The following is a 230,686-nucleotide window of genomic DNA, read 5'->3' on the forward strand; positions in this document are numbered from 1 at the left end:
ACAAAATCGACGGAATCAGTTAGTGAATTTTCACTTCATACTGACCGCATCAACGAGGAAGAAAAGCAGCTCGGTATGAATCGTGGTGATTCCAAGTACGCACTTGACAGGGATTCAGAAAACAATTGCACCACGGACAATGGCACGGATACAAATAGCTGTGTCAACTCGACAACGACGAATTCCGGCGATTGTGATCCGGATGATGATGGAACGTCGGATAAACAAACGAATACCACCACCACCGCCAATGATGGTACCTCGAATAATACCGACACTGATTCGGGTTCCAGTGGGGAGAGAACGTCAAGTACTCCCACAAAGACAACCGAAACCAGTGAAGAGCAGCCGACCGAAACTAGTGAAGAACAGTCGACCAAAACTACTCACATGACGACGACCGATACTAAAACTGAGACATCACAAACATCGGATAAAACGGACCTGCCTGGGTCTGGAGCGTTTCCAGATATCAATTCACCGATGATAGCGCTGCTTGGGGTGCTCTGTGTGATCGGTGGTTTGGTAGCCATTACTCGCCGCTGGGAATGACAGCCTCCTCAGGGTAAAACTGGGGCGTCTCTCTCCCAACTCCTTACCCCATCGCACGCATCCGATCCATCTCCAATTAGTCAAAATTATGTGGCTTGGCCGGGGGCCAGATGGTACCGACGCCCCCGCTCCGAATGAACGAGGAGAGAAGGATGTTATGCGAGTGAATCCGAACGAGATGGTGGGAATTATCACTCGTTTCGGAGACTTTACTGGGCTTTTTCCCTGGATTTGCCGTATCCTCGAGCACGAAGATCATGAGATGATGCTTCCATTTGAAGTGGTGACTGGAAACGCCAATCACTAGCCCACGGCTGCAGTCGTTCGAATACAGACTAGAAACAGTGCCACGATTTCCTTTCTATGCCATCGCTAGAGGTCTCGAACGGCACGTTCGCCCTCGTGGATGGCTTCTTTGATGGTTCGAGCAGCAACCGCATCCCCAACGACGCGAACCTCTGGAACAACGTCTGAGAGCGCGGTCTCAAGACCATTCTCAGCACGGTGGAAGCCAGCAAGGACGATACTATCGAGCTTCGAGAGGTCGACGGCTTGTCCGCGCTTGCGGAGCGTGACAGTCGGCCAATCGATGCGCTCCACGGTCGCGAAGGTGTGCATCTCGATTGGGTTATCCATGGAGAAGACATCGCGGTGGAGTTTCGCCTTCGTCGGCCCAGTGAGGTCGCCGCCGGGGTCGCCACCTGGTTGTGCGAACTGCACTGTCCGGCCCTCTTCCGCAAGGAACTTGGCGGTGCCGACACCCTTCCAGTGGTGCTCGCCGTCATCTATCACAAGAACGTGGTCACCGGGATCTGCATATCCGGTTTCAGTCGTGATCGATCCGGCCAGCACCTGCGTACTCGTCAATACGCGGGCGTCATCCCAGCCAGGCACGTCCTCCTCGCGAATGCCGAGGCCATGATAGCCACGCGGAAAGGACGGCTGCGAAGATCCAGTGGCGAGGATCACCACGTCCGGGGATTCACGTTCGACGTACTCGGTCGTTACTTTGACGCCGGTTCTGACATCGATGTCTTCACGATCAAGCGCTTCGCGGAGCCACAGCACGGGTTTCTCGAACTCTGCTTTTTTCGGTATTTCCTTGGCAAATCGCACTTGTCCACCGAGTGTTTCGTCTCGTTCACAGAGGGTAACCCGGTGGCCAGCGCGGGCCGCCACTTCAGCGGCCTTCATTCCGGCAGGGCCACCACCGACGATGAGGACGTCCTTAGGATGAGTGGTTTCCGCGAGTGTTCCGACACCGAGATCGGCTTCGAACCCTGTCGCCGGATTCAGTACACATCGGCACGCAGCACCCTCGTAGATGCGCTGAATACAGCCCTGATTGCATCCCATACACTCGATGAGTTCGTCGAGACGCCCTTCCTGTGCTTTCCGAGCGATATGGGGGTCGGCAATGTGCCCTCGCGTCATCGAGACGAGGTCCGCAGCACCCTCTTGGAGGATTTGATCCGCCTCACGTGGATCAGTGATACGTCCAGTCGTGGCGACGGTCACATCCGGATTCTCTGCTTTGACGGCAGCACGAACGCGCTTGGCAAGTGGGGCAAGCAGCGCACGCTCGCGCTGCATATCCGGAACGATGTAATCCTGCTTCTCGTATGTTCCTGCCTTCACGACGAGGTAATCCACATGTCCTGTCGCCGCGAGCAGACGTGCGACTTCTTCGTATTCCTCGACTCCCATGCCGTGGGGAGCGTCGTCGGTGGCGTTGACCTGCAGCCCGACGATGAATTCCTCACCGACTTCGTCGCGAACGGCGTCCAGTGTTTCATAGACGATGCGGAGGCGGTTCTCCAGTGACCCGCCATACTCATCCGTTCGCTCGTTCGAATACGGGGAGATAAACTGGGAAAGTAGGTAGCCGCCGTACCCTGAGTGAATCTCGACGCCGTCGAACCCGCTACGCTGGATGACGCTAGCAGTCGTCGCGTACCCCTCGACCACCTCACGAATCTCTTCGTGGGTCATCTGTCGCGGCATTTCGCGGTTCACCGGCCCAGGAATGTCTGAGGATGACACTACGGGGCGCTCACTGACGAGGCTGGTCATCTGGCGGCCGTAGTGGAGGTTCTGACAGATGATTTTCGCCCCCGTCTCGTGGACGGCGTCGGTCAATCGCCGGAGCTGGGGGACGAGGTCGTCGTCCCAGCCGTGGATGGCGCTGCCGGACACCGAGTTGGGGTGATTAGCGAGATACGCCATGACGATGAGTCCAATTCCGCCCTCGCCACGTTCGACGTAGTAGTCGATGAAGGTGTCCGTGATATCGGTACCCCGGGCATAGTTCGTGGTATGCCCGGTCATCATCAGGCGATTCCGTAGCTCAAGGCTCCCGATGCTCGTCGGTTCGAACAGGTGCTCGTACTGGTAGTCGTTCGGGTCGTCGTCGTGTAGGATTGCGAAATCGGTTGTGTCGTTCATTATCGAATTGAATGGGTGATTGGGGATAGTGGATTACTCGTCGATCAGTTCTTCACCGCCGTCGGCAGCGACGCTCTGGGGAAGGCGACCGCCTTTCAACCGTCCAGTATCGAGGACAGCCTTCACTTCGGGTTTCAGATCCCTGTAGGTCGCGGTCGATGTGACCAGCGAGACAACGACGAACACCACAATACCGACGATCTGGGCGACCTGACCGCCGAGGAAGCCCATCGGAATGGTGATGTCGAGATACTGGCCACCATATGCCAAGAGGAGCGTCAACGCCAGACCGACACCACCGCCCCAGAGAATTCCCTCGGTGGTCGCTCCCTTCCAGTTGTACGCGAGAGCGACGCCTGGGAAGATGACCGTCGCGAAGATGGCCCACCCAGCGGCACCGAGCACGAAGATGAGCCCAGGGAACGTCGCCGCAATCACGCCCGCGATGATGAGAATCGCGGCGGTTGCGATCCGTCCGTAGCGCACCTCCTGTTGGTTCGTCATCTGGGTCTCCCTGTGCTCCTTCATGAAATCGTGCGTAATGGCCGACGCACCGACGTTGAGGAATGCGTTGCTCGTGGACATGATCGCGGCGACGATGCCCGTGAGGACGAACGCCGTCACCATGTCTGGTGCGAAGTTGATGAGTGCGAGCGGTAGTACTAGATCCGGGTTGTCGAAGCTCTGGATGTCGCCGCGCGCGACGGCGGCCCGGACGTACGGCCCAGCCCACCAGAACAGCGTCGTCATGAGATATGCCGCGCCGGAGATGAATGCGCCCCACTTCAGAAGCGAGACACGCCGAATCATGTAGAACTTCGTGATTGCGTGGGGTTGCCCGGCGTGTGTGAGATTGATGATGAGGATGGACAGTAACAACCCGATGGGTGCGAGTCCGTCCTGCCCAAGCAACGTGAACTGAAAGTACTGTGGGTAGTCGGTCTGAACGGTGCTAATCATCGCTCCGACGCCGCCTGGGTTGGAGGTGACGATGAAGAAGAACGTCAACACACCGGATAACGCCATAATCGCACCCTGAATCGCATCGGACCAGATCGCCGCGAGGATACCCCCGACGACCGTGTAGATACCGACGATGAGAAGGCCGATGACCAGTCCGGTGATGAAGTTGATCGGGAAGATGACAGCCATGATGATTCCTAATGCTGCGTATTGGGCTGCGAGATACCCCATCGACCCGAGGAAGACGGCGATGGTGCCGAGTAACCGAACGCGTTCATCTTCGAATCGGTGGTACATTGCATCGGGCACCGTGATCGCGTTGATCGTAGCACCGAGGACGCGCATCTTCCGGCCGACCAGCCAGTAGGAGATGACGAACGAGAAGATGATGACCGTTGTCGCCCACATCATGAATTCGGTGCCGATGAGGTAGACAGTGCCGGAGAGGCCAACGATCCCCCAGCCGCTCTGTGTCGACGCAAAGATGGATAAGGCGATGACGAGGATTCCGGCACTCCGTCCCGCCACGTAGTAGTCCTCCTCGCTTTCCATGTAGCGACTCGCGACGAAGCCGATGCCGAGCATCAACAGCGAGAAGAGGACGAAAAAGATCATCGCGGTGGTCGAGCTGTACTGAACGCCAAGGTTCTCTCCCCATGATTGCAGGATGATCCACTCCATAGGTCAGTCCTCCATCACGGTGGGGTCAGCCTCACGCTCGCGTTCACGTCGGCGCTGGCACAGGGTCATTCCCTCGATTCCTTCGACGTCCTCGATTTTCGCGGCGAGCGTCAGTGCACCCGCGAGGAAGATGGCGACTCCGAGAATGAAGAATTCGATAACGGGCGATGGAAAGCCCATGAGCCACAACACGGGAAGCATTTTACGATACCCTCTCTGATTGTCGACGCGTTTTCGTTGCCAATTGCAACCGCCGTGCCGTGGTAAGTGAACCCATATCGGTCAAAACCATATCCATGATAATATTTAAAGCTTAATCACACTTTGGGGTGATTTCGGCTCCCTTGCAGACCGACGGTCATTCGACCGGAGTGAGTGACTCCCATTTCACTCAGAAAGTGCGTTACTCAATCAATTCTTCTGGCGCAGTACCACCGTGATCAAGAAGTTCTCCGTCGAAGGTCACTAGTTCTGGTCGCAATCATCATCCTTGGCGTCGGTGGCCTGGCTGAAAGCGGCGTCATGACCCTTCAGACGATCCTTCTGATAGTGCTCCCGTCGATGGCGATCTTCGAGGCAGTTGCGTTCTGGGTCGGGATGAAATACGGTGAACAACGGTCACTCCAGTAAACCCTAGCGCAAATCTCCCCCAACACAGGTTGGCAAGGCGGGGTTTGCCGCATGGCTCTTCAAATTTTTTGTCTTCATGATGAAACAGAAAGGGTTTGAGAGTGCTCCGAGAACCGGATACACAGACTGTGAGTGACCGACCATCCACAGGAGGTTCTCAACGCGAGACGCTAGGTCTGCTCATCGGTTTTTTCTTGATTTCGACAGCGGCCGCAGCCTATGAGATCGCCCCGGCGAGCGTCTTACCGGTGATTCAAGAATCACTTGAGCTCAAGGCGAGCACGGCAGGTTGGCTCGTCAGCATTATGTACGCGACTGCGGTCGTCACCAGCGTCCCCGCTGGCATCGCCATCGACCGCTTTTCGGTGCGGCGGGTGATTATCTTCGGCACCGTCGCACTCGTTGTCGCGGGTGTCTGGGGCTGGTACGCGGCCACCGCCGGCGCGTATCTTTCTTTGCTCGTCTCGCGCGTGCTCGGCGGGATCGCGTACGTTATCTTCTGGAACGCGGGTGCGAACGTCGTCGGAAGCGCCGTTGCTCCTCAACATCGGGCAACTGTAGTCGGCGTGTTTACCGCAAGCGCACCCGTTGGATTCGCGCTCGGCCAGTTCGGCAGTCCCCTTATCGCAAACGTTGCCGGGTGGCCTGCGATCCTCCCACTGTATGCTGCCATGGGCGTCGTCGGCGTCACTATTCTCTTGCTCGCGACCCGTCACCACGTTCCCGGTGTTGCTGCGTCTGCGCCGGATCGCACAGCGCTGCACGAATTGTTCACCAGTCAGGCGGTCTGGATCGTTTGTGTGCTCTGCTTTCTCGCCTACTCACTGTATCTCTTTATCAACACGTGGTTGCCGAGCTACCTTGTCAATGGGTTCGGCATCTCGCTGGCGGCGAGCGGCCTACTGACCGCGCTGTTCCCGGCAATTGGAGCGATTGGACGGTCAAGCAGCGGTGTCGTCTCTGATCGAATTTTCGGCGGGAAACGTCGCCCCATTGTAGTATCGTCGTTCGTAGTCGCCACACCCGCCGTCGTCGCCTTCGCGTTTGTCTCGCAGCTTGGGCTCGTCGTCGGGGCGGTGGTCGTCGTCGGCTTCGCCATCCAGCTCGTTACCGGACTGCTCTTTTCGTACATCGCCGAACTCGTCCCGCCGGCGGTGCGGACCACAGCTGTTTCGTTGCTGACGAGCGTTGGCCTGTTGGGTGCGTTTGTTGCACCCATCGCCGCCGGCACCATTATCGACCGTGCAGGCTACGGCTCGGCGTTCCTCGTCGCCGGTGGGGTCGCCTTCATCGGTGTCCTCTTAGCGCTGCGAGCACCCGAGCCCAATTAAGAGCACGTATCTTCTGATAGCAATTGGTGGGGTTGTTCTGACGGCTGTCGGAGAGGTTTCAGCGAGCATGCTGAATGTAGCGCGCATATTCAGCGTGGCAACGGTGTGGAGCGGAGTATCTAACGACCCCAAGTGGATCCTGATTAGGTCCCTTCAACGGCTTTTCGGCCACGAACAGGCACCGGTTGAAGTTGAAGAAATACTTGCTCGCCTCACCCCGCTCGTGGTGATTATCGATCCATGCCTCAACTTCGGCCTCGTCGATGCCATCCTGTTCGGCGAGAATTCCATCATAGCCAAAAATCTAAACCAATGGCCAGATAGTGATAGAACCATGTGGAACTACCGCGTTGCGACCATTTGGGGAATTCCGATTCGTATCAACATCTCATTACTCGTTTTCATCCCGTTACTGGCATACCTAATCGGGAGCGGGACACAGATCGATATCTACGCGAGTATTATCAACAACATCGCCTCACAGCCGGTGGACGTCCCTGCCCTCCACCAGGGCCTTACACCCTGGATCGTTGGCTTTGCAGCGGCGATCGGCCTGTTCGTGAGCGTCCTCCTTCACGAACTCGGACATGCTTGGGTCGCAATGCACTACGACATCGAGATCGAATCGATCACGTTGTGGATTCTTGGGGGGTTGGCTGCGCTCTCCAGCTTTCCCAAGGAATGGAACCGCGAGTTCTGGATCGCCATCGCCGGCCCATTCGTAAGCCTCCTCGTGGGATTGGGAGGATATGCGGTAGTGGCTGTAGTTCCCATCTCCAACTCGGTGGTTCTGTTCGTCCTGGGCTGGCTGGCGGTCGTCAACATGACGCTTGTGGTTTTCAATCTCATCCCGGCGTTCCCAATGGACGGTGGTCGGGTCCTCCGGGCGCTCCTCGCGCGCTCGCAACCCCATGCCAAAGCGACACGCACGGCGGCCCGGGTTGGCGTCTGGTTCGCCGTCCTGTTCGCGATTGTCGGCGTGTTCTCGAACTTCATGCTGATCCTGTTGGCGCTGTTCATTTACATGGCTGCCAAGGGCGAGTCGCGAATCTCTACGCTCGCCGACTTGCTTGAGGGGTTCACCGCCAGCGACCTAGCCGTCACCGACCTCCCACGGATTGAGGCCGACACCACGATCGGGGAGTTCGCTGATCGGATGCTCATGGATCGCAAGACCTCCTACCTCGTGACAGAGGGCGGACTCGTAGTGGGTGCCGTTACACTTTCTGACGTCCCAAGCGCACGTCAGCGCGACCGGGAATCGATCACCATCGGCGACATAACATCGCGGGACTTCCCCACGATCGAGGCAATGACTCCGGCGTTCGATGCCGTCACTATGCTCGGCCAGCGGGGTGCGTCGTTCGTATTCGTCGAACGAGAGGATGAAATCGTTGGGGTGATAACCGACGAGAGCCTCGCCCAGATGCTGGCACTCCGAGAGAGCGGACTTGAGCTGAAACGAGACATACAGCCGTTTTGAGTGGGATCAGCTGTGATCTTCTGAACTCGTTGTATTGGAAACCAAAAATCGGGTGGAGTTGGGCCTACATTACTGAAAGCATTCTCTGTATTCAGCACGGCATTCTTGTCAGGTGGTGATAATTTTAACAGAGACGTCTTCTTGAAAGCCCCTGTGCGCTCGCCGGCTGTGCCTCGCTGCCTTGAGAAGGTTGTACTGCACCATCTTGGAGAGATACGTCTGGACGGTGCGTTTCGTTCGAGGGTTCTCTAAAGGCGGAGCAGGCCGAGTGCCTCGGGGCATGACCCTGAGGCGGTTCACAGGTTGACCATATGACGTAATGTGTCTAGTGCATCTCATTTTGTTTTGCCATCCAAATCGAACTGGCACACCTACGATTCATCGAGCTATTGGCTTTGCTACTACCAGCGTCTCCGCATTTTTCGCCTTCAGACCGAATACTCGTTTCGTTGGGATGGCGTTCGACGCCCACAACACCTATTGATGCAAGACTGTGTTACTCCAATACACGATGCAGGTCGCAGTAATCGGTGCGAACGGCGGGATCGGCCGCGAGGTACTGCCCCGACTCGTGGATGCCGGGCACGACCCGATCGGGGTCGTACGCGACGAATCGCAGTTCGATGCTGTCCGCGACCGCGGCGGTGAACCACGTTTGGGCGACCTCGAAGGGGAGTTCGCGTCGGCATTCGAGGGATCCGACGCCGTCGTGTTCACGGCCGGCTCCGGCGGGGACACCGGCTGGGACAAGACGCTCACGGTGGACCTCTGGGGAGCGCGACGGAGTATCGACGCGTGTGTCGAGCACGGTATCGACCGATTCGTCATGATAAGTGCGTACCAAGCGAGCGAGCCGCTGGCCGAGCCGGAAGCACTCCGTCCGTATCGGGTGGCCAAGCGATGTGCTGACGACTATCTCGAGTGGTCCCCGCTCGATGCCACGATCCTTCGGCCGACAACACTCACCGACGAAGGGGGAACAGGACGCATTTCGGCAGTCTTCGAATACCGCGGCGACGGTGGAGCAGATATCCCTCGTGCCGACGTCGCCCAAACGGTCGTCGCCTGTCTCGCGAACGAGGAGACGATCGGCGAAACGATCAGGCTCTTCGGCGGCGATAGCCCCATCGAGCAAGCGATCCGCCCTGATGACGGGTAGTAAGCGGACGTCTCGTCCTTTAGGGCGATTCGACGCGGGTTGTGTCGGTAGTCGCTAGCAGTTCATCAATAAATGCTGTGAGGAGGTCATCAGGGTCGCGAGTAGGATTGTCCGGCGGTTTCTTCCAGAATTCGACATCGAACTCCAATGCTGTCGTTGCCTCGCCCTCTCTTGCGATGACCATGAGAATCGCTTGCTGATAGATTACAATCGTCCGCTGATCGTCAACGTCGAGATGTTCGATCGCGGCTCTCTCAAGTGCAGCGCGGAGATCTACCGGTTCGGCTACTGTACACTGCTGCACCGGATCAGTATCGCCCACCATAGTAGTCGATACTTCTCGTCAATACAAGTATGCCGGGGCAGTCTTGTTGAAATCCTCAGAAGCTGACGGAAACTGTGTGCAAGATATAGAGCATGTATGTATCGATAGATTGTCTTGAAAGTCCTTGCCGAGGTCACCGAGGTAGCCCTAACAGAAAGATGAACTAATCGACTAACACACCGCCCTATCACCGGTCACTCACTGAACGCGAATACATCGCCTCGATTCGATGTCACGAACACTAAATCCGACGTAGCCGCCGGGACACTACGAATTGCCTCCCGGTTTTCTCCCAGGCCGACCCGTGCCTGTTCACTCCCTGTTTGTGGGGCGGACGTAGTGCCGTTCAGAGACGGTGACGTGGTTGTATACTTCGAGTTCGGTTCCGTTTTTCTCGACCGTGATTAGGTCTTGCAGTGTGAGATCCATGGTTTGGTGATTCCCTCGACAGGAGGGGTTACGAGAAACCAGGCTCTACCACGTGGTGGCCATTGTTCTCGGGGATCTGGGTTTCTCCGTTGAGAGGGCCATTCTCAACAGTCCCCGTGCAGGGAGCAGGGTTCGAACCTGCGGACTCCTTCGAGAACGGATCTTAAGTCCGCCGCCGTTGGCCAGATTTGGCTATCCCTGCGACGTGTACACATAGGTTGTGGCAGATGACGCACATAATGTTCTGGATGAGCGGTACTGTCGAACCATTGTTACTGACCGAGACGGTCGTAACGATAGCTTGTTCGTATTTAATACAGATTGTTTAGCAAGCCCGGGTAATACGGAGTCAGTAACTAAGGACATTTGACCGGAATTGTTGACCGGAGAAACATGATCGACAGACGCGAACTCCTCAAAATAGGAGCTGGAGCGGCGCTCGGTACCGGGTTCGTTCCCGGGGCAGTCACGGCACAGCAAGACAGAGCGACCTTCTACGTGGCCGCATTGGCGGGCGGTTTACAGGTTCCTCCGGTCGAAACGCCTGCACAAGGAGGCGCATTGTTTGGCCTAAGCGAAAACGGCAGCGAAATCAATTACACGCTTGCCGTCAGCGATATCAGGAACGTTTTGATGGCGCACATCCACCTCGGAGCACCTGACGAGAACGGCGAAGTAGTTGTCTGGCTGTATCCAAGCCCGGAACAGCAATCACCGGAGTTGAAGCGAGGGCGGTTCAACGGTGTTTTGGTAGAGGGAACGTTCACTGCAGATGATCTCGTCGGACCGCTGTCGGGAGACTCGCTTGATGTGCTCGTACGTGAACTGGCGCAGGGTGACGCGTACGTTAATGTCCATACACGACAGAATCCGGACGGTGAAATTCGGGGGCAGATACACCCCGTAAACAAGTTAGTGGATATTGCAAGTTCCTAGAATCATTGGCCACGACGGAACGCAGGTGGAGTAATTTTTCGGATTATTCGGTCAATATCCGGGGCGACCACACGACGACAGATGAGTTCCCGATAGACGGTGTGGGGTCTGCATCTTGGTGACTCAGGCGGTATGTTCGGGTGTGCACCACCGCTCATCTCTAATCTTCAAAGTGATGGTCTGAACATTAGCACCAACTGAACTCATTGCCGAACTGCTATCAAGAGCGCCGTGCTGATTACAGAGCGTCTATCTCTCACTTGGTTTGCTGATATTCCGCATCTCTCCACCACACTCTGGGCACTCGCCGGGCTGACGATCGGCTTTGATTCGGTTACCACAGTTTAAACATTCGTACGTATGGGGCGGTTCATCCTCATATGGGTCGTCTTTTGGCGGAGTTTTGTCTTCTGACATAGACGGGTGTTAGCGCTTGACATCCCTAAATGTGACGTTAGGTGGTGCGCACCACGAGCTAGCCAGCCAGTGGGTGTAGGATGAAAGATATGCACCATCTGTTCCGCACGCCCAACAAACCTATTGATAATCTATAATTTTCAATAAGACAAGCTATTCTGACCACCAGTCTGTAATCGAGGTCGGGATTGATCTTCTCTATCGACGCCGTGCAACTGATATTCCGGAGTGAACCTATCGTCGAGAGCGTCAGTGTTGAAAATAGGCGGAAGAGGTACCCAGATGACCTTTCGGAACAAGAGGACGAACAGTGCGGCGAACAGCACGAATGCTGCGTAACTTCCTGTCCCGAGGTAGAGACTCGCTCCGAGTGAGACGAACGCTACCCGCCCCCACAATCGATGTAGGCCCATCGGTATGAAATAGAGGATTCGGGCCTTGTTGAAACCCTCAATTGATGATAGGTTTCAGCAGCCGTGTTAAATACAGCGCGCGCATCTTGCACGGGTGCGGTAGCGAACCAGATGGTAGCTTCACCTGTGAAAGTACCGCTACTCACTCCGCCAACACATCCAACTCGAACGAATAATACTCAATCTCACCGGACCGCTTGTAGCAGAGTATATGGACTCCTGTACTTTACGTCTCGACGTTCCTCAGTTCGAGGGCTGCGTGAATCGTACCGTCGCCGAACAACCGCACCTTCCCCCGCGATACAACGCTGCACCGGGGCAAAATCTCCCAGTCATCACGAACGAACGTCGCGAGACGGTTGATGAATACGCTGGGGACTCGTCCCATTCTGGGCAGATGATCCAGATATTGGTAATCGCCTCATCAACGCTCGCGCCGAGACAATCGACGAGAAAAACAGCTTTCGAGAGTCGTTCAAAAAACGACGCTGTTTGGTACTGGCCGACGGGTTCTACGAATGGAAGGAAACCGGAAACGGCAAGCAACCGTATCGGGTGGTGACAGAGGACAGTGGATTGATCGCGATGGTCGGAGTCTGGGAGCAGTGGATCCCACCAGAAGATGCGTCACAGGCTGATTTAGAGGCCCTCGCCGCCAATGACAGCCGAAGCGAAGAAGAGAAGGATTCGAAAATACTAGAATCATTCACAATCATCACGACGGAGCCCAACGATACGGTTAGCGAAATCCACAATCGAATGCCAGTTGTCCTCGAATCTGATGAAGAGAATCATTGGCTAACGGGTGATAGCGAGGACCTCAAGTCGTTGCTCGATCCGTATTCTGCCGACCGGATGAACGCTTACCCACGTCGCAAAGCAAGTCAACAATCCCACCAACGACTCTCCAGAAGTAATCACCGAAACGGATATTGGAGCGTGAATCCCACAAAATCAGAGCGAACGCGTAGTCTGTCACGTGCGGAGTCTTCATGCCATTGTGGGGGCAAATGACCCGCAGATATGCCGATGACGTGATTATGAAGGCACCAGTTAAGGACTCAATAGGATTTAATAATAACAGCACGTAGTCTCAGCCAGGAGTCGTGCCGATGAAATCTCACATTAGGGTGATTACCCTTGGAGTTGCCGATCTGAAGCGTTCGACCCAGTTCTACGAGGACGGCTTGGGGCTACCACTCCAGGGCATATTCGGGAATGATGCTGACGAGAGCACGGTTGCGTTCTTCGACATCAACGATGACATGATCCTTGCCCTCTATCCCAAAGACTGGTTGGCCAATGATGCGAACGTTGAACCCACAGAACGAGGCGGTGCATCCTTCTCTATCGGCCAGACCGTTGAATCCAAGGACGAGGTTGACGAGGTCGTCGAGCAGGCAGCCAACGCCGGTGCGGCAGTCCCGGAACCGCCGCGTGATCGGGTCTGGGGCGGGTACTCGGGATACTTCCGGGATCTCGATGGGCACCTCTGGGAGATCGTCTGGAACCCTGACTTGGTTGAGAATTGACCTGACGCCTAGAGTCCTCTCTGTACACCGTCAGACCTTCGACGGCCCGCGATCAATCGCCCCTTGCGGCCCCTTAGACCGGAGGAAACTGCCCTCCCAGTGTGTGCGAGCGTGTGGTCAGCATCGTGAGTTCAGTGAAGTCATCCCGCTGTGCGCTGGCTCGCTGCCTACAACTCCTACTATAACTATCAGCGGCCAAATCAAGCGCTCAACAACCGCACTCCGGTCGAAAAAGATGACGGATTTTTGACTGGAAATTGCCGAGAAGTCAGTGATCGCTTCCGGAGAGAACTCTCGCTTCGATCTTCTGGAGGTGCTCGCCGACCGTCGCCTGACTCAACTCCAGCGCGTCGGCGACGTCCCGTATCGTCGCGTGCCGTGGGACTTCGTAATAACCTATTTCGACGGCCGCAGTCAAAATTTCGCGCTGGCGTTCGGTGAGCACCGAACTGAGACGGTCTGCGGACCCGTACTCGCTAACTCGCTCGATTTCGATGTCGACGAATTCCGCCAACTGGTTGAGGATTCGTTGAAGCGGCTCGTGCTCTCCGATGAAGGTCACCCGCAGGCGGTCGTCGTCCAGAAATTCTATCGGCATCGTCATGATGACCTCCGATTGTTGCAGTGCTGAGAGAATGCCCGCAAGGGACTCATTCATCTCGCAATGAAGATATATGAGCCCATTTCCTTGTTCGGGAATGTCGTAGTGGAGAACGTCCGGACTTTCGTCGAACACCGCCCGCGCGTGGTCGAGGTCACCGCGTAGCTGGTAGAGCATGACGACTGTCCCATCGGTCAATAGATTGTAATGGTGCAGATACTCGCGTTTTACACGCTCTGAGTCTAACATGTTGAAAACAGAAACGAGTCTACGACCACCTGGGTCTGCGACGACAGTCAGGCGTCTCATGGCCAGCTCCTTAAACGTATAGCTGTCCGTACTCGCAGAGTGGCCTTTCGAAGGACCATCCACCCGCAGGGACGGCTGTCTCGCGTTTCCATGCCACCACACCACAAAAGGGCACGTTGGCCCGTTACTTAAAAACTGCCGAAAGGATTCGGCATCGTCTACATGCTTCGCTCGGTCCTCTATTCACCTGCACCTTAAAGTGGAGGTTGAAACCAACAATGACTGAAAATCATACAGACGAAACAACGAGAAGAGTAGTCGTCAGCGAGTTCCTGTCGCTCGATGGCACCATGCAGGCAGACAAGGACCGTGACGGAGGGTTTAAACACAGCGGCTGGCAGTTACCGTACTTCGACGACGTGTACGCGGACGCGGTCTCGGACGGCCTTTCCTCGTCAGACGCCCTCCTGCTCGGCCGGAAGACCTACGAGGTCTTCGCCGCGTACTGGCCGACGGCGACGGAAGAAGAGGAGTTCGCCGACTTGATGGACAACAGCGACAAGTTCGCCGACTTGATGAACAACATCAACAAGTTCGTCGCCTCAAGGACCTTGGACGAAGTGGAGTGGCAGAATTCGACGTTGCTCGAAGGGGACGCGGCAGAGGCGGTCGCCGAGCTGAAACGACAGACCGGTGGGGACCTCCGGGTCATGGGCAGCGGCGAACTCGTCCAGACACTGATGCAGCACGATCTCGTCGACCAGTACCACCTCATGATTCATCCCTTAATCCTGGGGAGCGGTAAGCGACTCTTCAGGGAGGGAAACAGGCAAACCGATTTGGAACTCCTCGACACGACAACGACCGGGACAGGTGTCGTGATCCTCACGTACCAGGTTGTCAAATGAGACTGAACCGCAGAGGCAGGAACGGTGTTCGATTTCCTGATTTCATGATTGAGCTGCTTGATGAATACAGCCTCTGTACTACCAATTAGAGTGATCGGTCGAGGTTGTGAGTGAGGCAGGTGATGGTGAGTTCTCGAAACTGTTTCCACCAGTGCCGTGAGCGGACAAATGAGCCATACTTACGTTTGAGGCGGGAGTTCACAGTCTCGTTCTGACTGCGCTGGCCATAGAGATCAGCGTCCAGTCGAGCATTCCACGCTTTGTGGAGCGAGGAGAACTCGCGGTATTTGATGAGTGGACGAACATTCTCCTCGCGGGCTAACGCGCGAATTTTCTGGTCATCGTATCCCTTATCTCCGAGGAGAGTCGCCACTTTGTCGGTATTCCGTTTGATGAGTGACGGCGGGATCTGCGAGTCGTGTTTTCTTGTCGTCGTCACGTGCAGATCGAGGATCGCATTCGCTCTCGTATCGACCAACAACGTGACTTTCAACTGCTGGATCGTCAGTTTCGCCCGCTTCGTATAGTGTTTCGAGGCGTGACTGCGGTCGAAACCGGAGGCGTCGATCCCGACGACGCCATTGGTCGGGAGGAGTGTAACCGAGAGATTGAGAAGCACACGCCAGACAGCCATACCGAGCCGGTCGAACACCTTACACAACGTCGAGGGAGTCGGGAGTTCTTCAAGTTCGATGGCGTTCCGAATCCGTGGCATATCGATAAGTTCGTCGAGAAGCATCCGGTACGACGTATTTTTCCGGGCTTTGAGGCAAAGTAGGACGATGTGTTAGTGGAGTGTGTACCGCCGTTTTGAGAACTTCGAGGAGTAGCGAGCGACGGCTCGCCGGGCCAAGTGTATCGCTTGCTCAACGAACCGGAGTAGCCGTGACTTTGGGAAAGCCTGCATCCGATCACACTACCGGTTGTACCTGTAACTATGGAGGGTACTGAAATTGAACGGCGCCTCCAGAATCTGTCCAGGCCGGTCGAGTTCAGCATCCGATCGGGGTTGATTCGGATCTCGTCCCATATTTACAACACTGAAGCTGACATCCAGTACGGAGTTGAGAAACTCGGGGCAATTCTGGAAGACTAGAAACCATTTCGGTGTTCGAGGTTCCCACTCCAAGATGACAGATCATCTGAAGACAAGCATGATTTGCGGCTTCATTTGCAGGACTAGCTGAAGCAATCGGTCTTAGAGGTGATGTACAACCGCCGGTCGAAGCTGCGGGAGTACGTTAACAGTACCACTGATCACGAAAACAAGTCAAATCAATTGGGAGCCAAAATATTCACGTCGATGCAACCGTAATTATTTCCCGGTATGGTACGCTCTGTCAATCTTGACATAGCGAAAGAGTTGATCGATGCGGCTGAACGGAGGGCGGAAGAAATCGACAATCCGATGGTGATCACCGTCGCGAACAGCGAGGGTAACTTGATTGCACAACATCGGATGGACGATGCGTGGTTAGCATCAGTCTCGATTTCGCGGAACAAGGCCTATACGGCTGCTGCACTAGATATGCCGACCCACGAACTTGCCGAATTCTCTGAGCCCGGCAACTCGCTGTACGGGCTCCAGACGACCGACGAAGGTCGTCTGGTCATTTTCGGAGGGGGATATCCATTGCTGGACGAAGATGAGGACGTCGTCGGTGCATTCGGTGTGTCCGGTGGAGCAGTCGAACAGGATATGGAAGTCGCCGAAGCTGGTGTCGACCGATGGACAGAGGTACGGGGTGCGTGACAACCTCCCCGCGCTAAAGCACGGGGCTTCCCACAAGGCCGGTCCTTGGTTCGGTGGTCTCTTCGGGTTCGCACCCCGACAAGGTGCTGGCTATGCCACGTAGCCGGTACTCCTATCGTGTCCGGGAAACGGACGGGACTCGGAGTTATGTGGTTGTTTTGTGTCAGTTGGGTGTCCGAGGGCTTACTTGTTTGATAAGGCAAACACCGAGTCAACTGCTAGTTTTCGGACTGTCAGAATCCGATGAGGTACCATCGAATCGACACCAAGAGAGACGCACGGAGAGCACCGAAGACTTCACCGTACAGTGAAAGTGACCAAAGACGGGCGCTGTCTCCCCGCCCTGAAGGGCGAGGTTTTAGCGCCCTGCACCGCACTACATAACCAATGTCGATGGATGCAGTCGTATATAAAGGTGCACACGAGGTCGCGGTCGAAGAGGTCGATGAACTAGAGATCGAACATCCTAACGATGTCGTCATTGACATCACGACCACGTGTATCTGCGGATCCGACCTCCACATGTACGAGGGACGGACGGCCGCGGAACCGGGGATCATCTTCGGTCATGAGAACATGGGCACTGTTACGGAGGTAGGTGACGCGGTTTCGAGCCTCGAAGAAGGCGACCGCGTCGTCGTCCCATTCAATGTGGCGTGTGGGTTCTGCGAGAATTGCGAGAACGGCTATACCGGCTTCTGTACGAACGTCAACCCCGGCTTCGCCGGCGGTGCGTACGGCTACGTCGCCATGGGCCCGTACAAGAGCGGACAGGCCGAAAAACTCCGCATTCCCTACGCCGACTTCAACTCGCTCAAACTTCCTGAGGGAGACAAACACGAGGACGCGTTCGCGCTGCTTGCAGACATCTTCCCACTAAGTGCAACAGCGTGTGCGACGAGTTTGTCTCACGAACCATTGGCGCGGTTCCTGACCGCGAGCAACTCGAAGCCAAACCGCTCGCTGACGACCGAGAGGCCGCTCACTCGACGGCAGACCTCACGAACGTGACTATCCAGCGTCTCGTCAATGATCTCGTTGAGGGCAGTGGGAGTAAATTCCTTCCGTCGGTGTGTCGGATTTGATGTCACCTCGTGACCGATACGCGCGGTGTATTACGCAGAAAAACTCGACTACGACTGCTGTGGGAGTCCGTCCACCGATCCGGTGTACCTCGGACGAGGCGACTGCTGCCGCGCCGTCGACGTCAGGTGGTCGACGACGTATTCTGCATCCCTACCGACGCCGGTAAACAGCCCCGACGTCATCGCGTACAGGAAGAATAGGCCGACGAAGTACAGTCCCGGCTCGCCCGGGACGACGCCGCGCACGTGGACGGGCTCCTTGGGCTGTTCCTTCCCGTCGAAGATTGGGAGGTCTATCCACGAAAAGTCAGGGCGGAAGCCAGTACACCAGATGACGTTCTCGATGTCGAGGACGTCGTCGTCCCCGACGATGGGGCGACCGACGCGAACGCCGGTTGTTCGAGGCACCCGCTCGACGCCGGCCGCGGCCAAGTCACTCGGCTTTGTGCGCACCAGCTGGATGCCCTGGGACAGCATCTTCGGGCGCTTCCGACGCCCGATGGGCGTCCCCGTCGTGAGTATCCTGTGAAAGAGCATGCGCATCACGAACGGGGCCCCCAGGTGACGGCCGAACCACGAGTCGATGTGGAAGGGCACGTGACCGACGTCCCGGCCCGAGAGCCACGTTGTATGCTCGGAGGCGACGTCGAGGGCGATCTCGGCACCGGAATTGCCCGCCCCGACGACGAGCACGTCCCCGTCCTGGAGCTGATCGGGGTTGCGGTAGTCGCTCGTGTGCAACTGGACGACGTCGTCGGAGAGTTCCGCCGCGAAATCCGGGATCTTCGGGACCTGGTAGCTCGCCATCGCCACCACGACGTTGGCCGCCTCGATCAGCCGGTCGCCCGCGGTGACGAGGAAGCCATCACCGCTCCGTTCCAGCCCGTCCACCCGGACGCCGAGTTCGACGGGTAGGTCGAACCGCTGGGCGTAGGTCTCCAGGTAGTCGGCCACCTCATCCTTCGTGGGGAAAGCGTACGGTGAGCCCGGAAAGTCCATCCCCGGCAGGCTTGAGTAGCGAGCAGGCGTGAACACCCGGAGGGAGTCCCAGCGGGCCCGCCATGCGTCGCCGACGCGGTCGCTCGCATCGAGGATGATGAAGTCCTGGTCGTGCTGCTGCAGGTAGTACCCAGTCGCTAGTCCGGCCTGGCCGCCACCGATAATGACGGTGTCGTGTTGTTCGATCATGTCTTCGTTCCTTGGTAAACGTACGCGCCGGAGGGAAGTAATGATGCCGCGTGCAGGATTTCACGCCTTGAAATCTCGGGTAGGCCGGGTGCCTGCTACGTCAGAGGCTCTCGGCTGATCGGTTTACCACTCCAATGGCGTCGTCGTCGCCAGTGGCGTTACGACGGCGCGCGGGATTCGAAGGCAGCGGGATCTACCGGGGTCGCCTCCGCGCGAACCTGCTCGAAGACCGAAATAGCCCACTCGCGGGCCTCCGGGGCGTCGGTGTCGATGACCGCCACGAGCGCCCCGGTCTCGGCGTCATGGCAGCAGATGCCGGCCCGGTCGTCCACGATGCCGAGGCCGCAGCGGTCGCCGTCGGGGAGGTGATCGTGAACGAGGACGGTCGCGTTCTCGCAGGCGGTGAGCTCCATGATTCGATCCGGGTTCCAGGCGAACATCCCCTTCAGGGCCTCGGGCGTGAACACGTACTCGAACGTCATTCCCTCGAGGACCGCGCCGCAGGCTGTCTCGAGGTTGCTGGACTTGTAGACGATGTTGTCGAACCCGCGCAACGACGAGGTAGACGCAATGAGCTGGCCGAGACGCTCGACGGGCTCGTAGGGGTAACCTGGCCCAGGGTAGGAGACTACCGCGTCGGCGAAGAGGTCGACGGAGAAGCCTGGCATCTCGACCGGCAGCCACTGCCAGACGTCGCGGAGCTTCTCCTCGATCTCCATCGCGTCCCGGAGAGCCAGGAACCGGTCGACGACGTATTCGCCGAGAGGGGTCAGCCTGTACGTTGGGCCGTCCCTTACGAGCCATCTACGCTCTTCGAAGTCGGCGAGCACCCGTCCGACGGTCGGCGAGGAGGCGCCGGTGGCCTCACATAGCTCTCGACGGTCGGTCGATCCGTCGGCCAGCGTCTCGAGGACGCTGACGCGATGGGCCGACGTGGCCAGAAACTGGATGGTATCGATTCCCACAGTCATATGCAGTGTAGGGGGGCGAGGAACTTAGCGTTTCTACCGTGGGGAGAGACAGGCGACTCTACGTTCGAGGGCCTCAGGAAGATCGAGTGGCGTGTCCTCCGTCTGCTTTCCGCCCGCCCCGATGGTGGCGACGCATCTCGGTCGTGGTGCTAACGTGCCAGTCACCACTTGCAACAATCGCGCCCTGTATTCAGCACGCCTCCATCAACACCATTCGTATCTAATATATTGTCCAGTGATAGGTCCGCAGGTTCCACTCCTCGGCCAATTCGCGCTAACTTCATGTGAAAATAGCGACTATGTTAAAAGTTCTATGGCGTCTTCATTACTGCCATTCGACCGTTGAGATAGGGAGAGAGCGAACACTGGTTTGTCGTTCCCAGAAGGGATGGAACGAGTCACAGAAGTCACCGCCCCCATCGTTTACGCTCAACGTTGAGACAGCAGTTGCCTTTCGCGACTGGTTGTTCGTTCGTAATCTTGCACGACAAGAACAATGTGGCGACCCCCCACAGCTCGGTTGATATCCTCCCCGTCCTGCTTGCTCCCTCCTATCTTGGCAATTAAACGCTGAATAGTAACTATCCAATCCTGTTTTGATAGAATGGTCATAATAACTTTTGTACCATACTAACATCCCAATTGTTCATGAGGAATGGTGGACAACAAGAGGAAGAAAAACGGTTCGGCCGACGTTCACTCGATCGACGTTCGTTCCTTCGCGTTACGGGTACCGCCGGCGTTGCTAGTACGACAAGCATGCTCGCTGGCTGTACAGGCCGTTCGGAACCTAATGTTGAGAGCGAGCAAGTAGACGACCAACAGGAAAACACACCGGCCAAACCACAGAACGGGGGGACACTGCGGGTCGCACTCCAATCTGACCCGTGGACTCTCCACCCGCACCTGTTTCAAGACACGTCAAGCTCCCAGCTCGCCGAAAACTACGGTAATACGCTCGTCGATGTCGATCCCGAAGGGAGATTCCTTCCAGATCTCGCGACGAAGGTTCCAAAACCTGAGAACGGCGGTAGAAAGTATGTATTCCCACTCCGAAAGGGTGTCCGATTTCACGGTGATTACGGGGAGATGAAAGCCGATGACGTGGTGGTGAACTTCCAAAAAATCCTCGACGAGAAATACGGTTCGCCCGCTCGTGCCGACTATGAAGGGATCCTCGTCGGCGAGGGCATCGACCCAAAGCAATCGGTGCAGGCGACCGGCGAATATGAGGTGACGTTCAACCTCGCCGAGCCATACTCACCGCTTCTCTACAAGTTGAGCGATCCTCGGACAACGATCGTTCCGCCGGAAGTGATCGAAAAATATGGCAAGGATCTAGGAACGCCGGACGTGGGTATCTGGGCGACGGGTCCGTATCAGTTCGTCGAGGCGTCCCCCAATAGCCAGTACACGTTCGAACGAAATCCAAACTACTTCAAAAAGGACGAGAATGGGCAGCAACTCCCTTATCCCGACCGAGTCGTCTACCGAATCGTTCCGGAATCTTCCGTTACCGCTACGCAGATCAGAACTGGCGGGATTCACATCGCCGAATATCTGGAAGCGAGGGATGTATCCTCGGTCAAGCAGTCTGGCGACGTGAGCGTCAACAGTCGTCCCGGTGCCTCGCAGATCAACCTTTACGTCAACCAGACTACCTTCCCGTCGCTTTCGAAAAAGGAGGTTCGGCAGGCACTCGCCCTCGCGTCGAACAAACAGGCGATCATCCAAACGAAGTTTGACGGTCTCGCTTCTCCGGGCCACAGTATCTTCCCGCCGTGGCACTGGGCGTACGACGAGGGAGCTGTCACCAAGTATGAGTACGATCCCGAGCGGGCGAGATCATTGTTAGAGCAAGCGGGGGAGACCGGGCTTCAATTCACTTGTCAACCGACGAATCAGCCGCTATTCGTCGACACTGCGTCGATCCTGCAGCAGAATCTTAGACAGATCGGCGTCGATATGGAGATTACTCCGAAGGAGAAGTCCGCGGCCTGGGAGCCGGTAATTGAGGCTTGGGATCCAAAAAAGTTCCCTCCGAAAGATCAAGTCGGTCCACCTTCGAATTTCCATGCTCTGCTCGAAGACATCACGTACGCATTCGATGCAGATGGGTATTCGTACATCACCTTCCACACGGATGCGTGGCTGAACGTCTCGTACTACTCGAACGAGCAGGTCGACACGTGGATGGAGAACGCCCGCAAGACGTTGGATCAAAACGAGCAGAAACGGATTTACTCGAAGGTTCAAGGGAAAATTACGGAGGACATCCCACAGATATTCCAGGTGTGGTGGAACGTCAACCAGGGATATCGAAACGAGGTGCAGAACTTCCGCACGTTCCCGACGGGAGAGCTCAATCTCGAAAAAGTGTGGCTCAGACAGGGCTAATCTGAGCCATCGTCTCCGAACTAATCGTTACCAATGGGGATAGGAAATTACGCGGTGAAACGATTGTTGTTGCTCGTTCCAGTGTTACTCGGCATCACGGCTGTCGTGTTCTTGCTCGTGCAACTTACGCCGGGAAGCCCAATTACAGTACTGCTACCGCCGAACGCGCGGACGCCGTCGCAGATTGCTGCACTCCGCAACCGACTCGGTCTTGATCAACCGCTGTACATTCAGTACGTCAAGTGGGTGACAAACGCAGCGCAAGGTGATCTCGGCCGGTCGTACGCCACCCGACAGCCGGTAACAGAAATGATCGTCGACCACCTCTGGCCGACGTTGGAGCTTGCCGCTGTCGCGCTGTTCGTCGCGCTGTTCGTTGCGATACCGGTTGGCATCTTGAGTGCCGTGTACAAGGATACAGCCATCGACCACTTCGGTCGCATCGGAGCATTTCTTGGCATTAGCATGCCGTCGTTCTGGGTCGGCATCATGGCGATCCTCGTGTTTGCGCTGTTCTGGCAGGAGTGGTTCGGATTCCAGGTTATCCCTGCTGGCGGGTACGTCTCGCCGGCAGAGGGGTTCGTTCCGTGGCTTCGCCACATCGTCGCGCCGGGTCTTGTTCTCGGGTTGGGATTCGCGGCACTCACGACCCGGCTCACGCGAGCCGCCATGCTCGAGGTGCTCAACGAGGATTACATCAGGACCGCCCGGTCGAAGGGCGTGAAAGAATCGACCGTCGTACTGGTACATGGATTCAAAAACGCTTTCATCCCTGTGTTGACGGTACTCGGTCTCCAGCTCGGGTTTCTGATAAACGGTTCCGTCGTCATCGAACAGGTATTCCAGTGGCCCGGCATCGGGCAATTACTGTACACCGCAGTCGAGCAACGGGACATGCCACTCATTCAGGGAATCGTTCTCCTGATCGCGATCGTGTTTGTATTCGCGAATCTGGCTGTCGATCTGCTGTACGCGTTCCTCGATCCGAGAATCAAATATGACTGACGGAGTGACATATAATGGCAATTGAAGGACAGACCGCCGAACAAGCAACCCTAACGACCCGGGCAACGAACGTTATCCGTGCGTTGACCGACCTGTACCGCCGACTCGACCGCAGTGCACGTCTGTCGTTCTGGGTAGTCTCAACGATTACGGTAACAGCATTCGCCGCGCCGATCGTCGCGCCGTATAATCCAATCGCTCCTCATTACGACGCCGCACTCCACGGGCCGTCGGCGAGGTTCATACTCGGTACAGACTTGACGGGCCGAGACGTGTTCAGCCGGCTGGTGTACGGCGCTCGTATTTCGCTCTTGGTCGGTATCGGCGCGGTAGCGTTAGCCATGAGCATCGGCGTCCCTCTCGGAAGTGTTGCGGGTTACGTCGGTGGTTGGACCGATGAGGCACTGATGCGACTTACCGATGTAATGATCTCATTCCCGGCACTGGTGCTAGCGCTTGCGTTGGTCGGCGCACTCGGACCAAGCCTGCAGAACGTCATCATCGTCATCGGAGTCGTCTACTCACCGCAGTACGCCCGTCTCATTCGCGGGAGCGTGCTCTCGGTCAAAGAGGAGGAGTACGTCGAGGCCGCGCGCAACACCGGCCTCGGAGATGTCTCCATCCTGTTCAAACATGTCATTCCAAATGCGTTCGCACCCGTACTGGTGCAGGCGACGTTCCACGTAGCGACGGCGATCATCTTCGAGGCGTCATTATCGTTCCTCGGGTTGGGCGTCCAGCCGCCAACGCCAACGTGGGGGGAGATGATCGCGACGGGACGGGATTACCTCCCCGCACAGTGGTGGATCTCTACATTCCCGGGGCTGGCGATCCTCCTCACGGTGCTGTCGTTGAATTTGTTGGGGGACGGCTTGCGCGATGAGTTTGATCCCCGGTCGGCAACGAAAGGAGGGCCCGAAGCATGAGTTACGAAATCGACCGTCTCAAACACGGAGCTCGAAGCGAACCGTACGACGGATCCGAATGGGAGCTGACTCACCGCGGCGAACCACTACTCTCGGTGCGAGATCTCTACACGTGGTTCGACACGGACGAGGGAGTCGTCCGAGCGGCGGACGGCGTTTCGTTCGAGATCCAACCCGGAGAGATTTTGGGGTTGGTCGGCGAGAGCGGGTCGGGCAAGAGCGTGACGAGCCTTTCGCTGATGCGACTGATTCAGCCGCCCGGCTACATCCGCGATGGAGAGGTCTGGTTCGACGGAGAAAATCTCTTAGAAAAGTCAAAATCAGAGATGCGCGAGCTACGGGGCGATCGCATATCGATGATTTTCCAGGAGCCGACGACCGCACTTAACCCGGTGTTCGACATCGGTTGGCAGGTGGGCGAACCGCTCCGCGTCCACCGGGAGTTGAAAGAGAAGGCGTCGCGACAGCGTGCGGTCGAACTAATGCGACGAGTCGGGATTCCAAGCCCGGAAGATCGGGTAGATGATTTCCCGCACCAGTTTTCGGGGGGAATGCGACAACGCGCGATGATCGCGATGGCACTCGCCTGCGAACCTGACCTGCTGATCGCGGATGAGCCCACGACGGCACTCGACGTGACAATCGAAGCCCAGATACTCGAGCTCATTCAGGAACTGAGCCACGAATTGGGAACGGCAGTGCTGCTCATCACGCACGATCTCGGTGTGATCGCCGAAGTCTGTGATCGCGTCGCGGTGATGTACGCCGGGCGGATCGTTGAGTACACCGACGTGCGGACGCTGTTCGAGGGTCCGAGACACCCGTACACCAAAGGACTACTCGACTGCATCCCCGATCCGACGGAAGACAGCCAGACCCTCGCGCCGATCGACGGCGAAGTACCATCCCTAACGGATCCGCCAGCTGGCTGTAATTTCCACCCACGGTGTCCGTACGCGGTCGAAGATTGCGAGCGAATCGATCCACGGCTACGTGAGGTTGACAACGACCACCACAGCGCATGTATTTGGGAGGATCCGCGATGACCGACGAACCTCTGCTTCGCATCGTCAATTTGAAAAAGCACTTTCCGGTATCGTCTTCCCTTCTGACCCGGCTCCGTCCCGATCACGAGACGGAGAACGTTCGCGCCGTCGACGGCGTGGATCTGACCGTCAATGAAGGTGAAACGCTCGGGCTGGTCGGCGAGTCGGGGTGCGGGAAAAGCACGCTCGCGCGGGTGGCGCTTCGCCTCGTAGAACCCACCGACGGTGCTGTTTATTATCGGGACGACGAAGTGACCGCGTACGACGCCCAAGAATTGCGTGAGTTCAGAAGCAAGGCACAGATGATCTATCAGGATCCGTTTGCCTCGCTGAACCCACGGTACACCGTTCGTCGGACGCTAGTTGAACCAATGGCGGTTCACGGAATCGGTGACTCGAAACGGGACCGAGACGAACGTGCCGCAACACTACTTGAACGGGTCGGATTGAGTAGTAGGCATCTCGACCGCCACCCTCACGAATTCTCCGGCGGTCAACGACAGCGGATCGCCATCGCCAGAGCGCTGGCGGTCGAGCCGAGTCTTATCGTCGCTGACGAGCCAGTGAGCGCACTCGACGTGAGCGTGCAGGCCCAAATTCTGAATCTACTTGGACAGATTCGCGAGGAAATGGGACTCTCAATACTTTTCATCTCTCACGACTTGAGCACCGTCCGACGCATCTGTGACCGTATCGCGGTGATGTATCTGGGGGAAATCGTCGAGATCGGCGCGACGCACGCCGTGTTCCACAACCCTGCTCATCCGTACACAGAGTCGCTGCTGTCGAGCATCCCAGTTCCAGATCCCTCGGTTGAACGTAAACGAATCGTCCTCGAAGGAGACGTGCCGACGCCGATTGACCCACCCTCGGGATGCCGGTTCCACCCGCGCTGTCCACGCGTCATCGCCCCCGAAGGTTGGACCGGGACACAAAAAGAGTGGCGTCGGGTCTTTCATTTCAAGAAGTCGGTCGAAAACGGGAGCGTCAATCCAAACGCCGTTCGTCAGCAACTCGAACTGAAACAGGAGAACGTCACCGACTTGGACGTCGTTGAGGAGATATACGAAGAGCACATTACGCAGGCGGCAATCGCGGATCGAGAGACAGTGACGTTATCGGACGACGTGGAGGAAACCGTTCGCTCGGCCATCGCCAGCCTTGTATCCGGTGAACGCGAGCAAGCACTCGATTTGCTCGCGGCTGAATTTACATCCGTCTGTCAAACGGATGTTCCGCGGAAGCTGTCAGTTGCTGACCGACAGATGGTCTTATGCCATCTATATGACCCGCAGCAACCAGGTACGCCAGAACAAGGTGTACAACTGCAATCCGACCTGGATGGAGACAAATGAATACGAACGATCACCAACAGACGACCAGGACGTTCGTCCTTAACGCGCTGAAAGACATCGTGGGGCGCGGCCCCAGCGTGATTACTGATGACCGCTCTGAATCTCTCTTACGAGAGGCTTACGACCGAGCTATCGAGCCGGAACGTCAGGAACTCTTTACTCGACAACTACGATATACAAATGGTGATTCGGCCGTCAACTCGACATTACTGATGACGGTCGTTGACGAAGTACTTGCAGAACTCGTTAATCAGAGCGTATCCATACACCTCAATCACACTGTTTCCGCTTCATTTCGAAAACGCGAAACCGCTCTATACAATTTTATCGTGGCGCATGAACCGGGTGAACTGAAGAACCTCACACTTGGAGCGAAGTCCGCCTCGTACGTTCATGATGGCGCACGCGCGATTCGAGCGAATAATTTCGAGCGCGCGACGAGAAACTTCGAACGAGCTACGGAAGAAAGCGGAGGCGACGACGGCGCGGTCGCATCTCGCGTATTAGCGGCTTACGCGAACCACTTGCGAGGTGCTGATGCTGTAGCTATTGACTACGTCGAGGAAGCACTGCACTTGGACACACGGACGTGGACCGCAAAAGCGGTCGGGCTAGCAGCCGACCACCGGTTTTCGAATCAATTTCGCGAGGGGAAACTTGGAATTCGCGTCTATCTTCGATGGACAGCCGATGTTCCGAGGGAGGGTGAAATGACGGCTACATTCGGTCCTAAAGGAGGTGAGCTTACACCGCTTGTTGGAATGGGTGATTGTATGCCGATAGATCGGCTCCACCCAGAATCGGAACTCCGACTTCGACTCTGCGGGTCTCCAACTAGGTTTCCCTTCCTCCAAAGTTATTATCTCGCTCTCGGGGTGATCGATTTGGAGGTGTGTGAACCGTGGAGCGTTGAGCGAATATTCCTTGATGGGCCAGTTACAGACGGAGTATCTGAAACAATCGAATTCGACGACTGTCACTACGGCTCGAGTTGAGGATGGAGAACAAATTGATAGGAACCGGCTGACGATGGCGGTATGAACGGTCTCAACACAAGATCAAATCGAAAAGTTCCAAGACGAGGCTACGGCAATTTCCGCAGACCTCGCGAAGTCACTCGCCTACTTCGAAGTAGGGCAGGTGCAAAAAGCAGAGAACCATCTCAAGGAACCCAAGGATATCCTCCAGAGTTCCGATGATCGAGTCCTGATCATGGTGAATCTGTCCTTGGCGCGCTTCAGTCTAGGCGGTCGAGCGAACCGTAGAGTTCCTCGTTCTGAATATGGGTGCAGAACTGCGCGCACAACCGACAGCAGTCGGCGGCCTCCGTGAACGTCCGTACGCTCGCGTCCCAGCGTGCATGCACTGCCCCGAGCATCGCACTCCGCACCGACGGTTCGGTCACCACCATCATCCGTCGCGTGCGCTCAGGTGGCGTGACGTCGGCTGCTGGGCCGTCCATGCGATCTCTCGGCAGTAGATCCTCGAGGACGCTCCCGATTTCGATGCCGACGCCGAGATTATCGCCGACCTGTGGCGCGATGAAAATGGTTGCATTGCTCGCGTGCGCGAAGGCGATACTCTGTGTTGCAGCATCCATCTCATCAAGTGGGATTCCCACATCGATTGCGAGGAAGGCGTTGAAGCCGCGGTCACGGAGACAATCACGAGTCTCCTGGAGGAGGCGTAGAACCTCGTTCTCGGCGTACTCACCGCTGGCCTCGTTCCACGTCGCAAATGAAGGCGCGTCGGTCTCGACATCGGCGTCCTCTGGTAGCAGGGCTTCGACGTCGAACGTTCGATAGGGGCCCATCAGATAGACGAGAAACTGCTCGCGTCGAACGTGGGGAAGAGCAACCGAGTCACAGATCGCCTGAGGGAGATTGTCGATAATCCGGTCCCGCATTCGGGTCGTCGATTCGGATAGTGAGTATATAAATCCTGGTGTTCTCAGGAATCATCTAGTAGAGAACGACTAAGTATGTGACGCTACAACCTTCAACCCGAGGCAACCCTAATGGCCGAAACTGACCGCCGCTCTACGGACGAGGTTCGCCAGCCGGAGCCCCCGCTCCCCGAGGAGAGCGGGCTGACGCTCGAGGAGTACCTCGCGATGCAACAAGCGATCGGTCACCCAACGCGGTTTCGCATCCTGCGAACCCTCGTCGCCAACGACGAGCTGAGCGCCGCCGATCTTAAATCGGCGGTCGATGTTGAATCCCACAACTTCCACTACCATCTCGACGAACTGGTCGACGTCGGACTCGTCGACAAGCGCCAGCGACGAACTGCCGATAGCCAGGGCTTCTACACGTACTACCGGCCAACCGCAATGGGGCGTGGCATCCTTGAGCACGGCGTCGAGGAGCTGATGCGCCGCGAACGCGAGTTCAACGACGCCTATTCGTAACGAGGCTTGTGTCGTTTTCGCTCCCGTGTTCGGTTCAGTTTCGTACCCCCGTATACGGATGTTCTATGGAGTTCAGAGAATCCCGTTTCATGCCTTGAGACGGCTACATCTCACCTACCTCATTGAACCATGAACAACCTGACCGAAGTGGGCGCTATCTATCGATTTATGCTATTCACCGAATACGGATGATAGACGGAGGTATCCAAGCGTTGTATTACGCAATGTCGGTCAACTCCAAGGACATCGTGTTCAGTGATACCGTGCAACAAGGAATAAGTAGGGTCGGTAGTGAGATAGAGTGGAACCATGCAAGCCCGTCAAAAACCTGAATTCGGGTCGCCGGATCATCGGCAGATCTACGAATATGTCGAACAAAATGGGTTGGTTGAGCGGCAGGGAGTCATGGAGGCGGTCGGAATGGAGCAGGACCAGTTTGACCATGAAGTGACGATACTCGAACGCGACGGCTATCTCAAAGAGCACGACGGGGCACTATATGTCGCGCTCGAAGCCGGCACTGCAGAGGAGTACAGAACCGACGGCGTCGAGTACGTGATCCGCCCGGCCCGGCAAGAGGATCTCTCAGGAATCATTGGGGTAATTCAGCGAATCACCGAAGAGAAGATGTATCTCGTCGCCGAAAGCGTCGCCGAGCAACTCGATTACGAGGGCGTTCTCATCCGCCACAACGACGTGGAAACCCGGATGTTCTTCGTGGCGACCGTCAACGACGATGTAGTTGGCTGGGCCCACCTCGAGGCCCCCGAACTCGAGAAACTCAGTCACGCCGCTAAACTCACGGTCGGTGTACTCGGCGAGTACCGCCGCCATGGTATCGGGAGTCATCTGCTGCATCGCGGTCTTGAGTGGGCCGCCGCACAGGGCTATCGGAAGGTCTACAACAGCATCCCCGCCACCAATCAGGACGCAGGCACGTTCCTTGAGGAACATGGCTTCGAGACCGAAGCGATCCGCAAGGAACACTACATGATCGACGACAAGTTCGTTGCCGAATTGATGATGGCCAAAAGCCTCTGAGTACCGATGCCTGTATCGATGACCGTTCTCGACGAATACGGAAGTCGGGGATGAACGTTTCTAGGAGATCGTTGTCCTGGAATGGTTGTTCAGAGCCGATCGCCCCGTCACGATTCCCCCAGATGTAGAGTAGTTCTCCGCGTTCGTTGAGCGCTTCGCACTGCGGCGTGATTGCGCCGAGCTGTTCGCGGCCTTCGTCGACGCCATCGAACCACGTGTTCGTGATATCACCAATGTGAATTACGAAATTGAATTCCTCGCCATCCGTCTCATCTACAACCCGCTCTAATAAGGTTACGTCGCCGTGGTTGTCACCCAGACAGAGGAGACGCAGCGTCTTATGACGAGTGCCGCTCTCATACGCTGGAGGACTCGGGGCCGGGACAAGACAGCTTCGATGAGGGTGCGCCGCGGCCAATAGACACATAACCCTCGTGTTCAGTTACTACCGCCAACAGCGGTAGGAGTTAGATGGATCAGGATACAAATCTTCTAGGCATGAGTCGTCGTCAACTACTCACAGCGCTGGCGGTCGGCGGCAGTGTCGCCGGCGGCGCCTTCCTGTTCGGCGATTCAAACCTTCCCGAGACGCGCGTCGCCGATCCAGACGAGGCGAAGCGTCTTGCAGAGGCGTATGCACCGACAATCTACTTCGGGAAGCGCGAGCGGTGGTTCCCGACCGACCCAAGACCGTACACGAGCGAACGCGACGGCGAGACCGTTGTTCACGGGTTCGACGCCGTCGATGGCTACACCGCCGACTTCCGCAAGGGTGGCGACTCGCCGCGGCCGACGGCGTTCTACCACGCCATCGAGTACCCGGGGGCCTCGTTGTCCTGTGTGCAGTTCTGGTTCTACTCGGTGTTCGACCAGTTCTCGACCAACTTCCACTGGCACGACTGGGAGGTGCTCCACGTCTTCGTCGACCGCGACGAATCAGGCGGAACCGGTCGCCCGGTTCTGTTCGTCGCATCGGCCCACTCACAGCGGATGCCGAACAACGAGTACCTCGACCCCGACGTCGAACGGGCGTCGATCATCAGCGAAGTCGGCTCTCACTCTTCGACCCTCGGCCTCAACGCTCGGTCGTCGACGTTCCAGCGTACAAGCATCGACGACCTGTCGCCCGACATCAACAACAGCCCCGTCAAGGTTCGCTCGGAGGGGGCCTCGCTCCCCCTCGCCTACGGACTTCCCCGGGACGAGGGGGCAGGCCTCGCCTACTCGATTCCCGAACTCGACGGCGAACCGCTCCACGAGCACGACCGCCTGCCGAACGTCCGTCCCGAGGACATGCTCCCCGACGACCTCACCGTCGAGTCATTCGCCAATCTGACGCGTCCCCCCGAAGACATCCCGACTCGCGAGTCGGACACCACGTTCGTCCCCTCGGTCCACGCTGACGCCGAGGGCGACGTCGAGTACGAACTCGTCGACATCGATGCCGTCTCCAACATCGCTGACTTCACAGGACCGCAGCTGAGCTTCAGTTTCTCTGTCCCCACCTTCGCAGAAGATGCCATCGGGAAGCACATCACCTCACCCGGAGCGCCGTGGGACCAGACCCGCTTTTCCAACCCCGAGGAGGACATCACCGACTCTCAGCATCGCCAGGCGCTCGCCGACCGGTACGAGCCCATCAAAGCCGACGGGGATGTGATGCATCTTCTCGGTGCGATTCGACAGGCAATCGAAACCGAGGACGCGCCAGGCTCCAACGGGGTCGAACTCAGTTCCCCTTCGACCGAGGCGGTGGCAATCCTGGAGAGCGAGTCATTGGCTGTCCCGACGTTCGGTGGCGTCGTCGCCATTCTGGACCCGCCAGCGGGCGACCACCGCCTGACCGTCAACGGCGCGGGGTTGGCACCCTATGGCGAGACGCTGACCGTCGAGGACGGCGACGAGGCCCTGCCCTTCGAGAACGGTAACCAGGAAAACAACGTCTACCTGGGAGTCGACGGCGAGATTACGACAGCCGCCAACGAGGACGCGGTGAAAATCGAGTGGAAGACAAACGACGGCACCTCTCTCGACGGCCTGACGCTCGACGACGACTTCGCAGGGCGTATCTACGACGGCCGTCCGCCGGGTGAGGAGGGTCGGTTCGGCGTCTACGTTCACCGCGCGGGCGCCTATACCGCGGACATCCGTGACACCGAAGGGAGGCATGGGGCAGTTCGTATCAACCCCGACGAGGACGACGAGACGGTGGACGTCAACGCTATCGAAACCGGGAAGGCGGGGCTGGCTGACTACCTGATCCGCTTCCTCGTGGAGACCCGCGAACAGACTGTCGCTTTCGAGGACGGCTCCAGTGACGGCATCGACGACGTGCCGACGGGTACCGACGTCAGCGACGAAGTGGTGAACCGTGCGTCGGAGCGCGCGAAAGCCAACGTCGGGAACGCCAGCGGCGAGAAGGGGGAGGGCAACGCCGGAAACGGGACGGGAACCGACAAAGAGAGCCGGGGCGAGACGCCGTCGAACGGCACCGGGAACTCGACGCCGACGGGCACTCCAACTGTATCGACAGATACCCCCTCGCCACCGACGGGCATTCCGACCATACCGACAAACACCTCGTCCTCGCAGACGAACACCTCTTCCTCGCCGACGAACAATTCGTCCTCGCCGACAAACACCTCGTCTTCACCGATAAACGCCTTGTCTATACCGACAAAAACCCTGTCCTCGTCGTTGAACACCTCGTCATCGCAGACGGACGAACCCAATGACACCGACTCGGCCGGGGACAACGACGATCCCGGGAAGGGGTTCACGGCACTGCTCACGTCGTTCGACGCCGCGTTGCAAGCCGCCGGTTCGGCCCGTGACGCCGCCAGAGAGGGAGCGAGCTCGAAGGCGGACAAGCATCTGCGGACAGTTCAAGAGCGACTGCAGACCGCCCGACACATCGCCGATACCAGCGACGACCTCCCTGGTGAGCTATCACGGCTCGCAAAGAATCGGGTCGAGCGGATGCTCCCGCGAGTGCAGATGGCGCTCGACTCGGACAGCTAGCGAGAGCGGGCTGAGAAGAGTCAAGGAACGAACCCGTGGCTACTCCGGCCTGTGGAGTCGACTCGTCCCGTCGTCGAGGTCGATGCCGAGATACTTCGCGAACGGGTCGGCGACGACGAAGAGTAGTGCTCTGGTTATGATACATATGTTATCATAAAGAAGAGAGAAACAGCCGGGGTTTGCGTCGATAAAGTAGGCTATGACACATCCTTACTGTCAGCAAAGAACGTCTCTTGTAACGGTGCATCCGCAGAACAGGGCAGAAGGGCAGCAGCGACAGCAGGGGGCCGGTCACCGACCATTTCCTCAGGTGATTGATATAGATACGACACTGAATGCAGACGGTCATCTGGAGTGGTTTCGATGATGGATTCGGAGTCCGCAATCGAGCCAGCAGTGATTCCGAGTGCGCTACGGAACCGCGACCAGTAGGTGTGCTGGCGCGAGGAGCAGCGGGATGGAAAACAGACGAAGATACCAGTGACGCCCGGGGCGGGGTCGTTCGCGTCAGCGACGGATCCGGACACCTGGGCTACGTTCGAGACGGCACGTGACTACGTCGAGGCTGGCAAGGCCGACGGCGTCGGCTTCGTGTTCACCGACGATGATCCCGTTGTTGGCGTCGACCTCGACGACTGTCGCGACCCCGAGACGGGCGACGTCGACGACAATGCGCGGGATATCATAGAGCGTCTCGACTCCTATACCGTGATTTCGCCGTCTGGAACGGGCTACCATGTGCTCCTCAACGGTGACCTCCCTGACGGGCGGAACCGACGGGGCAGCGTCGAGTTATACGACACCGCCCGGTTCTTCACCGTTACCGGCGACCACGTTGACGTCACTCCCACGCACGTTGCTCGCAGGCGGGATGCACACGAGGCAATTCACCGCGAGTACGTTCAGGAGACAGAGCCCGACACAGCGTCCGAGACAGACCGTCGCGGTGCTGCTGATGACGAAGCGTCTGAACCGACGGTCGATGTCAATCTTGAAAACGACGAACTGCTGCAGAAAGCACGGAACGCGTCGAACGGCACAAAGTTCGAGCGCCTCTGGCAGGGGAACACAGCCAGTTACGACAGTCAGTCGGAAGCCGATATGGCGCTGTGCTGTTTGCTTGCGTTCTGGACATGCGTCTACCGCACGTGAGCAGTGGCAGGTTGATCGGACGACGTTCCAGCGGGTCTATGACGTCCTCGTCAGGACGTACAATTCAGCGTCGGCACAGCAATTCGCCGAGTGGGCTGACTGCTCCGAAAACGGTGCGCGGCAAGCACTCGAACAGTTGTCGGAGATGGGGATTGCCGAGCGAACCAACACGCGGCCAGCGACCTACCAGCGTAATCCCTCATACTTCCGCTGGAAACGTGTCGAACAGCTTGCTCGTGAGCACAGTCCGATCGATCTTCGCGCACGAATCGACGACCTCATCGAGGACGACCAGCCTTTCCAAGCAGAGTATGGCGTTCCCGACCCGGACGCTGTCGTCACTCCCGACGATGCGGTCGAGGATCATGAGACAATGCACGAGCGCTGGGACGACCTCACAGAGTGGCGAACGATTCGTCGCGATATCACCGTCCTCAAACGGGCGGTTCAGCGAGCCGAGTCCACGACTGATGATCGAGCACAGGCCTGACCCGTGACAGAGCGACCCGAAGGCCTGAGTGGGCCACTCGATATTCCAACACTCACTGTGATTGCACAGCGGGCAGCCACACATCCATTAGTCAGTGATTGGCAGTTCCGGCCAGATTCGATCACGCCGCGCGTTCTCGAACTCCAAGTGGACTCGGAGCAGTATCCAGCGGCGGTTGATGACGTTCGCGTCGATATTCGATGGTTCGAAGGTGGGGACTACTCCGTCCATTATCTCGAGATATCCGCAGACGAGACGTGGCAATGCCGATGGGATCGCCACCCCAAACCAAACGCACCGACTGGACACTTCCATCCACCACCGACTGCAGAAGACACCGTTGAATCTTCACCACTTGATGCCGGTCATCATCTGGACGTCCTCTTTGCCGTCCTTGACTGGATTGGTGAACAAGTGCAAGAACGCTACGGTGTGTGACAACGGCATTAATGTTGAGAGGCCTGCCCCTTCATTATCGTCCTCAGTCGGCATCCAGTGCGCGCCTCAGCAGATTGCGCTCAGCCCGTTGCAGGTGTTCCGACACCGTCGATTGATCCAGATCAAGTTCGGCAGCGACATCTACGGTCGAAACGCGCCGTGGAATCTCGTAATAGCCCATCTTGTGGGCGGTGTGAACGACCTCGCGCTGTCGATGGGTCAAGGAGTCTAGTACACCAGTAGGGCCGTGATAGTCGGTCATGGCTCGCAAGTCCATCGGGATACCCGCATCAATGTACTGGCCCACCACGTAGGATAGTGCCTCCTGGGTGCCGACGAACGAGATGTCCAGCCCATGGCTGTTTACTGTTATCTCCTCATTCGACACGTTTAGTTCGTGAAGAGGGGGAAGCTCATTCGTCAAGTCGGGGATATCCAGTTTTATGAGATATCCGATGTCCGACGTGGCTTGATTCGTGCGTTCCCACCACGCAACATACTCAAGGGCAGACAGCTGCTCTTCGTCGAACGGCCGCTCGACCTGCATCGCCACGATTCCACCGGGTCCAGTACAAACTGTTGGACGCCACTCCTTGACGCCTGCTTCACGGCATAGCGAGACGAACTCTTCAAGGCTTGGGTGTGAGAACTCCGCCGTGGGGATCCGGACGACGGCTTCACGCTTCATTGCCCTTGCTCCGTTCGGGAGGTGCATAGACGTTTCGAGACCGACGCTGCCGGCGCATTCTATGAATACGTCTATATTATACAGTCCCAGGATAAGGGGTGCTGATGCCTTTCACTTGGCCGTCGTACCGGCAGTCGAGATGACTGGATCGCTGACAACTACGAACGACATCGAGCGGCGAGATGACCGCCACAATCACCTTTCAGATGGTCGCCGACGGCACCGAAGTCACCGTCCACCAGGCAAACATCCCCGATACGATCCCCGACGACGACGCCGAGGCCAGCTTGACCGACTTGCTCGGGAACCTCGCCGACACTGTGGGGGCCTGAAACGATGATCGAAACCAGCGAGATTAGTCTGACCATCCGCCGAACGTTCGATGCGCCACGCGAGCGCGTGTTCCGCGCCTTTGTCGACCCCGACGACCTTGAGGCGTGGCAATCGATTGGAGATCTACCTATCGAGATCCACACGATCGACGCCGAATCCGGGGTTTCGCTCTCAGTGAGTCATTTCTCTGGCGACGATCGCTTCGACTTCGAGGGCGAGTTGCTGGAGGTCGTCGGAAACGAACGTCTCACCTACACCCTTCGAGGAGTCGATGAACCGTATGATGGCGTTGAGAGCCATATCAGCGTCGAGTTCCGGAACGTCGACGAGGGAACCGAAATCGTGGTCACCCAGGAGCAGGTCAATCCTGAGATGGGGAGTGACCTGAAAGCAAGTGACACCGACAGGACGAGAACATAACGGTGTTAAAGAGTCCCAGAATAAGGGGTGCTGATACCTTCCACTCGGCCGTCATACCGATAGCCGAGATGCCTGAACCGCTGACAACGACAAACAACGTTGATAATACGGCAGCGACCGACTCTAGGCGGGCGATTTCGGCGACTGACCTTCGATTTACCTATCATAACGGGACGACAGCTGTTCGGAACCTGACCCTCGATATTCGTGAGGGCGAGTTTTTCGGACTCCTCGGCCCGAACGGAGCGGGGAAAACCACACTTATCAAGCTGCTCGTCACGCTACTGAAGCCAACGACCGGTCATGTAACTATCAACGGCTTCGACACCGTGGAGCAGCCAGTCGCCGTGCGCAACACTGTCGGGTATACTGCGCAGAACACCAGCGTCGATCCTGAACTCACCGCCAGAGAGAACCTCCACTATGCCTGTAAGATGTATCATGTTCCGCAGTCAGAGCGAGCCGACCGAATAGCCGACCTCCTCCAGTTGGTCGGTCTGGAGGACGCTGCCGACGCACAGACGGACACATTCTCCGGAGGAATGCAAAAGCGGCTCGACGTCGCAACGAGTCTCGTCCATCGCCCACCGCTCGTGTTCCTCGATGAACCCACCACGGGGCTCGACCCGAACGCCCGGTTGCGTCTGTGGGAGCACCTCCGGGAGATCAACGCCCAGGGGACCACCGTCTTTCTCACGACCCAGTATCTCGAAGAAGCCGACAATCTCTGTAATCGGCTCGCGGTGATCGCAGACGGAGAGCTCATCGCGCAGGGCTCACCCGCAGAACTGAAACAGCAGGTTGGGGGCGATACGTTGGAGATTACTCTCGAAACCACGACTCCCACCGATGTCGAGCGGGCACGGGAGGCAGTCTTCGAAACCGGCCATCTTAGTGAAGATGCCCACGTCGGGCTTACACGGGACGGCCTCGTCATCTCGTCGATGCGGACACGACAGATCGGAACGAAATTACTCGTGGCCCTCGAAGAACGTGACTTCACCGTGACACGATTCGATGTGCGGTCACCAACCCTCGACGACGTCTTCCTGACGCTCACTGGTGGGACGCTCGACGATACCCACCACCAGGAGCCAGCCGCATCGAGTCCAGAACACGCCAACGACGAGGTGGATGAATGAGGATTGCCGACGTAGGTGAGTACTTTCAACGCTTTCCCGTACCAAAGAGCGCTGTCCTGCAGGATATCTGGACGAATTTCGAACGGTGGAATCTGAAAGCGATCAGAAATCCGTTCACGCTAACGATCTCGTTAGTCATGCCAATCATCTGGCTCGCGGGCTACACCCAGGTGTTCAAATCGTTAACGCTGCTTCCGGGCTTCCCTGCCGAAAGCTATCTGGCGTTTTTCTCTCCAGCGGTCATCATCGTCATGGCGATGTTCGCCGCCGCCACGTCCGGGATGGGCCTCGTTGATGATATGGACACTGGAATCTTTAACAAACAACTCGTCTCACCAATGAACCGGAGTGCGATGGTCGTGGGGAAGATCTGTTCCGAGGCGCTCCGTCTCGCGGTGCAGGTCCTCTTTCTGCTCGCACTAGCAATGGTGCTTGGAGCGCACGTCGTCACGGGACTCGGCGGGATTGTCGCGATCGTCCTGATCGCTGAGTTGTTCAGTTTCGTCTTCGTCGCGTTCTCGAATATCGTTGGACTCGTGACGCACCGCTCGGACGCGACCGCTCTCGTAAGCAACTTTATCACGCTCCCGTTGGTGTTTCTGAGCTCGTCGTTTGTACCGAGGTCGCTCCTTCCAACGTGGATCCAGACCATCAGCACGTTCAACCCCGTGACCTACGGAGTGACTGCAATCCGAGTACTTATGCTCGATGGGTGGGTGTGGACGACGATCGGACCAGCCGTCGTGGTGCTCGTCGTGTTCGATCTCGTACTTGGGGGAATCGCTGTCGTACTGCTTCGTCGTGCGACAGATAGCGAGACCACGCTGGGAGTAGGGGGACACCGATGACGTCGAGAGCCACACAACACGTCGAGACGGTCGTGATCGGTGGGGGTCAGGCCGGGTTGGCCATGGGCTACTACCTCGCACAACACGACCACTCGTTCGTGATCCTCGACGCTGGGAGCCGCGTGGGTGACGCCTGGCGCACCCGCTGGGACTCGCTACGGCTGTTCATTCCGGCCGGCCTCAGCAACCTGCCGGGAATGCAGTTCCCCGCTGCGAACGCCTACTTTCCGACCAAAGACGAAATGGCCGACTACTTGGCGTCGTATGTCGACCGGTTCGACCTGCCAGTACAGCTCGACACGAGAGTCGAGTCGCTCACCCAGAACGGCGATCGCTACGTGCTCGATGCCGGTACGAAGCGCATCACGGCGGGTCACGTCGTGGTGGCGACCGGGCCATATCACCATCCGCACGTCCCTGCGTTCGCCCCGCAACTTGCCCCGTCGATCACCCAGCTCCATTCGAGCGAGTACCAGAACCCCGACCAGCTACCCTCGGGGGACGTTCTCGTCGTCGGTGCTGGCAACTCGGGAGCCGAGATCGCCATCGAGCTCGCTGCTGACCGACGTGTGTGGCTCTCCGGGCCGGACACTGGCCACCTCCCGAAATGGGATGCCGATGACCTCCCTCGCTGGTTGTTTTGGTTTGACGGGCGCATCTTCCAGTGGCTGTTCAGCGATTTGCTGACTGTTGATACGTGGATCGGTCGAAAGCTGAAAAAGCGTGGTCAGGAAGGAGGCGACCCGTTGATTCGTCTCACACCCGAAGACCTCCAACAGGTAGGCGTCAAGCGGGTTCCCCGAGTGAAGGAGGTGGTAAACGGCACGCCACGTCTCGAGGACGGGCGACTCCTCGACGTGGACGCCGTGATTTGGGCAACGGGGTTCCGCCCGGACTTCAGCTGGATTGCGGTTCCTGGCCTGAGCCGTGATGATGACGGCTCCCCAATTCACGACCGAGGAGTTGTGGAAGATGAACCAGGACTGTACTTCCTCGGCCTGCCCTACCAGCGTTCGCTCGTTTCGGCCACGCTCGTCGGTGTTGGTGCTGATGCTCGGTATATCGATGCCCGGATACAAACGCGAACCGACGCTGGCGAGACGGAATGAGCCATCCCGTGGTCTCGGTGTCAGTCAGGCCTCGGCGACCACAGCCTCTAGGTTGTCGAGGATGTTCCCCCAGCCCTCCGAGGCTCCATCGACCATCTGGGCGTCGGGGAGTTCGTGGGTGAGGACGACCTCGGTTCCGTCGTTCGCGTCGTAGAACTCGTAGGTGACGCGGTTCACGCCCTACGGGGTTTCCTCGACGGTTACGATGCGCTCGTTCTCGACGACCTCCTCGAACGTTCCTTCGTTGGTCATCTGGTGCTCCTCAGCCGTCCAGCGAACCGACATCTCGCCGCCAGGCACGAGGTCAAGCGCGTGAACCTCCGCCTCCATACCAGTCGGCACGAACCACTGCTCCAGCTCATCGGGATCCATGAATGCCCGCCACACGCGCTCACGGGGTGCGTCGAACGTTCGCCGGACAGTCAGCTGATTGTCGTCGCTCATTCGTCGTCCTCCAACAGCGCTGCCAGGTTCGCGAGGGAGTCGTTCCACCCCTCGTTGGCGTCGCTCGGGGGAATGGCCTCGGGGATTTCCTCCTGGCGGGCGGTGACCTCAGTCCCCTCGGGGATCGCCTCGAAGGTGACCGTCACCGTCATCTCGCTGGCCATCTCGGGGTCGTCGGTCTCGAACTCGTCGGTGTAGACGATGCGTTCACCAGGCACCAGCTCCAGGTAGGTGCCGCCGAAGGTCGAGCCGTACTCGGCGAGTTCCTCGGTCTCCCCCGTGAACGTCATGCGGTACGTCCCGCCCACCTTGTGTTTAAGATGGTGAACCTCGGCGGAGAAGCCGGTCGGCGGGAGCCACTGGGCGAGCTGATCCGGGTCGAGGAAGGCCTCGTAGACCCGCTCGGGCGGTGCTTCGATGACGCGGCTCACGGTGATGCTCCGTCCTTCGTCCGCCGCATTCGCGTTCGGCGGTCCGCCGCTCATTCGTCGTCCTCCGTCGCGGGCTCGTAGGTGAGCGAGACGACACCCGAGTCGTACGTTGTCGAATCGACCAAATTCAGAGCAGTCCGTTCGCCGCCTTCATCGAAGAGACGCTTCCCATCCCCGAGTACCAGGGGATGGACATTGAGCACGAGTTCGTCGAGGAGGCCATAGTCAAACAGCGAACGGACGAGCGTGCCGCTGCCGACGATTCCGATTCCTTCACCTTCCTGTTGCTTCAGCTCGTCTATCTCTTCCTCGACGTTCCCGGCGATGAGCGTCGAGTTGTTCCATTCGACGTCCTCGAGTGTCGTCGAGACGACGTACTTGGGGACGTTGTTGATGAACTTCGCGATCGGATTGTCGTCGGGTTGCGTGGGCCAAAAGGCGGCGAGTTCCTCGTAGGTGACTCGTCCCAACAGTAACGCGTCCGACGACGCCATCCCCGCCGCGTTTGCTTCCTCTAGCTCCTGGGTCGAGTAGGCTGGAGACCACTCCTCAGGCGATTCCATAACGCCGTCGAGCGACACGGATTCGGTTGCGACTAGCTTCCGCATCGTTCAGACCTCCTTCCCGAGGTGGGTGGTCAGCGAGTCCAAGCTTTCACTCCAGACCGGCTCCATCTCTTTTAGCGAGTCGTTCATTCGTTGTCCTCCTCCTCGGACGGCTCGTAGGTGAGCACGACCACGCCCGAGCTGAACGTCTTCATGTCGACGAGACTCATCGTCGTCGGCGCGTTCGCGCCCTTGAAGAGGCGCTTGCCGTTGCCCTGGACGACCGGGTGGACCATGAGGCGGTACTCGTCGACGAGGTCGTTCTTCATGAGCGTATCCACGAGTTCGCCGCTCCCGTTGACGAGGATGTCCTTTCCGCCCTCCTGCTTGAGCGCGGCGACCGCCTCGGCGACATCGCCGTCAATGATCGTGGAGTTGTTCCACTCGGCCTCCTCGAGACTCGTCGAGACGACGTACTTCGGAAGGTTGTTCATTCGGTCGGCGAAGCCCGTCTCATCCGTCCGGTCGGGCCAGGCGTCTGCGAATGATTCGTAGGTCGTCCGGCCCAGCAGGAGCGCGCCCGACGCGAATAGTTCGTCGTGCTTGTACTCCTGCTGTTCCTCGCTGAAGAACGCGAACGACCACTCCTCCGGCGCCTCCATGACGCCGTCGAGCGTCAGGAACTCCGAGACGATCAGGTTTCGCTGGGACGATGCGGTGTTAGTATTGTTATTCATTCTTTATCTTCCTCCAGATGGATGGCCAGCGCGTCGAACCGGTCTTCCCAGAAGACACGGTATCGGGTAAGCCATCCAAATGCGGCGCTTAGTGGTGCGGCGTTTAGGTGGCAGCGCCGAACTCGACCGTCCTTCCTGTTGTCGATCAGACCAGCGTCCTCAAGCACATGGAGGTGCTTGGAGACGGCGGCTAAGGAAACGTCGTGCGGTTCAGCCAGTTCGCTGACGTTCTCCGGCCCGTCAGCCACCTGTTCGAGGATGGCCCGACGGATGGGGTGTGCCAGCGCCTGGAAGACCGCATCGAGATCGAGGTCGTCCGGCAGTTGTTCAACCATCCGGTTGAATGAACAACTAGCATATACTTAACTCTTTAGTTTAATGAACTCGTTATGATGTCTATCGGTTGTTCACCGGATTGGCAGCACATTCACGAAAATTATTACGCTGGATTCGGTCATACTCCAGGACGAGACTTGACAGATGTATCCTCTATTCAGCAGGGTATTTTTGGTAGATGATAGGTATATCCCAAAAACAATGTGTTACTAATCTGAGTCTGCCGAAGAGCGATGCGGCGAGATTTCGGAAGCGGAGACGTGAGACTACTGTCCGAGAATCCCGCATTCGCACCCATATGAACGCTGTATCCATCGCCGGTACCGGCTCGAACTGTAGCGGATTTAAGTACTCCTGTCCTGAATCCTAAAAAGAAGGACGTTTGTCGGAACGGTTGGCCTCTTATTCCAAACTCGCAATCCCCGACTCAACCTTACCGTGACACGAGGCGCAGAGCGTGGTTAGGTTCAAAAGTTAATGGGCTTCGCTCGTCTCTCGACGACGACACCGACGCACGGTACGGCGCTAGATCGCCTCTGTCCCCGGCTTGGAAGGGTCATGCCACTACACTTATCTGCTACGAAAAAACCGACGACGAGCGGTATCGCCGAACACTTCTCCAGAAACACCTCGACTCCGGCCGGAGGTTGTTATAGTGAGCAACCGAATTGCAGAGCATGACCGGTCCACATCCAGCGAAATTCGAACTGGAGAACGCCCGCGTGTACATCCACGTGAAAGACAAGGCGTCGGGGGCGAACGTCACGCACATCGATATCGAACACCCGGCGCTCGACGAGATCATCGAACCGAACGAGAACAGCTTCGTCGGCGGCAAAGACGGCGGCGTGTTCATCGGCCTCAAAGAAGAAATGATTGAGCGGGCCGAGACTTACGTTGACGCCCAGGACTGACCGCCAGACCGTCGTCGAAGTGATCGCCACCGCCGCGCTCGAAGTGGACATCTCGATCGAGGGTAACATCCTCCGCGCCGTAAACGGTAGAGGAGGGTATCACACCGATCAATTCCACCCTCTGCTTCGTCCGATAGTGGCCTGCTCCTATTCATATCAATTACCAATAATTTTCTCCGGTGGAGCTTCGATCTCCCGTTCGGGGGAAATGCTTTCTTCCGCGGCGATACTACCACCGGCCACAGGATGACCGACGCCGAGGACTGGCAATGTAGCGATTGCGGCACGCTTATCAACGGGCCGGAGACGCGAAAGTGCCCGATCTGCGGTGGGATCAACTTCTACCCGCTTGCTGACGAGGTTCCAGGTGGTCAAGACGGGACGGTGACGATCGAGATCGATCTGGACGAGGCCCTTGATCACCTCACGTCCGAGGAGTCCTGAGCGACTCCATCGACGATGAAATCATGCCGATCAATTACCTGCTCACCGGGCCACCCCGGAGCGGCAAAACCACGGTCATCCAGCGCGTTGAGGATCGTCTCGAATCACAGGGCTACCAGGCGGGCGGAGTCTACTGTCCGGAACTGCGCTCGGATGGCGATCGGGTCGGCTTTAAAATCGTAGACGTCATGACCGGCGACGCGCGGATCATGGCCTACGTCGATCGGGAGGAGGGTCCGCAGGTCGGGAAATACCGCGTAGACGTTGCTGCCGTGGATGCGGTCTGCTCGTCGGCGTTCCCGCGTGCGTTCGACGGCGCGAATTTTCTGATCGTCGACGAGATCGCTCCGATGGAAGTCTACAGCGAAGCATTCGTCCAGCAGGTTCGCTGCGCGCTTGATGCCGACCTTCCGCTCATCGCCGCCATCCACTACCACTCGACGGAGGGGTTCATTGGAGAGGTTAAGGATCGCGACGACACCAAGATAGTCGAAATCACGGAGGATACACGGGACGACCTTCCTGCAGAACTCACAGAGCGACTCCTCAAGACTTTGTGAGCCACCGAGATGGCGTCATGTCCGCACCCTCTCCTCGCCGGTGGCTGCAAACTCGACGACGAACGTCTCCTCGCCCGTGTGATCAATAGAAGCGATGGTCAGCGGGTCGATGTTCACGCCGTACTCATCGAGTTCATAGATCAAGTCTTCGAAATAATCATAATCACAGCACATCCGACAGAACGGTCCCTCGAAGCGCACGCGAAATCTATCCCCATCCTGATCGACGAGTGTGGCCGTCGCCATCGACCCCCGGTACTCATTGTAGGTTTCGATGGCCGCCGCCAATACCTCCGCAGAGACGGACATACGAATGTATACGTGTTGTCCCCTTCTGAGCGTTATGACTGTCGCCTCGGCGGTTCAGCGACCTCGCTTTCTACATAATCCTGAAGGTAGAAGTCCTGCTCAGATCAATGATCTACAGGTTGACCAAACGAGATAATGTGGCTAGAGCATCTCATTTTGTTTCCCGTCTAAATCGAACCGGCACACCGACAACTTATCGAGCTACTGGCGTAGCTGCCACCAGTGTCTGGCGTTTTTCGCCTGCACACCGAACACTCGTTTCGCTGGGACGGCGTTCGACGCCCTCCACGTTACGCGATTCGAGGTCGGCTAGCGAGATTTTCGAGTACATGGTCGGAAATTGGACGCGCGCGGGCAAAAGGCGAAGACGCTCAGGCGCATCTTCTTTGGTAGGGCGGTTTGCCGATTGACAGGGCGATTTTACGCGTCGGCTGTCCGTTCAAAATTTTCTCGACTACAGTACTGCGATGAATCGAGTTCGCGTCTCCGAGTATCTCTATGTTGTGTGTTCGAGAAGTAACTCGGGGCTCACTCTGCGTCGCTTTCCGGCGGCAGTATCGTCGAAATTCGGGCGTTCTCTTTGAGCCGAATTCCGCCGGAACTCACCGAAAGCGGCACGCGATCGAGTTCGGTGACCCACAGGGTCGGGTGGAACGCCCCGCGCTCGCGGACCGCGGTCCGCGTCTGAACCAGCAGCGACTGGTCGGTCGAGAACGACTCGTTGTACTCTATGAGGTACTGCCCGCCGTCTAAGTGCCACCACTGGTAGTCGTCGTCCTCGTTCCGCCACTGTTTGTCGTGCGCCGTGAGCGTCGCGTCTTCGAGTTCGCCGCCGCCGAAGTCCACGCGACCGGGATCCTCGATCTCGTAGATTTCGTCCACTGTGAGGTCGAGACCGCGGTCGGTCACTTGCGTCTCCTCGTGGAGCAGGCCGTCGACGATGGTGGTTAGTTCGCTCGGTCGCATGGTCCCCAATAGGTACGAGTGCCATGGACAAAAATGTCGGACCTGGCGTTACTCCTCCACGACGACCCGACTGCGTTCGGCCATGTAAGGATGTCCGTATCCGCAGTAGACGGTGCACACGAAGCCGAAGGAGCCGGTCGTCTCGACAACGAATCCGAGTTCGGTGGGGACGTTCGCGTGGTGCCAGATGTTCAGCGGTGGCGCAAGCATCCACGTCCCGTCGTCGGCCCACCACGAGCCGTGAGGGCCGCCGGGACCGTGGGGTCCCTGACCGTGATGACCCGGCCGTGAGGACCGCCGAACGGGCCTTGCCATCCGCCGGGCGTCTGGACCAACAGGGTCGTCGTGGACGATACTGAGGCTGTGGTCGGGATACGCCGCTTCGGCGGCCTCGTGGAGTTCTTCGAGGTCCGTTCCTCGCGGAGCGGGAATTGTCTCCTCGTTTCGCCGTTCGCGAGTCTCCGAACTCGGAATCCCCTCGCGGACCGCCGGTGGAAGCTCTTCGACGGCGGCATCCGATTCGACGTTGAAGGCGGTGAGGCGAAGTTCGTCACCCGGTGAGAGCGTCAACTGGTCGAGTTCGTCGCCGTTCTCGTCTAGCACGAAGAATCCCCAGTGGTACGACCCGACGTACGCTCGGACTGTCCGCTGCTGGACGGTGGCGGTGTTCCCCTGAGTCGCGATCCCACCCGCGAACCCCCGGCGAGCATCACACCACCCAAGAGTGCCAGCGTCTCGCGACGCGATACCGGTCTATACGATTTCTCCCCTATGGACTGAGGTTCGCCCAACTCATCCTCAACTATTCCTCACTCCCTCGCGTCTCGACCGGCCCGAATAGAGACGAGACACCGAAAGGACGAAACACGACCAAAAGAACAGAATGTCGACCGGGAGGTCACAGGAACCGCAATCCGTCGTCGGCGTCGAGGATGCGCCGTATCGACCCCCAGATCGACACGAGCGTGTAATCGCCGGTGACCCCCCTCTATCTCGCTCTCGCGGACGATTTCGAGGTCGAATCCCTCACCCGAGGCTATCCGCCGTGAGTGTGCGAAGATCGATTTCCTTGGAGGTGAACCAGAGATGGACGGGCCGCAGTTCGGAACGATGCCCCAAACGCAGGCGCCGTTCGATCAGTGACATACTCGCCCACCGTAAACGGTGGGATTCTCTCGCTGTTTGAAGATAGGTGAGTGACATCCTCCCGCGCCTACAGACGCGGGCCTCCCACAAGCCGGTCTTGCTGAGTTGGGATGTTTACGGTTCGCACCCCGACGAGGTGCTGGCGATGGCACGTAGCCGGTACTCCTATCGTGTCCGGGGAAACGGACGGGACTCGGAGGTACCTGGTTGTTTTGTGTCGGTTCGCCGTCCGAGGGCTTACTTGTTTGATGAGGCAAACACCGAGTCAACTGCCAGTTTTCGGACTGTCAGAACCCGATGGGGGTACCATCGAATCGACACTGAGGGATACGCACGGAGAGCACCTAAGGCTGTACCGTACAGTGAAAGTAACCAAAGACGGCGATTCATCCCCGCCCTCAAGGGCGTGGTATTCTCGCCTGCAATTCTATAAAAACCGATGACGAGGTCGGAGCCCATGAAGATGAGAACCGTCGCTGGGAACATGGCCTTCACTCGGGAGAAATAGTCAGTGACGGAAAATACGTCTGGTAGAACGCGTTGTCGAAGGAAATGAGTGCATCAGCGTCAGCGACAGCGTGACCACCGATGACGAAATCCGCGGCAATATGCTGGCGTGGCACGAGATCTTCGCCGCACTCCTCGCAGGTGACGGTCTGTTTCGTGCCACACGATGGGCATTGGAGGCCATCAGGTCGGTTCTCGGTGTACTGCTGGAACTGTTCGCCAGCCCGAAATAGTGCCTCTTCGGATGGCTCTACGAGCTGTATACTGAAGTCCGTCAGGAACTGAGTGAGTTCGGACGCAGTATCGAAATGGCCGTCAGCCGCGAGTTCCGCATAGACGACCGACGTGATGACGACTCGTCCTTCTTGGTAGGCACGCCGGAGCTCTGTTTCGCTGGTGTCGGCGTAGTCGTCCTCGTAGAGGAGTGCGAGCAAGGCGTTCGTGTCGACCGCTGTCGTCACGCTTCGACCTCTGAGTCAGCGTCTTCGTCCGTCTCGTCGTCGACGTCCCTGGGGTATTCGCCGCGGAGCCGGCGCATCCGCTCGGGCATCGTCTCGTCGCTCTCGGCGCTACCTCGATACTTCTCGAAGGGGTCGTCGCCCTCCGCAGTGGTTGGTTCTTCCTTCCGGATCGTGTAGCCGGAATCGGTCTCCTCAAAGGCGAGTTCATCGCCCGGCTCGATCCCGAGTGCGTCGCGAATCTCCTTTGGAATGGTGACCTGGCCTTTGGTGGTGACGCGTGGCATCGTCCTCATTACTGAGTACAGGGTAATACCTGATGAGTATTACGGCAAATATCTAACCTACGCTACTCTATAAAGACCTGTTTTCTGAACCCTCAAGCAGCAGCCGTCTTGTTTGCACACGATACAGCTATCGCCTGTTCTCGCGTTTCTAGGATACATGAGCGAGGCGAAAACGGACGAACCGACCGGGAAGCTCGTCGTGGGAACATTCCTCACGCTCGATGGGTGCCACTGGTCGAAGCCCAACGCCGCGAAACAGGCGTTCACGGCGTGATCCCACGGATGCCGTCGTCTACCGCGACGGAATGATGCGTGCCCGCGTTATCGGCGACCCCGCCCAGCTCCAGGAGATGTTCGAGCGTGATCCGGTGGACATGGAGGTCACCATCGAGGAGATCGGCGAATTCCGCGGGAACATCGACACTGCATGGGCGAGTCTCAGCGCTCGCCAATGCGAAGCCCTCGAGATCGCCACTGACCTCGGATACTACGAACAGCCCCGCGGTGCCACGCTGAAATAGATCGCCGCCGAGCTCGGCTGTGCGCCACAGACGGCGAGCGACCACCTTCAGAAGGCGGAGGGAAAGTGATCACCGCGGCGCTCGACGAGTTCGGTCCCCTGGAGTAGGAGTCGGTCGACCGACACTTCCCGTCGGGCACCCAATCGGACCGTATCACGCCACGTCGATGAGCACGTTACCCGTTTTCCGTCCGCTCTCGACGTATCGATGAGCGTCGGCGATCTCGTCGAGCGGATATCGCCTGTCGACGACCGCTCTCACTTCGCCCGCTTCGACGAGTTCGACGAGGGCCTCCACGTCCTCGGGCGCGTACCCAGCGAGGGACGAGATGACGGTTCTCTCGCTGGTCAAGTTCGTCCAACCACCCCTGATTCGCCCGAGCAGCGTTGGATTGCCTAGGACGTAGCGACCACCGGGCGACAGACAGCGAAGTGTGCGCGAAAACGGACTTGTACCCACGACGTCGACGACGACGTCGTAGTGCTCGCCGCGGTCGGTGAACTCCTCTCGCATGTAATCGACGACGTAGTTCGCCCCGAGCGAGCGCAGCACGTCCAGTTTCTCTCCGCTATCGACACACGTCACGTCGGCTCCCCAGGTCGTAGCGATCTGGACGGCGTACGTGCCGATGCTGCCACCGGCCCCGTTGATCAGGACCGCGTCGCCGTCCTCCACGTTCGCGCTCCGCAGGAAGTGCATCGCGTTTAGTCCGCCCGTCGGCAGCGTGGCGGCCTCCTCGACGGTCATGGGTTCCGGTATCCTCGCGATGGGATACGACTCGGGGAGACTGACGTACTCGGCAGCCCCGCCAAACCGGAACGACGTCGCGGCGAACACCTGGTCGCCCGGCACGAATCGCGTCACGTCGTCGCCGACCGATTCGATCTCCCCGGCGACCTCCTGCCCGGGGACGACCCGATTCCGCTTCCAGAGCTTCACGTAGAGCCAGACTGGGAGTCGAAAGGAGAGCGGGAGGTCGAGCCGTCGGAACTCGCAGTCGCCCGCGGTCACGGTCGTCGCACGGGTCCGTATCAGCACCTCGTCGTCCGCGGGTGTCGGCTTCTCGACCGCCGTGAGTTCGAGGACGTCGGGCGAGCCAAAGCCACGCATGACGACGGCCCGCATCTCTCTGGTTTCGATCATCGCTGGCAGCTCGTTCCCGGCGACAGGCTCGTCGCCTCCGTCGCCGTTTCTGGGGTGCTCACGCCCGTGACCAGAAGCCCCGCAATCCTCGAGAACGCTCCAACGGTCGCCAGTATCGGTCGGACGGTGACGAATGCCTCCAGCACCGGTCCGATGACAGCGATTGACTCGACGCTCGGGAGCCTGGTCATTTTACTCGAAACGAACTGAGTTATCCTAAACGTGCCGGTCTGCTCCCATTTCCGTCGTACGGCGCCACAGTCCCGTGACAGATCCGCGCCCTGTATTCAGCACGGCCACTGAACCTAACACCGCAAGAGGGTTTCAACAACGCCGCTAGGCCATCGTGATACGCTATTTGGTGCAAGCTTCGGAAACGGTGGTGGGGTCGACACAGTCGGAAGAGTTGCCCCGTTAGTGACCTCCTCCACGCCGTGAACGGCGTGGCATCCCACCATGGGATATCGGCCACTAGCCTTTGAGGTTCTAACCCGCACTCTCACAGGAACCGGCGACATCTCGGAAGACACAGTCTTCCGACGAGTCCGCGAGAGCTCTGCTCTCGTGAGACACCGGGGGAACCTCTCGGTTTGACTCCCGTGCTAGGGCTATGGCCCGGTCACACAGGCCCCATCTCCGACCGAGTCATCGGCATACGTGTGTTCTCTGGTATGACTCTCTCCATCGGAGTAGCACGTCCAAACACGTAGTATAGACGCTTAACCGTACCGCCGTGGGATATCCGCCCCCGCAACCGACGGTAGGTAGTTGGCCGGGCCTCCCGTTCGCCCCGCGCCTCAAGACGCGGGTCTGCACTACAAACTACTATCAACAACGGTGGCTTCAAACGAGTCCCTATTGGATCATCCGTCTCACCGTACGTGCTGATATTTTGCTGGTTTGGACGATGCATCGACAGAATTCGAGCTCGAAAGCCCCCGCACGCTCGACATTCTTCTACAGAACGTCCTGACAACCTAGATCCTATCCTATCTAATTACAGATATAAAGGTTGATGACTAAGAACCACGACTTTCAGTCATGGACAAGCGTTACGACGTGATTATCGCCGGTGCTGGGCCGGCGGGGGCACAATGTGCGCGCGATCTCGCCGCGAGGGATTACGACGTGCTTGTCCTCGAAACTGAGTCCGAGGAGGAGTTCCCGCGCCAGAGCAACAAGTCGACTGGGGGGACGTTCCCCTCGATGCTGGCGTCCTTCGGCATCCCCGATGACGTCGTGATGCACTTCACCGACAAGGTCGTTCTAGAGTCACCGAACGACCATTTCGTCAATCAACAGGCTGGCGCGGTGCTAGAGTTTGCAGACTTCAAACGTTTCCTCGTTGGGGATGGCCGGAACTCGGGTGCCGAGTATCGCTTCGACGCCCGCGTCACTAATCCAGTTATCGAGGATGGCAAACTTGTCGGCGTAACGTACGACGGCTCGGAGATCGCATATGGCGATATCATCGTCGACGCATCGGGTCCAAGCGCTCCGCTCGCGAAGATGCTCGGCGTTAGCGATTTGCAACGCGAGAACCAGGCAATCGGCGTCGAGTACGAACTTGAGGGAGTCGACCTTCACGGCGACGGGCACACCGATCTCACCGACGCAATGATGCTCCGGCTTGATCATGACATCGCGCCGGGAGGGTACTCATGGATCTTCCACACCGGCGAGGACACGGTGAAGGTCGGTCTTTGCTATATTCAGAACGACAGCCACGATCGATACGCTACCGATGACATGGGAATCGATGACTACCTGAATCACTGGCTTGAAACCGACATGAGATTCGAGAATGCGACCCGCCTAGAAGACAAGCAACACCGCGGCTCCGCACACATCCAGCTTCCAGGGAAGTTGAGTACTGATCGCTTCATGGCCATCGGCGACACCGTCCCGACGGTCGATCCCATCTGGGGCGAGGGCATTCACAAAGCCATGCGATCGGCACGAGCGGCGGCAGTCACAGCTGACAAGTGCCTCACTGAAAACGACACCTCCGCCGAGAACATGTCTACATACGATGACCTTTGGCATACCAATGTGGCGCCACGGAGTAAGGCCAGGCTGCTGATCGCCGAACTCCTGTATCTCGCACCGAACGATCGGTATGACGCGTTTATGCGCGACCTGAGGAAGGCCGACATGAACACGCTGAAGAACGCCAACGAAGGGAACAAGCTCGCCCTTGTAAAGCTGTTCAAACCGAGCGATATCCCACTGCTACTCCGGTTTGCAAAGCAATGGTATCGAGACGGGTTTCGCGGCCCTTCGTGAGTTGCATCTCCATACGTGATAGAAGTTGTTGGAGCCCCCGCTTCCCGAGGAGAGCGACTTGCCGCTTCACATATCACTGCCCCAACGTTGGTTATGCACGGTGAGGATTTACCAGCAGTGCTTCAGGACATGCACAGAAGACTCGCGGAGGAACTCACCAATGCCACGTAGAGTTTACGTAATTGCAGGCGAGAAAGCCTCGCCCTTGAGGGCGGGGATGAATCGCCGTCTTTGTTCACTTTTACTGTACGGTACAGTCTTCGGTGCTCTCCGTGCGTTTTTCTGGGTATCCGACGCGGTACATCCGCGCCCATACCGGGACAATCGGACAAATTCGGACTTCCCGGCCGAGGCTCGAAGTACCCCTTCGGGATCGGTTGGGTACCGACGCTAAACAACCAAGTACCTCCGAATCCCTCACGGGAGAGGAGTAACGGCTACTTGGCATGGCCAGCACCTCGTCGGTGTGTAAACCGTAAACTCCCGACGAACCAACGACCGACGTTGTGGGAATCCTCGCCCTTCAGGGCGGGGAGGATGTCAACGTGATTCCAGATGCTGGGCACGCTTCAAATATCGATAACTCTGTGTTCTTCTTGACGGCAGTACAGGAGTCCCTCTCCCGGATCACTCCAAAACCGAGCCAGTAGTGATCCAGTCCTACTTGCCGGTTCGCCGCATCGATCCTCTGTATGCGGCACGCAACTCCTATCAGTTTCGGAGGGTTTCAATTAGGCCATAGAGGCGGCTCATATCAAGCCTGCCTCTTCGAACGCCTCGTTGACAACGTCGGGTGTCGGTGCATTCAGGTACGGTTCGATCGCTTAGAAGGAGTCCCAGCCGCCGACAGCCATCACGACGCGGGGGTTCATCTGGCGGTCGACGAGGAGGCGCTGTGCAAACCGGCGACGGAGATCGTGGGTACTCACATAGCGGAAATCATCGTCGCCGGTCTCGTCGGCGGCGCGTTCGGCAGTCCGTTTGACAATGTCTCGAACGCCGCGCTCAGTGAGATCGACGAGCGGATCAGCATTCGGTAGGGTGGAGCCTCCTTCCTCAACGAACGAAGTGAGTAGGGAGGAGAGGAAACCCGTTCAAGAAGGCTTAATACACCCGAAATCGTATGATAATCTACTGCTGCCTTGGCACAAGCCCAAGACAGTAGGTGCCATGAGTAAACTGGCACCTGTGGTGCGGGAGTACCGCACCCTATACTCGGGAACGACGACCGCGAACGTGACGCCTTTGGCCTCTCCGTCCCCATTTTGGGGTAGAGCGAGAGAACACCGGGAATTAAATCAGCGGGACAATCCTCGTCGCCGGTCGGAATGGGACGTGTCAAAAACACACCCATGCAGGTGGCAGGACGGAAAGAGAAAGCCGGGCCGCGTCCATGCATGGGGTCGCGGGGCACACTGTCGTTGCGGTAAAGCCCCGCCCTCAAGGAGTGACCGACCGCCGCAAGGCGCGAGGGAGCGAGTAGGGCGGGGTAGTTTACTAGATGCGATATCCTCGTGGGTTTGATAGCGATGAATATCGCTTTCGACGTCTGTGGCCAGGTAGGCGTCGCGAGGTTTCCCACCGCTTCCAGTCGTATCCTTGCCTTCTGAGACACGAAGACGGTAGTAATCGCCGTCGGCTGTGCGCTTGACGTGTTCCGAGTGAATCTGTGGGATCTCTTCTCAAAGAACAATAGCTCCTTGAACCCGCCATTTAGCCGAGAAACATTGATTGCAACCGAGTCTGCATTGCTCAGTAATGGAAATAGATCTCGAAGCATACTCGGTGGAGTGCACCGAGTGTGAGATGTCCGAGGATACGGACGATTATTCGTCATTGCATGATTTTGCCCAGAAACACGTCGACCACACCGGGCATGATATCCGATGGACTCAGGGCTCGGCAGTGCCGGATATTTCGGTATCGGAATCGACCGACTATCACCTTCGGTGTAAGACATGCGATGATTCGTGGTCGTTCGACTCACGATCCGACGCTGAAGCGTACCAAGCAGAACATGCAGAATACACCGACCACGAGGCAGCTGATAAGATCGAGGAAGCGGTCTCATGGATAGCCGACTGTGACAGCTGTAGGGCGTCACAGGAATTTGCGACGCAAACCGAAGCGGAGAAGTGGCGAGACGAGCATCGAACCGAAGACCATCAGACAGGGGTCAGAACAGTGGACGAGAGTACTCGTGAGCAACAGACGGAGTCAACGCAGGCTGATACGACTCTTGTCGAGACCGGGCGGTCAAAGTCACAGCGAGACCGACTGAAAAACATCAAAGCACTCATCTCCAAACTCGAAGATGAGTGTGAAGATGGCGCACCCGTGCCTGTAGTGGTAATCGAGGCGACGACAATTGGGATGACGCAGTCTACAGCCCAGACAGAACTCGTGAACCTCAAGCAGAAAGGAGAGGTCTATGAACCCCAATCCGGATTTTTGCGGACGACATAGATTCGATGGCTAAACGTGACCCAGACACCGTTCAATTAAAATTCGAGAATGGAAATCTCGTCGAGCGATCAACGGAGGGTGAGTCACCGACTGACGAACACATGGTTGACCCAATTGAGCCGGGTGACCAGACAGGATTCGTTGTTGAGGTGAAAGCCGGTGCCATCGACGTGAACAACACACTCCCTGAGGTCATCGAAACCCACGGTCGGACGCTCGATTTCGGATCAAGATCACACGCCGAGGCCTACGCGAGCCAGCTGTCAGCACTCGATGGTTCACTCCGGATTCAAGCTGCACCGGAGAACGAACCCGATGATATCGATGCCTATCTTCTTGCCGACCACACGCCGTCGATTACAGAACCGGCTGACATCGACGGGAAGACGTGGACGTTCGACGTCGGCGCGAATCTCTATGGGACACTTGGAGAGGCGATTCTGATGGCCGCCCCGAAACCTCGGGCACTCTACTACTATGTTCGGCAGGATTTGGAAATCGATGACGGTGAGCTTGAGTCTGGACTGGCCCTCGAGGTCGAGACGAGCAAGCCAATCTTGGTTGACCTTCCAGACGGAGCAAGACGGTGGACTCCCGACTGTGTCGTGCAGGCCATGGACGGGTGGGATGGGCGCGTACTGGCGAGGTACTACTGTGAGATCAAGACCGGCAACGCGTCGTTCGAGCGGTCACAGGTTACGGTGATGGAGGAGCTAGCAAAGACTGAGCGAGTATTAAAAATACGGGTTAGAATTGACGATCTCCCAGACCAGTACTCACTCCGAATCCACGAAGTCGTGCCATCGGAGTGATTGTACGAAGTGCTCGCAAGGAGGGTGATCGATGATCGAATACCCCGCCGCGAAGCCGACCGTACCACAGCCTGCGTGCTCCACACCGATCCAGAGTCTGAATTTCGCTTCTAATTATAAGGTAGGACTCTTTAATGATCCACGTTCACTCATATTCACAACTAAAGAGATGGGACAACCATATAGATATAGATATAATCTTAAACAATGTCTTCATCCAAATCTTTAATATGTAATGTAGTTCAATTGAAGACGAATCATGAGAGACAATCACAAGGATGATTCAACTCGATCGATTAAACGCCGCCGATTCGTCCAAGCAGTCGGTGCAGGTGGCTTGAGCGCATCAGCCGCCGGTTGTATCGGTAGTCTCTATCCGAACAGTGAAGACAGACCCAAAAAGGCGAACTCGGATCAAACGGTCATCCAATGGTATGGTGGCGCAGGCTCCGGCGATCCGCCAAAGGTCAAAGACTCTGTCCGCGAGGCCTTGTGGAACGCAGGCCTCTCTAAGGATATCTTCGTTGAGATTGTAGATGGCCCTGAGACGACCGACAAGACACTTGACCAGTATCGAACCTGGTTGTCAGCCGGTCGGGAAAAGCCAGACGTGTTCAGCATGGACTCGGGCTGGACCACTCCTTTCATCGCAAGAGGTCAAATCCAGAACTTGGAGAAATTGCTGGACAGTAACACGGTCAGCACTATCAAGAACGACTTCTTCAAGGCGAGCGTCAAATCGGCGAGTTCACCTGACGGAACCCTCTACGGCATACCAGAGTTCCCGGACTTTCCGACGATGCAGTACCGTAAGGATCTCATCGAAAAAGCAGGTTACGACACCGAAGGTTGGCAGACCAAGCCGATGAGTTGGAAGCGGTTCGCCGAGATCACTGCCGATGTCAAGAAGCAAAGCGGCGTCAAGTTCGGCTATACCTTCCAGGCGGACGCCTACGAAGGATTGTCTTGCTGTGACTTCAACGAATGGATGACGACTTGGGGTGGCGCATACTTCGGTGGTACCGACAATCTATTTGGACCAGTTGGCGACCGTCCAGTCACAGTCAACAAAGGGGGCGCGGTTGACGCAATCAAGATGGTTCGGACGTTCATCCACGGCGAAGACGACAAGTACGGCATGGACATCACTGGAAACATCGCTCCGAATGCGGCGCTGGGCTGGACTGAAGAGACTTCTCGGAAGCCGTTCACGAACGGCAACGCGGTGATGCACCGCAACTGGCCCTATTCCATCGCCATCAACGGTGCGAAAGAGGAGATGGGCAAGAACCTTGGTGTAATGCCAATTCCCTACGGAGTCAAGGAGAACAAGGCCCAGTTCCCGGGCACGGGCGGCACTGCGTCAGCACTGGGCGGCTGGAACTCCGTGGTAAACCCGAACTCGCAGAAGAAAGATGCCGTCGTGAAGTTCTTCAAAGCAAAGATGTCTGACGACTTTATGCTATGGCAGTTTAAGGAACTTGGATTGCTTCCCGCAAAACCGAAGGTCTTCAACTCCGATGACTCACGAAACATCAAGGGTGTGGGCCGATACGCGGATACTTTGCACACTGCCGGCAAAAACGCTATGCCACGGCCAGTCACCGTTGCATGGCCTGATCAGTCCGGCGCAATCGCCAGCGCCGTGAACAAGGCCCTGCAGAAAGGCAGTAACAAGTCTCCCCAGCAGGCGATGGATGACCTCGCGAGCAAGCTCAAAGAAATCGAGAAGCAATCATCCTAATTACGTCTAATGTCAATAAAAGACAATTACTACGGCAGAATCCCGCGCCCCCATTCTGCCATTGCTAACAAGATAGAAACCCTGTCGGAAGAGATGTACGCGTACCTCCTAGTGGTGCCAGCATTCATCATGCTGGGAGTTGTCGCATTATGGCCACTGTTTGAGACATTCAGCATGTCGCTACACGCGGATGCCCTAACAGGGGTCTCAGTCGGCGAGTTCGTTGGTGTCAAAAACTATGTCGCAGTCTTAAGCGGTGAACGTGACGCAATCCTACCCGCCGGCTTCTGGTTCTCTGTCGGGCTTACTATCGTATTCGTCGTCGCGAGTGTTACCCTCGAAACACTTTGTGGGCTCGCACAGGCATTGCTGCTCGACCAAGAGTTTCGTGGTCGCGCTTGGGTTCGGATGGCGATCATTCTCCCATGGGCCGTTCCAGTGGTCATCCAGGGAATGATGTTCTATCTTCTATTCGAACCGACAGTTGGATTCTTGGTCGCACCGCTCCAGAAGATGGGCCTCTTATCACCAACGCCACTGGCAAACATGCGGGATTCGTTGATATTGATTACCATCGCAGATGCCTGGAAGACCTCGGCATTCATGGCGCTGATCATCCTTGCAGGATTACAGAGTGTTGACCGGAGCCTCTACGACGTCAGCAGGGTTGCCGGTGCGACCACCTGGCAGCGGTTCAAGTTGGTCACCTTTCCATTGGTGTTGCCCGCATTGTTGGTTGGGATGCTGTTCCGAACGCTCGGGGCGCTGAAGGTGTACGGTGTCATCGTGGTGCTATCAAACTGCAGGACAGTTCCGTCGATGACCTGCATGGTCATCCAAGCGTTTCGGTCGAACCGCTACGGAACATCGGCGACGTTGGCGTTCCTCACTGCACTGGTGATCAGTGTCTTCATCATGGTGTATCTAGTGAAGTTCGTAAACAGCCTGCGGGGAATCGGAGGGAGCCTGTAACATGTCGACAGTACAGGACACCGATACAAAGGACGGAGCGGGCCCGTTCACCCGCTGGGTCAGAAGCGCCATCGACAATCCCCAGAAGGTGTACAGAGCAATGTTTTACGTCGCTATCATTTTCTTCATGTTCACGACGCTGTTCCCCATATATTGGCTTCTGGTGCTCGCGTTGACACCCAACAACCTCATCGTGGATATGGGACTATTCCCGCGGGGATTTAACGTCGCCGTGTTCTTCGATATGTGGAGTACAGTCCCTCTCCACTTGTTCATCCTTAATAGCTTCATCATTGCCGCGGTGACGACAACGTTCGTACTACTCATCTCGAGCCTGGGTGGGTACGCGTTCGGGCGACTCAAGTTTCGCGGAAAAGGAGGACTGTTATTGCTGATGCTGGTCATCTCCTTTTTCCCGCCGGCAGCATTCATCCTCCCGCTGTTCAAGCTGTTTACCGGGAACATGACTGTCTTCGGTATCCCAAGCCCGAATCTGTTCAACACGATGGGTGCGATTATCGTCCCGTTCAGCGGGCTGTTCCTCCCGCTGTCAGTATTCATCCTTACCACATTCTACAGTCAGATTCCGGACGGGCTCGAGGACGCCGCACGCGTGGAGGGAACGACCCGACTCGGAGCACTGTTCCGGGTCATCATGCCCCTGTCAGCACCGGGATTAGCCACCGCTGGGATTCTGACGTTCATCGCCATCTACAACGAGTTCTTTTTCTCGTTCCTGATGACGACGGGTGAACCCGAAAACGGGGCCCCGCTCGTGTGGGGCATCCTGGCCTTCCAGGGGCAGTACACCAGTCTGTATAACTACATGGCTGCTGCGAGTATCATCGGAATCCTCCCAGTAGCGATACTCGTGGTCGTCGCACAGGAAAAGATCGTAAGTGGCCTCACCGCCGGAGCAATCAAGGAGTAACCATCAATGGGAGACGTTGAACTTGAACACATTACGAAGCAGTACGAAGACGTAACCGCTGTTAGCGACATGAATATGCGCATCCAAGATGGGGAGTTCGTTAGCCTCGTCGGACCGTCGGGCTGTGGCAAGTCGACAACCATGGAGATGGTCGCCGGTCTCACAATGCCCACCGAGGGCGACGTATCCATAAACGGAACCAACGTGACGAACCTCCCGCCGAAAGACAGGGGCATTGCGATGGTGTTCCAGAACATCGCGCTGTTCCCGCATATGGACGTCTACGACAACATCAGCTTCGGGTTGCGGCTCCGCAACTATGACAAGGAGGAGATCGACCGTCGGGTCAAGCATGCGGCGGACATCCTCCAGATTCAGGGTTGTTGAATCGCATGCCCTCAGAGTTGTCCGGCGGCCAGCGCCAGCGCGTGGCCATCGGCCGCGCCATTGTCCGGAAGCCCGAAGCGTTCTTGATGGACGAACCGCTGGCCAACCTCGACGCGAAGCTCCGGGTGCACATGCGCACAGAGCTGCAACGGCTCCACAAGGAGCTGAAGACGACGACCATCTACGTAACGCACGACCAAGCCGAGGCGATGACGATGAGCGATCGTATCGCCGTCATCAAAGACGGCGAACTCCAGCAGATCGCTCCGCCGCTGACGAGTTACAACGAACCAGCGAACCTCTTCGTCGCGGGATTTATCGGCTCACCGTCTATGAACTTCATAAATGGTGAGATAACTGCCCACGGTTTCGAGTCAGAGTTTGTCTCCATCGAGTTTGACCCGGCCGATCTCGATGTATCACTGGGTGACTCGGTGGTTCTTGGTGTTCGACCCGAGAATGTCTATCTTGCTGATGATATCGACGAGGTAACCCACCCCACAAAGCTCATCGACACGGTCACCGATGTTCTTGAACCGATGGGTGACGAGGTCATCGTTTACCTGCTCCACAAGAACCATGAGACTGCCGCCGCGGACGAAAAGCAACGACAATCCAACCAGCTGCTAATGAGCGTTGACCCAGACTCCCAAATTGCCGAGGAAGAGCCAGTCAATGTCTTCTTTGACCAGACGAACGTTCACTTGTTCGACCAGGAGTCCGGTGAGGCAGTCATCCATGGTCTTGAGACACAAACAACCGAACCCAAAGTCACCGTAGACGCTGAGGACTGATCAAGTTCGAATAACATAACTACTTTCACAGGTAGTTGAGGTCGAATGCCACGGGGCGTGACCCCGAGGTGATTCACTACAAACAGTGAGAGTGACCAACAGCATTATCTACTTTCGGATGTTACCATACCTCATAGCATCCGAGTAATGTCAAATATGGTGAATATCCATGAGTGACGAAGATAGGAATGAAGAAGATGAGGTGGACGTAGAGATACCAGAGGAGGGCGAACGTTCGCGTGGATTCAGGCTGGGACTTGGCCTGCAACCGCTATCGGATTTGCTTGGAAGTTTGATTGAGATCAATGTACACGATTTACCGCCTCCGGAGAGCGCAACTGACCGAACGACGAGTGACGAGCAGAATAGAAAACAGCACCGTACTGAAGCGGATCGGCGGCGGAAACACAGCTATCCGGAACGTACTTCGGCAGCCAAACAATGCCGGATTGACGCCCGCATCACCGACGACGAGTTACTCATTGTTGCTGATCTCCCAGGGGTGACCGAGGACGATCTCTCGGTTGGTATCGAACGAAGTACGAATAAACTCGTCATCGGGCGGGGGGAAGTTGTTGTTGGGCGGGTTGAACTCCCATGGGAGTCGTCTAAGGTGACGCATGCCCAGTTTAACAACGGCGTACTCGAAATGCACGTTCGACCCGAGGAAGTTTGACCTACCAAGGTAGTTCTATTCTTATCTGCTGCTACCTAGGTTGAGTGTGAATGGGAATGCGAGGGATGGGATTCGAACCCATGGACGCCTACGCGAGCGGGTCTTAAGCCCACCGCCGTTGGCCTGGCTTGGCAACCCTCGCCTGTCAGTCGATTACTCCGTTCAGAATAAGTGATTTACTAATTGTGGGAGGGCGCTAAGAGATGGCTTTGTGGCGGGAGCAGTATCAACAGAATCTCGCCGGATCATGCCCGATAAAGATAAAAAGAGATCGAGAGGAGCAGGAGACAAATTTATTCAAAAGCGCAAGCCAGCGGATGTCCTCGAGATCATGGAACCGCTCGAACCTTGTATGACGAGCGAGATTGCGGACGATCTTGGGATGGCCACGTCGGACGACGTACGAGGTTTTTGACCGGGCTTGCTGAAGAGGGGGATACTCCCAAAAAGAAGCCAGAATCGCGTCGGGTGATCTGAATTCGACCCGAATAGCAGTCATTCGTTGGTATGGGTGATCGCTATCTGGTGGAAGTAGCACTCTCAATCAAAGAAGTCACTCAGGGCGTGATCTGCTTACGGTCTCGATTGAGTGACGTCATTCGGATTCCTCGTTGGGACGCGCATAGAGCAATTCGCTCTCACCATAATCGTAATCACTCTCGGATCCACCGATGATGAGATTTCACTCTCGGGTGATGCCACCGACCTCGATCGTCTCCGGATAGTCCGTCGTATTCGAATTCACGGCTCTGTTGAAACCCTCACCAGATGATTCGATGCGCATGCTGAATACAGCGAGGGAATTCTGCACCATCTCCAACTCACCTCACAATCGAGCGAAGACGGCGTTACTCTGGACCCTCGACGTTCACAACCCAGGGTTCGCCACCGCAGAGCCAGATAATCCCAGTGTGGGCGGTATCAGTCGGATTCGTATCGCGGTGGACCAGCCTCGACGGAACATGGAAACACTCGCCGATCTCGATCCGTGCACTGTTCTCGCCCACTGGACCGTACTCGGTTGCGCTCGGTCCGTCGACAGCATAACCAAAATAGACATTATCTCCATGGTGGTGCCAGCCAGCGGCGGCCCCCCCAGCCGCTTGGACGCGCATCATGAGGACCGCCGCCTCGGGAAACGGTGTCTCTCGAATCAGGTTCGGACTCTCGACCGTTGGCACGAGGTCGTCGGGACCCACAATGGCCGGCTCGGCGTCCTCGTCAGTAGCAGTCGGTGCAGCAATCCGCGTACTGTCGGGGGCGCCAGTAACGACTGCTAGAATCTCCAGCCGATCACGCCCGGCGACATACCTGTGAACGGTTGTCGTGGGCACGTGGAGGAAATCACCCGCCTCAATGTCTGTCGATTGTTCTTCGCTGTGTACGATCCGTCCCTGGCCAGTGCGAACCCATCCATAGATGGCTCCTCCCCGGACATGCCACGGCGTGTTCTCGTCGATCCGAAACAGAACGAGCCGATAGTCACCAACATGAAACAACGTCTGCTCGACGAGGCCAGTCACCGGTTCGGTCCGATCTCTATCCGTCGGATCGACGACTCGAATGTCACCGCTCATATTGTACAGGTGGATTCGTAGCTGGAATACTTCTTTGTTGGGCGGTACCGAGACGTGAATGTCGGGTCGGTAAACGATTCAGATTCATCGCTGACCTGCTGCAAGTCACGGGAGCGTTGGGAGTTCCAATCAGAGTTTCTGGTCAAGATACGTCTTGCATTCAGCACGACTCCTGAAACCTATCACCGTCCGAGAGTTTCAACAAGACCGAATTCGTCCATGGCATCGTAGTTCTCGAATGCGAGGACAACATCGACATCGCTCTATTGGGTGACTTCCTTGGTCGGGTTCACAAAACGTCCCGTGAGACATACACTGAGAAGGCGATCCTCGTTGACTTCGAGTGCATCTCGGATTTGTGGCCACGTAGGTTTGCTTTCGTGATTGCCCATTGCAGTGGAGTATCGGTAATTGGTTACTGTGATACCGGTACCAAGTCGCGATGTCGAAACCAGACATCTATGTCCTCGCTAACGGTTTCGATGCGGTAGCTGTAGGAGTCCAGTTCACGCCCAGTCTCGTCTCCGAGATTGTCCTGCAGGATGTCTGTAATGGTGCCTTCTTTCCCATGGTATTCGCTATCGAGATCAGTCTCGGCCACGTAGACCTGTACTTCGTCGCCCGGTTAGTAAGGGTCGCTCGCTGGCTGAAGCACGTCCTGCATCGATACTCGATATTCTGTGTGGTGAGCTTTTTATCAATATCGGACTCTCTACAGGCTTCTATACCTAATACGCAATTAAGTGATAAATTTGCATAATCTTTTTTGGTTTGTTTCAGCCTCAAGAATTGTCAGTTTCGCAAACAACTTCGCGAAGTTCTTCTAGTAGGTCAGAATGGTTCTCTTCCAAAATTTCGACATCCCTTGTCAGTTCTTCGTTGATTTTACGCCTAACTCGAGATACTGCTTGATAATGCCGATCTGTTTTCTCCTCTGTTTCTAATAATTCTCGTTCCGAATCAGTGAGTATCGCGCGACGTCGAGGCATCTCGTATTTCAGTGATTTAGTAGCCATTGCATTATATGGTAGTGTTCCAAGACCCATAAAACTCCCATATTAGGCAACCTTCCCACAATTGGGAAGTATTAAGTACATGGGTTGCCATACTTGACAATAGGAGCATGGGATACCTCAGAAGATGAGGTTGGTGCTGGTGACACCTTCCCCGTGCTTCGCTGGAGACCAACGAAGCATGACTAGCAATACCCCTGCCGTAGAAAAACGCATCGGCTACCAACCACCTGTTTTCGGAGGACACGACTAATGGCGTTCTTCGACGAGAAACCCAACGGCGGCGCGCTCTCACTCGAGGCCCAATTCGGCGCAAAAGTCTTCCACCCAGTCAAACGCCTCGAACCCACACCCGAAACCGCCCCCCACGACCCAGACCAACCCACTCCCGAAAACACTGACGAGGCAATCACCCGAGCGTACCTCGTCGAACTGCGGGTTGGCTTCCAAACCCGAACGAAGACCACTAGCCAAGAGCCCTACTTGTATTGCATCTACGCAATAGCGGACTGCCAGCGATTCTTCGAACGTCGCCTTCCGATCAACTACGACGAGGAGGGCTTCCAGATTCCCGAGGACACCGACACCTACCGCTCGGTCACAGCCACCAAAACGGGCAATCCCAACCTCCCCTCGACACCACCGGGCGAAACCCAAGCAGAAACCCGCAGGCACTACCAGCGCATCCTCGAACGGTGCTACGACATCGAAGCTGACACCCACACCGCACCAACTGAGGTGCGCGCGTAGATGCCCCTCACAGAACGCCCTCCCCGGAGAGCGCTAGCTGTCGGCACACGACCGAACCACGACAACCCGTCTGTGAACCAGAACGCTTTCCTATCAGAATTAGCACTTATGTGCGTAAACTATTTCTTCTCACTAGGAAATGTGCAACCAAGGCAAAACAGCCTGAAACGCCAGCGGGCGTATCCTTATCGACACAGACGCGGCCACAACGTACCGTACCCAAAGAGCGACAGCCAACCCCAAACCCACCACACCTGGTTCCAGCCCATGAAACTCACACCACGGAACCCCAGCAAACGACGACGACTCCAGACCGACCACCGCGACCCCAGCGAACACACGGCTTGTCTCACTACACCTGACGAACACCCGGACAAGTGGAGGCGAGCGTAATGGCCGACCACGATCGTGAGCCACCGCGCACGCCAGCACAGAACACCGACCACTCGTGGTCACCAGATGACAAGATCACGGAAGACGAGATCGAAGAGGCGTTCGAACAGTGCCCCCACTGCGGACGGTACATCGTTCGGAATACCAACGCACATTACTGCGACCCAGCCGAATACCGGCCCAATCCGAACGAAGAGGAATGCAACCGCCGCATCGAGGCCAATCCCTTCCCGGACGACGATCCAGTCCTCGTCCGCGAACACCAAACGCGAAACACGTACGCCTACCACGAACCTGATAGCGACGACACACCACTCTGTCCGGCCAGTGCCGACCAGTCGTTCGTCACGCTCGCCCGCAAGCAAGCACATGAGCAACGACTAGTGCCCTGCCGGCGCTGTCAACGCATTCGTGACACAGGGGAAGATGGCCGATGACCGACACCACCGTCATCCGCAACTTCGAGTGTGCAGACTCCATCCAAATTCGGACACAGCACCGCACGCTCACGGGCGTTGTCTATCAGTGTGACCACTGTGAACCAACACTCACCTGTCGAGGCCCGGAACCCGGCGAGTACGTTCTGTACGTTGCCACGCCCTGTCACGACCTCTACAGACTCCAGTACACCTACTACGACGAGATTGAGCACACCGAAGTCAAACTCGATTACTACGAACGCACACCCAGCGGCCAGTACAGTTGGCTTCGCACTGGGGCGTCTGTCGAGGCCATCACCGACCCAACAGCAGGTGACCAGCCGTGACGACCGACCACGCCACAGTCGTCCCCACACCGTTGAATCCCCGCGACCCAGACCGACTCGTCCAGCACCTCTCACCGGGTGACCGCGTTCGCATCGCGACGACTGACCGCCCACGGACGATCTGCACTGTCGCCGCGACGAATCCACCAGCCCACTCATCGCCACTGCTGGTGCTCATTGCACCGCCGCTCACAACTACAGCCCAGCAAGCCACTCAGTACGCCCACTACCACTGCACGACCACCCAGACGCAGTCTGATGCCGCGCCCATACCCGTCGTCGAGTACACGCACACGACCAGCGACACGACCACCCGTTGTATCGGCACGCTCACCACCATCGCTCGCCTTCCCGCCCTGTCTACACCGTCGGAAGCCGACACAGCAACGCCCAAAGGTGGAGGCGATGGTCGATGAGTGACACCACCATTTCCGAAGTTTTGATTTGCGAAGACACCAGCCAGCCGCCAGCTACCTGCAGAATCACAGCCGGAGGTGCCCGATAGATGGCAGCCACCACCGACACCGTTCAGATACACCAGCCCAACTCCGACCCCCACCCGAAAAACGTCCAGAAGACCTTCTGGACGGACACGCCGAACGACACGAAACTCAGCGCACTCGCCGCCGTCAACGATTGCTCGCAAGGTGCGCTTCTTCGCAGTCTCATCGACGATGCATTCGCCGAGCAGTTCGACGATCTCGATCCTCAATTCATCGATCAAGGTCACGTCTCTGTCGACGAACTCCACGCGCTCGCAACGGATGACACGACCGTCGACCATCTTGCCCTCGAGTCCGAGATAGATGAGTGCGAGACCGCCGAGACCGAAACCGTTGCAGAGTACGAGCCTGACTCGTACTATCTGACTGTCACACCCGACGACCTCGCTGAACCTGGCCCTGAATTAGAGTGGGAGACATTGCGCGATGCAGTAAAGAATCCCGAAGACGGTGGTTACTGGAACGACGAGCTCGAGATCCACGACAGTCGGGTTGGCGAAGAGACGTTGAAAGCCAGTCACCGACCAGCGGCTCGCATCCTCACAGCACTGGCTCACTCGAATGCCTACGAGAATGGCATCTTGCCAAAGGCGATGATCGACGACCTCGTCGAAACCTACTGTCTGCATCTCACCAATCGCGTCACAAACGACGAACAGGAACGTGGGAAAGAGCACATCCGCGAGACGTACAGGGCCCTCATCACTGACCACCTCTACGAAAATCCGTCGCCGACCGCCAATTCGTACTACTGCAGCAAAACACAGCTCCAGACAAGACTCCAGGCGGAAGTAGATACCGCCCAGGCCGTGGCCGAATGTGCTGATACCATCACCGACTTCGACGCCTGGAAAGAGGCACAGGAGATGACCACCGACGCAGACACACGAGAAGTGACCATCGATATAGACGGCGCAACTGACGACGAGGTGCGACGACTGTGGCATAGCGATCTCGTGTCCTGGGTTGAAGACCTCGCTCGTGCGAAGCATGTCGGACGTAGACACGCCGCTGACCTCCGATCTGGTGACTACGACAGCACACACGTGAACGGCGACACGGAGACGACTGCGTTCAACGCGTTGCACGCGAACTTGCATGACGCTCGAGCAGCATTTGACGAGCTGTCCGCGGACGTGAAAGTCGAGGTCATCGAGGCACTCGACGACGCGCTCCTCGCCGTCATCACCAGCAGTTAAGCTCGGATGCACCCGCGATGATCGCCCTCGGACAGGGAGCGATGGCACTCGCCATCCAGAGTGCATGTCCTGCATAAATAAGGGAGATGTCCCTGGAGGACACCGATGAACGCTCGGTGTGTTCTCCCGCGAAAAAGTATTGAGAGGAGTCCTATCCGAGGGAAGATGGTAATCAGCGAACTCTAATCACGAGCGCCTACTCGCCTTCGTCGTCGACGCAGGCATGGATTTCGCCATCGGCGTTCCAGACGGTGACAGTCCCATCGGGAATATCGAATTCGACGGAGAGATCACTGGCTGGTTGATGGCTGAACAACTTGTTCAGCGCATCAGGATCGATGACATCGTAGAGTCGAAAATCAAGGTCATCTACATCATTACTATTGTATTGTGCTAATGTTTCAAGCACGACTATACTTGCTTGCGGGTCACTACTACCACCAATACGGTGATTTACAGTGCACTCAGTCATTTCCCGTATGCTAATTAGGACGAAGAACTATAAGAATGTTGATTAATGTGCACAATATTCCAAACAGACTACTATCTGATAACCCTTCGGTTGAATATTTGTATCGCTTGGTTTGTGACGAGTAGAACCTGAGGCATCTGACCTACGAGGTTTGCACTACGGCCTTCTCATCCGAGATTCAGACAACGTCGAAGGATTTCAACAGTGCTACCTCTAATGGTCGTCCGCTAGCGGATGACCGGCAAAGACAAGCACACGGCCCCCCTGATGAGAGACAAGAACTGACGAATGGAGATTCCTGACGAATTACTGTGTTTATTCAGTGCCCAAATTGAAGAACAGGACAACACCTACCATCTCACAGTGCCGAAACGAGAGATAGTAGATGGAGATGTGGAACGTGGTGTGGCGTATCGCGTGGCATTGCTCGGGTCTAAAGACACAACAGACGATTCGAATCCAAAACCAGAACCAACCCAGAATCAATCAGGGCCACCTGTCGCAGAGGGAGACCGTCGGAGTGTTGAAATCGAAGAAATCGGCAAGCATGGCGATGGCATCGCCCGTGTCGAACACGGCTACGTGATCATCGTTCCCGACACGGAAAAACACGACCGCGTGACCGTCGAGATCACGAATGTCGCCGAAACTGTCGCCTTCGCTGAGGTCGTCGAACGAAAACCATACTACGAGTAGTTCTCAAGCAACGCAGTCTCTCGAGAGTAGGCTCGAAATATAAGGACAGACATGCGGTGCATCCGTTCTCCTGGAACACATTCCACTGGGTATAACGACAGTTCGATGAAAGTGATATCACTCCACGAAACACGACAGACACGAACACCAGCTGTCCAGTGAAACGCCCTCTCGCTGGCGCGAGAACCCCCATTGACGAGTGATATCACAATCGCCACTCTTGTTCTCGTCCGCTCGTTTCCAACAAACCGTACGGGGCCTCGACAGCACACGGTGCTCACACCGGGTAGCCACACGAACACACGTAGAATGAGAACCTCACATGAAGAACGGTGCAGTTGCACCGTTCCGGACGACCCGAGTCGTCCGTCACTGCAACAACTAGCCTACGGACTTCTAGATTCCATAGCCATTTAAAATTTTCTCCAAATGTAAACGATTAAATTTTGTCTGGCTGCTAGTTTGCGCGGCAATTCTACCGAGATGTGGATAAATCCCCGTCTTCCAGCGTGGTTTTCGCTCCCGACCAAGTACTGTTGGGGGAGCTAGCCGAACGACGAGAACACCGGAGATTGTGATATCACTCTTTTCGAGTGCGGTCACCGTCCGGACGAACTGGTTGACGGCCAGCTCGTCGTTTCGTGCAAGCAAGAATTGAGCGTGGAGATGCCTATGCGAAGCGCCCCGGGTCAAGTTCGTCAGCGGTATTGTCGAAGAAACTCACTGCTTGAACGAGTTCCTGCCGCAGCCGACCAGTCACTCTGGTTGGAGTGCCCCGCTCCTCTTTCTCCAGACAATCCGCGTACCCTTCAGTCTTTGATGCTCGACTGATACGCTGGTTCTGGTGCTCGCCAAGCTACTGCAACGCCACAAACAGCGAGTGCACCAGCGAAAAAGAACGCAGTAGTGAAGCCGGCCATATCGACGACAACACCACCAGCAATCGGTGCAAGGAACGCACCAGCGAGTCCGATGCTAGTCTGGAACGCCACTGCGGTGGCAGCGACACGCGGGTTAACTATTTCTCTGACATACGTAAACGACAATCCAAGCGTAAGCTGGACGGCGAACCCAGCGGCGAGCAGAATCGCAACGAGTATCGGAATCGACTGAAAGTGTGTAAAGCCTAGCACAAGCGGTGCTGCTAGACAGAAGGAACCAAGGAGAACCGGTTGCCGCTGTCCGCCGAACAATCGATCGGAAAGGACGCCACTACTGATTCGAGCGAGGACGCCAACCGCAGGAAACACCGCAACAAGTAGTCCACTCACCCCTAACGAGAGACCGACTTCTTCGGTGAGGTACGAGGAGCCCCAACTGTTTACAAACAAATATATCGAGTAGCCGAGAAACCCGAGTACTCCAACGAGCCAGACGTTCCGGCTTCGGAGAACGGTTCCAAATTCATGAAGTGTTGGTGCATCGCCACCACTCCGTCCAAGTCCACGACTCGTTGGCCAAAACAGTAGCAGGCCGATGAGGGCGAAGCCATTGAACGCGAGAAAGATGGCCGGCCATCCAAACCGGTCGGCGATGAGCGGTCCCGTTCCCTGTCCAAGTGCGAACCCGATAGGGCCGCTCGCGGTGAACACGCCGACAACTGTTGCTCGGTTAGCGTCGGTCACAGCCCGGCTCACAATATCGATTCCAGCGTTCCAGACGATAACATATGCGACACCGCCGATGGCCCGGGACACAATGACTGATCGGTAGTCACCGCTCTGACCCGCTATCCAGCCCCAGATACCAACGGCAAATAGTGTGAGAACTGCAAGGCCCATTGCATGCCTTGAGTTCGTCCGATCGAGAACTGCACCGACAGGAAGGCTTGCAACGACTGCTGTTCCGAACATAATCCCGACAAGTAGACCGGCGGCTGTCGAGTCGATGTTCAGTGAGTCACGAATTAACGGTGTCACGCTCGCAGGCACGATTTCGTAGGCCGCAAGCCCGATAGAGATAAGGCTTGCCCCGCCGACAAGCCCCCACGTAGTCCAAGCTGGTGCGGTCTCGCCTTTCTTGGCAGTTGTCGCTTGGTCGTCGTCCGGTCGCGTAGTCATTGCTGAAGAGGGATTGAGAGTTGGTACTCGACACTCAGGAATGGGTGTTCCGATATCGGTGATTCCCGATGAGTCGTATCTCCCAGTTATTTTGCGCAAATCATGTCTTCAGGGGTTGAATAGCAAACACCTTTGTCATTGAGTGGTTTGGTTATTAACTAGCTATGCACTCCGTTTCTGACCCACTACACAGCCACCAGCGACAACGCCAATACGGAAACACCCTCAAACAGAGTTCCTGTTGGACTTCTGATTCCGTAGAATGACATCTCCAGCTCCCATGCTCCATGCGTCCCACATCCTTCTCGTCGGAACGACCCACTGGGTTGAGAAATTCTCAGCGACGCTTGACACGCGCACTGAAGCGTCAGTCCAAACGGTTAAAACGGCGGCGAAGGCGCTCGATGTCTTTCACAATCGGGCACCTGACTGTATCATCAGTGAATATACGCTCATCGAGGCAACTGGGGTAGATCTACTCAGAGCAATTCGAGACGAAACGTCATCGCTTCCCGTAATTCTCGGTACGGCATCCGGCAGCGAAGCAATTGCCAGCGAGGCAATCGCTGCTGGTGTGACCGACTATATCGCGCTGAGCGACCCGGCTGAGGAGATGGCCGAGGAGCTGCTGGGACGAGTTGACCGTGCGTTGCGGTCAGCACAGCGAACGGCCACCCAACGAGAACGAGCCAGACAGTTCGACGCAATCTTCCACGATACGCGGACGGCCACGTGGGTGCTTGACCCAGCTGGCTCACTCGTACGCGTGAATCAAACAGCCCGTGATATGATCGACGAGGACGTTGGGACCATCGTTGGGAAGCCATTCTGGAGCCTTCCGTGGTGGTCACAAACAAACGGAACAGAGACCGATGTGCGGAAAATCGTTGAGAAGGCACTCGACAGTACGTTCGGCAATGCAGTCGTCAGGCAATCACCAGATGTCGAGGATCCGCGAGTCATTGATCTCTCCGTTCGCCCCGTCAAGAACGAACGTGGGAAACTCATCTCTATTGTCGTCGAAGGCGTCGACATCACCGAACGCGTCGATCTTGAACGTGATCTTCGCCAATCCGAGGAACTCCACCGAGTTACACTCAACAACATGACTGATACAGTCCTCATCACGAACGAGGAGGGCGACTACACCTACGTCTGTCCGAATGTGCACTTCATTTTCGGCTATACTGCCGATGAAATCCGCGAGCTGGGGACGATAGACGAACTTCTCGGGGGGGATCTGTTCGACCGCGAGGAACTCGCTGAGACGGGAGTTCTGAAAAACATCGAATGTACGGCCACGGACAAGGCCGGTCGTGAGCACACACTACTGGTTAACGTTCGGGAAGTATCGATTCAGGATGGCACCCTCCTATACAGTTGCCGAGACATTACGAAACGGAAACAGCGCGAGGAGGCTTTAGCGACCTTACAGGAAACAGCGCGTGATTTTCTGTACGCAGAAACACACCAAGAGATTGCACAGCACATCGTCAACGATACGCCGGGCGTGCTTGATCTCGATGCCAGTGCGGTTTATCTCTTCGATGCAGGCGAAAACAACCTCCGGCCTACCGCCTATTCATCCGCGCTGGAGGAACTGAACGGGCCGCTCCCGACAATCCATGCCGACGGCGAGCAGTTGCCGAGCTACAGTTTCGTCGAGGATGAATCGCTCTTTTTCGACGATGTGCACGACGCAGAGCGACTTGCCAATCAGGCGACCGACATTCGGAGCGTTGCGTACATCCCACTGGGGAATCACGGCGTTTTTCTGGCAGGTGCAGCCACTGTCGGCGAGTTCGACGAAGTAGCACGGGAACTCGCTGATTTACTCGCTGCCACTGCCGAAGCTGCACTCGACCGCGTGACACGGGAAAGTCGATTACGGGAACAAGATCGAGAACTTCAGCAGCAAAACGACCAACTCACAGCGTTGAACCGCATCAACGAGACGATTCGAGAGATCGACCAGGCACTCGTCCAAGCAGAAACGCGCGAGGAAATCGACCACACAGTCTGTGAACTGCTGACCGCCGATGATAGGTTCAGCTTCGCTTGGATTGGGACTGCTGACCCAGCAACGGAGCGAGTTGATCCACGGGCCTGGGCAGGCGCCGAACAGGGGTATCTGGACAGCCTCTCGTTCTCAGTCGCAACATCCGGAACAGAGCCGACAGGACGAACCGCAGCAACGCAGGAGGTGACGATGATTACCAACGTCGCTGCCGGACTTCGCGAGGAAGCCTGGCGCAAAAACGCCCTCTCACGCGATTATCTGTCCGTGTTGAGCATTCCGCTCGTGTACAATGACCTCACGTACGGCGTCTTGACCGTCTACGCGGAGACACAGAACGCGTTCGATGCAACAGCCCAGGCGGTGCTGGCAGAACTCGGTGAAACGACCGCGGCGGCTATTAGCGCCATCGAACGGAAAAACGCGCTTCTCACTACGTCAATGACGCGCGTCGAATTCGCTATCGATGACCCGACGTTCGTACTGTCCCGGCTGGCGCAGACTGCAGCGTGTACGCTCTCGTATCAGGGTGGCGTTCAGCAGACAGCCGATGGAACGTACGTGTTCGTTACCGTCGAGGACGCATCCGTGGATACGGTTGAGCAAGCTACATCGGACTTAGTTGCTATCGATGATGTCCAGCGAATCAGCACTGATAGTAATGGAGGTATCCTGCGTCTGCAACTTGCACACCCGTTTCTCGCGCTGGAATTAGCCGACCATGGCGCTGTGTTCCGAAGCGCGACAGCTACTCCTTCGACCACGATCCTCAATATCGACATTCCCGAAAGCGTCGATGTCCGCCACATCACCCGTCTCATCCAAGAGACGTTTACCGACGTTGAGCTCCGCTCGAAGCAGACCTTTGACCAAGCGTCGGAACACAACCTATATTCACAGTTCCTCGATGAGCTCACTGACCGACAACTCGAGGTGATACAAACTGCGTACTACAGTGGCTACTTTGAATCACCCCGCGAGAGCACGGGTGAAGATGTCGCAGAAACGCTCGGTATCTCACCACCTGCATTCTATCAACATGCGCGAACTGTTCAACGGAAGTTGTTCTCAGCCTTGTTCGACGAGATAAGTGTGCCGGCGAGCACACTGCCGACAGGGGTTGAATAACAAAGTAGAGGTCAGGTTTGCGGTTGTATAGTTAACCGTCGAATATTCCCTTATACTCCTATTATCTCGGAGTAGAGTGCCCTCGGTTCGAACACTGGCATTCGTTGATCGACCATGAGAGATGTAACCCAAAATTCGGATGAAGAAAGTCCTTACGAGTGCTTCAAATGTGGAAATGTCATCGTCACTGAGGACAATCCCGTGTCCTGTCCAGACTGTAGCGGGCCAATGCGAAACCGTCAAACACCGCTTGAATGACCATGGCATCCAAACCGACTAGCAATCACGAGGAGTCGGACAGTGAAGTGTCACACCCGTCGGAATCAGAATCGGCACTCGAAACGGCACGCCGACAGCTCTACCATGCTGCGAATCATCTCGACATCGACTCGAATATTGTCGAGCGGCTTAAGTATCCGAAAAAGATTCACGAAGTTACGATTCCGATCGAGCGGGACGATGGAACGGTAGAAGTTTTCACAGGGTATCGAGCCCAACACGACAGCGTTCGAGGCCCGTTTAAAGGAGGACTCCGCTATCATCCGGAGGTGACCAGAGACGAATGCGTCGGCCTTGGGATGTGGATGACGTGGAAGTGTGCGGTCATGAACCTCCCGTTCGGGGGTGCCAAGGGCGGGATTGCCGTTAATCCGAAAGCACTGAGCCCAAACGAGAAGGAGCGACTTACGCGTCGGTTTGCACAGGAACTCCGCGACGTCATCGGGCCGACACAAGATATTCCCGCACCCGACATGGGAACGGATCCACAGACGATGGCGTGGCTGATGGACGCCTACTCGATGCAGGAAGGGGAAACGACGCCCGGCGTCGTGACGGGGAAACCGCCGGTTGTCGGTGGGAGTGAAGGGCGTGAAGAAGCACCTGGACGGAGTGTTGCGATCATCACGCGACTCGTCTGTGAGTACTATGACCGCCAGCTTGAGGAGACGACGGTTGCAGTACAGGGGTACGGAAGTGTCGGTTCGAACGCGGCCCGGTTGCTTGACGAGTGGGGGGCGACAATCGTTGCGATCAGCGATGTGAATGGGGCGATGTACGATCCAACAGGGATAGACACTCACTCGGTCCCGTCGCACGATGAGAAGCCGGAGGCCGTCACAGAATATGCAGACACCGTGATTTCGAACGACGAACTGCTCACGCTCGACGTTGATGTCCTCATCCCTGCAGCCTTAGGGAACGTCATCACCAAAGAGAATGCGGATGCAATCGCCGCTGAAATCGTCGTTGAAGGAGCGAACGGCCCAACCACCTCTACCGCCGATGCGATTCTCGCGGAACAGGAGATCGAGGTGGTTCCTGATATTCTCGCAAATGCCGGTGGCGTCACCGTGAGTTACTTCGAGTGGCTCCAAGACATCAATCGGCGATCGTGGTCACTCAAACGGGTGAACGACGAACTTGAAACGGAGATGCGAGCCGCATGGAACGCGGTTCAAGCTGAGTTCGAAAGTCGTGACGTAACGTGGCGCGATGCGGCCTATATTGTTGCCCTCTCCCGAATCGCGGAAGCACACGAAACGCGAGGGCTTTGGCCATAACTCAACTTTATAATGACGTCTCAGCTCACAGTACACCCGGTCAAAACAGTTCCCTGTGACAGGCAAGTTCGAGACTACGACCAGCTTGATCCAACAGCGAAGCAGTACTTTGCTGAACTTGAGAGCAATAAGACTGCCGCCATGATCCCTGCGCAAGTCGCAGCGAGTTTCGACTGTGGTGAGGTAATCAGATATACGGTCTATTTCCGTATTCAGTCAAAAGCATAGGTTTAGCCAATAACAAAAAACACTGCTCACTATGCATGCCGGCAACGGCGATATCGAATTATTTTGCATCGGATAGCGGTCAGAGACTCTGCGTTTATATTCGAGTTCTACGGTGGTTTACGGACGGAGGCAGCGACGCTGTCACGCAAATGGATTTGCTGAGCCGTTCAACTAGTCGTACGCATAGCTTTTCGAGCGCACGCTCGTAGAATCGCGTATGCAGATTACCGTGTACGGCCCACTCCGAAGCGCGACGAATGAGAAAACGGTAACACTGGCGTTTGACGGAGGCACTGTCGAAGACGCACTCACCGTCTTCGTTGAGAACTATCCCCGAGCGAAGTCCCAACTATACACCACCGACGGACGACTCCAAAGCAGTGCCCGCATTTCCGTAAATGGAGAACGAGTTGACCTTGACGATGATTTTCCGGCCGACGCAGAACTGACGGTGTTTCCCGCCGTACAGGGAGGAGTGAAGGAGCGGCTTTTAGATCGATGTAAACAGAAGAGATCCGTGAAGGAATACTCAGAGCGCGAAATTTAGAGGGAGTACTGTGCGCGAACGAGATCTGCAAGTCCCCGTCCTTCGAGACGATCCATCGGTGCAAGCATCGTAAGTTGGACGACGCCCGGAAGGCGTCCGATTTCGACTCCTCCGGTAAACGTACACCGAGCCCGTACCTCACCTTCGGTCATGTCGAGGAGTGTGCCCGCACGTTCGAACGCGTTCTCTGTCGCGTCGTTGATCGTCGCTCCGCTGCCGATCACCTGCAGCGGCCCCATCTCATCGATTTCGTCAACGTCGTACTCGGCGGCGAGCTGCTGGCCGCGTTCGAGTTCCTGAGCCGTGTAGGGCTTGCTGATATGCGGGAGGTCATCCTCGTTCGGGAGCAGAAGTGGGCCATCGATGTCAAGCCCTTTGATGACTTGGACTTCTAATTCGGTGTGGCCGCTCACGTCGGTGGTGTGGAGTGAGAGTTCGCCGTCGCCCTGATTGGCATGCATATCGCCGACGTAGACACCACCGCCATCGATTTTGACGGGACAGATGAGGATTGCACCCTCGCGAACGGCATTGATGTCCATGTGGCCGTCGGTTCGTTCCGCCAGTTCGTCCTCGTCGGCGAGTCCCCAGTCGTGTTCTGCACCGATGAGGAACTGGCCGAAGTCACCAGCGTTGTGTGAGTCGGGAATCTCAACCGGCGGGGTCGTCCCAATGTTTCCGATAAATGGGCGGAGGTGGCCAAGCGTGCCTGGCATCTCCGAAGGTTTGTAGAGTAAAATCGGGTGCTGGCGAGAGTTCTCGGGAAGGGCCATCGCCTCGTCCGCCCGATTCGCCAAGTCATCAGCACCACTCTCGTCCACGGTCAGTCCCACTGTCCGATCGTCGTCGAAGGCGACCGTATAGCCGTATTCGAATCCGAACGAGGAAGCATTTGCACCGCATTCGGCGCATTTGATCGCCTCTTCACCCGTTCCCTCGACGATACTCTCCGGCCACTCCGTCCCACACTCTGGGCACTTGTGATCGACGAACGGATCGTCGCCGAACGCACCATCACGTTCGACCATACTGCCGGTACTCGTCGCGATACTCGTCACCTCGATATCTTTGATCTTCAGCGCAATCGCGTCACCGACTTCTGCGTTCTCGACGCGAATTGGCCGCGTTACTTCGTGGCCGCCTTTGAATTCGGGAGTGATCATCGGCCCCCAGCACGCCGGCGGTGTATGCGTTTTGATGATGCCTCCGTCGGCGACGGTGCCTGCCCACTCTTGGTCTGGCCCGACAAGGCCAAGCGTGTACTGGTCGACCGAGAGTTCTTGTTGGACTTCTTTCTGTGCCATAGTAGCCAATGACGAGATTGAGCAGGAAATATCTTAAACAATCGTGTTATATTTCGGTTACCGACGTTGTGAAAATCGGTAATCGAACTCGCCCTGACTCGCACCGGCTGTCACTACGAGGTCAGTGCCGCTCATGGTTAGTTTTTCATCCCCCTAAAGGGTACGAGGCGTATCGTATGTACCTCACGGAGAGACAATGTCCAGTGAAAACCATATCCTGTACAACTGAGGGACAGTACGCGAGTCGTGAACTACCTCCACATACCGCGCTCGGGGTTACTCACCCCTCGCTTCTTGAGGTGGGGGCTTCCTCGTTCACCGATAAGACTTGCAGATTCATCGGGAATCCACAGCGGTCTCAATCTCCGGAGGCGTGGATTCGGCCCGTCCCATGCCTACTTGTCCGCACTGCGCAGTGCGTGCGAGGATTTGAGTTTTCAACTCCTCTACTATCACGCACAATACAACATTCGTGGGATAGTATATCAAGCTATCGCACGTGTAAGAACAACAAAGACGGCGAGTGTATCCCCTCCCTACTCACTTCATTCGTTGAGGAAGGGGTCTTACCCGCCTGCAATCCAGATAAAGCGCGCCCAGTACGAAACCCCCGAGTTTACAGTCGGTATCAGGGGTGTTCACGTTCGCACTGCAAGTCACGCCGCCCCTGCGGAGCATGATTCCTCGTCACAATTCGCGATAGGATACCTGTCGCCTGTGAGTGTTCTGGGGCCGAATGGTACGACGGCGTCTGCAATCACGGATTTGCGTCGCAATGTGAACGGCACTCCTGCAGACAACAGCAGAACACCTTCTCGCTGCCGACGGTGGACACAACTGGAAATTCGAACACGGTTTGTACTTAGATGACGAGGACCTCGACCCGACAGTTGACCACGTGGCGGAAGTAGACCGCCTACCCGGTCTCGGAAGGGTATGCCGGCACCTCTCTCACGATTGGATGGTTTTGTCAGAACCTTCTTTTCACTGCCGCAAAATACACCTATGCGCCAATTCAATAATGGACAAACATTTAGAAAACGAAGACGGAGCAAGGGTTTCTCGTCGTACGCCGTTGAAATCTGGTGTTATCGCAGGAACAGAGGCGGTTGGTACTCGAGCCACGGCAAACACGGTCGAGGCGACTGCGACGAACGACCACCACAACCAGTCCACGACTATCAACATCGAAACCGGATTCGGCGACGCTGTCGCGAATCCCAAGCGGGCCGAGACTGGTAACAAGGTGACGTTCGCGGACGCGAGCGACTCAGTCTTCGATAACGAATCACAAACAAAACACTACTTCAAACACAGTCATGACAGATATTCCTACTGACCATCACGATGAACGCAGTACTGACCAAACCGATCGATTCGGAGACAGTTCCATCGATCGACGCACCTTCTTACGATTGTCGGCGGCGACCGGTGCAGCGCTCGCCTTTCCAGGGAACGCAAGCGCGAGCGTTTCGTCTGAGAAGATGGAGACTGAGTACGAGTATGTCCTCAATCACACGCCTGCGGACTACGCTGCGCCGACACTCGTGGAATTTTCGAGCGCCGCAGGGCTCGATGCCATCTCGTCGATCGCGCCCGACGCAAAAACGACGACCACGCCGAAACCCGCCGCGTACGCACAGCTGACGACGACACAGGCCCAGAGTGTCGCCGACCTGCCGACTGCAGAGACGCTCTCCTTCTCACCCGGATCGAACCCGTTCTGGCGGCTTGGCTACTACCCGCTTGGCGTGTTTCCCGAACCGATGCGCTCGGTGGACTTCATCAGCTACGAGCAGATGAAAGACGGGGTCCGCCATCTCGAACGCGAGTACCCAAGCAAGATGAACGTCAAGGAGATCGGCCAGTCACCGGGTCACTACAACAACGTTACCGCCCGCGACGACCCAAAGGGGATGTTCGTCGCGGAGGTGACCAACGACGTCGGCGACGAACAAAGCTTCCGCGAGAAGGAGAAAGTATTCTACTCGCTGTCGCTCCACGGACTTGAACGAGCGGGTGCGGAAGCGGGCGCACGCATCATCGAGAACATCCTGCGCGGGGACGACAAGGCCGGCGAGATTCCCTCGCTATTGGACGACATCGTCCTCGTCTTCGGCTTCACGAATCCTGATGGGTGGGTGGCGCGCAACCCGCAATACGACTCAGGTCACCAGACCGGCGGCCCCGGAGCCTCACATCCACGTATCCCCGCTGCACCGTTGTACGAGCGCGGGAACGCCGAGATCTACGACACCAACCGTCAGTATCCCACCGTGGGGTACATCACGCCGGCTCACTACCCCGGCGAACCCCGCAATCCCGCCGACCGTTCGAAGGAGCGCGTGACTGACGCGCTGGCCATCGTCGAGCACTTCCGGGGCTATGAGAACTTGAACTACGGCGCGGATCTCCACGGCGGGCCGATTTTCAACGAGTTCGTGCTGGGACTCATCTCGCAGGATCAGTACGACACCCGCGAGATGCACGAGGTTTACGAGATGTGCCGGGTCATCGACGATGTTCTCGAAGAAGAACTCGACGTCTGGACGACGGCGGGCGATGCAAAGCAAGCAGTGCTCGGCGACACCGAGACGGGACTTCTGTTCGGTGTTCTCCCCGAAGAGGCGTTCGATTACGCGACCATCTACGACACGATCGACTACACCGTCTCGGGTGCGATGCTCGACTGGATGAGTCACCCGGAAGACCTTGGCGGGCTTGGGATGACAACCCTCGACTTCGAGATGGCCTTTTCACATCTCACCGGCGGTAACGTCTATAATCCTGAACTATTGGACATGGAAGTTCGGGGCTACCGAACGGCGATTCGAACCATCACGAGATTCGCCGTCGAGAACTCCGATACGCCCACTACGAGCGACCAATTTGCAGCGACGACGAAGACCCGGTTCGACGCCGATGCGGATCCCCAACGCGTTGCATACGTCACTACTGGTGCCGTCGGCACAGACGAGGACGCTCTCCGCCGGCACTCCGGCGCGCTCGACTTCGGTGACACGAATCACACCCAGAGCAGCACGGAAGGGGCGGTCGCCGGACTAAGCACCGCAACCGTCTCGAAGACCGTCTCGGCGTCGAGCCTCCATAGCTTGGAAGTTCACACGCATTCACAGCAGGGTATATTCGACCTCCAGTTGGTCTCACCGTCAGGAGAAGTCGTCCGCTCGCATGACGCCGTCACCGACGAGCGCGCCGGCGGGAAGTGCTGTGGCCATCCCGTATGGGTCGTCTCGGATCCCGAACCGGGCGAGTGGACAGTCAAGATTTCGAATGTTCAGCAGGATACGCAGGGGTACGAGGTGCGCTTTGGCACCCTCGCCGCTTCTGGAACGAACCCCGATCCTGTCCCCGCAGTCGGCTACGAGCAGTACGACTACAACGTGACACCGCTGCGGTTCTTCGAGGACTATGCAGACTCCATCGCTGACGATGGAGTGATGGAACCCGTGACCGTCGAGGACGTGGCAAATGGTGCACTCGCTGACTATGACCACGCCGTAGTCTGCCACGACTATGGAGCGAACGCCGATGCTGACTACATCGGCGGGTCGGTTCCAGGCTACACCGCTGCCGACCACCCCGCCGCTGGCTACGACGTGCCAGGGTACGTCGCAGCGCTCGATACGTTCGTGAACGACGGGGGCAACCTCGTCCTAACCGATATGGGCGTGAACCTCCTCACGTTAATGGACAACGACCTCGTCGGCGCGGATCGGTTTGCGTTCGGTAACGTCACGACCGACACATATGACGTGGCACAGTACACTGAGAAGAACGGCGACCACCCGCTGTTGACTGACGTGCGACCGATCCAGGAGCAACTCTGGAAGGTTGCGCCTCTCGGCTACGCAGTAACTGGGGAAGCACCGATGCGACTGCTCGACGAAGGGGCGTTCACCGGCGCGAGCGCCGAATCAGGCGACGACCTCGGCGACGGCATTCCCTCGGTTGCGGCCCGCGCAGACGGCTTCGTCGCAACCGGGTCGCTCACTCGGACGGCTGACGATGGCACCGGCGTCCACGTCGTCTCCTCGCTGGTGCCACCAGCTACCCAGAAGAACCTGCACCCCTTCGGACTGCTCGATTATACGCCGACGTTCCTCGGCTATCTCGTGCTCACCTCGGCTTTCGGCTTCCAGCAGATTCGCCGAACTGCCGACAATCCCATGGGCGACACCTACGGGGCCGGCCCAACCTTCACCGTGAACGCTACCGTCCCCGAAGCCCCCGGTCAGACGTTTACCGCCGGTGGCACCCGCGCCGACGATGGGTCAGTATTCACGGGTGGGCAGACGAACAAAGTCGATATCACCGTGTCCTCGCTAAGTCACGACGCGACTATCACTGACGCGATACCCGATGGCTGGACGGTCAAGAAGAGCTTCGGTGACGTGACGGGCGTCGACGGCAACACCGTCGAACTCGGAACCGTCTCAGCCGACGAGGTTGAGAAGGGAGAAGTGACGCGAACCTACTTCATCGAGGCTCCCTCGAACGTCGAGGAAACGGGACGGGATACGTTCGGCCCTGCAACGGCTACTGCGCTCAGCCCGAGTGGGCTCGAAAACACGAAAGCGCAGGTCGCCGGCACTGATACGAACACCGTGGTCGGTACGTCAACGAACATCTAACCAGACTAATCCTATCCCTCGTTGCTGATGGTCAATTCGTCAGTTAATTGCAAATCACCAGGATAAACTGGCGAGCGTTACGATGATAAGAGCGAGTACGTCTCCACTACCCTCACTCTGCCGCAAGGTGAGCAGGCCACTCGTAGGGTTCCGCCTCATTCGCCGATGGCATGATTCGAAGCGACGGAACTGTGAGCATGTAGAAGACAATCTAGAGCATCCCGAATCCGCCAGCGTACATCACGACGGTCGAGCCGGTCTGTCACTACCTAAGTTCTCCTACGGACTTCTGGAATACATAGTCATTTAAAATTTCCCAAATTATTAACGATTGATTAGGTTTGTCTCCCAAGTTTCGCGGTGATTTTGAAGAGATATTGTCCTCTTCTCGTTCGTTTCTATCGTTATCCCGGGACTGTTGTGGCGGTCACCCCGTCGAGAAGACGGGAGATGGTGATATCAGTAGTTTCAGTCCAGTAACAAATACGCTACTGGAACCGTGTTGAGTGTCATGAAAAGTGACACCATTCCATCCGTTCCCAAAACTACTTACCACCCGTAGTTTTAGGCCAACCTAAAATGGTTGGACGAACGCTTCGAGATATTCGGCAGGAGATCGAACACCTCTCCGTCGACGGTGCCTCATACTTCATTCGATGTGCTAGAACCGGTGATCGACCGGTTCCTGTAGGTGGAACACGATTCGCAACCCGAACAGCCGCCGAAAAAGCGGTCCGGCTTGCATACCAGTATCGAGCTGCACTTCGACAGTACGATAATCGCGTTCCCTATTACGATCTCATCGTTTGCGAGACAGCACAGCCCTCGTCTGAGACGCAGCTGACGTGTCCCGTTGTGACGAACAGTAACACCTCAGAGAAACCTGCCACACTGAGTGCAACAGATCGAATCGAATTTTGTCACGACGTTGTCGTCGCCATCTTCGAGTCGCTGTCTGCCCAGGGGTACACGACGGTCGAAACAGCGATTATGGAGAAGTACCTCGATACGGCCGAGACAATCACAAATCGCGATGAGTTGTGTTTGCTCCTCTTGGAACATATCGCTGTTCAACTCGAGACACAGCTATCAGCCTCCGAGCAAGCCTCAGTCCTTACCCACGCTGCAAGCCGACTTCCATCACCGTCGTCCCCCGAGGATCCGATTGAGGCGACATGCACCCATCTCCAAGCGGTATCGCTTATCGGCGGCTACACCGTCTTCCCGATATCAGTCGACCGTGACGAATGTACGCGCTTGTGGACGGTAAGGATCGATGAGTATGCGCTGTCGCCGCGTCAGGAACGCCTCCCGACGCTCCCACTTGCGGTTGATATGCTTCGGCGGCTTACAGATCATTCACTCGCAATTTCGCGGGCGAATCGCATTGACGACCGAGCATGGCAACTCAGGATGACGACTGACAATGTAGAGTCAGCCACAGGACTGGTGAGCGTCCATGCTCATAATGGCGAATAACGCTAACAACCCACGTTCACCCGACCCGTGAGCGTGTTGAACAAGAGCGAAAGGCAGTACTGAAGAAAGCCACCGCGTTCAACCATTTTATATCACAAGTCAAATCTATCTTTAAACAGCGAGAGAACGCTACTGTGACAGCAGCCACTGCACCGAATGCGAATCCGACCTCTGACTAACAAATAAAGACGATGAGAATCGGTATGACTCCGAACGCCAGTACTGTGGCAGCAACAATAACCCTAATTTTCAACTCTGTGCGCGAGGCGGTCACTCGCTTACCGACGCCACTCATGTGGGCATAATCTATACTCCCGTAGCGGGAGTACCGTCTCGCATGGACGCGATGGTCATCACGGACTTCGGCGACACCGATGTGTTCGAACGACGCGATGTCGAGAAGCCATCTCCTAGGCCGACCGAAGTCCTGGTTCAGGTGTACGCGTCGTCAGTCAATCCCGTCGATTGTAAGATTCGACAAGCTGGGTCGTGGGCCGGTATCTCCCCCCCAACGGTGATTGGGTACGACGTCTCGGGCATCGTCGAAGCCACTGGCGAAGCGGTCACTGACTTCGACGTTGGTGACGAAGTGTTCTACACACCGGAGATTTTCGGCAAGCAGGGGAGCTACGCCGAGTACCACGTTGCCGACGAGTCGATCGTCGCCCGGAAACCCACAAATCTCTCCCACACCGAGGCGGCAGCACTCCCGCTCGCTGGTGGAACTGCTTGGGAAGCGATCGTTACTCGTGGCGATGCTGGAGCTGGAGAAACGGCATTGATTCACGGCACCGGAGGCGTTGGCGCCCATGCGGTTCAAATCGCCGTCGCCGCCGGAGCACAGGTCATTGCAACGGCGAGCCCCGTGACAGTAGACCAGACTGAAGACCTCGGTGCGACTCGCGCAATTGACTACAAGTCAGAGGATTTCACCGACGTGATAGAGTCAGAATTCGATGAGTCAGTTGACCTGGTCTTCGACACCGTCGGGGGTGACACACTAGTCGAAAGCACCGGCGTCACGAAACCGCATGGTCGGCTGGTCACCATTCTCGAACCAGAGGGCGAGTGGGGAGCGTCGTACCAGAAGAATCTGACGGTTCACATGCTGTTCCTCGAACGTGACCGGCGACCCCTCGAGGGATTGCGACACCTCGTCGAGCGTGGCCAGCTTGATCCCGTCATCGACTCGGTGCTGCCACTTGAGGAGGTGGCGACAGCCCACGAGATGGTCGAAGGAAGCGGGCTCACCGGCAAGGTGGTACTGGACATCGCAGGAGACTGAATGAGCCGTCAGACGGCCATCTCTGCACTGATGGAGTCAACCGCCTCGGGGTCAAGCCTCGTGGCATCCGCCTCGCAATTCTGTGAAAGCGCTTCCAATGTACTGTCCCGGGGTGGGAATTCTCGTCCATATTGTGAGTGAGACAGGCGAGATTGATATCCTCTAACGACTGAAGTCGTGGACTTTCCGTGAGTCTCTATAAGTTCACGGAATTGCCTCCACCAGCGTCGGGAGAGGACGAACACACCGTATTTGCGCTCTCCAGCTAGATTGCCGAAGATGAAATCCCTTTTAAGTCATCATTTTTGCCCAATCAAAGACGAGGGAGGAGGTGTGATCAGCGAGAAATCAGCTTCGATATCCGTTGATAAGATAGCCAAAGACCAACGCGGCGATAATCGATGCAATAGCGACATTGACCATCGTATATGCTTCGAATAAGTGGTGGACGACAATCCCAACTGCAAAACCGAGCATCGGGAAATCCACACGGTCGTATCGGAGTAATCCTTCAGTGATACTTCCGAACATCAACACCAGATACGCGAGACCACCAACGATGCCGGTATGGATGAATATCACCACGTAGGAGTTGTGTGGTGAGTATCCACGGAAGTTCGGATCTGGCACGAACGGTGCAATCAGTTCATCCTCGGCGACGATACCGTAGCCGAACGGCCCTGGCGAATGCAGCACAGCTCGCAGGCCGCCTTCCCAAAGTGCGAATCGACCGTGGGAGTCGATTGGAACGAGTGAGAGGAACATGCTCATGAAAAAGAGGACGACCAGTCCGATGAGTGCAATCGTGGAGTAGGCTGCGGCGCGTCTCCCCAGTCCCACGTACGTGACATATATCGTCGCCGCGAGCGCAAAGGCGAGCCAACTCGCCCGAGAGTAACTCGCATACAACCCGATACCATTGATCAGGACCATCACACCTGCAATCGGAATGAACAGGAACGCTTTACGGCGAACGGACTCGCCGACTAGCACGAGTGCTGCGAACGCACCTGCAAACGCAAGTCCGCCAAGTGTGTTCGGGTTCTCGAAGATCGATTGCAGAAAGTGGAGCTTTGTGCCGAGCAGCGGGACCGTGAACTGCGACGAAAACAATTGGATTTGGAACCACGAGACCTGGTATTCTCCAAGTACATAGGCTGGGAGCCCAAGTCCGACGGCGAACGTGGAGGCAAGACTCGCACTCCAGAGGAAGACGTTGCGAGAGACGTGTCGCGGGATGAAAAAGAGATTCATTCCGAAGATTAGCGTGACAAAGACGACGTAGACTGCCTGCGATGACCCAGCGGCCATCTTATCGAGATGGAAGAAGTAGACACCGAGCACCGTCGCGTACGCGACGATATAGAGTGCCCGTTCTTTGAGGAAGTCAATGAGATCGTATCCGAGGAGCGGGTACAACAGAAAATAGCAGTAGAGGAGAGTGACTTGAATGGTGCGCCCCTCGTCCGCGGGCGGGATGTACTTGTACTCCTGACGGAGGAGGGCGAACGTCAACAGTATCATGATCGCTAGTTGGGCGACGTGGAGCCAGAGATTTCGATCAATCCGGTAGTAGGTCTGTATGAATAGTAGGAGAGGGGCGAAGAAGACGTACAAGAGATTGAGGTGAAATGACCCAAACCAGTCGGGACTATTCGTCGCTCGAAAGAGCACATCGGCAAAGACGATAACAATCAGAAAGAGCTGCGTGAGTGAGAGAAGGAGCGGCGTACGCTGAAATCGGTCTTTCGGGAATATCGTCGAAGATTCCCGTTGTTCGCCCATACTCATTTGGTCTCAACTCGTGTGCTCTAAGTGCCTAACTACGCCACCATAGACTCTTTTGCCCCGATTTGAAAATTGATAACAGCATCTATATTTTCCCATTCATATTGTCCGTTTGAAGAACCCATCTGACTGACCGAGAACTGAGGTGAACTACTCCGCCCAGCCGCATTCGGGACTACCCGGCCCTCACTTGTTGCGGACGGAGCGTCCTGTTTCTGTGTCGGAACGTGCAAGAAACGTTCCCACAGCGGTTATAGACTCCGCAGGCGATTTCCCCTTTACCGGTTAGCGATATATCGGGCAATAATCGCAATCGGGATAACAGGGATCGCAGCAGCTGTCGCTATCAGGACCACTAAAACGACGATTTTCATGAGTATCCCCGAGTCATCCCACACCGCTTGTGTTATATCGTCGATCCCTCGTGCGATGCGTTTGATTCTCCCAGCCATTTCAATCACCGGATCGCAACCCTTCAATCGGACTAGTTTCTAGCGCGGTATCGTACTTCTTTTGGCTGAAGTTCGGCCAGTGTTGGCATCCTTCCTGCCAGGAACAGTGAAGATTCCTCGACCGGGATAGTACGGTTGTGCGTTTCCGCGACAGCGACGTTCCTCAATCCTCTTGGACTCTGGGATGCTAGATCGATTCGTTGGGTTGTGGCTCGGCGAAGAACTCTTATATGACATCGAGAGATTCACGCTCGCGATGCTGTCGTTCTTCTTGACTGAATACCTCATAGCCCGGCGGAATCTCGCGGTCACGCCCAGTAAAGTACCCCTCGGGAGCGACCCAGCCGTGGTAGAAGGCGACGTCCGCCACGATATCATCGCTTCCAGCGTACTCAATCCGTAATACGGTACCGAGACCGCTGAATCTATGGAATCGAATGTGATAGCGGCTCTCGTTCTCCGTACTCTCTTAGTTTGAGTGAAAAATCACCGGACGACGGCAACTCAGGAAGGACTGTTGATGCCGTAAAAGCAATAGTTAAACCACTGGCGATTGTTAGTAGTGTGCCTCAGTCAACTGGGGGGGGAACAATGCCAACATACGTCTGTCTGATCAATTACACAGAGCAAGGAATCCAGAATGTCGAGGAGAGTCCGGCGCGACTCGACTCGTTTAAAGAGATCGTCAACGAACAGGGTGGCGAAATCAAAGGGTATTACCTCACAATGGGACGACACGACCTGGTGACTGTCCTCGAGTTCCCAGACGATCAAACGGCGGCACAAGTGCTCCTTCGACTCGGCAGTTTAGGTAATGTGTCGACAGAAACTCTCAAAGCATTCCCCGAAGAAGAGTACAGAGAGATCATCGACGACCTTCCGTGAATATCGATTTTTATCTGTCTCGATGCCTGTAGAGATTACACTCCTGTGGACACTCTTGTGAGCAAAGCGCGTCATCGAAACAGGAAGCCCCGCCCGTTAGGGCGAGGAGGAGTCACTAGCTCTTGCTACGACGAGACGAGCGCCTGTCTGGCACTCCGCATAATCTGAATGTGGAGGTAACGATTGGTTATTCCCTCCGCCAATCGATTCTTCGGTGAATGATCCCCATCTGTGGCAAAGAGGGCGACCTCTTGTTTTGAAGCGCATTCATGAAAATGAACTCTCGTATATAGGCTTGCTAATCGCTGGCAAGTAAAAAACCATCACAAAGTGACTTGCCTCGGCAGGAAGCAAGTAGCCCGCAATCATCGAATCAGTAAGTGATCCAGTCATCTACGACGGAGTAACGCGGACGATTGGGATCCGAGGGGCGTCCATCTCTTTACGAGACAATCGATTCAGACGCCTTAAACATTATATACATGACTGGTAGATCTCGTATTCAGTTCAAGAAAGAGTGACTGTGGTACTAGGTGCGAGTATTGGTTTTCACAGATGGATAGATCCTATGAAGAGTATCACTGCTCCGCTGTCCTCTTTTGGAAGACATTCGATAATAGCGGCGTCAATTGCCAATTCAAATAGCAATTTAGCGGTAGACACGGTTTGTTCTACAGATTAGAAAATGGATGCAGATTTCTCTATATTATCCTAATTTACTGGATATTAGATTGGAAAGTACCGCATAACAAAGGCACGTGTTCCTGTGATTCTGAAGTGGCGATGCCGAATCCACACTCCACGCCCCGATCAACACGACGAACAATCCTTCGCTCTGCTGCAGTAGGTGTTGGTGGACTTGGTCTCTTGAGCAGGCAAGTAGCTGCATCAACCTCAGGTCCCGATCAACAAGCAGAGGTCGTCACCAAGCACGCTGAGCCAGGGAGCCAACGAGTTACTCTGTTTGGAACGATGGCTGACTTTGACGGTCATGAGTACGTATGGGCGGGCTTCACGTACAAAAAGAAAGGGACGATGTCAGGCAGTATTGGTGAAGAAATCAAACTTTGGAATCCAACCGCAACGCCAGCCCAGCTCTCAGCCGATGACCAAGTAGGCCCGGACTTTGCACTGACGTTCGAATACGGAAACGAAGGAGTAAGCGAAGAGAGCGAGGAATGGCGACTCCGACCGGGTACTACTTATACGTATCAGGCACAGGCTCGCCTCCCTCGTGATATTGGGTCAGTCCCAATCTCCGGGGAGCACCAGGAATTCACAATCTCCTGCACCGACTAACGCTCGAGACAGATCTCTCACATCCCTTTTTCATGCTACCGACCCTTGTAGTCCCCATTAGTGTCGAAGCATACTGACTAACTTAATAAAGATGTAATAAAGAAGCGCTCCACTGAGCACTGCCACTGCGATACCATCACTTCCGAAAATAGCCGTGAGAATGAGTATACAAAGAACTGCAAGAATGACTCCATGGATAACTGGAAGTCGTCTATCTGGAGATTGCATTGCTATGCATTACAAGGATAGCCACTAAACCATTATCAAAAATTATTAACAAACTTCATAGTAACCTCCTTGATTAAACCTTAAATTCTTAATATCTGTAGAAGTTTACGAGAAAGAACTACCGGCCATACTCTTGTCGTGGTACACTCGCACGTAACTCTGAACGTATGGCCTACCGGAAAAGGCTATGAAATTGACATAATCGGGTAACTTTTCACGAATTACCGATGCTACCTCGGCGAAAGAAATCGGACGATTTCTGGGCTGCATTGGAACAAAGTTAGTAGCTCTTTCGCGAAGAAAACCGGACAACGTAGTCGATCAGTATTTTATATAGACGGTCGTTATTTCTTGAATTGGTCTAGAAATATCGTATTTGATAGTTTATCGATTAGAAAAATATGATAAGTAGGTGTTCTCATGGATAGTGCTACCCGAGTTAAGCCGATCATTCATTAGTTTTAGCCCTCCCCTTTCGATGAGTAACGCGGTCAGAACAAAGAGGTCTCTTCCAATATAACAGAGTATGTCCGCAGAAGCTACGGTACTCGATCAGGAGTTCAGCGAGAAGCTTCAATCACTCCTCAAAGAGGCAGACACACCCCTCCTGGTGAATCCAACGCTGGATGTTTTTCGAACAGTAATCCTGACGGCATCCGAACTTGACGATACTCCTACTGACCTCCAGATACTTGCCACCCCCGATTTGTTGAAAACAGCCGTAGAAGATTTCATCTTGGCGAGTCAGGTTGCAGATTTAATCGATCAAGAAGTCCTCTCACTCCGTACGAGCACTGAAATTGCGCGAAGTTCGCTCCTGATTAGTGACGAGCAGGTCATCACGATAGTATCATTAGATGATGAGTTGACTGGGCTCCACTCGACAGATGATGCATTCGTCGAGACCGTTCGGACTGCATTCGCGGACGGATGGGAGGCCAGCAATCAGTTCAGCTTACGAACGCCACCACTATCCCGTGTCCGAGAAACACTCAGCGATGAGTTCGGGAATGACGTTGTAGACGACTTTACGATGATGTTGGAGTCGGTTGACAGGGTTCCTGGCGACGAGGATGAACTTGATGAAGTAACGATCGCGTTATTAGTTGCGGCTAACAACAATGAATTGCTCTATGACATCAGTAAATGGGGTGAGGACACAGGGGTCGCAAGCAAAGCGACGTTCTCGCGAAAGAAAACACAACTCGAGGATCGGGGCCTAATCGACACGGAGAAAGTGCCAATCGAGGTCGGCCGTCCTCGACTTCGGTTGATGTTAGTACCTAGTGATTTAGAGGACGTTGACAGTCTTGCCGAGCAGGTGACTGGATAGGGCGTTCAGCGGTTTGATCCTTACTAGGCGGACAGCGTGCAAGCCGATCGAATTGCTGTTGGGCAGCCTCTGCTCGTTCATCCATTTTAGTTGACTTGTACTCGATCTCCTCTCCTGGTTCCCCATCATGCTTCACAAGCGGAGCGATGGAACGCACGGGCGAGTTGATCCACTTCCCGGGATTGTGAATAGTACAGAATAGTCCGTGGCGGTGATTTGAACGTGGATGGCTCGTTTGCAGTGACGTCGACTGGTGTGTTCATCGGGAACGTCAACGACATGAACCATCGGCACCATGAGTTCGAGATGACGATTTTTACATCCTCCCCACGCTAAAGCGCGAGGATTCCTTCGTCGGGCGTCGGAACCGCACCGAGTTTCCTGAAGGCAACGTTTCCCCACGGTGGGAGTACCGGGTTCATGCGCTCCACGTCGGGCCGCAAAGGCGGCGTGGTGTGCTTGGATATCTGCTTGTAGCGCTCGTCACGTCCGGTCGCACCGTGCGACCGTTCGAACGTGGCGATTCACGTCTCTCTTTCGAAGGACGTGACACGAGCCGTGCTATCGACCGTACTCCGTCACGGCGGTCGTGACGGAGTGCAACCGCGAACAGGGCATGGTTTGGATTCAGTCGTCACCCCCTCTCGTACACAGGCGTCACCGCCTGATTCCAGCGGAGTTACGGGTACTATGAGGACGGCGAACGAATCCGAACCACGTACTCCCCGGTGGGTTTGTTATTTCCGCCGGTGGGCGTGGAACCGTCCGTATCGACGGGGAGCGGCCCCGGGTCTCCCAATTGATACTTCACGCGATTGGCTTACCGTACAGTACGACGCCGGATGGCCTCAGGATTCCGGTTGTCGAAATGGTGTCGGATTCATCCCCGCCCTCACGGACGGGGCTTTTTCCTCGATTCTACGTAATACTATCCGAGGAACCAGCATGAGATATTCAAACCGATTACCTCTTGTTCTCGCGGTTCTCGCACGCAAATGGCAGCAAAATCATGACCCTCGGCTCGATTAGATCGTCGCAGTCAGTGTGACCCCTTATGACCCGTTTGAGAATGATGACACGGACATCGGGCGGCAGCTTGGAACAGAAGCTGGAGTGTGAACTGTTCATGGAGTCGGCGCAGTGTCAGTGCGGCGGCGACGTTTTTGAGTATACCTACAAATGAATATTGTATTCGACCCGATATACGGCACGGCGGTACATGCATTGGAACTTGAGATGCCAGAGATGTCACTCATTGTCTGCAATTGCATTGATGAGGGGCAGACGCACGACGGCCCACGACTCATCGAGTGGGCTGACGGCGACGACGAATTATGGGCATTGTTTCACGAAATACCTGCTCGTCGCGTGGAGCAACCAATTACCGCTTTAAGCCAGTGAACTACCCTGCCCTACTCGCTCGCTTTTGCTCGCTCGGTGAGGGTGGGGCTTCCTGCTTCCAGGATGCGCTTTGCAGGAACCGAATTGGTTCCCGTAGAGAGCGCAGTCTCCACAGGCATTCCTTCGGAGTGAACCACCCCTAGTTCAGAGAAACCACGAGAAAGGAAGTTCCATGCAGCGTTTGCATCCCTTTCCGCTTCGAAGCCACAAGCAGAACAGGAAAGTTCACGCACGCATAGTGGCTTGTCTGTCTTGACGCCACAGGACACGCACTCTTTAGTCGTCCCTTCGGGTTCAACCGCCACGAAGTGCGTCCCTTCGCGTTCGCACTTGTATTCGAGCATCCGCCGGAAGGTGTGCCATGCCGACGACGCCGTGTTGCGACTGTTCTTCGGAGATTCAAGCATCCCCTTCACGTCGAGATCTTCGACCGCTACGAAGTCGTATTCACGGGCGTAGTACGCCGATAGCCGATGGAGAAAGTCATGGCGTTTGCGCTTGATTCGCTTGTGGCCGATTCGACCATCTCCTCCAAATATGTCGCTGACGACCCCATCAAGTGCTCGCAGCAGACCCGAAGGAGTGTCGGCGGGGTTCGACTCTCTCGCGTGTTAGCGATACGAGTGGTCGCTAACGGGGACAGGCATAACCGTCCAGGAACCGTTCTATTCGAAAGTGACACCATGAATATCTCCGAGATTCTTTCGACAAAGTTCACCGAATTCGATATCGGCACGCCGCTTTCGAAGGTCGCCGGGACGTTCGAAAATCAAGAACTCGATGCCGTCGTCGTGACGGACGGCGATGAGTACCGCGGCGTCGTCAGCCGTCGGCAGATAGCCTCATCGTCCAACCAGCCCTCGGCGAAGGTCGGCTCCCAGGTTCAGCACGTCCCGTCTGTCGACCGTACCGAGGATGTCCGCGAGGTCGCGCGGCTCATGATCGGCAGCGACGCCAAAACGCTTCCGGTACTGGATGACGACCGTGTTGCCGGTGTGGTGACTGCAAATGCCGTCCTCGAGGCTGTCCGTCCATTTCTCGATGCTGTAATTGTCGACGACGCGTACACGGCAGAGTTGATCAGCACAACCCCTGAAACCACGGTCGGAAAAGCTCTCAACACGTTCCGAGAAGGACGTATCGCACACCTCCCGGTTATCGACGATGACGAACTCGTCGGAATGCTGAGTCTGTACGACGTTATCGAGTTCACGACGCGGGGCGGCAGTAAGAGCCAGGGCGGTTCGTCGAGCGGCTTCGGTGACCGCGGTGGCGGTGGGCAGAACCGTGGTGGGTTCGGCGCGCGCGAGGGCGATGCCGACCGGATGCTCGACCTGCCGGTACGGAATCTGATGTCCGACGCAGTCGCAACGGTTGAGCGGAGCGCACCGCTCGACGAGGTCGTCGAGATAATGTTCGAGCGGGAGATCTCCTCGCTCGTCGTCACGGCCGACAAAGCCGACGAGCCGATCGGTATCATCACGAAAACGGATGTCATCGAAGCGCTCACCTGGGAGCGTGACGACCGAAACGCCGTGCAGGTGTTCGGGCTCGATCTGCTGGAGGGGATGGACTACGACGACGTCTCCGCGCTGATCGAGAGCATGGCCTCGAAGTACGGTGAGATGAGCGTGATCAAGGCCAGCATCGAACTGCAGGAGCACAAGGAACAAAGCCGGGGTGTGCCGCTGGTGCTGGCACGGATTCGACTGGTCACCGACCGGGGCTACTTCACGGCCGATGGGGAGGGCTACGGTGCCTCTCACGCCCTTCGACTCGCCGCGAATGCGGTCGAACGCCAACTCCTCAAGGGGAAAACCTACGGTCAGTCGAAGAAGCATCCGGACACTGACGAGCAGGCACAGCTTTATGGCTGGTGGCTTGGCGGTTGACATCCGACCGCAAAACAGTCCAACCACGCGATCTATAGAAATTCATAGCCCGCTGGGTTTAGAATATTAATCATTGTGACTGCGGCACGAGAAGCACTCTCGTCAGCGCAACTCGTCTATGGTAGTGGGATTCACGACTACGACTCGGCCTCTGAGATGGTGAGGGTGGCTGACACAGTCGTTCATCGACTTCATAAGTACATACCTACAGGATCATCCCAAACGCTGCCCGGTATGCGGGAACGAAGCCCGATCCCAGTCAGAGTAGCGCACCGAAAATCCAGAAACAGGATTGGAATTTGTGACCGACACAATTATCCTCCAATCTGGAACCGGCGACTCCTCGTCGGACATAATCGAGTCACACGACGTAAGCAGCATGCTTTTTATGAAGTGATTTCCGAGTCAATAAAGGTAGGTTACGTAATTGCAGGCGAGAAAGCCTCGCCCTTGAGGGCGGGGATGAATCGCCGTCTTTGTTCACTTTCACTGTATGGTACAGTCTTAGGTGCTCTCCGTGCGTTTTTCTGGGTATCCGATGCTCTGGACTATTTAATTGAAGTCAAGCAGCCATGCATCGGAGAATGTGCTCACATTCCAAGTTCGAAAATTTGTGAAAATACTTTTCGCTGAGCTTTTCGCAGATGCTGATGAAACGTGGGTGATGTAACCCCGAGTACAGAAGCGATTTCTTCAGCAGTGCTTTGGCGGGGCCAATCGTAGTAGCCAGCAAAATATGCGGTTCGTAACGCGATGTATTGTCGTTCGGTAAGCGGTTCATCGATAAACTGTCGAAACTCATGAACTGGCTGTACTGGGCGGTCGATAGTCGTCTTGCGCGTCAACTCGAGTTCAGGAAACTCTTGTCGCAACTGGTCCAAGAGCAATCGAACATTGGTATCTGGCGTGGCTTCGACAGTGAGATAGACAACGCCGTTGATAGCAGTCCCAGCCTGCAACCGGACACCCTGTTCAAGTAAGGCCATGGTAAGAGATGATTCGGATAAACAGACCTCGATCAATCCTTCATCGGCATCCGATTCGATAACTCGGGCGGAGGTACATGATGGATCGTCAGCGGCTCGTTCTAGAACCGTTTCTGCTGGGACTCCCTCAACGGAGATATACTCAATAATCAAATCATCTGCGGTGGGGGCAATCCCCTCTAGACGAATTGTACAACCGAGTTCGTTAGATGTATGTCCAGCGAAGATACGGTCATCGGTCGTCTGAAATTCGAGTTCGAGAACCGAATCCGCGTATAATAATTTCTTATGCTCGGCTGCATTGATTGCAGCACCGATCGTTTCACCAAGTTCTGCAAAGACAGCTTGTACTTGGCTGCTAAACGCATTTGGTTGTCTGGCGTAGACGAGTAACACGCCAAATATGGTGGAACCAACAGAAATGGGGGTTTTGATGATGGACCGACAGTTCCGTTCAATCGCTACTGTTTTGAATACGTCGGGAAGCGCCGATTCTTCTGACACATTTGAGAATACTGTGAGTTCGTCCGCACGGGAGACCTGCCACGGGCGTGTCTCATGCTGACTCGACTTACTCGGTTCCAACACCGTCTGTACAAATTCTTCCTCGATGCCAGCGATTCCGCGTAGATTGGGTACCACCTCTGGCTCACTCTGTTCGAATAATAGCGCCGCCTGATAGAGATCGTTAGAGACAAACTCGTCACAAATGGCCTGGGCGATTTCATCCGTCGTTGTCGCCGTCATAAGCTTCTTGTTCACTCCTCGAATAATGGTATTGACCCTATCTAGAGTCTCAAGCTTTGTTTCGCGCTCCTTTTGCGATGTGATATCATAGTAGAGTTCGACGCGACCCCCAGCGTATAAGCCGTCCGTAATCGGCTTGCTACGATGTTCGAGATACCGGTCGTCATGTCCGTCCTTGCCTTCCACGTGGCACTCGAATCGCTCAGCGTAGGTATTATCGTCATACGTTGCAAGGACTCGCTGTGAAAATTCCCGTTCATTTTCGAAGACGTATTGCAATGAATCTTGGATAAGCGATCGTTTGTCCATGCCGAGAATGTCGGTCGTATCGATTCCAAAATATTCTCCGACGGTCTCGTTGGCCCATACGATAGTAAATTCTTGGTCGAGAATGAACACGCCAATGTCTGAGTCAGCCAAAACGTCGTGAAGAATCGATTTATGAATCCTATGGGTGGGAACTCTCTGATCGCCGTGGCCGCGCGTCGTCTGTTCATTCATCTCTTCAGTGTCACCCATGTCACTGATTGACAAGCTAGGCTACGTTATAGGCGTTAATGTTCGATACGATGTCAGCCAATACGGAAAATTAGCATACTCAAGATTTCCATCCGCCTCACGGCGTTGGTGTGGAGAACGGCCCGATGATACCACGAGAGATTGCGACATCACTAGACCTGCCCACTTGTGATTGAGTCGAGAATTTTCCCCTGACGGAGGATACTATCACCCTAAGCGAGTAGAGTCGGGAGGAAGCCACGAGCAAGGTGCGAAAGGAAAGGCCAATGGTGGGTACTCCCACAACCTGGCAGTGACGACAACACTACCCGGCTGATGGCGTGTGACAGTGGCCATGTGCTAGGCAAGGGTGGTTGTGAGAGCCCATCTCAACTATGAAATGGGAACGTAAAACGCGTTCCGGAAACTCAAATTGTGATTGTGGTTATCGACAACTATACGTTTGTCAGTGGGAACGCGGCGTTTGACCGGTTCGTAAGGGCCAACGCAGAAACTCCATGAATCAGATATCACGGTGGTTTTCCCTATATTCCGAAAATTTCTATAGAATTTTTGAAAGACGCTAATAACGGGCGCTCGCAGTTGTTCACCGTCTTCGAGGAGTCACTCTGCCGCGTAGACCTCCTCACGAACTTCATCCGGAACTGCGCAGATTACCATCCGGAGTTGACCCTGCCCGGCATATTCGTGCAACAGAGGATCTCTCTCCGAGCCAAACGGCGAAGTAGGAGATGCAAGCACTTGGTGAGGCATGTAGGGGTGTGCCCTGGTAACAGTGTTCCGAACAGATTCATTACGATAAAAAGCATACGTAGCAATCCTACCAAACAATATGCGCCTCCAGAATACTCTTCGACACCCTGCCATCCTGTTTATAGCCGTTGCACTCTTCTGGGGCGGATCCTTTGTCGCAATGAATCTCGGCCTTGAATCGCTCCCACCGATTTTGTTCGCAGCACTCAGATACGACATCGCCAGTCTCGCCCTCATTAGCACTGCACTCATCCTTCGAAAAGATATCCGCCCCCAATCCATCGACGATCTACAGCTCATCTTCGTTGGAAGCGTTTTGATAATCAGCGTCCCATCGATATTGCTGTTCATTGGACAGCAATATGTGACCAGTGCCATCGCTGCGGTCATTATTAGCCTCACGCCGGTACTGACTCCGTTGTTCGCGTTTATCTTGCTCGCAGACGAGCGGTTGAGTACACGCGGAGCTCTCAGTACACTCCTCGGGCTCGCTGGCGTTATCGTGATTGCCAATCCAGACACTGCAACAACCGGGCAGCTTTTCGGCGTCGGACTCATCGCCGCATCAACCATTGTGTTCGCGCTCGGCTCAGTCCTCGCTGCCCAGTACTCACGATCGATGTCGATGATTCCGCTGCAGGCGTGGAGCATGGCTGTCAGCGCAGCCATTTTACACAGCATCAGTTACGGGCCTGTTGGCGAATCGAGTCCACAAGGCGCGGTGACAGTCGATGTGATTGTTCCGTTAGTATACTTAGGCGTCTTTGCGAGCGCGCTTGCATACGTCCTCTATTTCGCGTTAGTGGAAACCGTCGGGCCAAACGAAACCAGCTTAGTGAATTATGCGACACCGCTCGTCACAGCAGGTGCGGGATGGGTGTTCCTTGGCGAACACATCACGCCCACAACCGTGATCGGATTCATCCTCATCATGAGTGGGTTTGTGGTGTTGAAAGGACACGTGGTTTTGGAGAGTCTTATGAGAGTGCCCGTGGTGGGGTCACGGGCAGTAGGTCAGGAGGATGATGATGTGGTTATCGTGAACGGGAACGCGTATGTGGTTACTGAGTCGGGGTCTAATTCGTTTCCGACGGCTGATTAACCGCGTCAATACCTCTATTCGTTCGATGCAGAATGCGTACCATCAGTGATTTTGAATTATATCCTGCACGAAGCGGCCGCATTCGTCGACGAGATTGACATCCTGCTCGCCGTCCGCGGTCCAACGGGAGTCATCTACTGGGGGCGGCCAGAGAAACAAGAGCTGGCCGTACACGATGGATGGAGTCTTCCTGGAGATGTCTTCGTTCGGACTGAGGACGACCGGTTCGAATACAAGTCACGCCGTGACGACCTCATTTTCTCTAGTAGATACAATATACCAGGCACGGAGGTCGAGTCGGTGCTCCAAGACCGGGATGAAGTCTACGAAACTGCTATCGTTGGAAGTCCCGACGAAGAGCGTGGAACGGTTGTCAAAGCGTTCGTCGTCCGTCACAGAACCGGGAAACATTCTTTATAGCATCCCCCTATAGCGTAGCCATGCCAACGTCTGACGAGGTCATCGAAATCTGTTCATCGGACGAAGTTGATCTTGTTCGATTGCTGTACGTGGGAAACGACGGCGTCCCCCGTGGACGCGTCGTGGATGCCGGTCGCATCGAATCCGTGCTCACCGACGGCATCAACCTCTCGTCCGCGATGCAATCGTTCAACTCGCTCGACCACCTTGCCCCCGGCGGTATGTTCGGCGCCGCAGGCGAGATTCGGCTACTCCCCGATACGGAGACGTTTCGCGTACTCCCGTACGCCGACCGGTCGGCCGTCATGCTCTGCGACCTCTACGACCTCGACCGGACGCCGTGGGACGCCGACCCGCGGAGCGCGCTCACGTCGTACCTCGAGGATCTTCCGTACGAAGCTAGTGTCGCGTTCGAGAGCGAGTTCTACCTCACGAGAGCGACCGACGACGGCGAGATGGTGCCGTTCGACGATAGCGTCTGCTTCGGAGCGGACGGCATGCAAAGCGCGAACGATGTCGTGCTCGATATGACGGACGCGCTCAAAGCACAGGAGATGGACGTCGTGGTGTACTACCCGGAGTACGGACCCGGTCAGCAGGAACTCGTCATCGAGCACGCGCCCGGGAAGCGAGCCGCCGACAATCACATCCTGTACAAGCAGACCGTTAAGGGCGTTGCGTCGAACCACGACATCGACGCGACCTTCGTCCCGAAACCGTTCCCGGAGGCCGCCGGCTCTGGATGTCACATCCACGTCTCGCTGTGGGAGGGTGACGAGAATGCGTTCTACGACCCCGACAGCGAGGGTCAGTACGGCCTGAGCGAGACCGCCCGCCACTTCATCGGTGGCGTGCTTGACCACGCGCCGGCACTCGTCGCGCTCACCGCCGCGAGCGTCATGTCCTATCGGCGGCTCCGCCCCCACATGTGGGCGTCGGCGTTCACGTGTTGGGGACAGGACAACCGCGAGGCGATCGCGCGCGTGCCGTCCTCCCAATGGGACGAACCGAGCGCGACCACGCGATTCGAGTTCAAGCCCGCGGACAACACCGCAAACCCCTACCTCGCGGAGCTCGGCATACTCGCCGCCGGAATGGACGGCGTCGAACGCGAACTCGACCCAGGCGACCCCCTGAACGAGGATCCCGCGGACATGTCGGCCGCGGAGCGCGAGGAACGCGGCATCCAGCGCCTTCCCGAGACACTCGGCGAAGCGCTCGACAAGCTCGAGGCGGACGATTTACTCGCCGACGCACTGGGCGAAACGCTCTTCCGGTCGTACATCGAGGTCAAGCGCAGTCAGTGGGACGAGTTTACGGGTGAAGTCACCGACTGGGAGCTCGAAAAGCTCACCCGGGCGTTCTGATGACTGAGCTTCCGCCACTGTTCGACGGCATCGACCTCGACGTAGCAGTGCTGCCGGGATTCCCGGACGTCCACGAGGCCTACCGGCTGCTCCGTGACCAGAAGGACATGGTCTGCGGCGCGTACACGCTCACCTACTTGCTCTGGGGGTACGGCGTCACCGATGACAGCGGCGGCCCCATCACGGTCGACCGCGTCGCCGAGGTCGCCGGCACCGCGCTCGAACCCCACAACGCCGAGCGGCAGGAGAGCGTCGAGGAACTGGTTGCAACCGGCGAGGTACCGATCGACCGTGCCGCAATGTGGTTTATGCACGACTACTTCGACGCCGACCTCGCCGTCGTCGAGGACGAGGGCGGGACGAGCGCCGAGGGGTTGGTCGACGCATGTGAGGCAATCTCCGGCGGTCGAGTCGAGGCGATTCCGGTTCCGGCAATCCACGATTCGGAGGTTCAGTTCGACGCTGGTCGCTTCGACGCACTCCTCGACGCGATGGCTGCGGGCGAGTTACCCGCGCAGCCGATTCTCAACTACAACCTCCGACACACGCTCGCGCCGGCCGGCCTACTCGGACACAAGTACAATCTCGTGGCGTTGCTCACACGGTGGGATGACCCGTCGTACTTCCGGACGATGGACTGGGATGTCGGGCACTTCACGACCGTCGCGGCGCGGGTGGCGAGGGGCGACAGCGACGAGCGATACCTCGTGGTACGGGACTCCTACAAATCGTTCGGCTGGGACGGTTATCACCTCCAGCCCGAGTCGTACGTCCGGCGCGGCCTCGTGCGAGCCGACGATCACCGAGATGGCGGTATCCTGCTCGTGACGCCCGCGACGGCTGCCGACGACGTCCGCGGCTGGCTCGCCGACCGTGACCTCGAAACAGGGCTCTGGGATAACGGCAGCGCGTATGCTAAGGGTGAGGATGACTGAGCTGACAACCCGACAACGTGTAGTCGTAGAAGCAGGCTGCGCGTGGATCGACGACAACGCCGACGCGCTCGTCGACCTCTTGGGCGACCTCGTGGCGCGACCGAGCCTCCCCGGTGATGAGGGCGTTCACGACGACGAGGGAACCACGGTCGGCCGATTGTGGAGCTTCCTCGACGACAACGCCGACGCACTCGACCTCGACGCACAGCCCCTTCCGCCCGAGGGAGACTACCGCGAGGAGACGCGGGAGAACGTCTACGCCGTCCTACCCGGAGAGGGCGACGGCGGCTTCGTCGCAACTAGTCATACCGACGTGGTACCGCCGGGGCCGGACGACGACTGGCCGGGGGGCGAACCGTGGACGATGCGCGATGGCGTCGTCCGCCGAACTGGCAACTGTACGGTCGAAATCGCCGTCGGCGACCGCGTCGAGGAGCGCACCATCCGCGAGCGGATGGATCGTATCTGGCGGCTCCGCGGCGACGAGAAGGTGGCAGCCCTCTTCGGCCGCGGCGTCTACGACAACAAGGCCTCGATCGTCTGCCTCGTCGGAAGCGCACTCGGTCTCGACATTGCGCTTTCCGAGACCGGGACGGCGCTCGCCGGCGATGTCGTCCACGGCCACCTCGTCGACGAGGAGTACTACCAGGTGGGCGCGAAGAACATGGTCGGCTGGGGCGACGGGGAAGACTGGCTCGGCGACCGCTACGACAGCTACGACGACTGGACTGCGGCCGTCCTCGAGGGCTCGTACGGGTTCGTGCCAGTCGTCGGCCACCGCGGCTTGGTTTGGGTGACGCTCCGCGCCGAGGGCGAATCCGCGCACGCATCGACGCCCAAACTCGGCCGGAACGCCGTCCTCGGCGAGGCAAAAGCGCTTGCAGAGACCGATTCCGACGAGTATCGCGACGCAATCGCTGCACCCTTCGTCGACGACGCGCTGCTGGGAGACCTCACCGTCGCGCCCGGTACCACCATCGTCGGCGGCGGCGTCGAGCGCGTCGACCACGAGACCGGCGCGGTCGAGCGCGGCGGCGTGAACACCATCCCGGACTGGTGCGAGGCGACGTTCGACGTCCGCATCCCGCGCTGGGAGGGGTTCCCCGACGGTGCCGATGCGCTCCAAGACCGGCTTCTCGAGACGGTTGAGCGGCGAGCCACCGAGGCGGCTCCCGACGTGAACTTCGCGGCCACGGTCGGCGAACACGAGTTCTTCCCGCCGGTCGCGCTCGCCGCGAATCGCGAAGCCGCAGCCGACCACCCGCTCGTCCGGACGGCGGCGTGGGCCGCCGAGAACACGGTCGGTTACGAGCCCGGGCTCGACGTCGCACCGGGCGTGACCGACGCCGCGTTCGTCTACCACGGCACACACATCCCGACGCTCGTGGAGTACGGCCCGGCCGGCGCGCTCTCCCACGAATCCTCGGAATTCGTCGAGCGCGATCACGTGATCGCGGGTGCGAAGGCCATGCTGAAACTCGCGGTGGCCGAGGTCGGTCTGGCTCACGGGTCGTAGAATCAAGCTTCCTTCTCCCTACCAGCCGGCGTACCGCTCTAGGAGCGCCGGGTCGAGGGTCTTCGTCTGGGCGTCCTCTATCGCGCCGGCCAGCCGGTCGACGCCTGTGTCGAGGTCGGTCTTGGAGATAGTAAGCGGCGGCGTGAGCTCCAGCACGTTCGAGTGCAAGCCGACATAGAAGACCGCGAGCCCGCGGCGGCGCGCCCAGAGGCAGACCCGCGCCGCGAGGTCGTGAGACGGGTCGTCGGTGCCGGCTTCGACGAGTTCGACGCCCTGCATCATCCCTCGGCCGCGCACGTCCCCGACCACAGGGGAGTCGGCGGCGAGGTCGGCGAGCACGTCCGAAAGATGGTCGCCGAGGCGGGCGGCACGCTTGGAAAGGTTCTCCGCCTCGATCACGTCGAGGGTGGCGAGACCGGCCGCCGCCGAGAGGGGTCCCCCGGCGGTCGTCATCATGTGGCTCGCGGGCTCGTAATCCACCAATTCGGCGCGACCGACCACCGCGCTGATCGGGACGCCGCTGCCGAGCGGTTTCCCGAGCATGATCGCGTCGGGCTCGACATCGGCGTGTTCGAACGCGAAGAACTCGCCGGTGCGTCCGAGCCCGGCCTTGACCTCGTCGACGACGAAGTAGGCGTCGTTGTCTGTGCAGAGATCCGCGAGCCCCTCGAGGAATCCATCGGGCGGCACGAGGATACCGCCGTCGCTCTGGAGTGGCTCGGTGATGAGGCCGGCGATATCGTGCGTTTCGAACGCCTCTGCGACCGCCTCCAAGGCAGTATCGGCGAGCGCGTCCGGGTCGAGATAAGAACGGTACTGGTCGGGGAACGGTAGGGTGACGACGTCTTCGGACTCGACGCCCGCCTGCGCGCTGTGCCCCGAGATAGCCGCCGCGCCGGCGGTGATGCCGTGGTAGGAGCCCTCGAAGTTCACGACGACATCGCCGTCGCCGGTCGTCGGAATGGCCTTCGAAAGCAGGTCGCCCGCCTCCGAACCGGAGTGACCGAACCACACCTTCGTAGGATAACCGGCGTCGAGCCGGTCGCGTAGGCGCTCGGCGAGTTGGACGACCGAACCATGCGGCAGGGAGATGGGCGAGTTGGCGAGCGCGCGGTCGAGCTGGTTTCGGAGCGCGTCGACGACGGTCGGATGGCGGTAGCCGGTGTTCGCCACCGCCCACGCGGACGTGAAGTCGATCAGTTCGTCGCCGTCGACGCTCGTGAGCGTCGCGCCGGCTTGGCGGTCGAGCACGAACGGGAAGAAGCGAATCTTCATCGCCTCCGAGAGCACGTCGCTGTCGCGGTCGAGGATATCAAACTCGCGGCTCATGCCGGACCCAACGCCCGAGAACACGATACATCTTCGTCCTCGGACAATTATTCTGATACGACTACGGGCGCATTTTATCGGCGCACAATCATAAGACGGAGTCAAGGAAGAAACGGACGATGACGAATTTTCCACAAAAATTTTTCGTTATCTCCACGCGTCTTCGGCAGAATTGCACAAATATTTAAGTATCCCTGCTTGTGATTGTGAAGCACGGTATTGATACGATGTCAACAAAAACAGATATTGCCGAATCGAAAGGGTTAGCAAAACAACTCGGGTTCTGGCACCTGTGGGCCATCGGCGTCGGATCCGTCGTCGGAGACGGCATCTTCCTGCTGCTCGGCGACGGTATCGCCACCGCCGGCCCGGCCGCCATCTTAGCGTACGTGATGGCGGGACTGTTCATGCTCTTCATCGCGCTCGGCGTGAGCGACCTCGCGGTCGGCCTGCCAAGCGCGGGTGCCATGTGGATCTGGGGGCGCGAGCTTCTCGGCGACTACGCCGGGTTCATCAGCGGTCTCTCGTACGCCGTCGGCTGGATCATCGCCGGCGGCAGCGTCGGGCTCGCACTCGGTCGAATTACCCAGTTCTTCGTTCCCGACCTCGGCGTCCCGGCCGCGGTCTGGGGCATCCTCTTCGTAACCGTCTTCGCGCTCATCCAACTTGGCGGCGTGTTCCTCTCGAGTAGGCTTCAGCTCGGCACCGTGCTCGTGCTCGTCGGTATCGTGCTTATCTTCGGCGTCAGCACCATCCTCAGCGGTGATTTCTCTGGTGGACGATTCACGCCGTTCTTCCCGAACGGCGTCGGAAGCGTCTGGGCCGCGATGGCGTTCGGCATGTACGCCTACATGGGACCGCTCACCCTCACGACGGGCGGTGACGAGGCGAAGAACGTTAGCGACATTCCGCGTGCACTGGTCGTCGCCTGTCTCACTTTCCTCTTCATCTACACGCTCGCGATGATCGGCATGATCGGGCTGATGGGGTACCAGCAGTTCACCTCGCTTGAGTCGCCGTTCACCACGACCGCGCAGTTGGTCTGGGGGTCGAACGCCGCACTCATCATCAATTTCGCCGCGTGGATCGCGGCGTTCACGAGCCTATTCATGGGAACCATGTACTCCGCACCGCGGATGCTCTACAAGATGGGCGAGATGAAGGTTCTCCCCGATATCTTCGGGCAGGTCTACGAGGGAACTCGGGTTCCCCTCTTCTCGACGGTGTTCGTCTGGGCGTGCAGCGTCATCCTCTTGCTCGTCGCCCAGTACGAACTACTCGACTACGGCCAGCTCTCGCTCCTGCTAGTGTTCGCGTGGGAAGTCACCTGGGGCGTCGCCATCGTCGCCGCCATCAAGTACCGCCGCGAGCACGGGGGACACGTCGACGACCAGAGTTGGAAACAGCCACTGTTCCCGCTATTTCCGATCCTCGGAATGGTGGGCGTGCTGTTCATCCTCTACGGCACGTTCCAAGGTGCCATCGCGTCGTTCGGACTCGGCATCGTCTTCCTAATCGTTATCTCCGCGATCTACTACTTCTACGGTCGCCACCGGATGGACGAGGCCCAGATTCCCACGGTGCTCGACACCGAGAGACGACCGAGCGCCGACGACTGAACTCACACCTCTCCTTCGCTGTCAAAGGTCGTAGAGCCGGACGGCGTTCTCGCGGAGGATACCACGCGCCACGTCCTCGGCGTACCTCTCGGATACGAATCCGTCCCTGTAGAGTCGCTCCAGAACGCTCGTGAGGTCGGCGCGGAACCGCCGCGCTGCGAGCACGTAGAGTTCCGGAACGGAGAACGCGTCCGAGGCGTAGAGCAATTTCGACGTGGGCGCGAGTTCGAGCGCCTGCGAGATGAGAGGTTCGACGCCGTGCTGGACGAACGGCGTGGCGAGCGAGAGATCGAGAAAGACGTTGTCGAGCGTGGCGGTGACGTAGCCGGCGGCCCGCGTGTATGGGTAACCGCCGTGGAGCAGTACGACCGGAGTGTCGGCGTGCGCTCGGAGGAATTCGTACAGGTACGTCGGATCGACGAACAGTGGGTGAGCGTCCGCGTCGCCGAATCCGGTGTGGAATTGGAGCGGCACGCCGTGAGACGCGGCGACATCCGCGGCGAGATGGACGATGTGGTCGTTGACGACCGAATCTTCGATGCGGCCATCCCAGTCCGCGCGGACGGCATCGTATGCCCCTCGTATCGCGTCGCGGTCGTGGCGGCGCACGTCGAGACCGGTGCGGTAGGCAACGACGGTCTTCAACGCGACGAACTCGGCGGTGAGCACGTCGTCAAGGTGGTCGACGAACGCATCTTCGAACGAAGATAACGAGTCGTGATTCGGAATCAGCTCTTCGGCGGCGTTCTCGACGCGGTGGATGGGTCGGATATCGACGTCCGTGTACGCAGCGAACTCCGCGGGAGTTACGTCCGGAAAACCGTCGTCCACCAGGATACGCTCAGTGTTCGTCCGGGCGAGGAGCTCCCGCGAATACGATTCGATGTCGACGTCCGCCCGGCGTTCGAGCAGGGTCGCCTCGTCCTCGTCGCCGAACCGCTCTGCGAGCAGGTCGACTACCGCACGATAGTTCAGGGTGTGACGGGCGTTCTCCTGCGAGAGGTCACCCTCAGTAAAGTAGCTCGCGAACGATTCGGTGACGGTCTCACGCGATAGCGGTTCGACGGCGTGTGCGTGATTATCGACGAGGGGTGTGGATTCGACGACCTCGCGGATAGGCATGGTGGACGTGTGACGCCCGCGGAGATAATTGTTAGTACGCTTTGGAAGCGTTGCCAGGTTACCCTATCTTCATCAGCGAGAAAATCTCGCCGTTTACGGCGGGCGAGAATGTCACGCTCTCAAAATCGTCAGTCGGTGATTTCATTTAAGAATATCGGCGCAGCGTCGGCGAGCGAGGTAGTAACCGCAAGCGGTGTTCTAGGACCACGTATTTACGATGTCCTGCGCGACTTGGAAGACCACGGCTATTTTGAGTGATAGAGTTCCTGTGTTTCCGGATTAATTCCTTCCCAGGTTCCTCGATGCTGGCGGCTGATAGTAATGTTACTAGACAGTATTATTGGATAATCTGTCTATTCAGTCTTACCAATGTTTCTCGAATTTTTGTATAAGTCACGACAAATACTATATTTCTGTCATTAAACAATGCGAAAGTGACAGTCACGACTGTCACACCAGAAAATCTATCGTACTATCGGCAGAATTTTTCCGTGTCCCACGAGGGACAGAACGTGCGTCGATCGAATGTCTGTGATACCATTCGAAGGCGGTGTGCTACACTATAACTCTCCACACCGTTTGTTCTCAGTAGAAGTTATCCAACAGATATTGACATCCTCCTCGCCCTCAAGGGTGAGGCTTTCTCGCCTGAAATTCCGTAATCTTGCGAGGGTTCACCCGAAGACAGCAGTGATCGATTCGTCGAGGATATCCAATGCCTGCTGCAGGTCACTCTGATTTGCAATAAGCGGTGGTGAGATGATAATCTGGAACCCTGGACGACCACTTCCGAATAGAGCACCTCGTTTTTGAGATTCTTGAAGTACATTCGCGACTGGGTTCTCCTCGTCGGTAATACGCGGATCCTGGAACGGCTCGTCCGTTTCTGGATCTGCAAATTCTATCGCCCATAAGAACCCGCGTCCACGGGTATCGCTAACTACACCGTGTTCGGTTTCTATTTCTTGTAATCTACTTTGGAGTACCGCTTCTTGATCGGCCACATGTTCAATGATGCCGTCCGCATAGACCTCAAGTGCGGCACAGCCGGCTGCGCAGCCAACAGGATGACCACCGAAGGTTTGTCCAATATCGAAGCCATTCGTTTGGACAAATGAGGCTAGCTCTGGAGTTGTAATGACGCCAGCAAGCGGTACATATGCGCTTGTGACGCCTTTTGCGAAAGTAATCATGTCCGGTTCCACGTTCTCAGTTTGAATCCCGAACCAATCTCCACAACGACCGAACCCCGTAATAACTTCATCGGAGATCAGTAGAATATTGTACTCGTCACAGAGATCTCGGACATGATCGAAATAGCCTGGTGGAGCGGGGAAGGCACCACTCGTCCCGGCAATCGGTTCTGTTAGTATCGCAGCAATCGAATCTGGATCTTCGTTTCGGATGACAAACTCAAGGTGCTCACCTGCTCGTCGTGCGAGTTCGGCGGGATCGTTTGTGTCGAACGCTTTGGGAATTGGCGGGAGGAATTTTGCTGCACCCGAGGTGGTTGCATGGCGTTGGACTGTCGCTCGTGTTTCGGGATCTCCGGTCAGGGCACCAGCACCGTATGTCCCACCGTGATAGGAACGCCAGCGAGTGAGAACCGTCGGGGCATCTTGATACTCACGAGCGAGTTGTACTGCGATCTCATTTGCTTCACTTCCAGAGACCGAAAAGAACGTATTTGAGAGCCCACCGGGTGCGATTTGAGCGAGTTTCGAGGCAAGTTCTTCACGAACCGGTGTACGCTTTGCAGATGACACATATGGAATTTTGCGCGCTTGCTCATCCATTGCTTCGATTACAGCCTCGTTGCTGTGACCGAGGTTTGTACAGTATAATTGTGAACAGAAATCGAGATACTCATTTCCGTTATCATCCCAGACGGATACACCATCACCGTCTGTTATACTCAATGGAGTACTGTCCGGATCGTACCAATGGTGGATTGATGCTAGGTTCGCCGTATTGGTCTCCTGCTGAGCCATATATTATGATCTTTCTCCGGTGTTATGAACTCTTCCTTGAATAATATTCGATTAACAGGGAAATATTCGCATATTTTCCATCAACTAATGGGCACCAGACAAATAACATATAAGTTAGTGTCCGAATTGAATCGGCAATTCAACGTGCGGTGATCGATTTCGGTCGTAGCGTCCAGTGCTTTCAATTCTCAATGGATTCAAGAGCGTCTTTTGCATCTTCCATCGTAGTGTCCTCCGAAGACCCGCTCGAAAACAGATAGAGGAGCAGCCCAAGCACGCTCCAAGCGAAGATTATCAGCCACTCGAACGGCCACGATAGTGCAGAAGGTGCTCCGGGGAGGTACAGACCAACGAAGAAAGTAGTCAGCACCAGTCCAAGAACTCCAAAAGTATACCCTCCAGGAAGTTTGAAGGGACGATTCAACTCCGGTTCGCGGTATCGCAATACAAGGAAGGAGATTGCGACGAAGAGCCATGCAAGAACGATGCCAAGACTTCCCGCATTTACGATCCAAATAAGCATTTGTTCGCCAAACACGGGTGCAAATACTGAGATACTTCCGATAAGACTGATGGCAGTCGATGGCGTCCCGTATCGTGGGTGAACAGTCGCAAGCCGGCTTGGTAGCATTTTCGCTTCTGCGAGCGCGTAGATGGCTCGACTGCCGCCGATAATGAACGAGTTCCAGCTTGTGAGTATCCCTGCGATACCCGCGAGAGCCATTATTCGACCAATCACCGTACTGTTAAATAATGAGCTTAGCGCGGCGGCAGCGGGCAGTGGACTCTCTACGAGTTTCGAGCTGGGGAGTGATTGCCCAGAAGCCCAGATCACGGAGATGTAAAACGCCGCGGCCATCACAACGGAGAGAACAATCAACAACCCGATCGAACGATAGGAGACGTCAGCTTCGCCGGCGGCTTGCGGAATCACGTCAAATCCGACGAACATGAAGGGAGTCATGACGATGACCGTGAACAGTCCCGACCATCCAGCCTCAGTGAACGGCGGCGTAGAAGTGGAGTGTCCATTCAGAAGGGCACCGATTACGAGGGTGATACCGGCAAGCCCGATCACGAGCGTGAGAATCGTCTGGAACTGCGCTGCGGGACGCACACCGCGGTAATTGAGCGCCGTCATCACGATCGCCCCGATCCCCCCTGTCAATACCCACGTAGCATAGACGGGTTCACCGGCAATCGTCCACAATGGAATGACATTGAAGCCGGGAACTAAGTAAGCAAGCGCGGATGGCAAGGCAACTGCTTCAAATATGACTACGCTAACATAGCCGAGAATTATCGCCCATGTGCAGACGAACGACCCAACAGATCCCAGCGCTCGTAAGCTATAGACGTGCTCACCACCAACAAATGGCATCGCTGATGCCAGCTCACCATAGATCAATCCGACAGTTGCGACCATGACGCTCCCGATGACGAAGGCGAGAATCGCTCCAGTTGTCCCTCCTTCGTCAATCCAATATCCCGTTTGAATAATCCATCCCCATCCGATCATCGCCCCAAATGCGAGAACAAAAATGTCGCGCTTCGATAAGACCCGCGTTAATTCCTCTTCTTGGTGTTCAGTCCCCATAGTGGACTCAGTTCTCTTCTAATCATAAATAATCTTTCCTTGTTAAGTACATTATAAAAAGGCGCTCTGGGCATTATGTAGGAATATTTCCGCAGTGTTGGCTGCAGTGAATTTTGTGACTATCAATAATATTTTAATCGTTGTTCAAAAATTGGATTGGTTATATTACGATACTGGTGTTATCAATTTTGGGAATTAAGTAAGACATCGCGCGCTTCCTCAGTGAGATTTGCCGTAATGGTACGCTTTGTACCAAATTCCCGCATCACGAACCGTGATGAAGTCTCATTAACACCTTCAATGGCGACAATACGGTCGATAAGGTCGTTCAATTGATCTCGTGACTGTACACGACTGATGGTAACGAAATCCACATCACCCATAGTGTAGAAAACTTGTTCAATCCCTTTGAGATCCATCAACTTCTCTCCAATTTCCTTTGAATAACCGCTTTCGTGAGTGACAGTGACATCGGTGATGGCAACCATCTCTAACCCAAACGTGAGTGGGTCGACATCGGCAGTAATCCCCTGAATCACGCCGTTCCCCTTGAGTTTCTTCAAGCGATAGTGAACCGCGGATTTCGAGAGATTGAGTTCATCGGCCAGTGTTTCAAGGCTTACATCGAAGTCGTCTTCCACCCGCTCAAGAATAGCGAGATCGGTCTTATCCAAATCTGGCGCCGTTCGAAGTGCGTCGTTCATGTGATTCAGTTAGGGAGGGTCTGTCAAGAAAAGCTTGCTATAGTAGCAGCATGCGATGCAGTACGAAGTATAGTAGTGGTTGACTGAAACAATGACGGGTCAACTACCTTAGCGTGAACGCCGGAACTTGTAGACTCACTCAATGAGATTAACGTCGGAGAAATCCTTTGATGGCATGTGTCCGTCGCGCAAAAACCGGCGAAGGCCGGTAGGGAGCCGAACGTTGATGGTTGCAGCGGGCGAGTGGAAAATCATGACGAAAGCACGCGTATTTAAAGATGTCGAGACAGAACGAGAACGGCTGAAATCGATGGCCCAGCAAATCTGGGAAACGCCTGAACTGGGCCTTCACGAAGAAGAATCCATGCAAATTCTCGTAACTCGGTTAGAGGAGGAAGGGTTCGACGTTGAGATAGAACTCGGAGGGATGCCGACGGCGTTCGTGGCCTCCTACGGAAGCGGTGATCCGGTAGTCGGAATTCTCGGTGAATATGATGCGCTCCCTGATCTCTCCCAGAAGGTGAAATCGGAGCACGACCCGGTTGAGGAGGGTACACCGGGACACGGCTGCGGCCACAATCTTTTCGGGGTTGCAGGCGTCGGGGGAGCCATTGGAGTGAAGCGCGCCATCGAACGCGGCGATATCGACGGAACTATCGAGTTTTACGGTTGTCCAGCAGAGGAGACCCTCGTCGGGAAAGTATTCATGGCACGTGACGGTGCATTCGATCATCTCGACGCCGCCATAACGTGGCATCCAGGTACACTGAATACACCCACACTCGACCGATCGCTCGCACTCGACTCAATTCAGTTCACCTTCGAAGGCGTTTCTGCTCACGCAGCTGCTTCACCTGAGTCAGGTCGAAGTGCGCTTGACGCTGTCGAACTCCTCAACGCCGGAGTCGAATACATGCGGGAACACATCTCCGAGAAAGCCCGCGTCCACTACGTCATCACGAATGGCGGCGATGCTCCCAACGTCGTACCCGCAGAGGCGACCGTTTGGTACTATGTCCGCGCACCCACACGCTCTGAAGTCGAACGTATTAGCGACTGGTTGACCGATATCGCCGAAGCCGCCTCGATGATGACCCAGACAGATGTGAACCATCGCTACGTCACGGGATGCTGGGACTACCTTCCTAACCACACGGTGACTGACATCATTTGGGAGACCATGCAGGAACTCGGCGACGTCGGCTACTCCGCTGATGACCGCGCGTTCGCGGCCGACCTGACGGAAACGATTTCCGACCATCAGATCGAGGCGAGTCTCGAAGATGTACCCGAGGAGTACGTGGAGGAGATACGCAATGCTAGTCTCTACGACGAACCGGTTCCGCCGCACGCGGAAGGGGAAGTCGGCGGCGGATCAACCGAGGTGGGTGACGTGAGTTGGATCACGCCGACCGGCCAGTTCCGAGCAGCTACGTGGGCAGTCGGAACGCCGGCGCACACGTGGCAGGCGACTGCGGCTAACGGCGATTTCGGGAAGAAAGGAGCCGTCTATGCCGCGAAGGTTCTCGGTGGAACCGCATATGCACTCCTTGAAAACCCAAGTATCGTGGAGCGAGCGAACGAGGAGTTCCACGAGGTGACCGGTGACCAGAGGTATCAATCACCGCTCCCGCCGAATATCGAACCTCCGTTCGATCTCACCGCTAAATGACATCATCACTGGTGTGAACGGTGGGGTTTCCCCACGTGGAAGTCTCGGCTACGCCAATTCTCCGGCGGCAATATTCTCGTCCGTTCGGACGATACTCGGGCCTGTGCGTTGTTCTTTAAGTTGGTAGGAGGACGATGCCTCCGACCAGTGATGGTCAACCAATTCGAGCCGCAGGGGCTATGTCATCAAACCGACTGCTTCCTCTGTGTCGCTCCAAGAGCATCTTGCCAGAGGGCTTAAGATCGGCGGTTTGAAATAAAGAGCGAAGGACGCGTATTCCCTCTCTACCTAGCGAGGCTTTGTGCTTGTTTCAACGTAAGAGCTTGTGTTTTCTTCACATTCGAGAAGCATCGGGCGTTCACATTGAAATTTTTGGCTCTGTTGAAATCCTCAGAGAGTTGCAGGTTCGACCGGTAGTGTGACCGAATGCAGGCCCTCCCGAAGTCGCGGTTACTCCGGTTCGTGGAACAAGCATATCACTTGGCCCGCCGAGCTGTCACACGTTACTCCTCGAAGTTCTCGAAACGGCGGTACACACTTCACCAGCACATCGTCTTACTCTGTCTCAAGGTTCGGAAGAATACGACGTACCGGATGCTTCTCGACGAATTCATCGAGATGCCTCGGATTCGGAGAGCGATCGATCTTGAGGACCTCCCCTGCCCCTCGACGCTGTGTAAAGCGTTCAACCAACTCGATATGGCTGTTTGGCGTGTTCTTCTTAATCTCTCAGTCACCCTTCTCCCGACCAACGGTGTCGGCGGGATCGACGCCTCCGGGTTCGACCGCAGTCATGCCTCAAAACACTACACGAAGCGAACGAAGTTGACGATTCAGCAGTTGAAAGTCACGCTTCTCGTAGACACGAGATCGAACGCGATTATCGACTTAAATGTGACGACGACACGGAAACACGACTCGCAAATCGCACCGTCGCTCATCAAGCGAAATACCGACGAAGTAGTGATTCTCCTCGGAGATAAGGGGTACGACGACCAGAAGATTCGGACGCTAGCCCACGAGCAGGATGTTCGTCCGCTCATTAAGCACCGAGAGTTTTCGCAGCTCCACAAGGCATGGAACGCTCGACTAGATGCCGATCTCTACAGTCAGCGCAGTCAAAACGAGACGGTAAACTCCCGGCTCAAACGCAAGTACGGCGCATTCGTCCGCTCACGCCACTGGTGGAAGCAGTTTCGGGAACTCGCTGTTAACTGTCTCACTCACAACCTCGACCGATCACTCTAACCGGTGGATACAGGTGAAATAGACCTGGTTCACATAGCGGCGGTCCCATCCGGGGTCGTGGCTGCCTTCGAGAAGGTGCGCAACGTAGATACATACCGTCTGATCAGTTTCCGGCTCTTCTATCGTCCATATTGAATAGGCACGACGATCAAGAGGATTCCATGGCCAACCTCATCTACGCCATCAACTCATCACTCGACGGCTACATCGCCGACGAGAACGGCAACTTCGACTGGGCACAGCCATCTGAAGACGCGCATGCCTTCTTCAATGACCTCCAACGATCGGTGGGCACCTTCCTTTGCGGCCGTCGCATGTATGAGACGATGAGGGTGTGGGACTCATTTGTCCTCGACGACCTCTCCGAGGTAGAACGCGAGTTCGCCGAGGCGTGGCGGGATACCGACAAAGTCGTCTACTCAACCACCCTGGACACCGTGTCGGAACCGCGGACCCGCCTGGAGCGGACGTTCGACCCCGAAGTGGTACAGACCATGAAAGACAAAGCCGATCGCGACCTGCAAATCGGTGGTGCCGGCCTCGCTGCCGAAGCCATCCGGGCAGGTCTGGTCGACCGGTATGTACTGCGCTTGATCCCGACGATCGTCGGTGGGGGAACCCGAGCCCTCCCCGACGCAGCCCGGGTCGACCTCACTCTCGACACGACACGTCGTTTCGACGACGGCTCCGTCCTGGTCGACTACAGCCTCCGATGACCAAACCAACCCCTAAACAGGCAGTGGGATAGACCACCAGTCAGATCAACGAAACGGATCACCTTTACCTGTAAACTACGCACACCTACCTAACGGCTGTTTCAGTAGGAAACGTGTCGAACCGATAGGATTTCAACAGAGCCAAATTTTTAGGGATAGGCGCAACACTTCACCCATTAGAGTGGGGATGTCAACCCAATACACCAACTATATTCGACACGAGTTTGTCTTTCCTTCGTACGACGGAAATGCCGCTGACGCACGTATCCTCACTGGTGACCACCAGAGTGCAAAACGTTAACGCATGCAATGTTAGTTAGAGTATATGCACGCAGACCTCGTGCTTAGAAACGGGACGATCGTTACGCTCGCGGATGATGACCCTGAGGCAGAAGCACTCGCCATTGTAAACGACCGCATTGCCTCCGTAGGGGCGAGCGAAGAGGTCGAGACGGCAATTGGATCCAACACACAAGTGATAGATCTCGACGGACGCGCGGCGTTGCCCGGCTTCATCGACACTCATCTCCACATTCCGATGGGCGGACGGCGAATGGCGCACGTGAATGCCCGCTCACCCCCGAACGAATCAATCGCCGACGTACTCGATCGACTCGCCGCCCACGCCGAAGAGACGCCTACCGGCGAGTGGATATTTGTAAGCGGCTACAATCTCGGCCTCGTGTGGGAGGCCGAGGGTCGCCATGTTAATCGATGGGATCTCGACGAGGCTGCACCCAGCAATCCGGTACAAGTAAACAGCGTCGGCGGCCACACTGGTAGCATCTACAACTCCGTTGCCCTCGAACGTGCGGGTATCGACCGAGACACGCCCGATCCCGAACCGCCCGCAGTTATCGAACGCGACGAGGATGGCCGACCGTCGGGTCTCGTGAGCGAGCAGGCAGAATTCTCGCTACATGAGACGATTCCTGATGAGAGCCGCGAAGATCGAAAAGAGCACGTGAAGCGCGCAATACGCCAACTTCTCAAATGGGGCGTGACGACCGCTCACGACGCGAAAACCACCCCGGAGGATCTCAAGATCTATCAAGAACTCCATCGCGAGAGCGACCTCCACGTCCGAATCGGGATGATGGTTCAGGGAGACGCTGGATCAGATCTCGGGGCCGACGGCACTGACGTACTGTCTCGTCTCACAGAGACCGGCATCGAAACCGGCTTCGGAAGCGACCAGTTGTTTATTGTAGGCGTCAAGTACTTCATGGATGGCGCATTTACGGGGCGCACCGCCGCAATGGACGAGCCGTATGTGGGCGAGGAGGTTCCCGAGGATTCGCCTCAGTACGAGGGGTTACTCCACATTAGCCCCGAGTATTTCGCTGATCGCGTCAAGACGGCATACGAGGCAGGACTTCGTATCTGCGTTCACGGGCAAGGTGATCGAGGCATGGATCACATACTCGACGCCTACCAAGACGTGCTCGATTCCGACGAGAATCACCGCTTCCGCATTGAGCATGGTGGCCTCACGAAACCGGAGCAGCTCGATCGCATCGCGGAACTTGGAGTCTGTGTCTCGTCGTCCATAAGTTTCCTCGGCAGTGACGTCTCACGGAATTGGGTTTACTGGGGCAAGAAGCGGATGCCCTGGACGTACGCAATCAGGGAACTTCAGGAGCGGGGCGTACCGACCGCGGCCAACGGCGACTGGCCGGTAGCGACTGGCGACCCGCGAGTCGGTCTCCGAACCGCTGTTACCCGCCAAACGGTGACGGGCGAGACGGTCGGGTCGAATCAGCGCGTTTCCATAGAGGATGCACTTAGGCTCTACGGCCCGGACGCCGCCTATCTTGGATTCAACGAGGATGAAAAGGGGACGCTCGAATCCGGGAAACTGGCCGATGTGACTGTTCTCTCCGAGGATCCCCGATCCGTCACGCCCGAGATCCTCGGCGATCTCAACGTTGAATACACCATCGTCGGCGGTGAGGTGAAGTATGATCACGAGCGGGGAGTGCTCGATTGATTACTCAGTCACACCCATGATGTCGGCCGTTGACGCAGCCATCACCTTCGCTGCGGTGAGGACCTCATCGACGGGAACGAACTCGTCGACTACGTGCGCTTGCTTCAGCAAGCCAGGACCGTAGACGATGCACTCCTCGATACCTGCGTCATTGACGACGAACCGCTGGTCGTCGGAGCCCGGAGAGACGACCGGTTCGGTGTCGTCGTAGAAGTCGAGAATGTTCTCCATGTACGTCTCGCTCACTACGCCGTTCTCGGAAACGATCGTGGGCTCGGCGAACATGATTTCGTCGTACTCGAACTTCTGGCCAGTTGCAACTTCGGAATCGGCCAATAACTCGCGGATCTCTTCGCGGGCGGCTTCGACGGTTTCGTCCGGAACGAGCACCCGGTAGAACGTCGCTCGACAACGATCCGGGATGACGTTCTCCGAGTAGCCGGCGTCGATCATTGTCGCCGAAATATCCGCTCGTCGAGATTCCGAGGGTGTAACTGGGAGGTCGGTCGTGCGTGCGTGGAGTTCGTCCTCGTACTCGTCGACGCGAGCAAGGAAGTCGTTCATCGCCATGACGGCATTCGACCCATCATGTGCCATACAGCCGTGGGCCTTCGAACCGTGGGCGGTGACGTGAAACTTCATGACACCTCGGTGGCCGAGACAGACGCGCGAGGAGCCGAAACACTCCGTGTAGACGCAGTAGTCGGTGTTCGCCTGAGAAATATACCCCTCGTCGACGAGATAGCCGAGACCGGTGAATCCGCCGGTTTCTTCGTCGACGGTCATGCTCTGGGTGATCGATCCACGGAGGTCGACGCCCGTCTCTTCGAGCGCGTCGATGGCGAAGAGGCTGGCCACGATACCCGACTTCATGTCGCTGGTTCCTCGACCGTAGACGCGCCCGTCTTTGACGATAGGATCATAGGGGTCGTAGCTCCAGTCCTCGCCCGCGGGTACGACGTCGAAGTGGCCCGTGAAGTGAACGTCCGGCCCTGCTAGGTCTCCGGTCTTCCGTCCGAGGACGTTCACTCGTTCATGTGCGGTCCTGTTTGGATAGTGCTCTGCGACGAGTTCCTCAGGTACCTCGACTGTCTCAACGTCGTAACCTCGTTCGACCATCGCGTCCGCGAGAAATTCCGCACCCTCGCGGTATTTGTACCCCATCGGGTTCTCCGTCTCGATGGAGACGAACTCGCGCAAGAAATCGACGATTTCCGACCGACGTTCGTCGACTGCGGCGTGAATCTCGGCCTTGGATGACATCGTCAGATATCCCGCCCACCGTCAACCTCGAGTGCGGTGCCTGTCACCATTGCGGCTTCATCGCTGGCGAGGAATGCCGCCGCGTGGGCCACATCCTGGGGTTCCGCCAAACGACCGAGCGGAATCGTCTCGCGCATCAACTCTACGCTCAAGTCGCCCGCAGCGAATTCAGGTAGCATATCCGTATCAGTTGCTACGGGACAGATAGCGTTGACGCGGATGCCATCTTCGGCCAGTTCGTGTGCCAGCTGCTTCGTCAGGGTTATCATCCCACCCTTAGAGGCACAGTAGGCCGAAAGGCCAGTTCGTGGACGAATACCCGCCGTTGAAGCGGTGTTAAGGATGACGCCGCCGCCCTGCTCTCGCATGTGTGGAACCGCGTACTTTGCGCCGAGAAATGCGCTCTTCAGGTTCACGTTCTGGATGCGATCCCACGCCTCCTCGGTCACATCTTCGACAGGGGTTGACTGCTGAGGGATGCCTGCGTTGTTGTGGAGGACGTCGATTCGTCCGAACTCTTCGACCGTTCGCTCGACGAAGGCCGCGACATCGTCAGTATCGGATACGTCCGCGGTTACGGGAATCGCTGATCCGTCGTCCGCGACGTCTTCAATCATCGAGGTTGTCTCCGTCACCGCATCACCGTCAAGGTCGACGACCGCCACGTCGGCACCGCGTTCCGCAAACAGACGGGCGGTCGCCCGTCCCATTCCAGATCCGGCGCCTGTGATGACTGCTACCGAGTCATTGAGAGGCATGGTTTCTCATTACCGCATCCCAGTATCAAATTACCGGACGTCATCAAAACAGAAGGTAGAAAATTTGGAATGCAAATTGGTTTGGCTGAATTGCGGTGAACATATTTCAGTTGATTGCTCAGGCGCGATTCGCTAACTCGACATCTTCCTCGCGCTAAGGTGCGAGGATTCCCAACCGCAGTTGGGATACGATTGCCTGAATCGACGATGGACTGTGAACGGATGACCTCTAGTTCTCTGAGACGACGTAGTCGTGATACGTCGTCTGACACGGCGGCCCTGCGGTTGCGGATACGCGTTTTGCAGTCAAGTTGACGATGGCGCTGACGCGGGTTGAACTTTGTTCTTGTTCGGGCTCGGCTGAGTTTCGATGGCGACAGATGCTCGTTGGCTGGTCGACATGGTCGCGTAGCGCGTCCTTGACGTCCGCTACTGAGAGGGTGTCGCGCCGGTCAGTTAGGAGATGTCGAAGGCGCGGTTCACGACAGAGGGTATCTGGTAGAATACGCTCGAGTTGACTCTCTCCCCTGCGGCCTTCGATATGATTGGCGTGCGTGAGGACGCCATCGGACGGATAGAGGTAGTTTGCAGACTCGGGTAAGATCTCAAGATCGATGAGTTCCCCGTCCTCGCTGCCTAGGAGTACGTTCGCAGAACAGACACGGTCAGTCTCAAGGAGCGCCCCGATCGCCTCACTCAACCGCGTAGCATCCAGTACCTCGCGGAACCGCACGTGATACGGAATCCGGAATGTTTGTTCGCCGTCGGCGGTGCTGACCAGTCCATTTAGTGTCATTCCAATTCCGTGTTCGTTGACCCCGATTTTTCCGCCGACGATTCCGGCCTCAGTGAGGGCGACGTGGTTAGGGGCGTCCGACTGCTCGACGCTCATCATAAACACGTCGATATCGGGCATCCAATCCCAGTTCTGTCCGATGTACGGCCGCCCAGCGTCCGTGACTGTCGCTCGAAGACCGAAGCTCGTACAGCCGTCGGTTCGTCGTGGCGGCGTCTTTTCTGCTGCATCGGCGTAGGCACCGTATGTGATTTCGTAGCGGGCGTTGAGGAGTGCCACGTCCACCAGCGGCACGCCACTCCCGTCCGCGATTCCCTGCATCTCTGCGGCGTACGCCGGTGCAGTTTCGTCGATCAGCGGGATGAACTCGCGAGCGAGTTCCCGTGCTCGCTCGGCAGGGATACCGTAATGGGCAAACTTGGCAAAATAGCGGTCGACGTTAGCCTTGACCTCGGCCGCGAACCGCTCGCCGTGGGTGATCCCTCGATCGTGCGGACCCCCAGATAGCGTGACGAAGTCCAACCTGGAGTTGCACCCTGTCATCGGTCTGATGACTGGTCGAGGAGTTCCCTGAGCGCGGCTTTCAGGGTGCGGAGACCGGTGGTAGCATCGGCTAGATTCACGTGTTCGTCGTACGTGTGGGCTTGGCTGAGATCGCCCGGTCCCCACGTAATCGCCTCGATGTCTGCGTCGTTGACGAAGTTCCGCACGTCAGTCGAGGCCTTTACACCCCACGGCTCCATCGAGACGTCGGCGTGTTCAGCGGACTTCTCGCGGAAGACCTTCCCGAGGGGACTGTCGATGTCGATCGCCGCCGACTCGTAGGTGCGCGTCCGCCGCCATGACGTCTCGATACCGTGGTTTGCTTCGACTTCCGCGAGTAATTCATCGATCTCGTCATCGAGTTGTTTGGCCGACTCAGAGGGGAGAAACCGCCGATCGACGGTGATGACGGCGTCTTCTGGCACTACGTTCTCCTTGGTACCGGCTTCGATCCGGGTGACGGTGGCGTAGGCCTGTCCCACAAGGTCATCCTCGCGGTCGCCAATTCGGTCGTTGTAGTCCTCGAGTGCGTCGAGAACTGGCCGGGCGTTCGTGATCGCGTTGTCGCCCTGATCAGGGCGACTCGCGTGCGATGGCTCCCCGGTGACCGTGATTTCGTACCAAGCCAACCCCTTTTCGCTGGTCGCAGTACGCATCCCCGTCGGTTCGAGAACCACACCGTAATCGCCGTCATAACCCTGTTTTAGGAGCGTTTTTGTGCCCGGTTCCGCCGTCTCCTCGCCAATCGCCGCCTGGAAAACGAGCGAGCCTGCAAGGTCGTCGGATTCGACGGACTCCTTGAGGTCAACAAGCGCCTTCATCCCGACGCCGACTCCGGTTTTCATGTCTGCACTGCCGCGCCCGTAGAGACTTTTATCGTCGATCTCCGCGGCGTAGGGCGGATGCGACCACTCGTCGCGGTTTCCTGCCGGGACGACATCGATATGACCATTTAAAACCACGGTCGGGTCACCGTCCCCAACGCGAGCGGCAACCTGCGGGCGATTCCCGTATGGTTCGCGGACGAGTGTTGCGTTGATATCGCGTTCAGTCAGCCACTCGTAGATGAACTCGGCGACCCGTCGTTCGTTACCGGGTGGATTCTCGGTTTCGCGCGATACAAGTTCGCTGATTACCGTCGTCAGGTCCTCGTTGATCTGCGTTTGTTCTTGCGTCATGGCTGTGAGTTGTGAAAATCGGTCAGAAGGTCAGTCGCTCTGAGTGGTCGCCGCAGTAGGTGTGGTTTTGTTTCTCCATACAAAGTTACCGAGGACGAGCGCAATCAGTGCCGTACCCACGCCGACGAACGTGGGCGGGACACCGAAATAGCCACCCCCGAGCTCCCAACCAACTCCGAGAACGGTTCCCGTTATGATTGAAGCGATGATCGCATTGCCCGCCGCATTCCGCCAGTATAACGCGATGTAGATGGGGATGAGGAACGCACTGGTCAAGAGGATTGCGCGGAATTCGTATAGCGATATGATCGTCCCCGGAGGGTTGACCGCGATCGCAGTCGCGGTAAGCCCCCAGAAGATCGTCGAGTACCGCGACACATTCAGTAGCTTCTGGTCGGACGCCTCTGGTCGAAAGTACTGGTACAGGTCACGCGCCGTCGTGATACCGGTGGAGTGGAGGCGGGTGTCAGTTGTCGATAGGATCGCGCTCATCACGGCGAGGATGATGATGATTCCGATGGACGTCGGGACGTACTCGGTGATCAGCACCGGGAACGCCCGGTCGACGTTATCGACGGAAAGACCGGCGTTGTTGAGCGCCACGGTCGTCGCTCCGCCCAGCCACACCAGCATGACGTAAAAAACCGAGAGAATGACGCCGGCTGCCGCGAGGTGGAACTTCGCCGTCCGGACATCCTTCGTCGCGTTGATACGGACAATCGTAGCCTGCGACGTGAATATCGTTCCGAAAAAGGCCACGAGCGAGCCAAGAACGCCAATGAGGGTGTATGCACCCTCGCCGAGCGGAGCTGCGTTCGCTGAGTTCATGGTCACGAACTGCGTGTTAATTGAAACGATTCCACCGAGGTCGAACATCATGTAGACGAGTGCGAGGCAGACCGTCGCCACCATCAGCGTCCCTTGGATTAGATCGGTCCAGGCGACGCTGATGAGTCCACCCATCACTGTGTAGGCGATGAACACGAATCCGATGACCCAGATCATGTACTTGTACGGGACGCCCGTAATTGTTGTCACGAGCAGGCTCGCTCCGACCAGCTGCATGATGAGGTATACCCACGCGTTGGCGAGGAGTGGCACGGCTGCGACCGGACGAGCCCACTCCCGTCCAGTGACGTGGGCGATGAGATCGGGGAAAGTGATCTGATCGAGCTCACGAACCTTGTGAACAACGAAGTACAAGCCGCTGACGCCCAGCATTAGACCGAGGACGATGCCCGTCAGAATGGAATAGCCGCCGCCGTAGACAGCGCCGATGAACCCGATCACACTGACAGCACTGACGAAGTTGGCAACGTACGACCATGTGGCGAGCCAAGGGCCGAGTTCCTTACCGTAGACCCAGAAATCGGTAACGTTGCTCGTCTTCTGATATCCCCACGCCCCGATGGCGAGCACGACCAAGAGGTAAACGACGAACGCACCGAGGTAGAAGTAGTTCACCATACTACCGAATACCTCTCGTATCTGCCGTCTTTTCGAGCCCCGATTCGTCTACTGGCTTACCCATAAGAACGTGCACTACGACGAAGTGGAGCGCGCCTAGGCTACCTGCGATGAGTGTTAACGCGAACACCAGGAACATGTCAAGTGGTAATCCGAGTATTGTCATGAGTTCACATTCCACATCATAGAGCGTATTATTATAGATACTGGTTTTATCGGCTAATCATCTGTATCTAAGTATATGTATATTGTTCTGTATGATTTCATTTATAGTGGAAATTGTTCGTTTTTTCAACCTCTAGTACGAATGTCTTCCATCACTCATGTTATATAAAAGTGATAGTAAGATTTCCTTAGGGATTGACCCCCTCGACGCAGTTCATGGGATCCGTTGGAGCTATAGTTTGCAGCTGACGAAAGTCGGATTTTCAGTGGTTAACAAGCATTTCCAGGAAAACAGGCATCATTCGAAGTTGAAGGAAAATCGAAATACGACGATTCAGGCACCAGGTAAATCCTTACTGCTACCATCGGCGAGGTTCACGGCGATATTTTTCGTTTGAAGGTACGAGTCGAGTGCTTCTAGGCCTTTTTCCCGTCCGATTCCGCTCATCTTGTATCCTCCGAACGGGGTCTGGTTTGTATCGCCGAACCACTTGTTAACGTAGACGTTGCCAGCCTCCAGCCGGCGAGCGAACCGATGAGCGCACTTGACGTCGTTGGTGAACACGCCGGCTACTAAACCGTATTCTACGTCATTCGCTAACGCTAACGCCTCCGCTTCGTTGGGGAACGGGGTGACGGTGAGTACAGGACCGAAGATCTCCTCTTGAGCGATGCGCATGTCGTTCTCGACATCGGTGAACACGGTGGGCTCAACGAAGTAGCCCTCACGATCGGGCGTGTTCCCACCCGTTGCAAGCGTTGCGCCCTCCTCGCGACCGAGATCGATGTAGCGCACTACCTTTTCAAGTTGATTCTCGGAGGCGAGCGGACCCATATCGAGGTTTTCTGAACCTGAACCTATATCATAGCTCACGGCCTTTTCGACGATTCGCTCAACTAGGTCATCATGAATGTCCTCGTGGGCGAGAACCCGGTCGGCGGCCGAGCACACTTGCCCGGCGTTCGTGAAGATCGCTTTGGTGATCCAGTTTGCAGCCTCTACCAGGTCGGCGTCGGGAAACACGACAGCAGGGTTCTTACCGCCGAGTTCGAGAGTAACTGGAGTCACGTTATTCGCGGCCTGCTTCATGATGGTCTGACCGGTCGACACACTTCCAGTGAACGTGATCGTGTCCACATCGGGATGTGAGGAAAGCGCTGTACCTGCGGGATCGCCGAACCCCGTAACGACGTTGACCACGCCGTCCGGAACACCCGCCTCCACACATAGTTCCGCGAGTCTGAGCGACGAAAGGGGAGTCTCTTCCGCGGGTTTGACGACTGTCGTGTTTCCAGCCACGAGCGCCGGTGCGACGCCGCGAGCGAAGAGATTTCCGGGAAAGTTCCACGGGGTTATCTGTGCGCTAACACCATAGGGTTCTCGCACGGTGAAGTCCACCTGGTCAGGGCCGACCGGCACGCTCGTCCCTTCGAGTTTGTCGGCCGCACCCGCATAATACTCGAAGTAGCGGGCAGCCCCCTCCATGTCGCTCTCCGCTTGAGAGAGGGGCTTGCCCTGATCCAAACTCTCGAGCGCGGCTAGTTCGTCTTGGTATTCACGCACGAGTTGACTGACTCGATGGACGATGCGTCCACGTTCATCAGGGGCTGTGTCGCGCCACATTGGGAATGCCTCGCGCGCCGCCTCCACTGCGCGGTCAACATCGACGGTTTTCGCTGCCGCCACCTCCGTGAGCGGTTCTTCGGTCGCCGGGTCGACAATGGGAAACCGCTCGCCGTCCGTCGACGGTATCCGCTCTCCCCCAATGGAGTGGTCGTAGGCATCTCGAATTAATTCGCTCGATGGTCCCATACATAATAGCGTATTTTACAAGGAGATAATTATTTGGTACGATAATCCTCATCTATTCTGGTTTGTTATTGAATTCCATTTAATAGTTCCTTGGTTGTTAGAACAGTGTCTAACCACATCGTTTATTGGCTAATTCGCAGATCATGGTGTATGGTGACGAACCCCGAATATGGCGTCACGGTGCAGCACGACGTACTAATGGAAACCCGTGACGGTACAAAGCTCGCGACCGATATCTATCGTCCTTCCAACCAGGAGACGCACAAGCCGATCAACGAGCCGAAGCCGGCGCTTCTCGTACGCACGCCGTACGACAAACGCAATCGGCAGCGTGTCGAGCATCAAGGGAACTGGTACGCGAAGCGCGGATACGTCGTCGCAATACAGGATGTTCGCGGCCGGTACGCGAGCGACGGCGAATTCTACCTTCTGATAAACGAGGCCGAGGACGGCGCCGATACAGTCGAATGGCTGGCGGAGCAACCGTATTGTGACGGACAGATCGGGACGATGGGTACCTCATACATGGCTTGGGTTCAGAACGCGCTAGCGACCCAAGATCCGTCACCGCTGGCGGCGATGTTCGTCAACCAGGGGGCAGCGAACGCGTGGAAAGCAACCCTCCGACACAATGGAACGTTCGAACTTCGATGGCTTACGTGGGCGCTGACCATCGGCGGTGGATTTGCGAAACAGGGACTCGAAGACTTGGACATCCAGCGCCAACTCGCGAACGTTGATACCCGGGACGTCCTCGCCAACGAACCGGTGAGTCCGGGCCAGTCCCCTCTTCGACACCTTCCAAACTACGAGGAATACCTTTTCGACTACATGGAGACACCCGGCGACGATGAGTTCTGGACGTCCCCCAGCATCAACTTCGAAGCCCATTACGATGAGAGCGCCGATGTCCCCACGGTGTACGCTGGCTCTTGGTACGATTCCTACGCAAAGGCAACGTGCGATAACTTCACCGCGCTCGCGTCACGTAAAGAGAGTGACCACTTCTTGCTTATGGGTGCTTGGACTCACGGTGGCCAATCGACTTGGACGAAACCGTACTCCGGAGAGACGGCTTTCGGCGATGAGATGACTCGGGACTACCTAGAAACTAAGCTCCGATTCTTCGATCATTATCTCAAAGAAAAGGGTACGTGGAACGAGCCGCGGGTGCAGTACTTCCAGATGGGAACCGGCGACGGCTCTTCAACAACGGGCGGTCGGCTTTTCCACGGTGGAGAGTGGAAAGCTGGAGCTGATTGGCCGTTACCAGATACGTCATTTACCAAGTACTACATACATGGGGATAACAGTCTCAAACCAGAGCGTCCGACCGACACAGACTCGTCCACAACCTACGAGTTCGACCCTCGGAATCCTGTTCCGACTCTCGGCGGAAACTGTTCATCGTACTATACCTTTGAACCGCGGGAGGAGTCGGTTGAGGAGTTCCCGCTAGAGAACCGACCGACGGTGAGTATCACCGGGCGTGGGGGCTATGACCAGCGAACTCGGCCAACGACGTTCGGAGCTGAGCCGCCGTACGGACCCTTGGAAGAGCGCAACGACATCGTCGTGTTCCGGACGCCGCCGCTGTCCGAAGCAGTCAAACTCGCGGGGCCAATACGTGTTCGACTCTATGGGTCGACCGACGCACCGGACACGGACTTCACTGCGAAGCTCATCGACGAGTATCCTACAACCGCGGATTTTCCCTCTGGCTTCGCGCTCAACCTTACCGACTCTATCTGTCGAGCACGGTATCGCGGCTACCGAACCGACCCCGACTTCGTGGAACCTGATGAAATCTACACATTCGAGATGGAACTCTATCCGACTGCGAATGTCTTCAAGCCAGGCCACCGAATTCGTCTGGACATCTCGTCGTCGAACTACCCTCGATACGACGTTAATCATAATACAGGGGGTGACCTCTACGGCGACCGCGAGTACGCCGTCGCGACGAACACCGTTTATCACGAAACCGAGTTCCCTACGCACATCGAACTACCGATTCAGACGGAATAATCAGAAATGACATAGTTCTTTGAGGATTATCCCACATGAAGGGTGGAGTCCAACGTCTGGAGCATCTCTTCTGACGATGGTCCCCTCAAGGGCATTGATTTCGATCGGTCAGTGACTGCTCCCCGCCCTAAAGGGCGAGGTTTGAGCGCCTGCAAATCCAGATAATTACGAACCCCAGCGATTTGCTTGCGGAGAAGAAATCATCAATTTCGACGCCGACTCGTTTGTTGTACGAGTATCAGCCGACCAACGTCATCGCTCCGAGTCCTAAAGCGGTCAGCACCACCATTTCCCACCCCAAGGATACTGTTTTGGTTCTATCCCCATTGTTTCTCCTTCAATGCATCCAATCGTTGAGCCGTTCTCGCCGGGGATTTCGACGATCTCTTCGTTTGTTTGTAACCGTTGTTTTTGCCATGAGTTCTAGCGTAGGTTGAGAACACCTCCCAAAAAATGTTATCCCACCGCTGATTGTCTGTTTAAGTACAAGGAAGAGCGAACTGCCACGAACTCGAGTGGATTCTAATTCCACTTGGTCGGCATGTATCGCAGTTAGGTGGCAGAAACCTCTTTTTGCAATTTTCTCCTGTAGCTTTGTGCGGAATGATAGTAGTTTGTAATGCATACCCGTGTCTTGAGGCGCGGGGCGAACGGGAGGCCCAGCCGACTCCCCGCCGTCGGTTACGGGGCCGGATATCCCACGGAGGTACGTTTAAGCGTCTGTACTATGTGTTTGGACATGCTACTCCGGCGGAGAGAGTCATGCCAGAGAATACACGCATGCCGATGACTCGATCGGAGATGGGGCCTGTGTGACCGGGCCATAGCCCTATCATGGGAATCAAACCGAGAGGTTCCCCCGGTGTCTCACGAGAGCAGAGCTCTCGTGGACTCGTCGGAAGACTGTGTCTTCCGAGATGTCGCCGGTTCCTGTGAGAGTGCGGGTTAGAACCTCAAAGGCTAGTGGCCGATATCCCATGGTGGGATGCCACGCCGTTCACGGCGTGGAGGAGGTCACGCTAATGCTTATCATCGTCTCAATCAAAAGTTCATGATAATGTACGAAGCAACGCTCCATCTTCAGCTAGAAGGAGATTGTGTGCTTTCGGAACTAGCGTCGAGGACCGGCGATACCATCGTTATCGAGGTGTTAGAACTTCACGACGAGTTGGTAACATTTGTCGTTCAAGCGGAAGGATACGCGAGAAATTGTTACGAGATTCTCTCGGAGGCGGAACAGGTCGAACACGTCGAATTATTGGGGGACGAAGCGGTACTTGTTACAAAATCGTCTTGCGGGGCGTATCCCGCGATTCATCGGAACAATGGCGTTCTCCGACGGCAGAACAGAATCGATAAACGTAGTCGCGTGTACCACATCCTCGCATTCCAACACGACGATATCACGAATATCATCAAGGACTTCCAGTCGTTCGGAACGGTAACCGTCGACTCACTTTCGGAGTTTCCAGGCACTGATCCGGCGCTCACTCCTCGTCAGCGAGAGGTGGTCGAGACGGCGCTTGAAGCCGGATATTTCGAGTGGCCCCGAGAAATTTCGAGCGAGGAACTCGCGACGGAACTCGGTATCACACGAGGAACGTGTCTCGAACATCTTCGCAAAGCACAAGCGAAGCTTCTCCGCGACGCAGTTGACTCCCTTGACGATCTCCAAATGACGTAGTGCTACTCAATGTACCCCCGCGGAAGGATTTTCGAAGATATGTGACATCCTCCCCGCGCTAAAGCACGGGGCTTCCCACAAGGCCGGTCCTTGGTTCGTTGGTCTCTTCGGGTTCGCACTCCGACAGGGTGCTGGCGATGCCACGTAGCCGGTACTCCTATCGTGTCCGGGGAAACGGACGGGACTCGGAGGTACCTGGTTGTTTTGTGTCGGTTCGCCGTCCGAGGGCTTACTTGTTTGATGAGGCAAACACCGAGTCAACTGCCAGTTTTCGGACTGTCAGAACCCGATGGGGGTACCATCGAATCGACACCAAGAGATACGCAGGGAGAGCTCCTAAGACTATACCGTACAGTGAAAGTAATCAAAGACGGGCGCTGTATCCCCGCCCTGAAGGGCGAGGTTTGAGCGCCTTGCACCGCACTACTTAAACAGCCAACTCACGATGGAGTAACATACTTTCCGTATCACCGCCCGGTATTACATAGTTCGACACCGTATACCATGTCTACAAAAACCACCACCGGGCCACTCGATGGATTGCGGGTAATCGATTGCTCCGGAATGATCAGTGGCGGATTCGCAACTCTTCAGTTGGCCGATTTCGGCGCTGACGTCGTCATGGTCGAACACCCGGAGTATCCGGATCCGCTTCGCGAATGGCCCCCATTCGAGGATGGAATCTCGCTCTGGTGGAAGTCAATCGGCCGCAATAAGCGGTGTGTTACGCTCGATTTGAGTACTTCAGAAGGGGCCGAAATGCTATGCGAACTCGTCAAGGACGCAGATCTCTTTTTCGAGAACTTTCGACCGGGAACACTCGAACGGTGGAACCTCGATCCAGCCACGTTACAAGAAATCAATTCTGAATTGATCGTAGTTCGCCTCTCCGGTTATGGTCAAACAGGTCCTCGATCGGCGAAACCAGGATTCGGAACTATCGCAGAGGGAATTTCCGGATGGGCGTACGCGAATGGGTACCCTGACCAGGAACCGTTGCTACCGCCCATTAGCCTGGCCGATCTTACGGCGGCGCAGTTTGCAGTACAGTCTGCGATGTTCGCACTCTTCGAACGGGATATCGGTCAAGGAGGGAGCGGTGAAGGGCAGGTAATCGACGTAAGCCTCTATGAGCCACTCTTCCGACTTTTCATCGGTGATGTCGAAGCGTACGATATCAAAAACAAAGTCCGAGAGCGCACAGGAAATCGGCACCCCAATGCTGCTCCGCGAAACATCTACGAAACAGAAGATGGGTATATAACGCTATCAGCGTCGTCGCAGTCTATCTTCGAAAACGTGATGGATGCAATCGATCGATCGGATTTGATCGACGACCCTCAATTCGTGACCAACGAGAAGCGCGTAGCGCACGCCGAAGCGCTCGATAGGATCATCGAGAATTGGACTCGCCACCGCACGACCGCTCGAGCGATAGAAGAAATGGAAGACGCGGACGCCATCGTCGGTCCTGTCTACGACATTAGCGATATCTTCGAGGACGATCAATATCACGCTCGAAACGATATCGTCGAAGTCGACGACGATGATTTCGGATCGATAAAAACGCACGCACCAATTCCAAAATTTTCCCGAACCTCTGGTAACGTTCGCCATTTGGGCCCCGCCCACGGTAATGATAACTGGGAAGTGTACCGTGAGGAACTGGGCCTTACGGAAGAAACGTACAAACAGCTCGTAAACGCGGGCGTGATCTGAGATGATCCTTAACGATGTAACGCTCAGAGAGGGTGACCAGATGCCTGGGCGAAACTATTCGGTTGAACAGAAGGTAGCCGCGGGGAAGAAACTCGACGAACTCGGACTCGCGCTCATCCAACCTGGGTTCCCGATTACGGGCGAGAAGGATCGGAAGGTGATTCGCGAGCTCGCGACCACCACCAATGCACAAATAGTCGCGCTTGCACGGGCCATCAGGGCCGACATCGAAGCCGCCATCGAAGCCGATGCAGACGTCGTCGAAGTGATCATACCGATATCGGATCTCCAGCTCGAATACAGCATCGGAAAGCCACGAAACGTCATTCTCGAATTGGCACGAGAGGCGATCGATCTGGCTACGGATCACGGAGCGGTTCCGCACCTCACGCTCATCGATGCTTTCCGTACGAAACCAGGACATCTCAAAGAGGTAGCGACGAGATTTGACGACGTTGCATGCGTGACCCTTGCCGACACCGTTGGCGCTCGAACGCCATCTTCGGTTAGTGATCTGCTGGTAACACTGAGCGACGATGTCAACCTCTCACAACTCGGCGTTCACTTTCACGATGATATGGGAGTCGCAACTGCAAACGCGTTAGCGGCGTACGAGGCCGGCGTTGGGAAGGTAGACGTCAGTGTCGCCTCTCTCGGCGAACGAGCCGGTAATTCAGCTCTCGAAGAAGTCGTCGTCAGTGGAGTCGTCGAACACGATGAGCCGTTTGGTATTGCTGAGGATAAACTCATTCCGACGTGTCGATCCGTCCTCGATATCCTCGACGAGACGGAGGCTACTGGCCCGCGGAAAGCCATACTCGGCTCGGAAGTGACCGAACACGAGTCAGGTATTCACACCGCGGCGATGCTGCACGAACCGAGTGTTTTCGAACCGTTCGACCCTCACATATTCGGTGGTAGCCGAGAGTTACTATTCGGCAAAGGAACCGGTACCGCTGGTGCTTCGACGCTGCTGTCTCGCGCTGGCATCGAACCGACGGAACAACGTGTTGAGAAGTTCCTCGAACTCCTTGCAGATGAAGGTCCGATGAACGAGGATGATGCACTTGCGCTCGCACAATCGGCACGTGAGAACCTGTGATTGGTTTTAGGCTGATGAGCGTCGGGTAAATTATAGCAACCATCGCACTTCCGTGGCTACCTACGACCCCAGAGTAGCGTTTCTCGCATTCCTGCTCGGGATGCTCGTCGCAATAATCGGTACGGTCGCACTCGGTCAGCGATGCTCCGTACCGACGCTGCTACGGTGCCGCCACTAGGCGCGTGCTTGCTCATCGCCGCGCTCCCATTCGGCGTCCTGTTCTTGTTCGGTTTCACTACCTCCGTGATGGGACAAAGCGCCGATCCGCGGGGTGGGCAAAGTCGCCGGAATTCTGACATCCAACACGCGAACGTAGAGAAATGCTCTTGCCACAGAACCTAACCCATTGTACAATAGCAATTGTTCCGGTGAACTACCCCGCCGTAAACGACGAGGTTTTAGCGTCTGTCTATTAGATAAGAATCGCACTGACCCCGATGAGTCCCGCCTCTGGTCCGAAGACTCCACCAGTGAAAAGACGAGAACCAGACTGCTCGGTCACGATAACAGCGACAGGAATCCGAAGTCATGCGAGGGTTCTTTGCCGAACCGTACCCCGGCGAACCGATCCAGCACCCAAGTGTTCAAGAGAATTGAGGAACGCTGTGGCTGACATATTTTCCAGTGCTTGGTCTAAGTCAGCAGTAGGGAAACGAGTAAGGAAATGCATCCGTGTTTAGCTTCACTTTCGCTCTGGTTGGCTCACGACTTTATCCATCGCGTCCGAAGCATTGAATGCAGTTAGCGTATCCCAGCAGACGGCGTGGGCTCTCGTACTCATCCCAAACCCACCCTCCCACGCCGTCTACTTATTCCCTCTTGTCACAGTAAAGTAACAGTCTCACTAAGAGACGCCGTCCAAGGGTTTACTTATTTAGAACGCGAAGTCTGTAGTACTGATGGGCTCGAATGGAGATTCGCCACTCACTCCCCTTGCAGAGGAAGCACTTGACGCGCTTGTGATGGCAGTTCCGAGCGAGGGGGAATTCACCCATGAAGAAGCATATGCAGTTCTAGTAGCGGAAGAAGACCTTGAGCGACCCACTGCCAAGGATATCATTGAACGCCTCTCCATGCACGGCCATCTCTATGAAGTCGAAGGAAAGCTCCGGCTCACGGACTATTAATCGCTACCTCTTACGGCATTGAGTCTCGCTCTGATATCGTCGATTTGCTCATCGAGGTTATCTATGAACGAGCCCGTCTGATCAGTTGTCACTGCACCTTGTTTCGTTGGGTCAATCAAATTTTTTTCCTCGAGGAGCCGGAGGGAGTACCTGATTTCATGATGAGCATATCCCGATTCATTTGACATTTTAACGATCCCGATAGGTTCGTTGTTAACGACCATCTTGAGAACGTCTAGATGCCGATCAATCATCTCCACTTCTTTCTCTACGCTGTCGATCATTATACATGGAACCAGGGAGCACAGTGAGTTAACCCTTCTCGCCCTCTTAGAACATTTCTTATTTGGACATTCAGCTCAGAAGCACGTCACGGCGGTACAAATCGGGACCGTCTCGCTATCGTCGGACTTTGAGCAGTTCGTAAATGAGAATGGTCTTGTTACTTTGGACGATGATGAGATAGACCCCGATCGGGAATCGCACATCAACGCCACTCTCTTTCGTCGTACTTGCTTCTGTAATCTTGCTCATCAGATCAGGTTCAAGCGCCTTTCTAACTGCTAATATACTCGGTAGCGTCCGATATGAGGGGGAGAGTTTCCTAGGATGATTCAGAGGGTCTACTAGCATGGCGGTGACATTGCTACCATCTAGATGAGTGATCAGTCCACCGAGAATAGCTATACGGGCCTTTGGTGGAAGCAGTTCCGTGAACTCGTCATCAAGTGCGTCGTTCACAATCTGGAACTGAGCCTCGCCATTTCACACGAAGAGGGCGATTGTCCGTAATTTTGAGAGAAACGGGCTGTTGAATACAGAAGATCATATAGCAGAGCAGTATCAATAGGTGAAATAGACCTGATTCACATAGCGGCGGTCCCATCCGGGGTCGTGGCTGCCTTCGAGAAGGTGCGCAACGTAGATACATACCGTCTGATCAGTTTCCGGCCCTTCTGTCGCTATATTGAATAGACGCGACGATCAAGAGGATTCCATGGCCAACCTCATCTACTTCATCAACTCATCACTCGACGGCTACATCGCCGACGAGAACGGCAACTTCGACTGGACAGAGCCATCTGAGGACGCGCATGCCTTCTTCAACGACTTCCAACGATCGGTCGACACCTCCCTTACCGGCCGTCGCATGTATGAGACGATGAGGGTGTGGGACACCTTTCTCCTCGACGACCTCTCCGAGGTAGAACGCGAGTTCGCCGAGGCGTGGGGGGATACCGACAAGGTCGTCTATTCAACCACCCTGGACACCGTGCCGGAACCGCGGACCCGCCTGGAGCAGACGTTCGACCCCGAAGTGGTACAGGCCATGAAAGACCAAGCCGACCGTGACCTGTCCATCGGTGGCCCCGGTCTCGCTTCCGAGGCCATCCGCGCAGGTCTGGTCGACCGGTATGTGCTGCGCTTGGTCCCGACGATCGTCGGTGGGGGAACTCGAGCCCTCCCCGACGCAGCGCAGGTCGACCTCGCTCTCAACACGACACGTCGTTTCGACGACGGCTCCGTCCTAGTCGACTACAGCCTCCGATGACCAAACCGACCCCTAAACAGGCAGCGGGATAGACCACCAGTCAGATCAACGGCACAGTGGCGGCGACCGTTGATGTCTGGCAGAGCCCCGCGAATCAGGCGCCTATGCTGCATCCATTCTCTGTAGTCAGCACGGCGTTAGAATCATGTGTCAGTGTTGATGGGAATGATTGACACCTGTAAACTACGCGGGTGTAGATACCGCCGAATCCGCTGTCTGATGCGCGCAAGATACTCGCACTCTATTCAGCACGACTGTTGAAACCCATCTCTGATCGAGGATTTCAACAAGGCCTCCACAGTGAGCTTTCGATCTTCTTGACCGAGACACGGGAGGATGAGATCGACGCGGAGCGGCTTGCGACGCGGATGCTCGAAAATGACGGGACAAATGGCTTAGAGGATTCTCTGGAAACGTCGGTACACACGGACACTGACGCTCGAAAGTACGAAGCACCAGCCAACGAATGCCCCATAAAAGACGGCTGCTTGGTAGCGTGGCGGGACTGCATCGAGCGGCAAGACCGCCAATGGGAGTGAAAGGAAACCGAAAGGCACAGCACCAAGAAGATAGACGCCTTTTCCGAGCGATGTGTGAACACTCAGAATGAGCGGTGAGATCACCATTGTGAGTACCAAGAAACCAAGAAGTGAGACAAAAGCGACTAGCGTGTCGCGACCACCAATTAAGCGTTGAAGTGGGGACGTCGTCGCAGCCATAATTTCACTACATTTTCAAATAGCAAAAGAATTGCTCTCAATAGGATCTCGCGGGTTTAGGCGATGTTCTCTGATTTTCTGAGCAATCACTCATCGACTGGTCAATGAGTTTGTATCCTCCGCTTCTAAGACGCTATTCAAACAAAATCGTCTGTATTCGGCTGAAGTGTGACAGTTCGGCTCGTTTCAAGATGTGTGATTGGTTCTATAACCGAAGTAGAACGCGAGGCGGCGGTGAGGGGATTTTCGTGATTTGCTTGATTTGAGGCGATTGACTGCCGGTTGAGAGTATAAGCGGCAGTGAGTTCTTTGTCATTTTACACAAGAAAGCAGTTGGCCTATACAACCTTGGACGGCTTCGAGTCGAAGAGAGCGGTGGTGTGCCGCTCAACATACCTCTATCGGCATGATCGCTCAAATCCCGAGTATCTTGTCATAACTGGGTAGCATGGCCATTTTTCACATCTGTGCCATTCATGCAGTCTAAGCATCCGTGAACAGTGTTGTGATTATCGCCGAACACGCGTGCAAAATCACGGGTGACGAAGCTCCCGCAGTTTTGACATCGTGTGTCTGCGATCCGCGACTCTGTTTGTCTCGGAGTGGTCGCTTTTGACATGCATCATCACCATTCTACATGTCGTTTACTCGCTGTTTACTTGTGGCGCCACACTGCTGGCACTTCATGACCCGATAGGGCTCTCGAGAGAATGCTGCATGTGCATCCTCCTCGCTCTCGGTGACAAGCTTAATCGACACTTGGTGCGGTGTCACCGCATCACAGTTCTCGCACAATTCGCCGGGTTGACTGTCAGCAGTTGCTGTGGTGACCATGATTTACTGTATTGTGAATTGCCTTGTATCCCGATCAGTTATGCTTCGATACAATAGAATAGAACAATTAGGAACCGTCTTTAAGCACTGGCTTAGGATGCAAGCCGTATAAAACCCGGCAGATACTGCTATTGAGTGTCAGCGAATCAACTGCTTTAAATCAGGGAATATTCACTCCGTAGTGCCTTTATGGCGCCCTCGATGGCCTCAAAACCCATTGCTGGAGCAGAAGTGGTGACAATATAGATATCCCATCTTTTTGTAGAAGACAGACACGTAGGAAGGGGGTGCTTGCAAATGCAGCCACCGCGTTTATTAGAATGACACCTATATTGCATAGTAGAACTACGATACAGAAAGTGTGTCCAAGCCATGCCTCTGGGATGAAGGGGCCGATGATCCTCTCCAATGCGCTCAGATCAGGGTCATGTGCGTTGTCGGTACGCGGGGCACACTAACCGTGAGCTCTCACAATAAAGCAGGTACCCATGACCCCACACGACAGCGATCGACCTGGTATGTCTGATTCCAAGACGATCACCGAACAGCTCGACCGCGAACCGACGAACACATCCCAGCGTAAAGATAGCTCGTCATCCCCGGATCTCTCCCTCGATACAATCTTCGATATTCTGTCTCATTCGCACCGTCGCTATGTTCTCTCATACCTTTCACAGACTGAGGATGATCTCGCAACAGTAGCTGATCTAGTTGCTTTCGTTTCGAATCACGAATCAGAAGACGAAACGAGCGTGCAACGTACTCAGGACGATGCCGTGAGGGTTGCAATGCATCATAACCATCTCCCAAAACTGGACGATGCCGGGGTAATTGAATTTGATACTCAAAGCGAAACCATCCGATACTGGGCTCATCCCAGATTGGAAAGGTGCCTGTCTGTGATCAACGCGCAAGAGTAAAATAATCTAACATTACTCGATCGGATACGAGTGGACGTTTCATCGGTGTGTGGAGTATTACTAATAGAGTAATTACTTCATCTCTCGCCAGAGGATGTTTAGAACTACAGTCCAGAGTTTTGTATAGAGTGCTCGTAGTGGAAATACCCTGAATAGTCATGAGCACTCTGGGAGAGAATAAAAGATGGGAAAGACAACGACCAATTCACCGAGTAACAAGCAAACGAGCGTGACAGAGCCATCAGTAGTGGTGTTGATTCATGCAGCGATCGCTGCCCATGACGGTCCCGATACGAGTGAGTGCCCGCCATTATACGATGTTATTGACCCGGATGCACTGGATAAGCTGTTCGCTCCAGTCCACCAAGAGACCGTTCACCACGGGAAAGTGATTTTCGAGTACTGTGGCTATCAGGTCACTGTTCACGCTGATCGGACGGTTGAGCTCAAGGTGATTGACGTTGAGAGTCGCTAAGACACCGGCAAGTTTCACTCAGAGGCCACATCTTCGTTGGAGCCTGTTTCCGCTACTCCCGACGTACCGACTCGATTCAGGAACACATGGTCGATGAGATTGCCATGGACGCGCCGCAGTCGTTCAGAGAGCGCCTGATGTGTGACACCAAGTTCTTCAGCTAAGTCATTCGCAGTGGCATCGCGGGGGATCGAATAACACACCTGAGTAGCAGCGAGCTACAGTGCTCGTTGCTGTGACTGTGTGAGGCCAAATCGGGTCTGATACTCGTTAGTAAACTCATAGGTGTTCTCTAACTCAATCCCCTAGTCTTCACAGATTTCTCGCGAATGCCATGCGGCGTGCTGCTGTGCTATTTCTCATAGCTAAGGAGACGGACACGGCTAAACTCGAGAAGTTGGTCGAACACGTCCACGAAGAAGTTGACGCCGTCACGGCCCCTGAACAGGCACGGATCGCGCTTGTCCACAAGCACTTCCCGAAATTCGCCGACTACGATGTCATTGAGTATGACGAACGCAGTGAGACCGTGCGCTATCACGAAACCCAGCATCTTGAACAGTATCTTGCCCTCGCCGAGGAAATCGGAGCCCAGAGCTGATGTACCATGGGTAACCGTCAATCCGACGAGACGGGCACCGACATTATCGCAGAGTGTACAAACTGTGGCAGATCGGTACTTGCGACTTAACTTGAGGATCGTGTCTGTCAGGAATGTCGCAAAGATTGACGCCGGGTAGTCGTTGAAATCTACTCTGTGTCGGTAGCACCCGGCAGTTCCCCCCTGTTGTCCGTGATCACCAAGTGGATTCTACCGACAATTGGAGCAGGAACCGTCCTTGAGATAAATTTCGAGCATCGATTCACCACAATTCGCGCACTCAGCGAGGATCCCGGTGGATTCCGTATCGTCGTCCGTCTTAGCCATCGGCCTAATCACCCCCCTCAATTTGCCTAGTGAGGTCGAGCATCGCTTCGAGCTGCAGGTGGTCTCGGTAGTAAATTGGCGCACTACGGCCGTCATACTCAATGACATCGTAGTCGGCGAGTTTCGGCAGGTGGATGTGGATGAGCCCGATTCGTGCCTGTTCAGAAGTCGTGATGGTGTCGATTTCCTCGTGGACGAAGTCAACTAATTCGTCAAAATCGGTGGTATCCGTCTCCTTGGCAATGAGATACTGGACGACAGTGCGGCACTCGGCAGTCGCGAGCACTTTGCTGGCGGTGCTGGGCGTGAGATCTGGCGTCGATGGATGACCGCCGTTCGATGGTTGATTCATGGTTGGGAGTCGTCGATGTGCGTGGCACCAAGTCTCTCCACAAGACGAGTGGGAGTGGAGTTCTACTAGGCGTTCCTGTGATACTGATCACAACACGATTATTAGTACTTGGGGCCGTTCGGACAGGGTATTTTTAGATACCAAGAGATGGAACGGGGCTAGTCAGGCGAGATCTCGCTTGATGACCCGAGGAGTGCATGTTCAAGAAGCGCTTCATTGCCCCGTCGAATCAAATCCGAGAGCGACTGCTGGCTAATATCGACTTCCTCGGCTAACTGAGAGAGCGTGACTTGCCGAGGCGTCTGAAAGTAGCCTCGGTGGAGCGCAAGCAGCAGTGCATCGCGCTGTTTCTCGGTGAGCACGCTCTCTAAGAGATCACTCCCGGCTTCGCTGAGCACGTGCATTTCTCCGATTGTATACTGAATATCATTTTCCCGACAGAAATTATGGAATGACGTAAGTTCTTCTTGTGAAGGAAACAGGAGTTCAAACTCCCAGGACTCATCGTTATAGCCATGTGCATTTCGAATAATCACCTCCGACTCCGTGAATCCTTCAAAAAAGCCACCCTCAGGACTTTCCCAATTCAGAAGATACAAGTGGCGATCCTCGACATGGTCGATCTCGATAAGTTCCTGGACGTGATCGGTAGCGCGAATGCGCTCTTCGAACGCATCTACGCTACTATTCCACGCCCAGAAAAGAGGGACGACGTTTGTGCTAACGGGTACGATTCGTTCGAATTCGATATGCGTCTCTGTTCCCGCTGTGAGTAAGCGGCCAAGTGCGAAATCGCTGGCGGGAAGAGAGAGTTCAACGAGTGTAGCCATCAGTCCAAGATAATACACTTTTCATCTGCTTAGTGTCTACGGCAGATGGCAGCGGTATTCTGTTTAGTGACAGGTACTGCAACAGCGACTGTCCAGTTTCGTGACGATACTATTCGTGAGCAATAGCAGTCGAAGCGTGGGGAGGATGGGACAGTGTGGCGATGGGTTCCGTCCTCATTCAATGACCGAACTGTAGACTCCCCACAGTATGAGGTGTGTGCTCCAATAGCATGAATCCTCGGTACACTAAGGTTGGTATAATATACTAACCTACTCTCGAAGAAGATGGTGAATTGAGCAGGTATGCCACTCATTGGATTATTGTAGTATCATGAACGGTGATGTATTCTCCGTTGTCAACCCTGACTTGGGAGTCACTGAAAACGAATGAGACACATCCACCGCTACGGTGTGTCCCATTCGGCCGTGCGGAATAGAGTCCATCCAAGCAGTCCGTGTCTATTGTCTCGTGCAAGGGCGGCAAGGAGTTGGGTGAACAGTCTTCAAACTCACTTACCGCCTTCACGACTGCGACACTGGCGGATTGGTCTTCACCAATCTCGTATTCCATTGTCCTCTGAAATAACCGAGTGTTAATAATCACCGCGATTTTAACACAGAGTGACAAATTGAGTGAATCAGATGAACAACACGCACGGTTCGTGCATCGATCTCGATGGCACCCCGTCCCCCTTCCACTTCCGCTTATAGGCTTCTGTGGCAGAAAATCGGCTTTCTACTGAATAGAGAGCATGAATTGTGTAATAGGAGAGGGGCCAGAACCATCTTAGAGAATGGGAAGGTAAATTCATGATGAGAGGGTCACAATGGACGTCATCACGGCAGTGGACGAACAGTCCGGCGAGACGACGGGATATTACCATCTCTTAAACAAGTACGAGACGGAGAGCGTCTGCGGCACCGTCAACGAGGATGCTCTCGAGAGTGGGCACACGCATAAAATCTTATCCCGGAGCGATGCCGAACAACGTGGTCTCCAACCCTGTGACCGCTGTATGACGTACACTGGTACACGATAGACGCCAAAATCATCTGTCACCCGTCAATGCTTGCGCAATCAACGGGCATCCACAGGCAACTCCGACGCTGGGTCGACAGGTAGCTAATAGGGTGGCGCGTGACCGGTCGGCTGTAGGATGTGGAACGGATTCCCACTAATACAATTAAGACGGTGAGTACAAATACGCCTGACCGCCGTTGAAATCTCGTCGCAACTTCACTCCACAAGCTGGCCTTTTCATTGGTGATCAGCCTTTAGGTGGGTCAGAAGCACATTAGTCACGAGTTTGTCATGTCCCCGCCGCAAGCGTTCAGACACTGCCTGATGGGAAATTCCAACGTCATCGGCGAGCTCTTCAGCACTCACTTCGCGCGGCACCTCATAGTAGCCGTGTTCGGCAGCGAGTACGAGTATTTCTTGTTGTTCGTCAGTGAGGCCAAAGCGGTCTTGCCGACCGTCTTCCAACTGGTGGATCTGTCGAACGTCGAGCGAAAGATCTTGTTCTTGACAATATTCGTAGGTTTGTGAGAGCGCTTCGCGATCTGGAAACAGGATGCGGAGCATCCACCAGTCTTCATTCCCTGTCGCAGCCAAAATTGTGCCGTCTTCCTCAACGAGAATCTGGATAAGTGTCTCGATCTGGTCGACCCACTCCATCTTGTAGAGCCACTCAGACTTGAGATCCGCGAGCAATTCGACCTGCTCGACGGTGGGATCGTCAGCGAGCGCCGCTTCGGTCATGTCCTGATTCTTGTTTCGGAGCCATACGTATGGCATAATGGAATCGCCGTTGTGAGCGGCGATGCGTTCGTCTTCGACGGTCAGCCCATCGATCGTGGTCAATGTCTGTCTGAGCGCGAACTCGTCGGCCGGAATCGCCAGCTCCGCAACTGTTCCATCAGGCATCAGTCAGCTCTCTCTGACTCGGCCGAACAGGCATGCCTGCTTTCGTTGGCTCTCCGAGAGGCATCGTTCCCTGCGACTTGATCCAGTTGCGTGCTGGTCGGAACAACGAATGGACGTAGAGTACTGGTTATAGCTCGGACGCCAAGTACCGTGACTGGTGTACGAGTCGGATGTGTAGATATCATAGTGCGTGGCTGGTGGTGTGGAACGTATGGTTTTCTGTGAAGTGACCCGCATGGCGGCCACGCGAATGGGGATCCCATGTGATGTTCTTTCACGACACAGATTCCATCGGCCCCTTCATCATGGGGGCGCGACTCGGACACTTAGTGTAAACGCATCGTTCCGTTCAGGGAGTAGAGGAAGGCGGGTCGGATATAGCTACTGACAACTGTCTGCGTGGTTATCAGTTTCTGGAAAGTGAGTGAGGCTGTGAGAGCCTTGGACGACAAAGATGCCCGTGTAGGGGAGATGTTGATGAAGCGGTGTCCCCCGACGGTATTGCTACATATGCACCACGAACTGCGCACAGATCGATTTGGGGGTACGGGGGTAGTCTACTCCCGCTTATGGGCTAGGTAGCAGTGAGCACGGTTGGGGTTAGTTTTTTGCGTTTGCTGGAATCTTTCAAAAGTTGGATTTAATCGAGACTGGCAATACCCACTGAAGGGGAGATTTCTCCGTCGTCAGTCATACTCGATTGCTCTATTACTAGTTCTCGAATTTCATCTGGCGTCGAGATTCTCACACTGTTTCCATCGCGGTTCCGGACGACGAGCTCATCGTCTTCAAGTCGGTCAAGGTGGTACGAAACCGTGCCTGGCGTCCGGTCAATCATCTCCGACAAGCCAGTTACTGTGAGCGATCCATGCTGTACAACGGCGTTCAAGATTGTTGCTGGTACATCTTCATTGAGGGCTGCATAGAGATTGTGGTGAGACTTGTCGTGAGGCAGATCGACCGGATAGAGTCGATGCTTTCCACGATGGGATTTACTCGTCGTCAATTGCTCTTCTTCGAGGATTCGAACATGATAGCGGACGGTTGACCGGTGGATTCCAGTGTGGTCGCTAATTTCTGAGATCGATGCCCCCGGCAACTGTTTGATCGCATCGTGGATCTCAATTCGAACTTGGTTTTCAAGAGGGTCAGACTCATCATATCGACTATAACTGGCGATAACCGTGGTACTCACAGATGCCAGCCCGATCTCATCATAGCCACTTTCTTTGATAATCTGGATCATCTTTTTGAAGAGATACCAGTCATAGCCAGATGACGTAACCGGATCATCGGAACTCTCATCTGTCGCAACACTGTTGTATACCTGATGACGATCGCGCGATATACTATGGACAGGTGTGGCTGTCAGGAATGCAAGTGGCCCGACGCTCAGAATACAAAACGCAAAGAGCACACACAACCCGATAGAGGTTTGCTTTCTCATTATTTGTCTTCCTTTGGGCAACCACTCTCGTGCTCACCGTCTGTTCGAAGTGGACTCCATTTTGGCGTGGTAGGTGTAGCAGACACCCAACCCAAATAGATGTCTTCCCTAATAAATTAGCTTGCCACCAGACGAGTACGATTTACTTTTAATACGAAGAGCGATTCTTTGCCATTGCCATCGCTCTCCTCAACGCGAATTACTCACCTCCAGCCGCCATACCCAAATTCTTTAGGGTTAAACACTGTCTTCGAACAGCGAGACCAGGCAGCGCGGCTACCAGCCCTTACCCACTGGCCATCACTTCGACGCAGCTACTCACTCAGAGTACTATGATGTATCGAGCAGATCCGTCCACTGAGCGAACGTCTCACTGTGGTCAACATTACTGAATTTGTTATACTACCATACAGGGATCAATTCGTGGCGACTTGTCGCATTGAGTCGCTCCGAGCCGGGTTTTCGGAGGCGTTCCACGACAACGAGATCGTACTCCTACCTGTCTCACCCAACTAGGGTGTTTAACTCGAATACGGCATCGCTCATGGTGCTCTCCCAGTATCGAACTGTCTGACTTTGCCGGTCGTACTCGTTGAGGCGGTGGTCGGCGAGCATCGGAAGATGCTGATGCACTAGTACAATCCGTGCGTGGTGGAACGATGTGACGACATCCACGTGCTTCTGAACATGCTCGACCAGTTCATCAAGTGTGACAGCATTCGTGTCCCTCGTTCGGAGATATGAGAGCACTCTGCGGCGATAGGGGTCTGCGAGTACGTTCAACAAGGCGTCGACCGGGATATCGTGCGTCGTATGCTTTTGGTCTGGCATTCTCTGACTCCTTCAGTGTGGCATGGGGAGCGCGCAGCGACCACTACCGGTCGATGATCACGTTGTGCTGTGATGCCGATGATCACACTGGTAAAAATTTATCGTGGTGATGTCCTCTTAGTGGCTTTCACCAGATTCTAAAAACACCACATATTTCGTTCTCATCTGATTTTATGGCCGTATATATAGAATGATTGTCCGAAGTAGTTATCACGATTGCTCACTCTGCTATAAGATAGCACAACTTGCATCCACAATGTGGCTCCCTCATTCCAGGCTACACACCAAAAACTACCATGACGACACACAACACCTCACGAGCAATAGCTGATAGCCAAGACTCCTCAGACCATCCACTGACGTATCCCTCTACGCCGCTCACTGAGCGGATTGTGGCGGCAGTCGCCGACGCAGCCGAATGTTCGCGTTATGAGCTCGCCCCCCTCTATGAAGTCGTTGATCCCGATGCGGTGGATCGTCTCTTCGCACCGACCTATGAGGGGAACATACGATCAGACGGCCAGATTCAGTTTGTATATGCCGGGTACGAGGTCGTGGCTTACAGTACAGGCGACGTGACTGTGAGCCCGCTCGGCGCAGCTAGTGGGTAACACCACGAACTCGTCACTAGTCGGTCAGACATCCACTCCTAGACGTGGTACAGCTGGCGTCATCTGACTCTTCGTCGATGGCGGCAACCTCAAGCAGCGCTTTAACTCGTCTGCCACCCTGCTAGCGCACGGTCTCACTCCATTGGTCGTACTCGATGATGCCGTGGTCAGCGAGTTTTGGGAGATGCTGATGCCTGAGTGTGATCTGTGCCTGCTTCACTGACTCCACCTCAGCCACGCGAGTCTGCAGAACCGCAGCCAATTCGGCCAGCAGAATGGTGGTACTGTCTACGGTCTGCAAGTGAGATAGGACAGTGTGGCGTTGAGGATTGGCGAGCAGTCGCCGACCGTCTCAGGAGGGTGTCTGTGTTGTGACGCTTGTAGGTGTCATTCTGTTGCAACCGAAATTCGGTTGCAAACTGGTTGGCGAGTCAACTACGCACTCATGCTCTCGCTTGGCAGCGAGTATCGCTTCGGATACACAGCTTGGACAGCCTCAACTAATGAGCGAATTTCGGTTGCAATCGGGACTTCGACAGTGGGCATTTCTCTTCCGTTCATGGCGGTTCCCGTTTTGATAGCACTGCCATGTTCGATCAACCGTTTTGAAGCAGTCGTCTCGCTCTCAAACACAAGTACGAGTCATGTTTATGGACATCTATTCCGAGGTAGTGCATGGTTCCCTCTCAGATGGAAATGCATAGAGGGAACCATACCTATTCGAGGTCGGCGTCCGACTGCCCAGAAGGCAGTCGGGCTTGGCCTTATGAAGGTGCTTCCTTGGCATATGGGCCAATCAGTGCTACGCACTTGCTGTGCCGACTTGTCTGCCTTTGCCATTCTATTCGTACTCCATACTCTGGGGACTTCGCAGGCTTCCATCCCATCAGTGCTATTTTAGATCAATCAGATTTTGAGTTGTGGAGTAATTATACGGCCGTTCGCTATATCGAGTTCCGGTGCATATGGCTGATAATCTATGACGGAGAATCGAGACCAAGCTGACAGACACTCTGGTGAGGAGAGATCGAAGAGCAACACTCACACGACCCTCCCCAAGGAATTGAGTAACACATCGTTTTTTCAGCAATTCATTGGGCTCGTACCCGACGGTGCAATCGCCATCGATGAGGATGGGATTATCGTGTTTGCCAACGCGGCAGTCACGAATATTCTCGGGTATTCACCGAACGAACTTGTAGGAGAACCACTCAAGGCGATCATCATTGATGATCACCAACCGAGAATACCGTCTGCCGATGACCGTTCGAGCGAAGATACCACCGACCGACTCAACCTACGAGCGCAGCATGCAGACGGCTACGAGGTTCAGATCGTCCTCAACGTACACAAACTCACGCTGGACGGTCACCGATTGCTTGCGGGATTCGTTCATAACCGGGCACACCATGAGGAGGCTGAACGGTCGAGTGACCACTACGAGATAATCGCTGAGCTAGCTGGTGATGCAGTCTATCAGTTAGATTGCGATGGGAATTTCGTGATGGTCAGCGATTCCGTTGTCAAGCTAACCGGGTACTCGCGCAACGAGCTGTTAGGCGAGCACATATCGATGCTCCTCGACGAGGAGATAGTCGCCCAGGACACAAACGTAGTCACGGAATTGCTTACGACTGAGGAAAAATGGGTCGAGACAGGTGAGTTTGAATTCTATACCGCCGAGGGTGAGACGATACCCTGCGAAGTTCAAATGGCTCGTCTCGAATCTAATGGCAAAACGCAAGGAATGGTCAGTATCGCTCGTGACGTTTCTAAGCGAAAGGAACGGGTCGAAGAGCTTCGGCAAGAGCGTGGGCTGATCGAGCACGTCCTCGAGACTAGTCCCGTTGGGATCGGGGTGATCTCCCCCGAGGGGGATATCTCCCGGGTGAACGACCGCGCCGAAGAGCTCTTAGATCTCACCATGGAGGAGATTAGCAATCAGACGTTCGACGTCTCTCAGCGTAAACTGTACAATTCAGAGGGCCAGCCGGTTCCGCCCGAAGATTTACTGCATCGTGTGTTCGACGATGGAGAGCAGGTACTCAACTCCGAGTTCACCCTCGAGCGCCCTAATGGTGACCGCGTCTGGGCCGCCATCAGTATCGCACCGATGACGGACGGCAACGGAATGGTCGAGAAAGCGGTCATCATTGCGACGGACATTACCGATCGCAAGGAACGTGAGGAGACACTCCGAGAAGAGCGGGATGTCATCGAGCACGTCCTCGAGACCAGTCCCGTTGGTATTGGAGTGATCAATCCTGAGGGGGACATCTCGCGGGTCAACGACCGTGCGGAGGAATTATTCGGCCTCACAGACTACGAATTGACGAACCAGACCTTCGACGTCTCTCAGCGCAGATTATACGATTCAGCGGGCCAACAACTCTCCCCCGAAGGCCTGCTAGAGCGGGTGTTCGACGACGGTGACCGCGTCCTCGACACGGAGTTCGAACTCGGCCAGCCCGATGGCAACCGTGTGTGGCTTTCGATCAGCATCGCACCCATCGAAAGCCAAGCTGGATATATTAAAAAAGCAGTCATCATCGGAAAAGATGTCACCGACCGCAAAGAGCGCGAGGAAACTCTTCGGGAAGAACGAGACGTCATCGAACACATCCTCGAGACCAGTCCCGTTGGTATTGGAGTGATCAATCCTGAGGGGGACATCTCGCGGGTCAACGACCAGGCCGAGGATCTCCTGGGTTTGACCATTGAGGAAATCACCAACCAGACACTCGATGTCTCCCAGCGGAAGTTCTACAGTGCCGGAGGGCAACGGATTCCGCCTGAAGACTTACTGCATCGTGTGTTCGACGATGGAGAGCAGGTACTCAACTCCGAATTCACTCTCGAACGTCCGGATGGTGATCGCGTCTGGGTGGCCATCAGTATCGCGCCAATCGAGAGTCCGACGGGAGCCGTCGAAAAAGCAGTTGTCATCGCGACGGACATCTCCGACCGCAAGGAACGGGAGCGGCGAATGCGCGAAAGCGAAGCTCGACTCCGCCAGATCGCCGAAAACATCAACAGTGCCATCTGGATGGCCGACGCCGGCATGAGCGAAATACTGTACATCAATCCCGCGTACGAGGCCATTACAGGTCGGTCACGGGATTCAGTATACGATAGTCTGTTGAACCACCTCGACGCCGTCCATCCACAAGACCAGCAACGAGTCGGAGATGCAATGAAAAAGGCACCGCAGGCGTCAGGAAACGAAACTGGGGCACTTCGATTTCAAGAGAAATACCGTATCATCCGCCCCGATGGCTCGACTCGGTGGGTCCACAGCTTCGCGTTTCCGCTACAAAACGACGATGGCGACGTCTATCGGTTCGTCGGCGTCATCGACGATATTACGGAAGTGAAAGAGCAGCAACTGGAACTCGGCCGGCAGCGTGACGAACTCGAGACGCTCAACCAGATCAATACGGTCATTCGTCAGGTGAATCAGGGCTTAGTACAGGCGACGACCCGTGGAGAGATCGCAACCCAGGTGTGTAAAACGCTGACCAATTCGAACTTGTACCATGCCGCATGGATTGGCGAGGTCGATAGTGGTATACACAAGGTCGAACCGAAGACCGGAACTGGAATCGGTAGTGAGATCCTCGACACGTCGTTTGCCACCGGAGAAGTAACTCCGATCGCGATAACGGTCAAATCTGGTGATGTTCAGATTATCCGAAGTTTCGATAACCTTCCAGCAGAGATCGCCATCGATAATCCCTCTAATCAGAGTAGGTTCATGAGTGGTCAGCCATTCGCCGCGGTGATCCCGCTCGTGTATAAAGACACAGTCTACGACGTACTCGTTGCCTATTCCTCACGGGCAAACGCGTTCAGTGTTCGAGAACAAGCCGTCCTCCACGAACTGGGGAAAACCATTGGGTTGGCGATCAACGCGGTCGAGCGGAAGAAGGCACTTCTCACTGACACGGTCATGGAACTAGAATTCGAAATTTCAGACCAGGACTTGTTCTTCGTGACCGTGTCGGCCGAGACCGGCGCCGCGTTCGAAATGGAGGGCATCGTATCGCAATCCGATGGTTCGTACCTCCAGTACTTCACTGTAACCGATGCATCGCCAGGATCGGTGCTCGAACGTGCCGAAGCTGACGACTCGATCACGCGTGCGCGGCTCGTTACTGACCATGAGGAGACGGCTCTGATCGAGTTCCTTGTCGCCGGGGCATCACCAGCCACAATCCTTGCCGAGTACGGTGCAACCGTCCATTCAGCCATGTTCGCCGATGGAAAGGGGACAGTCAGAGCGGCTATGTCCCAACGAGGCGATGTCAGAGTTGCCGTCGAAGCGGTTCAGTCGATGTTTACTCACTCTGAACTTGTCAGTAAGCATGAGCGCGAGCTATCAGTCCAAACAAATCAAGAGTTCCAGATGACGCTCGAAGAGGCACTCACGGAACGCCAGAGTGCAACTCTCGAGACTGCATACTATGCTGGGTTCTTCGAATGGCCGCGTGACAGTTCGGGTGAGGACATGGCAGAATCACTCGGAATTGCACCGGCCACATTCCACCAGCACGCCCGCACAGGTGTCCGGAAGCTTGTCGAAATCCTTGTCGATGATGCAGATAACGCGTAACCACTACGAAGCATCCCTCTGTTTTGGTTCACATCCTTTTGCCATCGACAGCTCACCTGCGTACTCCAAAGTAAGAGTCGACCATCACTCATCGAGCACTTGAAAGTGTTGAACCACAGATCAGTATCTAACAAATTTGGGTCGGGCGGCCAGCACTGATCGGATAGCTAGGTGGTTACTCGACGGACCAAATTCTATGGGCTTCAAACCGAACGACCTATCTAGTTCGCTGGCAATTCTCACCAGTGTTTCAGGTAGTATCGTCGTGCTCACCGTCGGAAGAAGCACCTCTAGAACGCGTTATCCGATCTTTTCAACCGAGTTCGTTCTGAGGATCTCACTCGACAGTAATCATCTAAACCCACGACAATACCTGGCGATCCGAATCCAATGTATGTAGGTTTTGCGTCGATACAATCACGATTAATTTTCCTCTACGTTATTTCACTGCTTTTCGTGACGTCGGACAGTAAGACCCAATTCGGACGATTTTCGAGGATCATCCATCTGAATCGCTCGATTCGACATCTGTAGAATTCGTCCACTCTGACGAATCGATGAGTGAAAATACTTTAGGCATCCAGGCTTTGCTCATCGACTCAGTACGTGTGGACACGATGAGTGAGAAACCCCAGAGGCCGAACGGTATCCCGATAGATACGGTATTTTCAGTACTCTCCAACGAGCATCGTCAGGTTGTCCTCACGAGTCTGCTCCGGGAAAACGGCCCTGTTTCAGTCGAGGCGCTTATCGACCATATCGTGAGAGAGGTTTGTCCAGTTGACGAGAGTCGACCGGACAAACTTAGAACGTCAATGGCCGTGAGGCTTCACCATGTCCACCTGCCGTTGCTGCATGACGCCGGAATGATCGACTACGATCCTGAACGGAAAATGGCTGAGGTAACGGACGCTGGACAAATGATCAAACCCATACCTTAAGTTTGCACATCCGAGCAATTCAAAGCAAACTCCGCAGTGACGGTCGGCTCTCACGAAAAAATCAGATATAAAAAGAGCGTGAAAAATTGGCAACGAGGAAGTGACTGACAACTATAAAGGCATGGAATTACCGAAACTGGCAATGGTGGTATTGGACGAAAAGCAGGGGAAACATGGTATATATTTGCCCGCAGGTTAACTAGACTTCGTCTGCTAGAAAGCAGACACTACTATTCACACGTCGAAGGCGCTGGGTAACATTCCCACTAACTCTCACGAACCCCTCCCGGAGTGCTATCGCTGCGTGTGAACTCCAGCAAGAGCGACCAATTAATGCAGGTTGGGAGTGTGCCTACGGATCATCGGCCTTGAACTCAACGGCATTCTCACTTGAGACGGTGATCCAGTATCCCGCATACTGAAACGAAACTGAGCCGCGTGCTCGCGTCGTCCCATCTGCCTGGGGCGCAAATAGTGCATCAAGTGCCTCCGGATCAATCGCATTGTACAATGGCTCAAGGTCATTTGGCGACTGTCCTTTTGCGTCTACAATCGCGGTGATGACTCTCTCACTGAGTGAACGAGGCGCATTAGTAGGTGATCCCGTATCGGTGTCAGTTGAATGCATGTTATGATTCCTTCTCCGAATAGTAGGACCAAACCCGGTCGATGATGGATTCAGCCACTGTTCCGTACGATCCACTCTATTAGAATCAGACTCAAATAACCCATGGATATCCGAGCTGAATTGTTGCTTTACCCCCCACAGAATCTGCCTCCACCACGACCGCTCTTTCACCCAGACGGAACCACGTATCATTCATGCGCTTCATTCGACAATTGTATCCTGAAAAGAGCCAGCACAGTGTATCTCTACGATAAAAGTGAGGCAGTGAACCCAGTCTTCGTCCGCCGATTTCGTCAGCCCACAATACGGCTGAACTCCCAGGATCTCGACGGTGAGTAGTATTCGCACACAGATTGGAAAGAGGGTATCGGAGGCTCTCCACTTCCGCTTAGTAAAACAAGCGGGAGTGAATGCTGCCGATTATTGTATCGAATAGGTAGCGCATTGCGTTTTACTCATCGGTCTGCAATCGAAGATACTGGCGTGGTTCACCCCTCTGATCCCTAATTTGTACTGTGGGTGGGAGCTGCCAGAGTCGATATACGGTCGCAATGTCGGATTCAATGCCCTATACGGGGATCGTCATCATCGAGAATACGGCCGAAGACATCGAGCAAGGGAACGGAGTAGACGACGGTGATGGCCCGCCACAAAATCCGAGTAGCCTGCCAACCCCACCGGGAAGTGGGACGACAGTAACACAGTTACGCCATTTTCTGCGACATAAATGAGATACTGATACAGAATAGTAACCAACATTGCTATCGTCTCTCTTAGCATACTTTTGGTTAAGAGAGTGACCGGTGATGCCGACGATCCCCACGCCACCCGCTTCGCTCCCAAAGTACCTTGCTGAAGGCCTACAAAAACAGGATTCGGAGACGCTGAAGGACGTTCAGGAGTACGCCACAGAACTCCGATTGTATCAAGCGGCACAGACAGGCCTCGATCGACCCAAGGCAGGCGACACAACCGACAACTCCGCCGATGTCGCCAACATTGCCGACGAACTTCTCATCAAGGTCAGGGAGAATGAGATCTCGGAGGAGGTGGCCGATTGGGACGAAATCGTCGAGAAGGGTGTCCCCGCGCGGGCGACACTGACGACGAAGACAATTAACGATAACCAATACTACTATTTCCAGTGGCGGGAGGGTGAGCAAGTGAAATCACAGTATGTCGCACCTGTAACACCGAAGCGATAGAGTAGATGAGGCTGGGTTCGTCCGATGGTCCGTCGTCAATAGTGAGGCCGTTAGGCCGTGCAGGGCTTGGTAGTTCATTCTTTACCTGTTGCATCGAACGTAAGTCGATACGGCCAACCAAGATATTGCATCGCGTTTGGTTGTGTTGGATCGACATCCCATGGCCAACACTCCAAAAGATACTCCTCTGTCTCATGATCGACGCGAACGATTCCGTAGCCTTCACGTTTTAATTGGCGATCACCAATGTACTGCCCTTGAGCTTGTCCGTTTCGATAGGCTTGAAACGATATTTTTGGGTTCGCGACGGCCAACATCCGAAGGTCGTTTCCGAAGGCATCCGTGAAATCCCCCGTATGTGGGTAGCCAGTTCCATTTGGGAGGGGATCATCCGGTTCGAACCACCGTTGGAAAGTCGTCCCACCAGCCGGTCCAGAAAACTGGACGACTCCGTCAGTATAGCTGTCGATCCCATGCCGAATAAGTGTCGCAACGTGTTGGTCACCGGAGAGAACAAGCGCACCTGCTCTACGCAATAATTCGATTGCTCGATCACGACCGACCTTCGGATAGCCATTGGTGTCATATTCCCATAGTGGTTGTCCGTTAGGGTTCGTTTGCGCACATGCAAAGCAGGTCTGTGTTAGACAAATAGTCGGAGAGTCTGTCGTCTGCGCCCACTCAGTCAAGAATTTTTCTTGACGTTCGCCAAGCAGTTCTGTTCCTTGGGCACCGACGGGAAGAACCGACGGTGGCGGGGATTTGAATTTTCGATCTTCAATGAGAGCGAAATCTATGTTACCATATTGAAAGGCGCTGTAATACACGTGAATTCCGTTTGAGAGTGGAGTTGGATCATACGCATCGGGATTATGTCCACATTGGATGCGTTGGATCCGATTAATGAATTCTGTGCTTCCGAGATAGCCACCGCCATCAACGCCTCGTAGGAGAGAGTCCTCTCCGCCATTCCCCCACACATTCCATTGATAGATATCGTGATCATCAACCAGCACCACGGCCGGAATATTGCGAGTGAGATCGCGGAATGCCCAGAGCCAAAGGTACCATTTATATAAAAAATCTAATTCGGGATCCGTTCGGTCTTCTACTCGGGTCGGGCTTTGCCCATACACTTGATCACCAGCGAACACCAAGAGATCAGGATCATGTTGCGCTGAATTTTGTATGAGTTCTTGGTGGGGGAAATAGATATTCTCGGTTGTATATCTGCCAAGTGCCGACGAGCGGGGATGACCGCGAAGGCGAGTTCCAGCTTCAAGACGGCGAGCACTGGGAAGTACACAACTGAACAAGCCAATCGTTACTTCACTTGTCTCGTCCGGCTCTTTTGGAACTCGTCCAGAGTACGTCCATGAGCGGCCATTGTAATCGTCATAGACCACCCGATATTCCCACTCTTGTGTTGTATCCCACTTTTCAACTCGGAAAAGAGCCGTATATCCCGAATCGAGAGTCTGTTCTTGTCCCATTCGCCAGGAGGTATCGCTATTCGCGGGTCGATACTCAAAACGAACGGTCTGTGGTGCCTCAGTGCCTATTGGCATGAGTTGCGCCGTAAGTTTCAGCACGTCGTCATCGATCGAGTAGAGTGTCCCCAAAATGGGTTTGAGCGCACGTTCTGGATGAACCTCGATCTTCTCACCGCCTGTGTGAAGATCCTCGAACCACCATCGAGTGCCTGCCGTCTGAGACGGTGGTGACGAAACGAGCGCAATTCCACCTTTGAGTTCAGCTTCGGGTACATTACGCCGAATCGCTCCCGCAATGAGTTCCTTGCTGTCTGCATCATGTGCAGTGAGTTCAAGATCGAATCGTCCTGTTTTTCGAGGGAGAATATCCAGCGAGAGAATAATCTCGTCATCGGTCGTTGGCTCTGTAGGAGCAGGCGCCCTTGGATCGGTCTGAGCAGGGAGTTCAGCGAACTGAAGCGGGGCACGTTCATTCGTATGCTCGCGAAACCGAGTACGACCATCCGTCTCGAAGGTACAAAGAGTCCCCCCACCTTGACCGGAACCTCGTTGTGCAAGTGCCGCAGCTCGATGATCTAACTCACCACCACCAATGCCGATTAGAAACCCACAAAATCCACTACCTTGCTCTTCTTGAGCGATACCTGTCTTTACTTGCAGATGACCCGCTTTATTTCCTTTACCAATTTCTCGCGTCAGAAGCGCAACTGTCCGAACTTCAGCATTCTTATCACCGTTTAAACACTCGATTCGACCGTTCTTTAAACGCCAGTCTTGTAGTCGATTGCCCCAGAAATGTGGCCCTAGCCAGTGAGTATCTCCAACGCTTTGTGAGTCAGAAACTGGAGTGAAATCTCCATTCAGCCAGGGATCCAATGTGACGTGTCCACCACCGCTAACCAGTATTCCGCCGCTGAGCACCATCGCCCCTCCAGCAGCCGCCTTCAGGAGAGAACGACGGGATAGTGTAAATTGAATGTCTTGGGAACCATCCGGATCGGGTTTCATTCGTATGCAAATATACTGGTTCTATTTATTAAAAGCACAACTCTAAGTTCGGTTTGACGAGACATAATGGAACTTGAAATACTGTAGCCTAAAAGGATAAGAGTTCATCGTTTATATAGTTCCTCAAGCCGGGATAAACAAACTGCCGTTCCATGATATCCGAGTCTACAACCGGAGAGCGGTCATAGCCGGAAACTCGGATTTACGGATCACTCTGAGAATCCCGTCACCGCTCACTTTCTCCACAAACCGTCCGTGCACGTATCCGATGAGATACTTAGCGGAACGTATTTTGCGGTACTCTTTGTGATTAACCGTAGGAGTGATGAAGTAATGCAGCCCGACCACGCATATTCGATCGAACCTGGAACATATATTCCTAATAAGACGGAGTATCGACACTCTAACGCTATTCTCAGTATCGAGGATGGTGCCGAACAGATCACCGATTATTCACGCGGTCTTGAGGAGAATATCATTCGATGATGAACATGGTAGATCGACACACTTCGTTGCAGAACGCTATCGAGCAGGAACTACGCGAGCACGATGCCGATGTGTTCGTCCATATTGGCGATCGGTTTGATGATTTACTACGGTATTTGACGCACTTTTCCGGGCCAGATCGGGATTATGCATTTGTGTATGCCAACGGTCGAAGCGTGTTATGTGCTCCCCGCCTCTTTGGAGAGCAAGCAAGACGCGAGTTTATCGGCGACCTCGTTCGAACCCATCGACAACAAGTTAGCTCACCGCCAGTAGCGCGAGCAGTTGAAACAATCAACGAGTTCACCACCACAAATCGGATTTTAGTCCCAGCTCATGTGTCCTATCACTCCGTTTCCTCATTAGAAGATGACTTCGAAGTAATTACCACTAGTTCCGACTTTGGACGGGCACAGAAGACAACGTGGGAACGCAACCAGATCGAGTCCGTTCAGACTGTGGCGCAACATGGAATGGCTCGTGCTGAAGCTGTCTTAGCGGATGCATCAATTCACGAAGGGGCAGTTCATTGGGAAGGAGAATTGTTGACCACCGAACGTCTTCGACGAGAAGTAAATGCCGTTCTTGCAAATCATGGTATTCAGGATGCTGGAAATACTGTTATCGGTGCTGGGACCTCCTGTAGTGATCTTCATTTTACTGGTGATGACGAAATCCATGCAGACGAAACGATCTTATTAGATATCTCACCTCGTGGCAAAAGCGGCTTCTATGCTGATTTAACTCGAACATTCGTTGTCGGAGAGATCGATACATGGACTCGAGCAGCTTACGACGCCGTCCGTGAAGCGCAAGATGCTGCGTTTTCTGCCCTCGAATCTGGTGCAGGCATCGAAGCAAAGACAGTCCACGAGGCTGTGAGTGCGGTGCTTTACGACCATGGCTTCGCTGTAGGCGATGTCTCTATCGGGATGTATCATGGAACCGGTCATGGTGTCGGTCTTTCTCTCCATGAAGCACCATCGTTGTCGAGGGACGAAGTACTCAAAGAGGGTCATGTGATCACGATTGAACCTGGCGTTTATGACCCCGAGAAGGGAGGAGTTCGTATTGAAGACCTTATTATGGTTACGCAGTCCGGTTATGAGAATCTGACCGATTATTCACGTCGCCTTGCCCCATCTACCAGATAAGTGATATATTTGACTTGAGTCTCCAGTGGACGAGACGCCTTACTGTATCTCCTTCAGTGAGCGGACGGTACGGACATGATTCATGCCGTCTCACAACCCAAGTCTTCGATGCTGACTGCAAAAATGAATCGCGCCCTTCATTGACGGTAATTCGGTACCCAGAGCTTGCCAGATCTTGACCCTCGTCGAAAGGCGATTCAAACGCAGTCATACACTTCCCTCAGAGGCAGTCGCAAATAATCCTCAACAGTTTCCGTTCGCCGTGCGGTCAGTCGGCAATATCACTGCTACTTCCACAAATACTATCGCTTCTATCAACGAATCGTCTACCAATGCACGCTGCTGCATTCACTGAATTGACCGGACCCGACGGTGTGAGCGTAATCGAACGCCCTGACCCAAAACCCGGCCCGGGAGAAGCGGTCGTCGACGTCGACGCTTGTGCGATCAACCGCCACGACCTTTGGATCCTCGAAGGGGACTCCGCGATGGTCGACGCCGACGATCTCCCATTCGTGAGCGGTCTTGACGTGGCTGGAGTAGTTCGGGCCGTAGGCGATGACGTTGCGGTCGATATCAGGCTCGGCGACCGAGTCGTCCTGTGTCCGAACGAGACCTGTGGGCACTGTCAGTTCTGCCGCGACGGCCCCGAGAACCTCTGTGAGCAGTTCTCACTGTACCACGGAGGGCTTGCCGAGTCCGCGCGTGTCGCGGCCGACCGCCTCATCGTCCTTCCCGACTCGGTCGAGACGACGACCGCAGCCGCCCTCCCTACAGCATACATGACAGCGTATCATATGCTCCGCCGTGCGGAGGTCGGTCCGGGCGATCTTGTCTTCGTCCCCGGTGTGACGGGTGGAGTCGGCGTTGCGAGCATCCAGCTCGCCGACATGATGGGTGCTCAGACGGTGGGAACGTCCGCCTCGGCGGCGAAACTCGATCAGGTCGAAAAGATAGGTCTTGATCACCCCATCGAAGAGACAGATCCCGACGCGATCCGCGAGGCTGTCCAGGAAATCGGCACGATCGATTCAGTGATTAACCACCTCGGCGGACCGTACACCGCAGTCGGCTTGGACGTCATGCGTCGCGGCGGGCGGATGGTAATTTGCGGACGCACCGCCGGCAGTATGTCCGAAATCGATATCCCCAACCTATTTCTCGGACACAAGCGCGTCGAAGGGAGCACAATGGGGACTCAGCATGAACTGGAAAAGTTGGTGGACCTAGTCGCCAGTGGTGACCTCTCGCCCGAAACCGACGCAACCTACCCCCTCGAAGAAACTGGCGCAGCGTTCACTGCGATGAGCGAGCGCGAGAGCGTTGGAAAATTGGTTGTCACGGCTGAGTAGTGGACATCGTCTGCAGTCGTTGACAGATCGACAAAAGCGCTATGGTTCTGGTGACCCCAGGGTGTTCATCACGTCATCCACGATGCTCCACTAGGCGGTGACGACATAGCGATGGCACTCTTCTAGGACAGTGTCGGAGGTGCCGATAGGTAACCCCAATGATTAATGGTGATTAGCGTCCCATTCGATAGTCGAGTCGATTACTGGCGACGGATAATACACTGGTGCTCAGATATTGTCCGATTATCTGCATACCTCGAAACTCGAACGACAGTACTAACTCCAGTGGTATAATGAATACGGGATAGTGTCGATGGTATCTGGTCGTTCACTATTTGGAGGCCTGGCTGCCCAGTGAGGCGTCCACAGACAGTCGTATTTGCCGTTATCATAAGTACATTCTTTGTCGGATTCGGCGGTGGCGTAATTTTCCCCGTTCTTCCAAACTTAGGGGCCATTCTCAACATCTCGCCGTTTCTTGTCGGACTTATTCTGAGTGCAAATCGATTTGCCCGAATCGTAGCGAACGCGCCCGCTGGATCACTTGTTGACCAGTTCGGCACTCGACTTCCGTTCGTAGTCGGTCTCTTCGTTGAAGGTTTTGCAACGCTCGGCTATGTGGTTGCGCTCAACTCTGACGTCCCAGAAATCTGGTTCCTTGGAGCGCGTGTATTTTGGGGTCTCGGAAGTGCACTCGTGTTCGCGACGGCATATACCATCGCTGCCGACGTGAGCGACAGTCAATCACGAGGGACAAATATGGGAATCGTCCGTGGTGGGATTACACTTGGGTTCCCTGCTGGCCTCGTTATGGGAGGGATTGTAAGCGATATGTACACTGTTGCAACCGCGTTTGCTCTTGCAGCAGTCTTCGCTCTTATTGCAGGTGTACTCGCGTATCTACTGGTTCCAGAGACTCACGTCTCAGAACACCGCAGTACAGTCTCCCCGTTGGATGTCGATACGAGCATCCCAACAGTCACGATTGGACTTGTGAACTTCGGGCTCTTTTTCGCGTATCTCGGTGCTCTCTTCGCCACGCTCGTTTTGTTCATAGAGGCCCATAATTTCGGTATCTGGGGCTATGGGCCGCAGGGCATGTCGGGTCTGTTAATGGCAGTGACGGTACTCGCTGCGTCAGGCTTCATGCTTGGTGGCGGTAAAATCAGTGATATGTACGGTACTCGTGTCCCTGTATTGCTGATATTTCTCGTTCTTTCATTCGTTGGCTTCGTACTCTTAGCAATGGCTGGGTCTCTCTTAGAACTGGCCATCGCATGCATCTTCATTGGAGCTGGTCAGGGTGGAACCAGTGGGCCACTAATGGCACTACTAGCCGACCTTACACCGAACAAACGAATGGGTCGTGCAATGGGAACAAACAATGTATTAGGCGACATTGGTGGAGGGCTCGGACCAATGGTGGCACTCCCACTCATTGAGACAGTCGGATTCACGCCAGTATATGTTTCGTGTGCAGTAATCCCACTAGTCGCTGGATGCATACTCATCGGTGGTGTGTACTCTAAGACAAGAAGTTTCAACCCCCAGCCTGAGAGAGGGCAGAACTAGGAAACTATGCAGGATGTTATTCGACACCTGAGAAGTAGATTAAACCACTCAATGTGTCTTAGCACTGAGCTTAGACTGGAAATGAGGTCACTCGGACGTCAGACGGTTAGCAACTCCGACTGTCACTGCACCGAAGACGCTGAGTACCCCACTCCTGCAAACGCCGGTGCGTAGCTGGAGAAGATGTCGTAGATGAGACCGGCAGAGGGCGGTGCTAGGAGTGTCGAAGACGATGACTCAACACTTCTCAGCCAACGAGAACACAACAAGTCATGAGAAACAGTACTATTCGAAAAAGAAACCGTGTTAGGCCGCGGGACGGCCAGCGGGGGAGTCTTCATTAGTCAGTTCACCGCGTTCCTCATCATCCTGGGATTTGAGTTCGGTGTAGGCCGTCGCGAGCACAGCGGTCGAGAAGACCGTCGTGATGGCGCTGCCAGCTTGCACGAACACCAGTGCAATGATGTTGCCAGTGAGGCTTCCGCTCGCAAGCTCACCGAGACCGAAGACGAGATTGACAAGCACCGTGAGGAGCACTACTGCCACGCCCAACACGAATAGGTTGAGACGGTAGCCCCGCGTCAGTCCCCAACTGCTGCGGAACGCGGTGATGAAGTTCTGATCTTCGACGGCCACGTAGACCGTCCAGAACGCTAACGTCACGAGCAGGAAGATTCCCGGGATGATCAACGCAACGAAGCCTAAGGCGACGATGAGCCCGAAGACGATGGCACCGACGAAGAGATTGATCGCGGCCCAGACCATGTTCCGGGTGAAGTACTCTCGCGGGAGGCGTTCGATTTCACTGCTCACGAACACGCGAATGGCTGCAATGCTTACGACGAGCAATGCAATGCCGAGCACGAGCGAGACGAGACCGCCGACGAGAGGCGGGATGAGCAATGTTGGCTCCGCCTGGACGCTACCGGGAGTAAACCGCTGACTAGCGATCCATCGGGTGATACTGATTCCCAACACTCCGTTGAGCGCTGAGATAACGAAGACGATGCCCATGAGCAGCAATCCGTTCCGCTTTATGCTTCGACTGTAGCCCTGTTTGAGAATGCTTGTGATATTTATCGGCATGATCAGCTATCTATAAAGTCGTGTGAGATGATATACGTAGCGAGTGGTTCCCATCTGGCGAGAATCGCGAGACAAAGATGGTGTTCAGTTATCCTACCGATGCACGCCGAATACCTTAATGGTATTAGATATCAGAATTCCCTAATTTTGGGTATTAAGGATCTAGCAACTTCGACTCCGCCTTCCGGAGGTGTTCGAGCACCGTCGCCTTCGCGACGCCAAGCTCCGCTGCGAGATCGGCCGCGGAGATCCCTCGGGGGCGCTCGTAGTAGCCCCGTTCGCGGGCGTACTCGAAGACCTCCCGTTGGCGCTCCGAAAGCGAGTCCTCAGGGAACAGCGGCGTCGCGGCTGCGTTGGGCGTCGTGATGCAGACAACGTCGACCTCGGCGTTGGCCTCCGACCGCACTTCGTCGAGCCAGTTACGAATCGTGTCGCGACAGTCGTCCGTCAGCACCGTCCACCGCTCGCGGCCGTTGCGGATGCGTACTGGTGCATCCGGAATGAGCCCGCGGGAGACCAGCGGCGTCACAATGCTGTTAGCCGGCTCGTAGGTGACCAGAAGACCGCGAGTGGTGTTGCCGGGGGCAACATCGGCACCGATCCTCTTTGAGGGAGAGGAACGCCGACCAGGGATCTCCTGCACGGAGGCGGTGAGTGGGGAAGCGTCGATGGCGGTGATCAAGTCGGCGACCGCGTCTGTCGTGTCGCCGAAGGCCGTGAACCGACCGATCGCGAGCCCGTCGACTTCGTAGACGCCGTGGCCGAGCAGGCCGGCGTCCGTCCGTTTGGTCACCTCGAGCGTCCAGCAGTCGGGGTGCCAGATGTCGAGAACCAGCCGGAGACATGTCACGTCTTCCGCGATGTCGGTCGACGGCTGTGCCATGGTGTGCGAGTACGTTCCGATCCGATAAAATGGTTCGTCCGAAACTGAAGTCGCTGGCCGCTTACGCGCGGCTCCAGAATTCCCGCTTCCAGTCCGGTTCAAACAGGCGGATGAGCCCGATCGTGAGCGTCGGGATCGCGAATAGGGCGATGAAGAAGTACGCCATGATGGTGTACCCCTGCGCGACGAGCGCGATGATCCCGAACTGGGAGAGCAGGGTCGCGGTGACGAGAATACCGATGCCGATCGCGGCGCTCTGGAGCGGGGTGAGGCCGTCGACCTCGGCGAACCGCCCGGCGTCGATCTCCGCGAAATCGGTATCGACGCGGTGGATAATGGCGTGGATCGCCCCGACCGCCGTCTCGATAAGCGTCCAACCGATGACGATTCCGTAAAAGCCGATCAGCAGGGGGCCGCCGACGCTTCCCAACATGGGGAGCCACGGAACCTCTGCGCCCATCACCGACTCGCTTGGGTAGAAGCCCATCAAGCAGAGGTAGGTGATCAGGAACGGCAGTGTCATCATAACACCGGCGAGTACGCCGGAGATGATCGTCTCCTTTCGCGTTTCCTGTCGGTGCAGCACGAAGAACACCGCCGGGTAGATCGCCAAGTTGTATCCGACGTAGAGCGCACCCGACTTGAGCACCGCGCCCGTGCTAGCATCGTTGACGTAGGACGTGTTTCCGGCTGCGAGCACGTTCGTCACGTCGCCCCATACAGCCGAGAGAACGATGACACCAAAGACGACGTATGCGAGGTAGAGGAAGCCGGTACCGACGGTCTTGAACCGCTCGATGAGGCTCGCCCCGTAGTACGTGAGCACGCCGACGACGGCGATGATGGCGACGATACCGAGCATGTAGGGAATGCCGAGCGTCTGCTCCATGATCGACCCCGCTGCTGAGGCCATCACCGCAATAACGACGGTCGCCATCACCACGAACAGAACGTCGAACAGCGGCCAGCCCTTCCAGATGATCGCCTGCATGTAGCTCTTGTAATCGTACGTACCGAACGTCCGGGAGAGGTCGAAGACGACTACCGACATGACGGTAAATCCGACGAAGATGGCCACGATGGCGAGCAATCCGGCGGAACCGAACTTGGCACCGTAGGCAACGACCTCTCGGCCGCTGGCGTAGCCGCCTCCGATGAGCAGCGACTGGAGGATAATCGCCGGAAGGACGATCGATCCGAACCGACCCTGCAACAGTCGGGCGAAGATGCTGATCGTGCGCTGGTCGCGGACGTCGGCTGATTCACTCTGGCGTGGCATATGGTATCATCTACCGGTAGAAGAGATAATAATCACCACCTCTCATGAGAGGTGGTAGCTCTTTGACCCGCTCACCGCCAATATGAGGCCATGGATCTGCGAAGTGCGTTTGACCCGCCGACGCCGGCAGTCATCCTCGCGGAGGGGGCGTTCGGGAAAACAGCCGGTAAGACCGCCAACGGGGTCGTAATGCACAGCGAACTGTTCGATGTTGGGGCCGTCGTGGACTCCGAGCAGGCCGGTCGGTCGGCCGCTGACGTACTTGCCCGCTCGGACATCGCCGACGTGCCGGTCGTCGCGTCGATGTCCGCTGCCCTGGAGGCGGTTCCCGAGGCAGAAGCACTCGTCATCGGCGTCGCGCCAGCCGGGGGCGCTCTCCCCGAGGAGTGGGTGACCGACATCCAGGCGGCGATGCGTACCGGGTGTGACGTCGTCTCCGGCCTCCACGTTTTTCTGAGCGAACGCGACGATTGGGTCGACCTCGCTGACGAATGCGGCGTCCGCCTCTTCGACGTCCGAAAACCCCCCACGGGTGACGACCTCAGGGTCGCAGACGGACGGGTCGACGACGTCGATGCCGACATCGTCCTCACGGTCGGCACCGACTGCGCGATCGGCAAGCGCACGACGACGTTCGAACTGTACCAGGCGGCTCAGCGGGCGGGTCTCGACGCTGGGTGGGTCGCGACCGGTCAGACGGGAATCATGGTCGGCGCTCACAGAGGAACCGTCGTCGACCGCGTGCCCGCAGACTTCACGGCCGGCGTCGTCGAGGACAACGTCTGTGCGGTCGGCGAGAATCACGACCTCGTTTTCGTCGAGGGGCAGGGAGCGCTCACCCACCGCGCTTACTCGGGCGTGACCCTTTCGCTGCTCCACGGCGCCTGGCCCAATGCCGTCGTGCTCGTCGATGATCCCGACCGAACCGAACGCACCCACTTCGACCGGTTCCCTATTCGCGGCGTCGACGTTGAGCGCGAACTCGTTGAACGCCTGTGTGACGCCCGGGTCGCCGCCCTCTCGACGTGGGGCGATCCGACGACCGAGCGGGAGCGGTTCGACCTGCCGACGGCGAACGTCTACCACGAGGACGGTCCGGCGTCGCTCCTAGATGCCGTCCGGAAGGCACTGTAACGGATGAACGGATCGTCTCCGTCGAGCTTGAGCTATCGCACTTTCAGATAGCGGAACTGTTCGAGACTGCGCTTGAAACCATATGCTGAAGCGACGTATGGCATCTGTCGTCGTAAAACTCCGGTTGAATACCGGATATATCTGAACACTTCAATATTATATAGAAGTAGGAATACCAAGAAGAAAGCTGTCAGATTCCGCTACGTTATGTTGAATAAGTGCAAAGCCTCGCCGACGGGCGGGGATATGCGCAGTAGGCTTGATTCGATTTCTGTCCGTCACTGCATTGCTGGATATATCACGAATGGTAGAATTAAGCGTCCTACCGTCGTATCTATAGCTACCGACGTTCCCCGGTTCCGAGGTCGGTCTTCGACCGTTCAACGGCTTCGTCGTCTCACTCGCCCGGGTAAGAAAGTCGACGTCCACTCCATCACGTCCAGGCCACTTGGTTGGCTGACGCTACTGATGGTACTCAGCAGACTGAATATCCAGTCGTGGACCGGAATGCGGTATTCCCGGGTGAAGCACCGGTTGCACATCGGTGGGAAGGTCACGTTGACACGGCTCTACGCGCTGAAATCTGCGTCTGTGGTCATAATTGGATGGGAACCGGTGAGGGAGGACGCGTAAGCGTACGTCGTTCCCGAGGAGACGCGTAACCGTAAATTCCCCTTTGGGGAATCCTCGCCCTTTAGGGCAGGAGGATGTCAATACCAGTTACGTACTGCCTACCGAAGTGAGTAACGGAGAATACAGTGTAAAATGGAAGGGTTTTTTGACGATTGATTCACAGCCTTTGCAAAAATAGTTCTAAACTGTTCTTGGGATTGATGACGAGATGGATAGTTATGCGTCTACAACGGCGCTGATCCTCGCGTGTCAGCTGTCGTGAGAAGGACCACAATGACACAAGCTAGCCAATCAGAAAATGCGTCCGGAAGTAAGTCAGAGACGAATCGGCAAGGAGCGCTAAAAAGGAGAACGGTACTCTCCGGGTTAATAGCCACGGTAGGCGCATCGAGTCTCGCCAGCGCACAACAAACAACAACTACCCAAGGTGGGGGTGGAAACCAACAGTCGTTAGTCCAAGCCGCAGAGCAAGGCGCTCAGCAAGGCGTAAACAGTGTTGAGGATTCGTTATCGGAAGACGAACAGCAAGCGATTGTTGAGGGTGCAACGCAGGGCGCAGTCCAAGGTGCTATCAATCAGAACGTTAACGTCAATGTCGTGCAGAATGCTGCATTCGGCGCAGCAAAAGGAGCAGCCCAAGGTACGGTCAACCAAAACGTCAATGTTAATGTTCTCCAGAATGCCGCATTTGGTGCAGCTCAAGGTTCTATCAACCAAAACGCCAACGTCAATGTCGTCCAGAATGCTGCGTCCGGCGGTGCCCAGGGTGCAGTCGAGGGGAGCTCGATAAATCAGAATGCGAATGTAAACGTCGTCCAAAACGCTGCATTCGGCGCCGCAAAGGGATGTGCGCAAGCAGGAGCAATCAATCAGAATGTTAACGTCAATGTTCTACAAAATGCCGCTCTCGGGGCAGCGAAGGGATGTCTTCAAACTAGGGCAGTCAACCAGAATGTCAACGTAAACGTCATTCAAAATGCGGCGTTGAGTGCGGCTGAAGGCGCCGTCCAGGGCGCTGCAACCAATCAAAACGTCAACATCAACGTTATTCAGAATGCCGCACTCGGCGCGGCTCAAGGGGGTGTTCGGGCTGCTGCAGCGAACCAGAACGTCAATATCAACATTCTCCAGAACGCAGTGGCTGGCGCAGCGCAGGGCGTGTTGCAGCTAAATCAGAACGTCAATGTTAACGTCATTCAAAATGCTGCACTTGGTGCAGCCCAGGGTACGATTCAGGGTGCTGTGAACCAGAACGTCAACATCAACGTCGTTCTCAACGCAGCAGCTGGTGCAGCTCAAGGCGCAGCACAAGCGGGTGCAGTAAATCAGAATGTGAACATCAACGTCATCCTCAACGCCGCACTCGGTGCTGCCCAAGGCGCTGTGAACCAGAACGTCAACATCAACGTCGTTCTCAATGCTGCATCTGGTGCAGCGCAGGGTGCAATCGCGGGCGCTGTGAACCAGAACGTCAACATCAACGTCATTCTCAACGCCGCTCAAGGTGCCGCAATAGGTGCTCTGCGAGCAGGTGCGATCAACCAGAACGTCAATATCAACGTCATTCTCAATGCCGCACTCGGGGCCGCTCAGGGATGTGTACAATCTGGTGCAGTAAATCAGAATGTGAACATCAACGTCATCCTCAACGCCGCACTCGGTGCTTCCCAGGGAGCGATCAATGCAGCGGCGGGTACTCAAAACGTATCTCCCCAAGAGGTTCAAGCCGCAGCACTGGGCGGAGCGACGGGTGCTGTCGAACTTGCCTCAGTGAATCAGAACGTCAATATCAACGTCATCCAAAATACGGCGGCAGACGGTGCGCAGGAGGGAGTACAAGCGGCAGCGACGGGCGCCTCTCTCCAAGAAATCCAACAAGCAGCGGAGCAAGAAGCGCAAGGCGGTCAAGTCAACGGTACTCAACAACCCGGTGAAGGAACTCAAGAACCAGAACCAACTGCGGAACCCGAGCCGACAGCAGAACCAGAACCGACAGCAGAACCAGAACCGACAGCAGAACCCGAGCCGACAGCAGAACCAGAACCAACTGCGGAACCTGAGCCGACAGCAGAACCCGAGCCGACAGCAGGGCCAGAAAATTCCAGCGGATAATATCTTCCTGCCCTAATTGACGAGGCCTTCGCCTCGAATTTTCCGTCAATCCGTCTGTCCAGCAATGACGAGCGACACCGCTATGTTCTAGTGAACTGCGTCGGAGTCGCGTCCGAACGGAGTTCACTCCAATGAGATCGTCCGGTCGGTCCACGCCCGAAGAAATCCCACGACCTCGCGTTCGCGACGCGAGACTGGATCGTCCGTCCCAAGTTCGTTGCTCTCGAAGGCATTCATCACCGCGCATTCCGCGGATGCGCAGTAGGTCGTTAGCCGTTCGGGGTCCAACGACTTGTGCTGGAACGGTATCGTCGTATCGTTGACGAACACTGCGCGAGAAGTGGGAACTTGGTCGAGAATTCGATCCGCTCGCTTGGCGTTGTCCTGGGCCAGAGTGACCGTCTCCTCGTCAGTCTCGCCTTCCGACCGCGGGGCGTTCGCATCGAGGACGCCGTACCACACTCCATCAGGAATCGTCGTGAAGCGGTCGAGCCTGCCGCCGAGCACGCGTCCGTCACGTTCGACCTCTGGAGCGAACTCCAAGATGACCACGCCTTCGGTACCCTCACGTTCGATCCAAGCATCGAGCGCGCAGGCGGTGAGTCGGGTTTTTCCAGACTGTGAGGGGCCGACGATAAGGGTCGAGCCGGAGAGCTGGAAGCGGAGGTCGGTCATGTGACGACCGCCTCCTCGCGGACGTATTTCCCCAGGAGGACTATAGTCGCGATTCCGATGACGATGGCGAATACTAGGACGACTCCCGACAGTGTATCGACGCCATCCGCAATCCGTTCGCGGATGAAGTTTGCTGCGAGCACCCCCGAGACGAGAAGCAGGGTGAGTCCCCCGCAGTTGGCGAGCGTCGAGTTCGACTTCGGAACCGCGCGGGAGTTCAGGAGGTACAGGACTACGGCAATGGCGAATGGCGTCCCAACCGTGCCGAGCGCGAGGACGAGCACGAGCTGGCCGATGACCTCCCCGCCGATGAAGGCACCTGGTGCGGACAACAGCGCGAATGCGGCGAGTAGCGCCCGGTACCGGGAGTCCTCAACCGTCGTTCCCCAGCCGAGCTTATCCGCGACGAGGAAGGGAGGGACGATCGTGTTCCCACCGAGCGTCGAGATCGCCGCACCGCCAAGCCCGAGCAGGAAAAGCCACCTAGCGCTCGATCCGACGAGTGGGCCGAGGGCCTGCGCCGCGCTCACGGTCGTCAAGTTGGGGTTGGTGAGCACGCTGGCAGTGACGAGGAAGATCGCAACGCTGTAGACGCCGAACGCGACGACCATCGAGGCGACGATGTCGAAGGTTGCGAGGCTGTACTCGCGGTCGGTCCACCCGCGAGCGTGCATTGTATAGGAGTGCATCGTGATCAGCGTGATGTGAACTGCACCGCCGAGGATGCCCGCGGCCACGACCGCACTGCCTGAGGGGAGCGAGGGGACGAGTCCCAGAACAGCACTCCCAGGGTCGATCGGGACGACGGAAAGCGATGCGACAAACGCGAGCACGACCGCCGTAACGAGGATCTTCGCCGCGAGTTCGATGAAGTGGTAGCCTCGCCCGGCGAGACCGACCGCGAGAAGCAATGCCCAGATGCCACCCCATACTCTGGCATCGATTCCCGTTATCGTTGACGAAACCGAGGCGACGGTGTTCATGATCACGAGCTGTGCGACGCCAGCCGCAATCACCACGTCAACGACGAGAATCCAGGCCCACCACTTTCCGATATACTCCTCGACGACGCCCACGATTCCGTGCTCGGTGAGGAGACCCAACCGCATCGCGAGGTACTGAGCTAGTGCACCCGCGACCGCAGAGAGGATCACGACCCACAGCAGGGCGTAGTTAAAGCGTGCACCCGCGGTGACCAGGCTCGCCATCGTCGCCGGGCCTGCGGCGATCGCCCCGGCGACCCACGACGGGCCCATCTCGCCGAGGTAGTCACGAACCGCACCTCCCTCTGCGGCGGTCGTGCTAGATGATGTCTTGTTCATACCCGAATGATATTACCCACGAATAAAATACATGCCGGCACTACGGGGCGGAGCAGGCCGACTGCCTCGAGGCGTGATCCCATGCGGTTCACCCTCGCTCTAACCGACGGATATCCCTGGTGATCACGGCCATCTCGTAGCAGAATACGAGGAAAACGCCGAGAAGACTTCCCCAGAGAACGACCGTGAAAGCCGTCGGACCCATGGCAGCCATTACTTACTCACCTCCGCGTCAGTGTCCATGTCCACCGGCGAACCGCCGTCGGTTGCCGGTTCATCGAATCGGCGAATCTCGCGGGAGAGTCGGGCTAAGTCGAACTCTTCGTTCGAAAATCGTGCGATAATCAACGTTAGCCCAGTCGAGATGAGAAACGCGCCGGCGAAGGGAATCAGATACGTCGTGTCGGCCGCCGGGAGAGCATCTCCGAGCAACGTATCCAATATCTCGTGGAGGCCGAACGGGAAGGGGAAGTAAGCGCTCCCAGCCGCGAGTCCGGCGAGACTGCTCACGAGGGCTCCGGTGCCCGAGAGACGGCCACTAAACAGGCCGTAGACAAGCGGGAAGCCAACGGCGGCACCGAGAAGGTCGGCAACGAAAAAGAGGCGAAGGACACTCCGAGCGCGAAGGCTCACCGCGATTGCGGCGACCGCAATAACCACAGTAAACGCCCGCGCACTGAATCGCAGGATTCGGTCGTCCGGATCTTCGAGCAACCGCGGGAGATCGGCCGTCACGAGGCTCGACAATGCATTGAACAGCGTGTCGGCTGTGCTCATCACCAACACGAGCGCGAGCAAGAGGACGCTGAGGACGATCCACTCTGCGACGGTGCCTTCGAGCAGAACGAAAAAGGCGATTCCAGCGTTGTAATTCTCACTGCCGAACTGAGTGACGACATCGGCGTGGCCGACTGCAACGACGCCGAGGAGCGTGGCCAAGAGGAGAATTAGGCCGTTGGTGACGGTCGCGGTACGGAATCCTCGCTCGATCGTGTCGGATCCGTCAGCGGCGTAAATACGCTGCCACCACGTTTGATTGATGAGTTCCGCGCCGAGAATCGCGAAAACCAGCGCGACGCCGAACCTGATCCCCGGAACGAACCCGGGATCGAGGAGCGTGGAGTCCGCAGACACGATCCCCTCGTAAACGCCGCTGGGTCCGCCGAGTACGAGTACGACCGTGACGATACTCACGACGAGTAGTGGGAGGATCAACAGCATCTGTATCGTGTCGGTGACGATGCTCGCCCGGAGGCCACCGTACCCGGTGTACAGCAGGACGAACCCGCCGACGAGAACCGCCGTCTGCCATTGAGGAACTCCCGCCACGTGGTGGAGCGCCAGCGAGATCCCGGTCAACTCCGCAGCGAGGAATACGAACATATAGAGGACGCTGACAGCGATCACGAACGCGTACATCGCGCCGCCGTACCGCGCGTAGGCGTACTCGGTGAGCGAATGGCCTTCCGGAATCACCTGGCGGATCCGCGGGCCGAGTTTCGAGTACGCGAGCATCGGAATGGCCTCACCGACCCCGTAGCCCGCCACGGCCGCGATTCCGTAGAGGGCGCCGGCTTCCGGGGCCGAGAGGAGGATCCAAACACCCATGACTGAGGCGATGAGCGTGGCCGACGTCTGCCCTTCGCCGGTCGAATCGCGTGCAGTGATGAGATCCTCGACGGACTCGACCCTACCTCGCGAGAACCAAATCCCGACCCCGGTAAAGACTGCGAGCGTCGCGACCGTCAGTCCGAGCGCGACGGTGGAACTAACCATCACTTCTCCCCCCTGCGACTTCCATCGCACTTTCGGGGTCGTATGCCGCGTCGAAAAAGGCGACCTCTAGCGACACCGTTCTCCGGAAGAGTCGTTCGATTCGTCGCTGACGACGGGGCGAGGCAGCCTCGCCTTCTCGATCGAGTTCGTCGCGGAGCCACGTCACGAAGGTCTCGAACTCCTCGTTGGCGTGGAGGTCAATCCACTCTGCGAAATAAAAGCGCGAGGGTGACTTGTCTTCGACGGCGGTGGCCCACTCTAAGTAAATCCACTCCGCCGGGAGGAGAACCGCGAGCGTCTCGCCGTACCCGCCTTCCCTTGCGGCTCGCTCTAAGAGATCCTCGAACGTCCGCATCGTGGGGGTCAACTCGGGATCTGCGTGCTCGGCTTCCGGAATGTCAAGTGCCTCGAAGGAGCGCTCGAAGTAGTCGTTCTCGTCGGCGGTGAGCGTCCCGAGAAAGTCGACGAATCGTGACTTCGATTCCATAGTTGGTGCGTCTCCAACAGCATGTCCGAAGATCCCGACGAGCGTCTCGACGAAGGCGTAGTCCTGTACTAGATACCGCCGGAAGACCTTATCGTCGAGGTTTTCAGTTCCGAGTTCGCGCGTGAACCGATGGGTCGTTGCGTTCGACCACTCCGGTTGCGCACGTTCGCGAAGCCAGTTGGTGAACCCGGCTGTCTCGTGTGCCTCGGCGTACTCCTCGAATGTGTCAAGTCGTCTTTCGGTGTCGGCACCGCGGGTCATACTGACCACTCCTCCCGTCGCCAGGCGGCGTCCCAGAAGCGGTACTCGTACCGGGCCGACGTTCGAAATAGATTCTGAAACCGCTCACGTTCGGCCTCGCTTTTATCCCTGGCCACGTCATTCATCAAGTCCTTGCACCACGTCGTGAGTTCCGTGAACTCATCACCTGCGTACATCTCAACCCACGTAGCATACCGGTCATCAGCGGGCAGTCCGCGCGCCGCAAGTCGCTTTCCCGTCTCGTTGAAGCCCCACATGCATGGCAAGAGTGCAGCCACGAGATCGCCGAACGTCCCCGTGGTCGCGGTGCGCACGAGGAAGTCGGTATATGCCCTCGTGGTGGGTGATGGTTCGGTAGTCTCAAGTTCGGTCTCCGAGATGCCGAAATTGGCCGCATACTCGCGGTGGAGATCCATTTCGGTATTTATTGTCGACTCAAGCAGCTCCGCGAACGTTCCCATGCGTTCGAGGTTGGGGGCCTTCGTTGCACCGTGGGCAAACATCCGCGCGTAGTCGATCAAGTAGACGTAGTCCTGCCTGACCCAGTATTTGAATGGCTCCTCATCGAGGGTACCCGCCCCTAGCTCTTCGACCATCGGATGCTCCAAAATAGCTTCCCAAATCGGTTCGGCCACCGGTTCAAGGTCGTACGTGAAGCTCATGTCCTGCCGTAAGTACTCGGTGTTAATATAACCATGTAATACAACCCAGTTGTTGAAAGGGCGTGAACCGTTACTAGATACTAGCGAAGCTACTCCATTTTCCTCCGACTGACGATTTCTACAGGTGGAGCAGGCCGAGTGGCTCGAGGTCACACTCTGATCCGGTTGGACGCATCAAAGAGAACGAGTGCGACATTGATCTCGTTAGTGAGCGTGGCGAGGAGATTGGCTAATGCGGTGCAGAACGAATTCGTGTTAAGCAATTTGCATGCGCCTAGAGATGCAGAAGAATACGTCGTAGGCTGCCTGAAAATTCCGACCCTGGAGGTCTCGCCAGTGTTCTTGGAACCGCACCCAGGAGCACGGAGAGGGCCGGAAGTAGAGGTGTCGCGGGAGCTGCCTGGTGTTCAGGGAGCTGATGGTGTGTCTACCTCGAACTCCTAACCTGTCGACGTCCGTCATGTGCCTCTGACCTCGATTCGACAGGAGTGGTGGCCGAGTTTCCTCGACCCAATTCGGCCAATGAACGGACGGTAAAAAGAAATTCTGACCAGTTCCTCAAAACCTTATCGTCGTTCGAATCTAAACATCTGTGTACTATCGTTACGGGGTTAGCCGCCGAGCATCCTCCGTCGAAATTGTACGCAGAACGAGGGCGTTCTCTCGAATCGCGGCATCGATAATTACACCCTCGATCCCAATTCCGATACCTTCGACCGAATCGACCTCCGCTCCGTATAGGTTGACGGTAAAGAAAATCTCGTCATCTCTACAGGTGACTCTACTGGGTTTTACGAGCACGACACCCGCATCTCTATAGTCTCGGTATTGGTTACATCCTCTCGATATAGGATTCATTATCAACGGATCAGTATTATAAAGAGTAATATATTAGTAAATTAATCGATCGCTTGCCTCATGTCAGACAGCACGGAGCAAAACGGGCATGATATTGATCGACGTACGGCACTCAATTGACCTCCTCCCGCGCCTAAAGACGCGGGAATCCCACCATGGGATTTCAGGCCGTCCGATACGACCCTAAGGTTTCAAGACGCATACGTTCCAAGCGTCGCCTGCTGGGAGTCAGCATCGGCTTGGCTGTCTTGCGGGACGGTCAAACGTCCCCCTTCCTCAGCCGAGTCATCGCCACTCGTGTGTTCTCTTGAGTGACTCTCTCCGCTGAGGTAGCGGTCTGCGATATTGAGCGCGGCGTTAACGTCTGCTTGGTACTCCGAAACCCAACACTCCGAATTGGAACACTTGAACGTCGTCTGCTTCGGACGGTAGCCCTGTTCTCCACAACAGTGGCACGTCTTCGAGGTGTACGCAGGATTCACCGTCTCTACGCGGATCCATTTCTCAGCCGCCTTGTAGCGAATCTGAGCATGCATCTTGGCGAATCCCCATCCGTGGAGACGGCGGTTCATGAACGCGCCGTAGTCCATATTTTCCCGTATGTGTGTCAGGTCTTCCAGCACCAACACGGGATTATCGAATTGGTCGGCGTAGGCGACGACCTCCGACGTAACTGTGTGGAGGATGTGGTCGATGTGTCTCCACAATTCGTCGCCGTAGGACTCAGCGATTCGCCCACTTCCACGTTGCTGAAGACGGCGAGTGGCCGTAAAATACGTCTCACGGAGTTGCCGTACTCGCTTGCCTTCATCGTTCCAGAGGTTGGGTGCAGTCGGGGAACCGCGCTCGTCACGGTGACACACCGTTAACAAAGAGGCTTCCCCGATATCTACCCCAATCGGCGTCTCCGCCGAACTGGTTTCTCGCTCTTCTACGTCTCGCGTGGCGACGATGTGAAAGTACCACTCGCCGTCTCGGTCGAACAACCGACACTCGCCCATCTTCGCGTCGCCCACATACAATGCTTCAAGCCAATCCCGCTGTTCGGGATTGATTTGGGCAGGTATCCAGAGGTAGTAGTCGTCGTGGTGCGGGATTTTGACGTACCACTCGATAGCGTTCTGTGGCTTGTGGTCGAGTTTCGGGCCTTCGTTCGTGAACCGAACAGGGTGGTCGTCCTTCAACTCCTTGGCGTCGTAGCTTCCACCACAGAGTTGTGGGACATACTGCTTGAGCGCGTTCTTCGCGTAACCGCTCAGGTCGTAGTTGACCACTACGTCGTTCGCCGCCGTCTGTGTGGTACAGTCAGCGTTGAACGCGGCTTCGAGTGCTTGTTGGTAGGCTTGTTTCGTCTCACAGAGTTTCCGATGCTTGTGAGTATTCGGGTTCACAAGTTTGAGTTCCAGTGTCTCTGTGAGCTCGGTCATATTAGTCGTCCTGTTCTGTTGGTTCTGAAGTGCGTACCACTTTCACATCCGCTCCACGCCATCGCTTTGGAACGGTGACGTGGGCGCTATTCCCGAAGGGTTTGACTTCGCCATCGAGGACTTCCTCACCCTCGATCTCAAAGCGATTTACCATACAATGGATATACATTAGATATACTTAGTATTATCGATTGGAAATCCAGCCGTGTACGGTACCGGAAAATGGACAGACTATGCCTATCGCTCGACCTCCGCCTGAAGACGGAGGTATGCGCTATCGATCTCTATCAATTCAACAGCGACGAAACGGCTTGCGATAGGCAGATGAAGAGTATGTGTACCCAAGTGCGTCCACGACTCCGAATAGGAGTTCGAAGATGACGATCGCAAGTAACACGATAGCGATGTTGATCGTCGCGACGGCCGCAATGACGGGACTAGCGCCGAACTGCATTTGGGCGAAGATCCGCACAGGAATGGGCGTCATCCCTGCACCTTGCAGGAAGACAGCGATCTGAAGGTTTGAGTAACTCACCACGAATGAGAAGATTGCTGCGGTGAGCAGGCCAGGGAGCAACGCTGGGAACGTAAAGATCGGGAATACAACTCTCCCGGTAGCATCGGTAACGCCTTCTTAAACAAAGTTATGACGGTACATTATAAGACGGGTGAACTGGTAGTGAAAACACAGCTTCTATGCCCTCGCGTCGTCTGTACCTCAAATCGGTCGTGGCAGCCAGTACCGGGGTTACTGGTGGTCTTGCAGGGTGTACTAATTTGCAGAAACAAGACCGAACGACAACAACGAGGCGGAAAAAGAAAAAAGAACAAACTCCGCTCGAAATCCAACATTCTTGGACATCTACTGTCGAAGAAGACGCCAGTCAGGCGCTCTTCGACGGCTTTCAGAAATCGCGTCCAGATGTTACGATTAACGAACGAACGGTCGCTGGTCGGGCCGGCGGTGACCTACAAACGACGATCAAAAAGCGGATCATCGAAGATAATCCGCCCAGTTCATGGCAGGCATGGGCTGGGAAGAATCTACAAACATACGTCGAAGCAAAGGCGCTTACGAACCTCGACGATAGCTTCTGGGCGGGAGATGCGGGGTGGGATTCTTTTTCTGCCATCTCGAAGCGGCTGTCGAAAGTCGATGGGTCGTTCGTCGCCGTCCCGTTGAGCATTCACCGCCTCAACAATCTCTTTTACAACGTCGATATTTTGGAGGATGTAGGCGTCGACCCCGAAACGATAGACGGCCCCCACACACTCTTGAACGAGGTGGAAACGGTCGAAGAGGATAGTAAGGCAGAAGGACTGGTACACGCGACGAAACACGTCTGGCCGACGATCGAGTTGTGGGAGTCGATGTTGGTAGGCACCCACGGCGTGGACACTCACCAGTCCATCGTGAACGGGAACGTACGGTCGCGGGAACGGGCAGTGAGGGACGCGCTCGAACTCGTTAATCAGTATCGCGACTACTCGCCACAAGCGCTTGCCCCAATCAACTGGCACAACGCGGCGAACCGGTTTCGAAACGGGAACATCGCATTCTTCCACCAAGGTGATTGGGCTGCGGCGGAGTTCATAAACGACGACGAGTTCGCGTTCGGAACAGACTGGGATTACGTTGAATTTCCGGGGACGGAAAACAAGTATCTCCTCAGTATGGATCTGTTCCCGTTTCCGAAAAACAACCCGTCCCCCGAGGTCACCGCTCGATTTTTACGGTATGTCGGGTCGGTCGATGCTCAGAAACGATTCACACAGAAACGGGGCGCTATCCCGGCGAGAAAAGATGTACCACGAGCAGCATTCGCCCCCTTCTTCCGTCGCCAAATAGCTCAATTTCGGCGGGGGGAGACGCACCTTCCATCCATCGCACACGGACTAGCGATCGCCCCCGAACCCCGAACCAAACTGACGAATGCGATGAAAGAGTTCACGTCGACGTGGGACGTCGACCAAACGGCCGGAAAGATAGCGGAAATATTCGATTGAACGCTGGTAGGGTTCGTTTCACCCTCCGTTCAGGACGGACGTGTTGGTCGTTCGTTTGAAGATGATGACTTCCCGATTTTGGTAAACGGCTCGATACTCGCCGGATCGCTGGAGTTCCGAAATGAACGACTGTCGCTGGTTGTACTTGCGCCCGTAAACGGTGTACTTTCCTTTCGGGACGTAGATGTAGTCCGGAGTGGTCGCGGTCAGTGCGATGTTTCTATTCAACTCCTCGACGGTTGTCGTCGTGGAAATCCGTTGGTATGCCGTGTATTGCCACTCGTAGGTTACCGGGCTGCTTTCCCATTCGACGCCCCACGGGCCGACGAGGTTCGTACGATTCGCTATATACGGGAACCACTCGGCGGCATCACCGATGACGATGAACTCTGCGGACTGGTCGACGTTGCGCTGGGTCCACTGCATCGCCGAATGATCGTGTTCGTCGATAAACGAGGGCATCGAGTTACTCCCCTCGTATTCATTGATGGCTCCAGAAACGTACAGGGTCGAGATGTTCGCTCCAAAAACCGAGAGAGCCAACAGAACCGCGATGAGTGTATGCTGCCGCGTCATAACCGGCTCTATCAATCGCGTAATCCACGGGACGGCACCGTCGAGTACGAAGATGGTCGTCACCAGCGACCCGATTACGAAGATGAACCGAGTTTCTCCAGTAATCGCACCGACGAGGAGAAGCCAAATCGGGAGGAAGCCTCGGCGCTCGGCGAGTAGATACGCAACGCCAGCGATCGGAATCGCATACCAGAGCGAAAGGAGAATCACACCGTAGAGTTGCGGAGATGGAGATACCGTCGCGGTAGACTGTGGATTCCCGAGAAAGAGCTCCACCACGACACCGAGTCCCCCTCCAAGTCCCCCGTGGGTACTCGACGCTGAGACGAGGTTCTCGAAGCTGTAGATCGATATGATCCTCCCCCACCAAGGGACGGTTAGAACGATTCCACAGATGCCGACGATGGCGGCGTACGCGAACCCGCGAGCCGTCCGAGCGTACGTCACGGTGAAGACGGCGATGCTCAGACCGAGAAAGACAGTGTATTCCGGATGGGTGAGCGCTGTCAGGGTAAACCACACGGCTGTGGGAACGACCCATCGCCACGACATCGTTTTGAAGAGCCGCAAAGCGGTGTACACTCCGGCAAGTGAAAACAAGAACGCCGGCGCGCGAACGATACCGCCGGCAGAGAAGTGCCATCGGACGAACGCAGGAGTTACCGCAAAGACGAAACTCGCCATCCCCGCTCGTTGGGGGGATCGAAGCAGCTCTTTGCTGAGCAGGTAGAACGGAATCAAACTAGCGATAGTAACTAGTCCGGGGAGATAGCGAGTCAATACGAACAAATCAACGCTGAACACGTCGTAGAGTACGGCAAGACAGTAGAACATCAACGGGGGGTACGCGAACGGGACGCCGTTCGCCGTGTACTGCGGCACGACTCGAGGAAATCGATAGCCTTGATTGGCGATCTGTTCAGCCATAGAGAGAAACAGGCCGCCACCGAAGGCCGGATTTTGGTGCGTGGCGAGATAGCTACTGTACGTGAGACCGGCGATGAACAGCGCAGGCGTGAGCCAGAGATACTCGAGCACCCATCGTCTCATATGATTGTCGTCGAAAGTAGTAGTAAACGAATCAAGTTGCATTTTAGGGCTCTGGACTGAACCAGATAGCAATACCGATGGAACCGTCTTCTATGTTGTGGGATTCCCGCGTCGCGTATCAGATCGAGATCCGGCGGTGGACCACGGGCCGCAGGCTGAATGAAGGTCCCGCGTAGCGTCTCGAGGTAACTATCGACGGTCGCCCGCGTATTCTTGAGAATGGCATCATTGGGTCGATTCTGCTTGGAGATTCCGAACGTGAGTATCATCAACGGCACGCGAGGGTCAATAGGCTTGCTATTCCGTGGCGAAGACATATATGACTTAGACTGGTAATGGGTACCATGCCAGAAGGGTACATGTGCGACGAATGCGGTGACTTTCTCTCCGTCAAACCTCACTCGGTGTTCCAATTCGGGCCCGGGGGAACGGAACAAGACCGCGAATTCACGTTTTGTGAAAAATGCGGGCCGAAGATAGTCAAGGAGCACGGATGGTCGACTTCAAGCCGAGATGACGAACGCGCAGGGTGAACGCGTGAGCAGAAAAGCGTAGAGTCGACCGGCACGATGTGGCAAACTCGTTTCAAAACGTGGTATCGCATCCTTCCGGCGGGATTTGGGCAGCAGCGGGGTTCGTCGATTTGTCCCTCTCTCCCACTTCGCGTTCGTCGAAGCCCGCACAGCGTTCGCCGAGTCGGCGACCAACCTGCGCGCCGTCAGTCCGTCAGAGACGAACGGTCGAGGGTTTCCGCCTATTCGCGGTACTACCGGTACGGGTCGAGCGCCAATCGCGGACCTCGGGAAGGTTGGTGTCCAGGAAAACGCAGAGCATCTCGATTTCGTTCGTCTTCCGTGCGGATTTCAGGTCATTTCGCGTTCAGAACCGACTCCTTTCCAGGATGACCAGTGTAGCCGTACGAACGTCGTTGGTATTACCGGTCAGACATACTAGTCAGTCATACTGATCAATATAATCGAACACACCATTCGGCGGATTTGATATTCCTTGATTCCGGACTCGTCCTCAAGGAGTGTTCGTCACGGCCTAAGAGACCGCGTATGGCCACGATGAGACTCGCATACACAAAATGACTGGAGCAATAAATAACACGGCGAGGAAGGCAACCAAAACCGTAGTCACTCTCTAAACTATTTTTAATGTATATACTACAATTAATGATAAATTTTCGTACCCGACAGGGATATTCGCCGGTGATAGATACGTAGCGCAACTCTGTTACGGGGAGAGCTATCGGCGTCTTCTCTCACGAGGTAGCTTCCTCGAAGTTCATTCGTTCGATCGAACTAGCGATTGGTAACAGAATCGTAATAATGAGAGTTATTACGCTTGAGTAATATCTTTCCGCTAATGCCATCGAGACGGGATATTCTCGCCGGCGGCGGCGTCACTAGTCTCAGCATCGGTGCCGTCTCGCAACTTCGACTCGGCCCCGTCGAGTCGTGGACTCCGCGGCCCGACACGTGACCGCTCCGGCGGTACGATTCCGCGAACACCGCTACCAATCTCGACGCGACCCCGCCGACGAACCCGTCGGTCGCGTGGGCCGCCGCTCCGCTTGGAGTGAGCTGGGGTAACGTCACTTGTCGCGGATCAGAAGATGGTGTACGCAGCGGGGAACGGAACCGCAGCGCTCGACCGCATGGACGGAACGGTACGATAGAGATCGAACCACTCCGGCGGACCGCTCGCCGTCCGCGAGGGAACAGTGTTCATCATCGAGGTGGCGTTTCCGGGCTCCTTCGTCACCGACTCTCCGAGAGTTCGGGGAGGAATGTGAAGATGACCGCGACGACGGCGAGCAAGCCGCCGAGTGTCATGAGCGCACCGTCGAAGTATCCCGCGTCGGCGAGAACCCCGACGAAGACCGACCCAGTCGACGCGACGAGGAAGTAGCCAGTCCGCAGGAGTCCCCACGCTCCGTTGCGGTTTGCGGGCGGGAGGGCGTTGATGATATAGGTGTTGGTGACCGGCGCGATGCCCAATTGGACGCCGATGAGGACGATGACGATAGCGATGGGGACGACGCCGGAAACGAACGGAAGTGAGAGAAGCGGTAGCACGCTAGCACCGGCAAGAGCGACCAGCACGAACCGATTCCCGTAGCGGCCGACCGCGCGTCCGCCGCCGATCTGCGCGACGGCTCCGCTCACGAAAAGGGCCGCGAAGAGCACGCTGGCGGTCACTTCGTCGATACCCTTGACCGTGATGAGGTACGTCGGAAGGAAGGCGGAAAGTCCCTGGAAGACGAACACTCTAATCGTCTTCCCTCCGACGCTTAGCAGCACCGGACGTCGGCCGACGGCGGACAGAAGACTCCGAAGACGACGGCGGGACGATGCCTCGGTGGCGTCGGGTATGGCGGTCGACGGGATAACTCGCCACGCCATTACGGTCGTGAGTAAAAATATCGGGACGGCACCGGCGATCGGAACGCGCCATCCGAACCGAGTAACGATAGTTCCGGCGAGGATAGGAAGCGCCGCAGCGCCGAGGCTCCCGACCGCGAGCGTGAATCCGATAGCGGTACTGTCGTTCTCGGGATACAGAGACGAGAGGAGCGTTCCTCGCGTCGGCCCGTAGAGGCCGTTCCCGACGCCGACGAGCGCCGCCATCCCGAGGAAGACGAAGAAGACGGGGGCGGCCGCAAGTGCGCCGACGCTCGCCGTCATGACGACGAGACTGGCGATGAGAACCTTCCGGTCGCCGATGCGATTGCTCAGGAGACCGGCGGGGAACTGTGACAGACCGTACACCGCCCAGATGACGGTGATGGTGAATCCGGCGGTCGCGTTGTCGATATCGAACGTCGTCTTTATCCCGGGCAACAACACGGGGATCGTGATTCGCGTTCCGAGTATCAACAACCATCCGAGCGCGATGACGACGAGCGCCCAACCGCGGCCGTCACCGCGCAGTGAAGCGACCGTGCGTTCGACGTGTTCTCTCAACTCAGTGGACGGCATTCGATGGTAGATTGGGTTAGCCTAACTCCGACGCTCCTGTTATACTTTCCGGCCTCGATAATCCCGTTCGCTTTCGATTCAGACGGGGTTCTATCACCACGCCTCACGGAGCACCGACTCGATTTCCTCGGCGCTCGGGCTCAGTCCCGTCGGCGCACGAGCCATCGGGGAGTCGTCGACGATGAACTCGGCGATCGCCGGCAAATCCTCCCGCCGTGTTTCGGGAAGATCCCGGAGGCGCGTCGGAACGTCGAGCGAATCCCGTACCTCAGTAACCGCGTCGACGACCATGTCGGCCACCTCGGCGGCGGAGCGCTCGGCCGTGTCGATGCCGAACCCGTTCGCCAGCACGGCGCGGTTCGCGTCCACCTCCGCGAAGAGGTATCGAAGAACGTGCGGCGCGACGACCGCGTGTACCGCACCCTGTTGGACGGCGTACCGACGGGCGAACCCGTGACCGAACGCGTGAACGATCGAGATCTTCCGGTCAAGTTGGACGAGCAGCGAGCCGACCACCGCCCGGTCGAACATCTCGGCGTCGGCGGAACCAGCGTCGCCAGCGACCCGCGGGAGTGCGTCGCTCAATAGCCGAATGCCGTGAACCGCCGTCGCGTCGCTGACGGGGGTCGCATCCCGGGCGTACGGCGTCTCGATTCCCTTATCGAAACCGTTCATCGCCGAACCGGCCAGTGCGTTCACCGGCGTCGTCTCGAACAGGGACGGGTCGGCGAAGTCCGCGATCGGCATCACCGAACCACTGACGCTCATCGGCTGTTCAGTCGGCGACTCAGCCGCCGAGAGGATCTCGATCGACCCGCCGCTCGACACGTCCGCTCCCGCGAACGTGGTCGGGACGACGACCACCGGCGGTCGTTCGCCGTTCGAATCGGGCTGGCGGAGTTCCCCGTCGCGCGCCTCGTCGCGGAAATCAGAGAGCGAGCGGTCGTCCGGAGCGAGAACGCTCGCCTGTCGGGCGACGTCGAGGCTACTGCCGCCTCCGACTCCGACGAGGACGTCCGCGTCGACCTCGCGCATCGCGTCGATAACCTCGAAGGCGGTCTCGGCCTGTTTCTCCGGCGTCGTCCGGTCGAAAACGTCGACGAGGCGGTCGCCGAGTCCGTCTTTGATCGGGGTCATCAGGTCGTCGTTGGCCCCGACGTTCGACCCGCAGACGATCACGGCGCGGTCGAGGTCGCACTCCGCGAGGTAGTCGCCGAGCCGACCAACGCATCCACGGCCGAAGATAAGGTCGCAGCCACGGTACTCGTACTCGAACGCGTCGACGTTACGGAGCATCGTTCGCCGATTGGAGCGACTCCGCAATGAAGGTGGCTGGTGCGACGCCGTCGGAACCGATTCGAATCCCGAGCACCGTGCCCCGCTGTGGTTGGCCCGCCGTGAACGAACGTCACCGACTCGGAGCGGTATCGTGGCGGCGGATTCGGTTCTCACTCGAGCGCGGTCGCCAGTTTCTCGACGGGATGCGGAACGTCCTCGTCGTACTCGTCGCCGAGTTGCGTCCGACAGGAGGCGCCGGGCGCGGTCACGACGTCACCGTCGCTGTCGTCGACCTGCTCAAAGAGGATGCGACCGACCGCCTGCGACATCGAGTAGTGCTCGGCCTCGTAGCCGAACGTGCCGGCCATGCCGCAACAGCCCGAGTCGAGGGGGTCGACCTCGTAGCCCGCGCGACGGAGGAGACCCACGGCATGGTGGTCTTTCTTGACCGATTTCTGGTGGCAGTGACCGTGGTAGGTGAGCGATATCGGAGGTGCATCCCACCGCAGGTTTTCGTCAAGTCGGAAGACGTCGAGGTACTCGCAGACGCCGAAGGTGTTCCGGGCGACCGCCTCGACGCGGTCGCCGCTGAGAAGGTCGAGGTAGTCCGACTGGAACATCACCGCGTCGGAGGGCTCGACCGTGACAACTTCCCAGCCGTCGGCGACGTACCGCGATAGGGCGTCGACGTTCCGGTCGGCGATACCGCGAGCCTTCTCGACGAAGCCCTTCGAGTACGGCGGGCGTCCGCTCCCCGTCACGTCCGGTACGGCGACACGGACGCCGGCAGCTTCGAGTAGCCTCACGGCGGCTCTTCCCGGTTCCGGGTGGTTGTAGTTGGTGTACGTGTCGGGAAAAAGAACGACCTTCCGTTCGGCCTCCGCTTCGGGGACTTTCGCACCGCCGCGCTCTCGGAACCAGTCGCGTAGCGTCGTTCGTCGGAATTCCGGCAGGGAACGCTCGCGGGCGACGCCTATCGTCTTCTCCATCATCGGACGAGCACCGGGCAGTTTCCGACCCCAGTTGGAGAGCGGTGCCAGCGCGCTCCCGAATCTCGATAGCGCGTCGATGTTGGCGAAAATGCGGTCTCGAAGGGTCGCCCCGTGGCGGTTCTTGTACTCGTGTTCGACTTCGACCTTCAGCTTCGCCATGTCGACTTCGCTCGGGCAGTCCACGGAGCAGCCTTTGCAGCCGATACATACGTCCATCACCTCGTGCATGAATTCGACGTCGAACTGCGCTTCGTCTCCCTCTCCGGGCGATGCCCCCTCCGAACTGGCGGTCGCCGCATCGAGGTCGCCCGACATAGCTTGCCGGAGGAGGTTCGCCCGTCCGCGGGTGGATTGGATCTCCTCCCGCGAGGCGCGGTAGGTCGGGCACATCACGCCCCCGGTGGTCTCCTGCCTGCCGCGACAGCCGCCGCAGCCGTGACAAAGTTCGGCCATCCCCTGAAAGTCGTTCTCGTTCTCCCAGTTCAGCGCCGGGTCGAACCCCGAATCGAACTCGTAGCCGGGGTCGAACCGGAGGTTTTCGGTCAGGTCGTGGTCGCCGCAGACGTTCCCCGGATTCAAGAGCCAATCCGGGTCTACCGCAGTCTTGAGGTCGCGGAAGAGCGTCCAGACGTCCTCGCCGTAGAGTTTCCGGTTCCATTGCGTTCGCGCGCGCCCGTCGCCGTGCTCGCCTGAGACGCTCCCGCCGTACTCGACCGCGAGATCCGTCGCCGCGTCGGCTATCGACGCCATCTTATCGATTCCCCCTTCGGTCTTGGTGTTGACGAGCGGTCGGACGTGGATACAGCCGGGACCGGCGTGGGCGTAGAAGCTCCCGAATGTGTCGTGTTCCTCGAAGACGTCCTGGAAGTCCGCGATGTACTCGGGGAGGTTCTCGGGGGGAACGGCGATGTCCTCGATGAAGGCGATGTGCTTCTCGTCGGTCGTCCGCGAGAGCAGAATCGGCGTCGACGCTTTCCGCATCTTCCAGAACTTCCGCTGGCTCTCCTCGGAGAACGCCGTCAACCCGTCGAACGCGACGTCGCCGACGCGGTCGTCGAGTAGTTCGTCGACCTTCGCCCGGGCCGCCTCATCGGTGTCGGCGTAGAACTCGACGAGCAGGAAGGTGTCGGTTCGCTCGGGGAGGATACTCACCACGTCCTTGAAGTCCTCCAATCCGCGGGCGAGTTCAACGAGTACGCCGTCCAGCACCTCGACCGCCGCGGGGTCGTGGTCGAGGATGGATTCGACGTCCTCCATCGCCTCGATGAGACTATCGTAGGTGAGCAAGCCGATGGCAGTCGTATTGGGAATCGGCTCCAGGGAGAGCGTCGCCTCGGTCACCACGCAGAGGGTTCCCTCGCTGCCGACCATCAGGCGCGCGAGGTTGACGCTTCCCGCCTCGCTCGCGGCACCGTCCGCTTCCTCGACCAAGACGTTCAGATTGTAGCCCGAGACGTTTCTTTTGAGACTGGGGTAGGCGTCCTCGACGGTCTCGACCTCCTCCTCGACGACTCGTAGCGCCTCGGCGTAGAGGCGCTCTTCGAGGTCGCCGTCGGCGTCGGCACCCGCCCGGAGTTCCGCGAGCGTCGTTTCACCGAGCGTCGTCACGGTGCCGTCGGCGAGGACGACTTCCAGTTCCTCGACGTAGGCGTCCGTCTTCCCGTACTTCAGCGAGTGGGCGCCCGTGGTGTTGTTGCCGATCGCGCCGCCGACGGCGCTCCGGTTCGCCGTCGAGGGGTCGGGTGCGAACTTCAGGTCGTGAGACGCCAACCGTTCGTTCACCTCCGCGAGTATCGCCCCGGGTTGGACGCGCACCTCGCGGTCGTCAGGATGGACGTCCAACACGTCGGTCATGTACCGGGTGAAATCGAGCACGATGGCTTCGTTGACCGTCTGTCCGGCGAGGCTCGTGCCGCCACCCCGCGGCAGAATCGGTATCTCGCGCTCGGCGCAGTAGGTCACGACCGCGACCACATCGTCGGTCGATTCGGGGAAGACGACGCCGATGGGCGTCACTTCGTACGCGCTCGCGTCCGTGGCGTACAGTTGACGCGTGTAGGTGTCGAATCTGACGTCGCCGTCGACGAGCGGTTCGAGGTCGTCCACGAGACCGGGGCGTTCGACAGCTCCCTCGCGGTAATCGTAGTTCGCCCGGTCGTCGCCGGCAGGCCCCGGCTCCGAAGGTAATTTGCGCTCAGCCATAGACTCTCGTTATCGTCTCTCAATGAACGGGCCGTCAGTGTAAACCCTTCGCCGCGACGGCACCGCGGACGTCGATTCGTCGCTACCGCGACCGCGAGTACGAGCAACGCTACGCGACCTGGTTCTTGAGTTCCTCACCGGTTCGGAATCGGCGGACGTTCTCGACGACGAGCTCGGCGATGTCGAGATGGTAGCGGTTCGTCGCCGAGGCCTTGTGCGGGGAGATGATGACCTCATCGAAGTCCCAGAGCGGGGAATCCTCGGGAAGCGGTTCGGTCTCGAAGACGTCCAGACCCGCACCCGCGATAGCGCCGACGTCGAGGGCGTCGACGAGCGCGTCCTCGTCGACGACGGGGCCGCGGGCGACGTTGACGAGGAAGGCGTCGTCACGCATGCGTTCGAACTCGGCGGTGCTCATCATCCCCTCGGTCGCCGGCGTGTGCGGAACCGCCAGCGCGACGAAGCGAGCGTCCGCGATAGCCTCGTGGAGTTCTTCGGGGGCGTAGACGCGCGAGACGCCGCGAATGGGTTCGTCGGAGCGGCGGACTCCGATGACCTCCATCCCGAGGGCGTCCGCGCGCTCGGCGATACCCCGCCCGATGGTTCCCAATCCCACCACGCAGAGGCGCTTCCCCTCGACGGTGAACGGTCGGTCGTAGTCGGGCGTGTACCAGTGGGTTGCGTTCTGGTGGTCGCGGTAGATGTGAAGCATGCGGGCGAACGAGAGCATGTAGGAGACGGCGAGTTCGCCGGCGGTCGTGGCGTGGATGCCGGTACTGTTCGTCAGGGATACGCCCGACGCTCGGTAGGAGTCGGTGTCGAACTCGTCGTAACCGGCCCGGACGCAGTGAACCCATGCGGCGTCGAGAAACTCGGGACGCGGTCGGTACGTGGCGACGGCGTCCGTCTCGTTGTAGCGCCCGTCGTCGCCGACGAGTTCGGCGAGCACGTCGAGATCCGCGAACGCCTCCACGAACGCTTCCTTCGGGACGACGTTCTCCACCGATTCGTGAACGCAGAGTCGCTCCAATTCTGACATACGTAGTACTCACACGGATGCAATGTGACGTTTTCGCCGCCCCGTTACGCTCGAACGATAGAAATGATTAAATGTGATAATTAACTTTACAATACTCCACCACGCCAGTCATTCGCATGGACGTAACAGAGGCGATCGCGGAGATCCTCGTAGCGGAAGGTGTCGACTACCTGTTCGGATTCCCGTCGAATCCGTTGTTCGACACCGGAGCCGTCGAAGACGCCGGCATCCGAACCATCGTCGTCCGGCAGGAACGGACGGGCGTGCACATGGCCGACGCCGTCAGCCGGGTGACCTCGGGCGACGAACTTGGCGTGTTCGCCTGTCAGCACGGTCCTGGAACGGAGAACGCCTTCGGCGGCGTCGCCCAGGCGTACGCGGAGTCGGTTCCCATCGTCGCGTTTCCGGCGGGGTACGACCTGGCGAAAACCGACGTCGACCCCAAGTTCAACTCGCTTGTCAACTACCAGCACGTCACCAAATCCTGCGAGCAGTTGAAAGACCCCGAGTCGGTCGTCGAGACGGTTCGCAGAGCGTTCAGCGCCGCGCGAAACGGCCGTCCGCGCCCGGCTCTCGTCGAGATTCCGAAAGACGTCTTCTCCGAGGAGGTCGGCGACATCGACTACACGCCCACGAAGTCCTCGAAGACGGGGCCCGACCCGAACGACATCCCACCGGCGGTCGACATGTTGCTCGACGCCGAGCGACCGGTCATCTATGCCGGACAGGGCGTCCACTACGCGAAGGGCTGGGAGCGGCTATGGGAACTCGCCGAACTCGTCGAAGCCCCGGTCGCCACCAGTCTCAACGGGAAGAGCGCCTTCCCCGAAGACCACCCGTTGTCGCTCGGGGCGGGGTCGAAGAGCGAACCCGGCCAACTCGCGCACTTCCTCGACGAGTGCGACCTCCTGTTCGGCGTCGGCACCAGCTTCTCGACCACCGCCTACGGCATCACCGTGCCCGAGGACAACGAGATCGTCCACGCGACGCTCGACCCGACGGACATCGACAAGGAGGTCGAGAGCGACCACGCCATCGTCGGCGACGCCGAACTAACGCTCGAAGCCCTCGTCGACGAGGTCGAGGGCCGCCTCGACACCGCGCGGGGCCGTCGAGATGACGTCGTCGCGGAGATTCGGGAGGTCGAATCGGAGTGGCTCGCCGACTGGCAGCCCAAGTTGGAGTCCGACGAGACGCCCATCAATCCCTACCGGGTCGTCAACGAACTCACCGAGGTCGTCGACGCCGAAGACGCGATCATCACGCACGACGCCGGCAACGCCCGCGACTTTCTCGCGCCGTTCTGGAAATCGTCGGAGCCGCTCAGTTACATCGGCTGGGGGAAGACGACGCAGCTCGGCTACGGTCTCGGTCTGGCGATGGGGGCCAAACTGGCTCACCCGGACAAGCTCTGTATCAACGTGTGGGGCGACGGCGCCATCGGTATGACGGGGCTCGACCTCGAAACCGCGGCGCGCTACGACATCCCCATCCTCTCCATCCTCCTGAACAACTTCGAGATGGCGGGCTACGAGACGCCGTTCGGCGGCGACTTCGACCAAGTAGCCGACGCACTCGGCGCGTACAGCGAGCGCATCGAGAACCCCGACGAGATAGCGGGCGCCATCGAACGCGGCGTGTCGAAGACCGAAGAGGGAACGCCGGTTCTGTTGGAGTTCATTACAGGCAAGGAGACGGAGCTCTCGCGTCCCGACCTCGACTGAGTCCGGGAACCGTTCCTCCCTTTCTACTGTCGACGGGAATCGACTCCGGAGCGATACTACGAAGTGGGCCGTGACCGTCGTGGCAAACGCACGCATGGAACACGTACACGAAGACGACCGAATCGTCGTTCGCCTCGACCCGGGCGACGAGGTCATGGACTCGCTCGAAACGCTCCGCGACGAGTACGACATCGAGAACGGCTTTCTCGCCGGAATCGGCGCCGTCGACCGGGCCACGCTAGGGCACTACGACGTCGAAACGCAAGAGTACAGCGAGGAGGAGTTCACCGGACAGTTCGAAGTGACGAGTTTCCTCGGAAACATCGGGCCGGACAAGATACACACGCACATCCAACTCGGGACGGACACCTTCGAATCGCTCGGCGGTCACTGCTCCGGGGCCCGAGTCTCGGGAACCTTCGAAATCCTCGTGACGCTCGGCGAGACGCCGCTGACGCACCGACTCGACGACCGAACCGGCCTCGACGTGTTCGACATCTAGGTCGGCGCGTCCATCGATCCTCGTTTTCGCCGATTCACCCTTCGAGACTCGGGAAGGCTTCGACGTTGTACTCGAGCGTCGCGCCCGTGCTGGCGACGTACGGAACGCGGCGCTCGTGATGAGAGCCGTGAGACCGCAGATCGACCGAGCCGCGAACGCCGTTCTCGACGGGGCCGAACACCGACGACTCGGTTCCGAGCACGAGCGCGTCGCCGATGTCGTCGGTCGGCAGTCGGAATCGCCGAGCCGCCTCGTCGGCGGAAACCACCTCGTCGACCCCGTCGACATCGTCGAGCCACTCGAGGGCGTCCGCCGAGTCGTCGCGGAGATATACGTACGCTGCGCCGCCGAGGTTCTGGTGGTGGTAGGTGTGTTCGTCCGTGATGAGTCGGACGACTTCGGCGTCGTGGCCCTCCCGGTCGAGAACCGCTTCGAGGTCGACGCACACCGACTTCCGGTTCATACCGTGGTCGGCGGTGGCGACGAGCGCGTCGCTTCGTTCGTGAAGCGTGGCGACACCCGCATCGAGTTCGCCGACCCACTGCTCGGCCGCCGCTTCGTCCGGCCCGTGTTTGTGCGGAACCACATCCGTCGTCGACACGTAGAGCACGTCGAGGTCGCGCTCGTCCAACAGGTGCACCGCGGCTTCGAGCAGCCAGGCGCTGGCCTTACCGGAGTAGATACCCGGCGGTTCGCCGACGGCCGCCGCGAGCCACTCGGGCGGATTCTCCGCGCTCGCCGCGACGTCGCACCCCTGACCGACCATCCCTACCAGTTTATCCTTCGCCACCAAGGCTGCGACCGTCTCGCCCCGCTCGGCGCGGCGCTGGAGTTCCGTCCGGCACCGCAGGTGCGAGGGGTCGTTCATGAACGCCTGCTCGTCGCGTTCGGGGTCGTAGTATGTGTTTCCCGTCACGCCGTTCCGGTCGGGGAAATCGGCCGTGACGATGCCCGCGTTGTTCACGTTCGTGAGGCTCGGTACGATACCGTCGCAGACGCCCGCGTTTCCTCGAGCGGCGACGTCTTCCCAGCCGGGCGTCTCTGTCGCCGAGAGATACGCAGGGTCGAGGCCGTCGAGACAGGCGATGACGTGAGTCATGTGGTAACTTTCGTAAGGTGGTGGTTCGAGTCACATATACCTTCGCCGGCGTCACTCTCCCATCGCCGCGCGTTCCTCCGGAGCGCGTGGCGAGCGACGGAGGCGTCGTGAGAGCAGGCCGAGCGAGACGAGGCCGAAGGCCGCCCCGAGGGCGAGGGTGATGAACGCCCACGCGTATCCGGAGGTGTCGAGCACCGCGCCGAAGACGACGGGGGAGACGACCGTCGCGCTGAACCCCGCGAGCGTCTGTACTGACAGCGCGACGCCGACGTTTTCGTCCGCGACCACTTCGGTGACGGCCGTCGAGGTGGGCGAACTGTCGGCCGTCAGCAGCGCGCCGTAGACCAACAGGAGCGCGGTCAACACGGGAAGCGACAGCCAGTCGAGGAAGCCGATAGCCGCGCTGATGCACGCGCTCGCCGTGAGAACTGCGAGAACGGTTCGAATTCGACCGACGGAGTCGCTGGCCCAGCCTCCCAGGAGGTTTCCGACGCCGCCCAGCGACATCATCGCGCCGGTCAGCAGTCCGGCCAGAACGGTCGGGTCGGACGCCCCCGCGACCGCCGTCGTGGCGACGAGGAACGCCGGCATCCAGTTGCGAACTCCGAACACCTCCCACGTGTGTCCGGCGTAGACGCCCACGGCGTACAGATATGCCCGGTTGGAGAGCAAGCGACGGTCGAATCGCCGGTCGCTCACGGCCGCATCGGGATGGTCACGAGCGAACGCGAGCATCAGCGGTCCGGCGACCACCGCGCCGACGCTTGTCGCCCCGATAGCGACACGCCAGTCCAGTGCGGCGGCGACCGACGAGGAGAGCAGGAACGACAGTCCCGTGCTCAGCGAGAACGCGCCGGTGTAGACGCCGAGCGCGCGTCCGCGAGCCGACTCGGGATACCACTCGCTGAGGAACCGCATCCCGGGCACGTACACGCCGGCCATGAACACCCCCGCCACGAACCGGAAGAAAACGCCGATTAAGAAGCCGTCGGCGAGCGCCGCGAACGCGATGCTCGCCAGTCCAGTGCCGGTCGCGCCGACGGCGACCACGCGTCGCGTCGAAGAGCTGTCGGCGACCAACCCGGCGGGGATGATGGCGACCACGTATCCCGCTTGGAAGGCCGCGAACAGCGCACCGGCCTGGATTCCCGACAGCGACCATGCGTCGACTATCTGCGGGAGAAGCGCCGAGTAGTTGAACCAGACGAGAACCGAGAGCAGGAGGACGATGCTGGCGACCGCGAGCGACCGAGTTCGTTCGTGCACGGCTTTCGACCTCCTTCGATTCGTCTCGTGACGGATTCCAGTCTGAGGGTTCAGTCGAGCACACTTAGTGTTATGGTTCTTCGGCCGGATTCCAGCACATGTCGAGTTCGTCTGGCAGATTCAAAAAATCGATCGACAATGAAGGAATTCTCGTCGCGCCCGGAGCGTACGACGCCGCGAGCGCGAAGCTCGTCGAACGCGCAGGTGCCGAGGTCGTCTACGTGTCAGGGTCGAGCGTCTCGACGTCCGTCCACGGATATCCGGACGTCGGACTGACGACGCTCACGGAGATGGTCGACCGCGCTCGTCAGGTTGCCGGCGTGGTCGACGTACCGGTGTTCGCGGACGCGGACACCGGCTACGGAAATCCGATCAACGTCCGCCGGACGGTCGAGGAGTTCGAGCGCGCGGGAGTTGCCGGCATCCACCTCGAGGATCAGGATTTCCCGAAGAAGTGCGGTCACTTCGACGACAAGTCGGTCGTGGCTACCGACGAGATGGTGGCCAAACTCCGAGCTGCCGTGGACGCCCGGACGGACAACGATTTCGTGCTCATCGCCCGAACCGACGCGCGGGCGGTCGAGGGGTTCGATTCGGCCGTCGAACGCTCCGAGGCGTACCTGGATGCAGGTGCGGACGTCATCTTCTTCGAGGCACCAGAGTCGGTCGCCGAACTCGAGGAAGTGGCCGAACGAATCGACGCCCCGCTGCTCGCGAATATGACCGAGGGCGGCCGAACTCCGATGCAGACGGCCGCCGAGTTGGAATCATTAGGGTACGACATCGCACTGTTCCCCGCGACCGGGTTCAAAGCCGTACTCAAGACGTTACAGGACGTGTACGTCGAAATCGTCGAAACGGGTACGCAGCAGGGCGTTCTCGACGAACTGGTGTCCTGGGAGGGTCGTAACGATATCACCGGGCTGGACGAGATAGCCGAACTGGAGGGACGGTACGCCGTCGAACCGGACGAGGCGTCGTGAATCGGCCGGACGACGCGTCCGAATCGGGACACGCCTTTATGGAGGAGGCGTGATAGAGTATTGCATGGACGAGAAACGCGAGGACGACGGCGCGGCCAGCATCTCGTTTGCGACGCCGGACACCGAATTCGGCGAGGGAACCGTCGCGCTCCTTCCCGAGACGCTCGACGAGTTGGGCGTCGACGCTCCGCTCGTCGTGACGGACGCAGGCGTCGAATCGGCGGGCGTGCTCAACGCCGCGCTCGCCGGTCTCGAAACCTCACCCGCCGTTCACCGCGCGACGACCGAACCGAACGTCGACGATTTCGACGAACTACCGGACGGGGAGTACGACGGCGTGGTCGCCGTCGGGGGCGGTTCGTGTCTCGACACGGCGAAGGTCACCGCGACGCTGCTCGCCCACGGCGGGTCGGCCGGCGACTATCTCGGCGTCGACCGCGTGCCCGGCCCGACCGTCCCCTCGGTGGCGATTCCGACGACGAGCGGTACCGGCTCCCAAGCGACCCAAACGGCGGTCGTCTCCTACGACGGGGTGAAACGCGGGGTGAGCGACGAACTGCTGCGCCCGGAGGTCGCCCTCGTCGACCCTGCGCTCACGTATGACCTCCCGAACGATGTGACAGCGCGGTCGGGGTTCGACGCGTTCGTTCACGCGCTTGAATCGCTGACCGCGCGCGACTACCGGCGGGTCGAACCGCGACCCATCAGCTATCAGGGGGCGAATCCGATTTCGCGCCCGCTCTCACGGAGGGCGCTCCGGTTGGTTCACGGGTCGTTCGAGCGCGTCGTCGCCGACGGCGACGACCGCGAGGCCAGACGGGAGATGAGCCTCGGAGCCCACCTCGCGGGAACTGCGTTTTCCAACGCCGGTTTAGGTGCGGTTCACGCGCTCGCGAGCAGCGTCGGCGGGATGACCGGACGACCCCACGGCGAGTGTCTCGCGGCCTCGTTGACCGCCGGTCTGCGCTACAACCTCCCGGTGCGGAGACGGGAGTACGCCGACGTCGCGCGGGAACTCGGCGTGGCAGGGGTCGACGACGACACCGACGACGCGGCCCGCGCGCTGCTCCGGGAGTGCGGTCGGATTCGGGACGCCGTCGGCCTCCCCGGGTCGTTCGCCGACCTCGGGCTGGAGCCGGACGACGCGGACGACATAGTGCGGAACACGCTGATTCAGGAGCGGCGTCTCAAGACGAACCCGCGGACGGTCGACGAGAACATTCGGGAACCGGTAGCGCGAGCGTTGCGGTAAGTCAGCGGACGAGGAGGAAGACGCTGAGGAGTCCGGCGAGTAACGCGAGCGCGGCCAGCGTGACGAACAGGGCAGCCGACCCGGCGTAGGTGAGGACGGTGCCAGCCATCGCCGCGCCCAGCGCGCCGACGCCAAACATTGCCAAGTAGGTGAATCCGTACGAGAGGCCGTGGCTGTCGGCGGTGACGTAGTCCGCGATGGTGGCTTGATACACCGGCGCGGCCACGTAGACGAAGAATCCCAGCAACACGCACACCGCGAGCAGCGGCACGACGCCGGCCGACGACGCCGGGACGAAGAGCAGCGCGGCGACGACCAGCACCGCGAAGGTGACGACGAGCGCGCGTTCGGTCTCGACCAAATCGCTCGCTTTCCCGCCCGCGTACTGGCCGAACATCCCGACGAACAGGAGACCGGCGTAGACGTATCGACCGGGTTGGAACGACCGACCGGCGACGGTTATCGGTTCGAACAGCTGGAGACCGCCGAGGATTTCTGGGAGGAACGTCAGGATTCCTCGGTAGTAGAGGCCGTACAGCATCACGACGACGAAAACGACCGTGAACCCCCGTGTGAACAGCGCGCGCGAGTTGCCGACGAGCTTCCGGAGCGAACCGAGACCTCCGTCCGCTTCGACCGTCCGGCCGGGGTCGCCGTCGGCCGCGACCTCGGCGCTTTCGGTGGCCGCCCGTTCGTCGAAGGAGATTCTGAACGCGATGGCTCCGGCTATCAGCGCGGGCGCGACGAACAGCGCGGCGACGAGTCGCCAGTCGATGTAGCTGAGGAGCACCGCCGCGGCCAGCGGACCGACCACGGTTCCGACGTTGCCGGCGACGCCGTGATAGGCGAAGGCGGTGCCGCGGTTCTCGGTGCCGCGACTGAGCAACGAGAGCCCCGCGGGGTGGTAGAGGCTCGCCCCAGCACCCCACAGAATCAGCGCCGCTCCGAGCACCGCCACGTTCGGGGCAAGGCTCACGAGCAGGAATCCGCCACCCATCCCCACCGCTGAGCCGAGGACGAGCCGCTTTGATCCGTAGGCGTCCGCGAGAATGCCACTCGGCAGCGCACCCAGACCGATGAGCGCGTAGCCGGCACCGACGACGATTCCGAGCGTGGCCTCGGTGGTAGCGAAGGCGTCGAGCCACACGGTGACGAAGATGGGGATTGCCAGTTCGTACGTGTGGAACATCGCGTGGGCGAGCATCGTGAAGCCGACGATGGCCCGGTCGTTGCGTTTCATCGTTCGGAATCTCCGCGGGAATTGAGCGAACCGATGAGTCGGAGTAGTATAAATTTTGGTGAAGAAGGCGTCCGTCGAACGACCGCATTCGGGACGACCGGGAATGTGTCGTTCGCCCACCGTCGACGCGAACGCTCTCGCGGCGCACGAAACCGTCGGTACGATTTTTACCACGGCGTCACGATACTTTCTTGCATGGCAGAGACTAACACGTTAGCCGAGTTCGCAGCTACTACATCGTTCGACGATATCCCGACGGACGTAGTCGAGGAAGCCAAGCGGGCGATTCGAGACTACGTCGGGGTTGCGCTGTACGGTTCGCAGCACGACATCGGCGACCGCATCTCGTCGTACGTCGACGGATACCTTCCGGGGGACGACGCAGCCGTGCTCGGTCGCGGCACCGCAAGTCCCCCCGGCGCAGCGCTCTCAAACGGTACCTTCGGACACGCCATCGACTACGACGATACCTTCGAGTCGATAGTCATCCACCCGACGTCGCCGGTGTTTCCGGCCGCCCTCGCCGGCGTACAGGTGGCGGAGGGCTCCGGCCGCGACGCCCTGACGGCGTACATCGTCGGCGTCGAGGCCGCGTTTCGAACCGGCCACGCCACCTATCCGAGCCACTACGATAACGGCTGGCACAGCACCGGTACGGTCGGGACGTTCGGCGCGTCGGCGGCCGCGGCGTCGGCGCTCGGACTGACGCCCGAAGCGATCGAGCGCGCGTACGGAATCGCGGCGTCCTGCTCGTCGTCGCTGAAGAAGAACTTCGGGTCGATGACGAAACCGCTCCACGCCGGCCATGCCGCGCAGATGGGCGTGCGCGCCGCGATGCTCGCGGACGCGGGGTTCACGGCTGACGACGCGGTGTTCGAAGGGGACATCGGGTACGGACGCGTGATGACTCCCGGCGGCGAGTACGACCCGTCGGCCATAACCGAGGGGCTCGGAGAGACCTGGGCGGTCGACGACATCGGTTTCAAACCGTACCCCTCGGGCGTGATAACGCACGCGGCGATGGACGCCGCGCGGGAGGTGGTCGAGCGCGAGGACATCGGGCCGGATGACGTCGAGTCGGTACGTGTCGCCCTCGACGATGCGGCCTCCGAGATGCTCATCCACGCCGACCCCGACGACGCGCTTCAGGCCAAATTCTCCATCGAGTTCTGTCTCGCTGCAATACTCCGCGAGCGGGACGCCGGCGTCCGGGAGTTCTCCGACGAGTACGTCGCCGACCCGCGAACTCAGGAGGTGGTTGCAAAGGTCGAGCGGGAGTTCGAATCGAACCTCTTCGGTGGCGAGTTCGCGGGGTACGGCGCTCGCGTGACCCTGACGACGACCGACGGCGAGCAGTACGTCGCAGTCGAGAAGTACGCGCCAGGGAGCCCCAACAATCCCGTCTCCGACGACCGCCTGGACGCGAAGTTCTTCGAGTGCGCCGAACCCACCGTCGGCCCTGAACGGGCAGACGCCGTCGCGGCCGCCATCGCCGACCTCGATACCGACGGTGCCCTTGACCGACTGTTGGAGAGCGCGACCGCCGGGAGCGATGACGCGTGAGCGACGGCTACGAGCACCGGTCACTCCGCGAACTGGATGTGAATTCGGACAAGCCCGGCCGACGGTGGGAAGTGTCGCCGCAACTCGGCATCGGCGACTACAACTTCAACGTCGCCGTCCTCGAACCGGGCGAGCGGCTCTCGCAGAACGCGTACCACTACCACAACGAGCAGGAGGAGTTCTACTACATCGTTGACGGACGGTGTCGCGTCGAAGTCGAGGACGGCTCCTTCGACGCCGAGACGGACGACGTCATTCGCTTCGACGAGGCCGTCCCCCACATGCTGCACAATCCGTACGACGACTCGTGTAAAATCGTTGCTATCGGCAGTCCCCCGGAGGGCCGGCGTCCGGTGTATCAGGTGCAGAGCTACGGGGAACTGCTGGCCGACAGATACGGCGACGACCCCTCGTCGTAGCCGACCCCGCGCTCCCGGTGGTGGGAGCGTCGGCGGTAGTTTGATTGTGATTGTCGCGCATGTTACGGGCGATGTCAGTGAAAGATGGCAGCGAGCGGAACGTCCCGGAGCGACGCGAGGAGTACGACGTGGTCGTGGTCGGATGCGGGATGGCCGGATTGGCGGCCGGCATCCGGGCCTCGGAGGTCGGCCGAAGCGTCGCGCTGTTGGAAAAGTCACCTGCCGAGCGACGCGGTGGCCACACCCGCTTCACCGAGTCGTTCCGAGTTCCGTCGGCGGACGCCGACCTCTCGGAGTACGGCTACGAGTTCGATATCCCCGATTATACAGTGTCGGAGTTCTACGACGACATCATGGCTCAGACGAACGGTCGGGCCGACGAGGAACTCGCCGAGACGCTGGTCGAGAACGCGGGTGGGACGATAGAGTGGCTGACCGAACTCGGCGTCGATTGGGACATGACCCCGCTCAACTCCGGTTACACCGTCGCCCGGACGTGGTTCGACGGGGAGGAGATGGTCGACACGCTGGTCGAGGCGGCGACCGATGCAGGCGCGGACGTCTACTACGACGCGGAGGCCAGAGCGCTCCGACAGTCGGCCGACCGACGGGTAACGGCCGTCGACGCGGTTACCGACGAGGGATTCGTCCGACTCGACTGCGAGGCGGCGATAATCGCCGCCGGCGGTTACGAATCGAACCCGGAGAAACGCACGCGCTACTACGGACCGGACTACGACGCGATGACCGTCCGCGGAAGCCGGTACAACACCGGAGAAGCTATCGACATGGCGCTGGACGCAGGAGCCAAGGCGGTGGGACAGTGGGGCGGGGCCCACATGGCGCTCATCGACGCGGCCGCTCCGGACGTGGAGGGCGGAACCAACCGAATCGACGGCTACCAGTACGGTTTGCTGGTGAACCACGAGGGCGAACGGTTCGTCGACGAGGGCGAGGACGCGCGCGCACACACCTACGCGAAGTTCGGACAGAAGATATTCGAGCAGCCGAATCACGAGGCCTTCATCCTGGTCGATTCGAAGACCATCGACGAGGTCGACGCGACCGGCCCGTCCGACCCCGTGGTCGGCGACGACCTCCGCGACGTCCTCGAACGGTCGGGCTGTGAGCGCCCCAACGCCGCCGCGGCCACCATCGAGGAGTACAACGCCGTCTGCGACCCCGGCGCGTTCGACCCCCAAGTGCTCGACGGCAACGCGGCCACCGACGTGACGCCGCCGAAGTCGAACTGGGCGCTTCCGATCGACGACCCGCCGTTCTACGCCTTCGCGGTCACCGGTGGTATCACGTTCGCCTTCGGCGGGGTAGCGACCAACGCGGACGCGGAGGTGTTCGACACCCGAGACCGAGTGATTCCGGGACTGTACGCCGCCGGCAACAGCGTCGGCGGGCTGTTCTACGATAACTATCCGGGCGGGACGGGGCTGACGAACGCGGCTGTGTTCGGTCGAATTGCTGGAGAAAAAGCCGCGAAGTACGTCGTCGACTGAGTCGTTTCGCGTTCGCACTCGATTCAGTGAATTCCTTCCTACCCTTACTGGTTCTTCTGGAGCAGTCGATTGATCTCCTTGGCGGCCATTGAAGTCGCCTTTTCCACGCTCATACCCTGCTGTAGGATGCTCTGATGCATCTTCCGAGGAATCTCGTAGGTTATGGCGTCGGCACCGGGTACTGCCGGAATCACCGCTGGTTCGAAATCCTTGAGCGTCTTGAGACACGCGCCGCGCCAGAACTCCGTGTGCATCTCCGACTGCCCGAAGAAGTCCTCTTTCTGGATTTGATCCGGTGACACCGGTACGAACCCAAGGTTCTTCGCGTTTTGCACCGCCCGGTTGCTATCGCCGATCCACCACTCGATGAACTTCACCGCAGCGTCCTTTTCCTTCTGGTTAGAGAACGCATCGCCGATGAAGCCCAGCGACGGGAGCCACGCGAGCGCGGCCTTCGTGCCAGCATTCATCGGTAGGCCCCATGTATAGTCGCCGTTCTTCATGGGCTTTTTCTGTTCTTCGAGGTAGTCACCCCACAAGTCGGTCGAGTCCTGAAGATGGTTGACCGCGGTTTGTCCCGACCAGTGCAGGGTCGTCGACTCCTCGTCGCCGTGATTGATCGAGTTCTGGTGGAAGTAGCCCTTGTCGATGTAGTCCTTCTGCATCTTGATGGCCTTGCGAGCCTCCTTGCTATCGATCGTGGCTTTTTTACCTTTGAGGTCAACCACTCCAGACAACGATCCGCCGTGTTGGGGAATGTACAGCGACATGTACTCCTCGTCGCTCTGTTTCATCCCCGTCGTGTCCGGGAACGCTTCCTTCTTTTTGCCCATCTTCGTCTGCTTGAGCTTATCGTAGATCCCCGGTATATCGTCGTACCAGTGGAGACTTCCTGCCTTGTGGTTGACTTTGCTCGGATCGATACCGGCTTGTTCGAGCCAGTCAGTTCGCCACGCGGTGAAGTACGGACGGAAGCCGAGCGGGAACGTCACGAGGTTGCCCTTCTTTCCTGTCGATTGGGCACCCCAGACTTTGTGGCCGCTCATTATATTGTCAGCCGTTTTGTCGGCCAGTGATGAACTCTTCCAGAGGTCGTTGACGACCATCCCAGCACCGCCAGCCAGGATACCGGGCCTCGTCATCACTTCTACTAAGTGCGGAACATCCCCGCTCGCACGAGCCGCCTGGAACTTCGTAGTGACGTCCGTGTATGGGACACCTGTGATGTTGATTGTTATGCCGCTCTTCTTCTCGTACTGCTTGACGATCTTGTCGGTGTACTGCTTTTTCGTTTTACCCTCGGTGTAGTAGGACAACCAGACGTCGAGCGTTGTTTTGCCCGTATCGCCAGCAGTTCCTCCTTGATTATTTCCGCCGCCGGAACAGCCGGCGAGTCCGGTCGCCGTCGCTGTTGCACCCGCCATTTTTAAAAATCGGCGGCGATCGACGGAGCGGTGCCCCGAATCGAAGTTGGTATAACTCCTTCTTGCCACGAGTTAACAACCCACTCTCTCATTTAATCGTGCAAATCTTAAATCTTCCCCACAGATATCTAATTAGTCTCCGTAGTAATTAACAACCAGTGAACGTTTTCGAATGATACCACCTGCGTTCGAATCGAAAACGGGAAAGCGGTGACTGCGGTCAATAATGCAGCGGCTATCGACCGACACGCGATAAAATGAAGACGGAACGTTCTACTGGTTCCGCTGTAGGAGCCGGTTGATCTCGGTCGCCGCCTGCGACGTCGCCTGATTGACGGCCTGATCCATCCCCGTCCCCTGCTGGAGCTGTTGAGCGATGCTCTGGTGCATTCCGCGCGGAATATCGTAGGTGATAGCGTCCGCCCCCGGCACCGCTGGAATGACTGCAGGTTTGAACTGCTGGAGCGTCTTAAGGCAGGCACCTCGCCAGAACTGCTCATGCATATTGGTCTGGGCGAAGAAATCCGCGTTTTGAATCTGGTTCGGCGATACTGGCACGAATCCAAGGTTCTTCGCGTTCTGAACCGCACGCGTCGTATCGCCGACCCACCATTCGATGAAGTCGACCGCCGCATCCTGCTGCTGCTGGTTGGTGAATGCATCTCCGATGAAACCTAGCGCGGGCAGCCAAGCGAGCGCGGCCTTCGTCCCGGCGTTCATCGGCAGCCCCCACGTGTACTGGCCGTTTCGCATCGCTTGACCTTGTTCTTCGAGATAGTCGCCCCAGAGGTCGGTCGAATCCTGGATGTGGTTGCAAGCGGTCTGCCCCGACCAGTGTAGGGTCGTCGACTCCTCGTCGCCGTGATTGATCGAGTTCTGATGGAAGTAGCCCCTGTTGATGTACTCGAACTGCATCTTAATGGCGTCGCGGGCCGGCTGTGAGTCGATAGTAGCCTCCGTGGCAGCGACGTTGACGACGCCGGACAGCGACCCGCCGTGTTGGGGGATGTACAGCGACAGGTACTCCTCGTCACTCTGTTTCATCCCGGTCGTGTCCGGGAAGGAGCCTTGCCGCTGACCCATCTGGGTCTGCTTGAGTCTATCGTATATCCCCGGCATGTCGTTGCGCCAGTGAAGGCTACCGGCCTCGTGGTTGACCTCGCTCGGGTCGATGTTGGCTTGGTTGAGCCAGTCGGTTCGCCACGCAGTGAAGTACGGCCGGAAGCCGAGCGGGAACGTCACAAGATTACCCTTCTTCCCGGTCGATTGGGCACCCCAGACACGATGGCCCTGCATGACCTTGTCAGAAGCTTTGTCGGCCAGCGTGGAACTCTGCCAGAGGTCGTTGACAACCATCCCTGCGCCACCCGCGAGGATGCCGGGTCGCGTCATCACCTCGACGAGGTGGGGGACGTTTCCGGCGGCGCGCGCCGATTGGAATTCTGTCACCACGCTAGTATATGGGACCCCAGTGACGTTGATCTGCGTGCCGGTTTGGTTCTGGTACTGCCTGATCAAATTATCCGTGTACTGTCTTTTCGTCTTCCCCTCGGTGTAGTAGGACAACCAGACGTCGAGCGTCGGGTTACCCTGGAATCCCACGTAACCGGTGAGTCCGGTCGCCGTTACGCCGGCTCCGGCGGCTTTCAGGAAGTTTCGTCTATCGATTGTACTACTGTTCGCTGCCGTATCGGCAGCGTCTTGCTTCTGTGTCATTTGGTAACTCCCCACCAACATCATCGTCGGGAGCATCTATCATAAACTTTTGCAATATTTTCCGGTTATCGCTCCATCTCGATAGGACGACGACCACCACTCGGAGTGCGACGACGCAACGTTTATAGGGGATTTACCTGTATGTCATGGTATGTCAGGGCAGACCGTACGGTCAGATGTCGGCAGAAAAGGCGTTTCTGATTACCTCGGTTTAGCGGCCAACATTCTGTACGGAGTCGCCGGGATTCTGTTTCTGGTCGGGTTATATTTCGATTGGCAACACACCGGTCAGATCATCATTCCCCAGTTCGCGCTCGCCAACGAACCGAACGCGAACAGCGGGCTGTTCATTCTATCGATCATCATACTCGGACTGGGGTACGTGGTCTCCGTCCTAGGCAGTAAAGTCGAGGAGTGGCAGACCGAAAAAGTCGACCAAACACAGGAGTGGACGGTCGATGTAGGCGATTCCTCCAAGAAGTAGCGTCTCGCGGGCAGCCCAACGATCCGTTTTTCGGGGGTGCTCCGTCGCTCCACTAATTGTGACTACGTGAACAATCACCGACGTACCCGTGCACTACGGCCCGTCGTCGGCCGCGAGTTGAACTCGACAACTATGGACGGATCAGAAAAAAGCGCAGGTCGGCGAATCGAGTCTACCCCTTGACGCCGCCACCTGACGAGAGCCCTTCGACTAGGTACTTCTGCAGGTACATGTACATGGTGATGGGAACAATCATTGAGAGGAACGTCCCGGCCATGATGAAGTGGAAGTTGCGGACGAAGAACGTCCCCTTCAGTTCGAGAAGCGCCGGTGCGAGCGTAGTGTGCAGTGGATCCTGACCGATGATGAACGCCATCAAGTAGTTGTGCCACGCCAGCAGGAACGCCAGCAGGAACACCGACGCGAGCGCTGGCCGCGACAGCGGTAAGATGACCCTGAAGAACGCGCCGATCTGCGTGCAACCGTCTACCCGGGCAGACTCCTCCAAGTTGTCCGGAAGTTCCTCAAAGAACCCTCTGAGGAGCCAGATGTTGTACGGCAGCGTGAACGCCGTGAACGCCAGTATCATCCCAATGTAGGTGTTCAACAGACCCATTTGCTGCATCAGGACGAAGATGGGAATCGCCAGCAGGACGATCGGGAACATGAACCCGGCAACGCTCAACACGAACAGGGAGTTCTTGAACGGGTAATCGAGCCGCGCGAACGAGTACGCGGCGAACACCGCGGCGACCGTCGCCAGTCCGGCGGTTCCGACGCTGACGATGAACGTCGCTAGCGTGTACTCCACGAACGGGAACGCACTCCACATCGTCCGCCACGCGTTTCGACCGCTCCAGGAAACCGGGTCGAATGTGACGAACGGAATACCCAATGGGGTCGTGAAGATCATCTCGGGCGTTTTCAGTGAGTTCGCGAAGGTGTAGTACACCGGCAATAGCATCCACACCATCAGCACCGCCAGCGAGAGGTACTTCAGTACTGGCTTGTAGTGTGTCTCCCACGATAGTCTCGACCGCTCCGTTTCGAATTCGAATCGTTTGTCGGTATCAGTGCTCATTAGTAGTCCCCCGTTTCAGTGCGCACCCAGATGAGGATGAGTGGGATGATGCCGACCGCGAATAGCATCCCCAGCGCCGCGGCCTCGCCCATGCTCCAGTCGACGAACGCCGATTTGAAGATGGCGACACCCAGGAACGTCGTGTAGTTGACCGGACCGCCCTGCGTGACGGCCCACGGTATCGCCACCTTCCCGATGGTGAACACCGTCCGAATCATCACGACCGTGACGATGATGGTGCGGAGGTGGGGGAGTGTGATGAAACGGAACCGCTGCATTGGGCCCGCCCCGTCGACTTTCGCGATTTCGTACAACTCCTTTGGTATCGATTGGACGCCCGCAAGAAACACGACGTACATGAACCCGAAGTCGCGCCACACCTTCGCGAGAACGACGCCCCAGAACGCCCACGGTGTGTTCGAGGTGATCCCGCCGGACGCGGGGACGTCGAAGAATATGTTGAGCGCGTTGTAAACTAGCCCGTAAGTGGCAGCCTGCTCCATGATAGCGAACGTCAGGCCGGCAGCGATCGCCGGACTGGCGTACCCCGCGAGCATCAGTCCCCGCCAGAACGGGCGGGCGGGGAGGCTCTCGTTCATCACGAGCGCGGCCGCGAGCGCGACCACGAGGTCAAACGGAACCACGACGAGTTCGTAGAGTAGCGTCATCTTGATGCTAAACAGGAACAGACTCTGTCCCGCACCGAACAGCCAGTACTCGTAGTTCTCCAGACCAACCCACGGATCGGCGGTGTTCGGGTCGAGCGTGAACTGTTTAAAGCTCAACAGGAGTCCGTTGACCACCATCGGATAAAAGACGATGACGGTCAACAGCACGAGCGTCGGCAACAGGAATAGAATGCCCTGCAGTCCGCCGTACTCCTCGAGCAGTCGGTCGGTAAAGGATCGATCACGCTGGGCGATTTCGTCCGAAACCGTCGACATGGATCACCCCTCCTCCTCGCGCACGCTCGTCGCGGAGCCGTCGGTTCGAACCCCGTCATCGGTCGGACTCGACGTGCCGGGAACCGTTCCCTCGGTCGCGTGCATCCATTTGACGACTTTCGGCCCGGCCGGGCTGAAGAAGTGGACGTTCGGCCATTCGACTTCGAGACCGACCGTGTCACCGTCCGTCACCTGTTCGGTCGACTGGACGACCGCGTTCACCCGCCGGTCGCCCACGTCGAAGTAGAGTATCTTGGTGTCGCCCATCGGTTCGACGACTTCGACTTCGATGTCGATGAGGCCGGTTCCGGGTTCAGTGATGTTGAGGTTGCTCGGCCGGATACCGAGGATGACGTCCTCCCCGGGGAGCCCGTTTCGGAGTTCCTCGGCGACCGCCTCCGGCAACTGGATGTCGAACTCGTCGCCGACGACCGAATTTCCGTCGAAGCGCATCTCGAAGAAGTTGATCGACGGACTCCCGATGAAGTCGGCCACGAACAGGCTGTTCGGGTCGTGGTAGATCTCCTCGGGCGATGCGATCTGCTCGATCCGACCGGCGTTCATCACCGCAATACGGTCGCCCATGCTCATTGCTTCCTCTTGGTCGTGCGTGACGAACACCGTCGCCACGTCGAGTTCTTGCTGCAATTCCTGAATCTCGGTTCGCATCACCGCTCGAAGTTTGGCGTCGAGGTTGCTGAGCGGTTCGTCGAGGAGGAACAGCGCGGGATCGCGGACGATGGCGCGTCCGAGCGCCACGCGCTGTTGCTGTCCGCCGGACAACTGGTTCGGGTATCGATCGAGCAGGTCACCGATCTCCATGATGTCGGCGGCCCACCGAACCTGTTCGTCGATGGAACCCCTATCGGCGCCGCGCATCTTCAGCCCGAACGCCATGTTCTCGTACACCGTCATCGACGGGTACAGAGCGTAGTTCTGAAATACCATCGAGATGGCGCGATCCTTCGGCGGCAGTTCGGTCACTTCGTGTCCGCCGAACGTGATGGTACCCGAGTCGGGCACCTCTAGCCCGGCGATGCATCGAAGCGTCGTCGACTTGCCGCAGCCTGACGGCCCGACGAGGACGAGTAGTTCTCCTTCTTCGATGTGGAGGTCGATATCGTCGACAGCGATTACCTGTCCGTCGTTGAACGTCTTGCGAACGTTTGCGAGATTTGCGTCAACCATGGTTGAGCGGTTTTCGTGCGTTGGTCGGTATCGTGCTATGCGTTGTCGAAAGTCCTCTCATCGGTACTCACTCCGACTCCGGGCCTGCTCGAACTCGGCTGGCGCCGAATCGATTGGTGAGCACTGCTTTGATTATCGGTACGAACATGATGGAACCCAGAACGAGCCCGGCGATGGCGATCGAACCGTCGACCGTTCCTGCCGTTCCGACTGGCCCTTCAAGCCAGAAGTAGACAGGAATGCTCAGGAAGGCGTACGCGATGATCGCTGCTCCCAACGGGTGGTTCGTCACCCATTTGGAGCCGCCGCCCGAGTCGTGGGCCTGGTTAGTCTGCCCCATACAAGCTAACACATACCACAAAGTTATAAACGCTTGCATGACAAGCAGTAGATTATATGATATCATCAGATATCCGATGCAAAATCTTATCCCATCGGTCGGTCTTTCGTCATACATGTCACGGTCAACTGATGACAGAGACCCCGCTCAGTCGGGGATCCTCGACGGAGTGCGGGTTCTCGACCTCTCGACGTTCGTCACCGGCGGGTTCTGCTCGCTCATGCTTGCGAATCAGGGCGCGGAAGTCATCAAAGTCGAACGGCCAGGGGTCGGCGACGACAACCGTCACTCGGGGCCGCCGTTCGTCGACGTGGACGGATACGACGGCCCGGGGAAGACCGCGTCCGACCGCGGCGAATCGCCCTACTTCTGGACGGTGAACTACGACAAAAAGAGCGTCGAGCTGAATCTGAAGAGCGACGAGGGACTGGAGGTGCTCTACGACCTGGTCGGCGAGTCAGACGTATTCATCGAGAACTACCGCCCTGGAACCGCCGACCGACTCGGCGTCGGGTATGAGGATCTCCGCGAACGCAACGGCGAACTCATCTACTGCTCCATCTCGGCGTTCGGCGAGTCGGGACCGTGGAGCGACCGACCGGGCTACGACCTGCTCGTGCAGGGGACCAGCGGCATCATGAGCGTCACCGGATCGGAGGAGGGCGACCCGGTCAAAGTGGGTCTGCCCCAGACCGACCTCATCACCGCCATGTGGGCCGCGTTCGGCATCGTGGGGGCGCTGTATCGCCGGAAGTCGACTGGGAAGGGCGAACGGGTCGAACTCGGCATGCTGGACGCCGCGCTTCCGTGGTTGACCAAGCAGGCGGGGAAAGCGTTCGCGGGCGAGGAGCCGACGCGGATGGGGACGAAAGACCCCGTGCTCGCACCGTATCAGGTGTTCCCGACGGCGGACGGACACCTCAGCGTCGCGGCGGCGAACCAGAAGCTCTGGACGGAGTTGTGCGAGGCCATCGACCGGCCGGAACTGGCGGACGATCCGCGATTCGAGACCAACGCCCACCGGGTCGAGAACATGGACGAACTAGAGGCAGTGTTGTCGGACGTCTTCCGAAAGCGGCGAACGGACGAGTGGGTCGAACTGCTCGCGGACGAATGGGGACTGCCTGTTGGGCCGGTCTACAGCGTGGACGAGGCGCTCCACAACGAGCAAGTGGAGGCTCGAAACGTGCTGTCGACGGCGAACCACCCGGCGGCGGGAGAGATTCCGGTCATCGAACACCCACTCAACTTCGCGAACGCGGAGTCGGGCTTCCGGGACGGCCCGCCGCTTCTGGGGGAGGACACGGTGCCGATTCTCCGAGAGATGGGGTACACCGACGAGGACATCGAGACGCTGAAGAACGCCGACGCGATTCCCGACGAATGACGCGATCGACACCATGAGCGACGAGAACGCGTCGGATCGGTACCGGACGGGCGCGGACGACGAGACCAATGTCGACGCGGTCGAGGATCGCTCCGACCAACACGTACCGGAGGAGGACACTCGCCTCCTCGCGCGAGTTCCGGAGTGGGTCGTCGCCCTTGGAGCGGGGGCGCTGCTGACTGCGACGCTCATCACGCTCGCCGGGTCGGCGTTCCTCTGGTACTCGGTCTCGCAGGGACGGTTCTACGGCTACGAGCCGTACGAAATCGTCCTCGCGGGCGTACAGTTCACCGCGGTGACGGCGTTTCAGGCGGTCGGCGTCCACTGGGCCCGCCAACGAGTCCGATGGATGTGGGTCATGCTCGCGGCCATCGCGGGGTCGCTGACGTTCATAGCGCTCCCGTTCACCGCGGTTGCGCTCGCGTGCATCGGTCTCGGCAAGTATCACTTCACGCTTGAGACACCGACGAACGTCATCCGTGGCGAGGAAAACTAACCCCCACGCTTATTCGTTCTAATCACATCGCATCTGGTATGTCAACCACAGACGCGACCTCCCGGTTAGCGTCGCACTGCGCGGAGACGAGATTCGCCGACTTACCCGTCGACACGCGGGAGAAACTCAAGCGCCACGTGCTCGATTTCCTCGGGGTTACGCTCGGCGCGCACGAACACGCCGCATCCACGCCGTCCATTCTCGAGGGACTGGGCGGCGGCCGCGAAGGCGGCGAAGCGACGATAATCGCGACGGGCGAGCGCCGTTCACCGAATCGCGCCGCCGCGGTCAACGGGGCGCTCGCCCACAGCCTCGACTTCGACGACACCCACCGCGAGTCGTCGCTTCACCCCGGCGCGCCGGTGATTCCGGCTGCGCTCGCGGTCGCCGAACGCGACGGGGCGACCGCCGAGCGAGTCCTCGCCGGCGTGTCGGCGGGGTTCGACGTCGCCTGCGTTCTCGGCCGGGCCGTCGACCCGGACGCCCACTACGATCGAGGGTTTCACGGAACGGCAACCTGCGGGACGTTCGGCGCCATCGCCGCCGCGGGCGTGGTGGCGGGGCTCTCGGTCGCCGAGTTCGAAGCGGCGTTCGGAATCGGCGGCAGTCAGGCCGCCGGGTCGCTCCAGTTCCTGTCGAATGGCGCGTGGAACAAGCGCCTCCACCCGGGACTGGCCGCGCGCCGCGGGGTCACCGCCGCCTCGCTCGCCGCGGCCGGGTTTCGGGGCGCGGATGCGGCCATCGAGGGCGAATACGGCTTCCTGACCGGATACACGGCCACCCCCAACCCCGAGGCGTTCGACCGACTCGGCGACCACGCCGTGATGGAAACTGCGTTGAAACCGTACCCCTGCTGCCGGTACATGCACGCCGCGCTCGACGCGCTCACCGAGATCGGAGCGCAGGTCGACCCGAACGCGGTGGAGTCGGTGGTCGTCGACCTCCCGGAACCGGGCGTGCGACTGACCGGCGACCCCGTCGAACGCAAGCGGCGACCGTCGAACTTCGTGGACTGCCAGTTCAGCATGCCCTTCGGGTCGGCCCTCGCGCTGTCGACCGGCGACGCGGGACTGGCGGCGTTCCTCGACGCCCAGTCGCACCTCGACGACCCCGAACTCCGCGAACTGATGGATGCGACCGAGGTGGTGTCGACGGACGCGGTGCAGTCTCGATTCCCGAAGCAGTGGACGGCGGGAATCGTCGTCGAGACGGAGCACGAAACACACGAGCGGTTCGTCGAGACCGCTCTCGGGGAACCCGAGAAGCCGCTAGGGTGGGACGGTGTGGCCGAGAAGTTTGAGACGCTCGCGAGGTCGTCGGGCGTCGGTGGCGACACCCGGCGAGAGCTCGTCGAAATCACGCGCGAGTTCGAGAACCACACCGTCGACGACCTGACGGACGCCCTCCGCGAGCAGCGGTCGCGGCCACGGTAGTCATGGTGGCGCTAGGCATCGTGAACCGAACCACGGCGAGAATCCGGAGCGGGATGGATGCGCTCCGCGGAGATGGCCGAGGCCGCGTCCTGGTCGTCGTGGCCGCGGGCTGGCTGTTGGTGCTCGGCACTCGCATCATCCTCCCGGCGCTTCTTCCGCAGGTCAAAGTGGCGTTAGGCATCGACAACGCGACCGCCGGATTGCTCGTCTCGGTACTCTGGGGGGCGTACGCGGTGACCCAGTTCCCCGCCGGAATGATGATCGACCGAATCGGCGAGCGGACGACCCTGACCGCGAGCACGGTCGTCACCGCCGCGGGGGCCGCCGCGTTGACCGTCGCACCCTCATTTCCGGTGTTCGTCCTCGGCGGCGTGCTGTTCGGTCTCGGCTCGGGCCTCTACGCCCCGCCGCGGGTGACGGTGCTGTCGCGCATCTACCCCGACCGGGACGGGACGGCGCTCGGAGCCACATTCGCCGTCGGCAACCTCGGCGCGGCGGGACTGCCGCTCGTCGCGGGGGCGCTGGCCCTGTGGTTCCACTGGCGGGCGGGGTTCGGGTTCGTCGTTCCGCCGCTCGTGTTGGTCGCGTTCGGCCTGTGGGTCTACGTCCCGACTCGGGCAGACGGGAAATCCCGTGCGGCCGAGCAGTTCACCCGACGAACCGCCGTCCGGCTCCTCCGCGACATGACCGACGGTCGCGTGGTGCTGGCGTGGGTGGCGATGACGTTGATCCTGTTCACCTATCAAGGCATCACCGCCTTCCTCCCGACCTACCTCATCGACGCCAAGGGACTGACGCAGGGAACCGCCTCGGTGCTCTACGGGCTGTTCTACACGAGCGGGGCCGTCTCCCAGTGGTTCGCCGGCAACGCCGCCGACCGGTACGGCGAGCGAACCGTCCTCGCTGCGCTCGCCGGCGTCGGAGTGGTCACGGTCGGACTGCTGCCGTTCGTCGGCGGAACTGCGGCCCTCGCCGCGCTGCTCGCGCTGCTCGGAACCCGACTCGGTATCGGCCCCGTCGGCAATGGGTACGTCGCGGCGCTGTTGCCGGACGAGATACAAGGAGCGGGGTACGGGTTGTTTCGGACGTTCTATCTCGCGGTCGGCGCGACGGGGTCGCTGTTCGTCGGCGTCCTCGCCGAACGAGGCTGGTTCGACGAGGCGTTTCTGGTGCTCGCGGGCGTCACCGCGATGTCCTCGGTGCTCTACCTGTTCCTGCCGACCGCACCCGCCTCGGTGACCGTCGGTTCGACCGAGGACGCCGAAAGCGGAACCGACGGCGGCCTCTCCAGCGCCGCCGAACCGGGGAGCAACGCTGACGGCGAAAGCGACCAGACCACGGACTAAACGGATTTCCGCTCAGCCGGTCAGCCTGTCGCGGAGGTCGGCAATCACGTCCTCGGTGGCCGCCTGCCCGCCGAGGTCGGGCGTCCGGGGTGCGTCCGTGTCGGCCACCTGCGCGGCGACCGTGTCCCAGAGGTCGTCGGCCGTCGACCGTTCCCCGAGGTGTTCAAAGAGCATCGCACCCGAGAGAACGGTGGCGAGGGGGTTGGCAACCCCTTGACCGACTATGTCGGGCGCGCTCCCGTGCACCGGTTCGAACATCGAGGGATAGTTCCCGTCGGGGTTAACGTTCGCCGACGGTGCGAGACCCATGCTCCCGGTGACGATCGCGCCGATGTCGGTCAGGATGTCGCCGAACAGGTTCGACGCCACCACCACATCGAACTGCTCGGGGCGGCGGATGAAGTCCATGCTCGCGGCGTCGACCAACAGGCGTTCGACCTCGATGTCGGCGTACTCCTCGCCGACCTCCTCGACGATGTCGTCCCAGAACACCATGCTGTGGGCCTGCGCGTTCGACTTGGTGATGCTGGTTAGCTTTCCCTCGCGCTCGGTCGCGGCCTCGAACGCGGCGCGGACGATTCGCTCGGTCGCCTCGCGCGTAAACACCCCGCTCTGAATCGCCACGTCGTTGCCGAACCCGAGGTGTTCGCGTCCGCCGACGTCGGCGTACTCGCCCTCGGTGTTCTCGCGGTAGACGACGAAGTCGATGTCGCCGCCTTCGTACCCGCGCAACGGGCTCTCGATGCCGTCGAACAGAACCGAGGGCCGCTTGCAGATACCCTGGTCGAACCCTTTCCGGATGGGCAACAGCAGTCCGTGAAGCGTGACGTGGTCGGGTACTTCGGGGTGGCCGACCGCTCCCAACAGAATCGCGTCGGACTTTTCTAATCGATCGAGGCCGTCGTCGGGCATCATCGAACCGTCCTCCACGTACCGTTCGCTACCCCAATCGTACCGTATCGTTTCGAACTCGAAACCCGCCGCGTCGGCCGCGTCTTCGAACAGCGGAAGCGCCGCGTCGACGACTTCCGGCCCGATACCGTCTCCGGGAATCGTTGCTATCTCGTACGCCATACGATACCAATCGGAGAAACGCCGTAAAAAAACCTCGGTCGAAATGGGCGGGGGGTCGGGCGGTTGCCACCGCTACGCGTCGACCCGGAACTCGGCCAGCACGTCCCGGTCGATTTCGATACCGAGACCGGGGGCGTCGGGAATCGGTACCTCGTTGCCGTCGTTCGTGACGGGGTCGACGGCGAGACCCTCGCGGATGGGGTTCGGCGTGCGGTCGAACTCCAGCATCGGCTCGCCAGGAATCGTCGCGAGTACTTGGAGACTGGCCGCGAGCGCGACTGCGCTCCCGAACACGTGGGGCAGACACTGGACATTTGCCGCGTCGGCCATCGTCGCTACCCGCCTCGTCGAGGTGATACCGCCGGCGCTCGTGACGTCGGGCTGGACGTATCCCACCGCCCCGGCGTCGAGAACGCGGTCGAACTCGTGCTGGAACGCCCAGCACTCACCGCCCGCCAGCGGAACCTCGACCGCGTCGTTGAGCGCGGCGTAATTTTCGACGTTCCGGGGCGGCACCGGTTCCTCGAAGAAGTAGACGTCGAGATCCGCGAGGCCCTCGGCGACCCGCCGGGCGTCGGCGACGTCGTACGCGTGGTTGGCGTCGGTCATCAACCGCACGTCGTCGCCGACCGCCTCCCGGATGGCTCGGACGAGTTCCACGTCCTTCTCGGTGTCCCAGTCGAAGTGGCGCGCGAGCCCGATCTTGTTCTTCAGCGCGTCGAAACCGGCCGCGACGTGACCCTCCGCCTCGTCGACCACGTCGGCGCGAAGTTCCTCGAAGTCCTCGACGTCGCCCCAGAAGTGGCCCGTCGCGTACGCCCGCACTCGGTCGCGTCGCCGGCCGCCGATGAGCGTCGATACCGGAGCGCCGACCGTCTTCCCGTAGAGATCCCACAGCGCGATATCCACGCCGCTGACGACGCTGGCGGGGACGTAGGAGTGGTACGACGACCGCAGTGCGTACACCAAATCGTCGTGTATTTGCTCGACGTCGCGGGGGTCGCGGCCAGCGAGGAACGGAGCGACGTACTCCTCGACGAGTTCGCGGTTGCCCGCAGTCGGCCCCCAACACTCCCCCCATCCGACCCGCCCGTCGTCGGCTTCGAGCCGAACGAGACAGTATTCGCGGCTGTCGATCCACTTCTGGGCGTTGGCGAATCGTTCTTCGAGGTCTCTGCGGAGCGGAATCGCGTCGACGCTGGTGACTTCCATGCACGCCACGTCGGAGTCGACCATACTGAAACTTTCCCTACGGTAGCAAACCGCACGGCGACGCGATCCTCCTCCGAGACGACCGAAACTCCTTCGTCGGCGTCTATTCCGGGGGCGAACGCGTTCGCTCGCGGTCGTGAATCAGGAACCGCCGTCGCGTACCGACCGACGCGCGTCCTCGTCGAGCGCCCGGTCGAGGACGTCGTCGGTGTGCTCGCCCAGGCGCGGCGGTTCGCGGGTCGCTCCGGTGTCAACGTGGGAGAATCGAGCGGGGAACTGAACCAGTGGCATGTCGACGCCGCCGAGCGACAGGTCGCTGGTCACCTCGCTCTCGCGGAGGTGCGAGTCCTCGAACACCTCGGCGGTGTCCCGAATCGGCGCACCCGGGACGTCGCAGTCGCGGAACAGGTCGAACCACTCGTCGGCGGAACGCTCGGCGAACAACGGTTCCAACGCCGCGGTCAGCTCCTCGCGGTGTTCGACCCGGTCGGTGTTGGTCTCGTAACGCGGGTCGTCGGCCAACGCCGGCCGGTCGATGGCCTCGCAGAACGCCTCCCATGTCCCCTCGCTCCCGACCGCGACCGCGAACCAGCCGTCGTCGGTTTCGAACGCCCGGTACGGCGCGAGCGAGGGATGAGCGGTTCCCATCCTCGGGTAGGGGTCGCCGGTGGCGAGCGTCCGACCGGCCCGCTCGGTCAGCCACGAGACGAGGCCCTCGAACATCGGAACCTCGATGCGCTGGCCGCCGTGCCGGTCGTGGACGTACAGCGCGGTCACGACGCAGAGCGCGGCGTACATGCCTGCGCTGATATCGCCGATCGGAATCCCGGGACGCGCCGGGGGGCCGTCGGCCTCCCCCGTCACGCTCATGCTTCCGCTCAGCGCCTGGACGACCATGTCGAACGCCGCGAGATCGCGGTTGGAACCCTCCAGAAAACCCGAAATCGAGCAGTATATCAGCTCCTCGTTGACCGTCCGCAGGTCGTCGTACTCCAAACCCCACTCCATCATCGTGCCCGGCCGGTAGTTCTCGACCACCACGTCGGCGGTCGCGGCGAGGCGCTCGAACGCCGCGGCGCCGGACGCCGTCGAGAGGTCGAGTTCGACGCTCCGCTTGCCGCGGTTGAGCGACGCGAAGTAGCTCGACACGTCCGAATCGCCCACCGTCGGGCCGACCGCCCGTGTGATGTCGCCGACTTCGGGGCGTTCGATTTTGACGATTTCGGCACCGAGGTCGGCGAGCAACTGGGTGGCGAACGGTCCCGAGAGCATTTGGGTGCAGTCGAGCACGCGGACGCCGTCCAAGGGTCGCCCGGCGGGGTCGGCCCCGGTCATCACCGCTCCCTCCAGTCGACCGACGTCGATTCCGCCCCGCTCGGCGGTCGTCCTCCGGTTCGCGTGTATTTGCGCATACAGCTACGGTATCTCTTGGGATTAAAATAAATACGGTGGCTTCGAGGAAGGCCTCGGATGCCAAACTGGCGGCGGGGAGTGCCGACGACGCGCCGAAGCCGACTCATGACGGTTGCGGAGTCGGTGACTGTGAATGTCACCCAAAGCTCTTTCTTCATCGGTTGTGTATCCGATTCGTGTATGGCCTCTTACAGCGCCTACGAGAGCATCACGGTCGACGTCGACGACGCCGTCGCCACCATCAAGTTTCACCGACCCGAGAAGTACAACGCTCTCAACACCGAGGTGATGCTCGACCTCCGGCGAGCGTTTGACGAACTCCAACTCGACCGCGACGTGGACGCGGTCGTCATCACCGGGGAGGGTGACGACGCCTTCTCGGCCGGCGCGGACATCGAGCAGTACGCCGGGACGGCCGAGGAGCACGACCCACGCCAGAAGGATCGCCAAGAACTGTTCTACGACATCTACCGCGCCCCGCTCGACCTGCACGCTCCCGTCATCGCCAAGATTGACGGGTACTGCGCGGGCGGCGGTCTGATACTCGCGATGTACTGCGATGTGCGAGTCGCCGCGGAGGGCTCGCAGTTCGGCGTCCCCACCTGCAACATCGGTCAGATTCCGACCGGCGGGTCGACGTACCGCGCGGTTCAACTCGTCGGCGAGGCCAAGGCGAAGGAACTCGTCCTCACGGCAGGGTTCATCGACGCCGAGGAGGCTCACCGAATCGGACTGGTGAACCACGCGGTTCCGCCCGAGGACTTAGACGAGAAAGTCGCAGAGATCGTCGACGGTATCCAAGGTACCGGCCGCACGGCGGTCAAGAACTCCAAGAAGGCCATCAACTACGCCGCCGCCGCCCCCGACATCGAGACGGCGAGGGAGTACGAGGCCGACCTCTGGTGGGAACAGTTCGCCACCGACGAGCGCCGCGAGTTGGTGGACGAGTTCAACGAGAAGTAGCCCCGGTAAATCTTTTTGTGCTCGGAGGCGCGTTGGTACGTTATGTCGGGACAGGGACCGCTGTCAGACCTAACCGTCGTAGAGATGACCGCCCATCGGGCCGGCCCCTTCTGCGGGGCGCTACTAGCCGACCTCGGTGCCGAAATCGTCAAAATCGAACGCCCGGAGGTCGGCGACCCGGCGCGCGACCAAGGGCCGGGGCCGGCGGGCAAGTCGGGCTACTTCATGGCCAACAATCGGAACAAGAAGTCGGTTACGCTCGATCTGAAGACGGAGGCCGGCCGAGAGGCCGCCCTCGAACTGCTCGCCGAGGCGGACGTCTTCGTCGAGAACTTCGGCTATGGCGTCACCGAAAAGCTCGGTATTGGGTACGAGGACGTTTGCGAGGTGAACGAGGGCGTGATATACGCCAGCATCAAGGGGTACGGGGAGACCGGCCCCTCGAAGGAGAAGAAAGGGCTCGATCTCATCCTGCAAGCGGAGGGCGGAATCATGAGCGTGACCGGCCCCGAGGGCGGCCATCCGGTCAAGGTCGGACAGGCCATCGGCGACCTCGGCGCGGGGATGTTCGCAACGATTGCGATACTGGCTCGGTTGCACGAGCGCGATCGGCGAGACGGAACTCGGGGAACTGCCGACGGGGAGTTCGTCGGCAAGTTCGACATCGGACTGTTCGACACCATCGTCAGCCTCATGAACGAGTACCTCACGTTCCACTCGATGACCGGGGAAGTGCCCGGGCCGCAGGGAACCTCGCACCAGTCACTCGTGCCGTACCAACTGTTCGAGACGGCCGACGGCCACGTCGTCACGGGCGTCCCGAGCGACGACCGGTGGGACGACTTCGTGGACGTCGTCGGCCGCGAGGAGCTCCGAGCGTACCAAACCAACGACGAGCGCGTCGAAAACGAGGAGACGGTCGTTTCGATGATTCAAGAGGAGTTCTCGAAGCGCACGACCGACCACTGGTTATCCGAGTTGACCGAACACGGATTCCCGAACGGGCCGCTCAACGACGTCGCGGACGTCGTCGGCCACGACCAAGCCCGAGCGCGAGGGCTCGTTCGGCCGCACGACGACCCCGACGGCGGGGAAGTCACATTGCCCGGCCACCCCGTCAACTTCCCCGATTTCGACACCGAGATACGAAGGCCGGCACCGCGCCTGGGCGAGCACACCGACGAGGTCTTCGCGGACATCGCCGACGAGCAGACCAGGCTGGACGAGTGGCGAGCGGGGGGCGCGTTCGGAGGGAGTTCGGACGATGAGTGACGAGAACCGGGAGCGTCCCGACCTCGACCCGCTGTTCGTTCCCGACTCGGTGGCCGTGGTCGGGGCCAGTCCCGATTCGTGGTACTCCTCGCAGTTGATGGATAACCTGCTCGATTACGGGTACGACGGGATGGTGTACCCCGTCAACCCGAGCCGCGAAACGGCGTGGGGACGCACCTGTTACGACACCATCGCGGACGTCCCGGAGGTCGTTGACCTAGTGGTCGTCAGCGTGCCGCGCGACCACGCGGTCGAAGTAGTCGCCGAGGCGGGGCGACGAGGGGTTCCGGCCGCGCTCGTCATCACGGCGGGGTTCGCGGAGGCCGACGACGAGGGTGCCAGACTGCAGGATGAACTGGCGGCCGCGGCCGCGGAACACGACGTCCGGGTCTGCGGCCCCAACTGCATCGGACTGGCGAACGCCCGCGAGGGAACCGTGCTGACTAGCACGTGTTCGCGGAAACCCGCGCCGGGAAACGTCGGACTAGTCAGCCACTCGGGAGCTCTGGCGTTCACCACCTTCTTCGAGCGCGCCGCCGACGAGAACCTCGCGTTCTCACACATCGTCTCGACCGGCAACGAGGCCGACCAAACGCTGACCGACTACGTCGAGTACATGGCGGCTGACCCGGCGGTCGACGTCATCTGCGCGTACGTGGAGGGACTCGCCGACCCCCGGCGATTCATGGAGGTGGCCGAGGCCGCCGTCCAGGAGGGAACGCCGGTGCTCGCGGTCAAGATAGGCGGTTCGACGGCGGCCGAGAGCGCGGCCATGTCGCACACAGGTTCGCTGGTCGGCAACGACCAAGCCGGGGCCGCCGCGTTCGACCAAGCCGGCGTGCAACGGGTTCCGGATATCCCGGATCTGCTCGCGCGGGCGAGTGCTCACGCGGCGTTCGACCCGCCGTCGTCGAATCGGGTATGCATCGCATCCACGAGCGGTGGCCTGGCGAGCCTCCTCGCGGACATGGCGAGCAAACGCGGGCTTGCGGTGCCACCGCTAGAGGGCGACGCCGAGCGCGCGCTGTTGGACATGGAGGGGCTGTTGACCTTCGGCGAACTCCACAACCCCGTCGATATCAGGGGGTACGGTGCGGACCACCTCCCCGAAATCGCCGACGTCCTTTTCGCCGATGACGAGTACGACGCCTACGTGTTCGCAGTCGGTCTCTCGGCGGTGGACGAACGCGCCGACGACATCGCCGACGACCTGCTCGCGGTCGCCGACGCCGCGACCGAACCGGTGCTTTTCCTCTGGACTGGTCGCAAAGAGCCCGACGAACTCGACGACCCACAACCTTACGAACGAGTTCGGGAGGAAGTACCGCTGTTCTACGACCCCGGTCGGTGCATGGATGCCCTCGCCTCGCTGGTGGAGTTCGACGCGACCCGGAACCGGCTTGCAAACCGACGGCCACGGGGCGACCGGCGAACGGCGCGCGACCGACGACGAATCGAGGCGCCGTCGGGGCGGGCGTTATCGTGGCGCGAGGCGGACGACCTCCTTTCGGAGTTCGGCGTCGAAACCGTTCCGACGCGGCTGGTCGACGGCCCGGACGAGGCGGCGACGGTCGCGTCGGAGTTCGGATTCCCGACCGTGCTCAAGGTCGATTCGGCAGACGTTCCCCACCGCACTCGGGTCGGCGGGGTGGAGACCGACGTCCGCACGGCGGCCGCCGCCCGCGAGGCCTATGAACGGATACTTGCGAACGTTCGAGACGAAGTCCCCGACGCCGAAATCGAGGGCGTACTGGTTCAACCGCAGATCGAAGACGGCGTCGAAGCGCTCGTGGGGGTTTCCACCGACCCCGAGTTCGGCCCGGTCGTGGCCGTGGGGGCGGGCGGGACGCTCGTCGAGCAGTTCCACGAACGCGCATTACGGATTCCGCCCATCACGGCGGAGGAAGCGACGGACGCGATCGCCGACACCCACCTCGATGCGCTCTTCGGGGTGTCCGGTGTCGACGCGGCCGCGCTGGCCGACCTCCTCGTCCGGGTCGGCGACCTGTCGGTCGAGTTCCGGTCGCTCGCCGAACTCGACCTCAACCCGGTTCTCGTTCGTGAGGAAGGGGTCGCGGTTGTCGACGCTTTGCTCAGGACTAAGTAACCCTCGGAATTATAGTTCGGCGCTACGTATACTCAAAATCGATGGTTCACCGTTTCAGGGACACCGTCCCGTTATCCGAACAGCAACGGCTGGTGCGCCGAAGTATCAGGGAGATCTGCGAGAACTTCGACCGCGCATACTGGCGCGACCGGGCGCAGGAGGGGGAGTACCCCCGCGAGTTCGTGGACGAATTGGCCGACAACGGGTGGATGGGTGCGCTCATCCCGGAGGAATACGGCGGCGCGGGCATGGAAACGAGCGAGATCGTCGTTATGATGGAGGAGATAGCGGCCAACGGCGGTGGTTTCAGCGCCGCACAGGCGATCCACGGCGGCATCTACAACACGGTTCCGCTCGTCAAGTACGGGAGTTCCACGCTGAAATCGGAACTGCTACCGCGAGTGGCCGACGGGCGGGCCTCGATACAGGCGTTCGGGTTAACCGAGCCCAACGCGGGTTCGGATTCCACGTCGATTCGAACCCGTGCGGAGAAGGACGGCGACGAGTACGTCATCAACGGGCAGAAGATCTGGACCTCAAGGGTCGACCAGAGCGATTATCTCGTCCTCGTCGCCCGCACCAGCCCCAAGTCCGAAGTCGAGAAGGATACGCGCGGAATCTCGATGTTCCTGGTCGACCTCGATGACGCGGTGGCACAGGGTGCGCTGGACATGGAGCAGATTCCCAAGTCGGTGAGCGAGTTCGTCCACTCCTACGAACTATGGTTCAAGAATCTCCGCATTCCGGACGAACACCTGATCGGCGAGGAGGGTTCGGGTTTCTACCAAGTTCTGGACGGACTGAACGAGGAACGACTCGTCATCGCCGCCGAGTGCATCGGACTCGGGGAATTGGCCATCGAGCGCGCCGTCGAGTACGCCAACGAACGCGAGGTGTTCGACCGTCCCATCGGGGAAAATCAGGCCGTACAGCATCCGATAGCGGACGCCCACGCCAGCGTCCAGGCCGCCAAACAGATGACGTACGACGCCGCCGATGCGACCGACGGGTCAAGCGCCGAACTCGGCGCGCGCGCAAACATGTCTAAATACCTCGCCGCGGAGGCGTGCTTCGAGGCCGCCGACGCCGCGGTTCAGACGCACGGCGGGTTCGGGGTCGCGACCGAGTACGACGTCGAGCGATATTTCCGCGAGGCGCGACTCACGCGGTTAGTTCCGATAACTCAACAGCTCGCCCTCAACTACATCGGGGAGAAGGTACTCGGGATGCCGCGCTCTTACTGACTCCCCCACGAAAGTTTTAGTACCGTCTCGGTCAGTTGTGTATCCGATACGATGGTGGACACCGACGACTCTGACGACGGGGACGAATCGACCCGGAACGACGGCGGGAACTCCCGGCGGCTCGTCCTGGGATGGCAAGGACGCTACTACGAGGACTTCGAAGTCGGGGATATCTACAAACACCCCTACGGGCGAACCGTAACCGAAACCGACAACGTCTGGTTCACGAACGTCAGCATGAACCTCAATCCGATGCACTTCAACGAGGCCTACGCCGCCGAAACCGAGTTTGGCGAGCGGCTCGTCGACGGAACCTACGTCATCGCGCTGGTTGTAGGCATGAGCGTCATCGACGTTTCCCAGAACGCGACCGCGAACCTCGGTTACGATGATATTCGACATCACGCGCCGGTGTTTCACGGCGACACCATCTTCGCGGAGAGCGAAGTCGTGGACAAGCGGGAGAGCGAGTCCAGAGAACACGTTGGCATCGTGACAACCGAACTACGGGCGTACAATCAACACAACGATCTGGTGCTGTCGCTCGAACGGACGCCGATGGTGCTGAAACGCGAGCACGCCCGACCGAGTGCAGCTACGCCGCCCGGATGGGTCGAAGGAATCGGGACACAACCCGAAGACATCGACTGAGAAGCTTCATTCGTCGATGCCGAATCGGATGGGTGGTATTGCGATCAAGAACCGTCGCGGAAAAACCGCCTCGTTCGGCTTCTCCGCCCGTCTCCCGGAGCAGTGTCGCATCGAGAAGTCGAAAATGCGCCGACGAGGATTCACCATCACCGAATCGAAGGGTCGAGCGGTCAATATCCGCTTTTTCGAGGCTCTCTCGACGGATTCATCGCAAAAATACCGAACACGACGGTGGATTTCCCCCGCATCGGCGCTCGATCGATTCACGAGGGGCGAATTATAAGTGGTTGGAGTTAGAACCAAGAGATAGGCATGTCACAACATGGCAAAGGGGGCCGAACGGTCAAAGCGACCGAAACTACGTTCGCGATCATCGAAGGACTTGAAGAGTTGGACGGGGCACGAGTGACGGAACTGGCCGGCCACCTGGGACTGGCCGCCAGTACGATACACAGCCACCTCTCGACGCTGTACGAGATGCGCTACGTGGTGAAGGAGGGCGACAAGTACCAGCTCGGGTCACGCTTTCTCAAGTTGGGCGAGGCCGCGAAGGAGCGCAAAGAGGCGTTCGACATGATCGAACCGAAGGTCGAAGAGCTAGCCCAAGAAACCGAGGAGCGGTGTCAGTTTATCGTCATCGAACACGGGCGCGGCGTTTACCTCCACAGAGAGACCGGTAATCGAGCGGTTTGGACGGACTCCGGCCTCGGAAAACGAATTTTCCTTCACGCGACCGCCGCCGGAAAGTCGGTGCTCGCTAATCTTCCCCAAGAACGGGTCGAGCGGATTCTCGATCAGTGGGGATTGCCCGCACTAACGGAGAACACGATTACGGACAGGGCCGCCCTGTTCGACGAATTGGACACCATCCGCAAACAGGGATTCGCTGTCAACAAGGAAGAGAGTACGGAAGGCCTCCGAGCGGTCGGTGTTCCCATCATGGACAGTTCCGGGAGAATGGTCGGAGCGCTGAGCGTCTCCGGTCCGAGCCACCGGATGAAGGGCGAGTGGTTCGAGCAGGAAATTCCGAATCTGCTACTCGGGACGGCGAACGAACTCGAATTGAACCTAAAGTACTCCTGAACCGTCCCCCCAAGTCGACCGGCGATCGTTACTCTGCTGCCCGTCGTGCCGTTAACGACTGGTCGACCGTTTTCTGTTACAGAAATAGGGGTGTAAAACTGCTGGGTTTGAAGTTCCGCGAGCCACAGGCCACTTCCACATTCAAACGCGATGATCCGACGTAAAATCATCGTCTTCTACTTCAAAGTAAAGATTCCAGACTCGGAGACAATCCGTTACAACAATAGTTCCGTAAAGCCAGACTGCGGAACGGTGGGACCAAGGAGTCGGATTCCAACGAATCCATCGCATCCGAAAGCGCTCGTGATTACCAATTTCGTCGGTGCGTTTTTCGGTCGCGTACGCAAAATTACGAATCGTAGACCCACCGTTTTCCAAAATTATTTACCCAATTTCCTCGTCGTCTTCCGTGATGGCTTACTTGGAAACTGTTTCGACGGACAAACTGCGGGATGCACCCGGTGACGGGACGAAATCCGCGCGACGAAGCGAATCGTGGCCGTGATTGCCTACAAGCAGGGTGTCTCGCAGACTGATCTAGCCGGGTGGTATAGATTCACTCGGAAAATGGTTTATAACTGGTTGCGGTGATTCGAGGATAACTCGATTCGAAAGTGGCCGGCGATACGGCTTGCCCCGGTCGCCCGTCGAAAATCGATCATGAAGAGCGAATCGAAATCGACCGAACCTGCATGAGTCACCCGAGAACTCTGGATACGACGCCGAAGAATGGCGCGTACCGCTCGTTCGACGGCTTTTAGAAGAGTATTTCGACGTCAACCCGTTCGCGCACGAGCGCGCACCTGAGTCACGGGTAGCGGGTAATTTATTTTGAAATAATCTGCAAGCACCGGGATGTATTTTGTCGGTGAAAGGGAGAGCACGAGGCGCTCGTCAATCGAAACGTGATAAACGGCCACCGACCCGGAGGCTCTCGGCTGAGATTACTCGAGGTCGAAGCGGTCGAGGCTCTTCACTTTGTGCCACGCGTCCACGAAGTCACGCACGAATTTCTCCTCTGCGTCGTCGGCTCCGTAGACTTCCGCGATGGCTCGAAGCCGGGCGTTCGACCCGAAGACGAGGTCCACGCGGGTACCCGTCCACTCGAGTTCGCCCGTTTCACGGTCGCGCAACTCGTAGATGTCGTGGGCGTCCGAGGGCGCTTCCCACCCCGTGATGTCCTTGTCTTGGGAGTCCGAGATCGCTTCCCACTCGTAGTCCATGTCGAGCAGGTTCGCGAAGAAGTCGTTGGTCAACGTCTCCGGCCGGTCGGTGAAGACGCCGAGGTCGGACCCCTGATAGTTCGCACTCAGGGCGCGCATGCCGCCGACCAGAACCGTCATCTCGCCGGGCGTCAGGTCTAGGAGGTCCGCCTTGTCGACCAGCAACTCCTCCGCCGAGCGGTCGTGCCCGTCACCGAGGTAGTTACGGAACCCGTCGGCTTCCGGTTCGAGCACCTCGAAGGAGTCGACGTCGGTCTGTTCCTGCGAGGCGTCGGTACGGCCCGGTTCGAACGGAACGTCCACGTCGTACCCGGCGTCCGCTGCGGCCTTCTCGACGGCCGCGCAGCCGCCCAGAATGATCAGGTCGGCGAGCGAGACTCTCGTTCCGTTGGACTGCGAGCCGTTGAACTCCTCCTGAATCTCTTCGAGGGTCCCCAGCACCGTCTCCAACTGCTCCGGTTCGTTCACCTCCCAGCTCTTCTGCGGTTCGAGGCGAATGCGGGCCCCGTTCGCTCCGCCGCGCTTGTCGCTGTCGCGGTACGTCGACGCCGACGCCCAGGCGGTCTTGACCAGCTGGGAGGTGGACAGTTCCGAAGCAAGAATCTCCTCCTTGAGCTCGGCGATCTCCTCGTCCCCGATCAGTTCGTAATCGACTTCGGGGAGGGGATCCTGCCACAGCATCTCCTCGTCGGGAACCTCCGGACCGAAGAACCGAGACGGCGGGCCCATGTCGCGGTGGACCAGCTTGTACCACGCTTTCGCGAAGGCTTTCTGGAACTCGTCCGGGTTCTCCTGGAAGCGCTCGATGATCTCCCGATAGTCCGGATCCTTCTTCAGGGCGATGTCCGTCGTGAGCATCATGGGATCTTCCTTCTCCGACGGGTCGTGAGCGTCCGGTACGGTGTTCCGAAGATCCTCGTCCTTCGGAGTCCACTGCCACGCACCGCCGGGACCCTTCTCCGGCTCCCACTCGTAATCAAGCAGGTTGTTGAGGTAGCCCATGTCCCACTGTGTCGGCGCGGAGGTCCACGGGCCCTCTATCCCGCTGGTAATCGTGTCGGGACCTTTGCCGGAGCCGTGGCTGCTCCTCCAGCCGAGGCCCTGCTCCTCGATGGGGGCCGCTTCGGGCTCGGGACCGAGGTTGGAACTCGAGTCGGCACCGTGGACTTTCCCGAACGTGTGTCCGCCGGCGATGAGCGCGGCCGTTTCCTCGTCGTTCATCGCCATCCGACCGAACGACTCTCGGATGTTCTCCGCCGACCCCTCAGGATCCGGCTCGCTGTCCGGTCCCTCCGGATTCACGTAGATGAGACCCATCACCGTGGCGGCGAGCGGCTCCTCGAGTTCCCCCTCCTCGTCGAAGCGTTCCGATGCTTCCCACTCCTCCTCGGGCCCCCAGTAGACGGCCTCATCTGGCTCGAAGGCGTCCTCGCGGCCGCCGGCGAAGCCGAACGTCTCGAATCCCATCGACTCCAGGGCGCAGTTTCCGGCCAGGATCAGCAGATCGGCCCACGAGAGTTTGCGGCCGTACTTCTGCTTGACCGGCCAGAGCAGCCGGCGCGCCTTGTCGAGGTTCGCGTTGTCGGGCCAACTGTTGATTGGCGCAAAGCGTTGGGTACCGCCGGACGCGCCACCGCGGCCGTCGCTGGTGCGGTACGTGCCGGCGCTGTGCCACGCCATCCGAATGAAGAGCGGCCCGTAGTGGCCGTAGTCCGCCGGCCACCAATCCTGCGACGTCGTCATCACCTCTTCGATGTCCGCCTTCACGGCTTCGAGGTCGAGTTTCTTGAACTCCTCGGCGTAGTCGAACTCCTCGCCCATCGGATCGACTTGGCGAGCGTTCTGATCGAGGATTTCCAAGTTCAACTGATCCGGCCACCAGTCTTGGTCAAGATCCTGCATGATCGGCATTTACCACTTTTGCATATTAAGATTGTCTATTCGGCAATGAAGTCTTCGCTGCAGCTCAAGAAATCTATTCAAATTATGAATATTTGTCAGCGACGGGGTTCGCGCCGTGTATTCAGCACAACCGCTCAGACCCGTCACTAGTTGAAGTTTTTAACGAGGCCGGTCACGTCCCAATTACCCTCCTCGGTGGAGAACGTCACCGCGAAGCCGCGGGGATCGCGGACGGTGTCCGGGGAGCCGCAAGACCCGACGGTCGAAAACCGGATGAGGAGGTCGGTCTCCTTCCCTTCGGAGAGGATGTCCGCCATCGTGTACTCGCTTATTTCGACGTTCGTCACCGTGAACGTCCGTACGCGCCGCCACCCTTCGCGTGGACGATTCACGCGGACGCGCTCCGGGATGCGTTCGCGGTTGAACTGAGCCGTCTCCTCCGGGTAGTGATGGATGTCCATCAGGAGCGGCCCGTTCGGTCCCGCGCTTCGAGAGGTCCGGTCGTCGGGGACCGGCTCGCCGGCGTTGGTCGCAGGGCGTCGCGTTCGACGCTGCTGTCAGTATCGGGATCACACCCTACCGTGGTGAGATTTTCTTCGGACGCACGTTGATTTCTCGGGTGAAAAATAAAGTTCCCCCGGTGCGAAAAATAGCCATCAGTTCCGGAAATATAGTTGCCTTTCAGGGGATTTCATCCGCGACGTTTCGGTCGAGCCGGCGGCCCCATATGACGTCTTTTTGAGAGTTCGTCCATAACGTCATCTACCTTACGGTTCGTCGCCCGAGATTACTCGGTTCGGACGTCCGCAGTGATGGCGAGGACGTCGGCGTCAGTAACGGGTGCATCGCGCTCGGCTCGTTCTTGCACCCGCGAGACGACCGACGCGAGGTCGCCGTCGACGACGTCGACGTCGTGGTCGTCGAGCACCGCTCGAACGCTCGCTCGACCTGAGTGCTTGCCGAGTACGAGGCGTCGCTCTCGGCCGACTTTCTGTGGCGGATACGGCTCGTACATCGCCTCGTCTTTGAGGGTTCCGTCGGTGTGGATCCCGCTCTCGTGAGCGAAAGCGTTCGTTCCGACGACGGCTTTGTTGGGTGGGAGGGAGACGTTCGTCGCGCGTTCGACGGTCTGTGCGAGCGAGTAGAGTGCGGTCGTCTCGACGGTCTCGATATCGTAGGCGTGGTCGAGCGCGATGGCGACCTCCTCCAGCGCGACGTTGCCGGCCCGTTCGCCGATGCCGGCGACCGTCGCGTGAACCAAGTCCGCACCCGCGGTGACGCTTGCGAGGACGTTCGCGAGCGCCAACCCCAGATCGTCGTGGGTGTGCGTACTCGTCGGTCCGAGTGCCGATAGCCGGTTCACGATAGCCGACGTTCGGGTCGGCTCCGCGTGGCCGACCGTATCGCAGTAACAGATACGATCCGCACCAGCGTCCATTGCGGTACCCAGTAGTCGTTCGAGGAAGTCGCCGTCCGCCCGACTCCCGTCTTCGCCGAGGACTTCGACCCACAGTCCGTGCGCTTTCGCGTACTCGACGAGGTCGACCGTCGTTTCGACGACCTCGTCCCGAGTCGACCCGACCTTTCGCTCGATGTGTCGATCGCTCGCGGGAACGACGAGATTGACGCCGTCGACGCCGCATTCGAGCGCGCGGTCGACGTCCGCTCGCACGCCGCGAGCGAAACTCGTGACGCGAGCGTCGAGATCGAGATCCGTTACGCGACGGATCGCTTCGCGCTCAGCGGCGCTCGTGCACGCGCTCCCCGCTTCGATCACCGGTACGGCCGCCGCATCGAGTGCGGTCGCTATCTCGGCTTTTTCTTCGGAGGAAAGCGACACGCCCGGCGCTTGCTCGCCGTCCCGAAGCGTCGTGTCGAGAAGCTGTACCTCGTTCGTATCAAACGGTGTTGTAGTGTTCGGGGAGTCCCCGAATAAATCGGTCACCGGTCATGCTTTACCACCAGATCCGATACGCGGGAGCGGATTAACGGATGCGGTCTGACAGACGTGTCTGTCTACTCGCGTCGCGGTCGGAGAAACACGAGATGATTGCGTCGGGAGACGGCCGAACGCACCGGAATTCAGTTTCACTCCGGCTGGCAGAGGTTTAGGTATCTTCCCATCGTGTCTTCGACGATGATGCAGGGGACGCCGCTGTTCGACACGCTATTCACCGAACTCGTGACCGAGCTCGAACAGTATCGTGACGTCGACAGCGTTCGAATTGCGACGGTACTTCTCGAAGCTGATACGAGAACGCAGCTGATCGGCCTGCTCGACGGCGGGGATGCGGTGCTCAACTACGATAGTTCGACGTGGACGGTGACGCGGACGCCGATTCTCGCGGACAGTCTCGACGGAGCGAATACGCGAGTCATCGACCGGCTCAGAACCGACGAACAGCTGTGGCGGACGATCAGCGATTTCGACCAGGACTCGTTTATCTGGATACATCCGCGATTTCGCTGGCTATTCGAAGCGCCGTACGCCGACGTATTCGACTGAAATAGCACCCGCGGGGAGTCGTCCTACACGTCTTGACCGAAGCGCGGCGGGCCGCTGCCACGGTTCACGACGACGAGCGGTTCGTTCCCGTCGTCGAACATCTCCCGCACCGTTTGCTCCTCCCCTCTGTCCGACGCTGACCGGAGCATCGCTCGCTCGTGGACGTTACGAGCGGCGCGGGCCAACTCGTCGGTTAGCGAAAGTTTCTGCTGTACCGTCTCCCAGACCGCCTCGCTTCCGTAGAAGTAGTACGCCCAGTCGTCTTCCCACCCGTAGTTGTGTCGCGTCGAGTACTCGTACTCGTCGTCGTCGCGTTCGAATCGACGTTGCACGTCTTCGAGGGCGGTGCGTAGCTGCTCCGAATCGACGCTACGTTCGTTCGCAACCGTCGTGACGAGCTCGTCTTGGAACGGATACTCAGACATGGAACTGTCCTCCTGACTCGGGATTTTGAGCGCCAATCATAGAACGGTGTCGGCTCGACCGAGTGGTCGGTTACTTCGCGGGGGCGTACAATCAAACTTCTCGGCTGGAGACGGCGGCGCGGTCGCTCTCGATATCCTGAGCAAGGAGAAAGGCGAAAAGTTCCACGACTTCGACGCTCCGGAGGAATTCCTCCTATTGAACGGTTGACGGACGTTCTCTCGAACGTGACAGCACATCCGAACGTACGAGCGCATCTCACCGCGACGTCAGATCGGCGGCCTCGGCGAGCAGTTCGTGTGAACGAAGTTCGTCATCGAGGTCGGCGACCTGGTTCTGGACGACGACTTCGTCGACGCCGGTCTGGGTCGTCATCTGCTCCAACAGATCGCGCACGGTGGCCGGGCTTCCGGAGATTTGGCGGGGCCACTCGCCCGGGACGACGGGGTTCTGCGTCGGCTCTGGGACGTGACCCAGTTCGTCGACGGCCGTCTCGACCGATCTGATCGGCGGTCGGTCGGTGATGCCGCGTCGCAATCGCCGCCGGGACGCTTCGGTTACTGCGCGGAGGCGGGCCGCCTCTTCGTCCGTTTCGGCACAGGTCACGTTCACCGCGAGCATCCCGCGAGGCTCTTCGGGGCCGGCACCGAACGAGGAGGGCTGGAATCGCTCTCGGTAAACCTCGAACGCTCGAACTGCTGGTTCGGGTCGGATGAACGCGGCGAAACAGTACCGCAGGCCGAGCTCGCCGGCGATTTCGGCACTCGACGGGCTGGAGCCGAGAACCCAGACGTCGGGGACGCTATCGCGCGACCGCGCCACCGATAACTCGCTGAACGAGTGGTCGTCGTCGAATCCGTCGTAGAGGTGCGCGGCGACCTCCTCGATCTTGTCGGCGTGGTCGTTACTCCGCCGACGCTCGCTCCGGTCTACCTGCAACGCGTAGTCGGAGACGGGGTTGCCCGTCGCTCGGCCGAGACCGAGATCGATGCGGCCGGGAGCGAGGGCGTCGAGGACGCCGAACGTTTCGGCCACTTTGTACGGACTGTAGTGATTGAGCAGAATCGTTCCGGAGCCGATCCGAATGTCGGCCGTCTTCGCGGCGAGATAGGCCATCAGCACTTCGGGGGTCGTGCTGGCGAGCCTGTCGACGAAGTCGTGGTGTTCGGCAACCCAGAACCGTGAATAGCCGAGTTGCTCGGCTTGACGGGCGCGTTCGACCGTGTTTTCGAACGCCTCCGTCGCCGTGCCTCCTTCCGGAATCGGCGCGAGGTCGACGAACGAGAGCTCCATGTTCGTGGTTACGAAGGAGGACTGATAATGGTGACGCGGTAGTCGTGAATCGACTACTGGAGCCGATAGTCGGGTCCAGAGGTTTGGAGTTTGAAAGATCGACAAACGACTGAGCGGAATCTCGGGGTGATTCGGGCGAGAGTTCTTACGCGATGACCCGGCTATAGAGTGGGATCTCCTCTCTGAAACGATTTTAAGGGCCCACTGAGAAGAAGTAGTTGATAGCTACTGCTATCGAATTTTCTAGCTTCGAGGATGCTATTGACGAGCTAGCCGTGGGGGACGAGGATGCAGGCGAGCAGTTCAATCGTCTCACCCACCGTCAGTAGGGACTTGAGCGGCCCAGCAAAAGATATAAGAGAGTGCATGACCGTCATTCAACTAGATGGTTGAATGACCATCTGAGGACAACAGAACCATGGCAAAAGAAACAACTGCGAGAGCAGAACCACCGGTTGAAACCGCATCATACCAGAACTCAGATTGGGGTAAGATTACTGCTGCGGTAGTGATCTCCATAATCGTGGCTCTCGGTGTCCACTACGTCGCGTTTGCGGGCATGAATCTCTCCTCCACCGTAAACGCCTTCGTCGGAATGGTTTTATTCTTCATTGTCGGCTTCGTAACCTTCGGAGTTATCTATCGCTGAATATTTCCGGCCCAGCTTTTTTCTGAAATATTTTGTTATTAGTGCTGGAAATATCCGTACACGGGCAAGCCTGTACATGAGAATTGGATAAGGTTGATGCTGACGTGATTCTGTAGAGAAAACACGAGATGGGCAATACAACTATCGTAGAAATATTCCTAACTGTGGTCACTGAATACGAACAGGTGGAGGAACTCGCCATTTATTCAACGAAAAGGTTAAGCGTTCTCCCGGCTGTTATTCAACAGGATGGTTGAACAAGTGCCAGAAGACGACGAATTGGACGAAGTCTTCAGAGCACTTGCTCACCCAATCCGACGAGCGATCCTCGAACAGTTGGCCAGCGGTCCAAAGTCTGTGAGTGAGTTAGCTGAACCTCATGATGTGTCACTTGCAGCAGTCTCAAAACACTTGCATGTTCTGGTGGACGCTGGTCTCGTTGAGATCGAAAAAGATGGCCGGGTCCGTCGCTGCCACCTCGACGCCGTACCGCTATCCGCGGCGTTCGGATGGCTAACCCAGTATCGCGTCTTCTGGGAAGACCGGTTAGCGGCGCTGGCCAAGCTTCTGGAGACTGAAGACCAATGAAAGACAACCCCAACGAAGGCGATGGATCAACGACAGAAAACACGGCGGGCGAGGAGCGGAGTATAACCGTAAATCGCGTGATTGAAGCGCCGCCCGAGCGGGTTTACGAGGCGTTTCTCAATCCTGACGACATGGCGGTGTGGTCGCCCCCGGAAGGATTCCGCGCTGAAGTTCAGGAGGTCGAGCCCGAAGAGGGCGGGTCCTTTCGAATCGAGAACATCGGCGAAACCGAAGAGACCGAACAGTACTCCCACACGTTCGAAGGCACCTATCAGGAACTGAAACGCGGCGAGAAGGTAGTCTGGACTGAGGAGTCCGAAGAGGGTGATAACCACAGTACGGTAACGGTCACTTTGGATACGGTCGCTGACGGGACCGAGATCACCCTCCGCTTAGAGGGTATCCCCAAGGACGTCGCTGAGAAATATGGGGTCGCGGAGGCCTGGGAAGGCTCCCTCGAAAAACTCGCCGGTCAGGTGGAGGCGTAAAACTTACAGACGAATTCACCAGCTAAAAAAGCCGATTTTTCCCTATTCTCTTAGCCACAAAATATCCCAACGTATCGGATCTCTCTTGCAGCCAACGCTAACGACGGAAGTGGTGGGGCGTCCCCAGCCCATGCAGACCCATTATGATTTGTAGGAATCCACCCTCCGAACCTTTGTCGGGTCGGTTCGATTCTTCCTTATAGCGACATATGATTCACAAATCCAGGCGGTATAAGCCGCAGCGCAGCGTCCCCGGTTCCATCATATAAGTCTGGTGTAGAACATATATTGTTACGAGAGATACTTGAATGATGTGTCGACGATTCGTCGGCGGTTCGGAATTCTCGGCCTCAAGGGGGCTACCTCGAAGTCGGGTTGGTCTCTCGTCACCCGTCAGTATGCAGGAAATTTTATAACGGTATCCACAAGAAAGAAGAGTAAACAGAGGGCATGACCCGCGAATCGAAAACCCCCGTCAGGACGACAGCCCGCTCGTTCGATATCATCGAGACCCTTCGTGACCTCGACGGTGCCCGTCTCACGGAAGTGGCCGAGTATCTCGACCTCCCCGACAGCACCGTCCACAATCACCTCACGACACTCGTCCAACGGGGGTACGTCGTCAGAAACGAGAACACCTACCGTGTCAGCCTTCGATTCCTCGAATTCGGCGAGTACGCTCGGTCTCGGCGCAAGATCTACGAGGTGGCCAGACCGGAGATAGACAAGCTGGCCGCCGAAACCGAGGAGTCGGCGAACCTGCTCGTGGAAGAGGACGGGCGTGGGGTGTACGTGTACAACGCACAGGCTGGCGACGCCATCCCGCTGGATATGCATCCCGGAAAACACGTCGCCCTCCACGCGACCGCCCTTGGCAAGGCCATCCTCGCGTATCTCCCCGAATCTAGAGTCGAGAAGATACTCGACCGGCGCGGGCTTCCGGCCCGCACCCCGGAGACGATAGTCGACCGCGACGAACTGTTCGCCGAGTTAGAGACGGTTCGGGAGCAGGGATACGCCTTCGACGACGAGGAGCGCGTCCGCGGCGTCCAATGCACCGCGGTCGCTATCAAGAACGAGAACGGACAGGTCATCGGAGCCATCAGCGTCTCCGGGCCGGCGAGCCGCATCGACGGCGACCTCCGGGAACGCCTCTTGGACGACCTCCGGCGGGCGAAGAACATCATCGAACTGAAACTCGCGCACTCGTAGGAGTATCATAGACGAACGTTTATCGGGGGTACCGTTCGGAGGGGAACGCGGCGGTCGGATGTCTCGGTCGCTACTCCGGAGTTCGACCGCCGCGTCGGGAGAGCCGACGGGAACCGTGTCAATGCGGTGCGGGACGATTCACGAGTGCAACCGACTGTGCATCTTGGCGATGAGGGTGTTGCTGGGGTCTTGGGAGAGTTCCCAACACATCGCGCCGCCGAAACCGTTGTTTCTCGAGTAGTCCGTCTTGTTCCCGATCGAAGCGGCGTCGTCGTAGGAGATGAACGTGTTCTCCGCGGCGGAGTACAACCACGGCACCTGCGCGTCGGGATGCCAGTGATACTCGTAGTCGGACTGAGGCTCGATGTTCTCCCGAATGTTGTAGTACGTCTCCGACGTGGACGAACTGAACGAATTGAACAAACCGTCGTTCGTGGACGAGACGCCCGAGTAGGAACGCCCGTAGAACGGCATACCCATGACGAGTTTATCCTTCGCTATCGGCTCGCCGGCCCAGTTTTCCATATGATCGGTCGTGTTCCAGCTTTGTTGTCCGTCCGGATCGCCCGGCGGAGAGTCGAACGGCGCGTTGAAGTTGGTATCGTTGCTCCAATCGCCGTGGTAATCGTAGGTCATCACGTTGACGTGGTCGAGATAGTTGCTGATCGTCCCGACCTCGTAGGCGTCGTCGACGATGTTCGGATTTGGGGAGCCGGCCATCGTCAGGTGCGTCCACGACCCGAACCTCGAATCGAGTTCGTTGCGACACGCTTCCAGGAGGAGCGTGAAGTTTTGCGGGTCGTCGGCTCGAATCGTTCCGTCCGGGAACTCCCAATCGAGATCGAGACCGTCGAAGTTGTACCGCTCCATGATATCGACGGCCGTCTTGGCGAATCGTTGGCGTCGCGCGGCCGTCGACGCGGCGTCGGAGAACGTTCCGGAGTACCAACCGGCGCTGATGGAGAGGACGAACACGGTGTTCGTGTCGTCGTAGGTCGATAGTTCGCTAAGCAGGCTCTCTTCCGAAGAATCGCCCACAACGACCGTTCCGTCCGACTGCGGTTCGAGGAAAGCGTAGTTCAGGTGCGTGAGTTCGTCGTAGGGCACGTCCGCGGGCGTGTAATCGCCCGCCCAGGCGGGATAATATCCGACGACGCGATTGCCGTAGTCGCCGTGCGCTTCCGCCGCGCGAACTCCGAGCGTCCCCGTAACCGTCAGCGCACCGGTTCCTTTGATGAACGCCCGCCTTGATGCGTCCGCGGTCAGTTTCCGTCCTCCGCTACTCGACGCTGATTCTTCGTCGTCTAGCATATGCGCCCGATACTAACTCATTCGAATAGTATAAAATTTATGGATATTTGTTATATTATTATGGCGTTTCGTCGCACCGATCAAGCCGAATCCGAACGCCGTCCTTCGATGGAACCCCAACAGTTTTACACCCGACACGAGCACTGTACGCCATGACCGCAGCGGTACGCTTATCGCCCGTCGCGTGGGCGGCGAAGACTCGAACCGAAATCCGCGAAACCGGCAGCACAGACGGGTCGGTCGTCGTCGTTCCGGTCGGGAGCATCGAACAGCACGGCCACCACCTCCCTGTCGCCACCGACACGCTGTTGGCCGACGCCGTGGCCCATTCAGGCGCGGAGCGCGTCGCCGACGACGTTCCGCTCCTCGTGACGCCTCCCGTGTGGTCGGGGTTCTCGCCGCATCACATGTCCCTCGGCGGGACGATGACGCTCGAACTGGAGAACCTCCTCGCCCTCTTGGAGAACGTGGCCGACAGCACGCTCGAAAATGGTT

Annotated in this window: 207 protein-coding genes, 2 tRNA genes and 13 pseudogenes (2 of these 222 running past the window's edge); 121 read left to right on the plus strand and 101 right to left on the minus strand. The window is 57.6% G+C overall.

From position 1 onward, the window contains the following. Both LIW51_RS26600 and LIW51_RS26605 read left to right on the plus strand, forming a co-directional pair. Window positions 1-552, plus strand: partial view of an MSCRAMM family adhesin SdrC gene (locus tag LIW51_RS26600; RefSeq protein WP_227378464.1) — the 3' portion only. The gene continues 153 nt to the left of window position 1, outside the view; the window shows 552 of its 705 coding nt (coding positions 154-705); its start codon lies beyond the left edge, outside the window; the stop codon is at window positions 550-552. Window positions 553-640: 88 nt separating this feature from the next. Next, window positions 641-859 carry a multicopper oxidase domain-containing protein gene (locus tag LIW51_RS26605; protein ID WP_255767562.1) on the plus strand — a complete coding sequence of 73 codons (219 nt, stop codon included), beginning with the start codon at window positions 641-643 and terminating at the stop codon, window positions 857-859. Between the two features lie 65 nt (window positions 860-924). Here the strand turns inward: LIW51_RS26605 and LIW51_RS26610 are convergent, their stop codons facing one another. Genes LIW51_RS26610 through LIW51_RS26620 form a run of 3 tightly spaced genes read right to left on the minus strand, consistent with a single transcriptional unit; the run spans window position 925 to window position 4,842 of the window. Next, entirely contained in the window at window positions 925-2,997 is a 2,073-nt protein-coding gene (locus LIW51_RS26610; protein ID WP_227378465.1) for an oxidoreductase, read from the minus strand. 33 nt (window positions 2,998-3,030) lie between these two features. Continuing rightward, window positions 3,031-4,641 (minus strand): sodium:solute symporter family transporter, encoded by a 1,611-nt coding sequence (locus LIW51_RS26615; RefSeq protein WP_227378466.1) that lies wholly within the window; start codon window positions 4,639-4,641, stop codon window positions 3,031-3,033. Window positions 4,642-4,644: 3 nt separating this feature from the next. Next, window positions 4,645-4,842: a hypothetical protein gene (locus tag LIW51_RS26620; RefSeq protein ID WP_227378467.1), complete on the minus strand. Its 198-nt coding sequence runs from the start codon at window positions 4,840-4,842 to the stop codon at window positions 4,645-4,647. A 321-nt stretch (window positions 4,843-5,163) separates the two neighbouring features. Between LIW51_RS26620 and LIW51_RS40105 the strand changes: the two genes are divergently transcribed. The 4 genes from LIW51_RS40105 (at window position 5,164) to LIW51_RS26635 (ending at window position 9,244) form a co-directional block, all read left to right on the plus strand. Continuing rightward, window positions 5,164-5,271, plus strand: a complete 108-nt coding sequence (locus LIW51_RS40105; protein ID WP_438267414.1) for a DUF7333 family protein — start codon at window positions 5,164-5,166, stop codon at window positions 5,269-5,271. A gap of 128 nt (window positions 5,272-5,399) precedes the next feature. Continuing rightward, window positions 5,400-6,602, plus strand: coding sequence for an MFS transporter (locus tag LIW51_RS26625; RefSeq protein ID WP_227379013.1), 1,203 nt, complete (start codon window positions 5,400-5,402; stop codon window positions 6,600-6,602). Between the two features lie 334 nt (window positions 6,603-6,936). Next, on the plus strand, window positions 6,937-8,085 hold the full coding sequence (locus LIW51_RS26630; protein WP_227378468.1) for a site-2 protease family protein: 1,149 nt from the start codon (window positions 6,937-6,939) through the stop codon (window positions 8,083-8,085). Window positions 8,086-8,596: 511 nt separating this feature from the next. Beyond that, window positions 8,597-9,244: an SDR family oxidoreductase gene (locus tag LIW51_RS26635; RefSeq protein ID WP_227378469.1), complete on the plus strand. Its 648-nt coding sequence runs from the start codon at window positions 8,597-8,599 to the stop codon at window positions 9,242-9,244. A 19-nt stretch (window positions 9,245-9,263) separates the two neighbouring features. Here the strand turns inward: LIW51_RS26635 and LIW51_RS26640 are convergent, their stop codons facing one another. Beyond that, window positions 9,264-9,569 (minus strand): hypothetical protein, encoded by a 306-nt coding sequence (locus LIW51_RS26640; RefSeq protein ID WP_227378470.1) that lies wholly within the window; start codon window positions 9,567-9,569, stop codon window positions 9,264-9,266. 546 nt (window positions 9,570-10,115) lie between these two features. Continuing rightward, a tRNA-Leu gene (locus LIW51_RS26645) sits at window positions 10,116-10,200 on the minus strand. A gap of 191 nt (window positions 10,201-10,391) precedes the next feature. On the opposite strand from LIW51_RS26645, the gene LIW51_RS26650 reads away from it, so the two are divergent. Then, a complete protein-coding gene (locus tag LIW51_RS26650) occupies window positions 10,392-10,934 on the plus strand; it encodes a CHRD domain-containing protein (protein ID WP_227378471.1) in 543 nt (180 codons plus the stop codon). Between the two features lie 249 nt (window positions 10,935-11,183). Here the strand turns inward: LIW51_RS26650 and LIW51_RS26655 are convergent, their stop codons facing one another. Both LIW51_RS26655 and LIW51_RS26660 read right to left on the minus strand, forming a co-directional pair. Next, window positions 11,184-11,351, minus strand: coding sequence for a rubrerythrin-like domain-containing protein (locus LIW51_RS26655; RefSeq protein WP_227378472.1), 168 nt, complete (start codon window positions 11,349-11,351; stop codon window positions 11,184-11,186). A gap of 639 nt (window positions 11,352-11,990) precedes the next feature. Continuing rightward, complete coding sequence (locus LIW51_RS26660; protein ID WP_227378473.1) at window positions 11,991-12,152, minus strand: hypothetical protein; 162 nt, start codon at window positions 12,150-12,152, stop codon at window positions 11,991-11,993. A gap of 35 nt (window positions 12,153-12,187) precedes the next feature. Between LIW51_RS26660 and LIW51_RS26665 the strand changes: the two genes are divergently transcribed. The 3 genes and pseudogenes from LIW51_RS26665 to LIW51_RS26675 all read left to right on the plus strand — a co-directional run. Next, a complete protein-coding gene (locus tag LIW51_RS26665; RefSeq protein WP_255767593.1) occupies window positions 12,188-12,778 on the plus strand; it encodes an SOS response-associated peptidase in 591 nt (196 codons plus the stop codon). Window positions 12,779-12,876: 98 nt separating this feature from the next. Continuing rightward, window positions 12,877-13,296 (plus strand): VOC family protein, encoded by a 420-nt coding sequence (locus LIW51_RS26670; RefSeq protein WP_227378474.1) that lies wholly within the window; start codon window positions 12,877-12,879, stop codon window positions 13,294-13,296. 138 nt (window positions 13,297-13,434) lie between these two features. After that, a pseudogene (locus LIW51_RS26675) lies at window positions 13,435-13,530 on the plus strand (IS6 family transposase); the annotation flags it as partial. A 34-nt stretch (window positions 13,531-13,564) separates the two neighbouring features. On the opposite strand, the gene LIW51_RS26680 reads toward LIW51_RS26675, so the two are convergent. Further along, window positions 13,565-14,206: a helix-turn-helix domain-containing protein gene (locus tag LIW51_RS26680; protein WP_227378475.1), complete on the minus strand. Its 642-nt coding sequence runs from the start codon at window positions 14,204-14,206 to the stop codon at window positions 13,565-13,567. A gap of 218 nt (window positions 14,207-14,424) precedes the next feature. Between LIW51_RS26680 and LIW51_RS26685 the strand changes: the two genes are divergently transcribed. Then, window positions 14,425-15,054, plus strand: coding sequence for a dihydrofolate reductase family protein (locus LIW51_RS26685; RefSeq protein ID WP_227378476.1), 630 nt, complete (start codon window positions 14,425-14,427; stop codon window positions 15,052-15,054). A gap of 85 nt (window positions 15,055-15,139) precedes the next feature. On the opposite strand, the pseudogene LIW51_RS26690 reads toward LIW51_RS26685, so the two are convergent. After that, window positions 15,140-15,961: pseudogene (locus LIW51_RS26690) on the minus strand (IS5 family transposase). 420 nt (window positions 15,962-16,381) lie between these two features. On the opposite strand from LIW51_RS26690, the gene LIW51_RS26695 reads away from it, so the two are divergent. The 3 genes and pseudogenes from LIW51_RS26695 to LIW51_RS40500 all read left to right on the plus strand — a co-directional run bounded on the left by LIW51_RS26695 (window position 16,382) and on the right by LIW51_RS40500 (window position 17,892). Further along, on the plus strand, window positions 16,382-16,807 hold the full coding sequence (locus LIW51_RS26695) for a GlcG/HbpS family heme-binding protein (RefSeq protein ID WP_227378477.1): 426 nt from the start codon (window positions 16,382-16,384) through the stop codon (window positions 16,805-16,807). 393 nt (window positions 16,808-17,200) lie between these two features. Next, a pseudogene (locus LIW51_RS26700) lies at window positions 17,201-17,683 on the plus strand (alcohol dehydrogenase catalytic domain-containing protein); the annotation flags it as partial. 14 nt (window positions 17,684-17,697) lie between these two features. Continuing rightward, entirely contained in the window at window positions 17,698-17,892 is a 195-nt protein-coding gene (locus LIW51_RS40500; RefSeq protein ID WP_497007403.1) for a DUF8069 family protein, read from the plus strand. A gap of 48 nt (window positions 17,893-17,940) precedes the next feature. On the opposite strand, the gene LIW51_RS26705 is transcribed toward LIW51_RS40500, so the two are convergent. Next, entirely contained in the window at window positions 17,941-19,080 is a 1,140-nt protein-coding gene (locus LIW51_RS26705) for a flavin-containing monooxygenase (protein WP_227378478.1), read from the minus strand. A 158-nt stretch (window positions 19,081-19,238) separates the two neighbouring features. After that, on the minus strand, window positions 19,239-20,051 hold the full coding sequence (locus LIW51_RS26710) for a helix-turn-helix transcriptional regulator (RefSeq protein ID WP_227378479.1): 813 nt from the start codon (window positions 20,049-20,051) through the stop codon (window positions 19,239-19,241). 648 nt (window positions 20,052-20,699) lie between these two features. Between LIW51_RS26710 and LIW51_RS26715 the strand changes: the two genes are divergently transcribed. Genes LIW51_RS26715 through LIW51_RS26740 form a run of 6 tightly spaced genes read left to right on the plus strand, consistent with a single transcriptional unit; the run spans window position 20,700 to window position 27,775 of the window. Next, entirely contained in the window at window positions 20,700-22,448 is a 1,749-nt protein-coding gene (locus LIW51_RS26715) for an ABC transporter substrate-binding protein (RefSeq protein WP_227378480.1), read from the plus strand. A gap of 33 nt (window positions 22,449-22,481) precedes the next feature. Continuing rightward, on the plus strand, window positions 22,482-23,453 hold the full coding sequence (locus LIW51_RS26720) for an ABC transporter permease (RefSeq protein WP_227378481.1): 972 nt from the start codon (window positions 22,482-22,484) through the stop codon (window positions 23,451-23,453). A 14-nt stretch (window positions 23,454-23,467) separates the two neighbouring features. After that, entirely contained in the window at window positions 23,468-24,379 is a 912-nt protein-coding gene (locus LIW51_RS26725) for an ABC transporter permease (RefSeq protein ID WP_227378482.1), read from the plus strand. Beyond that, window positions 24,376-25,425 (plus strand): ABC transporter ATP-binding protein, encoded by a 1,050-nt coding sequence (locus LIW51_RS26730; RefSeq protein ID WP_227378483.1) that lies wholly within the window; start codon window positions 24,376-24,378, stop codon window positions 25,423-25,425. The genes LIW51_RS26725 and LIW51_RS26730 overlap by 4 nt, the downstream gene beginning before the upstream one ends. Continuing rightward, window positions 25,422-26,780 (plus strand): ABC transporter ATP-binding protein, encoded by a 1,359-nt coding sequence (locus LIW51_RS26735; protein WP_227378484.1) that lies wholly within the window; start codon window positions 25,422-25,424, stop codon window positions 26,778-26,780. The genes LIW51_RS26730 and LIW51_RS26735 overlap by 4 nt, the downstream gene beginning before the upstream one ends. Next, on the plus strand, window positions 26,777-27,775 hold the full coding sequence (locus tag LIW51_RS26740) for a tetratricopeptide repeat protein (protein WP_227378485.1): 999 nt from the start codon (window positions 26,777-26,779) through the stop codon (window positions 27,773-27,775). Before LIW51_RS26735 ends, LIW51_RS26740 begins: the two co-directional genes overlap by 4 nt. Window positions 27,776-28,017: 242 nt before the next feature. Here the strand turns inward: LIW51_RS26740 and LIW51_RS26745 are convergent, their stop codons facing one another. Next, window positions 28,018-28,686 (minus strand): DUF7509 family protein, encoded by a 669-nt coding sequence (locus LIW51_RS26745; protein WP_227378486.1) that lies wholly within the window; start codon window positions 28,684-28,686, stop codon window positions 28,018-28,020. Between the two features lie 111 nt (window positions 28,687-28,797). Here LIW51_RS26745 and LIW51_RS26750 point away from each other — a divergent pair, with 111 nt between their 5' ends. Then, a complete protein-coding gene (locus LIW51_RS26750) occupies window positions 28,798-29,190 on the plus strand; it encodes a winged helix-turn-helix domain-containing protein (protein WP_227378487.1) in 393 nt (130 codons plus the stop codon). 309 nt (window positions 29,191-29,499) lie between these two features. Continuing rightward, window positions 29,500-30,231, plus strand: coding sequence for a GNAT family N-acetyltransferase (locus tag LIW51_RS26755; RefSeq protein WP_227378488.1), 732 nt, complete (start codon window positions 29,500-29,502; stop codon window positions 30,229-30,231). Window positions 30,232-30,370: 139 nt separating this feature from the next. Here LIW51_RS26755 and LIW51_RS39495 read toward each other — a convergent pair. Beyond that, window positions 30,371-30,658: pseudogene (locus LIW51_RS39495) on the minus strand (hypothetical protein); the annotation flags it as partial. Window positions 30,659-30,702: 44 nt separating this feature from the next. Between LIW51_RS39495 and LIW51_RS26765 the strand changes: the two are divergent. The 4 genes and pseudogenes from LIW51_RS26765 (at window position 30,703) to LIW51_RS26780 (ending at window position 35,332) form a co-directional block, all read left to right on the plus strand. After that, the gene (locus tag LIW51_RS26765; protein ID WP_227378489.1) at window positions 30,703-33,252 is read left to right on the plus strand and encodes a hypothetical protein; all 2,550 of its coding nucleotides are present in this window, start codon (window positions 30,703-30,705) and stop codon (window positions 33,250-33,252) included. A gap of 432 nt (window positions 33,253-33,684) precedes the next feature. Continuing rightward, window positions 33,685-34,401 (plus strand): annotated as a pseudogene (locus tag LIW51_RS26770) (phage NrS-1 polymerase family protein); the annotation flags it as partial. Further along, complete coding sequence (locus LIW51_RS26775) at window positions 34,373-34,894, plus strand: DUF7342 family protein (protein ID WP_227378491.1); 522 nt, start codon at window positions 34,373-34,375, stop codon at window positions 34,892-34,894. The pseudogene LIW51_RS26770 and the gene LIW51_RS26775, both read left to right, overlap by 29 nt. A 3-nt stretch (window positions 34,895-34,897) precedes the next feature. After that, window positions 34,898-35,332, plus strand: a complete 435-nt coding sequence (locus LIW51_RS26780; protein ID WP_227378492.1) for a toxin-antitoxin system TumE family protein — start codon at window positions 34,898-34,900, stop codon at window positions 35,330-35,332. Between the two features lie 43 nt (window positions 35,333-35,375). Here the strand turns inward: LIW51_RS26780 and LIW51_RS26785 are convergent, their stop codons facing one another. After that, window positions 35,376-36,020, minus strand: a complete 645-nt coding sequence (locus LIW51_RS26785; RefSeq protein WP_227378493.1) for a helix-turn-helix domain-containing protein — start codon at window positions 36,018-36,020, stop codon at window positions 35,376-35,378. Window positions 36,021-36,202: 182 nt separating this feature from the next. On the opposite strand from LIW51_RS26785, the gene LIW51_RS26790 reads away from it, so the two are divergent. The 5 genes from LIW51_RS26790 to LIW51_RS26810 all read left to right on the plus strand — a co-directional run bounded on the left by LIW51_RS26790 (window position 36,203) and on the right by LIW51_RS26810 (window position 39,872). Further along, complete coding sequence (locus LIW51_RS26790) at window positions 36,203-36,352, plus strand: SRPBCC family protein (protein ID WP_227378494.1); 150 nt, start codon at window positions 36,203-36,205, stop codon at window positions 36,350-36,352. 4 nt (window positions 36,353-36,356) lie between these two features. Beyond that, window positions 36,357-36,773, plus strand: coding sequence for an SRPBCC family protein (locus tag LIW51_RS26795; protein WP_227378495.1), 417 nt, complete (start codon window positions 36,357-36,359; stop codon window positions 36,771-36,773). A 68-nt stretch (window positions 36,774-36,841) separates the two neighbouring features. Further along, window positions 36,842-37,915 carry an ABC transporter ATP-binding protein gene (locus LIW51_RS26800; protein ID WP_227378496.1) on the plus strand — a complete coding sequence of 358 codons (1,074 nt, stop codon included), beginning with the start codon at window positions 36,842-36,844 and terminating at the stop codon, window positions 37,913-37,915. Further along, window positions 37,912-38,763 carry an ABC transporter permease gene (locus LIW51_RS26805; RefSeq protein ID WP_227378497.1) on the plus strand — a complete coding sequence of 284 codons (852 nt, stop codon included), beginning with the start codon at window positions 37,912-37,914 and terminating at the stop codon, window positions 38,761-38,763. The genes LIW51_RS26800 and LIW51_RS26805 overlap by 4 nt, the downstream gene beginning before the upstream one ends. Next, window positions 38,760-39,872, plus strand: a complete 1,113-nt coding sequence (locus LIW51_RS26810; RefSeq protein ID WP_227378498.1) for a flavin-containing monooxygenase — start codon at window positions 38,760-38,762, stop codon at window positions 39,870-39,872. The genes LIW51_RS26805 and LIW51_RS26810 overlap by 4 nt, the downstream gene beginning before the upstream one ends. Before the next feature lie 24 nt (window positions 39,873-39,896). Here LIW51_RS26810 and LIW51_RS26815 read toward each other — a convergent pair. From LIW51_RS26815 to LIW51_RS26835, 5 genes and pseudogenes are all read right to left on the minus strand, one after another. After that, window positions 39,897-40,316 (minus strand): annotated as a pseudogene (locus tag LIW51_RS26815) (SRPBCC family protein). Then, window positions 40,313-40,801 (minus strand): SRPBCC domain-containing protein, encoded by a 489-nt coding sequence (locus tag LIW51_RS26820; protein ID WP_227378499.1) that lies wholly within the window; start codon window positions 40,799-40,801, stop codon window positions 40,313-40,315. The pseudogene LIW51_RS26815 and the gene LIW51_RS26820 overlap by 4 nt, the downstream one beginning before the upstream one ends. After that, window positions 40,798-41,355 (minus strand): dihydrofolate reductase family protein, encoded by a 558-nt coding sequence (locus LIW51_RS26825; protein WP_227378500.1) that lies wholly within the window; start codon window positions 41,353-41,355, stop codon window positions 40,798-40,800. Before LIW51_RS26825 ends, LIW51_RS26820 begins: the two co-directional genes overlap by 4 nt. 83 nt (window positions 41,356-41,438) lie before the next feature. Continuing rightward, the gene (locus LIW51_RS26830) at window positions 41,439-42,029 is read right to left on the minus strand and encodes a dihydrofolate reductase family protein (protein ID WP_227378501.1); all 591 of its coding nucleotides are present in this window, start codon (window positions 42,027-42,029) and stop codon (window positions 41,439-41,441) included. After that, window positions 42,026-42,364, minus strand: a complete 339-nt coding sequence (locus tag LIW51_RS26835) for an ArsR/SmtB family transcription factor (RefSeq protein WP_227378502.1) — start codon at window positions 42,362-42,364, stop codon at window positions 42,026-42,028. The genes LIW51_RS26830 and LIW51_RS26835 overlap by 4 nt, the downstream gene beginning before the upstream one ends. A 678-nt stretch (window positions 42,365-43,042) precedes the next feature. On the opposite strand from LIW51_RS26835, the gene LIW51_RS26840 reads away from it, so the two are divergent. The 3 genes from LIW51_RS26840 (at window position 43,043) to LIW51_RS26850 (ending at window position 44,283) form a co-directional block, all read left to right on the plus strand. Next, a complete protein-coding gene (locus LIW51_RS26840; RefSeq protein WP_227378503.1) occupies window positions 43,043-43,279 on the plus strand; it encodes a hypothetical protein in 237 nt (78 codons plus the stop codon). A gap of 246 nt (window positions 43,280-43,525) precedes the next feature. Further along, complete coding sequence (locus tag LIW51_RS26845; RefSeq protein ID WP_227378504.1) at window positions 43,526-43,723, plus strand: hypothetical protein; 198 nt, start codon at window positions 43,526-43,528, stop codon at window positions 43,721-43,723. Window positions 43,724-43,746: 23 nt separating this feature from the next. Then, entirely contained in the window at window positions 43,747-44,283 is a 537-nt protein-coding gene (locus LIW51_RS26850) for an NTPase (protein WP_227378505.1), read from the plus strand. A gap of 15 nt (window positions 44,284-44,298) precedes the next feature. On the opposite strand, the gene LIW51_RS26855 is transcribed toward LIW51_RS26850, so the two are convergent. From LIW51_RS26855 to LIW51_RS26875, 5 genes are all read right to left on the minus strand, one after another. Then, window positions 44,299-44,592: a hypothetical protein gene (locus tag LIW51_RS26855; RefSeq protein ID WP_227378506.1), complete on the minus strand. Its 294-nt coding sequence runs from the start codon at window positions 44,590-44,592 to the stop codon at window positions 44,299-44,301. Window positions 44,593-45,120: 528 nt separating this feature from the next. Then, window positions 45,121-45,558, minus strand: coding sequence for a dCTP deaminase/dUTPase family protein (locus LIW51_RS26860; RefSeq protein WP_227378507.1), 438 nt, complete (start codon window positions 45,556-45,558; stop codon window positions 45,121-45,123). 48 nt (window positions 45,559-45,606) lie between these two features. Continuing rightward, on the minus strand, window positions 45,607-46,161 hold the full coding sequence (locus LIW51_RS26865; protein WP_227378508.1) for a cupredoxin domain-containing protein: 555 nt from the start codon (window positions 46,159-46,161) through the stop codon (window positions 45,607-45,609). A gap of 1,034 nt (window positions 46,162-47,195) precedes the next feature. After that, window positions 47,196-47,672, minus strand: coding sequence for a PIN domain-containing protein (locus LIW51_RS26870; protein ID WP_227378509.1), 477 nt, complete (start codon window positions 47,670-47,672; stop codon window positions 47,196-47,198). Continuing rightward, window positions 47,669-47,956: an AbrB/MazE/SpoVT family DNA-binding domain-containing protein gene (locus LIW51_RS26875; protein WP_227378510.1), complete on the minus strand. Its 288-nt coding sequence runs from the start codon at window positions 47,954-47,956 to the stop codon at window positions 47,669-47,671. The genes LIW51_RS26870 and LIW51_RS26875 overlap by 4 nt, the downstream gene beginning before the upstream one ends. Before the next feature lie 308 nt (window positions 47,957-48,264). Here LIW51_RS26875 and LIW51_RS26880 point away from each other — a divergent pair, with 308 nt between their 5' ends. Then, on the plus strand, window positions 48,265-48,477 hold the full coding sequence (locus LIW51_RS26880) for a helix-turn-helix domain-containing protein (RefSeq protein WP_227378511.1): 213 nt from the start codon (window positions 48,265-48,267) through the stop codon (window positions 48,475-48,477). Between the two features lie 153 nt (window positions 48,478-48,630). Here the strand turns inward: LIW51_RS26880 and LIW51_RS26885 are convergent, their stop codons facing one another. After that, entirely contained in the window at window positions 48,631-49,620 is a 990-nt protein-coding gene (locus tag LIW51_RS26885) for an NAD(P)-dependent alcohol dehydrogenase (protein ID WP_227378512.1), read from the minus strand. Then, window positions 49,617-49,811 (minus strand): hypothetical protein, encoded by a 195-nt coding sequence (locus tag LIW51_RS26890; RefSeq protein ID WP_227378513.1) that lies wholly within the window; start codon window positions 49,809-49,811, stop codon window positions 49,617-49,619. Before LIW51_RS26890 ends, LIW51_RS26885 begins: the two co-directional genes overlap by 4 nt. An 850-nt stretch (window positions 49,812-50,661) precedes the next feature. On the opposite strand from LIW51_RS26890, the gene LIW51_RS26895 reads away from it, so the two are divergent. Next, on the plus strand, window positions 50,662-51,906 hold the full coding sequence (locus tag LIW51_RS26895) for a digeranylgeranylglycerophospholipid reductase (RefSeq protein ID WP_227378514.1): 1,245 nt from the start codon (window positions 50,662-50,664) through the stop codon (window positions 51,904-51,906). A 749-nt stretch (window positions 51,907-52,655) separates the two neighbouring features. Here LIW51_RS26895 and LIW51_RS26900 read toward each other — a convergent pair. Both LIW51_RS26900 and LIW51_RS26905 read right to left on the minus strand, forming a co-directional pair. Further along, a pseudogene (locus tag LIW51_RS26900) lies at window positions 52,656-52,934 on the minus strand (tyrosine-type recombinase/integrase); the annotation flags it as partial. 479 nt (window positions 52,935-53,413) lie between these two features. Then, window positions 53,414-53,585: pseudogene (locus tag LIW51_RS26905) on the minus strand (site-specific integrase); the annotation flags it as partial. 79 nt (window positions 53,586-53,664) lie between these two features. Between LIW51_RS26905 and LIW51_RS26910 the strand changes: the two are divergent. The 7 genes and pseudogenes from LIW51_RS26910 to gvpH all read left to right on the plus strand — a co-directional run bounded on the left by LIW51_RS26910 (window position 53,665) and on the right by gvpH (window position 60,688). Continuing rightward, on the plus strand, window positions 53,665-54,372 hold the full coding sequence (locus LIW51_RS26910; RefSeq protein ID WP_227378515.1) for a hypothetical protein: 708 nt from the start codon (window positions 53,665-53,667) through the stop codon (window positions 54,370-54,372). A gap of 5 nt (window positions 54,373-54,377) precedes the next feature. Further along, window positions 54,378-55,184 carry a DUF8081 domain-containing protein gene (locus LIW51_RS26915; RefSeq protein WP_227378516.1) on the plus strand — a complete coding sequence of 269 codons (807 nt, stop codon included), beginning with the start codon at window positions 54,378-54,380 and terminating at the stop codon, window positions 55,182-55,184. Window positions 55,185-55,443: 259 nt separating this feature from the next. Beyond that, window positions 55,444-56,928: an extracellular solute-binding protein gene (locus tag LIW51_RS26920; protein WP_227378517.1), complete on the plus strand. Its 1,485-nt coding sequence runs from the start codon at window positions 55,444-55,446 to the stop codon at window positions 56,926-56,928. A gap of 72 nt (window positions 56,929-57,000) precedes the next feature. Further along, window positions 57,001-57,900 carry a carbohydrate ABC transporter permease gene (locus LIW51_RS26925; protein WP_227379015.1) on the plus strand — a complete coding sequence of 300 codons (900 nt, stop codon included), beginning with the start codon at window positions 57,001-57,003 and terminating at the stop codon, window positions 57,898-57,900. Window position 57,901: 1 nt separating this feature from the next. After that, entirely contained in the window at window positions 57,902-58,831 is a 930-nt protein-coding gene (locus LIW51_RS26930) for a carbohydrate ABC transporter permease (protein ID WP_227378518.1), read from the plus strand. Window positions 58,832-58,837: 6 nt separating this feature from the next. Further along, a pseudogene (locus LIW51_RS26935) lies at window positions 58,838-60,012 on the plus strand (ABC transporter ATP-binding protein). A 169-nt stretch (window positions 60,013-60,181) separates the two neighbouring features. Continuing rightward, window positions 60,182-60,688, plus strand: coding sequence for a gas vesicle protein GvpH (gvpH, locus tag LIW51_RS26940; RefSeq protein ID WP_227378519.1), 507 nt, complete (start codon window positions 60,182-60,184; stop codon window positions 60,686-60,688). Window positions 60,689-60,745: 57 nt separating this feature from the next. Here gvpH and LIW51_RS26945 read toward each other — a convergent pair. The 5 genes from LIW51_RS26945 to LIW51_RS26955 form a co-directional block, all read right to left on the minus strand. After that, a tRNA-Leu gene (locus tag LIW51_RS26945) sits at window positions 60,746-60,830 on the minus strand. Between the two features lie 540 nt (window positions 60,831-61,370). Beyond that, window positions 61,371-61,502, minus strand: coding sequence for a hypothetical protein (locus LIW51_RS38755; RefSeq protein ID WP_255767563.1), 132 nt, complete (start codon window positions 61,500-61,502; stop codon window positions 61,371-61,373). A 34-nt stretch (window positions 61,503-61,536) separates the two neighbouring features. Then, window positions 61,537-62,265: a cupin domain-containing protein gene (locus LIW51_RS26950; RefSeq protein WP_227378520.1), complete on the minus strand. Its 729-nt coding sequence runs from the start codon at window positions 62,263-62,265 to the stop codon at window positions 61,537-61,539. 415 nt (window positions 62,266-62,680) lie between these two features. Further along, entirely contained in the window at window positions 62,681-62,866 is a 186-nt protein-coding gene (locus LIW51_RS40505; RefSeq protein ID WP_497007404.1) for a DUF8139 family protein, read from the minus strand. Window positions 62,867-63,047: 181 nt separating this feature from the next. Next, the gene (locus LIW51_RS26955; protein ID WP_227379016.1) at window positions 63,048-63,254 is read right to left on the minus strand and encodes a hypothetical protein; all 207 of its coding nucleotides are present in this window, start codon (window positions 63,252-63,254) and stop codon (window positions 63,048-63,050) included. A 276-nt stretch (window positions 63,255-63,530) separates the two neighbouring features. Here LIW51_RS26955 and LIW51_RS26960 point away from each other — a divergent pair, with 276 nt between their 5' ends. From LIW51_RS26960 to LIW51_RS26980, 6 genes are all read left to right on the plus strand, one after another. Continuing rightward, a complete protein-coding gene (locus LIW51_RS26960; protein ID WP_227378521.1) occupies window positions 63,531-64,028 on the plus strand; it encodes a hypothetical protein in 498 nt (165 codons plus the stop codon). Between the two features lie 267 nt (window positions 64,029-64,295). Then, entirely contained in the window at window positions 64,296-64,421 is a 126-nt protein-coding gene (locus tag LIW51_RS38760; protein WP_255767564.1) for a hypothetical protein, read from the plus strand. After that, window positions 64,421-64,858 carry a hypothetical protein gene (locus tag LIW51_RS26965; protein WP_227378522.1) on the plus strand — a complete coding sequence of 146 codons (438 nt, stop codon included), beginning with the start codon at window positions 64,421-64,423 and terminating at the stop codon, window positions 64,856-64,858. The genes LIW51_RS38760 and LIW51_RS26965 overlap by 1 nt, the downstream gene beginning before the upstream one ends. Beyond that, entirely contained in the window at window positions 64,855-65,187 is a 333-nt protein-coding gene (locus LIW51_RS26970; RefSeq protein WP_227378523.1) for a hypothetical protein, read from the plus strand. Before LIW51_RS26965 ends, LIW51_RS26970 begins: the two co-directional genes overlap by 4 nt. Continuing rightward, window positions 65,184-65,603, plus strand: a complete 420-nt coding sequence (locus LIW51_RS26975) for a hypothetical protein (protein WP_227378524.1) — start codon at window positions 65,184-65,186, stop codon at window positions 65,601-65,603. The genes LIW51_RS26970 and LIW51_RS26975 overlap by 4 nt, the downstream gene beginning before the upstream one ends. A gap of 89 nt (window positions 65,604-65,692) precedes the next feature. After that, window positions 65,693-66,889, plus strand: coding sequence for a hypothetical protein (locus LIW51_RS26980; RefSeq protein WP_227378525.1), 1,197 nt, complete (start codon window positions 65,693-65,695; stop codon window positions 66,887-66,889). 196 nt (window positions 66,890-67,085) lie between these two features. Here the strand turns inward: LIW51_RS26980 and LIW51_RS26985 are convergent, their stop codons facing one another. Beyond that, the gene (locus LIW51_RS26985; protein WP_227378526.1) at window positions 67,086-67,361 is read right to left on the minus strand and encodes a HalOD1 output domain-containing protein; all 276 of its coding nucleotides are present in this window, start codon (window positions 67,359-67,361) and stop codon (window positions 67,086-67,088) included. A gap of 288 nt (window positions 67,362-67,649) precedes the next feature. Here LIW51_RS26985 and LIW51_RS26990 point away from each other — a divergent pair, with 288 nt between their 5' ends. Then, window positions 67,650-68,057 (plus strand): TRAM domain-containing protein, encoded by a 408-nt coding sequence (locus tag LIW51_RS26990; RefSeq protein ID WP_227378527.1) that lies wholly within the window; start codon window positions 67,650-67,652, stop codon window positions 68,055-68,057. Between the two features lie 809 nt (window positions 68,058-68,866). On the opposite strand, the gene LIW51_RS26995 is transcribed toward LIW51_RS26990, so the two are convergent. After that, window positions 68,867-70,117: an MFS transporter gene (locus LIW51_RS26995; RefSeq protein WP_227378528.1), complete on the minus strand. Its 1,251-nt coding sequence runs from the start codon at window positions 70,115-70,117 to the stop codon at window positions 68,867-68,869. 262 nt (window positions 70,118-70,379) lie between these two features. Here LIW51_RS26995 and LIW51_RS27000 point away from each other — a divergent pair, with 262 nt between their 5' ends. From LIW51_RS27000 to LIW51_RS27015, 4 genes are all read left to right on the plus strand, one after another. After that, window positions 70,380-73,262 (plus strand): bacterio-opsin activator domain-containing protein, encoded by a 2,883-nt coding sequence (locus LIW51_RS27000; protein ID WP_227378529.1) that lies wholly within the window; start codon window positions 70,380-70,382, stop codon window positions 73,260-73,262. Window positions 73,263-73,376: 114 nt separating this feature from the next. Continuing rightward, on the plus strand, window positions 73,377-73,520 hold the full coding sequence (locus tag LIW51_RS27005; RefSeq protein ID WP_227378530.1) for a rubrerythrin-like domain-containing protein: 144 nt from the start codon (window positions 73,377-73,379) through the stop codon (window positions 73,518-73,520). Next, a complete protein-coding gene (gene gdhB / locus LIW51_RS27010; RefSeq protein ID WP_303659919.1) occupies window positions 73,517-74,824 on the plus strand; it encodes a glutamate dehydrogenase GdhB in 1,308 nt (435 codons plus the stop codon). Before LIW51_RS27005 ends, gdhB begins: the two co-directional genes overlap by 4 nt. A 445-nt stretch (window positions 74,825-75,269) precedes the next feature. Then, a complete protein-coding gene (locus LIW51_RS27015) occupies window positions 75,270-75,599 on the plus strand; it encodes a ubiquitin-like small modifier protein 1 (RefSeq protein ID WP_227378532.1) in 330 nt (109 codons plus the stop codon). Here LIW51_RS27015 and LIW51_RS27020 read toward each other — a convergent pair. Continuing rightward, window positions 75,596-76,903 carry an acetamidase/formamidase family protein gene (locus LIW51_RS27020; protein WP_227378533.1) on the minus strand — a complete coding sequence of 436 codons (1,308 nt, stop codon included), beginning with the start codon at window positions 76,901-76,903 and terminating at the stop codon, window positions 75,596-75,598. The two genes, LIW51_RS27015 and LIW51_RS27020, sit on opposite strands and share 4 nt — an antisense overlap. Before the next feature lie 1,075 nt (window positions 76,904-77,978). Between LIW51_RS27020 and LIW51_RS27025 the strand changes: the two genes are divergently transcribed. The 5 genes from LIW51_RS27025 (at window position 77,979) to LIW51_RS27040 (ending at window position 84,322) form a co-directional block, all read left to right on the plus strand. After that, window positions 77,979-78,242: a hypothetical protein gene (locus LIW51_RS27025; protein WP_227378534.1), complete on the plus strand. Its 264-nt coding sequence runs from the start codon at window positions 77,979-77,981 to the stop codon at window positions 78,240-78,242. Beyond that, complete coding sequence (locus LIW51_RS27030) at window positions 78,223-81,558, plus strand: M14 family metallopeptidase (protein ID WP_227378535.1); 3,336 nt, start codon at window positions 78,223-78,225, stop codon at window positions 81,556-81,558. Before LIW51_RS27025 ends, LIW51_RS27030 begins: the two co-directional genes overlap by 20 nt. A 579-nt stretch (window positions 81,559-82,137) precedes the next feature. After that, on the plus strand, window positions 82,138-83,037 hold the full coding sequence (locus LIW51_RS27035; RefSeq protein WP_227378536.1) for a DUF7551 domain-containing protein: 900 nt from the start codon (window positions 82,138-82,140) through the stop codon (window positions 83,035-83,037). A gap of 59 nt (window positions 83,038-83,096) precedes the next feature. Continuing rightward, window positions 83,097-83,216: a hypothetical protein gene (locus LIW51_RS40110; protein ID WP_438267440.1), complete on the plus strand. Its 120-nt coding sequence runs from the start codon at window positions 83,097-83,099 to the stop codon at window positions 83,214-83,216. A 158-nt stretch (window positions 83,217-83,374) separates the two neighbouring features. Next, complete coding sequence (locus tag LIW51_RS27040; protein ID WP_227378537.1) at window positions 83,375-84,322, plus strand: zinc-binding dehydrogenase; 948 nt, start codon at window positions 83,375-83,377, stop codon at window positions 84,320-84,322. Between the two features lie 348 nt (window positions 84,323-84,670). Here the strand turns inward: LIW51_RS27040 and LIW51_RS27045 are convergent, their stop codons facing one another. Further along, window positions 84,671-86,107 (minus strand): O-antigen ligase family protein, encoded by a 1,437-nt coding sequence (locus LIW51_RS27045; protein ID WP_227378538.1) that lies wholly within the window; start codon window positions 86,105-86,107, stop codon window positions 84,671-84,673. Window positions 86,108-86,746: 639 nt separating this feature from the next. On the opposite strand from LIW51_RS27045, the gene LIW51_RS27050 reads away from it, so the two are divergent. From LIW51_RS27050 to tbsP, 4 genes are all read left to right on the plus strand, one after another. Further along, window positions 86,747-86,965 carry a hypothetical protein gene (locus tag LIW51_RS27050; RefSeq protein ID WP_227378539.1) on the plus strand — a complete coding sequence of 73 codons (219 nt, stop codon included), beginning with the start codon at window positions 86,747-86,749 and terminating at the stop codon, window positions 86,963-86,965. A 188-nt stretch (window positions 86,966-87,153) separates the two neighbouring features. Then, window positions 87,154-87,447 (plus strand): GYD domain-containing protein, encoded by a 294-nt coding sequence (locus LIW51_RS27055; protein WP_227378540.1) that lies wholly within the window; start codon window positions 87,154-87,156, stop codon window positions 87,445-87,447. A 972-nt stretch (window positions 87,448-88,419) separates the two neighbouring features. Further along, a complete protein-coding gene (locus tag LIW51_RS27060; RefSeq protein ID WP_227378541.1) occupies window positions 88,420-88,746 on the plus strand; it encodes a hypothetical protein in 327 nt (108 codons plus the stop codon). A 754-nt stretch (window positions 88,747-89,500) separates the two neighbouring features. Continuing rightward, complete coding sequence (gene tbsP / locus LIW51_RS27065; RefSeq protein WP_227378542.1) at window positions 89,501-90,307, plus strand: transcriptional regulator TbsP; 807 nt, start codon at window positions 89,501-89,503, stop codon at window positions 90,305-90,307. A gap of 1,412 nt (window positions 90,308-91,719) precedes the next feature. Here the strand turns inward: tbsP and LIW51_RS27075 are convergent. Then, window positions 91,720-92,220: pseudogene (locus LIW51_RS27075) on the minus strand (RNA-guided endonuclease InsQ/TnpB family protein); the annotation flags it as partial. Between the two features lie 171 nt (window positions 92,221-92,391). Here LIW51_RS27075 and LIW51_RS27080 point away from each other — a divergent pair. Then, window positions 92,392-93,600 carry a CBS domain-containing protein gene (locus tag LIW51_RS27080; protein ID WP_227379017.1) on the plus strand — a complete coding sequence of 403 codons (1,209 nt, stop codon included), beginning with the start codon at window positions 92,392-92,394 and terminating at the stop codon, window positions 93,598-93,600. A 590-nt stretch (window positions 93,601-94,190) separates the two neighbouring features. Here LIW51_RS27080 and LIW51_RS27090 read toward each other — a convergent pair. Further along, window positions 94,191-95,852, minus strand: a complete 1,662-nt coding sequence (locus LIW51_RS27090) for a bacterio-opsin activator domain-containing protein (protein WP_227378543.1) — start codon at window positions 95,850-95,852, stop codon at window positions 94,191-94,193. Between the two features lie 913 nt (window positions 95,853-96,765). On the opposite strand from LIW51_RS27090, the gene LIW51_RS27095 reads away from it, so the two are divergent. The 5 genes and pseudogenes from LIW51_RS27095 to LIW51_RS27115 all read left to right on the plus strand — a co-directional run bounded on the left by LIW51_RS27095 (window position 96,766) and on the right by LIW51_RS27115 (window position 101,945). After that, a complete protein-coding gene (locus LIW51_RS27095; protein WP_255767565.1) occupies window positions 96,766-97,707 on the plus strand; it encodes a DMT family transporter in 942 nt (313 codons plus the stop codon). A 102-nt stretch (window positions 97,708-97,809) separates the two neighbouring features. Beyond that, window positions 97,810-98,097, plus strand: a pseudogene (locus LIW51_RS27100) (AMP-binding enzyme); the annotation flags it as partial. Between the two features lie 50 nt (window positions 98,098-98,147). After that, window positions 98,148-99,494 carry a gamma-glutamylputrescine synthetase gene (glnA2, locus tag LIW51_RS27105; protein WP_227378545.1) on the plus strand — a complete coding sequence of 449 codons (1,347 nt, stop codon included), beginning with the start codon at window positions 98,148-98,150 and terminating at the stop codon, window positions 99,492-99,494. After that, window positions 99,494-100,429 (plus strand): DUF6885 family protein, encoded by a 936-nt coding sequence (locus LIW51_RS27110; protein ID WP_227378546.1) that lies wholly within the window; start codon window positions 99,494-99,496, stop codon window positions 100,427-100,429. The genes glnA2 and LIW51_RS27110 overlap by 1 nt, the downstream gene beginning before the upstream one ends. Next, window positions 100,422-101,945 (plus strand): M20 family metallopeptidase, encoded by a 1,524-nt coding sequence (locus tag LIW51_RS27115; RefSeq protein WP_227378547.1) that lies wholly within the window; start codon window positions 100,422-100,424, stop codon window positions 101,943-101,945. The genes LIW51_RS27110 and LIW51_RS27115 overlap by 8 nt, the downstream gene beginning before the upstream one ends. An 18-nt stretch (window positions 101,946-101,963) precedes the next feature. Here the strand turns inward: LIW51_RS27115 and LIW51_RS27120 are convergent, their stop codons facing one another. Beyond that, complete coding sequence (locus tag LIW51_RS27120) at window positions 101,964-103,274, minus strand: aspartate aminotransferase family protein (protein WP_227378548.1); 1,311 nt, start codon at window positions 103,272-103,274, stop codon at window positions 101,964-101,966. A 227-nt stretch (window positions 103,275-103,501) separates the two neighbouring features. Here LIW51_RS27120 and LIW51_RS27125 point away from each other — a divergent pair, with 227 nt between their 5' ends. Next, window positions 103,502-104,893: an APC family permease gene (locus LIW51_RS27125; protein WP_227378549.1), complete on the plus strand. Its 1,392-nt coding sequence runs from the start codon at window positions 103,502-103,504 to the stop codon at window positions 104,891-104,893. A 21-nt stretch (window positions 104,894-104,914) separates the two neighbouring features. Here the strand turns inward: LIW51_RS27125 and LIW51_RS27130 are convergent, their stop codons facing one another. The 4 genes from LIW51_RS27130 to LIW51_RS27145 all read right to left on the minus strand — a co-directional run bounded on the left by LIW51_RS27130 (window position 104,915) and on the right by LIW51_RS27145 (window position 110,307). Further along, window positions 104,915-106,015 carry an amidohydrolase family protein gene (locus LIW51_RS27130; RefSeq protein ID WP_227378550.1) on the minus strand — a complete coding sequence of 367 codons (1,101 nt, stop codon included), beginning with the start codon at window positions 106,013-106,015 and terminating at the stop codon, window positions 104,915-104,917. A gap of 674 nt (window positions 106,016-106,689) precedes the next feature. Further along, window positions 106,690-108,006, minus strand: a complete 1,317-nt coding sequence (locus LIW51_RS27135; RefSeq protein ID WP_227378551.1) for an aminotransferase family protein — start codon at window positions 108,004-108,006, stop codon at window positions 106,690-106,692. Window positions 108,007-108,187: 181 nt separating this feature from the next. Beyond that, entirely contained in the window at window positions 108,188-109,603 is a 1,416-nt protein-coding gene (locus LIW51_RS27140) for an APC family permease (protein ID WP_227378552.1), read from the minus strand. Between the two features lie 182 nt (window positions 109,604-109,785). Then, entirely contained in the window at window positions 109,786-110,307 is a 522-nt protein-coding gene (locus LIW51_RS27145) for an Lrp/AsnC family transcriptional regulator (RefSeq protein ID WP_227378553.1), read from the minus strand. Window positions 110,308-110,560: 253 nt separating this feature from the next. On the opposite strand from LIW51_RS27145, the gene LIW51_RS27150 reads away from it, so the two are divergent. The 4 genes from LIW51_RS27150 to LIW51_RS27165 all read left to right on the plus strand — a co-directional run bounded on the left by LIW51_RS27150 (window position 110,561) and on the right by LIW51_RS27165 (window position 115,933). Beyond that, window positions 110,561-111,979, plus strand: a complete 1,419-nt coding sequence (locus LIW51_RS27150; protein ID WP_227378554.1) for an amidohydrolase — start codon at window positions 110,561-110,563, stop codon at window positions 111,977-111,979. A gap of 426 nt (window positions 111,980-112,405) precedes the next feature. Beyond that, window positions 112,406-113,227 (plus strand): IS5 family transposase, encoded by an 822-nt coding sequence (locus LIW51_RS27155; RefSeq protein ID WP_227378555.1) that lies wholly within the window; start codon window positions 112,406-112,408, stop codon window positions 113,225-113,227. A gap of 161 nt (window positions 113,228-113,388) precedes the next feature. Continuing rightward, window positions 113,389-113,943, plus strand: a complete 555-nt coding sequence (locus tag LIW51_RS27160) for a dihydrofolate reductase family protein (protein WP_227378556.1) — start codon at window positions 113,389-113,391, stop codon at window positions 113,941-113,943. 325 nt (window positions 113,944-114,268) lie between these two features. After that, window positions 114,269-115,933, plus strand: coding sequence for an amidohydrolase (locus LIW51_RS27165; RefSeq protein WP_227378557.1), 1,665 nt, complete (start codon window positions 114,269-114,271; stop codon window positions 115,931-115,933). On the opposite strand, the gene LIW51_RS27170 is transcribed toward LIW51_RS27165, so the two are convergent. The 6 genes from LIW51_RS27170 to LIW51_RS27195 form a co-directional block, all read right to left on the minus strand. After that, window positions 115,934-117,196, minus strand: a complete 1,263-nt coding sequence (locus LIW51_RS27170; RefSeq protein WP_227378558.1) for an ArgE/DapE family deacylase — start codon at window positions 117,194-117,196, stop codon at window positions 115,934-115,936. It lies immediately after the preceding gene. A 2-nt stretch (window positions 117,197-117,198) separates the two neighbouring features. Beyond that, window positions 117,199-117,954, minus strand: a complete 756-nt coding sequence (locus LIW51_RS27175) for an SDR family oxidoreductase (protein WP_227378559.1) — start codon at window positions 117,952-117,954, stop codon at window positions 117,199-117,201. A 229-nt stretch (window positions 117,955-118,183) separates the two neighbouring features. Then, entirely contained in the window at window positions 118,184-119,293 is a 1,110-nt protein-coding gene (locus LIW51_RS27180; protein WP_227378560.1) for a C45 family autoproteolytic acyltransferase/hydrolase, read from the minus strand. Beyond that, complete coding sequence (locus LIW51_RS27185; protein WP_227378561.1) at window positions 119,290-120,471, minus strand: M20 family metallopeptidase; 1,182 nt, start codon at window positions 120,469-120,471, stop codon at window positions 119,290-119,292. Before LIW51_RS27185 ends, LIW51_RS27180 begins: the two co-directional genes overlap by 4 nt. A 30-nt stretch (window positions 120,472-120,501) precedes the next feature. Then, entirely contained in the window at window positions 120,502-121,938 is a 1,437-nt protein-coding gene (locus tag LIW51_RS27190; protein ID WP_227378562.1) for a sodium:solute symporter family protein, read from the minus strand. A 499-nt stretch (window positions 121,939-122,437) separates the two neighbouring features. Then, the gene (locus LIW51_RS27195; RefSeq protein WP_227378563.1) at window positions 122,438-123,916 is read right to left on the minus strand and encodes an aldehyde dehydrogenase family protein; all 1,479 of its coding nucleotides are present in this window, start codon (window positions 123,914-123,916) and stop codon (window positions 122,438-122,440) included. Window positions 123,917-124,066: 150 nt separating this feature from the next. On the opposite strand from LIW51_RS27195, the gene LIW51_RS27200 reads away from it, so the two are divergent. The 5 genes from LIW51_RS27200 to LIW51_RS27220 all read left to right on the plus strand — a co-directional run bounded on the left by LIW51_RS27200 (window position 124,067) and on the right by LIW51_RS27220 (window position 131,576). Further along, window positions 124,067-125,944 carry a CocE/NonD family hydrolase gene (locus LIW51_RS27200; RefSeq protein ID WP_227378564.1) on the plus strand — a complete coding sequence of 626 codons (1,878 nt, stop codon included), beginning with the start codon at window positions 124,067-124,069 and terminating at the stop codon, window positions 125,942-125,944. A 1,057-nt stretch (window positions 125,945-127,001) separates the two neighbouring features. Next, window positions 127,002-127,628 carry a helix-turn-helix domain-containing protein gene (locus LIW51_RS27205; protein WP_227378565.1) on the plus strand — a complete coding sequence of 209 codons (627 nt, stop codon included), beginning with the start codon at window positions 127,002-127,004 and terminating at the stop codon, window positions 127,626-127,628. Between the two features lie 504 nt (window positions 127,629-128,132). Continuing rightward, entirely contained in the window at window positions 128,133-129,347 is a 1,215-nt protein-coding gene (locus tag LIW51_RS27210) for a CaiB/BaiF CoA transferase family protein (protein WP_227378566.1), read from the plus strand. 40 nt (window positions 129,348-129,387) lie between these two features. Beyond that, window positions 129,388-130,449: a LeuA family protein gene (locus LIW51_RS27215; RefSeq protein WP_368411861.1), complete on the plus strand. Its 1,062-nt coding sequence runs from the start codon at window positions 129,388-129,390 to the stop codon at window positions 130,447-130,449. A gap of 899 nt (window positions 130,450-131,348) precedes the next feature. Continuing rightward, window positions 131,349-131,576 (plus strand): hypothetical protein, encoded by a 228-nt coding sequence (locus tag LIW51_RS27220; protein WP_227378568.1) that lies wholly within the window; start codon window positions 131,349-131,351, stop codon window positions 131,574-131,576. Here LIW51_RS27220 and LIW51_RS27225 read toward each other — a convergent pair. Next, entirely contained in the window at window positions 131,573-131,860 is a 288-nt protein-coding gene (locus LIW51_RS27225) for a hypothetical protein (protein ID WP_227378569.1), read from the minus strand. The genes LIW51_RS27220 and LIW51_RS27225 overlap by 4 nt on opposite strands. Before the next feature lie 115 nt (window positions 131,861-131,975). After that, window positions 131,976-132,110 (minus strand): hypothetical protein, encoded by a 135-nt coding sequence (locus tag LIW51_RS38765; RefSeq protein ID WP_255767567.1) that lies wholly within the window; start codon window positions 132,108-132,110, stop codon window positions 131,976-131,978. 123 nt (window positions 132,111-132,233) lie between these two features. Here LIW51_RS38765 and LIW51_RS38770 point away from each other — a divergent pair, with 123 nt between their 5' ends. From LIW51_RS38770 to LIW51_RS27235, 3 genes are all read left to right on the plus strand, one after another. Beyond that, window positions 132,234-132,368, plus strand: coding sequence for a hypothetical protein (locus LIW51_RS38770; protein WP_255767568.1), 135 nt, complete (start codon window positions 132,234-132,236; stop codon window positions 132,366-132,368). 205 nt (window positions 132,369-132,573) lie between these two features. Beyond that, window positions 132,574-133,128, plus strand: a complete 555-nt coding sequence (locus LIW51_RS27230) for a dihydrofolate reductase family protein (protein WP_227378570.1) — start codon at window positions 132,574-132,576, stop codon at window positions 133,126-133,128. A 317-nt stretch (window positions 133,129-133,445) separates the two neighbouring features. Then, entirely contained in the window at window positions 133,446-133,667 is a 222-nt protein-coding gene (locus LIW51_RS27235) for a hypothetical protein (protein WP_227378571.1), read from the plus strand. A 613-nt stretch (window positions 133,668-134,280) separates the two neighbouring features. Here LIW51_RS27235 and LIW51_RS27240 read toward each other — a convergent pair. Both LIW51_RS27240 and LIW51_RS27245 read right to left on the minus strand, forming a co-directional pair. After that, window positions 134,281-134,466, minus strand: coding sequence for a DUF7563 family protein (locus LIW51_RS27240; protein ID WP_227378572.1), 186 nt, complete (start codon window positions 134,464-134,466; stop codon window positions 134,281-134,283). A 14-nt stretch (window positions 134,467-134,480) separates the two neighbouring features. Further along, a complete protein-coding gene (locus tag LIW51_RS27245; RefSeq protein ID WP_227378573.1) occupies window positions 134,481-134,681 on the minus strand; it encodes a DUF7835 family putative zinc beta-ribbon protein in 201 nt (66 codons plus the stop codon). A gap of 518 nt (window positions 134,682-135,199) precedes the next feature. On the opposite strand from LIW51_RS27245, the gene LIW51_RS27250 reads away from it, so the two are divergent. Then, window positions 135,200-135,601 (plus strand): DUF7344 domain-containing protein, encoded by a 402-nt coding sequence (locus LIW51_RS27250; protein ID WP_227378574.1) that lies wholly within the window; start codon window positions 135,200-135,202, stop codon window positions 135,599-135,601. A gap of 184 nt (window positions 135,602-135,785) precedes the next feature. Further along, a complete protein-coding gene (ddfA, locus tag LIW51_RS27255; protein WP_227378575.1) occupies window positions 135,786-136,076 on the plus strand; it encodes a DdfA family disk-determining factor in 291 nt (96 codons plus the stop codon). A 14-nt stretch (window positions 136,077-136,090) separates the two neighbouring features. Here ddfA (LIW51_RS27255) and LIW51_RS39500 read toward each other — a convergent pair whose 3' ends face one another. After that, window positions 136,091-136,279, minus strand: a complete 189-nt coding sequence (locus tag LIW51_RS39500; protein ID WP_227378576.1) for a helix-turn-helix domain-containing protein — start codon at window positions 136,277-136,279, stop codon at window positions 136,091-136,093. A 146-nt stretch (window positions 136,280-136,425) separates the two neighbouring features. Here LIW51_RS39500 and LIW51_RS27265 point away from each other — a divergent pair, with 146 nt between their 5' ends. After that, window positions 136,426-136,677: a DUF7344 domain-containing protein gene (locus LIW51_RS27265; RefSeq protein ID WP_227378577.1), complete on the plus strand. Its 252-nt coding sequence runs from the start codon at window positions 136,426-136,428 to the stop codon at window positions 136,675-136,677. A 331-nt stretch (window positions 136,678-137,008) separates the two neighbouring features. On the opposite strand, the gene LIW51_RS27270 is transcribed toward LIW51_RS27265, so the two are convergent. From LIW51_RS27270 to LIW51_RS27280, 3 genes are all read right to left on the minus strand, one after another. Further along, a complete protein-coding gene (locus LIW51_RS27270; protein ID WP_227378578.1) occupies window positions 137,009-137,356 on the minus strand; it encodes a DUF7344 domain-containing protein in 348 nt (115 codons plus the stop codon). Between the two features lie 158 nt (window positions 137,357-137,514). Then, window positions 137,515-138,186, minus strand: a complete 672-nt coding sequence (locus LIW51_RS27275; RefSeq protein WP_227378579.1) for a helix-turn-helix domain-containing protein — start codon at window positions 138,184-138,186, stop codon at window positions 137,515-137,517. A 310-nt stretch (window positions 138,187-138,496) separates the two neighbouring features. After that, window positions 138,497-138,757, minus strand: coding sequence for a HalOD1 output domain-containing protein (locus LIW51_RS27280; RefSeq protein WP_227378580.1), 261 nt, complete (start codon window positions 138,755-138,757; stop codon window positions 138,497-138,499). A 256-nt stretch (window positions 138,758-139,013) separates the two neighbouring features. On the opposite strand from LIW51_RS27280, the gene LIW51_RS27285 reads away from it, so the two are divergent. Further along, a complete protein-coding gene (locus LIW51_RS27285) occupies window positions 139,014-139,226 on the plus strand; it encodes a hypothetical protein (RefSeq protein WP_227378581.1) in 213 nt (70 codons plus the stop codon). A 218-nt stretch (window positions 139,227-139,444) separates the two neighbouring features. On the opposite strand, the gene LIW51_RS27290 is transcribed toward LIW51_RS27285, so the two are convergent. The 3 genes from LIW51_RS27290 to LIW51_RS27300 all read right to left on the minus strand — a co-directional run bounded on the left by LIW51_RS27290 (window position 139,445) and on the right by LIW51_RS27300 (window position 142,391). Beyond that, the gene (locus tag LIW51_RS27290) at window positions 139,445-140,113 is read right to left on the minus strand and encodes a helix-turn-helix domain-containing protein (RefSeq protein ID WP_227378582.1); all 669 of its coding nucleotides are present in this window, start codon (window positions 140,111-140,113) and stop codon (window positions 139,445-139,447) included. Between the two features lie 640 nt (window positions 140,114-140,753). Continuing rightward, window positions 140,754-141,560 carry a winged helix-turn-helix transcriptional regulator gene (locus LIW51_RS27295; protein WP_227378583.1) on the minus strand — a complete coding sequence of 269 codons (807 nt, stop codon included), beginning with the start codon at window positions 141,558-141,560 and terminating at the stop codon, window positions 140,754-140,756. Between the two features lie 504 nt (window positions 141,561-142,064). Then, the gene (locus tag LIW51_RS27300; protein WP_227378584.1) at window positions 142,065-142,391 is read right to left on the minus strand and encodes a DUF7344 domain-containing protein; all 327 of its coding nucleotides are present in this window, start codon (window positions 142,389-142,391) and stop codon (window positions 142,065-142,067) included. A 296-nt stretch (window positions 142,392-142,687) separates the two neighbouring features. Between LIW51_RS27300 and ddfA (LIW51_RS27305) the strand changes: the two genes are divergently transcribed. Then, the gene (ddfA, locus tag LIW51_RS27305; protein ID WP_227378585.1) at window positions 142,688-143,002 is read left to right on the plus strand and encodes a DdfA family disk-determining factor; all 315 of its coding nucleotides are present in this window, start codon (window positions 142,688-142,690) and stop codon (window positions 143,000-143,002) included. Window positions 143,003-143,123: 121 nt separating this feature from the next. Here ddfA (LIW51_RS27305) and LIW51_RS40115 read toward each other — a convergent pair whose 3' ends face one another. Both LIW51_RS40115 and LIW51_RS39505 read right to left on the minus strand, forming a co-directional pair. Continuing rightward, entirely contained in the window at window positions 143,124-143,303 is a 180-nt protein-coding gene (locus LIW51_RS40115) for a DUF7344 domain-containing protein (RefSeq protein ID WP_438267423.1), read from the minus strand. A gap of 134 nt (window positions 143,304-143,437) precedes the next feature. After that, the gene (locus tag LIW51_RS39505; protein ID WP_227378586.1) at window positions 143,438-143,635 is read right to left on the minus strand and encodes a bacterio-opsin activator domain-containing protein; all 198 of its coding nucleotides are present in this window, start codon (window positions 143,633-143,635) and stop codon (window positions 143,438-143,440) included. A gap of 346 nt (window positions 143,636-143,981) precedes the next feature. Between LIW51_RS39505 and LIW51_RS27315 the strand changes: the two genes are divergently transcribed. Both LIW51_RS27315 and LIW51_RS27320 read left to right on the plus strand, forming a co-directional pair. Then, the gene (locus LIW51_RS27315) at window positions 143,982-147,614 is read left to right on the plus strand and encodes a PAS domain S-box protein (RefSeq protein ID WP_227378587.1); all 3,633 of its coding nucleotides are present in this window, start codon (window positions 143,982-143,984) and stop codon (window positions 147,612-147,614) included. Between the two features lie 617 nt (window positions 147,615-148,231). Next, window positions 148,232-148,555 carry a DUF7344 domain-containing protein gene (locus LIW51_RS27320; RefSeq protein WP_227378588.1) on the plus strand — a complete coding sequence of 108 codons (324 nt, stop codon included), beginning with the start codon at window positions 148,232-148,234 and terminating at the stop codon, window positions 148,553-148,555. 352 nt (window positions 148,556-148,907) lie between these two features. On the opposite strand, the gene ddfA (LIW51_RS39510) is transcribed toward LIW51_RS27320, so the two are convergent. Continuing rightward, window positions 148,908-149,375: a DdfA family disk-determining factor gene (ddfA, locus tag LIW51_RS39510; protein ID WP_368411862.1), complete on the minus strand. Its 468-nt coding sequence runs from the start codon at window positions 149,373-149,375 to the stop codon at window positions 148,908-148,910. 614 nt (window positions 149,376-149,989) lie between these two features. On the opposite strand from ddfA (LIW51_RS39510), the gene LIW51_RS27330 reads away from it, so the two are divergent. After that, window positions 149,990-150,388, plus strand: coding sequence for a DUF6788 family protein (locus LIW51_RS27330; RefSeq protein ID WP_227378590.1), 399 nt, complete (start codon window positions 149,990-149,992; stop codon window positions 150,386-150,388). A 74-nt stretch (window positions 150,389-150,462) separates the two neighbouring features. Here the strand turns inward: LIW51_RS27330 and LIW51_RS27335 are convergent, their stop codons facing one another. Next, the gene (locus LIW51_RS27335; RefSeq protein WP_227378591.1) at window positions 150,463-152,889 is read right to left on the minus strand and encodes an alkaline phosphatase D family protein; all 2,427 of its coding nucleotides are present in this window, start codon (window positions 152,887-152,889) and stop codon (window positions 150,463-150,465) included. A gap of 482 nt (window positions 152,890-153,371) precedes the next feature. Here LIW51_RS27335 and LIW51_RS27340 point away from each other — a divergent pair, with 482 nt between their 5' ends. From LIW51_RS27340 to LIW51_RS27350, 3 genes are all read left to right on the plus strand, one after another. Then, window positions 153,372-154,529, plus strand: a complete 1,158-nt coding sequence (locus tag LIW51_RS27340; protein WP_227378592.1) for a M24 family metallopeptidase — start codon at window positions 153,372-153,374, stop codon at window positions 154,527-154,529. Window positions 154,530-154,861: 332 nt separating this feature from the next. After that, on the plus strand, window positions 154,862-155,881 hold the full coding sequence (locus LIW51_RS27345) for an alcohol dehydrogenase catalytic domain-containing protein (RefSeq protein WP_227378593.1): 1,020 nt from the start codon (window positions 154,862-154,864) through the stop codon (window positions 155,879-155,881). 354 nt (window positions 155,882-156,235) lie between these two features. Continuing rightward, window positions 156,236-157,453: an MFS transporter gene (locus LIW51_RS27350; protein ID WP_227378594.1), complete on the plus strand. Its 1,218-nt coding sequence runs from the start codon at window positions 156,236-156,238 to the stop codon at window positions 157,451-157,453. A 306-nt stretch (window positions 157,454-157,759) separates the two neighbouring features. On the opposite strand, the gene LIW51_RS27355 is transcribed toward LIW51_RS27350, so the two are convergent. The 3 genes from LIW51_RS27355 to LIW51_RS27365 all read right to left on the minus strand — a co-directional run bounded on the left by LIW51_RS27355 (window position 157,760) and on the right by LIW51_RS27365 (window position 160,701). Further along, complete coding sequence (locus LIW51_RS27355) at window positions 157,760-158,539, minus strand: DUF7847 domain-containing protein (protein ID WP_227378595.1); 780 nt, start codon at window positions 158,537-158,539, stop codon at window positions 157,760-157,762. Between the two features lie 154 nt (window positions 158,540-158,693). Continuing rightward, complete coding sequence (locus LIW51_RS27360; protein WP_227378596.1) at window positions 158,694-159,422, minus strand: helix-turn-helix domain-containing protein; 729 nt, start codon at window positions 159,420-159,422, stop codon at window positions 158,694-158,696. 61 nt (window positions 159,423-159,483) lie between these two features. Further along, entirely contained in the window at window positions 159,484-160,701 is a 1,218-nt protein-coding gene (locus LIW51_RS27365) for a YkvI family membrane protein (RefSeq protein ID WP_227378597.1), read from the minus strand. A gap of 90 nt (window positions 160,702-160,791) precedes the next feature. On the opposite strand from LIW51_RS27365, the gene LIW51_RS27370 reads away from it, so the two are divergent. Beyond that, window positions 160,792-161,835, plus strand: a complete 1,044-nt coding sequence (locus tag LIW51_RS27370) for an N-acetyltransferase DgcN family protein (protein WP_227378598.1) — start codon at window positions 160,792-160,794, stop codon at window positions 161,833-161,835. 906 nt (window positions 161,836-162,741) lie between these two features. Further along, a complete protein-coding gene (locus LIW51_RS27375) occupies window positions 162,742-164,580 on the plus strand; it encodes a hypothetical protein (RefSeq protein ID WP_227378599.1) in 1,839 nt (612 codons plus the stop codon). 123 nt (window positions 164,581-164,703) lie between these two features. On the opposite strand, the gene LIW51_RS27380 is transcribed toward LIW51_RS27375, so the two are convergent. The 9 genes from LIW51_RS27380 to LIW51_RS27415 form a co-directional block, all read right to left on the minus strand. After that, window positions 164,704-165,255 carry a hypothetical protein gene (locus LIW51_RS27380; RefSeq protein WP_227378600.1) on the minus strand — a complete coding sequence of 184 codons (552 nt, stop codon included), beginning with the start codon at window positions 165,253-165,255 and terminating at the stop codon, window positions 164,704-164,706. Further along, entirely contained in the window at window positions 165,252-166,577 is a 1,326-nt protein-coding gene (locus LIW51_RS27385) for a divalent metal cation transporter (protein ID WP_227378601.1), read from the minus strand. Before LIW51_RS27385 ends, LIW51_RS27380 begins: the two co-directional genes overlap by 4 nt. 88 nt (window positions 166,578-166,665) lie before the next feature. Further along, window positions 166,666-166,791: a hypothetical protein gene (locus LIW51_RS38775; RefSeq protein ID WP_255767569.1), complete on the minus strand. Its 126-nt coding sequence runs from the start codon at window positions 166,789-166,791 to the stop codon at window positions 166,666-166,668. Next, the gene (locus LIW51_RS27390) at window positions 166,791-168,353 is read right to left on the minus strand and encodes a sodium:solute symporter family transporter (protein ID WP_227378602.1); all 1,563 of its coding nucleotides are present in this window, start codon (window positions 168,351-168,353) and stop codon (window positions 166,791-166,793) included. Before LIW51_RS27390 ends, LIW51_RS38775 begins: the two co-directional genes overlap by 1 nt. Beyond that, window positions 168,346-169,101 carry a TenA family protein gene (locus LIW51_RS27395; protein WP_227378603.1) on the minus strand — a complete coding sequence of 252 codons (756 nt, stop codon included), beginning with the start codon at window positions 169,099-169,101 and terminating at the stop codon, window positions 168,346-168,348. Before LIW51_RS27395 ends, LIW51_RS27390 begins: the two co-directional genes overlap by 8 nt. Next, window positions 169,098-169,763: a thiaminase II gene (gene tenA, locus LIW51_RS27400; protein ID WP_227378604.1), complete on the minus strand. Its 666-nt coding sequence runs from the start codon at window positions 169,761-169,763 to the stop codon at window positions 169,098-169,100. Before tenA ends, LIW51_RS27395 begins: the two co-directional genes overlap by 4 nt. Window positions 169,764-170,812: 1,049 nt before the next feature. Continuing rightward, the gene (locus LIW51_RS27405) at window positions 170,813-172,048 is read right to left on the minus strand and encodes an RNA-guided endonuclease InsQ/TnpB family protein (RefSeq protein WP_227378605.1); all 1,236 of its coding nucleotides are present in this window, start codon (window positions 172,046-172,048) and stop codon (window positions 170,813-170,815) included. Window position 172,049: 1 nt separating this feature from the next. Beyond that, on the minus strand, window positions 172,050-172,202 hold the full coding sequence (locus LIW51_RS27410) for a DUF2080 family transposase-associated protein (protein WP_227378606.1): 153 nt from the start codon (window positions 172,200-172,202) through the stop codon (window positions 172,050-172,052). A 138-nt stretch (window positions 172,203-172,340) separates the two neighbouring features. Beyond that, a complete protein-coding gene (locus LIW51_RS27415; RefSeq protein ID WP_227378607.1) occupies window positions 172,341-172,583 on the minus strand; it encodes a hypothetical protein in 243 nt (80 codons plus the stop codon). Window positions 172,584-172,777: 194 nt separating this feature from the next. On the opposite strand from LIW51_RS27415, the gene LIW51_RS27420 reads away from it, so the two are divergent. After that, on the plus strand, window positions 172,778-174,055 hold the full coding sequence (locus LIW51_RS27420; protein WP_227378608.1) for an ABC transporter substrate-binding protein: 1,278 nt from the start codon (window positions 172,778-172,780) through the stop codon (window positions 174,053-174,055). 18 nt (window positions 174,056-174,073) lie between these two features. On the opposite strand, the gene LIW51_RS27425 is transcribed toward LIW51_RS27420, so the two are convergent. From LIW51_RS27425 to ddh, 6 genes are all read right to left on the minus strand, one after another. Further along, window positions 174,074-175,681, minus strand: a complete 1,608-nt coding sequence (locus tag LIW51_RS27425) for a putative glycosyltransferase family protein (RefSeq protein ID WP_227378609.1) — start codon at window positions 175,679-175,681, stop codon at window positions 174,074-174,076. 1,614 nt (window positions 175,682-177,295) lie between these two features. Next, entirely contained in the window at window positions 177,296-177,451 is a 156-nt protein-coding gene (locus LIW51_RS27430; RefSeq protein ID WP_227378610.1) for a hypothetical protein, read from the minus strand. Continuing rightward, window positions 177,448-178,653: an MFS transporter gene (locus LIW51_RS27435; RefSeq protein WP_227378611.1), complete on the minus strand. Its 1,206-nt coding sequence runs from the start codon at window positions 178,651-178,653 to the stop codon at window positions 177,448-177,450. Before LIW51_RS27435 ends, LIW51_RS27430 begins: the two co-directional genes overlap by 4 nt. A gap of 108 nt (window positions 178,654-178,761) precedes the next feature. After that, a complete protein-coding gene (locus LIW51_RS27440; RefSeq protein ID WP_227378612.1) occupies window positions 178,762-179,964 on the minus strand; it encodes an iron-containing alcohol dehydrogenase family protein in 1,203 nt (400 codons plus the stop codon). Between the two features lie 152 nt (window positions 179,965-180,116). Further along, window positions 180,117-183,140 carry an FAD-binding and (Fe-S)-binding domain-containing protein gene (locus LIW51_RS27445; protein ID WP_227378613.1) on the minus strand — a complete coding sequence of 1,008 codons (3,024 nt, stop codon included), beginning with the start codon at window positions 183,138-183,140 and terminating at the stop codon, window positions 180,117-180,119. A gap of 109 nt (window positions 183,141-183,249) precedes the next feature. After that, a complete protein-coding gene (ddh, locus tag LIW51_RS27450; protein WP_227378614.1) occupies window positions 183,250-184,179 on the minus strand; it encodes a D-2-hydroxyacid dehydrogenase in 930 nt (309 codons plus the stop codon). 116 nt (window positions 184,180-184,295) lie between these two features. Here ddh and LIW51_RS27455 point away from each other — a divergent pair, with 116 nt between their 5' ends. Together LIW51_RS27455 and LIW51_RS27460 are read left to right on the plus strand one after the other, a co-directional pair. Continuing rightward, window positions 184,296-185,903: a thiamine pyrophosphate-requiring protein gene (locus LIW51_RS27455; RefSeq protein WP_227378615.1), complete on the plus strand. Its 1,608-nt coding sequence runs from the start codon at window positions 184,296-184,298 to the stop codon at window positions 185,901-185,903. Between the two features lie 94 nt (window positions 185,904-185,997). Next, on the plus strand, window positions 185,998-186,405 hold the full coding sequence (locus LIW51_RS27460; RefSeq protein ID WP_368411869.1) for a PPC domain-containing DNA-binding protein: 408 nt from the start codon (window positions 185,998-186,000) through the stop codon (window positions 186,403-186,405). A 34-nt stretch (window positions 186,406-186,439) separates the two neighbouring features. Here the strand turns inward: LIW51_RS27460 and LIW51_RS27465 are convergent, their stop codons facing one another. Both LIW51_RS27465 and LIW51_RS27470 read right to left on the minus strand, forming a co-directional pair. Next, window positions 186,440-187,504: an alkaline phosphatase family protein gene (locus tag LIW51_RS27465; protein WP_227378617.1), complete on the minus strand. Its 1,065-nt coding sequence runs from the start codon at window positions 187,502-187,504 to the stop codon at window positions 186,440-186,442. A gap of 51 nt (window positions 187,505-187,555) precedes the next feature. Beyond that, on the minus strand, window positions 187,556-188,770 hold the full coding sequence (locus LIW51_RS27470) for an MFS transporter (RefSeq protein WP_227378618.1): 1,215 nt from the start codon (window positions 188,768-188,770) through the stop codon (window positions 187,556-187,558). A 98-nt stretch (window positions 188,771-188,868) separates the two neighbouring features. On the opposite strand from LIW51_RS27470, the gene LIW51_RS27475 reads away from it, so the two are divergent. Together LIW51_RS27475 and LIW51_RS27480 are read left to right on the plus strand one after the other, a co-directional pair. Beyond that, window positions 188,869-189,753, plus strand: coding sequence for an isocitrate lyase/PEP mutase family protein (locus LIW51_RS27475; RefSeq protein ID WP_227378619.1), 885 nt, complete (start codon window positions 188,869-188,871; stop codon window positions 189,751-189,753). Window positions 189,754-189,817: 64 nt separating this feature from the next. Further along, entirely contained in the window at window positions 189,818-191,005 is a 1,188-nt protein-coding gene (locus LIW51_RS27480; RefSeq protein ID WP_227378620.1) for an iron-containing alcohol dehydrogenase family protein, read from the plus strand. A gap of 1 nt (window position 191,006) precedes the next feature. Here LIW51_RS27480 and LIW51_RS27485 read toward each other — a convergent pair whose 3' ends face one another. Beyond that, window positions 191,007-192,245: an MFS transporter gene (locus tag LIW51_RS27485; RefSeq protein ID WP_227378621.1), complete on the minus strand. Its 1,239-nt coding sequence runs from the start codon at window positions 192,243-192,245 to the stop codon at window positions 191,007-191,009. Between the two features lie 195 nt (window positions 192,246-192,440). Between LIW51_RS27485 and LIW51_RS27490 the strand changes: the two genes are divergently transcribed. The 3 genes from LIW51_RS27490 to tcuA all read left to right on the plus strand — a co-directional run bounded on the left by LIW51_RS27490 (window position 192,441) and on the right by tcuA (window position 195,738). Continuing rightward, complete coding sequence (locus tag LIW51_RS27490) at window positions 192,441-193,808, plus strand: MmgE/PrpD family protein (protein WP_227378622.1); 1,368 nt, start codon at window positions 192,441-192,443, stop codon at window positions 193,806-193,808. Further along, window positions 193,805-194,227, plus strand: coding sequence for a cupin domain-containing protein (locus tag LIW51_RS27495; RefSeq protein ID WP_227378623.1), 423 nt, complete (start codon window positions 193,805-193,807; stop codon window positions 194,225-194,227). Before LIW51_RS27490 ends, LIW51_RS27495 begins: the two co-directional genes overlap by 4 nt. A gap of 71 nt (window positions 194,228-194,298) precedes the next feature. Next, complete coding sequence (gene tcuA / locus LIW51_RS27500; protein WP_227378624.1) at window positions 194,299-195,738, plus strand: FAD-dependent tricarballylate dehydrogenase TcuA; 1,440 nt, start codon at window positions 194,299-194,301, stop codon at window positions 195,736-195,738. Window positions 195,739-195,782: 44 nt separating this feature from the next. Here the strand turns inward: tcuA and LIW51_RS27505 are convergent, their stop codons facing one another. Together LIW51_RS27505 and LIW51_RS27510 are read right to left on the minus strand one after the other, a co-directional pair. After that, on the minus strand, window positions 195,783-197,162 hold the full coding sequence (locus tag LIW51_RS27505; protein ID WP_255767570.1) for an ABC transporter substrate-binding protein: 1,380 nt from the start codon (window positions 197,160-197,162) through the stop codon (window positions 195,783-195,785). 273 nt (window positions 197,163-197,435) lie between these two features. Next, window positions 197,436-198,878 (minus strand): ABC transporter substrate-binding protein, encoded by a 1,443-nt coding sequence (locus LIW51_RS27510; protein ID WP_227378626.1) that lies wholly within the window; start codon window positions 198,876-198,878, stop codon window positions 197,436-197,438. 151 nt (window positions 198,879-199,029) lie between these two features. On the opposite strand from LIW51_RS27510, the gene LIW51_RS27515 reads away from it, so the two are divergent. Beyond that, a complete protein-coding gene (locus LIW51_RS27515; protein WP_227378627.1) occupies window positions 199,030-199,362 on the plus strand; it encodes a hypothetical protein in 333 nt (110 codons plus the stop codon). A 172-nt stretch (window positions 199,363-199,534) separates the two neighbouring features. Here the strand turns inward: LIW51_RS27515 and LIW51_RS27520 are convergent, their stop codons facing one another. The 4 genes from LIW51_RS27520 to LIW51_RS27535 all read right to left on the minus strand — a co-directional run bounded on the left by LIW51_RS27520 (window position 199,535) and on the right by LIW51_RS27535 (window position 202,915). Continuing rightward, window positions 199,535-200,443 (minus strand): carbohydrate ABC transporter permease, encoded by a 909-nt coding sequence (locus LIW51_RS27520; protein WP_227378628.1) that lies wholly within the window; start codon window positions 200,441-200,443, stop codon window positions 199,535-199,537. Then, window positions 200,443-201,387, minus strand: coding sequence for a carbohydrate ABC transporter permease (locus tag LIW51_RS27525; RefSeq protein ID WP_227378629.1), 945 nt, complete (start codon window positions 201,385-201,387; stop codon window positions 200,443-200,445). Before LIW51_RS27525 ends, LIW51_RS27520 begins: the two co-directional genes overlap by 1 nt. A 3-nt stretch (window positions 201,388-201,390) precedes the next feature. Beyond that, window positions 201,391-202,575: an ABC transporter ATP-binding protein gene (locus LIW51_RS27530; RefSeq protein WP_227378630.1), complete on the minus strand. Its 1,185-nt coding sequence runs from the start codon at window positions 202,573-202,575 to the stop codon at window positions 201,391-201,393. A 67-nt stretch (window positions 202,576-202,642) separates the two neighbouring features. Beyond that, on the minus strand, window positions 202,643-202,915 hold the full coding sequence (locus LIW51_RS27535) for a hypothetical protein (protein WP_227378631.1): 273 nt from the start codon (window positions 202,913-202,915) through the stop codon (window positions 202,643-202,645). A 115-nt stretch (window positions 202,916-203,030) separates the two neighbouring features. Here LIW51_RS27535 and LIW51_RS27540 point away from each other — a divergent pair, with 115 nt between their 5' ends. From LIW51_RS27540 to LIW51_RS27555, 4 genes are read left to right on the plus strand one after another with little or no spacing between them, the layout of a single operon-like run. Next, complete coding sequence (locus LIW51_RS27540; protein WP_227378632.1) at window positions 203,031-204,302, plus strand: CaiB/BaiF CoA transferase family protein; 1,272 nt, start codon at window positions 203,031-203,033, stop codon at window positions 204,300-204,302. 13 nt (window positions 204,303-204,315) lie between these two features. After that, complete coding sequence (locus LIW51_RS27545) at window positions 204,316-204,798, plus strand: hypothetical protein (protein ID WP_227378633.1); 483 nt, start codon at window positions 204,316-204,318, stop codon at window positions 204,796-204,798. A gap of 38 nt (window positions 204,799-204,836) precedes the next feature. Beyond that, window positions 204,837-206,231, plus strand: a complete 1,395-nt coding sequence (locus tag LIW51_RS27550) for an MmgE/PrpD family protein (protein WP_227378634.1) — start codon at window positions 204,837-204,839, stop codon at window positions 206,229-206,231. 20 nt (window positions 206,232-206,251) lie between these two features. Then, window positions 206,252-207,577, plus strand: a complete 1,326-nt coding sequence (locus tag LIW51_RS27555; protein ID WP_227378635.1) for an MFS transporter — start codon at window positions 206,252-206,254, stop codon at window positions 207,575-207,577. Between the two features lie 12 nt (window positions 207,578-207,589). On the opposite strand, the gene LIW51_RS27560 is transcribed toward LIW51_RS27555, so the two are convergent. The 3 genes from LIW51_RS27560 to LIW51_RS27570 form a co-directional block, all read right to left on the minus strand. Continuing rightward, window positions 207,590-208,651: an isocitrate/isopropylmalate dehydrogenase family protein gene (locus LIW51_RS27560; protein ID WP_227378636.1), complete on the minus strand. Its 1,062-nt coding sequence runs from the start codon at window positions 208,649-208,651 to the stop codon at window positions 207,590-207,592. Window positions 208,652-208,723: 72 nt separating this feature from the next. Next, entirely contained in the window at window positions 208,724-209,887 is a 1,164-nt protein-coding gene (locus tag LIW51_RS27565) for a mandelate racemase/muconate lactonizing enzyme family protein (protein WP_227378637.1), read from the minus strand. A gap of 117 nt (window positions 209,888-210,004) precedes the next feature. Next, a complete protein-coding gene (locus tag LIW51_RS27570) occupies window positions 210,005-211,198 on the minus strand; it encodes a CaiB/BaiF CoA transferase family protein (protein WP_227378638.1) in 1,194 nt (397 codons plus the stop codon). A gap of 258 nt (window positions 211,199-211,456) precedes the next feature. Here LIW51_RS27570 and LIW51_RS27575 point away from each other — a divergent pair, with 258 nt between their 5' ends. From LIW51_RS27575 to LIW51_RS39515, 7 genes are all read left to right on the plus strand, one after another. Further along, on the plus strand, window positions 211,457-212,239 hold the full coding sequence (locus LIW51_RS27575; protein WP_227378639.1) for an enoyl-CoA hydratase/isomerase family protein: 783 nt from the start codon (window positions 211,457-211,459) through the stop codon (window positions 212,237-212,239). Window positions 212,240-212,281: 42 nt separating this feature from the next. Next, window positions 212,282-213,511, plus strand: coding sequence for a CaiB/BaiF CoA transferase family protein (locus tag LIW51_RS27580; RefSeq protein ID WP_227378640.1), 1,230 nt, complete (start codon window positions 212,282-212,284; stop codon window positions 213,509-213,511). Next, window positions 213,504-215,618, plus strand: a complete 2,115-nt coding sequence (locus LIW51_RS27585) for an acetate--CoA ligase family protein (RefSeq protein ID WP_227378641.1) — start codon at window positions 213,504-213,506, stop codon at window positions 215,616-215,618. The genes LIW51_RS27580 and LIW51_RS27585 overlap by 8 nt, the downstream gene beginning before the upstream one ends. 41 nt (window positions 215,619-215,659) lie before the next feature. Next, the gene (locus tag LIW51_RS27590; RefSeq protein WP_227378642.1) at window positions 215,660-216,862 is read left to right on the plus strand and encodes an acyl-CoA dehydrogenase family protein; all 1,203 of its coding nucleotides are present in this window, start codon (window positions 215,660-215,662) and stop codon (window positions 216,860-216,862) included. A 51-nt stretch (window positions 216,863-216,913) separates the two neighbouring features. Further along, window positions 216,914-217,513: a MaoC family dehydratase gene (locus LIW51_RS27595; RefSeq protein ID WP_227378643.1), complete on the plus strand. Its 600-nt coding sequence runs from the start codon at window positions 216,914-216,916 to the stop codon at window positions 217,511-217,513. Between the two features lie 312 nt (window positions 217,514-217,825). After that, window positions 217,826-218,596: an IclR family transcriptional regulator gene (locus tag LIW51_RS27600; protein ID WP_227378644.1), complete on the plus strand. Its 771-nt coding sequence runs from the start codon at window positions 217,826-217,828 to the stop codon at window positions 218,594-218,596. A gap of 501 nt (window positions 218,597-219,097) precedes the next feature. After that, window positions 219,098-219,187 (plus strand): helix-turn-helix domain-containing protein, encoded by a 90-nt coding sequence (locus LIW51_RS39515; protein WP_227379018.1) that lies wholly within the window; start codon window positions 219,098-219,100, stop codon window positions 219,185-219,187. Window positions 219,188-219,540: 353 nt separating this feature from the next. On the opposite strand, the gene katG is transcribed toward LIW51_RS39515, so the two are convergent. The 3 genes and pseudogenes from katG to LIW51_RS27620 form a co-directional block, all read right to left on the minus strand. Further along, the gene (gene katG, locus LIW51_RS27610; protein WP_227378645.1) at window positions 219,541-221,721 is read right to left on the minus strand and encodes a catalase/peroxidase HPI; all 2,181 of its coding nucleotides are present in this window, start codon (window positions 221,719-221,721) and stop codon (window positions 219,541-219,543) included. A 146-nt stretch (window positions 221,722-221,867) separates the two neighbouring features. Then, window positions 221,868-222,191: pseudogene (locus LIW51_RS27615) on the minus strand (catalase); the annotation flags it as partial. Between the two features lie 326 nt (window positions 222,192-222,517). Continuing rightward, window positions 222,518-223,666: pseudogene (locus LIW51_RS27620) on the minus strand (hydroxymethylglutaryl-CoA lyase-like TIM-barrel protein); the annotation flags it as partial. Window positions 223,667-223,858: 192 nt separating this feature from the next. On the opposite strand from LIW51_RS27620, the gene LIW51_RS27625 reads away from it, so the two are divergent. Next, window positions 223,859-224,227 carry a hypothetical protein gene (locus tag LIW51_RS27625; protein ID WP_227378646.1) on the plus strand — a complete coding sequence of 123 codons (369 nt, stop codon included), beginning with the start codon at window positions 223,859-223,861 and terminating at the stop codon, window positions 224,225-224,227. A 23-nt stretch (window positions 224,228-224,250) separates the two neighbouring features. Here the strand turns inward: LIW51_RS27625 and LIW51_RS27630 are convergent, their stop codons facing one another. Further along, window positions 224,251-224,652: a DUF8048 family protein gene (locus LIW51_RS27630; protein ID WP_227378647.1), complete on the minus strand. Its 402-nt coding sequence runs from the start codon at window positions 224,650-224,652 to the stop codon at window positions 224,251-224,253. A 256-nt stretch (window positions 224,653-224,908) separates the two neighbouring features. Continuing rightward, entirely contained in the window at window positions 224,909-225,943 is a 1,035-nt protein-coding gene (locus LIW51_RS27635; protein ID WP_227378648.1) for an LLM class flavin-dependent oxidoreductase, read from the minus strand. Between the two features lie 418 nt (window positions 225,944-226,361). Here LIW51_RS27635 and LIW51_RS27640 point away from each other — a divergent pair, with 418 nt between their 5' ends. The 4 genes from LIW51_RS27640 to LIW51_RS27655 all read left to right on the plus strand — a co-directional run bounded on the left by LIW51_RS27640 (window position 226,362) and on the right by LIW51_RS27655 (window position 228,880). After that, window positions 226,362-226,592 (plus strand): hypothetical protein, encoded by a 231-nt coding sequence (locus LIW51_RS27640; protein WP_227378649.1) that lies wholly within the window; start codon window positions 226,362-226,364, stop codon window positions 226,590-226,592. A 249-nt stretch (window positions 226,593-226,841) separates the two neighbouring features. Beyond that, a complete protein-coding gene (locus tag LIW51_RS27645; RefSeq protein WP_227378650.1) occupies window positions 226,842-227,180 on the plus strand; it encodes an ArsR/SmtB family transcription factor in 339 nt (112 codons plus the stop codon). Continuing rightward, the gene (locus LIW51_RS27650; protein ID WP_227378651.1) at window positions 227,177-227,668 is read left to right on the plus strand and encodes an SRPBCC domain-containing protein; all 492 of its coding nucleotides are present in this window, start codon (window positions 227,177-227,179) and stop codon (window positions 227,666-227,668) included. Before LIW51_RS27645 ends, LIW51_RS27650 begins: the two co-directional genes overlap by 4 nt. Before the next feature lie 450 nt (window positions 227,669-228,118). Then, a complete protein-coding gene (locus LIW51_RS27655; protein ID WP_227378652.1) occupies window positions 228,119-228,880 on the plus strand; it encodes an IclR family transcriptional regulator in 762 nt (253 codons plus the stop codon). Between the two features lie 138 nt (window positions 228,881-229,018). On the opposite strand, the gene LIW51_RS27660 is transcribed toward LIW51_RS27655, so the two are convergent. After that, a complete protein-coding gene (locus LIW51_RS27660) occupies window positions 229,019-230,191 on the minus strand; it encodes a glycoside hydrolase family 18 protein (RefSeq protein WP_227378653.1) in 1,173 nt (390 codons plus the stop codon). Between the two features lie 152 nt (window positions 230,192-230,343). On the opposite strand from LIW51_RS27660, the gene LIW51_RS27665 reads away from it, so the two are divergent. Beyond that, window positions 230,344-230,686, plus strand: the 5' end (the start) of a protein-coding gene (locus LIW51_RS27665; protein ID WP_227378654.1) for a creatininase family protein. The gene runs 458 nt beyond the window's last position; 343 of the gene's 801 nt are visible here — the first part of the coding sequence; the start codon lies at window positions 230,344-230,346; its stop codon lies off the right edge, out of view.

Source organism: Haladaptatus halobius (assembly GCF_020618475.1).
Lineage (GTDB): Archaea > Halobacteriota > Halobacteria > Halobacteriales > Haladaptataceae > Haladaptatus > Haladaptatus halobius.

Excerpts from the sequence above, each read along its gene's own strand:
- LIW51_RS26605 (WP_255767562.1), top strand. The coding sequence starts at position 641 with ATGTGGCTTGGCCGGGGGCCAGATGGTACCGACGCCCCCGCTCCGAAT.
- LIW51_RS26610 (WP_227378465.1), bottom strand. The coding sequence starts at position 2,997 with ATGAACGACACAACCGATTTCGCAATCCTACACGACGACGACCCGAAC.
- LIW51_RS26615 (WP_227378466.1), bottom strand. The coding sequence starts at position 4,641 with ATGGAGTGGATCATCCTGCAATCATGGGGAGAGAACCTTGGCGTTCAG.
- LIW51_RS26620 (WP_227378467.1), bottom strand. The coding sequence starts at position 4,842 with ATGCTTCCCGTGTTGTGGCTCATGGGCTTTCCATCGCCCGTTATCGAA.
- LIW51_RS40105 (WP_438267414.1), top strand. The coding sequence starts at position 5,164 with ATGACCCTTCAGACGATCCTTCTGATAGTGCTCCCGTCGATGGCGATC.
- LIW51_RS26630 (WP_227378468.1), top strand. The coding sequence starts at position 6,937 with ATGTGGAACTACCGCGTTGCGACCATTTGGGGAATTCCGATTCGTATC.
- LIW51_RS26635 (WP_227378469.1), top strand. The coding sequence starts at position 8,597 with ATGCAGGTCGCAGTAATCGGTGCGAACGGCGGGATCGGCCGCGAGGTA.
- LIW51_RS26640 (WP_227378470.1), bottom strand. The coding sequence starts at position 9,569 with ATGGTGGGCGATACTGATCCGGTGCAGCAGTGTACAGTAGCCGAACCG.
- LIW51_RS26650 (WP_227378471.1), top strand. The coding sequence starts at position 10,392 with ATGATCGACAGACGCGAACTCCTCAAAATAGGAGCTGGAGCGGCGCTC.
- LIW51_RS26655 (WP_227378472.1), bottom strand. The coding sequence starts at position 11,351 with ATGTCAGAAGACAAAACTCCGCCAAAAGACGACCCATATGAGGATGAA.
- LIW51_RS26660 (WP_227378473.1), bottom strand. The coding sequence starts at position 12,152 with ATGGGACGAGTCCCCAGCGTATTCATCAACCGTCTCGCGACGTTCGTT.
- LIW51_RS26670 (WP_227378474.1), top strand. The coding sequence starts at position 12,877 with ATGAAATCTCACATTAGGGTGATTACCCTTGGAGTTGCCGATCTGAAG.
- LIW51_RS26680 (WP_227378475.1), bottom strand. The coding sequence starts at position 14,206 with ATGAGACGCCTGACTGTCGTCGCAGACCCAGGTGGTCGTAGACTCGTT.
- LIW51_RS26685 (WP_227378476.1), top strand. The coding sequence starts at position 14,425 with ATGACTGAAAATCATACAGACGAAACAACGAGAAGAGTAGTCGTCAGC.
- LIW51_RS26695 (WP_227378477.1), top strand. The coding sequence starts at position 16,382 with ATGGTACGCTCTGTCAATCTTGACATAGCGAAAGAGTTGATCGATGCG.
- LIW51_RS26705 (WP_227378478.1), bottom strand. The coding sequence starts at position 19,080 with ATGATCGAACAACACGACACCGTCATTATCGGTGGCGGCCAGGCCGGA.
- LIW51_RS26710 (WP_227378479.1), bottom strand. The coding sequence starts at position 20,051 with ATGACTGTGGGAATCGATACCATCCAGTTTCTGGCCACGTCGGCCCAT.
- LIW51_RS26715 (WP_227378480.1), top strand. The coding sequence starts at position 20,700 with ATGAGGAATGGTGGACAACAAGAGGAAGAAAAACGGTTCGGCCGACGT.
- LIW51_RS26720 (WP_227378481.1), top strand. The coding sequence starts at position 22,482 with ATGGGGATAGGAAATTACGCGGTGAAACGATTGTTGTTGCTCGTTCCA.
- LIW51_RS26725 (WP_227378482.1), top strand. The coding sequence starts at position 23,468 with ATGGCAATTGAAGGACAGACCGCCGAACAAGCAACCCTAACGACCCGG.
- LIW51_RS26730 (WP_227378483.1), top strand. The coding sequence starts at position 24,376 with ATGAGTTACGAAATCGACCGTCTCAAACACGGAGCTCGAAGCGAACCG.
- LIW51_RS26735 (WP_227378484.1), top strand. The coding sequence starts at position 25,422 with ATGACCGACGAACCTCTGCTTCGCATCGTCAATTTGAAAAAGCACTTT.
- LIW51_RS26740 (WP_227378485.1), top strand. The coding sequence starts at position 26,777 with ATGAATACGAACGATCACCAACAGACGACCAGGACGTTCGTCCTTAAC.
- LIW51_RS26745 (WP_227378486.1), bottom strand. The coding sequence starts at position 28,686 with ATGCGGGACCGGATTATCGACAATCTCCCTCAGGCGATCTGTGACTCG.
- LIW51_RS26750 (WP_227378487.1), top strand. The coding sequence starts at position 28,798 with ATGGCCGAAACTGACCGCCGCTCTACGGACGAGGTTCGCCAGCCGGAG.
- LIW51_RS26755 (WP_227378488.1), top strand. The coding sequence starts at position 29,500 with ATGCAAGCCCGTCAAAAACCTGAATTCGGGTCGCCGGATCATCGGCAG.
- LIW51_RS26765 (WP_227378489.1), top strand. The coding sequence starts at position 30,703 with ATGGATCAGGATACAAATCTTCTAGGCATGAGTCGTCGTCAACTACTC.
- LIW51_RS26785 (WP_227378493.1), bottom strand. The coding sequence starts at position 36,020 with ATGAAGCGTGAAGCCGTCGTCCGGATCCCCACGGCGGAGTTCTCACAC.
- LIW51_RS26790 (WP_227378494.1), top strand. The coding sequence starts at position 36,203 with ATGACCGCCACAATCACCTTTCAGATGGTCGCCGACGGCACCGAAGTC.
- LIW51_RS26795 (WP_227378495.1), top strand. The coding sequence starts at position 36,357 with ATGATCGAAACCAGCGAGATTAGTCTGACCATCCGCCGAACGTTCGAT.
- LIW51_RS26800 (WP_227378496.1), top strand. The coding sequence starts at position 36,842 with ATGCCTGAACCGCTGACAACGACAAACAACGTTGATAATACGGCAGCG.
- LIW51_RS26805 (WP_227378497.1), top strand. The coding sequence starts at position 37,912 with ATGAGGATTGCCGACGTAGGTGAGTACTTTCAACGCTTTCCCGTACCA.
- LIW51_RS26810 (WP_227378498.1), top strand. The coding sequence starts at position 38,760 with ATGACGTCGAGAGCCACACAACACGTCGAGACGGTCGTGATCGGTGGG.
- LIW51_RS26820 (WP_227378499.1), bottom strand. The coding sequence starts at position 40,801 with ATGAGCGGCGGACCGCCGAACGCGAATGCGGCGGACGAAGGACGGAGC.
- LIW51_RS26825 (WP_227378500.1), bottom strand. The coding sequence starts at position 41,355 with ATGCGGAAGCTAGTCGCAACCGAATCCGTGTCGCTCGACGGCGTTATG.
- LIW51_RS26830 (WP_227378501.1), bottom strand. The coding sequence starts at position 42,029 with ATGAATAACAATACTAACACCGCATCGTCCCAGCGAAACCTGATCGTC.
- LIW51_RS26835 (WP_227378502.1), bottom strand. The coding sequence starts at position 42,364 with ATGGTTGAACAACTGCCGGACGACCTCGATCTCGATGCGGTCTTCCAG.
- LIW51_RS26840 (WP_227378503.1), top strand. The coding sequence starts at position 43,043 with ATGACCGGTCCACATCCAGCGAAATTCGAACTGGAGAACGCCCGCGTG.
- LIW51_RS26845 (WP_227378504.1), top strand. The coding sequence starts at position 43,526 with ATGACCGACGCCGAGGACTGGCAATGTAGCGATTGCGGCACGCTTATC.
- LIW51_RS26850 (WP_227378505.1), top strand. The coding sequence starts at position 43,747 with ATGCCGATCAATTACCTGCTCACCGGGCCACCCCGGAGCGGCAAAACC.
- LIW51_RS26855 (WP_227378506.1), bottom strand. The coding sequence starts at position 44,592 with ATGTCCGTCTCTGCGGAGGTATTGGCGGCGGCCATCGAAACCTACAAT.
- LIW51_RS26860 (WP_227378507.1), bottom strand. The coding sequence starts at position 45,558 with ATGCGACCGAGCGAACTAACCACCATCGTCGACGGCCTGCTCCACGAG.
- LIW51_RS26875 (WP_227378510.1), bottom strand. The coding sequence starts at position 47,956 with ATGCCACGCGTCACCACCAAAGGCCAGGTCACCATTCCAAAGGAGATT.
- LIW51_RS26880 (WP_227378511.1), top strand. The coding sequence starts at position 48,265 with ATGCGTGCCCGCGTTATCGGCGACCCCGCCCAGCTCCAGGAGATGTTC.
- LIW51_RS26885 (WP_227378512.1), bottom strand. The coding sequence starts at position 49,620 with ATGATCGAAACCAGAGAGATGCGGGCCGTCGTCATGCGTGGCTTTGGC.
- LIW51_RS26890 (WP_227378513.1), bottom strand. The coding sequence starts at position 49,811 with ATGACCAGGCTCCCGAGCGTCGAGTCAATCGCTGTCATCGGACCGGTG.
- LIW51_RS26895 (WP_227378514.1), top strand. The coding sequence starts at position 50,662 with ATGGACAAGCGTTACGACGTGATTATCGCCGGTGCTGGGCCGGCGGGG.
- LIW51_RS26910 (WP_227378515.1), top strand. The coding sequence starts at position 53,665 with ATGGAAATAGATCTCGAAGCATACTCGGTGGAGTGCACCGAGTGTGAG.
- LIW51_RS26915 (WP_227378516.1), top strand. The coding sequence starts at position 54,378 with ATGGCTAAACGTGACCCAGACACCGTTCAATTAAAATTCGAGAATGGA.
- LIW51_RS26920 (WP_227378517.1), top strand. The coding sequence starts at position 55,444 with ATGAGAGACAATCACAAGGATGATTCAACTCGATCGATTAAACGCCGC.
- LIW51_RS26930 (WP_227378518.1), top strand. The coding sequence starts at position 57,902 with ATGTCGACAGTACAGGACACCGATACAAAGGACGGAGCGGGCCCGTTC.
- gvpH (WP_227378519.1), top strand. The coding sequence starts at position 60,182 with ATGAGTGACGAAGATAGGAATGAAGAAGATGAGGTGGACGTAGAGATA.
- LIW51_RS38755 (WP_255767563.1), bottom strand. The coding sequence starts at position 61,502 with ATGGTGCAGAATTCCCTCGCTGTATTCAGCATGCGCATCGAATCATCT.
- LIW51_RS26950 (WP_227378520.1), bottom strand. The coding sequence starts at position 62,265 with ATGAGCGGTGACATTCGAGTCGTCGATCCGACGGATAGAGATCGGACC.
- LIW51_RS26955 (WP_227379016.1), bottom strand. The coding sequence starts at position 63,254 with ATGCCTCGACGTCGCGCGATACTCACTGATTCGGAACGAGAATTATTA.
- LIW51_RS26960 (WP_227378521.1), top strand. The coding sequence starts at position 63,531 with ATGGCGTTCTTCGACGAGAAACCCAACGGCGGCGCGCTCTCACTCGAG.
- LIW51_RS38760 (WP_255767564.1), top strand. The coding sequence starts at position 64,296 with ATGAAACTCACACCACGGAACCCCAGCAAACGACGACGACTCCAGACC.
- LIW51_RS26965 (WP_227378522.1), top strand. The coding sequence starts at position 64,421 with ATGGCCGACCACGATCGTGAGCCACCGCGCACGCCAGCACAGAACACC.
- LIW51_RS26970 (WP_227378523.1), top strand. The coding sequence starts at position 64,855 with ATGACCGACACCACCGTCATCCGCAACTTCGAGTGTGCAGACTCCATC.
- LIW51_RS26980 (WP_227378525.1), top strand. The coding sequence starts at position 65,693 with ATGGCAGCCACCACCGACACCGTTCAGATACACCAGCCCAACTCCGAC.
- LIW51_RS26985 (WP_227378526.1), bottom strand. The coding sequence starts at position 67,361 with ATGACTGAGTGCACTGTAAATCACCGTATTGGTGGTAGTAGTGACCCG.
- LIW51_RS26990 (WP_227378527.1), top strand. The coding sequence starts at position 67,650 with ATGGAGATTCCTGACGAATTACTGTGTTTATTCAGTGCCCAAATTGAA.
- LIW51_RS26995 (WP_227378528.1), bottom strand. The coding sequence starts at position 70,117 with ATGACTACGCGACCGGACGACGACCAAGCGACAACTGCCAAGAAAGGC.
- LIW51_RS27000 (WP_227378529.1), top strand. The coding sequence starts at position 70,380 with ATGACATCTCCAGCTCCCATGCTCCATGCGTCCCACATCCTTCTCGTC.
- LIW51_RS27005 (WP_227378530.1), top strand. The coding sequence starts at position 73,377 with ATGAGAGATGTAACCCAAAATTCGGATGAAGAAAGTCCTTACGAGTGC.
- gdhB (WP_303659919.1), top strand. The coding sequence starts at position 73,517 with ATGACCATGGCATCCAAACCGACTAGCAATCACGAGGAGTCGGACAGT.
- LIW51_RS27015 (WP_227378532.1), top strand. The coding sequence starts at position 75,270 with ATGCAGATTACCGTGTACGGCCCACTCCGAAGCGCGACGAATGAGAAA.
- LIW51_RS27020 (WP_227378533.1), bottom strand. The coding sequence starts at position 76,903 with ATGGCACAGAAAGAAGTCCAACAAGAACTCTCGGTCGACCAGTACACG.
- LIW51_RS27030 (WP_227378535.1), top strand. The coding sequence starts at position 78,223 with ATGACAGATATTCCTACTGACCATCACGATGAACGCAGTACTGACCAA.
- LIW51_RS27035 (WP_227378536.1), top strand. The coding sequence starts at position 82,138 with ATGGTTGGACGAACGCTTCGAGATATTCGGCAGGAGATCGAACACCTC.
- LIW51_RS27040 (WP_227378537.1), top strand. The coding sequence starts at position 83,375 with ATGGACGCGATGGTCATCACGGACTTCGGCGACACCGATGTGTTCGAA.
- LIW51_RS27045 (WP_227378538.1), bottom strand. The coding sequence starts at position 86,107 with ATGGGCGAACAACGGGAATCTTCGACGATATTCCCGAAAGACCGATTT.
- LIW51_RS27050 (WP_227378539.1), top strand. The coding sequence starts at position 86,747 with ATGCTAGATCGATTCGTTGGGTTGTGGCTCGGCGAAGAACTCTTATAT.
- LIW51_RS27055 (WP_227378540.1), top strand. The coding sequence starts at position 87,154 with ATGCCAACATACGTCTGTCTGATCAATTACACAGAGCAAGGAATCCAG.
- LIW51_RS27060 (WP_227378541.1), top strand. The coding sequence starts at position 88,420 with ATGGCTGACTTTGACGGTCATGAGTACGTATGGGCGGGCTTCACGTAC.
- tbsP (WP_227378542.1), top strand. The coding sequence starts at position 89,501 with ATGTCCGCAGAAGCTACGGTACTCGATCAGGAGTTCAGCGAGAAGCTT.
- LIW51_RS27080 (WP_227379017.1), top strand. The coding sequence starts at position 92,392 with ATGAATATCTCCGAGATTCTTTCGACAAAGTTCACCGAATTCGATATC.
- LIW51_RS27090 (WP_227378543.1), bottom strand. The coding sequence starts at position 95,852 with ATGGGTGACACTGAAGAGATGAATGAACAGACGACGCGCGGCCACGGC.
- LIW51_RS27095 (WP_255767565.1), top strand. The coding sequence starts at position 96,766 with ATGAATCTCGGCCTTGAATCGCTCCCACCGATTTTGTTCGCAGCACTC.
- glnA2 (WP_227378545.1), top strand. The coding sequence starts at position 98,148 with ATGCCAACGTCTGACGAGGTCATCGAAATCTGTTCATCGGACGAAGTT.
- LIW51_RS27110 (WP_227378546.1), top strand. The coding sequence starts at position 99,494 with ATGACTGAGCTTCCGCCACTGTTCGACGGCATCGACCTCGACGTAGCA.
- LIW51_RS27115 (WP_227378547.1), top strand. The coding sequence starts at position 100,422 with ATGACTGAGCTGACAACCCGACAACGTGTAGTCGTAGAAGCAGGCTGC.
- LIW51_RS27120 (WP_227378548.1), bottom strand. The coding sequence starts at position 103,274 with ATGAGCCGCGAGTTTGATATCCTCGACCGCGACAGCGACGTGCTCTCG.
- LIW51_RS27125 (WP_227378549.1), top strand. The coding sequence starts at position 103,502 with ATGTCAACAAAAACAGATATTGCCGAATCGAAAGGGTTAGCAAAACAA.
- LIW51_RS27130 (WP_227378550.1), bottom strand. The coding sequence starts at position 106,015 with ATGCCTATCCGCGAGGTCGTCGAATCCACACCCCTCGTCGATAATCAC.
- LIW51_RS27135 (WP_227378551.1), bottom strand. The coding sequence starts at position 108,006 with ATGGCTCAGCAGGAGACCAATACGGCGAACCTAGCATCAATCCACCAT.
- LIW51_RS27140 (WP_227378552.1), bottom strand. The coding sequence starts at position 109,603 with ATGGGGACTGAACACCAAGAAGAGGAATTAACGCGGGTCTTATCGAAG.
- LIW51_RS27145 (WP_227378553.1), bottom strand. The coding sequence starts at position 110,307 with ATGAACGACGCACTTCGAACGGCGCCAGATTTGGATAAGACCGATCTC.
- LIW51_RS27150 (WP_227378554.1), top strand. The coding sequence starts at position 110,561 with ATGACGAAAGCACGCGTATTTAAAGATGTCGAGACAGAACGAGAACGG.
- LIW51_RS27155 (WP_227378555.1), top strand. The coding sequence starts at position 112,406 with ATGCAGGCCCTCCCGAAGTCGCGGTTACTCCGGTTCGTGGAACAAGCA.
- LIW51_RS27160 (WP_227378556.1), top strand. The coding sequence starts at position 113,389 with ATGGCCAACCTCATCTACGCCATCAACTCATCACTCGACGGCTACATC.
- LIW51_RS27165 (WP_227378557.1), top strand. The coding sequence starts at position 114,269 with ATGCACGCAGACCTCGTGCTTAGAAACGGGACGATCGTTACGCTCGCG.
- LIW51_RS27170 (WP_227378558.1), bottom strand. The coding sequence starts at position 117,196 with ATGTCATCCAAGGCCGAGATTCACGCCGCAGTCGACGAACGTCGGTCG.
- LIW51_RS27175 (WP_227378559.1), bottom strand. The coding sequence starts at position 117,954 with ATGCCTCTCAATGACTCGGTAGCAGTCATCACAGGCGCCGGATCTGGA.
- LIW51_RS27180 (WP_227378560.1), bottom strand. The coding sequence starts at position 119,293 with ATGACAGGGTGCAACTCCAGGTTGGACTTCGTCACGCTATCTGGGGGT.
- LIW51_RS27185 (WP_227378561.1), bottom strand. The coding sequence starts at position 120,471 with ATGACGCAAGAACAAACGCAGATCAACGAGGACCTGACGACGGTAATC.
- LIW51_RS27190 (WP_227378562.1), bottom strand. The coding sequence starts at position 121,938 with ATGGTGAACTACTTCTACCTCGGTGCGTTCGTCGTTTACCTCTTGGTC.
- LIW51_RS27195 (WP_227378563.1), bottom strand. The coding sequence starts at position 123,916 with ATGGGACCATCGAGCGAATTAATTCGAGATGCCTACGACCACTCCATT.
- LIW51_RS27200 (WP_227378564.1), top strand. The coding sequence starts at position 124,067 with ATGGTGACGAACCCCGAATATGGCGTCACGGTGCAGCACGACGTACTA.
- LIW51_RS27205 (WP_227378565.1), top strand. The coding sequence starts at position 127,002 with ATGTACGAAGCAACGCTCCATCTTCAGCTAGAAGGAGATTGTGTGCTT.
- LIW51_RS27210 (WP_227378566.1), top strand. The coding sequence starts at position 128,133 with ATGTCTACAAAAACCACCACCGGGCCACTCGATGGATTGCGGGTAATC.
- LIW51_RS27215 (WP_368411861.1), top strand. The coding sequence starts at position 129,388 with ATGCCTGGGCGAAACTATTCGGTTGAACAGAAGGTAGCCGCGGGGAAG.
- LIW51_RS27220 (WP_227378568.1), top strand. The coding sequence starts at position 131,349 with ATGGGCTCGAATGGAGATTCGCCACTCACTCCCCTTGCAGAGGAAGCA.
- LIW51_RS27225 (WP_227378569.1), bottom strand. The coding sequence starts at position 131,860 with ATGATCGACAGCGTAGAGAAAGAAGTGGAGATGATTGATCGGCATCTA.
- LIW51_RS38765 (WP_255767567.1), bottom strand. The coding sequence starts at position 132,110 with ATGAGCAAGATTACAGAAGCAAGTACGACGAAAGAGAGTGGCGTTGAT.
- LIW51_RS38770 (WP_255767568.1), top strand. The coding sequence starts at position 132,234 with ATGAGTGATCAGTCCACCGAGAATAGCTATACGGGCCTTTGGTGGAAG.
- LIW51_RS27230 (WP_227378570.1), top strand. The coding sequence starts at position 132,574 with ATGGCCAACCTCATCTACTTCATCAACTCATCACTCGACGGCTACATC.
- LIW51_RS27240 (WP_227378572.1), bottom strand. The coding sequence starts at position 134,466 with ATGTCAAAAGCGACCACTCCGAGACAAACAGAGTCGCGGATCGCAGAC.
- LIW51_RS27245 (WP_227378573.1), bottom strand. The coding sequence starts at position 134,681 with ATGGTCACCACAGCAACTGCTGACAGTCAACCCGGCGAATTGTGCGAG.
- LIW51_RS27250 (WP_227378574.1), top strand. The coding sequence starts at position 135,200 with ATGTCTGATTCCAAGACGATCACCGAACAGCTCGACCGCGAACCGACG.
- ddfA (WP_227378575.1), top strand. The coding sequence starts at position 135,786 with ATGGGAAAGACAACGACCAATTCACCGAGTAACAAGCAAACGAGCGTG.
- LIW51_RS27270 (WP_227378578.1), bottom strand. The coding sequence starts at position 137,356 with ATGAATCAACCATCGAACGGCGGTCATCCATCGACGCCAGATCTCACG.
- LIW51_RS27275 (WP_227378579.1), bottom strand. The coding sequence starts at position 138,186 with ATGGCTACACTCGTTGAACTCTCTCTTCCCGCCAGCGATTTCGCACTT.
- LIW51_RS27280 (WP_227378580.1), bottom strand. The coding sequence starts at position 138,757 with ATGGAATACGAGATTGGTGAAGACCAATCCGCCAGTGTCGCAGTCGTG.
- LIW51_RS27285 (WP_227378581.1), top strand. The coding sequence starts at position 139,014 with ATGGACGTCATCACGGCAGTGGACGAACAGTCCGGCGAGACGACGGGA.
- LIW51_RS27290 (WP_227378582.1), bottom strand. The coding sequence starts at position 140,113 with ATGCCTGATGGAACAGTTGCGGAGCTGGCGATTCCGGCCGACGAGTTC.
- LIW51_RS27295 (WP_227378583.1), bottom strand. The coding sequence starts at position 141,560 with ATGAGAAAGCAAACCTCTATCGGGTTGTGTGTGCTCTTTGCGTTTTGT.
- LIW51_RS27300 (WP_227378584.1), bottom strand. The coding sequence starts at position 142,391 with ATGCCAGACCAAAAGCATACGACGCACGATATCCCGGTCGACGCCTTG.
- ddfA (WP_227378585.1), top strand. The coding sequence starts at position 142,688 with ATGACGACACACAACACCTCACGAGCAATAGCTGATAGCCAAGACTCC.
- LIW51_RS27315 (WP_227378587.1), top strand. The coding sequence starts at position 143,982 with ATGACGGAGAATCGAGACCAAGCTGACAGACACTCTGGTGAGGAGAGA.
- LIW51_RS27320 (WP_227378588.1), top strand. The coding sequence starts at position 148,232 with ATGAGTGAGAAACCCCAGAGGCCGAACGGTATCCCGATAGATACGGTA.
- ddfA (WP_368411862.1), bottom strand. The coding sequence starts at position 149,375 with ATGATACGTGGTTCCGTCTGGGTGAAAGAGCGGTCGTGGTGGAGGCAG.
- LIW51_RS27330 (WP_227378590.1), top strand. The coding sequence starts at position 149,990 with ATGCCGACGATCCCCACGCCACCCGCTTCGCTCCCAAAGTACCTTGCT.
- LIW51_RS27335 (WP_227378591.1), bottom strand. The coding sequence starts at position 152,889 with ATGAAACCCGATCCGGATGGTTCCCAAGACATTCAATTTACACTATCC.
- LIW51_RS27340 (WP_227378592.1), top strand. The coding sequence starts at position 153,372 with ATGATGAACATGGTAGATCGACACACTTCGTTGCAGAACGCTATCGAG.
- LIW51_RS27345 (WP_227378593.1), top strand. The coding sequence starts at position 154,862 with ATGCACGCTGCTGCATTCACTGAATTGACCGGACCCGACGGTGTGAGC.
- LIW51_RS27355 (WP_227378595.1), bottom strand. The coding sequence starts at position 158,539 with ATGCCGATAAATATCACAAGCATTCTCAAACAGGGCTACAGTCGAAGC.
- LIW51_RS27360 (WP_227378596.1), bottom strand. The coding sequence starts at position 159,422 with ATGGCACAGCCGTCGACCGACATCGCGGAAGACGTGACATGTCTCCGG.
- LIW51_RS27365 (WP_227378597.1), bottom strand. The coding sequence starts at position 160,701 with ATGCCACGCCAGAGTGAATCAGCCGACGTCCGCGACCAGCGCACGATC.
- LIW51_RS27370 (WP_227378598.1), top strand. The coding sequence starts at position 160,792 with ATGGATCTGCGAAGTGCGTTTGACCCGCCGACGCCGGCAGTCATCCTC.
- LIW51_RS27375 (WP_227378599.1), top strand. The coding sequence starts at position 162,742 with ATGACACAAGCTAGCCAATCAGAAAATGCGTCCGGAAGTAAGTCAGAG.
- LIW51_RS27380 (WP_227378600.1), bottom strand. The coding sequence starts at position 165,255 with ATGACCGACCTCCGCTTCCAGCTCTCCGGCTCGACCCTTATCGTCGGC.
- LIW51_RS27385 (WP_227378601.1), bottom strand. The coding sequence starts at position 166,577 with ATGAACAAGACATCATCTAGCACGACCGCCGCAGAGGGAGGTGCGGTT.
- LIW51_RS38775 (WP_255767569.1), bottom strand. The coding sequence starts at position 166,791 with ATGGCTGCCATGGGTCCGACGGCTTTCACGGTCGTTCTCTGGGGAAGT.
- LIW51_RS27390 (WP_227378602.1), bottom strand. The coding sequence starts at position 168,353 with ATGGTTAGTTCCACCGTCGCGCTCGGACTGACGGTCGCGACGCTCGCA.
- LIW51_RS27395 (WP_227378603.1), bottom strand. The coding sequence starts at position 169,101 with ATGACCCGCGGTGCCGACACCGAAAGACGACTTGACACATTCGAGGAG.
- tenA (WP_227378604.1), bottom strand. The coding sequence starts at position 169,763 with ATGAGCTTCACGTACGACCTTGAACCGGTGGCCGAACCGATTTGGGAA.
- LIW51_RS27405 (WP_227378605.1), bottom strand. The coding sequence starts at position 172,048 with ATGACCGAGCTCACAGAGACACTGGAACTCAAACTTGTGAACCCGAAT.
- LIW51_RS27410 (WP_227378606.1), bottom strand. The coding sequence starts at position 172,202 with ATGGTAAATCGCTTTGAGATCGAGGGTGAGGAAGTCCTCGATGGCGAA.
- LIW51_RS27425 (WP_227378609.1), bottom strand. The coding sequence starts at position 175,681 with ATGAGACGATGGGTGCTCGAGTATCTCTGGCTCACGCCTGCGCTGTTC.
- LIW51_RS27440 (WP_227378612.1), bottom strand. The coding sequence starts at position 179,964 with ATGCTCCGTAACGTCGACGCGTTCGAGTACGAGTACCGTGGCTGCGAC.
- LIW51_RS27445 (WP_227378613.1), bottom strand. The coding sequence starts at position 183,140 with ATGGCTGAGCGCAAATTACCTTCGGAGCCGGGGCCTGCCGGCGACGAC.
- ddh (WP_227378614.1), bottom strand. The coding sequence starts at position 184,179 with ATGTCAGAATTGGAGCGACTCTGCGTTCACGAATCGGTGGAGAACGTC.
- LIW51_RS27455 (WP_227378615.1), top strand. The coding sequence starts at position 184,296 with ATGGACGTAACAGAGGCGATCGCGGAGATCCTCGTAGCGGAAGGTGTC.
- LIW51_RS27460 (WP_368411869.1), top strand. The coding sequence starts at position 185,998 with ATGGAACACGTACACGAAGACGACCGAATCGTCGTTCGCCTCGACCCG.
- LIW51_RS27465 (WP_227378617.1), bottom strand. The coding sequence starts at position 187,504 with ATGACTCACGTCATCGCCTGTCTCGACGGCCTCGACCCTGCGTATCTC.
- LIW51_RS27475 (WP_227378619.1), top strand. The coding sequence starts at position 188,869 with ATGTCGAGTTCGTCTGGCAGATTCAAAAAATCGATCGACAATGAAGGA.
- LIW51_RS27480 (WP_227378620.1), top strand. The coding sequence starts at position 189,818 with ATGGACGAGAAACGCGAGGACGACGGCGCGGCCAGCATCTCGTTTGCG.
- LIW51_RS27485 (WP_227378621.1), bottom strand. The coding sequence starts at position 192,245 with ATGAAACGCAACGACCGGGCCATCGTCGGCTTCACGATGCTCGCCCAC.
- LIW51_RS27490 (WP_227378622.1), top strand. The coding sequence starts at position 192,441 with ATGGCAGAGACTAACACGTTAGCCGAGTTCGCAGCTACTACATCGTTC.
- tcuA (WP_227378624.1), top strand. The coding sequence starts at position 194,299 with ATGTCAGTGAAAGATGGCAGCGAGCGGAACGTCCCGGAGCGACGCGAG.
- LIW51_RS27505 (WP_255767570.1), bottom strand. The coding sequence starts at position 197,162 with ATGGCGGGTGCAACAGCGACGGCGACCGGACTCGCCGGCTGTTCCGGC.
- LIW51_RS27510 (WP_227378626.1), bottom strand. The coding sequence starts at position 198,878 with ATGACACAGAAGCAAGACGCTGCCGATACGGCAGCGAACAGTAGTACA.
- LIW51_RS27515 (WP_227378627.1), top strand. The coding sequence starts at position 199,030 with ATGTCAGGGCAGACCGTACGGTCAGATGTCGGCAGAAAAGGCGTTTCT.
- LIW51_RS27520 (WP_227378628.1), bottom strand. The coding sequence starts at position 200,443 with ATGAGCACTGATACCGACAAACGATTCGAATTCGAAACGGAGCGGTCG.
- LIW51_RS27525 (WP_227378629.1), bottom strand. The coding sequence starts at position 201,387 with ATGTCGACGGTTTCGGACGAAATCGCCCAGCGTGATCGATCCTTTACC.
- LIW51_RS27530 (WP_227378630.1), bottom strand. The coding sequence starts at position 202,575 with ATGGTTGACGCAAATCTCGCAAACGTTCGCAAGACGTTCAACGACGGA.
- LIW51_RS27535 (WP_227378631.1), bottom strand. The coding sequence starts at position 202,915 with ATGGGGCAGACTAACCAGGCCCACGACTCGGGCGGCGGCTCCAAATGG.
- LIW51_RS27540 (WP_227378632.1), top strand. The coding sequence starts at position 203,031 with ATGTCACGGTCAACTGATGACAGAGACCCCGCTCAGTCGGGGATCCTC.
- LIW51_RS27545 (WP_227378633.1), top strand. The coding sequence starts at position 204,316 with ATGAGCGACGAGAACGCGTCGGATCGGTACCGGACGGGCGCGGACGAC.
- LIW51_RS27550 (WP_227378634.1), top strand. The coding sequence starts at position 204,837 with ATGTCAACCACAGACGCGACCTCCCGGTTAGCGTCGCACTGCGCGGAG.
- LIW51_RS27560 (WP_227378636.1), bottom strand. The coding sequence starts at position 208,651 with ATGGCGTACGAGATAGCAACGATTCCCGGAGACGGTATCGGGCCGGAA.
- LIW51_RS27565 (WP_227378637.1), bottom strand. The coding sequence starts at position 209,887 with ATGGTCGACTCCGACGTGGCGTGCATGGAAGTCACCAGCGTCGACGCG.
- LIW51_RS27570 (WP_227378638.1), bottom strand. The coding sequence starts at position 211,198 with ATGACCGGGGCCGACCCCGCCGGGCGACCCTTGGACGGCGTCCGCGTG.
- LIW51_RS27575 (WP_227378639.1), top strand. The coding sequence starts at position 211,457 with ATGGCCTCTTACAGCGCCTACGAGAGCATCACGGTCGACGTCGACGAC.
- LIW51_RS27580 (WP_227378640.1), top strand. The coding sequence starts at position 212,282 with ATGTCGGGACAGGGACCGCTGTCAGACCTAACCGTCGTAGAGATGACC.
- LIW51_RS27585 (WP_227378641.1), top strand. The coding sequence starts at position 213,504 with ATGAGTGACGAGAACCGGGAGCGTCCCGACCTCGACCCGCTGTTCGTT.
- LIW51_RS27590 (WP_227378642.1), top strand. The coding sequence starts at position 215,660 with ATGGTTCACCGTTTCAGGGACACCGTCCCGTTATCCGAACAGCAACGG.
- LIW51_RS27595 (WP_227378643.1), top strand. The coding sequence starts at position 216,914 with ATGGTGGACACCGACGACTCTGACGACGGGGACGAATCGACCCGGAAC.
- LIW51_RS27600 (WP_227378644.1), top strand. The coding sequence starts at position 217,826 with ATGTCACAACATGGCAAAGGGGGCCGAACGGTCAAAGCGACCGAAACT.
- katG (WP_227378645.1), bottom strand. The coding sequence starts at position 221,721 with ATGCAGGATCTTGACCAAGACTGGTGGCCGGATCAGTTGAACTTGGAA.
- LIW51_RS27625 (WP_227378646.1), top strand. The coding sequence starts at position 223,859 with ATGATGCAGGGGACGCCGCTGTTCGACACGCTATTCACCGAACTCGTG.
- LIW51_RS27630 (WP_227378647.1), bottom strand. The coding sequence starts at position 224,652 with ATGTCTGAGTATCCGTTCCAAGACGAGCTCGTCACGACGGTTGCGAAC.
- LIW51_RS27635 (WP_227378648.1), bottom strand. The coding sequence starts at position 225,943 with ATGGAGCTCTCGTTCGTCGACCTCGCGCCGATTCCGGAAGGAGGCACG.
- LIW51_RS27640 (WP_227378649.1), top strand. The coding sequence starts at position 226,362 with ATGGCAAAAGAAACAACTGCGAGAGCAGAACCACCGGTTGAAACCGCA.
- LIW51_RS27645 (WP_227378650.1), top strand. The coding sequence starts at position 226,842 with ATGGTTGAACAAGTGCCAGAAGACGACGAATTGGACGAAGTCTTCAGA.
- LIW51_RS27650 (WP_227378651.1), top strand. The coding sequence starts at position 227,177 with ATGAAAGACAACCCCAACGAAGGCGATGGATCAACGACAGAAAACACG.
- LIW51_RS27655 (WP_227378652.1), top strand. The coding sequence starts at position 228,119 with ATGACCCGCGAATCGAAAACCCCCGTCAGGACGACAGCCCGCTCGTTC.
- LIW51_RS27660 (WP_227378653.1), bottom strand. The coding sequence starts at position 230,191 with ATGCTAGACGACGAAGAATCAGCGTCGAGTAGCGGAGGACGGAAACTG.